Origin of the sequence: Mesobacillus jeotgali, assembly GCF_900166585.1 — a bacterium.
GTDB classification, from domain to species: domain Bacteria; phylum Bacillota; class Bacilli; order Bacillales; family Cytobacillaceae; genus Mesobacillus; species Mesobacillus jeotgali_A.
The window spans coordinates 173,015-403,700 of record NZ_FVZC01000008.1; the positions used below are offsets into that span (position 1 = coordinate 173,015).

Below are 230,686 nucleotides of genomic sequence, written 5' to 3' on the forward strand. Positions count from 1 at the left end.
GAGTCTATGAAATCACACGGCGTATCGTTGATAATGCGTTTGCTTCCCGTCCTGAATGGAATGAGGGGGAGCGCCTGCTTTCATTATGTGCAGCACTGCTTCATGATTTGGGCCATGGACCGTTCTCACATTCATTTGAGAAAGTGTTCGATCTTGACCATGAGGATTTCACAAAGGAGATTATCCTTGGCGATACCGAAGTGAATGAGGTACTTTCAAAAGTCGGGGCTGATTTTCCTAAAAAGGTTGCCGAAGTGATTGAAAAAACGTATGAAAATAAGCTGGTCATCAGCCTGATTTCGAGCCAGATTGATGCTGACCGGATGGATTACCTGCAAAGGGATGCCTATTTTACAGGAGTCAGCTACGGACATTTTGATATGGAACGTATTTTGCGCGTCATGCGCCCGCGAGAAGACCAGGTCGTCATCAAGCAGAGCGGGATGCATGCTGTCGAGGACTACATAATGAGCCGCTACCAGATGTACTGGCAGGTCTATTTCCACCCAGTGACAAGGAGTGCCGAAGTCATCCTGACGAAAATACTGCACCGTGCCAAACACCTTCATAAGCAAAACTACATTTTTAAACATAAACCGCATCACTTTTACTCGATATTTGAGGATCGATTGACGCTAAAAGACTATTTAAAATTGGATGAAGCGGTGTTCCTTTATTATTTTCAGATATGGGAAGAGGAGGAGGACCAAATCCTGAGCGATTTGTGCCGCCGTTTCAACAATCGCAATCTATTTCAATATGTGGAGTTCGATCCGGCAAAGGAATATAAGAAGCTGGCAAAGCTCTCAGTTTTATTTGAACAGGCTGGGATTGACCCTGAATATTACCTGGTAGTCGATTCTTCATCAGACCTTCCGTACGATTTTTACCGTCCTGGCGAGGAGGAAGAACGCCTTCCAATCCATCTGCTCAAGAAAAACGGTGAAATCCGTGAGCTTTCACGAGAATCAGAAATCGTTGATGCCATTTCGGGCAAAAGGCGTACTGACCATAAACTATACTATCCTGCAGATTTCCTGGAAAAAGAAAAAGAGCGCCCTGAAATCGCGCAGATTGCACAAATTCTTGAGCTGAACACAGACAATGGGACCATTTGATATAGGAGTTGACGCGTTTTGTTAAAAGACCACGCAAAAATCATACATGCCATTTCAGTTTCTGGAGAAGTCATCGGCAGGAAAAAGCTTCAGAAAATGATCTATATCGCGAAAAAGATGGAGTTCCCCTTCCAGGAAAGATTCCAGTTCCATTTCTATGGGCCATATTCGGAAGAACTGACATTGCGGGTGGAAGAGCTTTGCAATATGGGATTTCTTGAAGAAGTGAAGGAAAAAAAAGGCGGCTACTATCAATACCGCTATACCCTGACGGAATCAGGGCAGGAATTCCTTGGTGAAAACAGCATTGAAATGCCATGCCTGGGCGACTGCCTGACAGATATCAACGAGCAAAATGCAAGATTCCTTGAACTCGTTTCAACTGTTTTGTATTTTGATAACTTGCCAGAAGCCGAAGTGCGCGAAAAAATTCAGGTCGTTAAAAAGAGCCAGAAATACACGGATGAAGAAATCAGCGAAGCCTACGCTTACATTGCGAGTTTGAAAACAAAATCAAAGCAATTGGTTTAATATTTGGATTATGAATCGAGCATGGAACCCTTTTTGGGTTTTGTGCTCGTTTTTTTTATAAATAGTTAAATATGTACCCGGAGTAGAGAAGGAGAAGGAAAACCGGTCACATAAAAGAAAGATATGTGCCCGGAATAGGGAGGAAGAAGGAAAACCGGTCACATAAAAGGAAAATATGTGCCCGGAATATGGTTGGAGAAGGAAAACCGGTCACATAAAAGGAAAATATGTGCCCGGAATAGGGAAGGAGAACGAAAGCCGGTCACATAAAAGAAAGATATGTGCCCGGAGTAGGGAAGGAGAAGAAAAACCGGTCACATAAAAGGGAAATATGTGCCCGGAATAGTGATGAATAGGAAAAATCGGTCACATAAAAGAAAAAAGCCCAGATTCATCTGGGCTTTTAATCCATTCTACTCGTCACTCAAACGCTTGCCTGCTACGGCGTAGTGGTTCTTTGGCATTTCTTCGATGAAGACGACGACTTTTTCTTTTGGCGCGCCTGTTGTTTCACTTACGGCGTCGGTTACTTTTTCGACGAGTGCTTTCTTCTGATCTTCGCTGCGGCCTTCAAGCATTTTCACTGTTACGTATGGCATTTGTTTTGCCTCCTTGAAATGGTTGATAGTATCTAAGTTGAGTTTTTCATAATTCGTTAAAATTCGCAAGTCCTGTGAAGATTCACTTTTTCACTTTCATGGAGGAATGAGTTATACTTTAGAGAAAAGACAAAAGGGGATTGGGTTGTGTTTTTCTACTATTCACTGGAAGAAATTCCTTATGTGGTTGTTGCGCTGATGATTGCGTTTGCCGTGCATGAGTTTGCGCACGCATGGGTTGCGTATAAGTTTGGGGACCCTACTGCCCAGAGACAGGGGCGGCTGACGCTGAATCCGATTCAGCATCTTGACCCGCTTGGGACGATCTTGATTTTTATCGCTGGTTTTGGCTGGGCAAGACCGGTGCCGGTCAACCGTTTTATGTTCAAAAATCCAAGGCTTGCCGGTGTGCTCGTATCGGTTGCAGGGCCAGTCAGCAACTTCATCCTTGTTTTTCTGGCAATCGCAATCTGGTACCTATTTGTCACGCTTGGTTTGGCCCAGGGAGTTCCGGAATTCTTCCTGAATTTCCTCAATATTTTTATCGGACTGAATGCGATGCTGTTCGTCTTTAATCTGTTGCCGTTTCCTCCTCTGGATGGTTATCGAATCATCGAGGACCTGGCGCCAGCTGGCATCAGGGCAAAAATGACACAGTACGAAGCTTACGGCTCGATCATTTTCTTGATCCTGGTGATCACGCCCCTTGACCAATATACAATCCAGCCGATTTTTCAATACTTGATTCCGGCTGTGACCGATGGAATATACAATTTGTTTTTCTAGGAGGTTCATTTTACATGGAAGAAAAAAAGGGCAAGAATATTGGATTCAATATCATTAAAAATGACCCGATGGATGGCCATAAAGGTTTTGGAAAAGGCGTCCTGACACTTGATAACGTATCACCGGTCATCATTGACGTGGATGCAGGCGAGGCAGCTGTTGAAGTAGGCGCGATGCACGCGCGCAGTGCTGTAGAGAAAGGAATCAAGTTCCTGCCTGACCGCAATGAAGTACCTGATGCAAAGCCATACTGGGTTGTATGGGTGACGATTGACAGGAAGGAAGAGGGCCCATATTATGCTGGTGTTACAGCCTGTGAAATGACCGTCAACCGTGAAATCCGCCGCGGCTATAAGTCGCTTCCGGAACATGTGAACCGTCTCGACAAGTCGATCAAGCGCCATATCATCGTCGACCATATGGATGACAAATCAAAAAAGATCCTGGCAGACTTCCTAAAGAATCACGATCCTGGAATGTGGGAGCGTTCTGAGGAGAAGCTGAAGACAGATTTATCAGCAGAGTAGTGACTGGATAAATCTCCTAAAGTTATGTCTATTTTGTGACATTTGATTGCGAGTGACAATATCTGGCTTGCTCAATTTCAATAAAAAAAGTAAACTTATAACAGCGTAAAACACATTTTATGCTAGGACGAGAAAAACCCGGAGGCTTGCTTCCGGGGTTTTTCTTTTCATAGGGTAGGGTCTATGACCCGAACCATCGCTTATACCAAGGCTTCTTATCTTGCTTTTTCTCTTTTTTCTCTTCTTTGTGCTCCTCGTGTTCGAGGTGGTCGGAGCAGTATTCAACAGGCTCTGTCCCTGCGGCGAACAATGTCAGTCTTTTTACGGGGCAGCCATCAGATGCAAGCTTACCATTTGCAGGATCGACATATACAGCGACCGTTCCCTTGGCTGCCTTGAATTTTTTCGCAGGCTCATTATCCAGTGCTTTCTCCATAAAGTCCATCCAGATATTCTTCGCATACGATTTTTCCACTGTCAGCTCAATTGGTTTCCCTTTATCATAGCCTGTCCAAACTGCCGAAACGAGCTGCGGGGTGTAACCGATCATCCAGCTGTCCGTTTCTGTTGTCCCTGACTTTGCTGCGTAAGGCCGGGTCATTTTCTTAATTAGCGTGCTTCCTGTTACGGACGAATAGCCATTCAATTTTTTATCAAAAATTCCTGTCAGCATATGGGTCATCACCGAAGCGAGTTCTGGCTTCAATACTTCTTTCTTTTCACCTTCATATTCGTAAATGACCTCGCCCTTATGGTTTTCGACCCTCTTGATCAGCACCGGCTCCACCTTTTTTCCGCCATTCGCTAAAATACTGTAGGCGTTGGCCATTTCGATGATCCTGACTCCCGATGTCCCTAGAGCCAGCGATGGGACTTTGTCCATATCTGTGTTGATTCCAAAGCGCCTGGCAGTATCGATCAGCGTATCCTCACCAAGGAACAGGTGGGTTTTCACAGCATAGACGTTATCCGACAACGCTAATGCCTGTGCCATTGTGATGTCCTCTTCGGCGTACTTATTGTTGAAATTATGCGGCGTATATTCTGCGCGTCCATCATCAAACCGAAATGTGGTCAGCTGGCTCTTCATCGTCGTCGATGGCGTAAAACCATTTTCGAGAGCCGCGTAATACAGGATCGGCTTCATGGTTGAGCCTGGCTGCCGGACTGCCTGCACGGCGCGGTTAAATGGACTCTCCTCATAATTCCTGCCGCCGACCAGCGCCTTGACATAGCCGTTCTTCGGATTCATTGCAACTATGCCAGCCTGAATCTCCGAATCGCTTGCAATCATTTTACTAATCGATTTCTCGGCCACTTCCTGCTGGTCAAGGTCGAGTGTGGTATAAACCCTTAAACCGCCTAGTGAAATCGTCCGGTCATCAAAATCCAGGGAATTCCTGAGTGCATTTTGAACAGCATCCTGGAAGTAGGGTGCAGTGCCAATGCGGTTATGCTGGTGCTCGCCGACAAGCTTGAGCTTTTCAAGACTTGCTTTTTGCGCGGCAAGTTCTGTGATATACCCATTGGATTTCATAGTTTTTAAAATGGTTCGCTGGCGCTGCTTTGCTTTTTCCAGCGAAGAAAAAGGCGAATAGATGCTTGGCCCTTTCGGAATCCCTGCAAGCATGGAAGCTTCCGCCAGGGATAAATCCTTTGCATCCTTGCCAAAATAATAACGGCTTGCTGCCTGGACGCCATACGCGCCATGACCGTAATAAATCGTATTCAGATAGCCTTCGAGGATATCGTCCTTGGAATAATTCATTTCCAGGCGGAGGGTATAAAGCGCCTCGGTTACCTTTCGTGACCATGTCTTATCATGCTCAAGATAAAGATTACGGGCATATTGCTGGGTTATCGTGCTTGCGCCCTGAACCTTAGACATTGCCTTTACGTCAGCAAGTGCAGCACCGGCAATACGCTTATAGTCGAACCCGTTATGGGTAAAAAAGGTTTTATCCTCAATGGAAACAGTGGCGTTGATCAAATGGGGCGAAACGTCCTTAAGTGGTACCCAATAACGCTTCTGTCCCGAATGGCTTTCGCCGATCACCGTCCCATCATCTGAAAAAAACAGCGTGGATTGCGGTACGGCAAGAGGCGGCGGACCCTGGAGCTTCGCATAGCCAATCAAGGAAAAGTAGACGAGCGTCACCAAAGCAAGGCCGGCAAGCCCGAAAAAGATCAAAGCACGCAAATATTTCATTGTCTTGCGAAACCGCTGGTCGGTCATCAGCTCCATACTGCTTCCCCCTAAAAATGATAGATAGTATCAGTATGAAAAAAAACAGGTGATTTTAAACATAGAATAAAAGTTATTTAAATTTTACTTGCATTTTTGCTAGATTCAACTATACTTTTTCTGATGTTTGTATTCGTGATGTTGGGGAAGTATAACAAATAAATGTAAGCGCAATGCTTGGTTCATATAAAATTTGGTCAGTGGCTCCCACCATGAAAAATTAGCCGCAACATGACGGAAAATTTTTTTGCCGAAAGGAAGGATATTAATGGGTCTTTGGTTTACAGAAAAGCAGACAGAAAACTTTGGTATTACAATGAAAGTGAACAAGACGTTACATACAGAACAAACAGAATTCCAGAAGCTTGATATGGTCGAAACAGAAGAGTGGGGCAATATGCTTCTCCTTGACGACATGGTCATGACATCTGTAAAAGATGAGTTCGTTTACCACGAGATGGTTGCGCATATTCCATTGTTCACACACCCGAATCCTGAGCAGGTGCTGGTAGTTGGAGGCGGCGATGGCGGTGTAATCCGTGAAGTCCTCAAGCACCCAAGCGTTAAAAAGGCGACTCTTGTTGATATCGATGGAAAGGTCATCGAGTACTCTAAGAAATACCTGCCGGAAATCGCAGGAAAGCTGGACGATCCGCGTGTTGATGTCCAGGTTGGCGACGGCTTCATGCACATCGCGGAAAGTGAAAATCAGTATGATGTCATCATGGTTGACTCAACAGAACCAGTAGGACCTGCAGTGAATCTGTTCACAAAAGGTTTTTACGCTGGAATTTCCAAGGCGTTGAAGGAAGATGGAATTTTCGTTGCCCAGTCTGACAACCCATGGTTCAAGGCTGACCTAATCCGCAATGTCCAGAAGGATGTTAAGGAGATCTTCCCAATCACACGCCTTTATATTGCGAATATCCCAACATACCCAAGCGGAATGTGGGCGTTCACACTTGGTTCAAAGAAGCATGATCCGCTTGAAGTGAGCGAGGATCGCTTCCACGATATCGAAACAAAGTACTACACGAAAGAACTTCACAAAGCAGCTTTCGTTTTGCCTAAGTTCGTTGGAGATCTTGTAAAGTAATCTGGATTCAGCACAATATTTTGCGGCTTCCCGGTAATCCGGGGGCCATTTTCATGTGAAAAATAGATGAAAGAGGTGCTTGGAATGCGTTTTGATGAAGCCTACTCTGGCAATGTTTTTATCGGCAGCCATTCAAACTATAATGAAAGCAAGGCGGTCCTTTACGGAATGCCGATGGATTGGACTGTCAGCTACCGTCCTGGTTCACGCTTTGGCCCGACCCGTATCCGTGAGGTATCGATCGGCCTTGAAGAATACAGCCCATATCTTGACCGCGAAATGGCAGACCTTAACTATTTCGATGCAGGAGACATCCCGCTTCCTTTCGGGAATGCTCAGAAGAGTCTTGATTTGATTGAGGAGTACGTGGATAAGCTTTTAGCTGAAGATAAATTCCCGCTTGGAATGGGCGGAGAGCATCTTGTTTCATGGCCGGTCATGAAGGCATTTGCGAAAAAGTATGAAGACCTTGCCATCATCCACTTTGATGCGCATACAGATTTGCGCGAACACTATGAAGGCGAGCCATTGTCCCACTCAACGCCAATTCGCAAGATTGCCGAGCATATTGGACCAAAGAATGTTTATTCATTCGGCATCCGTTCCGGCATGAAGGAAGAATTCGAATGGGCAAAGGAAGTGGGCATGCATATTTCCAAGTTCGAGGTTTTTGAGCCCCTGAAGGAAGTTTTGCCTTCGCTTGCCGGACGTCCGGTTTATGTGACGATTGATATTGATGTTCTTGACCCGGCGCATGCCCCAGGAACAGGAACAGTCGACGCTGGCGGAATCACTTCCAAGGAATTATTAGCATCCATCCATGCCATTGCCAACTCTGGTGTCAATGTAGTAGGGGCCGACTTGGTTGAAGTAGCTCCAATCTACGATACATCAGAAATGACTGCAAACACAGCAAGCAAAATCATCCGTGAGATGATGCTGGGATTTGTGAAGTAATCATATGATTAATGCTCCCTTTTTGGGAGCCTTTTTTTATGAATTTTTATAAACCTGATACTAATATTTAATATTAGGAAGGAATATTCTGAATTGTATAGAAGTTAGTTATAAGAGTAACTACTAAAAAGGAGGTAAAAAGGATGAAAATGTTGGTTTCTTTTTTTAACCGCCTTATGCAGCGGTATTTGCCTGATCCGTTTCTTTTTGTCATTATCTTAACTTTTGTTGTATTTGGATTGGGCCTTATCTTTACTGACAACGGACCGTATCAAATGGTCCAGCATTGGGGAAATGGATTCTGGGGGCTATTGGTTTTCACCATGCAAATGGTTCTTGTTCTGGTGACGGGACACGTTCTTGCAAGCAGCCCGGTTTTTAAAAAGGGACTAGGCTCCCTTGCCTCCCTTGCCAAGTCACCTGGCCAGGCAATTATTTTTGTGACACTTGTTTCAATGATCGCAAGCTTAATCAACTGGGGTTTCGGCCTGGTAATTGGGGCACTGTTCGCCAAGGAATTAGCGAAAAAAGTGGAAAACGTCGATTATAGACTCCTGATTGCAAGCGCTTACTCCGGTTTTGTTGTCTGGCATGGCGGAATTTCCGGTTCAATACCGCTTACAATCGCCACAGAAGGTCATTTTACTGAAAAGATGATTGGAGTTATCCCGACTGACCAGACTATTTTTTCAAGCTTTAACCTGTTTATCGTGATTGCACTTCTGCTTATTTTGCCTATCGTTACAAGGATGATGATGCCATCCAGGGAAGAAACCATCGTGGTCGACCCGCTGCTATTGGAAAATGATGTTCAGGCAGCCGCAATTGAGCAGGGAGTGATGACTCCGGCAGAAAAGCTTGAAAACAGCCGGGTTGCTTCATTATTGATCGGACTATTTGGACTGGTATTCTTATTCTATTATTTTGCTAATAATGGATTCAAACTGAATCTTGATATCGTTAACTTCCTGTTTTTATTCCTGGGTATACTCTTCCATGGCACTCCTAAGCAATTTCTTGATGCTGTGTTGAATGCGGTAAAAGGTGCAAGCGGGATTATCATCCAATTTCCTTTTTACGCGGGGATCATGGGGATGATGACTACATCGGGACTTGCAGCAGTTATCTCCGAAGGCTTCGTTTCGATTTCGAATGAATTCACTTTCCCATTATTCACCTTTTGGAGCGCTGGATTAATTAATATTTTTGTTCCTTCGGGTGGAGGACAGTGGGCCGTACAGGCGCCGATCATGCTGGAAGCTGCTCAAACCATGGGTGTCTCTATACCTAAGACAGCAATGGCCGTTGCCTGGGGTGATGCATGGACCAACATGATTCAGCCGTTCTGGGCTTTGCCTGCACTGGCAATTGCCGGCCTGAAGGCGAAGGATATCATGGGTTATTGTGTCATCACACTGATCGTGAGTGGAATTATCATTTCGACAGGAATGCTGTTTTTCTAATGGGAGAGTGCTTCTCCTTTTTTCTGGAAAAAATCGTGCGTTTTTTCCAGTTCGCGGAATTATCTTAGAAATTCGCGGAATAAAGATGGTTTTTCGCGGAATCCGATTCTGTTTTCGCGGAATAGAGTAGAAATTTCGCGGAATAACCCGCCATGCAAAAACCGGCTGGCACATCGCCAGCCGGTTTTTTACTTTTTTATACCTTTTCAAACGTATCACAAATCGTTTCTCTTTCATTTACAGCCTGATGGCCTCTATCGGCAACGACCATGATAGAGTCAGCCACACATTGATCGCCTTCTGCCCAGTATTTACAATTTTCTACTTCGCATTTTACTTCGATTCTCATGTGAGCACCTCCTTAATCGGTCTTGATAATCAATACCCGTTTCCCGGGCCCTTTAATCCAGAATTCAATTCCTTATTTTAGGAGAAAGGTTCTCATTTCCCCTGCTAACCTTGCACTTTCAAAGGAGAATATTTATACTTATAAAGTTATAATAGAGTTTGAAAAGGAGGTGTTATCGGTGTCAACTGGACCCGCTGAACAGACTCCTGTAAAGGTGACGGTAAAGACGGCTATTTATAGTGGCAAAGAGAAGGATACTTTTGAATTGACCACTTTTGGCCGATACTATAAAAAGGCGAACAGCTCGTACCTCCAGTATGATGAAGTGATGGAGGAAGGGGACGTTCATACGACGGTGAAAATATCAGGGGATGAGGTGCTGATCCTTCGCAGCGGTGCGATCAAGATGAGGCTTCATTTTCTGCTGAATAAAAAAACTCCAGGCAATTACAAGACGCCATACGGGCTCCTTGAGACATCTGCGCTCACAAAGCGTCTTGATCTGAATTTTAACGAGGAAAAGCAGGAGGGCCATGTGGATTTGCTTTATGAAATGGCGATTCAGGGCTCGAGTGCAGGTACATACCATTTGACGATCAATTACAAGGAGGAAGGCAAATGAATATAGTTGAACAGGTCCAATTGAAACTGAAGGAAGAAATCAAGCAGGCGATCATCAAAGGAAATCTGGCAGAAGAAGCGCAGATTCCGGCTGTAATCCTTGAAACTCCCAAGGAAAAAGCACATGGAGACTACTCAACGAATATGGCGATGCAGCTAGCTCGAGTGGCGAAGAAGGCTCCGCGCCAGATTGCTGAACAGCTGATCGAGAACTTTGATAAAAGCAAGGCATCCATCGAGAAAATTGAAATTGCCGGACCGGGCTTTATCAATTTTTACATGGATAACAGTTATTTGACTGATTTGATTCCGGCAATCCTTGAAGCTGGTGATAACTATGGGGAATCCCAGGTAGGCAACGGACAGAAAATTCAGGTTGAGTTCGTTTCAGCAAACCCAACCGGCGACCTTCACCTCGGCCATGCGCGCGGTGCGGCTGTCGGCGATTCATTGTGCAATGTGCTCGCCAAGGCTGGCTATGATGTATCACGTGAATATTACATCAATGACGCCGGCAATCAGATCAACAACCTGGCACTTTCTGTTGAGGCTCGCTACTTCCAGGCTCTCGGCATGGAAAAAGAAATGCCGCAGGATGGTTACCATGGTGAGGATATTATCGGAATCGGAAAGAAGCTTGCCGAGGAATTCGGCGACAAGTATGTGAAGATGGCGGATCAGGAACGTTTTGATGCCTTCCGCGATTACGGCCTGAAATATGAAATGGAGAAGCTGAAGCAGGACCTTGAGAATTTTCGCGTGAAATTCGATGTATGGTATTCTGAAACTTCACTTTACGAAAACGGGAAAATTGATATAGCTTTGGAGGCTCTTCGTCAAAATGGACACATCTACGAAGAGGACGGTGCAACATGGTTCCGTTCTTCAGAGCTTGGTGATGACAAGGACCGCGTGCTGATCAAGCAGGATGGCTCTTACACCTATCTGCTGCCGGATATTGCTTACCATAAGGACAAGCTTGAGCGCGGCTTTGAGAAACTGATCAACATCTGGGGAGCGGACCACCACGGTTACATCCCGAGGATGAAAGCGGCGATCCAGGCACTTGGCTACGACCGTGACGCGCTTGAAGTCGAAATCATCCAGCTCGTCCACCTTTACAAAAATGGCGAGAAGATGAAGATGAGCAAGCGTACAGGGAAAGCTGTTACGATGCGCGACCTGATTGAAGAAGTTGGTTTGGATGCAGTACGTTACTTCTTCGCGATGAGAAGCGCGGACACTCATATGGACTTTGACCTTGACCTTGCTGTATCACAGTCCAATGAAAATCCGGTGTTCTATGCCCAATACGCACATGCCCGTATCAACAGTATCCTGCGGTCAGCTGAGGAACAGGGCTTCGCAGTCAGCAAAGAGGCAGACTTTAAATTGATCGGGGCGGAAAAGGAAATCGACCTTCTGAAAAAGCTGGGAGAATTCCCTCTCGCAGTTGCCGAAGCAGCCGAGAAGCGCATGCCGCACCGAATCTCAAACTATATCTTTGAACTTGCATCCGTATTCCACAGCTTTTACAATGCAGAAAAAGTGCTGGATATGGACAACAAGGAAAGAACCCAGGCCCGCCTTTCTTTAATCAAGACAGCGCAGATTACCTTGAAGAATGCACTTGCTTTGATTGGTGTATCTGCTCCGGAAAAGATGTAATTTATGAGACCCAGCCAAGTTTTGGCTGGGTTTCTTAGTGGAAGTCGTTTTAGATATGGGATTTACTAATTTAGCCCTTAAAAAAATTCCGGTTAGGAACTTGCGGACAAGTAATTATATTGAAAAGGCTGCTGGATCGATCTCCAGCAGCCTATCTTTGTTATTTCCATTCCAACACAGCTCCGCCAATCCGCTTGACTCCGCGGATTTTAGCCAAATCCTCAACAAGCTTCAGTGCTGCTTTGTCTTTCTCTTTCGCTTCGATCATGAAATCGACATCCTGGCCGATGCTTCGCAGGATATCAATCAGGGGAAGGATGAATTCTGGGTCAACATAGTCTGCATGTGACCGGTAAGCTTTTTCTGATTTTGGCGAAGAGATATGGATTTTCGGCTTCATTCCGATTGATTCCCAGGTGGCGAAGCCGTCTGGAAGCAGTTTTTCCAGAGGCTCTTCACAAAGGTTTGCCATGTGATGATGATAATCGAACATGAAGGGTACATCCTCTTTTATACATGTGCTAAGAGTTTCTTTGGAATTATAGGTTTTATCATCATTTTCCAATGTGGTGATTTTCTTGATATGGGCGGGCAGCTTTGCGAAGTTTTCATGGAAACGTAAAATCGTCTCTTCTTTGTTTCCGTACGCTCCGCCGATATGGATGTTGATCAGCGCGTTGTTTTCCAGTCCCATTGCTGCGAGCATTCCATAGTGATATTCCATATCGATGATGGCATTGGCCGTTACTTCCTCCCTGGGGGAAGTAAACAAGGTATATTGGTTAGGGTGAAAGCTCGTACGCAAACCATGTTTTTTCACCAGCGCCCCGATTTCCAGCCATTTTTCACGGAAGGGTGTGACATAATCCCATTTGACCTCCGGGTGGGTGGCAAGCGGCGCGATCGAGCTGGAAAACCGGTATAAAGGAATATCATGAGCGATATTGTAGTGAATCATTCTTTCAGTGTTAATGAGGTTTTGATAGGTTACAGAAAGCAATTTATCATGACGTTCATTTTTTTGCAGCTGCCCGTAGCGAGCGAAAGTAAGTGCCTTGGAGGGAGATGCATCCCACAGGCTGATGGCGGTGGAAACATATCCAAGCCTAATGATCATATAGAACCTCCTTCACCCGGAGGAGGTTGAGCTGACTCCGGTTAAGTTAAAGGAAAAAAGAAATCGTCCTTGCCGCAGTTTCTTTAAAGGAACTAAACCAATTTACGCGGCTAAAATCAGACAGTGAAGCTTTATGCGAATTTAACATATCTTCTGTAAGGATATGCTTGACCTCTTTTATGAAAGAAGGGTCATATATTAAGCAATTCAATTCATAGTTCAAAAACATGCTTCTTTTATCAAAATTAGCTGTGCCAATATCACAGATATTGTCATCGATCGTCATTACCTTAGCGTGGTAAAACCCTTTCATATATTGATATACATCAGCTCCATCCTTGAGAAGCGGCCGTAAATATCTGTACGAAGCTTCTTTAACCAGTATGTGATCTGATTTATATGGCACAAGAATTGTAACTGAAACACCGCGGCGGATTGCAGCCTGTAAATGGTCAAAAACCTTTTTGCTCGGGATGAAATAGGGCGTTCCGATGATAAGTGATTGCTTTGCCTCACTTATTAGAGTGGCAATTAAGTCTTCCAGCGCCTCGCCCTCGGTTGGGACGAATTGCTGGCGGATTGTCCCCTTTGAAAGCTCTGGGAAATATGCCTTGTTTTGCAGGAGATTCACCTTATTTGCACAATGCCAGTCACGCAGAAATTCCTCCTGCAAGTCAACGGCTCCTTCACCAGTTAATTTCAAATGATAATCCCGCCATGGCGAAAGCTTTGGATTTTTGTCATTGTATTCATCGCCAATATTAAAACCGCCTAGATAACCGATATGTCCATCAATGACAGTGATCTTGCGATGGTTCCGGACCTGGGATGAATAAAAAAGGAAAGGGAACTTGGGTTTATGGGTATAAGCAAACTTAACCCCGGCATCCTTCAGGGACTGGATTGTCTTACGTTTTAAACTGCTTCCTACCCAATCCACCAGCAGCCTTACCTCGACACCTTCCCGGGCTTTTTCCTTTAATAGTGATACAAACTCGTGGCTAATTTTATCATCCTTGATAATGTAAAATAAAATATGGATATGCTGGCGGGCTTTTTTGATTTCAGAAAACAAATCATCAAATAATTCTGGGCCTTTTGCAAAAATTTGCATGTCGCTATATCTGTCGGGAAAGACAATTTTTTTTGCTTTTGCAAGATGCTGTTTCCTGCCAAGCAGGAAGTCAATGATTACCCAAAGGACAATCACGGCTATTATCAAAAATATCATCCAACCAATTTCCATAGCATTTCGGCTCCCTTAAAAAATAATAAGAAATTCTAGTAACGCTCAGCTCCATGCCTGCTGACATGGTCAAGGCTTTCGCATTTCATATTATTTTTGCCTAAAATGCTTCATATATGTTAAGTTCCTTTAAAAGGAGAAGTGTAAACAATTTTCAGAAATGAATGGAAATAAGTTGACTGAATGCTCATTCATTATATAATGGAGTTAAAGGTATATTCAGAAAATTGGTTTGGTTAAAAATTTTCGTCCAAAAAACAGCATCGAAAGGGGTAAAGGATTTTTATGAACGGATTGCTTTGGATCAATCTTATTGCGTTTCTTCTTGTAACCGCTTACGCAATCAGCCTGTTCGTTTACGTAGTCAAGACGAGAATTGAATACATCAAACTCGGCAAGAAGTCGGAGTTTGATGATGATGTCAAGGATCGTTTGCGCAGGATTTGGGTCCATGTTTTTGGCCAGAAGAGGCTTTTGAAGGACAAGAAGAGTGGAATTATTCACGTTATGTTTTTCTATGGATTCATTCTTGTACAATTTGGGGCTATTGATTTTATCTGGAAGGGAATCAAGCCTGGTTCGCATTTGCCGCTCGGACCTTTATATCCAGGTTTCACATTCTTCCAGGAAATCGTCACTTTAATGATTCTGGTTGCGGTAGTCTGGGCTTTTTACCGCCGTTATGTTGAAAAACTTGTCCGCTTGAAGCGCGGTTTCAAAAATGGTCTTGTGCTTCTGTTCATTGGCGGATTGATGCTTTCTGTATTGCTTGGAAACGGAATGGGCATGATCTGGCATGGCCATGAGGGAACCTGGACAGAACCGGTCGCGTCGCTGATCGCTGCTGCATTCAGCGGCATTCCTCAGGCAGCCGCCATCACGATTTTCTATATCGCATGGTGGATTCACTTACTGTTCCTGCTTGCGTTCCTTGTGTATGTCCCGCAATCCAAGCACGCACACTTGATTGCCGGGCCAGCCAATGTCTATTTGACAAGAGTGGACTCTCCGGGAAAAATTACAAAAATTGATTTTGAAGATGAAACACAGGAAACATTCGGTGCAGGAAAGATCACCGATTTCAGCCATGAGCAGATGATCGATTTCTATGCTTGCGTTGAATGCGGCCGTTGTACGAATATGTGTCCGGCAACTGGAACTGGGAAAATGCTTTCTCCTATGGATCTGATCGTCAAACTCCGTGATCATTTGACGCTTCACGGCGCGGCAGTCACTTCCAAACAGCCATGGGTCCCAACTTTTGCTTTTTCAAACACAAAGGGCAACCAGATTGCATTGGCAGCTGCAGGACAGGGCGTCAATGAATCAGCGGCAGCACTTGCATACAGCCCAAGTATGATTGGCGACGTCATCACAGAAGAGGAAATCTGGGCATGTACAACTTGCCGTAACTGTGAAGACCAGTGTCCGGTCATGAACGAGCATGTTGACAAAATCATCGACCTTCGCCGTTACCTTGTATTGACGGAAGGAAAGATGGACGCTGACGCACAGCGCGCTATGACAAATATTGAGCGCCAGGGCAACCCATGGGGCTTGAACCGTAAAGAAAAAGAAAACTGGCGCGAACTTCGCGATGATGTTGTCATTCCTACGGTAAAAGAAATGAAAAAGGCAGACGAAGAGTTCGAATATTTATTCTGGGTAGGCGCAATGGGTTCTTTTGATAACCGCAGCCAAAAAATCGCTCTTTCATTCGCTAAGCTTTTGAATGAAGCGGGTGTCAAGTTCGCCATCCTTGGAAACAAGGAAAAGAACTCGGGCGATACACCACGCCGCCTGGGCAATGAATTCCTTTTCCAGGAGCTTGCGACAAAGAATATTGAAGAATTCGAGAAAAATGAAGTGAAGAAGATCGTGACAATCGATCCTCACGCATACAATATCTTTAAGAACGAATATCCTGATTTCGGCCTTGAAGCAGAGGTATATCACCACACTGAGCTTCTTGCCCAGCTGGTCAAGGAAGGAAGGCTTGTTCCAAAGCATGCGGTGAACGAAACAATCACTTTCCACGATTCCTGCTACCTTGGACGCTATAACGAGGTGTATGACGCACCGCGTGATATCCTCAAGGCAATTCCAGGTGTCGATCTCAAGGAAATGGAACGCAACCGCGATACGGCAATGTGCTGCGGAGCTGGAGGCGGCTTAATGTGGATGGAAGAAGAAACGGGCCACAGAATCAATGTTTCCCGTACAGAACAAGCATTGGCGGTAAATCCGTCAGTCATCAGTTCAGGATGCCCTTACTGCCTGACGATGCTTTCAGATGGCACAAAGGCGAAGGAAGTAGAAGAAAGCGTTGATACTCTTGACGTCGCAGAACTTCTTGAAAAATCCGTTTTCGGTGACCTCAAACCATTAGTTTCTTAAAAATGAATACGTAAAACCTGAATAGTAGAAGTTGACTCACATTAAAAATTCGACATATGGCAGAATTTTTAGCAAAGTGTTTCAATTTCTACTATTTTTAAAGTAAAATGAATAATATGATAAAGCGCTTTCATTCGTCTTCAGCTAGAACCCACTTTTAAAACCTCATGAATCAGTAACACGATTTTTTTTGGACCAGTTTCGAGCGAGCGTTCAGTCACTCAACGTCGTAGGTATTTATGATTTTCAAAAATTAATAGATTGAAAGGGAGAGATGGCAATGGGAAGAACAGTCATTTTAGCAGGGGCAAGAACACCGTTTGGCAAGCTAGGCGGCGCATTGAGCAGCTTTACAGCCAGTCAATTAGGCGGAATCGCTGTGAAAGAAGCGTTATCACGCGCTGAAGTCAGCCCTGATGAAGTCGGTGAGGTTATTCTTGGAACCGTGCTGCAGGGAGGACAGGGACAGCTTCCTTCACGACAGGCAGCAAGAGAAGCAGGCATTCCCTGGGAAGTGAAAACAGAAACGGTCAATAAGGTATGTGCATCAGGTATGCGCAGCTTGACACTTGGCGACCAGATCATCCGGGCAGGGGACGAGGAAGTGATCGTTGCCGGCGGAATGGAGTCGATGAGCAATGCGCCTTATATTCTTCCGAAGGCACGCTGGGGCTTGAGGATGGGCGATGGCCAGGTAAAAGACCTGATGATTCATGATGGACTTACTTGCAGCTTCAAAGGAGTCCACATGGGAACATACGGAAATGAAGTAGCGAAGGAATTCGAAATCAGCCGCGAAGAGCAGGATGAGTGGTCATACCGCAGCCATCAGAGAGCGGTTGCAGCGATTGAATCAGGGAAGCTTGCAGAAGAAATCATCCCGGTTGAGGTGCCGCAGCGAAAGGGCGACCCGATTTTGGTTCAGCATGATGAGGCGCCAAGGAAGGATACCTCGGTTGAAAAGCTGGCAAAACTCGGTTCTGTTTTCAATTCTGACGGTACCATCACAGCAGGTAATGCACCTGGCGTGAATGATGGTGCAGCAGCACTTGTCCTGATGAGTGAAGAGCGTGCGCAGCGAGAGGGCCGCACACCACAGGCAGTGATCCTGGCTCATGCAGCAATCGCTACAGAAGCAAAGGACTTTCCGAAAACCCCGGGAATTGTCATCAATGAGTTATTGAAAAAGACTGGCAAATCGCTCGAAGAAATCGACCTTTTTGAAATTAACGAGGCATTCGCCGCAGTTGCATTAACAAGCGGACGCATTGCCAGCCTGGATCCAGAGAAGGTCAATGTCAACGGCGGTGCGGTTGCCCTTGGACACCCAATCGGGGCAAGCGGGGCGCGCATCATCCTGACCTTGATGCATGAACTGAAGCGTCGTGGCGGCGGGGTCGGCATTGCGGCGATCTGCTCAGGCGGCGGACAGGGTGACGCAGTGATGATCGAGGTTCCAAAACAATAGGGAAATGGACGGAGGGTATTGGCGGAAGCAGCCCTCCATTGAAACGAACTTTGTAGGAGGAGAAATGATGAGTGTTAAAACAATTATGGTAATCGGGGCAGGACAAATGGGCTCAGGTATCGCCCAGGTTTGCGCGCAGGCAGGATATGAAGTGTTTTTAAATGACCTGAAGCCGGAATTTGTTGAACGTGGACTATCCGGAATCAATAAAAACCTTGGCCGTCAGATCGACAAAGGGCGGATGACGGCTGAACAGAAAGATGAGATTGTTGGCAGGATTACTTCCTCCACCGACCTTCAGGATGCGGGAAAGGTCGACCTGGTCATCGAGGCAGCTGTCGAGAATATGGACATCAAAACGAAAATCTTTGCCCAGCTTGATGAAATAGCACCTGCACATGCTATCCTGGCTTCCAATACATCATCGCTGCCAATAACCGAAATCGCTGCCGCGACAAAGCGTCCGGAAAAAGTCATCGGCATGCATTTCATGAATCCAGTGCCAGTCATGAAACTTGTTGAAATCATCCGCGGACTTGCGACAGCTGATGAAGTGTACCAGACAATCGAAGATATCACCAAAACGCTGGAAAAGGTTCCAGTAGAAGTGAATGACTTTCCTGGATTTGTTTCCAACCGGATCCTGATGCCAATGATCAACGAGGCGATCTACACCCTGTATGAAGGAGTCGCGACAAAGGAAGCAATCGATGAAGTCATGAAGCTTGGAATGAACCATCCAATGGGTCCGTTGACACTTGCTGATTTAATCGGCCTGGATACTTGCCTTTACATCATGGAAACACTTCACGAAGGCTTCGGCGACGACAAATATCGCCCATGCCCGCTGTTAAGGAAATATGTAAAAGCTGGCTGGCTAGGCAAAAAATCCGGCCGCGGGTTCTACACATACGAGTAAATCGTTTTGCGACAAATACGTCCATACATACTCACTGTCTGGACGTCTGGAGGATGAAACCATGAATCTGAGATTTACAGAAGAACAGGAAATGATGCGTAAGATGGTCCGTGACTTTGCGCAGACAGAAATTGCCCCGTTTGTTGAAAAAATGGAGGAAGGCGAGTTCCCGAGGGAAATTTTAAGGAAAATGGGTGAACTTGGCCTGATGGGAATTCCGGTACCAGAGGAGTATGGCGGTTCCGAGATGGACTTCATTTCTTACATCATCGCCATCCATGAAATCTCCAAGGTCAGTGCCACTGTTGGGGTCATACTGTCCGTGCACACATCCGTAGGCACAAATCCGATCCTGTACTTCGGGACAGAGGACCAAAAGAAAAAATACGTGCCTAAGCTGGCTTCCGGGGAATACCTCGGCGCTTTCTGCCTGACAGAGCCAAGCGCAGGCTCTGACGCTGGCAGCCTGAAAACCCGCGCGGTCAAGCAAGATGGACATTATGTGCTGAACGGATCAAAGGTGTTCATTACAAACGGCGGTGAGGCGGATGTGTATATTGTCTTTGCTTCCACTAATCCTGAGGCAGGTACTAAGGGTGTCTCTGCTTTTATCGTCGATAAAGAAACGCCTGGCTTCATCGTTGGAAAGGACGAACACAAAATGGGCCTGTATGGCTCTCGTACAGTCCAGCTGACATTTGAAGACATGAAGGTGCCGGAAGAAAACCTGCTTGGCCAGGAAGGCGAAGGATTCAAGATTGCGATGAGCAACCTCGATTCCGGCCGAATAGGCATTGCAGCGCAGGCACTCGGTATTGCCGAAGCTGCCTTGGAAGCAGCAACTTCATATGCAAAAGAAAGAGTCCAGTTCGGCAAGCCGATCGCCGCCCAGCAAGGAGTCGGCTTTAAGCTTGCAGACATGGCAACATCTGTCGAAGCGGCAAAACTATTAATCTACCGCGCAGCCCAATTGCGTTCAGAAGGACAAAAATGCGGAATCGAAGCTTCCATGGCAAAGCTGTTCACATCCAGAACAGCAGTCGAAGTCACAACCGAAGCCATCCAGGTATTCGGCGGATACGGCTACACAAAGGATTACCCGGTAGAACGCTACTTCCGCGACGCGAAAGTCACCGAGATTTACGAAGGTACGAGCGAGATCCAGAAGATTGTTATTAGTAAGCAGTTGTAAGAACGATTGTTGAAGTCTAGTGAGGCACGAAAACGGGTGTAACCGGGGGAAGTCGTAAAAGAAAAGCGGATAGCACCCTTATATTGGGATTTAAGTTGCATAAGGGCTCATTTAAACGCGAAACGCACCCTTATGTAGTGAAATCAAGTTGCATAAGGTCCAATTTAGGCGCTAAACGCACCCTTATGTAGTGAAATCAAGTTGCATAAGGTCCAATTTAGGCGCTAAACGCACCCTTATGCAGTGAAATCGAGTTGCATAAGGTCCTATTTAGGCGCTAAATGCACCCTTATGTAGTGAAATTAGTTGCATAAGGTACAATTTAGGCGCTAAACGCACCCTTATGTAGTGAAATCGAGTTGCATAAGGTTCCATTTAGGCGCTAAACGCACCCTTATGCAGTGAAATCAAGTTGCATAAGGTCCCATTTAGAGGCTAAACGCACCCTTATGTAGTGAAATCAAGTTGCATAAGGTCCAATTTAGGCGCTAAACGCACCCTTATGTAGTGAAATCAAGTTGCATAAGGTTCCTTTTAAACGCCAATTACGCCCTAATGAAGTGATTACAGCAGAAAAGCTGTCCAGAAAGTCTCGTTATTAAGAAGGTTCAGTTGCGCAACTGAATTCTTAAAAGTCAATTAACGACTGAAATCAGCAGAGCATCTGAAAAAGGACACTAATATACCAATATTTCAATCTAAACTACCTGTAACGGAGGAAACAAAAATGAATTTTCGATTATCCGAAGAACATGAAATGATCCGGAAGATGGTTCGTGATTTTGCGAGGAATGAAGTGGCTCCTACGGCTGCTGAGCGTGATGAAGAAGAGCGTTTTGACCGCGAAATTTTTGACAAGATGGCTGAACTCGGCCTGACTGGTATTCCTTGGCCGGAAGAGTACGGCGGCATTGGCAGCGACTATCTTGCATACTGCATCGCGGTAGAAGAATTATCACGTGTTTGCGCATCGACTGGCGTTATGCTGTCAGCACACACTTCACTTGCTGGCTGGCCGATCTTCAAATTCGGCAACGAAGAGCAGAAACAAAAGTACTTAAGGCCAATGGCTGAAGGAAAGAGCATTGGCGCCTATGGTTTGACTGAGCCAGGAAGCGGCTCTGATGCAGGTGCGATGAGAACGACGGCAAAAGAAGATGGAGACCACTATGTATTGAATGGTTCTAAAATCTTCATCACAAACGGAGGCGTAGCTGATATCTATGTTGTATTCGCTTTGACTGACCCGACAAGCAAGCATAAAGGAACGACTGCATTCATCGTCGAAAGCAGCTTCCCTGGTTTCTCTGTCGGCAAGAAAGAGAAAAAGCTTGGAATCCGCTCATCTCCTACAACAGAGATCATTTTTGAAGATTGCCGCGTTCCAAAGGAAAATATCCTTGGTGAAGTCGGCGAAGGCTTCAAAGTTGCGATGATGACGCTTGATGGCGGACGCAACGGCATCGCTGCACAGGCAGTTGGAATCGCTCAGGGTGCTCTTGACGCTGCAGTTGATTATGCGAAAGAACGCCAGCAATTCGGCAAGCCAATCGCTGCGAATCAGGGAATCGGCTTCAAGCTTGCAGACATGGCTACATCAGTAGAAGCTGCAAGACTATTAACTTACCAGGCTGCATGGCTTGAGTCTGAAGGTCTTCCTTACGGCAAGGAATCTGCAATGTCCAAATTATTTGCCGGCGACACTGCAATGAAGGTGACAACAGAAGCTGTACAGGTGTTCGGCGGATATGGCTACACGAAGGACTATCCGGTTGAACGCTTCATGCGCGACGCGAAAATCACACAAATCTATGAGGGAACACAGGAAATCCAGCGCCTTGTTATCTCAAGGATGCTGACGAAATAACAAGGCGGGGTAGATGTTGATGAAAAAGCGAGAAGTGCAGGCATCGGTAAAAGATGAGCGACTTGTGAAAAAAAGGCGCGACCAGATGATCAAAGGGGCCGTTACCCTTTTCAAGCAGAAGGGCTTCCACCGCACGACCACCAGAGAGATTGCCCGGGCTTCAGGCTTTAGCATCGGAACCCTTTATGAATATATCCGCACAAAGGAAGATGTCCTGTACCTTGTTTGTGACAGCATCTATGACGAGGTGCGTGAACGCCTTCAGGAGAATCTCGACCCAAACAAAGGGACGCTTGAGAGCCTGAAGGTCGGCATCGCCAATTACTTTAAAGTCATGGATGACCTGCAGGACGAAGTGCTCGTCATGTATCAGGAAGTAAAGTCGCTGACAAAGGATGCCCTTCCTTATGTGCTGAAAAAAGAAATCGAGATGGTGGGGATGTTTGAGGATGTGATCAAGCGCTGCGTCGAGAATGGCGAGCTTGACCTGGATGAAAAACACATCAAAATCATTGCCCATGATATTTTTGTCCAGGGACAGATGTGGGGATTCCGCCGCTGGGCGCTGCAAAAGCTGTACACACTCGAGGAGTATACGGAGCTGCAGACGGAACTGCTTTTCAAGGGATTAAAGGGGTCGGAAATGAAATTAGGAACAGGGGGAACAAAATGAGTATGCCGGAAATGTATAAGCCAAAGAACCATATTCGCTTTGTGACAGCTTCAAGCTTGTTTGACGGCCATGATGCCTCAATCAACATCATGAGAAGGATCATCCAGTCAATGGGCGGCGAGGTCATTCACCTCGGCCATAACCGTTCCGTTGAGGAAGTCGTCAATGCCGCAATCCAGGAGGATGCGCAGGGTATTGCAATTTCTTCCTATCAGGGCGGGCACGTCGAATATTTCAAGTATATGTATGACTTATTGAAGGAGAGAGGGGCTTCTCATATCCGCATATATGGCGGTGGAGGCGGCGTCATCATTCCTCGGGAAATAAAAGAGCTTCATGAGTACGGAATTGCCCGGATTTTTTCACCGGAAGACGGCAGGAAATACGGTCTGAACGGCATGATCGAGCAGATGATCAAGGAATGTGATTTCCCGACAGTGACTGCGGAAGGTGTCGAGGAAATCGAGAAGCTGGAAGCCGGTGACCCGAATGCGGTTGCCAAGCTGATTACGCTTGCTGAGCAGCATGTCGGCGGCGAAAAAGAAACAGCGGCGGCTGTGGAAACCTTGATGGAAAAAGTAAAGACGATGACAAAAGCAGTCCCGGTTGTTGGAATCACAGGTACGGGCGGTGCTGGTAAGAGTTCATTGACAGACGAATTGATCAGACGATTCATCAATGAAATTCCTGAAAAAAGAGTTGCGATTTTATCAGTGGATCCTACAAAGCAAAAAACAGGCGGTGCCCTGCTTGGCGACCGGATCCGCATGAACGCGATATTCTCTCCGCGCGTTTATATGCGCAGCCTGGCAACAAGGAAGTCGAAATCAGAACTATCTCTGGCTATTAAAGACGCTATCGATGTTGTAAAAGCAGCAGGCTTTGATCTTGTCATCGTCGAAACGAGCGGTATCGGCCAGGGAGATGCTGGGATTACTGATGTTTGTGATGTTTCCATGTATGTGATGACCAGCGAATTTGGTGCACCGTCACAGCTTGAGAAGATCGATATGATTGATTATGCAGACCTGATCGTCATCAACAAATTTGAACGTAAGGGGTCAGAGGATGCAAAGCGACAGGTACAGAAGCAGTACCAGCGCAGCCATCTCCTCTGGGACAAAGAGCTGGATGAAATGCCTGTATACGGCACGATTGCCAGCCAGTTCAACGATCCAGGCACAAACTCACTTTTTGCTGCCCTGGTGAATAAAATCAATGAAAAAGCAGGTACGGACTGGACGACGCCTTTCGCTACAAATGCTGTAGTGGAAAAGCAGAATGTCATCATCCCGAATGATCGGCGTTACTACCTGCGTGAAATTTCAGAAACAGTACGCGGGTATCATAAGCATGCTGCTGAGCAGGCAGACCTTGCACGCAGATTGTTCCAGCTTGGAGGAGCAATCGAAGCGGTAAAAGAAAGAGAAACAAACAGTGAAGTGCTTTCCTCTCTTCAGGTGTTGAAGGAAGAAGCGGAGAAGAAGCTGACACCAGAATCAAAATATATTCTCGAAAACTGGGAAGCTCTTAAGGAAAAATACAGTGCGGATCAATTTGTCACAAAAATTCGTGACAAGGAAATTGTTACCGAGCTGAAGACCAAGAGCTTATCCGGCCTAAGCATTCCTAAGGTCGCTTTGCCAAGATACAAGGATTACGGTGAAATTTTACGCTGGGTTTACCTTGAAAATGTACCGGGCAGCTTCCCTTACACAGCGGGTGTATTTCCATTTAAGCGTGAGGGAGAGGATCCGAAGCGCCAGTTTGCAGGGGAAGGAACACCTGAGAGAACCAACCGACGCTTCCATTACCTTTCCAAGGATGATGATGCAAAGCGCTTGAGTACGGCTTTTGACTCCGTTACTTTATATGGTGAAGACCCTGATTACCGGCCAGATATTTATGGCAAGGTTGGCGAGAGCGGAGTCAGCGTTTGTACACTTGAGGACATGAAAAAGCTGTACGCAGGCTTTGACCTTTGCCATCCATCCACATCTGTTTCGATGACGATCAACGGACCGGCACCGATTATCCTGGCCATGTTCATGAACACAGCGATTGAACAGCAGGTGGAAAAGAAGGAACAGGAACTTGGGCGTAAACTGAATGAAGATGAGTTTGCCCAGGTAAAAGAAATGACGCTTCAAACTGTCCGAGGTACGGTTCAGGCAGATATTTTAAAAGAAGATCAGGGTCAAAATACATGTATCTTCTCGACTGAATTCGCACTGAGGATGATGGGCGATATCCAGCAGTATTTTATCGATGAGAAGGTGCGGAACTACTACTCTGTATCAATTTCGGGCTACCATATTGCGGAAGCAGGGGCAAACCCAATATCGCAGCTGGCGTTCACTCTATCCAATGGTTTCACATATGTTGAGTACTATTTGAGCAGAGGCATGAAAATCGATGATTTCGCGCCGAACTTGAGCTTCTTTTTCTCAAATGGACTTGATCCTGAGTACTCCGTGATTGGCCGTGTTGCCCGCAGAATCTGGGCGACGGTCATGAAGAATAAGTATGGCGCGAATGAACGCAGCCAGAAGCTGAAGTACCATATCCAGACATCAGGCCGTTCTCTGCATGCCCAGGAAATCGACTTCAACGATATCCGGACGACATTGCAGGCATTGATGGCTTTGCATGATAACTGTAATTCTCTTCATACCAATGCATACGACGAAGCGATTACCACACCGACCGAAGAATCGGTCCGCCGTGCGATGGCCATCCAGATGATCATCACCAAGGAGCATGGATTGACGAAGAACGAAAATCCGCTCCAGGGGGCGTTCATCATTGAAGAGCTGACGGATTTGGTAGAAGAAGCCGTCCTTCAGGAATTCGAGCGAATCAATGACCGCGGCGGCGTGCTCGGCGCCATGGAAACACAATACCAGCGAGGCAAGATTCAGGATGAGTCTATGTATTATGAAATGAAGAAGCACTCCGGTGAGCTTCCGATCATCGGTGTAAACACATACCTGAATCCTAACCCTCCATCAGAAGAAGAAATTGATAAGATGGAACTGGCAAGGGCGACACAAGAGGAAAAGGAAACACAAATCCGCAATCTTGAATCTTTCAAGGATAAGAACAAGGATCAATCCGAGGAAGCACTCAATCGCCTGAAGGAAACTGCTGTCAGCGGCGGCAACATCTTCGCTGAACTTATGGAAACAGTAAAATACGCAAGTCTCGGCCAGATCACCAGAGCACTTTACGAAGTAGGCGGCCAGTTCCGCAGGAATATGTAAAAGAGAGCTTGGTTTATACCCATTAAAGATGGTGTATAGAAATAGTACGTGGCATAAAAGTAGATTTTGCAAAGGATCTAAAGGGCAGGATGGCTTGTAGGATAACTATGAGCCATCTTGCATTTTATTGTGTTTGTTTCGTAAACTAGTAACCAGTATAAGATTGCCCAAGCTTTTTCAAATTTTCCCTATCATTTGGCGGATAATCTTATATAATCTAGTTATCAGCTAATACATACGACCTACTTCAGGATGTGAAACTTGTGAGATCGGTGTTGTTCACGGCAGGGGCTTTAATGGCAGCTGCAGCCATGTATTATCTCTATCAGCGCCAGCTAGGTGCAATTTCATTTTTCATTCTCTCAATTGTCTTCTTTTTCCTGGCATACGGCCAGTTGAAGAAAAGAAAGCAACCTGGCGTTAGTAAAGCGGAATCGAAAAGCGAAAAAAGGCGAGAAAACCGCAGATAAAACTGGCATAAAGGTTTAGAATTTGTTTATAATGTAGAATATGTATTCTGGGATATTTTCCTTGTTTTCGGACAAGTGGCCGGGTAAGGCCTGGAATAGAGAAAGGACGTGCGAATATTGAGTTTAAGCCAATACTCAAAAGAAGAGCTTCAAGAGATGTCATTGATTGAAGTTGCCTATGAAGTTTTAAAAGAAAAGAAACAAGCGATTACCTTCCAGGAGCTGATGGGTGAAATCAGAAGCATTCTTAACTTGGACGAGGGCGATGCTAGTGAAAGAATGGTTCAGTTTTATACGGATATAAATATAGATGGACGCTTCATGTCCCAGGGTGAAGGACGCTGGGGACTTCGCGTCTGGTATCCTGTCGACCAAATCGAAGAGGATAATGTCACCACAGTAAAGCCGAAGAAGAAGAAGGCGAAAAAAGCTGTTGATGAGGACGATCTTGACCTTGACGATTTTGATGAAATCGACGAGGATGATCTTGATTACGATGATATCGACGAATTCGATGAAGATGATGACGTTGATGCCCTGGATGATGACGATGATGAGGAAGAGGACTTCGATGAGGACATTGAAGATGCAGACGACTTCGATGAAGATGATGAACTGCTTGAGGATGACGAAGAAGATCTTCCACTCGAAGATGAAGATGCAGAAGATGAAGAGGAAGATCTGTAATTAACAGCTTGACTTTTATTTTCGCCGAATGTAGAATACTTTTTGGGCTCCTTAAAAAAGGGCGATTTAGTAAAACAGCCACAAAACGCTCCCCATACTCTGTATGCGGGGCGTTTTTTTTATTTTTACAGACGTAAAATAACCCCCGATGAAATCGGCTTGCCTCTATAGCTGCAGGCCAAGTGAAAAGGCTAAAAATTTTATTAATAAATCAATTAAACAGGTACATATTGTACAAACTGTTTGATGAGGGGGATTACACAATGGCAAAGTATATTTTTGTAACGGGCGGCGTAGTGTCGTCATTAGGTAAAGGAATCACAGCAGCCTCTCTTGGAAGATTGCTGAAAAACAGAGGCTTGAATGTGACAATCCAGAAGTTTGATCCATATATCAACGTTGACCCGGGAACGATGAGCCCGTATCAGCACGGTGAAGTATTCGTTACAGATGATGGCGCTGAAACGGACCTGGACCTTGGACACTACGAGCGCTTCATCGATATCAACCTGAACAAGTACTCAAACGTAACAACAGGAAAAATCTATTCAACAGTTCTGAAAAAAGAGCGCCGCGGTGACTACCTTGGCGGAACTGTACAGGTTATTCCGCACATCACCAATGAAATCAAGGACAAGGTTTTCCGTGCAGGCAAAGAGACGGGCGCAGATGTTGTCATCACTGAAATTGGCGGTACAGTAGGGGACATTGAATCCCTGCCATTCCTTGAAGCGATCCGCCAGATCAAGAATGATGCCGGACGCGACAATGTGATGTATATCCACTGTACACTTGTTCCTTATCTTAAAGCAGCTGGCGAAATGAAAACAAAGCCAACCCAGCATAGCGTAAAAGAACTGCGCAGCCTGGGAATCCAGCCAAATATTATTGTTCTGCGTACAGAAATGCCGATCTCTAATGATATGAAAGAAAAAATTGCCCTTTTCTGTGATATTGATAAAGAAGCGGTAATTGAGGCAACAGATGCCGATACACTCTACTCCATTCCTCTTTCCTTACAGGAACAGAAGATGGACCAGCTTGTATGTGAACACTTCAAATTGGACTGCAATGAAGCAGACATGACAGAGTGGAATGCGCTGGTTGAGAAAGTGACCCATCTTTCCGGAAAAACAAGAATTGCCCTTGTCGGTAAATATGTTGAGCTTCAAGATGCTTACATTTCAGTCGTTGAATCTTTGAAGCACGCAGGATACGCGTTTGACAGCGATATTGAAATCAAGTGGGTCAACTCCGAGGAAGTTACAGAAGAAAATGTCGTTGAATTGCTGAATGACGCAGATGGCATCCTTGTACCAGGCGGGTTCGGTGATCGTGGTATTGAAGGAAAAATCCTTGCGACAAAGTACGCGCGCGAAAACAAAGTGCCGTTCTTCGGAATCTGCCTTGGCATGCAGCTGGCATCAGTTGAATTCGCACGCCATGTACTTGGTTTGAAGGACGCTCACTCTGCGGAAATCATGCCAAACACGCCATACCCAATCATCGACCTACTTCCAGAACAGAAGGACATCGAAGATCTTGGCGGAACACTTCGCCTTGGCCTCTATCCATGTAAGCTAGCTGAAGATACAAAAGCATTCGCTGCGTATGGCGACGACCTGGTTTATGAGCGCCACCGCCATCGTTATGAATTCAATAACGAGTACCGCCAGGCAATGGAGAAGCAAGGATTCATCTTCTCTGGAACGAGCCCGGACGGCCGTCTTGTAGAAATCATCGAACTGAAAGACCATCCTTGGTTCCTGGCTTCTCAGTTCCATCCTGAATTCACATCAAGACCAACGCGCCCGCAGCCGTTATTCAGGGACTTTATTGAAGCATCCATCAAGACAAGCAAGTAATGAGGAAAAGCCGGTGAAAAATCACCGGCTTTTTGTGTTATTTAATGAATTTTAGACGGTTTAATGCCCAGAATTTAATTCTAGTATGATTGAATTTAATCCGGTTTCTATTGATTTAAACCCAATTTCAGCAAGCTTACTTAGTACTCTTCTAATATTTCCTCGATTGTGAACCTCAAGCCGTAGTAGATGAACAAGGCGGCCATAGAAGTTGGATAGCCAACTCTGTTGCCCATATCATCCGGCAATAGTCCTTTCTTGATTCGCAGGTCAATATGGACATCGGCCAGCGAGCTAAGCCCTTCACTTTCATTCCGGACGGTAGAGACAGCAACGAACGGAATCCCTTTTTCCTGTAAAATACGTGCCATTCCGACTGCCTCTTCATCATCTGCGTAGCGGCTTACGATAAGCACGCGGTCAGCGGATTCCAGCGCTGTTTCTTCTGATAAAATGGCCGCCGATTGAAGGGGTTCCTCACCATAAATAGCTTCAAGCTCAATAGCCTTCATTTCATCAGTGCCGAAAATATAAATTTTGCCATCGCCAGCCGCAGCCTGTGCCAGCAGCCGCGCGCCATCTTCAATCGGAAATTCTTCTTTTTCCATCAGCCTGTTGAACAATCCGGCCAATTGTGTCGAAAACATTTTTAACATTACTGCACCTCCATCTTTGCCAATACTGTTTATAAAGTACTACAATGAGAATAAAAAAGCACCTGTCGAAAATAAGTTTGAAAATATGGCAGGAATTTCAAGATTCTTAACGAATTGTGTAATGGGGATAGGACGTAACCGTTTCCTGGTCAAAGGTATATACTCATTATTACATTTATTAGGGGGAAGAGGCGGCATGAAAGAAAAAATACTTATTGTTGACGACCAGTTTGGCATCAGAATTCTACTTAATGAAGTGCTGCAAAAAGAAGGTTATCAAACGTATCAGGCTGCAAATGGCGTCCAGGCCCTGGATCTAGTAAAAAAACATCCACCAGATCTCGTTCTTCTGGACATGAAAATCCCGGGGATGGATGGCATTGAAATTTTAAAAAGAATGAAAGTTATCGATCCGGATATACGCGTCATCATCATGACTGCCTATGGCGAGCTTGATATGATCCAGGAAGCAATGGACCTTGGAGCATTGACCCACTTCGCTAAACCTTTCGACATTGACGACATCCGTGCAGCCGTGAAAAAATACTCACAAACCGTTTCATAAGATAGATAAAATGCCCTCTTGGATTCTAGAGGGTTTTTATTTTATTATGTTATTGCCAAAAGCAATAATTCGCACTCTGTTATACAACATGGCGGGTGTTCAAAATGAGTTTCCAGACTAGTGAAACTATTGGTAGCGCTTGCTTTATAGCATTTTTATGACACTTGCAAAAACAAGGCTTGAACAATGGTAATTCTGATTTTCTTTTGGTATGATACATATGAATTCCACAGGATCATTTCGTTTTGATGAATGCTTTCCCGGGTACATAATCAAATGCATAGAGGGAAAACCTTTAAAATGGTAGCATAGTCAAAAAGACGATTGATCATAACGAAGGAGGAAAATTTATGCCTTTAGTTTCAATGACTGAAATGCTGAAAAAAGCGAATGCGGAAGGCTACGCTGTTGGGCAATTTAACTTAAATAACCTTGAGTTCACTCAAGCGATCCTTCAGGCTGCAGAAGCCGAGAAGTCACCGGTCATCCTTGGTGTTTCTGAAGGTGCTGCACGCTACATGGGCGGCTTCAAGACTGTTGTGAAAATGGTAGAAGGTCTGATGGAGGACTACAAGACTACAGTTCCTGTCGCAATCCATCTTGACCACGGTTCAAGCTTCGAAAAGTGTAAAGAAGCAATCGATGCAGGCTTCACATCTGTTATGATTGATGCTTCTCACGGTCCTTTCGAAGAGAACGTTGAGATCACTTCAAAAGTAGTAGAATACGCTCATTCAAAAGGCGTTTCTGTAGAAGCAGAATTGGGAGTAGTCGGCGGACAGGAAGATGACGTCGTTGCTGATGGCGTTATCTATGCTGATCCTAAAGAGTGTGAAGAACTTGTTCAGCGCACTGGCATCGACTGCCTTGCTCCAGCACTGGGATCTGTTCACGGTCCTTACAAAGGTGAACCGAACCTTGGATTCAAGGAAATGGAAGAAATCAACAAGACTGCAGGCGTACCACTAGTATTGCACGGCGGAACTGGAATCCCTACAAAAGACATCCAGAAAGCTATTTCTTTCGGTACAGCTAAAGTCAACGTTAATACTGAGAACCAAATTGCTTCTGCAAAGGTTGTTCGTCAAGTATTGGCTGAAAAACCTAACGAGTATGATCCGCGTAAATACCTTGGACCAGCTCGTGATGCAATCAAGGAAACTGTAATCGGCAAAATGCGCGAGTTTGGTTCTTCAAACAAAGCGTAAAAGCACTAAAAGTTTGTTATAATGAAACCGCCTTACATAAAGGCGGTTTTTATCCATTTATATAAGTTTGAAAATTATGTCGACTGGAGGCGTTTACAAATGAAGTTTTTTATCGATACTGCGAATATGGAAGAAATCCGAGAGGCCTTTGCACTGGGAATCTTATCAGGAGTCACTACTAACCCGTCACTTGTGGCAAAAGAAAAGAATGTTAAATTTGAAGACCGCTTGAAGGAAATCACCGAATTGGTCCCTGGTTCTGTCAGTGCCGAAGTCATCGCACTTGATGCAGAAGGAATGATCAAAGAAGGAAGAGAGTTAGCTGCGATTGCATCGAACATCACGATTAAGGTTCCGATGACACCGGAAGGTTTGAAGGCTGTCTCTGTTTTTTCAAAAGAAGGAATCAAGACGAACGTGACACTCGTATTCAGTGCAAACCAGGCTTTGCTTGCAGCAAGGGCAGGAGCTACATACGTTTCACCTTTCTTGGGACGTCTTGATGATATCGGCCATAACGGATTGGACCTGATTTCAACAATTGCCGATATCTTCACCATCCATGGAATCGAAACAGAAATCATCGCAGCTTCCATCCGCCACCCACAGCACGTAACCGATTCAGCATTAAGAGGCGCGCACATCGCAACAGTACCGTACAAAGTCATCCAGCAAATGTTCAGCCATCCGCTGACAGACAAAGGTATTGAAGCATTTTTGAAAGACTGGGAGTCTCGAGAGAAGTGATTTTTGAAGAATATAGAAAGTAATCTAGGTCTCCCGCCTTTTTGATTGAAGTGAGGCGCGAAGACTCCTCAAAAATGCTAACGAATTTTTTCGTGTGCGTGGGCTCGTTCAATGAAGAAAATCAATGTCCTGAGGGAGCATGGGTCAGGGAGATCACGCAGGAGTAAAACGACGAGAAGGCCTGAGCGACCAAGGAAGAATTTGCTCATAAAAAAGCTGGCAGCAGGGATTTTTCATAATTCTTCCTGCGGAAAGAGAAGCGCCTGGAATCAAAATCAACAGTCTAAGTTCCAGTCAACTGATTGTACACAAAGATGGTCTCGGCAAACTGAGACCATCTTTGTTAGGAACTTTTACCCAATTTAAACTTTTTTGCATTTTATTACATGATTTTGGGAATATCGTGTAAACTAAGGGAATAGAAAACTCCCGGAATCTGAATATTTTTACTGGAAAAATATACCTAATTGATTTCGGTAATTTTTAATCTACGTAGAGCCATATCGGTCTTAGCTGTTTTTTGTTTCCAACTCCAGCTTGACCTTAATACATCACGGCTTAGAAGGGAGTCAAAAATGGAAAAGCTTAAGATTGCTGGCGGTTATCCTTTAAAAGGGACTGTTCGGGTCAGCGGCGCGAAAAATAGTGCGGTAGCTTTGATCCCGGCAACCATTTTAGCTGAGTCGCCTGTTACGATTGAAGGTTTGCCGGATATTTCCGATGTTCATATGCTCAAGGACTTAATGGAGGAGATCGGCGGTTCTGTTGAATTCTCGAACAATGAAATGACGGTTGATCCGTCTTCCATGATTTCCATGCCTTTGCCGAATGGAAAAGTGAAAAAGCTGCGGGCTTCTTACTATCTTATGGGAGCGATGCTGGGCCGTTTCAAAAAGGCTGTCATCGGACTGCCAGGCGGATGCCATTTGGGCCCAAGGCCGATTGACCAGCATATAAAAGGATTCGAGGCACTTGGTGCCAGCGTGACAAATGAACAGGGCGCCATTTACCTGCGTGCCGATGAACTGCGCGGGGCAAGGATTTATCTTGACGTAGTCAGTGTAGGAGCCACGATTAATATCATGCTTGCAGCTGTCCGCGCAAAAGGACGCACCATCATCGAGAATGCGGCGAAGGAACCGGAAATCATTGATGTAGCGACATTGCTTACCAATATGGGGGCGAAAATCAAAGGTGCCGGTACCGATGTGATCCGTATCGATGGTGTGGACGAGCTTCACGGCTGCCGCCATACTATCATTCCGGACCGGATCGAGGCAGGAACATACTTAATTCTTGGAGCAGCGATTGGGGATGGCGTGACAATTGATAATGTCATTCCGCAGCATATTGAGTCGCTTGTGGCCAAGCTTAAGGAAATGGGTGCACATATTGAGGCGAGCGACGAGCAAATTTATGTTGCACCAGCAGAAAAATATAAAGCAGTCGATATTAAGACCCTCGTCTATCCTGGGTTCCCCACTGACCTGCAGCAGCCGTTCACTGCACTTCTAACCAGAGCAGAAGGCTCGAGTGTCGTCACGGATACGATTTATGGTGCGCGTTTTAAGCATATTGATGAATTGAGAAGAATGAATGCCAACATCAAGGTTGAAGGCAGATCGGCAATCATCAGCGGACCAGTCAAGCTCCAGGGTGCAAAGGTCAAAGCGAGCGATCTCCGTGCAGGAGCAGCACTTGTCATTGCCGGGCTGATGGCTGAAGGCGTTACAGAGGTTACGGGTGTAGATCACATCGACCGAGGTTACAGCCATATCGTTGAAAAGCTAAATGGGCTTGGTGCCACAATTTGGCGAGAAGATATGACCTCTGAAGAACAAGAAGAGGTAAAAAAATCATAAAAAGTATAGTACAATATAGTTGTACAATACAAAAAGTGGTGCTAATACCTGTAAAACCGATAAATAGTATAACTCATTTGAGTTTGGAGCAGCCATTTAGGCAGCAACAAAAACATCCGCTCCCTTAAACTGATCCGAGACATAATCGGCTTACGAGGAGAATGCTGATTTATGTCTCGGATTAAAGATGAAGGGATTGAGAAGTATACTTTTTCGGCAGGCATTAGCCCCTTTCATGATTAGGGGATGATCATATGGAACGTAGCTTAACGATGGAGCTGGTCCGCGTGACAGAGGCGGCAGCGCTTGCTTCAGCCCGCTGGATGGGTCGCGGAAAAAAAGACGAAGCTGATGATGCTGCAACGTCGGCAATGAGAGATGTTTTTGACACCATCCCGATGAAAGGAACAGTGGTTATCGGCGAAGGTGAGATGGATGAAGCACCGATGCTGTATATCGGTGAAAAACTGGGGACAGGCTATGGTCCGCGCCTGGATGTCGCTGTCGATCCTTTGGAGGGAACGAACATTGTAGCGTCTGGCGGCTGGAATGCCCTGGCAGTGCTTGCGGTAGCGGATAACGGCAACCTGCTGCATGCACCTGACATGTATATGGATAAATTGGCAGTGGGTCCTGAAGCAGTTGGAATGGTCGATATTAATGCCTCTGTCCTCGATAACCTGAAGGCAGTCGCGAAAGCGAAGAATAAGGATATTGAAGACGTGGTCGCAACTGTATTGAACCGTCCTCGCCACGAGCATATCATTGCCCAGCTTCGCGAAGCAGGAGCAAGGATTAAATTGATCAATGACGGAGATGTAGCTGGTGCTATCAACACTGCATTCGATTTTACCGGTGTGGATATCCTGTTTGGCTCTGGCGGAGCACCTGAAGGGGTCATTGCTGCAGTAGCATTGAAAAGCCTTGGAGGAGAAATCCAGGGTAAATTGCTCCCTCAAAACGACGCCGAGATTGAACGATGCAAGAAAATGGGCATCGATCTCAATAAAGTCCTTCTTATGGAAGATTTCGTCCGCGGCGACGATGCGATTTTCGCTGCCACAGGCGTGACCGATGGCGAGCTGCTAAAGGGAGTCCAGTTCAAAGGCTCATACGGCTCAACCCACTCAGTCGTCATGCGCGCAAAATCAGGTACTGTGCGTTTCATTGAAGGCCAGCATAGTCTGAAGAAAAAACCTCACTTAGTAATGAAATCATAATATTTTTTTTAGATGAACTGCAAACCCTTACAAAACAGCTCCCTTTACCGCATATTTTAGGTGAAGGGAGCTGTAAAATAAAAAGATTGATTATTATTCTTATTTAAGGGTAAAATGAAAATTGTTTTAAAAAGCTGTTTTCGTAATAGTTGTTGTTAAGTCAATAGCAACAAAGTTTGAGAAAAGAGCCTTTTAAAAATATGCTTATGTTAAAAATTCACTGATGTTTTACCTTCATTTATTCCTTCTTACAACCTTCAAAGGAACTCATTTCTTCTTTTTCCATCCATACGCTGAAATTCTTATACATTTTTTTATGGGGGAAATCGAAATATTTTAAGGCGTGGTGACATTATGGAAGTAAATATTTCAAGCTTAGAAAATATGAAATTGAAAGAGCTTTATGAACTTGCAAAGGAGTATAAAGTCTCTTACTACAGCAAGTTGACGAAAAAAGAACTTATTTTTGCTATTTTAAAAGCACGTGCTGAACAGCAGGGTTATTTTTTCATGGAAGGCGTCCTGGAAATCATCCAGTCTGAGGGCTTTGGTTTCCTCCGTCCGATCAATTACTCGCCTAGCTCTGAGGATATTTATATCTCGGCTTCGCAAATCCGCCGTTTTGACCTGAGGAATGGGGATAAAGTATCCGGAAAAGTCCGTCCTCCTAAGGAAAATGAACGTTATTTCGGCTTGCTTCAGGTCGAGGCAGTCAATGGTGATGACCCTGAATCTGCAAAGGAAAGGGTTCATTTTCCAGGCTTGACCCCGCTGTATCCTGACCGACAGATGAAGCTTGAGACAACTCATAACAAAGTGTCTACAAGAATCATGGATGTCCTCGCGCCTGTGGGCTTCGGACAACGTGGCTTGATTGTTGCTCCGCCAAAGGCTGGCAAAACGATGCTGATCAAAGAAATCGCCAACAGCATCACAACGAATCATCCGGAAGCTGAACTGATCGTGCTGTTAATTGATGAGCGTCCTGAAGAGGTAACAGATATTGAACGTTCTGTTGCGGGCGACGTTGTCAGCTCTACATTTGATGAGGTGCCTGAAAACCATATCAAAGTGGCTGAGCTTGTTCTTGAGCGTGCAATGCGTCTTGTCGAGCACAAGCGTGACGTCATTATCCTGATGGATAGCATCACCCGTCTTGCCCGTGCCTATAACCTTGTCATTCCGCCAAGCGGACGTACATTATCCGGCGGTATTGACCCTGCTGCATTCCACCGTCCCAAGCGCTTTTTCGGTGCTGCCCGTAATATCGAGGAAGGCGGCAGCTTGACGATTCTGGCGACGGCGCTTGTAGATACAGGCTCACGTATGGATGATGTCATTTACGAGGAATTCAAAGGAACAGGTAATATGGAACTTCACCTTGACCGTTCTCTTGCTGAAAGAAGAATCTTCCCGGCAATCGACATTCGCCGATCAGGAACACGGAAAGAAGAATTGCTCATTCCGAAGGATCATCTGGACAAGCTTTGGGCAATCCGCAAATCGATGTCGGATTCCCCGGACTTCGCGGAGAAATTCCTGCGCAAGCTAAGACAGTCAAAGTCGAATGAAGATTTCTTCGCTGTACTTGGCGAGGAAATGAAAGGCAATAACAAACGTTCATGATTCCAGATTATGGGTTGAAAAACGAACTTGAAAAATATGCTTGGACTTGTTATACTGAGTACAGTGTGTTTTTCCAATAACGGTTTAAACCGTTGATTATAACTCTGTTTCGGATATGATTCAGGGCGGAAGGAGATGAAAAGAATGAAATCAGGAATTCATCCAAACTACAAAACAGTTAAGGTGACTTGCGCTTGCGGAAACGAATTCGAAACTGGTTCTGTTAAGAACGAGATTCGCGTTGAAACTTGCTCTGAGTGCCACCCATTCTATACTGGACGTCAAAAGTTTGCTGAAGCTGGCGGACGTGTTGACCGCTTCAACAAGAAATACGGTCTTAAAAACAACCAGTAATATAAGTAATGACAAAACAGGCAAGAAGCTTTGCGACTTGCCTGTTTTTTATTGTCTATAATTATGTGTTCTTTGGGGTACATATATAGAAAATTTAATTTTATGAACTTAATTTTCAGTCTGGATTCAGTCGCGATTTTTGTTATAATGGAAAAAGCTGAAAAAAAGTGTCGAACTTTGACCAGGCTTTTTTCGTACCTTTATGGCATGCTGAAAAGCCGTAAAAATACGAAAAAAGCTTATTTTAAAAGTTTATTTTATAAACAGCTCAGGAGCTGACTTTATTTTTGCTCAGCGAGGAAGGAGAGGCCGACCCATGTACGTTATGAAACAAAGCGGTTGGATTGAATTGATCTGCGGCAGCATGTTTTCGGGTAAATCTGAAGAATTAATCCGCCGCGTGCGCCGAACGCAATTTGCCAAGCAAAAGATTGCTGTTTTCAAGCCTGCGATTGATAACCGCTACAGCGAAGAATCGGTTGTATCACACAACGGAACAGCAGTTACTGCCAAGCCTATTGCCAACTCTACTGATATTTTCAAGCATATCAACCCTGATATCGATGTGATTGCCATCGATGAAGTCCAGTTTTTCGACAATGAAATCCTTCAGGTTGTCCAGCACCTGGCAGACAGCGGATACCGCGTCATCGTTGCAGGTCTTGACCAGGATTTCCGCGGCGAGCCATTCGGCCAGATGCCTGCGTTGATGGCTGTTGCTGAAAATGTGACCAAGCTCCAGGCTGTGTGTGCAGTTTGCGGATCGCCTGCAAGCCGGACACAGCGTTTAATCAATGGCAAGCCCGCCTCTTATGACGATCCAGTCATTCTCGTTGGAGCGTCGGAAGCCTATGAGCCGCGCTGCAGACACCATCATGAAGTGCCAAAGTCACCAAATGAGCTGAAAATCGAAAAGACGACAGAAAGCTTAACCTAAAATAATCATCCTCCCGGCTTCGGGGGGATTTTTTTATAGATAAATGAACAGTAGAGTCACTAAAAAATAGCATGGAATTCGGTTGTCCGTAATAGTCTTGATGCATGCTACAAACCAGAGCAGGGCAAGCTAACAGCGGGAGGTGCCATAATATGAAAAAACTACTTATGCTGTTTGTTTTTGCAATCGTGTTAGTATCAGGCTGCGCTCAGGACAATGCGGAATCTGTTTATGACAAAGATGAAGATCAGGCAGGTGTGGATCTTAATCGGGAACATGATGGCGTCCGTCACGGGGATGGTCCGAATTTCTCCAGGGATCAGGATGATGGCATGACCATGACCGACCAGAATCCAAATTTGCTGAACACCGATAACGAGAACCGCCATAGTTTTTCCCAGGATGTCCAAAAAGCCAAGGATGTCATATCTGATGCGGGGTATGAACCAGGTTCGATTTGGATCAATGGCGGAGAAATGAATGTAACTGCTCAGCTTCAGGGTCGCGTGACTAAAAAAGACCGTGATAATGCCCAAAAGAAATTGCATGACATGCTCACCAAAGCGTTGCCTCGATATGACATCAATGTGAAAATTGATTAAAGAAATGCAGCGAAACAGCATGCTCTACTTGAGGGCATGCTGTTTCGTTTGAGCTTGCCTAGACACCTTGCTGCTGATTATGGCTTTGACTGAGAATGGCACCTATACTATAATTAGAATGTTATGCTATGAACTTTTACAAAGACTTTTTTAAATCCATTTTTAAAGGATATGAAAATAGAGGTGAGTGTCCGTGTTTGATCGTCTTCAAGCAGTTGAGGATCGTTATGAAAGATTGAATGAGCTATTGAGTGACCCGGAAATTGTCAATGACTCCAAGAAGCTCCGCGAGTATTCCAAGGAGCAGTCCGACATCCAGGAAACCGTCATGGCTTATCGTGAATATAAGGAAGTAAAGGAGCAATTGGCCGATGCAAAGGCTATGCTCGAAGAAAAGCTTGATGCTGACATGCGTGAAATGGTCAAAGAGGAAATCTCTGAGCTTGAACCGCGTATTGAAGAGCTGGAAGCACGCATCAAAATCCTTTTGGTTCCTAAGGACCCTAACGATGACAAGAACGTTATCATGGAAATCCGCGGCGCTGCCGGTGGCGATGAAGCTGCTCTGTTCGCGGGTGACCTGTACCGCATGTACAGCCGTTTTGCAGAATCACAGGGCTGGAAAACCGAAGTGATCGATGCAAGCACGACAGGCGTTGGCGGTTTTAAAGAAATCATCTTTATGATCAATGGAAATGGCGCCTATTCTAAAATGAAGTTCGAAAATGGTGCGCACCGTGTCCAGCGTGTTCCGGAAACGGAATCAGGCGGCCGTATCCATACGTCAACAGCAACCGTTGCCTGCCTTCCTGAAGCAGAGGAAGTGGAAATCGAGCTGCATGACAAGGATATCCGCTTTGATACATTCGCATCCAGCGGCGCCGGCGGACAGTCCGTTAACACCACGATGTCAGCCGTTCGTCTGACTCACATTCCGACTGGAATCGTTGTTTCCTGCCAGGATGAAAAATCGCAGCACAAAAACAAAGACAAGGCGATGAAGGTTCTTCGTGCGCGTGTTTACGATAAATTCCAGCAGGAAGCCCAGGCAGAGTACGATCAGGTCCGTAAGTCAGCTGTCGGAACCGGGGACCGTTCTGAGCGTATCCGTACGTACAACTTTCCTCAAAACCGCGTGACTGACCACCGTATCGGCCTGACCATCCAAAAGCTTGACCAGATTCTTCAGGGCAAGCTGGATGAAATCATCGATGCGTTAATCATGGAAGACCAATCGCAAAGACTTGAGAGTGCGAACAATGACTAATCCCAAAATGTATGAAGCCCTCAACTGGGCTTCTTCTTTTTTAAAAGAGCATAACCGTGAAGAGTTCGCAGGTGAGTTATTGCTGAGACACTATTCTGGTCTATCTCGCACATCCATGCTGATGAATATGCGCGATGACCTGGAGGGAGATGTGTGGAGGCAGTTCCAGGCAGCTGTAAAAAGGCACGCAGAAGGCGAACCGATCCAGTATATTATCGGTTCCGAGGAATTTTACGGACGCAGATTTGATGTGAATGAGCGAGTACTGATTCCCCGGCCCGAGACCGAGGAACTGGTTCAGGGCACACTTCAACGCTTGAACAGGCTTTTTCCGGAGAACGGACAAATCGACCTGGTCGATGTTGGGACCGGGAGCGGAGCGATTTCGGTTACGTTAAAGCTGGAAAAACCGGAAATGAAGGTTTCGGCTATTGACCTTTCAGAAGACGCCCTGGATGTAGCACGGAAAAATGCAGACAAGCTTGGTGCGGAAATTGAATTTTTACACGGCGATTTGTTGCAGCCGCTTATTTTACAAGAGAAAAAAGTCGATGCCGTCATCTCCAACCCGCCGTATATTCCGATTGCGGACCAGGAATGGATGTCGGATATCGTAACGGAGCATGAGCCTCATATGGCCCTTTTTGCAGGCGAAGATGGACTTGATCTGTATCGCCGCTTCATGGATGAACTGCCGCTGGTTTTAAAAGAAAAGGCGCTGGTTGGCTTTGAAATCGGTGCTGGGCAGGGGGAAGCGTTACGAGAATTGCTGGAAAAAACCTTCCCGCAGGCAAGAGTTGAGGTTGTTTTTGATATAAATGGCAAGGACCGGATGGTTTTTGCGGAGTTGGACTCCCGATAAAGGAGTCCCATTTTTTTTCAAAATTACTAGTTTAAGAATCTATCAAACTGTCCACACTGTGACTAGTGAAGGGATGGTGCGAGAGATGAAAATGAAAAAAGCAGCGGCTTTATTATACATACTCCTATTATGTGCAGGTACAATTATAAGTTTATATTCACCGAAAAACGAAGTGACAGCCCAGGAAGCGACAGTGATTCCAAACGAAGCGATCCGTCTGAGGATACTGGCTGAAAGCGATCTGGAAAAGGACCAGGAAATCAAGCGGCTCGTACGCGACGAGGTTAACAAGGAAATCACCAAATGGGTCCAGGACTTAACTTCGATTGAATCCGCAAGAGAAGTAATTAAATCAAAGCTCCCGGAAATCCAGCAAATCGCTGAAAAAGTTGTAGCAGAACAAGGATCAACGCAATCGGTAAAAGCAGAATTCGATAAAGTACAGTTTCCTACTAAATTATACGGCCAGTTCCTCTATCCAGCCGGAGAATACGAGGCAATCCTGATTACCCTGGGCGAAGGAGAAGGAGCAAACTGGTGGTGCGTCCTGTATCCCCCGCTATGCTTCCTTGATTTCTCAAACGGTGAAGCAACAAGCGAAGGCTTTGATGAGAAAAGCGATAAAGGTGATGTAAAGGCAGACGCTGAGGACAAGGGTGAACAAGCAGAAAACAAAAAAGGTAAAAAAGAAGATAAAACAGATGAAAAGCCAGTATATGAAGGTGAAGAAGAAGAGGTAGAAGTGGCATTCTTCCTGGTTGAGATCTGGAACAGGATATTTGGATAAAATAGCCCCCTGCGTTATCACGCAGGGGGTTTTTCGTTTATAGAAACCTTTGCAAGTAAATTTATTGGCGATACTTCAAATATATCGACCACTTTCTCAGGTTTATCGACCACATTTGGAAATATATCAACACTTTTTAAATTATATCGATCACATTTTAGAATATATCGACCAAATGGCCACGGTCGGCCGAATCTTCAATTAAATATTCTGCGCAAATCTCTCATCCGGAATTTTGTTGAGCATGACATATAGTGTCACTGGCTCTGATCCGGTATTTTTATAAGCGAGTTCTTCGGCGCCTCCCAGGTGGACGGTTTCGTTTGCTGCTGCCACTATTTCTTCACCATCGATAATAAAGGTGCCTTCGCCCTGCATCGTTAAAATGAACACTTCAGTGCCCGGGTGCGTGTGCTTCGGCAGCTCCTGGCCTGGCATGAAGTTCAATAGGAACACAGTACTGTCACCTTTTTTAAAGACAATTCGTTTTGTAAACCGTTCGTTGCTGAATTCCTGGTATTGTTTTAATGTTTGTTTTTCCATGATAGAACCCTCCTTATTGGCTATTGATCATAATTGGCGCAATCTGGCTTAAACGCTCGAACAAGGCTTTTCCGCCCTCTGTCTCGATCAATCCTGTTTCTGTCAATGATTCATGCATCAGCTTCAGCCAGGCCTGTGCCCGTACTGGTGTTATTTCAAAGGGCATATGTCTCACTCTCATATTTGGCGGTCCAAATTCCTCGCTGTAAAGAGCGCCGCCGCCGGTCAGCTGTGTGAGAAACATCCACTGCTTCCTTTTGATCTCAGCTATATCTCCTTCGAATAAAGGACTTAACTCTTCATTTTCATATACCTTCGGATAAAAGGTATCTACTAACTTGCGGATTGACTCATCTCCGCCAATTCTCTCGTATATTGTTTTAATTTCCATACCGTTCCCCCTTTTTCCGAAAAGTTCATTGAATTAATCTTATTATAACCATCCAGAATGAGTGGCATAGTGACCTAAATCACTCACTTGTGAATTTTTCACTATGAGAAGCTAGGAAACTATAACTAGCTTCTCCTATGAAAATTATGGAATTCAAGGTAAAAATCCTGCGATAATTTCCAATAATATTACAAAAATAGGACATCCATATTACATTCGTGTGATTCTAGTTTTAGGATGAGAGATTCCGGATATTTAGAGTAGTGTAACATCAAAACTTAGATTTCAAGGAGGATGATTTAAATGGCTAACAATAAACGAAACAATAATAATGATGAAAAGATGTCTCGTGAAGAAAGAGGACGCATGGGTGGCGAAGCAACAGCTGAAAACCATGGCAGCGAATTCTATCAGGAAATAGGCCGCAAAGGCGGAGAGGCAACAGCTGAGAGCCACGATAAAGAATTCTACCAAGAAATCGGTAAAAAGGGTGGCGAAGCAACAGCTGAGAACCACGACAGCGAATTCTACCAGGAAATCGGTAAAAAAGGTGGAGAAGCTACAGCTGAAAACCACGACAAGGAATTCTATCAGGAAATCGGCCGCAAAGGCGGAGAAGCGACTTCTGAGAACCATGACCGAAGCTTCTATGAAGAAATCGGTGAAAAAGGCGGCAACGCCCGCAACAATAACAACAACAACGACTAATCATACGGCTTAGAAAGCCAAGAATGAGAAAAACACGGCAGCATCACATTAGTGATGGATGCCGTGTTTTTTTGTGTTCTACTTTTTTCATTTCTCTCATATCCATTTAGTAGAATCAAAACTGATGAGGTGAATGAAATGACATGGAAAATCAGAAGTGCAAATATGGAAGACTTAGCAAGGCTGGAGGCTTTTTTGACTGAGGCAGGTGTAAGCCCGGATGGTTTAGTAGATTCGATTGAAAACTTTTCATTGATGGAAAATCAGGCGGGGGAAATTAAAGCTTGTCTGGGTATAGAGTCTGTGGAGAAAGCGGGGTTGCTGCGTTCCTTTGTGGTCTCGCCGCAAATTGTTCAGCCTGATTTGATGCTTCTTTTTAAAAGAGCATTTTTGACCGCGAAAAGCCAGGAACTGGAGGAGCTTTACCTGGTCACCAACAAAATGAGCGCGGTTTCTTTTTTCGGCGGCCTTGGCTTCGAAATGGCGAACCCTTCTGAAATTCCCGACTCTCTTCTCGAAAAAAGTCATTTAAAACAAGTTCTAACTGTGGATAACTCCGCAATTATGAAAATAATTCTGTGAATTGTGGATTAATCCACATAGTTATCCACTGTTTGATTAAAGTTGTACACAATTTGTGGATAAAAACTTGTTTTCGTGTGTTTCTTCTTTTATACTTTCATAGAAATAGACTAGTATAGCGAGTAATAAAAGGTGGATGTACATGCAAACACAAATGTGGACAGTGGATAAGAATGTGGATAATTTAAAAACATATCCACAAATTAATGAAGCTGCACAAAAATTGAAGCAAAAAGAGGTAGTAGCATTTCCAACAGAAACAGTTTATGGCCTTGGCGGCAACGCAAAAAGCGATGATGCTGTCTTGAAAATATTCGAAGCCAAAGGTAGGCCCGGAGATAATCCCCTGATCATCCATATTGCAAATCGGGAACAGATTAACTCTTTTGTAAAAAAAGTCCCCGAAAATGCATTGAGATTAATGGATGCATTCTGGCCAGGTCCGTTGACGCTCATCCTGGAAAAAAAAGAAGGAGTGCTTTCTGAAAAAGCAACTGCCGGATTATCGACAGTTGCTGTCAGGATGCCTGACCATCCTGTAGCGCTGGCGCTCCTTGAAGCATCCTGCCTTCCGCTGGCGGCTCCAAGCGCAAACCTGTCAGGAAAACCGAGCCCGACGACGGCTGCCCATGTAGCCGATGATTTGACTGGCAGGATTGCCGGGATTGTTGATGGCGGACCGACAGGGGTGGGCCTTGAATCCACAGTAGTCGACTGCACATCTGAAATTCCAACGATTTTACGGCCTGGCGGAGTAACAAAGGAACAGCTGGAGGAAGTAGTTGGAGAGGTTTCTGCAGATCCGGCGTTGAAGGATACAAACCAGGCGCCGAAGTCTCCTGGGATGAAGTACCGACATTATGCACCTAACTCTCCTTTCTATCTGGTTGATGGAAACAGGGAAGAAATCCAGCAGTTAGTAACTGAAAAGCGGAACGAAGGTTTGAAAGTCGGCGTGATGACCACGAAGGAGAACAGCGGATTTTATGACGCGAATGTCGTGATAGCCTGCGGTGAGAGAGGCCGTCTGGAAACCGTCGCAGAAGCACTTTATGATACACTTCGTGCCTTCAACCAGGAAGATCTCGATATAATTTTTGGTGAGATTTTTCCGGAGCAAGGAGTCGGACAGGCAATCATGAACCGATTATCCAAAGCATCCGGCTTACCGATTATTCAAAAATAAAATATTTGAAGAAAAGCGCTTCAGCAGTTGGAGCGCTTTTTTTGCGGATAAATCCATTTGAGGCCGATATAATCCCGGTTGTTGAAGATTTAATCCCTGTTGAGACCGATATAATCCCGGTTGGCGAAGATTTAATCCCTGTTGAGACCGATATAATCCCGGTTGGCGAAGATTTAATCCCTGTTGAGACCGATATAATCCCGGTTGGCGAAGATTTAATCCCAGTTGAGGCAATATAATCCGGTTGTTGAAGGTTTAATCCCAGTTGAGGCCAATATAATCCCGGTTGGCGAAGATTTAATCCCCGTTGGGGCCGATATAATCCCGGTTGTTGAAGATTTAATCCCCGTTGAGGCCAATATAATTCCGGTTGGCGAAGATTTAATCCCTGTTGAGGCCGATATAATCCCGGTTGTTGAAGATTTAATCCCCGTTGAGACCGAAATAATCCCGGTTGGCGAAGATTTAATCCCTGTTGAGACCGATATAATCCCGGTTGGCGAAGATTTAATTCCAGTTGAGGCAATATAATCCCGGTTGTTGAAGATTTAATCCCCGTTGAGGCCAATATAATCCCGGTTGGCGAAGATTTAATCCCTGTTGAGGCCAATATAATCCATCCCGGTTGGCAAAGATTTAACCTTGTTGAGGCCAATATAGTCCCGGTTGTTGAAGATTTAATCCCAGTTGGGGCCAAAACCTGTCTATTCCTTGCTTCTAAATCCATTTGGACGTGCATATGCTGAATTAGCAAGTCCGAGGGGGCGAAGACATGGCAGCAATAGCCGGCGAATTATTCACACTGATGTTGATGGCATTCGCATTGGGAATGGATGCATTTTCAGTAGGTCTCGGAATGGGCATGTTCAGGCTGACGAAAAGGCATATTTTTAAAATCGGCGTCACCATCGGGTTGTTCCACGTATGGATGCCGCTGCTTGGCATGGTGGCAGGCAGATTTTTATCCGAGCAATTCGGGGCAATAGCAGGATATATTGGCGGCCTTCTTCTAATTGTGCTCGGAGTCCAGATGATCTGGGCAAGTTTCAAGGAAGAAGAGACAAGCTTAATCACCCCGGTTGGCAAGGGCTTATTAGTTTTTGCCCTGAGCGTCAGCCTCGATAGTTTTTCTGTCGGCCTCACTCTGGGGATTTATGGCGCAAGGACGCTGCTTGTACTGATTTGCTTTGGGGTTGCCGCTATGGTTCTCACCTGGGCGGGCCTTCTGGTTGGGAAAAGAGTACAAGGGTGGCTCGGTACATACAGTGAAGCATTGGGAGGCAGCATTTTGCTTGCGTTCGGGCTGAAATTGCTTCTGCCACTATAAAAATTTCTGTGCACCTGCATGGCAGGTGTATTTTTTTATAAAAACAATCTGGCTCTGCGTCTATCGCAGGGTTCTTTCCATTAAAATTAGCAAAAATGAAAATCCGAAGAGTTTGTCTTATAATGGAGAAAAGCTCAAATCAGGAGGGAAAACACATGGCGCGCGTATTATTTGTCTGTACGGGAAATACCTGCCGCAGCCCGATGGCGGAAGCTATTTTAAAAAGCAAGCAGCTGCCGGGTGTTGAGGTGAAATCAGCAGGAGTATATGCCCCCAATGGCGCGGAAGCTTCTATAAACACGAAGTTTGTGCTGGAGGAAAACAGGATCAGCCATGACCATCGCTCCTCGACATTGACTAAGGAAATGATCGATTGGGCGACATTGATCCTGACGATGACCGGGAGCCATAAAGGGTTGATCCTGAGCCAGTATCCAGATGCGGCTAAAAAAACTTTTACACTGAAAGAATTTGCTGAGGAATGCGGAAGCCTCGATGTCGCAGACCCATTTGGCGGGAATGAGCAAATTTATCGTGAAGCTTTTACAGAAATTCAAAAAAGTATCGAAAGAATCATCGATAAAATCCGATAATACCCTTGAGAAAAACTTTTCGAAAGTGAAATGATGCAAAAACATCTTTTTCAGGGGGATTGTCAGTGGGTTCAAAACGCAGCTACAAAATGGGATTGCGAAAGAAAATGGTCATGCTGACGACTGTGTTGGCGATCATTACGTATTCAACAAGCGCATTCTTCATCTATTTCCTTTATCCTTATGTCCAAAAGTTTATTGAAATCAATTCGGTTGTTTATACGGCGGCAATTCTTGGAATGGGGATTTTCTGGTCCGGCCTGCTTGCATATATGGCTGCAGGGCTTATTATCAAGCCATTGCAGAAGCTGGAACAGTCTGCTTTGAAGGCAGCCCAGGGTGAGATTGGCGAGGATGTCGAAGTTTCAAAATCAGATGATGAAATCCGTTCTTTGGGACTGGCCTTCAATAATATGCTGTCAAACCTGCGTGAGATGGTCAGCCAGATTGATACAAATTTTAATGAAACAAATGAAAAAGTAGTTCGGATTTCCGGGCAATCCGCGGCAGCCTCAGAGCAGGCGTCGATTATTTCTGCGACAATCAGGGAAATCGCGGCGGGCGCAGATTCTTCCGCACTATCCACACAGACAACGGCAGAATCGGTTGATGAAGTCATCCGTATCGCCGAGGATGTTCAGGAAAAAGCCCGAGCATCCGAATCTATTTCAGTGGAGATGGTCAAAGGTCTTCAACAATCAAAGGATGCTATCCACTCCTTGATTTCAGGGATAGAAAGACTTGCCAATGACAACCGTGAATCGCTAGGCACGGTAAAACGTCTTGAAGAGAATGCGACAAAAGTAGTGCAGATCATCCAACTCGTTGGCGATATCGCGGCACAGACGAATTTACTGGCATTGAATGCTTCTATTGAAGCAGCGCGTGCGGGTGAGCATGGCAAAGGTTTTGCGGTTGTTGCCGAAGAAGTGAGGAAGCTTGCCGATCAGAGCGCGGATGCGGTCCAGGGAATTTCCGGGCTGATTCAAAACATCCAGGCTGAGGTCCAGAACGTCGTCGGCCAGATTTCCAGACAGGTCGAGACAGCGAATGGTGAAGCCAAAAAAGGCGAGAAGACGAATCAGGTGATTGAAGAAATGACAGGGACCATCCACCAGATGGCAGATGTAATCCATGCCATTACCGGATTAGTTGAAACCCAAATGGAAACCATCCAGCACACATCCACCCAGTCGCAGGAAATGGCTGCGATAGCAGAAGAAACCTCGGCTGGAGCATTGAGCGTAGCCTCAGCAGCTGAACAACAGGCAGAAGTGATTGCTGATGTAGAAGACCTGGCTTTGGAACTGAAAAGCCAGGCAGAAAAATTAAAAGGTACAATTACGAAGTTTTCTTTATAGATTGAAACCCCATGGTACTCAGTGCTGTGGGGTTTTTGTTTGTTGGTCGATATATACGAAAAAATGGTCGATAAAATTAAAAATCCACTGATATAATTCGAAAAATGGTTGATATTTTTGCAAAAGTGGTGGATATCTTTTGAGTGGTCGCAAATACAGACGGCATAATGCTGAGTTGAGTGTGAAATAATCCAAAACCAATTCGAATTCTTTATAAATAAGAATGAATATGAGAAAATAACTTTAGATTTAAACGCCCCGCAAGCCGGGAATACATAGGAGGATTTTACAATGAAAGTTGCTATTGCTTCAGACCATGGCGGAGTCAACATCCGCGAAGAAATTAAGAATTTAATGGATGAAATGAGTATTCAGTATGAAGATTTCGGCTGTGAATGCGGAACTTCTGTTGACTATCCGGACTATGCACTTCCGGTTGCTGAAAAAGTGGCGAACGGAGAATTCGATAGGGGAATTTTGATTTGTGGTACAGGCATTGGCATGAGCATCGCGGCGAACAAGGTAAAAGGCATCCGCTGTGCATTGGTGCATGATGTATTCAGCGCTAGGGCAACAAGACAGCACAATGACAGCAATATGCTGGCAATGGGCGAACGTGTAATCGGACCTGGATTGGCTCGTGAAATCGCCGCAGTTTGGCTATCTGAAGAATATGAAGGCGGCCGCCACGAAAACCGTGTAGGCAAAATCAAGGAGTATGAAAATAAGCAATAAGGGGCCTATTTTGAAAAGGAGGCGTTAGAACTGTCTATTGAACAATGGGAAGCAGAATTGAACTCCATCCTTACTGATTTTAATGAGCAAGTACATTTGAAAAAAGACCAGGTGCTGGTTGTTGGCTGCAGCACGAGTGAAATCATCGGGCAGCGGATCGGCACAGCTGGAACAGATGATGTTGCGGCAATGGTCTTCAGGCAGCTACGCGAACTGCAGAAAAAGACGGGCATCCAGCTTGCTTTTCAGTGCTGTGAGCATTTAAACCGGGCAATCGTCGTTGAACGTGAAACAGTTGAACAGAAGCAGCTGGAAGAAGTGACGGTAATTCCGGTGAGGACCGCAGGCGGGGCTATGGCAACACATGCATACCAAAACTTCGATAATCCTGTTGTCGTTGAATTCATCAAGGCCGATGCCGGCATCGATATTGGCGACACCTTGATTGGAATGCAAATGAAGCATGTCGCAGTGCCAGTAAGAGTTCAGCAGAAAAGCGTCGGCCATGCCCATGTGACACTGGCAAAAACAAGGCCTAAGCTGATTGGCGGCGCCCGAGCAGTTTACGAACGAACAAACGAAAATGAATCATGTTGATAGATGAAGAAGCAGAACCTGTTCAATGGTTCTGTTTTTTCTGGCGTCATCCTTTTCTTTCATCATAATATCGGCTAAAATAAGAATGAATTTTCTAATAACGAATCCAGACAATACATAATCAAGAGGGGGAACTTAAGTGAAGCACTTGTCACAGCAAGACAACCAGGTATTTGCAGCGATGCAGGATGAATTGAAGCGCCAGCGTACGAAAATTGAACTGATTGCGTCCGAAAACTTTGTCAGTGAAGCAGTCATGGAAGCCCAGGGATCTGTACTAACGAATAAGTATGCAGAAGGCTATCCAGGCCGCCGTTATTATGGCGGTTGCGAGCATGTCGATGTTGTTGAAAACATTGCCCGTGACCGTGCGAAGGAAATCTTCGGAGCTGAGCACGTAAACGTTCAGCCGCATTCTGGCGCACAGGCGAATATGGCGGTTTATTTTACCATCCTTGAACAGGGTGATACTGTCCTCGGGATGAATCTGTCGCACGGCGGACACCTGACGCATGGCAGCCCGGTAAACTTCAGCGGTGTGCAGTACAATTTCGTCGAGTACGGTGTCGACGAAGACACTCATCTCATCAATTACGATGTTGTTCTGGAAAAAGCCCGCGAGCACAAGCCAAAGCTGATTGTTGCCGGTGCAAGTGCATATCCAAGAGCGATTGATTTCAAGCGTTTCCGTGAAATCGCGGATGAAGTCGGCGCTTATTTGATGGTCGATATGGCGCATATCGCCGGTTTGGTTGCAGCAGGACTGCACCAGAATCCGGTACCGTACGCAGACTTTGTCACTACGACTACTCATAAAACACTTCGCGGACCACGCGGCGGAATGATCCTTTGCAAGGAAGAATATGCGAAGAAAATCGACAAGTCCATCTTCCCGGGTATTCAGGGAGGCCCGCTGATGCACGTCATCGCTGCCAAAGCGGTTGCTTTCGGCGAAGCGCTTGAGGGTTCTTTTAAAGAATATGCGGAAAGTATCATTTCGAATGCCAACCGTCTGGCAGAAGGCTTGAAAAAGGAAGGCATTGACCTTGTTTCTGGCGGAACGGACAATCACCTGCTATTGGTTGATCTGCGCTCACTTGGTTTGACTGGAAAAGTAGCGGAAAAGGTGCTGGACGAAATCGGCATCACCGTCAATAAAAATACAATTCCATTCGATCCGGAAAGCCCGTTTGTCACAAGCGGAATCCGTATCGGTACGGCAGCGGTAACAAGCCGCGGTTTCGCACACGAAGAGATGGATGAAATCGCATCACTGATTGCCTTCACATTGAAAAACTATGAAGATGAAACAAAGCTTGAAGAAGCAAGCAAACGCGTCGAAGATCTGACAAGCAAGTTCGAACTATACCCTGAGAGATAATATTTCACCCGGCGGTCCTCCATGAATGAGGGCCGCTTTTTATAAAAATCTAAGATTGTTTATTTTAATTGGAGAAATTTCCAGCTCTAGCGCCTAGCCCCTCGAGACGCTTCGGTCCGCCCGATGAAGTCAAAGAACGACTTCACTGGTCGGCCCTCCAGCGCTTGTCGGGGCTGACCAAGGCGCTTACGCTTTTCTATCAAAAATCAGTACGCTGTAGCGGTTGCTTGTCCAGTAGTTTTTCTGTAAAATTAAACGAAGTGTGATTCAGCAGATCTTACATATAACAGACAGGTGTTCACAACTCATTTACCTTAAAAAGGAGCGATACACATGGCAAAAGTATACGTATTTGACCATCCATTGATCCAGCATAAACTTACTTATATCCGTGAAAAAAGCACAGGCACAAAGGAATTCCGCGAGCTTGTAGACGAAGTCGCAACGCTGATGGCGTTCGAAATCACGCGTGACATGCCACTTGAGGAAATTGAAATTGAAACACCAGTCGAAAAGACAAAATCGAAAGTTCTTTCAGGCAAGAAGCTCGGCATCATCCCGATCCTGCGCGCAGGTATCGGAATGGTAGACGGCATCCTGAAATTGATCCCGGCTGCCAAAGTCGGCCACATCGGGCTTTACCGTGATCCGGAAACTTTAATGCCGGTTGAATATTATGTAAAACTTCCAAGCGACGTCGAAGAGCGCGATTTCATCGTCGTTGACCCAATGCTTGCAACAGGCGGTTCCGCAGTAGAAGCTATCAATTCATTGAAAAAACGCGGCGCGAAGCACATCAAATTCATGTGTTTGATCGCTGCTCCAGAAGGTGTAGAAACCGTAAAGGAAGCACACCCGGATGTAGACATTTACATCGCAGCACTTGACGAAAAGCTGAACGACCACGGCTACATCGTACCTGGACTGGGAGACGCAGGCGATCGTTTATTTGGGACGAAATAAGGAGTGTTATACGAAATAAGGAGTGTTAAAAATGAATCAGCCTATTAAAGTAATGACTATCTTTGGAACACGCCCTGAAGCAATCAAGATGGCTCCGCTTGTCCTTGAATTGCAAAAACACCCTGAACAGTTTGAATCAATTGTTACGGTAACCGCCCAGCACCGTCAAATGCTGGACCAGGTTCTGAACATTTTCAATATCACACCTGACTTCGACCTCAACATCATGAAGGACCGACAGACTCTGATTGATGTAACGACTCGAGGCCTCGAAGGTCTGGATAAAGTGATGAAAGAAGTAAAACCGGATATTGTCCTTGTACATGGTGATACGACCACAACGTTTGTTGCAAGTCTAGCCGCTTACTATAATCAAATTGTTGTTGGACATGTTGAGGCAGGATTGAGAACGTGGAATAAATATTCTCCGTTCCCTGAGGAAATGAATCGCCAGCTGACAGGCGTCATGGCGGATCTTCATTTCGCCCCGACTTCAAAATCAGCGGAAAACCTGCTTCAAGAGAATAAGCGGGAAGAAAACATATTTGTAACCGGAAATACAGCCATTGATGCATTGAATACAACAGTAAAAGAAACTTATCATCATGAAGTGCTCGACAAGCTTGGAGACAGCCGTTTGATTCTTATGACGGCGCACCGCCGTGAAAATCTTGGCCAACCAATGCGCAACATGTTCCGTGCCATCAAAAGAATCGTCGATGAGCAACATGATGTACAAGTTGTTTATCCTGTTCACTTGAATCCTGCAGTACGTGAGCTCGCTGACGAAGTGCTTGGCAATGATCCGCGCATCCATCTGATCGAGCCGCTTGACGTAATCGATTTCCATAACTTCGCCTCACGTGCGTATTTAATCCTAACAGATTCAGGCGGTGTCCAGGAGGAAGCACCATCACTTGGTGTCCCTGTACTGGTACTTCGAGATACAACGGAGCGTCCGGAAGGGATTGAAGCAGGTACATTAAAGCTTGCCGGGAACGAAGAACAGCCAATTTACGATATGGCTACTGAATTGCTGACCGACCGCGACGCTTATGAAAAAATGGCCAAGGCCTCTAATCCATACGGTGACGGGCGCGCTTCAGAACGAATTTGCGAAGCGATTCAATATTATTTCAAACGGACTGAAAATCGCCCGGAACAATATAAATAAGAATCTTTTTAACCACCTCTTTTTGAAAAAGGGGTGTTTCTTTTTAATGAAGATTTTTTCTGATACTGATTTTTTGTAGAGGATTAGAATAATTCTCGTCCGCGGAATTCCATCGTGATTTCGCGGGATTCATCCTCTTTTTCGCGGAATAACCCTGCGTTATCGCGGAATAAATGTAATCTGCATACTAAACTCCCTAAATTGAGACGCTAAGTTAAAAAGGGAGGGCTGTTTTTTCATGAAAAAGCATAAATTTTTCTTCATTATCCTTTCTATAGCAACCCTCACTGCCTTCCAGCCGCAAAAACTGCAGCATCCGCCGATTCCTCGTGAAGATCCCCAAGCTGAAAAAATAGCAATTGTCATGACGGAGAAGCCGGTGGAAGAATGGCAAATCAAAAACCAGCTAAAAAACCTTAAAAATACGAAGCTTCGACGTGTTTTCGGCTATGCAATCAATGGATATTCGGTCGAGGGCCCTGTATCTGAGCTCAAGCAGCTGGAAGAGGCGAATGCTGTAAAACTCGTTTCCGAAGTTAATACCTACAAGGTGGAGAATTCTGCTCACGAGCCTGTTGGCTATAAATCCAGCTCAAGCTTCATCGACAATTTTGAATTGATTGGGACAGAAGCGGTCCATGGACTTCTTGATGACAAGGGGAACCGCCTGACAGGAAAGGGTGTCACAATAGGGGTCATAGATACGGGGATTGATTATGAGCATCCGGACTTGAGGAAGAGTTTCTCTGGCGGCCATGACCTGGTTGACGGTGATGATGATCCGATGGAGACGAAGGGCGTTGGATTCCAGAGCACCTTGCATGGCACGCATGTAGCCGGTGTCATAGCTGCCAACGGGAGGATGAGAGGGATGGCTCCCGAAGCGAAAATCGTAGCCTATAGAGCACTTGGCCCTGGGGGAAGCGGAACAACCGAGCAGGTGATTGCGGCGATTGATGAAGCGATCAAGGATAAGGTGGATATTCTGAATCTTTCACTCGGTAATGACGTCAATGGCCCCGACCTGCCTATCAGTCTGGCGCTTAACAAAGCGGTGGATGAAGGGATTGTCGCTGTCACTTCCTCGGGAAATTCGGGCCCGAATCGCTGGACAGTTGGATCTCCAGGTACTGCTTCAAAGGCCATATCCGTTGGGGCATCGACCCCTCCGATGCAGGTGCCTTACCTCAACGCGCCAGGCGAGTCAAAACAAATCAGGCTGGAGCTTTTACAGGGATCTGACAACTGGAACATTACCCAAAGTGAGAGCCTCGTTTTTGCGGGTTTAGGTACAAAGGAAGAGATGAAGAATGTTAGCAATAAAATAGTACTTGTCGAGAGGGGCAAGCTGACTTTTACAGAAAAAGCGAGAAATGCCTTCGAAGCCGGTGCTATTGGTATCATCATTTATAACAATACAAATGGCACTTTTTTTGGGAACCTTGAGGCCACATTGCCGATTCCTGTTGCAGCTATCAGCAAAGAAGATGGAATAGCTTTGAAAAAACAGCTCAAAAGCAATTCGATGCTCATCCGCATCCATTTAATAGAAGAAAAAGATATCCTGGCCGATTTCAGCTCCCGCGGCCCGGTGACGGTCACCTGGGAAATCAAGCCGGATATCGTTGCTCCTGGAGTCGCGATCAACAGTACGATACCGGGAGGCTACCTTCCTCTGCAGGGCACGAGCATGGCTGCACCCCATATAGCCGGAGCAGCCGCATTGATCAAGCAAGCGCATCCAGACTGGACACCTGCGGAAATTAAGGCGGCTATTATGAACACTGCTGTGGAAATTAAAGATCGTACCGGCAAACCATATCGGACATTCGAGCAGGGAGCAGGGCGGGTTCAGTTAAAAGTGGCAATCGAGACCGAGAGTCTTGTCACTCCGGGTTCATTGCAATTTGGTAAATTCCAGCTGGCTGAAAGTATGCACAGGCATAGCGCCCAGCTAAAAGTAAGAAATAATAGTAAGGCATCAAAAACCTATTCCTTTTCCATTCCTAAAAAGCAAAACGGGATTGAATGGGAGCTCCCTCTAAGTTTTACATTGCAACCAGACGAAACAAAGGAAATCGAGGTCGGTATGAAGGTTACCCCGGAGAGGCTCGACGAAAAAATCCATGATGGCACACTGGTAATCGACGACGGAAAAAGCATGACAAGAATTCCTTATCTTTACGTCCTCGAAGAGCCAGATTACCCGCGGGTAATGGGGTTCGGATTTGCTCCTGCTGACTCCGGGGCAGCCTATCGTTATGAAGTCTATCTGCCTGGCGGAGCAGAAGAGTTCGGAATTGCTCTTTTTGATCCGGACCAATTCCGATTCATCGGTTTTCTTGACTGGGGAAGGAAACTGAAAAAAGGAATGGCTGAAAGGGAAATTCCGTCCGATAAACTGCCAGAGGACGGGGTCTACCTGGCAAAAGTATTCGCGAAAAAAGCCGGCCGTGAAAGTATGATCGAAACAATGATTTATATTGATAAAGCATCTTTGAAAAAAAGGGCCGGAGAAAGGTGAAGTGACCTCTCCGGCCCTTTTTACTGTTTCAAATAGGCTCTTTTCTCAAACTTTGTTGCTATTGACTACAAAAAAGGATGGAATTACTTAAGTTTCTTCACAAATTAACGCTTAATGAGAGAAAAGAGCTTGCCAACTTAGTACCGACCTGCAAAATAGCTTTTATCACGTTAAAAATCGGCTTTAGGATTTTAACAACAATCTTTACGAAAACAGCCTTCAAATAAAACTTTGATAATACAATTCTAATATAGGGTTAATGGTATATATTCACAGTGGAAACTTTGTGAACTTTTTCACCCCAATGGATTGACATTGACATTTGCCTATTGTATGCTTACAAAGGGCATAAAATGATAAGGTTTTCAATGTTGATATGCAAGCTTTTTTTATGTGAAAATATTGTTTTTTCAAAAAATATTTTCCACCCCCTGAATATCCATTCTCAAAAGCGAGGATGCGTTTTTTATGCGCCGAAACAACCGCCACCCTTTACAAGCGATGGCACTCATGTCCGCTATACTATCTCAATTGGTAGGCTCGATTTTAATTGGCATATTCTCCGGAAGATGGCTGGACCGTACCCTTGGTACAGAGCCACTTTTCTTAATATTCGGATTGCTGATCGGATTGGCGGCAGGTGTGTATGCCATGCTTCGCCTCATCCAACACTTCTTTTCGGGAGACTAAGCCATCAATGGAAATCAAGGATATGTTTACTCGCCAGCGAAAATACATATTTACATTATTGTCGTTATATGTACTTGGATATGGGTTTACAACCTATCAATCTGTGTTTGCTGGATTGATCTTTGGTACAAGCCTGAGCCTTTTTAATCTATGGCTGCTTGCGAGGAAAATGAACAGCTTTGGGGATTCGGTGGTACAGGGGAAAAAGGTACGCTCACTTGGCTCCATGTCGAGACTTGCGACCGGTGCGCTTGCCGTAATCATTGCGATGGAATATCCGGATCGCATAAACCTTGTATTTACGGTTTTGGGATTAATGACAGCTTATATTGTCATTATGATAGATTTTTTTGTCCAGACTTTTCAATCACGTAAATAGCGGGGAAGAGAGGTGAATAATTGATGCATCATGAAGCTCCATTAAAAGAAATATTTGGGCTTACTTTTAACTTAGCAAATTTGCTGATGATTACAGTGGCAACTGCTATCGTATTCATCATTGCAGTTCTTTCCACTCGTAGGCTTGCGATGAAACCGACAGGAATGCAGAACTTCATGGAATGGGTTATGGATTTCGTCAAAGGGATTATCAACAGCACGATGGACTGGAAGGATGGGGGAAGATTCCACGTCCTTGGGATCACACTGCTGATGTATGTGTTTGTTTCCAATATGCTGGGACTGCCGTTCTCTGTCGTTGTCGACAATGAACTATGGTGGAAATCACCGACAGCTGACCCGGTCATCACACTGACTCTCGCAGTCATGGTGGTAGGGCTTTCCCATTATTACGGCGTCAAGCTTAAAGGCACTGCCGAATACGGCAAGGAATTCTTTAAGCCATTTTGGTTCATGTTCCCGATCAAGATCATTGAAGAGTTCGCAAACACGCTCACTCTTGGTCTTCGTCTCTACGGTAACATTTACGCGGGTGAGATCCTGTTGGGTCTGCTTGCAGCCAGCCTCGCAACAGGGGTGGGCGGACACTTGGCCGCTGCCGTTCCAATGCTTGTATGGCAAGGTTTCTCCGTTTTTGTCGGAGCAATCCAGGCATTTATCTTCACAATGTTAACGATGGTTTATCTCTCTCATAAAGTGAGCCATGACCATTAATATATACCCTGTTCATTTAATGAACAAAACTAATAAAACTTTTTTTCATACATTAAAGGAGGAACTTTATAATGGGTCTTTTAGCAGCAGCAATCGCAATCGGTTTAGCAGCACTTGGAGCAGGTATTGGTAACGGTTTAATCGTATCACGTACAGTGGAAGGTATCGCTCGTCAGCCAGAAGCTCGCGGTATGCTTCAAACTACAATGTTCATCGGGGTTGCGTTGGTTGAAGCGATTCCTATCATTGCTGTAGTTATCGCGTTCATGGTTATTGGTGCAGAATAATTAACTAAATTCAAATGGCGAAGATCATTCCGCGCGAACCTTCGCCATTCTATTATGTGTGCTCCCCGCCGGAAAGGCTTACCAATCCGGCGGGGAGCAGACCTGAATTTGAATGTAAGCAATCGTTTGAGATAAAATCGGGCAAGCCCGGATATGGAACTGGGAGCCCCTTAGCGTCGGCTTCCGGCCAGATGACGCATGTTGGACCTTTTTTAATCATGGTACAACTCTTGAAGGGAGTGAATCGAGGGTGTTAACAATGAATTTTGTATTGGGAGCGGCTTCCGGCCTTAATACTGGAGATATTTTGTTCCAGCTTGTTATGTTCCTTGTTTTGTTGGCATTGCTCAAAAAGTTCGCTTGGGGTCCATTAATGGGCATCATGAAGGAACGTGAAGAGCATATTGCTGGCGAAATCGGAGCGGCTGAAAAGAGCCGTGCAGAAGCACAGAAACTTTTGGAAGAACAGCGTGAAATGCTTAAGCAGGCACGCGCAGAAGCACAGGGCTTAATTGAAAACGCGAAGAAGCAGGGCGATGTTCAGCGTGATGAAATCATTGCACTGGCACGCACTGAATCTGACAGAATCAAAGAATCTGCGAAGCTTGAAATCGAGCAGCAGAAGGAGCAGGCTGTTGCGGCAATCCGCGAACAAGTGGCTTCTCTATCTGTCTTGATTGCTTCTAAAGTAATCGAGAAGGAAATCTCTGCAGCTGACCAGGAAAAGCTCATCAATGAATATATTCAAGAGGCGGGTAATGCCCGATGAGCAACTCGACAGTAGCAAAGCGCTATGCCCTGGCACTTTTTCAAATCGCTTCTGAAAAGCAGGCTCTCCCGCAGGTTGAGGATGAGCTTCGCACAGTAAAAGAAGTATTCGTGAACAATCCTGAATTGACTGCTTTCCTAAAGTCTCCAAAACTTCCAAATGAGAAGAAGAAAGAGGTATTGAAGCAAGCATTCGGATCTGTAAGCACATATGTCCTTAATACTCTGATGATCCTGGTTGACCGCCACCGCGAAGACCAGATCGCAGACGTTGCTGACCAGTTCATCGCCCTTGCGAATGACGCAAAAGGCGTGGCTGAAGCAAAAGTCTATAGTGTCCAGCCTCTCTCGGCTGAGCAGGCTGAAGCCATTTCAGCTTCGTTCGCACCGCAGGTTGGCAAACAGTCACTTCAAATTGAAAACATTGTAGATTCCAATTTACTTGGAGGCGTAAAGCTTCGTATTGGAAACCGCATTTTTGACGGCAGCTTGCGCGGCAAGCTCGATCGTTTAGAACGTAAATTGCTAGGCTAAGATTCGTAGATAGGGGTGAAACTCATGAGCATCAAAGCTGAAGAAATCAGTGCGCTGATAAAATCGCAAATCGAAAATTATCAGTCGGAAATTCAAGTGAGTGATGTGGGTACAGTTATCAGTGTTGGTGACGGTATCGCCCGTGCTCATGGCCTCGACAATGTCATGGCTGGAGAACTTGTTGAATTTTCAAACGGCGTTATGGGTATGGCACAAAACCTGGAAGAAAATAACGTCGGTATCATCATCCTTGGACCTTTCACGGACATCCGCGAAGGTGACGAGGTACGCCGTACGGGCCGCATCATGGAGGTTCCTGTAGGGGAACAGCTTATCGGCCGCGTAGTAAACCCTCTTGGACAGCCAGTAGATGGAATGGGTCCAATCAATACAACTAAAACTCGTCCAATCGAGTACGCTGCACCAGGCGTTATGGACCGTAAATCCGTTCATGAGCCATTGCAGACTGGTATCAAGGCGATCGACGCTCTTGTGCCAATCGGCCGCGGACAGCGTGAATTGATCATCGGTGACCGCCAGACTGGTAAAACATCTGTAGCGATCGATACAATCCTGAACCAAAAAGGCCAGGACATGATCTGTATCTACGTCGCAATCGGACAGAAGGAATCAACTGTACGTAACGCAGTTGAAACTCTCCGTAAGCACGGCGCGTTAGAGTATTCTATCGTTGTTACAGCATCTGCTTCCCAGCCTGCTCCATTGCTATACCTTGCTCCATACGCGGGTGTTACAATGGCTGAAGACTTCATGTACGATGGCAAGCATGTGCTTGTAGTATATGATGACCTTTCAAAACAAGCGGCAGCATACCGTGAACTTTCCTTGCTGCTTCGCCGTCCTCCAGGCCGTGAAGCCTACCCAGGGGATGTATTCTACTTGCACTCACGCTTGCTAGAGCGTGCTGCTAAGTTGAGCGACGCTAAAGGCGCAGGTTCAATCACAGCACTACCGTTCATTGAAACGCAGGCAGGCGACGTTTCTGCTTACATTCCAACGAACGTTATCTCAATCACTGACGGACAGATCTTCTTGCAGTCTGACCTATTCTTCTCTGGGGTACGTCCAGCGATCAACGCAGGTCTTTCTGTATCCCGTGTAGGTGGTTCCGCTCAAATCAAAGCGATGAAGAGTGTATCTGGTACACTGCGTCTTGACCTTGCTTCATACCGTGAATTGGAAGCATTCGCACAATTCGGTTCTGACCTTGATAAAGCAACACAAGCGAAGCTGAATCGCGGTGCCCGTACGGTAGAAGTTCTAAAGCAAGATCTAAACAAGCCGCTATCTGTTGAAAAGCAAGTAGCGATCCTATATGCATTGACTCGCGGCTTCCTTGACGATATTCCATTGCAGGATATCCGCCGCTTTGAAGCTGAATTCCTTACTTGGTTAGACCACAACCGCAAAGAAGTGTTAGACCATATCCGCACAACGAAGGTTCTTCCTTCTGATGACGATATGGCTGCTGCAATCAACGACTTCAAAAAGACGTTTGCAGTATCTGAGTAAAAAGAAAAGCGGATGCGTCTTGGACGCTGATGCTTTCAAGCAGAGCCAGCCTTAAGCTGGTCCTGCTTTTACCTTGGACTAACAATCTTTTTTAAAAGGGTGGTGAGAACCGAAATGGCATCTTTACGCGATATAAAAAACCGTATTACTTCGACTAAAAAGACGAGCCAGATTACCAAGGCAATGGAGATGGTATCCGCCGCTAAATGGAACCGCGGGGTAATGAACGCGAAAGCATTCGTACCTTACATGGAAAAAATCCAGGAAGTGACTGCCTCAATCGCAATGGGCAGCAAGGATTCCAACCACCCAATGCTGAACAGCCGTCCAGTCAAGAAGACGGGTTATCTAGTGATTACATCTGACCGCGGACTAGCAGGTGCTTACAACAGTAACGTCCTTCGCCAGCTGTATCAGACAATCCAGAAACGCCATAAATCAAATGACGAGTTTGCGATCATCGCGATCGGGCGTGTCGGCCGTGACTTTTTCCAGAGTCGTGGCATGAACGTTGTCCTAGACATCGTCGGCATTGCAGACCAGCCGTCCTTCTCTGAAATCCAGGATATCGCCAGCAACACAGTTGGCATGTTCTCGGACGGAACATTTGATGAATTATATATTTACTACAGCCATTACCTCAGCGCGATTTCTCAAGAAGTAACTGAGAAGAAGCTGCTTCCGTTAACGGACATTGGCGCTGCTTCAACAAAGCTTACCTCTTATGAATTTGAACCAAACGCTGAGGAGATCCTGGAAGTTCTCTTGCCGCAGTATGCAGAAAGCTTGATTTACGGGGCGCTGCTTGATAGTAAAGCAAGTGAACACGCTGCTCGTATGACAGCCATGAGAAACGCTACGGATAACGCGAAAGAGCTGATCAATTCACTCAGCTTGAGCTACAACCGTGCGCGTCAGGCTGCTATTACCCAGGAAATCACCGAGATCGTCGGTGGAGCTGCAGCGCTCGAATAGATTTTCCAATGACAATCGGGGATGTGGCTTAAAGCTGCATCCCATCATGATGTATATATTTCAACTAGTACGATAGGAGGGAACAAGATGAACAAAGGACGCGTTCTCCAGGTTATGGGTCCGGTTGTTGACGTTAAGTTTGAAAGCGGCAATCTTCCAGAGATCTATAACGCTTTGAAAATTGTAACCAGCGATGCGGATGTGACCATCGAATTAACTCTTGAAGTAGCCCTTCACTTAGGCGATGACACAGTTCGTACGATCGCGATGTCTTCCACAGACGGCCTTAAGCGTGGCGTCGAAGTATTAGATACAGGTGCTCCAATCTCCGTTCCGGTTGGGGACGTAACACTAGGACGTGTATTCAACGTATTGGGTGAGTCAATCGACCTTGACGCTCCAATCGCTGCTGATTCACGCCGTGATTCAATCCACAGGGAAGCTCCAACATTCGAACAGCTTTCTACTGAGGTTGAAATCCTTGAGACAGGTATCAAGGTAGTTGACCTTCTTGCTCCATACATCAAGGGTGGTAAAATCGGATTGTTCGGTGGTGCCGGTGTAGGTAAAACTGTACTTATCCAGGAATTGATCAACAACATCGCTCAAGAACACAGCGGTATCTCCGTATTCGCAGGTGTTGGTGAGCGTACTCGTGAAGGTAATGACCTTTACCACGAAATGACTGATTCTGGCGTTATCAAGCAAACTGCGATGGTATTCGGACAGATGAACGAGCCGCCAGGAGCACGTATGCGTGTTGCCCTGACTGGTCTTACAATGGCAGAATACTTCCGTGATGAGCAAGGACAGGACGTTCTTTTCTTCATGGATAACATCTTCCGTTTCACGCAAGCAGGTTCCGAGGTTTCCGCGCTGCTTGGCCGTATGCCATCTGCGGTAGGTTACCAGCCGACTCTTGCAACTGAAATGGGTAAATTGCAGGAACGTATCACATCTACTAACGTAGGTTCTGTTACTTCCATCCAGGCAATCTACGTACCAGCCGATGACTACACTGACCCGGCTCCGGCTACGACTTTCGCTCACTTGGATGCAACAACAAACCTTGAGCGTAAGCTTTCTGAAATGGGTATCTACCCTGCGGTGGATCCGCTTGCTTCGACTTCACGTGCATTGACACCTGAAATCGTTGGCGAAGAGCACTACTCAGTAGCTCGCCGCGTACAGCAAACATTGCAGCGTTATAGAGAACTTCAGGACATCATTGCGATTCTTGGTATGGATGAGCTTTCTGACGATGATAAGCTAATCGTACACCGTGCTCGCCGTGTCCAGTTCTACCTGTCACAAAACTTCCACGTAGCTGAGCAGTTCACAGGACAGCCAGGATCTTACGTGCCAGTTAAAGAAACAGTTAAAGGATTCGCAGAAATCCTTGACGGAAAATATGACCACCTTCCAGAAGATGCATTCCGCCTAGTTGGCCGAATCGAAGAAGTTATCGAGAATGCAAAACGTATGGGTGTAGAGGTCTAATAACGGACCAGGAGGGTAAAAAATGAAGACGATTAAAGTCAGTGTTGTTACTCCCGATGGGCCGGTGTATGAATCAGATGTTGAAATGGTGAGCACAAAAGCAAGCACAGGCGAGCTTGGAATCTTGCCAGGCCACATTCCAATGGTTGCACCGCTACAAATTGGCGCTGTCCGTTTGAAAAATGGCAGCAATAACGAGTTCATTGCAGTCAGCGGCGGGTTCCTTGAGGTCCGTCCTGAGCAGGTAACCATCCTTGCTCAATCTGCAGAACAATCATCTGAAATCGATCTTGAACGTGCATTAAGAGCAAAAGAACGCGCTGAACAACGCCTGCATGAAAGAAAGCAGGAGAACATTGACTTCAAGCGTGCAGAACTTGCCCTTCAGCGTGCGATCAACCGTATTACAGTTGCAGAACGCAGAATTTAATTTTTAAATTTAACACCCTTCGGATAGTTCCGGAGGGTGTTTTTTATGTGGTGCATGGCCAATCTTCTGCCAATTTAGTTACAAATCTAGGAGGGAATTCCGTTTCGCTATAAAAACTAAAAAATCGCTATAAAATCAATAAAGTCGCTATAAAAATGAAAAACTCGCTATAAAACAGAAAAATTCGCTATAAAAATAATATTTTCTCTATAATAACGTTTTGTTATATAAGAAGGGATATGTTTAACGAAGACATTATGCTGATAAACCTTGTTAAGGCTATAAGGTAACCAATTTTAATGAAAAAACTCTTGTCTGGAGGTCAAAACCTTCACTCGTTTCCTCAAAAAAGCTCCCCACAAATATCTGCCAAGCAAAAAATCCACAATTCCGCCATAAATCGACTCAGGAGCAGAACTTAAAAATGTTGACAAACGTCACTGACAACTTAATCTAAATTCGTTTAAATATAACATGTAAACGATTGTCTTTTTTGAGAAGCAGCGCATTCAGGAGTGAGAGTTCTCTTGCCTAAGGAAAGGCTGCCATAGCAAAAAAGGTCCGTCAAAAAGAATGCGAATATTTTGCCTTCCGGAATACTAAGTATGGAAGGGGATGACTCTGTCCGTGTGTCGGAACACGCTCTGGAAAGGTACTATATTTCTATCAAAAAGGCTTGGAAGAAGGTTGCCAGATTGTACAAAGCCTTGTCGACACACTATTGTAACAATGGTATAATTGTTATCGGTTACAAGTTTAAAAAGTATGAAAATTTCACAACATTGGAGGGATGGGCATGGAACAGTTGAATCTATATCAAAATAACTATTTGATAGTCTTTGTGTTCCTATGTCTCGGGGTATTGCTTCCAATCGTCGCCTTATTTGCGGCAAAGCTTCTGCGGCCGAAATACAAGCAGGACGAGCGGAAATATACCACCTACGAGAGCGGGATGGAACCGTTCAGCGATGCACGGGTCCAGTTTAATGTCCGTTATTATGTGTTTGCCCTTATGTTCGTTATTTTTGATGTAGAAACAGCGTTTTTGTATCCATGGGCTGTCGCCTATGAAAAGCTGGGGATTTTCGCATTGATTGAAATGCTGATTTTCGTCGTAATGCTTCTCATCGGACTCATCTACGCATGGAAAAAGAAGGTGCTAAAATGGATTTAAAATTGGATGATTTCTCACCCGAAGAAGTGGCTGAACTCCAAAGGAACGTATTCGTGACAACTCTTGAGCAGGTTAAAGGCTGGGCGCGAAGCAACTCTATGTGGCCGATGACATTCGGACTTGCATGCTGCGCAATCGAAATGATGGCATCCAGCTCGGCTCACTATGACCTTGACCGTTTCGGGACTTTTTACCGGAACTCACCGCGTCAGTCTGATGTCATGATTGTGTCAGGAACTGTGACAAAGAAAATGGCTCCAACTGTCCGCAGGCTGTACGACCAGCTGGCAGAACCGAAGTGGGTAATCGCAATGGGTTCATGCGCAACTGCAGGCGGTCCATATGTAAAATCATACTCAGTTGTAAAAGGGGTCGACCAGATCGTACCTGTCGATGTTTATATACCGGGATGCCCGCCGAATCCAGCAGCATTAATTTACGGAATCAATAAACTTAAAGAGAAAATCCGTTACGAGGCGAAAACCGGGAAGAAGGTGATCTAACCGATGAGCGGGGAAAAGGATCTTGAGCAGATAAAGAGAGAAGCAGCGGCAAAAGCCAAAGAACTGGCGAAACAGCGCCAGGCCGCTAAGCAATCAGGGGAAGGAAATGACCCGAAAAAGGTTGCCGAGAAAGTCGCAGAACCTGAAGTGAAGGAAAACGAAGAAATGGCAGCTGCACCTGCTGGTGATGAAGCTGACCTTGCGAAAAAGAAAGCCGCCGCAGCAGCGAAAGCGAAGGCAGCTGCACTGGCGAAAATGAAAGCAAGAGAGCAGGCTGGAGAAGCCCCAGAAACAGCAGAATCAAAGGAAGAGATTTCTGCTCCAGTTGAAGGCCAGGACGCTGATTTGGCCAAGAAGAAAGCAGCGGCAGCAGCAAAGGCAAAAGCAGCTGCACTGGCAAAGATGAAAGCAGCGGGCCAGGCAGGTGCAGAAGCTGAGGCAGAAGTGCCAGCAGCACTGGAAACATCAACCGCATCAACAGATGATGATGACCTTGCGAAAAAGAAAGCCGCAGCTGTAGCAAAAGCAAAGGCAGCAGCGGCAGCTAAAAGAAAAGCGCAGTCAGAAGCAGCTGGAGAAACGGAAGCACCTTCGGATGACGATGACCTCGCTAAAAAGAAAGCCGCAGCAGTAGCGAAAGCAAAAGCCGCAGCGGCAGCAAAACGGAAAGCACAGGAGGCAGCAGGAGGAGCAGATGCTTCAACAGATGATGATGATCTTGCGAAAAAGAAAGCCGCAGCAGTAGCGAAGGCAAAGGCTGCCGCAGCAGCAAAAGCGAAAGCCGCAGCCGGCGGAGGATCAGCTGATGACGAGAAAGCGAAAGCGATTGCAGCAGCCAAAGCAAAAGCTGCCGCTGCCGCGAAGGCGAAGTCAGCAGCCGGTGCAAAAGCAGGAGCAGAAGAACCTGTTGAAGAGAAGAAGCCATCTCCAAACCAGCCTTACCTTGATAAATATGTAAAAGCAATCACCGACAATCTTGGCGATGACATTTTGGAAGATTCCTATATTAACCCTCTTTCAAAGGATGTCCCTACCCTTGTCGCAAAGAAAGAATCCTATTATAGACTGGCCGAATTCCTTAAGTACAACGAACTATTAGGCTTCGATTATCTGTCAGAGATCCACGGCAGTGATTTCCAGACACATATGGAAGTGTATGTTCACTTGTACTCATACAAAAACAGGCAGTCAGTTGCGTTAAAAGTCAAGCTTGACCGCGAACAGCCGGTCATTGAGTCACTAGCGAACCTGTGGGCAGGAGCAAACTGGCCGGAGTGTGAAGCATACGACCTGCTTGGCATTAAATTCGAAGGCCATCCAAACCTCCATCGCATCATGCTTGGTGAAGACTGGGTCGGCCACCCATTGAGAAAAGACTATGAACCGTATGATGTGGAGGTGTAGCCCGTGATACGCACAGAAGAAATGCTCTTGAACGTGGGCCCGCAGCACCCTAGTACACACGGTGTATTCCGCCTCGTTCTGAAAATTGACGGTGAAATCATCATTGAAGCGAAGCCGGTCATCGGCTATTTGCACCGCGGGACTGAAAAGCTTGCAGAAAACCTGCAATATACACAAATCATTCCGTATACAGACCGGATGGACTACGTTTCAGCCATGACGAACAACTATGTCATCTGCCATGCAGTGGAAACGATGATGGGCGTCCAGATTCCGGAACGCGCTGAATATTTAAGGGTACTTGCGATGGAGTTGAACAGGGTTGCCAGCCACCTGCTTTGGTGGGGGACATTCATCCTCGACTTCGGTGCTACAAGCCCGTTGCTTTATGCATTCCGTGACCGGGAAATGATCCTGAATCTGCTCAATGAACTTTCGGGTGCTCGTCTGACGTTCAACTACATGCGTGTAGGCGGCGTTAAATGGGATGCTCCGGAGGGCTGGATTGAAAAGGTAGCAGATTTCGTTCCGTACCTGAGGGAACAGCTGAAGGGATACCATCAGCTTGTATCCGGCAATGAAATCTTCCTGAACCGTACAAAGAATATCGGTACATATACGAAGGAAGATGCAATCAACTATTCATTGAGCGGCCCGAACCTTCGTTCAACCGGCGTCAAGTGGGATTTGCGCAAGGATGAGCCGTATTCAATTTATGACCGCTTCGACTTCGACGTCGTCACTCGCGAAGAAGGCGATGCACTTGCCCGTTATTACGTGAGGATGGGCGAAATTGAGGAATCACTGAAAATTATTGAACAGGCTGTGCAGCAATTCCCGAAAGAGGGAGAGATCATGGCCAAGGTTCCGAAAATCATCAAGGCACCAAAAGGGGAAGCGTTTGTCCGGATCGAGGGCTCCCGAGGCGAAATCGGCTGCTATATATCCAGCGATGGCAAAAAAGAGCCATACCGCCTCAAGTTCAGAAGGCCGAGCTTCTATAATCTGCAAATCCTCCCTAAACTGCTAGAAGGAGAAAGCATCTCAAATCTGATTGCAATTTTAGGAGCGGTTGATATCGTTCTTGGGGAGGTAGACGGATAATGGTTCAGGAGCTACTCGAATCAAGCGCAGGCCTCATGAACTTCAGTATTTTCTTTATCCTCGCCGTCGTCCTGCTGTTCGTGATCCTTGGATTCGTAACAATGGCGATTCTGGCAGAGAGGAAAGTACTGGGTTTTATGCAGGGCCGTTATGGTCCAGCCCATGTCGGCGGTAAATGGGGGCTGTTGCAATCCGTAGCCGACGTTGTAAAGCTTCTTGTAAAAGAAGACTTGATTCCAAAGGCAGCAGATAAGCCGCTGTTCATCATTGCACCGGTCATCGCGTTCGCGCCATCCTTCATGGTCATGGCAACAATACCTTTGACCGACAGACTGCAATTTGCCGATTTGAATGTTGGATTCCTGTACTATATCGCTATATCAGGACTGACGATTGTCGGTATGCTGATGGCAGGCTGGGCATCCAACAATAAATACTCACTGCTTGGCGGTATGCGTGCCGCGGCCCAGATGATTTCCTACGAAATCCCGCTGGTCATGAGCGTTTTGGGAATTGTCCTGTTATCGGGAAGCCTTAACCTGAATGATATCGTTGAAACACAGCAGAACAGCGGCTGGTTCATCCTTTGGCAGCCAATAGCGTTCATCGTATTCTTCATCGCCGCTACTGCCGAATTGAACAGGGTGCCATTTGACCTTGCAGAGGCGGAAAACGAGCTTGTTGCCGGTTTCCACACAGAGTATTCTGGATTCCGCTGGGCGATGTTCATGCTGGCTGAATATGTGTATATGTTTGCAATGTCTGCTTTGATAACCGTTTTATTCCTTGGAGGCTGGCTGCCGCTGCCATTCCTCGGCTTCATACCTGGGGCTGTCTGGTTCGCGCTTAAGTTTAGCCTGGTCGTATACATCCTGATCTGGTTCCGTGCCACGTTCCCGCGTATCCGCGCAGACCAGCTGATGGAATTCGCATGGAAAGTGCTTTTGCCGGTTGCACTGGCAAACATCTTCCTGTCTGCATTGATTAAAGAAATTTTCACTAATTTTTTCTAAAAAAGGAATGGAAGCAGCAGTGCTTCCTGCATTAAAGGGGTGAATTACGTGCTAGGATGGACAAAAGGATTAGCTTATACCCTAAAACAATTGACTCGCGAAAAGCTGACTTACGATTATCCGAACGAACCGATTCCGCTTCCGGACAGATTCCGCGGGATCCAGAAGTTTTATCCTGAAAAATGCATCGTCTGCAACCAGTGTGCCAATATTTGCCCGACTGAATGCATTAACTTGACTGGTAAAAAGCATCCTGATCCAACGAAAAAAGGCAAGATCATTGATACGTATGATATCAACTTCGAACTTTGCATCCTCTGTGATTTGTGTACAGAAGTATGCCCGACTGAAGCGATCATCATGACGAACAACTTTGAGCTTGCTGAATACAGCCGGGATGACTTATTCAAGAACCTGGAATGGCTTGATGAAAATGACGAGAATATACGGAAGGTGAATAAAGCATGACGTTAACGGGCGAATTTTTTGCGTTTATGTCACTTGCTTTAGTGGCGGTAATCGGCGGCGTGCTTTTATTGAACCTCACCAAGGTCATCCACATGGTCGTAGCGCTCGTCTTTACATTCGTCAGTATTGCAGGTATTTATGTGTTGCTGTCCGCGGAATTCCTGGCGGTCATCCAGGTCATGATTTATTCCGGTGCCATCACGATCATGATGCTTTTCGGAATCATGCTTACCCGCCACCATGGCGATGAAGAGGAGCCTAAAGGCGGAAGATTGCGCAAGCTCGTACTGCTGCTTGGTGTCCTTGGTTTTGGCGCAGCAGTCTATTTCGGAATCTATGATTTGAATTTCGAGGCATTGCCAAATACACTTCATGAAAATAACACAGAACAAATCGGGATATCACTGTTCTCGCACTATATCATCCCGTTTGAACTGACATCCGTGATCCTGCTTGCCGCGCTTGTCGGCGCAATTGTACTGGCACGAAAGGATGACGGAAAGGAGGGTGATCAGGAATGAGTTCTGTTCCGGTTTCAGCCTATCTGGCGCTCGCACTTATTCTTTTTTGTATCGGCCTATACGGTGCCCTGACAAAAAAGAACACAGTTATTGTCCTGATTTCCATCGAATTGATGCTGAATGCAGTTAATATTAATCTAGTAACCTTCAGTAAATATGGAGCGACTCCATCGATCACCGGCCAGGTGTTCGCGCTGTTTTCCATCGCGGTGGCGGCTGCTGAGGTAGCAGTAGGATTGGCAATCCTGATTTCGCTTTACCGCAACCGCAGGACGGTCAATATCGATGAGATAAATCAGTTGAAAAATTAATCAGCGGCTTCTGCCGTTATAATCGTAGATTTTTAGTAGCTGGACTGCCCCGTATAATGCGGGCCTCAATCTGACGGGCGTATAGATGATAGATTACACGCGCGTTCAAAAAAGGGGATTGTGATATTAATGGAGAATGCTTGGCTCATTCCGCTGTTCCCGCTTGTATCCTTTCTATTCCTTCTGCTGTTCGGAAAAAAGCTTAAAGAAGCGAGCGCATTCGTGGGTATCCTTGCGACGCTAGCCTCACTTGTCTACTCCATCCTCGTGCTCCTGGAGCGCCTGGACGGCCCGACACACAAAGCTGAAGCCGTTTGGCTCACGATAGGGAATCTGGAACTTACTGCGGGTTTTGAAGTAAATCAATTAAATGCATTGATGCTGGTAATCGTATCTCTTGTCAGCTTCCTTGTACATACCTATTCAAAAGGATATATGCATGGTGATGAGCGATTCCCGGTTTTTTATGCTTATCTTGGACTTTTTACTTTTGCAATGCTTGGTCTCGTAATCTCACCGAATCTTTTGCAGACCTATATTTTCTGGGAATTGGTCGGTGTAGGCTCATTCCTGCTGATCGGATTTTATTTTTACAAAGAAAGCGCCAAAGCGGCTGCAAAGAAAGCCTTTATTATGACTCGTATCGGGGATGTCGGGCTGCTGATTGGGATGATTCTCTTATTCTGGCAAACTGGCAGCTTTGAATATGATGAGATTTTCGCAGCAGTTGAAGAAGGCGCGATTTCCGGAACCATGATTACCCTTACTGCAATCCTGATTTTTATCGGAGCAGTCGGTAAATCAGGCCAGTTCCCGCTTCACACATGGCTTCCTGACGCGATGGAAGGTCCAACACCGGTTTCCGCATTGATCCACGCAGCGACAATGGTTGCGGCAGGTGTATACTTGGTCGCTTCACTGTTCCCGCTGTTCAATGCGAGTGAGACAGCGATGCTGACGGTAGCGATCATTGGAGCGTTCACAGCGATTTTTGCAGCAACAATCGGCCTTGTCCAGACTGACATCAAGCGAGTGCTTGCGTTCTCCACTGTCAGCCAGCTTGGCTATATGATGCTCGCATTGGGTTCTGCGGGTTATGTTGCCGGAGTATTCCACTTAATGACCCACGCTTTCTTCAAAGCGTTGTTGTTCCTTGCAGCAGGCAGCGTCATCCATGCTGTACATACTCAGGATATCGAAAAAATGGGCGGGCTTTGGAAAAAGCTTTCGTTCACTGGACCATTGTTCCTGATCGGAACGCTGGCCATAAGTGGTGTCCCATTGTTCTCAGGCTTTTTCAGTAAAGATGAAATTTTGATCGCTGCATGGGCTCATGGTAATTATGGCCTATTCTGGCTCGCAGTGATTGCAGCGTTCTTCACAGCATTCTATATGTTCCGCCTGTTCTTCATGGTCTTCTCAGGTGAAGCCCGCAGCGAAATGAAGAATGTTCATGAATCACCATCCGTCATGACCTTGCCGATGGTTGTCCTTGCTGTCCTGGCAGTTGTTGCTGGTTACGTGAATACACCTTGGTTCGGCACTTTCCTTGGCGACTGGCTCGTTGAAGGCAATGAAGCACTTGGCCACGGACATATCGAAGGCCCGGGCTGGATCATGATTGTCGCAACAGCTGTGTCCTTGCTGGGTATTTTGCTTGCATGGATGATGTACAGCAAGAAGTCCATTTCACGCGATTGGCTGTCAAGCAGAGCTCCAATTGCGTATGGTATCGTGAAAAACAAGTATTATATCGATGAATTTTACAATCAAAGCATCGTGTTTGGCGCGAAGGCAGTCAGCTTGTTCCTTCGATTCATCGAACTCTTCGTTGTTGAGGGTCTAGTTAAGCTGACAACAGCAACGGTTCAGGGGCTTGGCAAAACAGGTGCGAAAATCCAGAACGGCCAGGTGCAGACCTATGGCACAATTGCCTTTGTCGGCCTTGCAGTCCTGATTGTCATCTATGCGCTAACAGGGGGGTATTTATAATGGATTTCAACTATTTTCTTACCTTACTGGTATTCTCCCCTTTACTAGGAATCCTGCTGCTGGCTTTCATGCCAAAGGCGAATGAATCAGGTATCAAAATGCTTGGCGTTTTGGCAACACTGCCATCGTTGATCCTTGCGCTGATCGCTTACTTTTCGTATCGAGGCGGCAATGACCTTGCTAATTTTTCGGAAAAATTCCGCTGGATCCAATTTGGCGGCCAGGGCGCAGAGCAATCGGGCATGTTCACAGTGAACTACGAACTCGGCATCGATGGATTTGGTTTGATCATGGTTGTACTTACTGCAGTGATCGCTACTCTCGCGGCGATTGCATCCTTCCATATCAAAAAAGAATGGAAAGGCTACTACATGCTGTTCCTGCTTCTCGAAATCGGGATGCTCGGCGTGTTTACAGCACAAAACTTGATCTTGTTCTTCCTTTTCTTTGAAATTACTTTGATCCCAATGTTTTTCCTGATTGGAAAATGGGGCTATTACGAGAGAGAAAAGGCTGCATACAGCTTCTTGATTTATAACGGACTTGGGTCAGCCATCCTGCTGATCGTCATCATGGTGTTATTTTCAAGAACAGGCACTTCAAATATTGAAATGCTGAAAGTCATGATGAACACAGAGAACGCGCCAATGTTCGCACCTGTTTCTGAATCTTTGAAAATGGGATTATTGATTGCATTGCTAGTGGCTTTCGGCGTGAAATTGCCAATCTTCCCGCTCCACAGCTGGATGCTTCGCGTACACGTTGAAGCGCCGCCATCAATCGTCATGATCCACTCAGGGATCCTGCTTAAGATTGGTGCTTTCGGTTTGATCCGCTTCGGGATGGGAATCTTCCCGGAACAGTTCGCGGATCTGGCAGTGCTGCTTGCGGTATTGGGTGTAATTAACCTGCTATACGGAGCATTCCTTGCTTTTATCCAGACAGATTTTAAAATGGTCCTTGCCTACTCTTCTATTTCCCATATGGGGATCGTTTTAATCGGACTTGGAGCATTAAATGAAGCAGGAATTCAGGGAGCAATCTTCCAGGTCGTATCACATGGTCTGATTTCGGCATTATTGTTCTTCCTGGTCGGTGTGCTGTATGAACGTACGCATACGACAACTCTTGGAAATCTGGGCGGAATGGCAAAGGGAATGCCAATTGCATCAGGCTTCCTGCTTGCAGGAGCGATGGCTTCTCTTGGACTTCCTGGTATGTCAGGGTTCGTCAGCGAATTCATGGCATTCCTCGGCTTGTTCGAAGAAATGCCTATCCTTGCAGCGGTCGGTACACTGGGCATTATCATGACAGCTGTTTACCTGCTGCGCGCAGTACTGGCGATCACTTATGGAAATGCGGAGCGTGAATTCGTCGGAGTGAGCGATATCCGTTCATTTGAATGGGCGCCAGTATTGGTCCTCATCGGCTTAATCGTACTGATCGGTGTATATCCAGCTGTTCTCAGTGAACCGCTTCAGGCAACATTAGAGACTATCATGATGGGAATAGGGGGGTGATGAAGGATGGATCTAGATACACTTCTATCATTTGATTGGGGGACGATGACTCCGGAATTCATCATCCTTGGAATTATAGCTCTTTTATCAGTCGCTGATTTATTCATGCCAAAGCATGTCGACCGAAAAATCCTTGGCTGGGTCGGATTTGCCGGTGTGGTGTTTGCGCTGATTTCATTGGTAACTTTGATAGGTACTGATACGACTTCAATTTTATATGATACCTTCAGGCTCGATTCATTCGCAATTGCGTTCAAGCTGATTCTCCTTGTTGGAGCCGCACTTGTCATGCTTTTAGCCATCGACTTCAGGGCTACTGATGGTTTGCAGGAATATAAGGGAGAATTCTTCTACCTGTTCCTGACTGCATTACTTGGTACGATGTTCATGGCTTCAAGCGGGGACTTGATTACTTTGTTCGTCGGTCTTGAATTGCTGTCCATTCCGTCTTACATCCTTGCAGGGATGCGCAAGCGCAACCTGAAATCGAACGAATCAGCAATGAAATACGTCCTGAATGGCGGTATTTCATCTGCGATCACCTTGTTCGGCATGAGCTATGTGTTCGGGATTGCCGGAACTACAAATTTAAAAGGAATCGCCCAAGTCTTTGGAGGGCTTAATGACCCTCAGCATATTTACATTCTGGGACTGGCATTCTTAATGATTTTTGTCGGCCTGTCATTCAAGCTGGCAACTGCTCCATTCCATATGTGGGCACCTGATGTATATGAAGGAGCTCCGACTCCAGTGACGGCGTTCTTGAGCGTAGTCTCTAAAACGGCTGGTTTTGTCATCATCCTGCGCATTCTGTTATCGATCTTCGGATACGTGCCGGTCGCCCAGGAAGAAGGGCAGCCAATTCCGCTGCTATTCGCCGTACAGGATTACATTGCTTTCCTTGCAGGAGCCACGATGATCATCGGTAACGTCATCGCCTTAAGGCAGCGAAATATCAAGCGCATGTTCGCGTATTCAAGTATTGCGCATGCAGGTTACATCCTGGTCGCCCTGACAGCAATGTCATTCGTGACCTTTGATGCCATCTGGTTTTACCTGCTTGCATACGTGTTTATGAACCTTGGCGCATTTGCCGTGATTCAGGTGATCACAGCTAAAACCGGTTCAGAGGACATCAGCCATTTTGCCGGGCTTTACCGACGCTCGCCTCTGCTCGCAGTTGGTATGGGAATCTTCATCCTGTCACTCGCAGGAATCCCGGGTACAGCAGGTTTTATCGGTAAGCTGAACATTTTCATGGGCGCGTTGATGGTCGATCAGGCACATTATGTGCTTGTATCAATCATGATCGCAACAACCGTCGTATCCTATTTCTACTACTTCGGGGTCATGACGCAATTGTTCTTCCGCCCGGCAGCAAGCGATGAAAAAATCAAGCTGCCAGCAGGAACAACAGTGGTGATCATCGTTGCAGTAATCGGAACAATCTTGTTCGGAGTCATGCCAAACCTGGCAATCGACTTCATGCACACGAATTTTAACCAGTTTGTCGATTTTATGAGATAAACTCTTTCGTAAACTTGTTGTTTCGCACATTGTAAATACCAATTGGGTATAACCAATAGAGCATTATAATAAGTTCGAAAAGCACATAATCATGTCCGGATTTTGGGGAAAATCTATTCATGTGAAAAAGGGGTAAATCAGGCTGGCCTGCGATTTAAGCAGGCCGGTTTTTTATTTTAAAAATTAAACGAAACTTTTTCGAAAGTAATACGTCTATAAGAAGGATAATCATTATCTTTATGGTAGAATAAGAGGATGAGGGAGGGACAGTTTATGCTAACAAGTTTTGGCGGCTTTGCAGTGACCAGCATTCTGACACATCTGGTTTTTATCGCGGTTGCATGGTGGGCTCTTCAGGCGCTCCAGTTTGATAAACTGCTCAGGGGGAATCATGTTCTTCAAGCCCGGGTTTTATACATTCTCGTTTCCATCGCACTAGGATCCACGGTCAGTAATTTCTTCCTTGATTACCTCCAATGGTCACAACAGCTTCCGATGATTTTTCAATAAATGCTGTTAATTCGTACCCATATTGGTAAAAAATTAGGTCTTCATACATGTTTTCAAAACAGTGGATTTTAGTTACAATTCTCTTTGTGTTTGTTTTTTTGCGCAAGCATGTTTATTTTTTCACAAACGGTGAACACCCGGCAAAGTTGGTACATAGAATGATGTCAAAAAGTGACGAGAATTCCCAAGTATGTGATTCGCTCTCCTGGTAAGAATGGTAATAAGGGGAGAGTGACAGACATATGAAGAAGATTCCATTTATTTTATCAATTATTGGCATTATTGGTTTTATTGTGCTCCAAGCTGGGAATAAGACGACTGTAGCTGACGCGGATCATGATATTAAAACTCTGGCCTCGGTTTTACAGGACGAAAATATTTTGATCACTGGTTGGTCTGTATATGCAAGGGAAACACTGGAACAAGAAAATGTCGAAGCATTGGTAAAAGAACTTAAGGTCCAGCTTCCGGATTGGACATGGTCAGGAAGCAATGGAGAACTCACAGCCGTGTTGGATTCTCCTGAGATACAGGAAAAAATTAAAATGGTTTCTACCGACACAAACGGCCAGGTACATACGTATGTGATGTATGAGGTCAGAGGTCAGCTCTGGAATAAAAATACAGAAACTTTTTTAAACCAAAGTTTACCAGGCAGAATATTTGACATTTTTCGCGGAAATGCCACAACTTTCTCTTGTGTTGAAGGCGAAATCAATGATAAGATAAAATCGGCTTTACCTGTTTACAAAAGTAAATTGCTGAAGGCATTTAACGCTCGTGAAGTTGAAGGGTTGGCAGAAGAATCATTTATTTCCTCTTCCGCTGTTTCGCCTATGTTCGACAAATCACTGAGCAATGAACATGACATGAATATGCAGCTTGGATTACGGAAAACTGAACGATTGGGCGCAAAGACTACCCTTGTAGTTGGCACACCCATCATAACGATTGAATATTAATATAGAGAAATTGGACGCGGAGGGGAATACACTTGGAAAAAATCATCGTCCGCGGCGGACAAAGGCTAAGCGGTTCTGTAAAGGTTGAAGGAGCTAAGAATGCCGTCTTGCCTGTTATCGCTGCAACATTATTAGCAAGTGACGGAAAAAGCGTAATTCGTGATGTGCCAACTCTCTCCGATGTATATACCATCAACGAAGTATTACGTTCTTTAAACGCCGTAGTGGAGTTTGAAAATAACACAATTACAGTAGATGCATCCAGAGAGTTAAAAATAGAAGCACCTTTTGAGTATGTTCGTAAAATGCGTGCTTCTGTATTAGTAATGGGATCCCTGCTTGCCAGGAATGGCCGTGCTCGCGTAGCATTACCAGGCGGCTGTGCAATCGGTTCCCGTCCTATCGACCAGCACCTTAAAGGTTTTGAAGCAATGGGTGCAACAGTCAAGGTAGGTAACGGTTTTATCGAAGCCGAAGCAGTTGATGGTCTGCACGGAGCTAAAATATACCTTGATTTCCCTAGCGTTGGCGCTACGGAAAATATCATGATGGCTGCTGTACTTGCAAAAGGTACAACAATCATTGAAAACGTCGCAAAAGAACCAGAAATCGTCGACCTTGCCAACTTCCTGAACAAGATGGGAGCACAGGTAAAAGGCGCAGGAACTGGAACAATCAAGATCGAAGGCGTTGAAGTACTGTTTGGAGCTGACCACAACATCATTCCTGACCGTATTGAAGCAGGAACATTCATGGTTGCGTCTGCCATCACTGGCGGAAACGTGCTAGTAAAAGGCGCTGTTCCAGAGCATCTTTCTTCATTGGTTGCCAAGATGGAAGAAATGGGCGTTACGATCATTGAAGAAGAAGACGGCCTTCGTGTCATTGGGCCTGAAAAATTGAAAGCAGTTGACATCAAGACAATGCCGCACCCTGGCTTCCCGACGGATATGCAATCCCAGATGATGGCCTTGCTATTGCGCGCACAGGGAACAAGCATGATCACCGAAACTGTTTTCGAAAACCGCTTCATGCACGTGGAAGAATTCCGCCGCATGAACGCCAACATCAAAATCGATGGACGTTCTGTCATCATGAACGGACCATCTGACCTCCAGGGAGCAGAAGTGGCAGCAACTGACTTGCGTGCTGCAGCATCACTGATCCTGACTGGCCTTGTAGCAGATGGCGTGACACGCGTGACAGAGTTGTATCACCTTGACCGCGGTTATGTTGACTTCCATCACAAGCTTGCAGCATTGGGCGCTGACATCGAACGCATCAGTGAAGTAGAAGAACAGCCAGTAACTGAAAAATTAGTCTCAGACATGAACGCATAAATAATGTTACTCAATAAACCGGAGAATTGTGCTTTTAACGTATAGTTCTGCGGTTTTTTGATTTTTTAAGGAATCTTTTCTCAAGCTTTGTTGGTATTGATTTCAAAATAGGATGGACTCTTATTGACGCTTTTTAAGAGAGAAAAAAGCTTGCAAACTTAGTACCGACTTGTAAAATGGCTTTTATCATTTTTAAACCGACTTTAACAACCATCTTTACGAAAACAGCCTTTTAAAAATAACTGTCCAATTTCGACCGGCTTATTATGAGCATCATGAAAGAAAATATACAAATGGCGAGCTTTTTCAATTTCTGTCATAAAAGCTTGTCCGCCTCCATATGAATGGAATGAGACGGTTGTCGTCCCGTAATAATTTCATAATGGAGGCTTTTTTATGTTAAAATTCAAACCAATCATCGTACTAGCTACAATCCTTTTCGCTGTCACACTCTTGATTCCTTCCTTGCTGGTCCTCCCTTTTATGGAAGAAAAGGCAGGCGGGAAGCTTGGCGAAGAGCTGCAAAATGATACTAAGGAGGCTGCCGCTATGCCAACAGCAGATTCAGCGATCGAGGTGGCTGTTTACCGGACAGCACTGTCAAAAATCGAGAAGCTTCCACTAAATGAATACTTAATTGGTGTCGTTGCTGCGGAGATGCCAGCCGAGTTCGAGCTTGAGGCACTCAAGGCACAGGCACTGTCAGCGAGGACTTATTATGTAAGACAAATGCTGATCCCGAATAAAGTGGGAGTCCCTGAAGGTGCGCAGCTGAATGATACCGAAATCCATCAGGTATTTAAAAATAAGGAAGAACTGAAAAAGCAGTGGGGCGTCGACTATAAATGGAAGATGAAGAAAATCGCCGAAGCCGTAAAAGCAACTGACGGCCAGGTACTGACATATGAAGGCTCACCAATTGACGCCACTTTCTTTTCGACATCAAACGGTTTTACTGAAAACTCAGAGGAATACTGGTCAAACTCGCTTCCGTATTTGCGCAGCGTAGAAAGTCCATGGGATCTGCAGTCCCCGAAATTCCGCAGCCAGACCGTACTGACTGTAGCCCAGGTGGAATCCAAGCTCGGCGTAAAGCTCCCGAACTCAACTACATTAGGGAAGGTCATCTCCAGGACCACTGGGAACCGGGTCGCCAAAATCGATATCGGAGGTAAAGTACTAACGGGAAAAGAAGTGCGTGATAAACTGGGCCTGCGCTCAAGCGACTTTAGCTGGGAGCTAAAAGGCGGAAACGTCGTCATCACAACCGAAGGCTTCGGCCACGGCGTCGGAATGAGCCAGTACGGAGCCAACGGCATGGCCACCGAAGGAAAGAACTATCAAGACATCGTCAAACACTACTATAAAGGCGTTGAGATTAGTGAGGCGGATAGTATGCTTACTAAGGTGACGGCTAAAAAGTAATTACCTGGCCAGGGCGAAAATACGCCCTGGCTTTTTAACGCGAATCGGTGCAGCTTCTGAGTTTTATTTCTTCGCGGAATCAATATAGATGTTATTTTTTCGCGGGATCGAAGAATGTTTCGATGTCAGGAGGCATGTGGTAGATGCGGCCTTTTTTGGTGCCTGTGTGGGGAAGGTTCATGGAAGATAGCAAGTGACTCGCTGTCTTGGTTGAAACCCCAATACAAAACTCTCTGCATGATTGGTTTTTAATATCAGGGCTAATTAAAAGGAAAAATTCTTTTAAACTTTTATGGTGAGCTGTTTTGGACCTATCACCACATACAGGACAACTCCAAGTCCATTTCTCACGCAACATTCCATATGAAAAACAAGAGGGACATTGAACACCTTTTTGAAGGTCGTCTGGGGTTAGGGAATACTGTTTTAGAATATCAGGATGGTGTGGAGAATGATTCTTTAAAAGTGACCGGGATAGCTTTTTTACTTCTTTATCAGTAAAACTTGGATTTGAAATGGTTTCATCGATTTGAAGAATGCGACTTAATAATATATCTCCTTTTACTATCAAGTTATTCAGAGACCGGTCACTTACCTTGATTATAGTAGAGGGATTACTGATGGCAACAAGATGGTAGATGGGAGGAACACTGAATTTATGGTTATTCAGCCATCTTCTCAAATGCCAGGCTTGCATTCGGACCTGGTTAATAGGATTATCGTATGTTTTTTCTTGACCATCCTTCGTTTGAATCATTTGTTCAGATTGTTTGTCAAAGAAAAGGGTGCCGGAATAGGCTTTCGTTTCAATTAGAAGGATATAACGAAGAGTTAAAATGAGGGTATCAATTTGGAAATGCCATTTTTCATCTAGAAGACGTAAATCCCGAAAGATATGGAAACCCTTTTCAGGGAGAAAACTTAAACGGTAATCCGTTTGCAGCTCACCTTTAAAACCAGCACGCCAGGCTTTGTAATCTTGTTCAATTAATTGCTTTTTTGGATGGTTGGGTAAGATTCTTTCCATTAAAGCCTCGTACATGAGAAGCCGGATTGGATATGTTCTTTCTTTTTCAATCAATTTTGTCACTTCCTTAATTGTTTTGAATACATAATTCTTCTATGGATACAAAATACCTACTGTTTTACACGTTTAATTAGGAAATTTTTGTGTCGGATTTAACGTTTCAAAGGATATTCCCGGTTGGGAGCAATATATTCCCGGTTGCATTGATTTTATTGCCGGTTGGAGCGTTTTTATTCCCCGTTACATTGCATTTATTCCCGGTTGGGCTCTTACGCCCTCAAAAAAGTGCAGATGCCTCGTATAAAATAAAAAAGCCAGCCTCAATAACAAGGCCAGCCCCTAAAAAACCGTAACTAATAACCATCTTTAAAATAAGCCTAACTATAATACTGAATCAACTCACTGCCCTAAGCCCCTCTATCCCCGAACTCTCTCCTCAATCCTCCGCAACACCCTTCCCAGTCGCGGGAACTTGCCGCTGAAGTATGCGTGGTGGATGAAATGGGAGGCCGCTAAAACTCCGATTACGTCTTTTATAAAATCAATCACGGTGGCTGATCGGGCCGGGACGAAGCTTTGATGGATCTCGTCGAGCAATCCGTACAAAATCGCCACACCCATAAAGGCAAAACTCATAACAGGTGTAAAGCGCGCGGTCGTCAACGCCGCCAGGACGAGCAGCACATACAAAATCCCGAATTCAACGAGATGGAGCGATTCTTTTATAAAGCGGTCAATTCCCTGATTCGGGAGTTCGACCAGGGCATCGGATGGATTGCTGGACATAATCCAGATCGCCGCCATATAGGCAAGCGGAAGAATTCTTAAAAGCCAAACTGATAACTTTTTCATGGTAAAACCTCACTTTATAGTAGTAACTCAACTGGGGGTGCTGTCCATACATATCGGTGTTTTACACTTTAAAAAACTTTTTTGCATAAAACTCTCACCTTTGTCGAAAAATAAGCAGTAAAATTTTTTCAACTCTATGTATATATTTTTTCGCTTCTGTTCAAACTGATTGCTGAGGTGATGAAAATGAGAGAGGAAGAAAAAAGATCTTCTCAAGACAAAAGCAAGAACAGCTTTTTCAAGAAGCGGTGGGTGTATCCAACAGTTTATATTGCTAGTGCCGCAATCATTCTAACTGGTGTCCTTTGGTATCAAAACAGCGGTAGCGACCTTAATCAGTCGGACTACAAAGCGACTGACATGCCTGGCAAAAAGATGAATGAACAGCCAGCAGTTGAAGTTAACCGCGCGATGGAGAACTTTGTAATGCCAGTGGTGAATGAAGACGATGCTGTCATCCAAATGGGATTCTATGAGAATGACGGTGACGCGGCAGAGCAAGAAGCAGCTCTAGTGTTCTATGATAATACTTACCATCCGAACACTGGACTCGACATTGCAGCTAAAGACGGCAAGGAATTCGATGTAATCGCATCACTTAGCGGTACTGTCAAGAATGTCATGGAAGATGCTGTACTTGGAAATGTCATTGAAGTCGAGCACGACAAAGGTATTGTAACACAATATCAGTCAGTAAAAGACTACAAAGTTAAGGTTGGCGACGAGGTTGAGCAAGGACAAGTCATTGCGAAGTCCGGAACAAGCCTGATCAATGAAAAGGCTGGCAACCACGTACACTTTGAAATCCGTAAGGACAATGTCCCTGTCAATCCGCATGAGTACTTCAACAAGCCATTAAGCTCGTTGCAGGAAGCCAATGTAACAGAAGAGAAGGCTTCATCTGACGCAGATGCAGGAAAATCAGAAGAGGCGGCTGAGGAAGATGCTGAAGGGTCCGCTCCATCTGAAGAGGGTGTAGAGGGAACAACTCCATCTAAAGAAGGCGTAGAGGGAACGACTCCTTCGGAAGAAAAGCCTGCCGATGATGGCTCTGATAAAAAAGAAGATGCTGGACAAGACGAAGATAAAGGTGCAGGCGAAGAAGATTCTTCAACTGACTCCGATACTTCAACCAACTCATAATAAAAATCGAAAATTTCGGAACCCGTCTAACTTTAAAGGCGGGTTTTTTTATTGGAATAATAAGAATTCCTTCAAACTTATCTTCATCGCAATTGTATGGTAATATCATACAGGAGGAGGGATACATATGAAACGAGCATTATTCATAATCATGTCGGTCCTGATTGCCGCAATCATTTCAGGCTGCAGCAAGGAGCCTACTCCCGAGGAACGGTTCTCGCAGTATGTGAAGCTATGGAATGACAAGAAGTTTGAGGAGATGTATGGTTTTTTATCAGCGAAAGCGAAGGACTCCATTACAAAGGAAGAATTCGTCTCACGCTATAATAAAATTTATAATGATTTGGAGATCGACCAGCTGAAGGTCAGCTATAAAAAGCCTGAGGAAGAAAAGGAACACGAAGAGAACGCGAAGCTTCCTTTTTCAGCAAAAATGGAAAGTGCAGCTGGTCCGATTGAATTTGACCACAACGCTGCTCTTGTAAAAGAAGAACGTGAAGACAAGACTAATTGGTATGTAGACTGGAATACGACATATATTTTTCCTGAGCTCGAAGCCGATGATAAAATCAGCTTTAAAAATGTCCAGGCAGAACGAGGCAGCATCCTCGACCGTGCTGGGAACGGACTTGCGATCAACGGGACAGCTCCCCAGATCGGCGTAGTGCCTGGCGAGATGGGTGAACAAAAAGAACAGACAATAAAGAAGCTTGCGGAATTGCTCGATATGTCCGAGGAGCAAATTAACAAAGCGATGAACGCTGGCTGGGTAAAACCAGATTTGTTCGTGCCGCTGAAAAAAGTTTCGAAGACCGATAAAGGACTTCATGAAAAACTGTTTGCCCTTGATGGCGTGACGAGCCAGATGGTTGGCGCCCGTGAATATCCATATGGAGAGGGATTGTCCCATCTGATTGGGTACGTCGGACCAATCCTTGCCGATGATCTTGAAAAACTGGAGGGCAAAGGCTATACCGCAACTGACCTCATTGGCCGCCGCGGTCTGGAGCAGGTTCTCGAGGAACAATTAAAGGGAACAAACGGCGTGAGGATTGCGATTGAAAAAAAAGATGGTACAGTCAAGACACTTGCAGAGAAGCCTGTGGAAAACGGGAAGGATGTCAAGCTGACGATTGATGTGGTTGCCCAGCAGCAACTATATGATCAGCTAAAAGGAAAAGCGGGTACGGCATCGGCCATAAACCCTGCTACTGGCGAAACACTTGCCCTTGTCAGCGCGCCTGGATTCGATCCAAATGAAATGACGCTGGGTATCTCGCAAAACAAGCGCAAGGTGCTAGAAGATGATCCGCTCAAACCAACCATTAATAGATTTAAGCTGACCTATGTGCCGGGATCTGTAATCAAGCCGATTACAGCGGCAATCGGCCTTGAAAGCGGAAAGCTCCAGCAGGGCACTGCCTTTGAGATCAATGAGAAACAGTGGCAAAAAGACGCCTCATGGGGCAACTACAAGGTCACAAGGTACTCAGATGTTAAGGGAAGTATCAACCTTGAAAAAGCATTGATCTATTCGGATAATATTTATTTTGCTCAGGCAGCTCTTGGAATGGGCCAGGACACTTTTACAGAAGGCTTGAAGAAGTTCGGCTTTGAAGACCAGCCCGAATACCTGTATCCAATCGAGCCGTCGCAAATTGGGAAGATTGACAGCGAGATAAGGTTAGCTGATTCTGCTTATGGCCAGGGGCAGGTTGAAATGAACATCCTTCATCTTGCCGCGACTTATTCGCCATTCGTGAATAAGGGCAACCTGATCAAGCCGATTCTGAACATGGAAGATAAACAGGGTCAAGTGTGGAAGGAAGGATTGGTCAGCGCGGAAAACGCTGCCGCAATTAACAGCATGCTGACAAAGGTCATCACCGATCCAAAGGGAACAGCGCACAACGGCCGAATTGCCAACTATCCATTAGCCGGCAAGACAGGCACCGCTGAGATCAAAGAGAAGCAGGGTGAAAAGGGCAAGGAACTAGGATGGTTCGTCGCCTACAACCCGCAATCGACTGATATGATTGTCGCCATGATGATTGAAGACTCAGGTTCGAAGGATGTCGTTGCGCGGGTGAAGGAGTTTTACGAGTTAAGGATGAATCAATAGGAAGTCCCGGCCGATGCAGGCCGGGCTATTTTTTTGAAACCATACGAGTGATAGATACGTATAAATCTCATAAAACATTAAGGACTGATAGGATTGAATCAGAAAAAAGATGACCATTTATTGTATCAAATCTTCTCCAGATTATTTTTGGCATTCCTTTTCAACATATTTGCAAGCTTAATTCCTCAGTGGTCACCGTTCATATTTAAAGTAAACATCGCACTTATTTTATTAGGAACCATCATCTCTATTTTTATCTATCATAAAGTCTCCGATCCCAGAACAATGTGGAACCGGGTAAGCTTTGTTTTGTTGTTTTTTTTAGGATTCTTCATGGTAACCCCATTTCTAAGAATTACTTTTGGAACTGCGATCTTTTGGATTTTATTATCAGCGTACCTCATCTATATAATGAACTTTATTTTAAGATATATGGATGTTTTCCATGGTGTACAGGTGTCTGGATTATCAAGGAACAGACATGCAATGATATGGCTAACCTTCATTTTATTCCTTGGATCATTTTTTCTTACAAATGATAACGGAAATATATTAATGCAAATAGTAGAAAAAGGTGCGCCCCCTCTGATATTTATAATTATTTTTTACCTTGGTGGATTACTTTTTACACTGGGTTCATTCATTCTCCTTATTGATAACTAGGATTCACCAATTCGAATTTGCTATAATATTTCGCTAGGTAAAAAAATCGCATTCTAATGAAGGAACACTCCATAGCGAGTGTTCCTTTTAATGTTCTGTAAAATCATTCCATACCGGCCGGTTCCATGGCGAAAAGTTTTTTCTCGACAATTTCCTTCCTCAACCAATCCTCCTCAACCCCTGTTATTACTGACGAATTTAACACGTTTTGTAAAATATCGACATAGAAAGCGGTTACATTTTATGAAAATAACGTATTGACCAGCCTGGACATTATATGGATAATTAAATTAAATTTTCTAAAGATTTAGTTAAATCACAAAACTTCCGAAAATGGAGGAACTCAAATTGATTATTTTAATCGGCCTGCTGGTGATTACCGGCATTAGTTTGTTTATGGGCTTAAAGAAGAACCGGATCATTTTTCTGGCAATCCCATTCCTTAGCATTTTTCTCTATTTCCTCATCCAGATCATCATGGTCCCAGCCCCGTTTTTCGAAACAATAAAATTCATCTTCAGCCTCAGCTAATTCAATCAGATCGCAATTTCTAGTGGTATTAATCTTGCCTGGCGCATGATTCATATAAAGTTAAAATTTAATAAAAGAGGTGGGGAAAGCTCATATCATATCAGGCGGTGCCCGAAAATCATTAAGGATTAGCAAAACCAAAGGGGTGTAAATGTGAAGAAAATTGATAAGTCAGTTGCTGACGCGTATTTTCGTGAAAAAACCCGTAACATGGTCGTTTATTTCATTATCTGGTTCCTTGTTTCGTTTGGCGCAGTGATGATTGCTGAACCACTTAGCGAATTTTCGATCGGGGGCTTCCCATTCCATTACTTCATGGGAGCACAGGGTGCAGTGGTTACATTCATTATCCTGCTGTTTGTGAACGCTAAGGTGAGCGATGGCATTGACAAGAAGTATGGCATCGACGAAGAAAAGAACGTCAAGCTAAGCGAAGGAAAAAGCCTGGACCACTAAGCTTGAGGAAAGAAAAAACGTTTGAATAAGGGGGAGAACTTTGGATACACAATTCTTGGTCTCATTATCTATTATTTTAGCCACATTCGGTTTGTATATCGGTATCGCTCTCTACAATACAGCTAAAGAAACGTCCGAATTCTATGTTGCCGGCCGTGGTGTCCCGCCAATTTTCAACGGGATGGCAATTGGTGCTGACTGGATGAGCGCAGCTTCCTTTATCGGGATGGCCGGGACGATCATGCTGCTTGGCTATGACGGCCTGGCTTATATCATGGGCTGGACAGGCGGATATTTGCTTCTGACCTTCCTGCTTGCGCCGCAGCTCAGGAAATATGGGCGATACACGGTGCCTGAATTTATCGGTGACCGCTTCAACAGCCATACAGCACGTGTCATTGCAGCAATCTCAACGATCATCATCAGCTTCACATATTCAATTGGCCAGCTTTCCGGTTCCGGCGTGGTTATCGGGAGATTGTTCGAAATAGATGCGAAGCTCGGCACAATGATCGGGGTAGTCTTGATTGCTTTCTACGCTGCATTCGGCGGAATGAAAGGGATTACCTGGACACAGGTTGCCCAGTATATCATTTTGATCATTGCCTATTTGATTCCAGTTATTTTTATGTCCCTACAGCTCACCAGCAGCCCGCTTCCTTGGCTTTCATATGGCGAGCTGGTTGGAAAAATGGGGGAGCTCGACCGTGAGCTCGGAATTTCTGAATACTTCGCACCATTCACGAACGGCACGAAATGGCAGTTCCTTGCACTCATGTTCACATTGATGGCCGGTACAGCGGGACTTCCGCACGTAATCGTCCGTTTCTATACGGTATCGACGATGAAGGCGGCTCGCTGGTCAGGTGCCTGGGCTCTTCTTTTCATCGGCTTGCTTTACCTGTCTGCACCTGCTTATGCGGCATTTTCACGTTTCATCCTGATGACAAAGGTAGCCGGCAGCAAAATCAGTGAGCTTCCTGCCTGGACGAAAACCTGGGTTGATACTGGAAAGCTTCAGGTTGCCGACGGAAACGGCGATGGGGTCCTTCAATGGAGTGAATTGATTATCTCTAACGATATTGTCGTTATGGCGACACCTGAGATCGCTAATCTTGGTGCATTCGTCATCGGCCTTGTAGCGGCAGGCGCTATGGCCGCTGCCCTTTCTACAGCCGGCGGCTTGATGATTGCGATATCCTCAGCGTTTGCCCACGATATTTACTACCGTGTCATGAAGCCAAACGCTACGGAGAAAACGCGACTGAATGTAGCGCGTATTTCAATCGTGGTCGCTACATTGTTGGCTGGTATCATTGCTCTTGACCCTCCAGGAGCGATAACACAAATCGTTGCCTGGGCGTTCGCCCTCGCCAGCGGTACATTCTTCCCGGCACTGATTCTTGGTGTCTGGTGGAAGCGCTCGAATGCTCAAGGGGTAATCGCCGGCATGATCATCGGCCTCGCTGTGACACTGGCATATATTTTTGCTGCAAAGTACGGCGGCTTTACGATTCTTGGCATCATCGATACAGGTGCCGGCGTATTCGGCGCTACAGCCGCTATCCTTGCAAACGTCATTGTATCGCTTGCGACACCTGCGCCATCACAGAAGATTCAGGAGGAAGTCCTCGACCTTCGTTATCCTGAACAGATGACGTATAAGAACGGCGAAGTCTGGATGAATGACGATGGAACAAAAGCTCTATAGAGAAATCTGGAAGGCCGTGCAGTTCCATCCCCTGTTTCAGGGGCTGGAAGAACGCACGGCTCTTTCCCTTGTCGAGGAATGTGAAGCATATACTTATGGGAAACGGGAAATGATGCTCAAAGCGGATACACCACGCCAGGGGCTTTTATTGATTTTACAGGGGATTGCTGAGGTGTTTGTTGAAAATGCTGCCGGGCAGGAAGAAGTATTGGAGGTCATCCATAAAGGTGAGATTGTCGGTTTTTCAAGCCTTGCCGAGTTCCTTGGCTTTTCAATGACGGATAAATCACAATCCACAGTCGAGGTGAGAGCGGTGGACGAGGTCAGGGCACTGCTGGTTCCTTTTTCAGTGCTGGCCAAAAGATGGGATGACCAGGATGTCCACGACTATCTGCTGACACAGGTTTCTATAAGGCTGAAAGATGTTTATGGCTCCCTTGCCGAGCAGGTGAAAATGGCAAAGGGGATTGGAGAGGAAGAAACGATTTTAGCAAGAGTCCAGGACATAATGTCAGAAGAAATCATATCAGTTGCGCCAGGAACAAGTATTAAGGATGCAGCGCGCAGCATGTCTGAACATAAAACGAGTTCAGTACTTGTCCTTGAGCAGAAAGAATTGAAAGGAATCATAACCGAGCGGGATATCGTCGGCAGAGTAGTGGCGGACGGTCTGTCCTTTGATGAGCCAACAAGCCATGTGATGACAAAGGACCCAGTAACGATTTCGAGATTTGCTTATTATTACGACGCCTTTTCAGAAATGCTTTTGAACGGCATTAAGCACTTGCCGGTCGTGGATCATGGCCAGGTATCGGGCATCGTGACATTGACCGATTTACTCAGAAAAAAGAATGATAGTGTCATGAGGACAATTAAGAAGATCGAAGGTGCGAATGAAGCGAGCCTGCCTGACGTAAAAACAGCAATCTATGAAATTACCGATACTCTGCTAAGAGACCATATTCCTTCACTGGCGTTGCTGGATATTGTGACGAAGCTGTACGATAGATTAATAGCAAGGACAGTGGAATTATCTGTTGAGACATTGGGAGAGCCGCCGGTACCTTTTGCATTCTACCTGATGGGGTCAGCCGGCCGAGGCGAGCAGTTTATGCTGACGGACCAGGATCACTTTCTGGTTTATAAGGAAACGGAAGAACATGATTATTTTGAAAAGCTAGGTGCGGAAATTACAGCCAAGCTCGAGGCTGCAGGCTATGCCCGCTGCAAAGGACTGATGATGTCAAGTGAAGAGCAATGGAGAGGAACATTGCTGCAATGGCAGGGCCGTGTCCGGAAATGGATGCTGCAATCGACCAATGAAAACATTCTGCTGGCCCAGAATTTCTTCTCCTTCCGATTTGCAGCGGGAAGCGAGCAATTGAACCAAGAATTTGAAATGAAAATTGAAGAGCTGCTCGACCGATCTAAAATCTTCCTATATCGCATGGTCCAGGCAGAAAAGGAGCAGGAAATTCCGACACTGGATGAACCCATCCGGGCATTGTTCAGGCTAGGACGGAAAAGCATTGACATGAAAAAAGAAGTCTTATTTCCCTTTCATCACAGTCTGCAGATTCTTTCGCTATATTACGGATTAATACCTGGAACACCTCTTGAGAAAATCGCAGTACTAGAGGAAAAGGGCATATTTACCGATGGGTTCACGCAAGACCTGAAAGACGCAATCAGCCATGTTCTCGACCTCTATATCAGGCAAAGATGGGCATATAAAGGATGCGGCACCATTTTATCCTTTACTACCATGTCCACAAGACAAAAAGACGAACTCATCTTGAGCCTTCGCACACTTCGCGAACTTCAGGGGATGGTCTTTGCCAGATTCTCTTTATAAGCTTGTGTTAAATGAAATGCAAGCCGTTATCGGGAGTAATTTAGGCGAGTAAAGGTGGGATGGGCACTGTAAAAGAGCGCCAGTCATAAGAAAGGAGGCTGACATGTTTTTTCAAAGAAAGAGTATTTCCTGCCCGCTTATGTTTGAAAAAATCCCTTTATCGACTAGAATCGATGATCTAACTTTTATCGTTTTCGACACGGAGACGACGGGTTTCCAGGTGGCCACCTCTGACCGGCTCATTGAAATCGGCGCTGTTCCCGCAGGTGGATTGAAGGTGATGGAAAATGACCGTTTTCAGACATATGTGAACCCGGAGCGACAAATTTCTCGGGAAATAATTGAGCTAACTTCAATCACAAATGAAAAGGTGGCCGGTGCTCCGACAGCGTCTGAGGCTATTTTGGATTTTTTTGATTATGTACAGTCACACGAAGCGGTATGCCTTGTCGGACACTATGTCGGCTTTGATCATCTCGTGCTGAAAAGCGAGCTGAAGCGGGAAAAACTGGCGCTGAAAAAGCTCTTTACCATAGATACCCTTGACTTGATCGGATTTATTGCCCCTTCCTACGATATGCGTGATCTGGAACGATATGCAATGGCTTTCGGCACCAGGATTTATGACCGCCACAGTGCCATAGGAGACGCTTTGACCACAGCGTACCTATTTACCGAGCTGCTGCAGCAGTTTAAGGACAGAGGCTGTAACACATGGGGGGAATTGATTCAGGCAACAGACAGCCAGATGCGGTCGATGCAGTTTTGATTGTTTTATCTGACTATGATAATGTAAAAATATGTATTTTGGTTTAAGAGCAGGTTCTATTGAAAAATGGACTGCTCTTTAGATTTGTAAATGGGGGAAAAGCAGGCATGGATGCAGTGCAAATAATATTTTTGATATTGTTGTGGGGTATTCCGATCATCCGTTTTATGAAGATTTATAGAAAGCTGGAAAAAGAGGAGCAAGAAGAAATAAAAGCATCATTTAAAAATCCCTTATATTATCTAGGAGATGGATTTGGGCACCTTGGTCTCCTTTTGATATTTACCGGAATGATTATAGCTGTTCCGGTCGTCCAGCATATCGGTGCAGCCCTGCTTTTCGTAGGATGGTTTTATGGAGGTGTTGAACTATTGGATGTTAGCTATAAGAAAAGTGCCGGAGTGATCTCCTTTTCAGTTATAGCAACAGGTGCTTATTATTTCTTTTTGATATAACTGAATTTCTGAGAGTATGGAGGATACATGATAAAAGTTCAAAATATAATACCTAATTTCTCTCTTTTGCTAGTCTTAATAATTATTAATATATCTTCTATTCCAGCATACATAAAAATGATTTTTGCTATCTTTGCCATAACTTTTATATTTCCGGCTGGCCGGGAGATTATGTTCAAAAGCAAACTTAGAAAGGTAAGAGTCGCTTTATATACCTCAATTGTTTTTTCATTTGGATTAATCTTTATTTCTAGTTTAATGAGTTTTTCTATCGATGAGGAAATCTTTGCTGGATTTTTGTTAGTTTTTTTCTTTAGTTCTATTGGGGTTTTTTGTTATGGAATACCAGCTTCCATCCTCGCAGAAGTGATTTCCACTCGCTATGTGAAGAATCGTAAGCTGGTCTCCGGTTTAATCCACATTGGTTTGGGACTTTTTACTGTGTTTTTCGGACTGTTGTCAGAAGACCTGGAACCCGGCGTCTTTATTCTGCCAACTATATGTTCTGCCATTTTCTTTTTAATTGATGAGTTTACAAGGAAAAATGCTTAGAGTGGCCTCTAAGCATTTTTATATTACTGAATATTAATCAATGAACCATTTTTAAAAGTAACCAGGACCCGCTGTCCGGCTAACTCTTGATACTGCCCTGCTGTTCCGTATGATACTTTTAATGGAATCGCCTTGCCATCCGTCTCGAACTCGACGGTAAAGTTATCGGCTGCTCCATTAACGGTCGCTTCCATAACTTCTGTTTTACCCGGGATGACAAGGTGTTGGCCAATTAATACCATATCTTTTTTTAAACTATTGGCCGTCTTTAATTCTTTAAGACTTACACCAAAACGCTGAGCGATATTGAAAAGTGTATCCCCGGCATTGACTTCATAAAAACCTTCGTTTGTGTCATGACCATGATTTGGCACAAATAATGCTTGTCCAACATAAATGGAATCTTTGACTAATTTATTCTCTTTCTTCAAAACTGTTACGGTCACACCGTATTTTTTTGCCAGAGAGAACAGGGTATCGCCTTTTTTTACGATATAGGTCCCAGCTTCAGACTCTACAGGTACCTCGAGTTTCTGTCCGGTTATGATGAAATCTGAAGATAAAGCATTCACTTCCTTCAGCATTTCAACCGATGTATCATATTGCTTTGCCAGGCTGTAAAGTGTATCGCCTTTTTTTACTGTATAAAAGGATCCGACAGCATCTGTTTTCTTTTGGCCGACTCCGATCAGCAAACCTGCAGCAACCGATCCGGCAACAGCTGCACCGATCAATTTTCGATTCCTTTTCAAAGTTTTTCTTCTTTTTTCTTCTCTAATTCTCTGTTTTCTGGTTTGTCTGTAGGTAATCAAGTCTTCTTCTCCCCCAATGAAAAATAAACTCCTTTACAAAAATTCGTTATATAAAAGGTTTTTATGTACATAAATATGGGTATATAGGAAAGTTTTTCTGCAACAAATAGTTGTACTTTTCAAAAAACTTTACGAAACCTTGTCCCTATTGCTTTTTTCGTGCATATATCCTCAACCAAGCTAATAAAATGTTACAAACCTGACAAAGAGAGTGTTTGAGGTGAGGAATCGTTTGAACAAATATGAGGATTCAGCCGGGGACATGATTATTCATAGTAATTTTCAGAAGGGAATCTCCTTCTGCCGCAACCAATCACTTATTGCGGAAAGCAGTATTGGCCGATAGAAGCGAGTCTCATTTCACACTTCTCACATCCAATTTAGGGAGGGCGAGTGGTGTGCACGATTACATCAAAGAGAGAACAATCAAGATTGGAAAGTATATCGTGGAGACGAGAAAAACAGTTCGCGTCATTGCGAAGGAGTTTGGCGTGTCCAAAAGTACAGTCCATAAAGACTTGACAGAAAGATTGCCTGAGATTAACCCTGACCTTGCCAATGAAGTAAAAGAAATCCTGGATTACCATAAATCGATCCGCCACTTAAGAGGCGGGGAAGCCACGAAATTGAAGTACCGCAAAGAGGAAAGGGAAGAAGAACCTGTGAAGTGAAAAAATCCGAATTAAACAGATTGGAGGGAACGTAATTCAGCTTTATAGCCGTTGACGACATATCAATAAAAAATGCCCAGCTTAGATCCAGAAAAGCCGGGCATCGCCACAAAAGGCGTGTATGATTCTGCTTTAATACATAGCGGAGGCTGCCGCCTTTTTATTATGGGGGAAAAGGGACAGGCAAGTAACTTCATGCATATCCCTGTTTGTTTTATCGCAAGCCGGTATTCTTCAGCCTTGCTTCCCTTTCTGCAGCTGCGCGTTCAGCAGCCGCCTTTTCTGCTGCCTCTCTAGCCTCTTCTTCTCTTCTGATTTCATTCGCCGCTGCAACGATATCAGGGCCGATTGAGAAAAGCAGTGTTTGCAGTTCGGAAATTTCCCTGCTAATGCTGCTAATCGCGTTATTGATATAAACCATTTCCTGGGCCTGCCATCCGCTGTTAAGATTCCCTTTGAAGTCCTGCAGCCTGCTCTTGATCTCATTTAATTCCTGCGCATACTCACTGATTCGATTTGCCTGTGCATACGCCTGGCCAACATTAATCTTCACCTGAATCACCTGCTCATATTTTTAGATTCTTTGATTATAGTATGGTTTTGAAAAAAATCCCAATAAAAAATAAAAGGAAAAAGAAAAATTTGGATTATATTAGTTAAATTTGGGTTTTAAAGGCATTTCTTTCGGGTAAAAAGAACTAGTTTTATTGCAAATGGAGTTATTTACAATCCGTCAAACATACTTATCAATACTTAGACAGTGTAAAATTAGGACTAATATCCCTAATTTTCCATTTGTGGGGGTAATTAGTTGAATATAATTCCTAATATTGTAAGATATTTATATATTTAGAGATGCACCTAAGGTTAGATGTAAAATTACACTTTTTGAGATAAAATGGTAAAAAATATGAGACTGCCACTATACATAGAGTGAAATATAGATATTTGGATGGGGAGGTTTTGAGGTGATTCTCACACTTTTTGACCGGAATCAGGTATTCGATCTTGTTTTGCCTGAACGGGTCACAGGAAGATACATACTGAACACTGAAGATCAAGAAAACAATCCGGTTGATATGCTGGCAGTAGAAGCGGAAGACGGACAGTGGTACCTGAAATCGAATAAGCATGCATTCTTAAAGGATAACGCCAACGAAATACAATCTAAAGTCCTCATTGAACCATTCAAAACGTATACCATTCACCGTAACGATGATCAATCTGCGTTAGTCTATGTCGAGCCGCAGACAGCGGACCGTAATGAATTCACGAAACATATCGCGACAGGCAATGTCATTAAAATCGGTCGGTCACAGGACAGCCAGATATGCTTTTCGAACAAACTTGTATCCGGAGCACACAGCGTCATCGAATACAGCAGCAATGGCAAGGCAGTCATCAAGGATTACAACAGTTCAAACGGTACATATGTGAATGGGGAAAGAATTAAGGAAAAGGCACTGGCTGTTGGTGATGTCATTTTCATCATGGGCCTAAAAATCATTTTCAATGGCCGCCTTTTGTCGCTGAACAACCCGCATAAATCGGTGTTCCTCGACCGTAATGCCTTCAATTCATTCATTGCCGAGAAGCCGATAGTCGAGAAAGAAATCAACCTTGATGAAATACATATGGAAGAAGAAAATGACCAGCTGTTTTACCGTTCCCCGCGCTTCAAGCGTGATATTGAGGAAGCGACCATAAAAATCGATCCGCCGCCATCGCAGCCGAATCTTGATGAAACACCGTTGATGCTCTTGTTGGGTCCGTCCATAACGATGGGGATGGCTTCCCTGTTTACCGGTCTCCTGACATTGCAGAACGTAATGCGTACCAACGGGGATATTATGATGGCGATGCCCACGCTCGTTATGTCCATCAGCATGATGATCGGTACCATCCTGTGGCCGATTTTAACAAAAAGATACGAGAAAAAGCGCCGGATCAAACTTGAAGGCATCCGCCAGGAGAAGTATTCAAAGTACCTTGCGGAAATGAAACAGGTTATCGCGGACGAATGCAAGCACCAGAGCGAGATCTTGTTTGAAAATCACGTCACACTGGAAAACTGCCTGACGCGGATCAAGCGCCGCCAGCGTAATCTCTGGGAGCGAGGAATCGGGCAGAATGACTTTTTAAAAGTGCGTCTTGGTATTGGTGACCTTCCGCTTAACGCCGAAATTAAGTACCCGGAAAAACGCTTCATGCTGGAGGATGACAACCTTCAGGATGAGCTATATCAGATTGTGGAGAAGCCGCAGATTTTAAAGGATGTCCCGGTCACGGTTGATCTTACGGAGGAGCGGATCAGCGGGATTATTGGCAGAAGGGAAGAAGTGAAAAGCTTCGTCCAGGGATTGATTTTTCAGCTGACAGCCTTACATAGCTACGATGAGTTAAAGCTGGTGTTCATTTACGACGAACACGAGCATGATACTTGGAAATTTGTGAAGTGGCTGCCGCATGTTTGGGATGATGGCAAGACAATCCGTTTTGTCGCCACCGATGCGAATGAGATCAAAGAGCTTTCGGCTTATTTTGAAAAAGAAATCAGTGCACGCCAGGCGCTTGCAGAGGAAGAGCTGGCCGAACTTAATCAGCATTATATCGTCTTCTCAATGAGCAAAATCCTCGCTTCTAAGGCGGAGATGATCAATCAGCTTTTAAAAGAAAAGAAGAATATCAGGTTCAGCCTGGTCACACTCTATGACGAACTGAAAAACCTGCCGAAGGAATGCACGAATGTCATTGAGCTCGACAAGAGTTTTTCAAAAGTCTATGACAAAGACGATATTTCCGGTAAATATGTAGGTTTCAGCGCGGATAGCTATCTGGAGGAGAATGCGGAAGAACTGGCAGTGAAATTGGCCAATATCCAGCTAAATACCTCACAGAAAGCTTATACCCTTCCTGATATGCTGACATTCCTGGAAATGTTTGGCGTAGGTAAAATCGAGCATCTAAATGCGTTGACGCGATGGAAGGAAAATAATCCAGTCTATACAATCCAGACGCAAATCGGTGTCGATACGACGGGCGATCCGTTCATGATTGATTTGCATGAAAAATACCATGGTCCGCACGGTTTGATTGCCGGGATGACGGGTTCTGGTAAAAGTGAATTCATCATGACGTTCATTTTATCGCTTGCGGTCAATTACCACCCGGATGAGGTGGCGTTCATCCTGATTGACTATAAGGGCGGCGGCATGGCGAATGCGTTCGAGGAGCTGCCTCACCTGGCAGGAACCATCACGAACCTTGATGGAGCAGCTGTTAACCGCTCACTGATTTCAATTCAGAGTGAGCTGAAGCGCCGCCAGGCTATTTTTAGCGAAACGAGCAGGGTCGTTGACCAGAGTAATATTGATATCTATAAATATCAGAAACTATACCGCGAAGGCATGGTAACAGAGCCGCTGCAGCATTTGTTCATCATATCCGATGAGTTTGCCGAGCTGAAGGCCCAGCAGCCTGAGTTCATGGATCAGCTTGTCAGTGCGGCGCGTATCGGCCGAAGCCTTGGCGTCCACCTGATCCTGGCGACACAAAAGCCTTCTGGTGTCGTCGACGACCAGATCTGGAGCAACAGTAAATTCCGCATCAGCTTGAAGGTGCAGGAAAAAGCGGACAGTATGGAAGTCATCAAACGACCTGACGCCGCGGAACTGAAGCAGACTGGACGATTCTATCTCCAGGTCGGCTTCAATGAATTGTTCGAGCTTGGGCAGTCAGCCTGGGCAGGGGCACCTTACTATCCGTCCGACAGGGTCGAAAAGCATAAGGATGACAGCGTCGTTGTGATCGATGACCTCGGCCGTGTCATTAAAAATGCCCGCATTGATAGGCGAAAGACAGCGGTCAAGAACCCGCCGAAGCAAATCGATGAGATTACGGAATATCTGTCAAAAATGGCTCAGCAGGAGAATATCAAGGTCCGCCAGCTATGGCTTGAGCCGATTCCGGAGCTCATTTATGTTGATAAGCTGAAAAAGAAATATAGTGTAGTCCAGCAAGGCTTCGAGCTGAATCCTATCATCGGTGAGTTCGATGATCCAGCGAATCAGAGGCAGATGGTCATGAGGATGCCGATCACCCAGGAAGGAAACGCAGTCATTTACGGTATTGCCGGCAGCGGCAAGACGACCTTCCTGACGACGATGCTTTACTCGCTTATGGAAGAGCATACGCCGAATGAAGTGAATTTTTATCTGCTCGACTTCGGTTCCGAGACCCTTACCTGGTTCCGCGAAGCGCCGCATGTCGGTGACGTCATGCTTTCACATGAAAGCGAGAAGATCCACAACCTGTTCAAGATGCTGACAAGCGAGATTGAACGGAGGAAAAAGCTGCTTTCCAATTATGGCGGCGATTTTATCACCTACAACGAGTTGTCGGGTGAGACACTGCCATCCATTGTAGTGGCGATTCACAATTACGCGGCATTCTCGGAAATGTTCGAGGAGCTGGAGGAGGGTATTTCGTTCCTGACACGTGAGGGCTTGAAGTATGGCATTTACTTCATCGTCACTGCAATCAACACAGGAGCGATACGCTACAGGCTGCTGCAGAATTTCAAGCAGATGTATGTGCTCCAGCTGAATGATCAGAGCGAATACTCTGGCGTACTGGGCAATACGGACGGAGTATATCCATCCAAATCGAAGGGCCGGGGCATTTTTAAGACAGATGCCACATATGAATTCCAGACGGCTCATATCACAAGCGATATAGACAATATGTACACCTTCATCACAGAGTATTGCAAAGACTTGCGTGAATCATGGACGCAGCCGGCTGCAATGCGCGTTCCAATCCTTCCTGAAAAAGTGGATCTGGACTACCTGCGTGATGAAGCTAAGAATATGAACAGCAATAAAGTGCCAGTCGGAATCGAGAAGAACTCGCTAAAGACAGCTCACTTTGATTTCCTTGGCAGCTATATAAATGTTGTGACCGCACTTGAGAGTGACCAGTGCTCAAGCTTCATGCAAGGTGTGGCTGAAATTTTCGCCGCCACTGAAGGCAGGGAGATGATCATCATCGATCCTAATGAGCGCTTTGCGGCAGGCAGCACACAGGATTACAAATATATTTCCGAGCCATCTGAACTCGAAGACACGATTGTCTACCTGTTCAATACACTCGTCCACCGAAACAATACGACGAAGGATGCAATAGAAGCAGGAGAACAGCCGCCAGTGTTCGGCAACATTACCTGCATCATCGATTCCTTCGGCGATTTGATGATGTACTTGTCGCCTGATGGCCAGGATAAACTCAAGGTTTTCATGGAAAAAGGCAACGGCCTCAATGTTAACCTGCTCATCTCGGACAGTGCAGATAAATTGAGTTCAGTCTCATTTGAAGCCTGGTTCAAGCAGCATGTATCGCTAAGCGATTTCATCTGGGCAGGCAACGGCATCACCGACCAGTACGTCATGAAGCTCGGCAAGGTGACAAACGATATGTACCAGGAAATCCCGCCTGGTTTTGGATATGTCGTAACAAAAGGAAAGGCAACACTCGTGAAGCTTTTATCCTCAGTCGAAAGCAAGCAAGAGGAGGTAGCGTACCATGGATAAGGTGCTCGTAGAGGTCTTCATCCCCGCCTCTGAAAAATCATTCGACGTCTTCCTGCCGCCCGAAAGCAAACTGCACGAAGTCGTCTACCTGCTCGCAGGAACCATGACCGAACTGTCACAAGGATACTTCTCGGCAACACACGACACCATCCTCTGTGACCGCAAGACCGGCACCATCCTGAACATCAATCAGACCGTCGAAGAAACCGGGTTGATGAACGGGGCGAAGCTGATGTTGATATAGGGATATGGGGACAGTTCTCTTGTCCCACGGGAAGTGAACATAATGGACGGTTATCAAAACTGGACCGTCCCTGTTTTTAAACGGAAGGTGTGGAGAACGTGAAGAAATGGATCAAGCTGGCTGCGGCAATCTTATTTGTAATTATGGGAGGTGCGGGTTGTATGAGTTCGGAGGGTAAGGTTCTTGCAAAATTAGAGGAGAAATATAATCAGAAATTCACTGTCGAGGGCGTGAAGGAAGGCAGTAAGATTTTTGCTCAAATGTACGGGAAAGATCGGCTGACTGTTCATCCGGAAGGGAACAAAGAACTGGTTTTCCTTGCTCAGGAAGTTAAAGCAGAACAAGGGGAATTCAAGGATAATTTCGTCCAGGCAAAATGGGCAGAAGAGTTGAAGGAAAAGCTTTCGGCTGAAATCGAAAAAGAGCTGCCGCCGGGTACCCCATATAAAATACAATTGTTTATTCCAAGCAAAGGCATAGAAAAATCCATGGCCGAAATCCCAGTCCAGGATTACTTGGATAGAAATAAGGATTTGTCGGTTGTGTTGCTTGCAGGTATTAAAACAGCTGCTGAGCCAGAGGTGGAAAAGTACAAAGAAAATATCTACAACCTTTATCAGTTGCTGAAAGGACTTGGTACCACAGGTTATTCAGTGACTATCGGCTTTGTCGATGAATCGGAAGATATTTCAGATTATGTCCGCACTTCTTATATCAATAATATTTCCTGGTCGAATCTGGATGCAAAAGTATATGGAAATATCACAATAGACGAACGCCATGACTCAGAAAATCCAAGCAGCGGAGTAGACCCGTCTTTAATACTGGAAAGTCCGGATGCTGTTATAAAGCATTACGAACCAATTGGGGAGTGAGAGGATGGCACTTGATCAATTGACTGATGAAGAAAAGAATCTTCTTTTACAGTTATCGTATATCGACCTGCCCCCCAACTTAAAGATTGATGATCGGAACACCTACACATTAACTGAAATCATCAAAAAGATTGAACATAATGATGTTCCTGTTGATGAAGACCGGCTAGCTAATCTTAAAAACTATTTAAATGATCATGCAGACTCACCCTTGAATAGTGTCAGGCTGACAGGTTACCAGAATCATAACCCAAATGAAGCGAATAACACGAACGGGGCCTCGGAGTCAGGTTTTGTTGGCTATGCCATCAAGGATAATGAGGGAAATGGGGCCGTTTTGTTCCGGGGCAGTGAAAACCCGGGAGATTGGAATCATTTGCGGACTGACTGGAAGGGAAATATTGAGGCCGGTGTCAGTATTGAAACGCAGCAGCATCGAGAAGCAATGGAGTTTTATGAAAAGAATGTCGCGATGATGGAAGGCGCTATCACCATTTATGGTCACTCAAAAGGCGGCAACCTTGGCTCCCATGTGTATGTGAACGATCTGAGGGAAAATGTGAACGCCTATATCGTCAATGGTGCACCATTATGGTGGTTCAATCTTGATGACAGCCAAAAAGATGCCTTAAAAGGCGACCGGTTCACTTTTATCACTTACGAAGGCGACTTCGTTTCCCATCTGGGATACGGTCCTTATGTTGATAAAATTGTTAAATTGAATAAGGAACATGGAACCTATGGGGATCCTTTTTATCCGCATTATGAGACGAGTGTGAACTTCAATAGTGATGGAAGCCTTGCTGACGCCCGCGACCCGGATAAATGGCTGGTCAGGGATATTGCCCGTGACCTTTACTACTCGTTTGGCAGCTCTGTTGCCAATTTAGTGAATGGAGCGGTTGACCAGGTGAGGGAAACTGCATCAGCTGTAGTGGGTGAAGTTAGGGAAGCAGCGGCTGCAGCCATGCAGCAGGCTAGAGAAGCGGCTATGGCGATTACATCAGCAGCGGTCAACATCGTTTACACCACCTGGCAGGGGATGATTGACGCAGCAAACTATGTAAGGGAACAAACAGTGAGGTTCATTTCCGGTATCCAGAACTTTGGCAGGCAGCTTGCAGCGAATGTGGGCAGGTTTTTAGATACTGTTGCCAATAGGGTTAGGAGTCTTTTTACCAATGCGATGGATTTCTTTTCAGGAGGAAGTGTCGCTGTCGAACCTTATATAAAAGTAGACATCCCAAGGCTGTTCTACTACGCCAACCGTCTACGGTCCGTTCAAAAGCGAATCGCCCAGCTCAATGACATGATTGATGATTTGTACTGGGAAGCTGGAATTGCCGGGCTGGATAATGTCCTGGCTGCTGATATCAGCACTTCGTTCGACTTCAGGATCCCGGAGAGCATTAATTATCTGAACAACACGGCGGAGCTTTTACAGAAGAATGAAAGGTTTCTTGCCGGAAAAGCCAGTTCAATCAGGGGGTAGATCATGGATCCTAAAGTGAGAAGCAAGATTAATAGAATTGCTGCTGAAGCTAGTGCCATTGCCCGTGAACTTGATGATATCTCTAACGGTCTCAGCCATGAATTCAAAGGCATCGGTTCGGTAAAAGCTGCTGCGGGATTGCGTCGTTCCGCGGAAAAATACCGCTATGTAAGCTATAAGTTAAGAAGAATATGACTCTATTAGAGTTCATATATGAACATGACTTGAAAGGAGGTGAATAAGATGGCAAGATCAATCACTGTTGAACCAGCAAAGCTTGAGACGACTGCTAACAAGATTGACCAGCAGGCAGCTGACTATGAAAGAAACTATAAAGCTCTTTTCAGCGAAGTGGAAGGCATGGCCGCAGCATGGCAGGGTACCGATAACCAGACATACACTGCACAAATCAAAGGATTCATGGACGACTTCCAAAAGATGACTCAGTTGATGAGACAATACTCTGAGTTCCTGAAAACGAGCGCGAAGACATACCGCGAAACTCAAGGCGAAGTTATTAACCAGGCTAAGAGATTGAGCAACTAATCCATAACATAACGCAGGAGGTGAAATACATTGGCAGGAGATGGAATCAAAATCTCGCTCGGCGAGGTTAGCAAAACGGCGGGCCAAATCCGCAACCTGAACCAGCAATTATCCACTAGATTAGAAGAAATCAAGAAGGACATGAACGCACTTGCGTCATCATGGAACTCTGATGCGTCCAACACAATCCGCGGCAACTTCAACTCATTGGCACCACGATTTGAAGAATATCGCCAGGTCGTCGACAGCTATGCCAAATTCTTGGATAACACTGTCACAAACTACAACACTGCAGAAACAGCAATCAACAACAACGCCAGCTCTTTTAAGTAATCACTTTTTACAGAGGGTAGGGGGCAAGCAGCGAGTGCAGTTTGCCCTTCTGTAAAATCCAGCAGGCAGAAAGTTCAAGTATTTTTCCCAACCGTTTAAAAAAGCTGACCAACCGGGAATAAAAGCACTCCAACCGGGAATATCCGTCGACCAACCGGGAATAAAAGCGCTCCAACCGGAAATATCCGTCGACCAACCGGGAATAAAAGTGCTCTAACCGGAATATCCGAGAATTAGCAGGTTGAAAAGCTTTCATTGTCTCAAAAATACGGACGACTATTAATAATACGTAATTAATTTCTAATAAAGCTGCAGAACCGTAAATAAAATTGCCAGAAACATAAATAAACCTATTTGAATCACAATTTCGAGGCTGGGGTCTTTTAAATCATACATAAATTCAAAATTGGAGTCGAAGCGCGATGATCAAACACGTGGAATTTAAACTGGAAAGCTACGGAATCTCAAAATTCCTTTATTATCATGCGGGCAGCAAGTCGGATATCGATGGCGGCCAGGTGGAGCTGCTGAGGGCGAGCCGGGTAGCGGGAATCCTGCCGTGCCATGCGATTTTAGAGGGCGACAACTGCTTTCTTCGCTATGACATGATTTCCGATAACACGCTTGAAATGCTGAATTCCGCGGCGGCGACAAAGGAGCGGCTGTACAACAGCTTCCTTAACATTGCTGAAACACTCGTGGATGCACAAGAAAGCGGCCTGGATATCGAGCATTTCGTGTTTAGTCAGCGTGAGATCTTTATTGATAATTTTTCAAACAGATTAGTTTTTATCTACCTTCCAGTAAAAAATAATATTTTTGAAAAGGTATCACTTAAAGACTTTCTGCGTGAATTGCTGCTTTCGGCTCCTTACGATGAAGATGATGATGCCGCATTTTTTGTTAAACTCCATAACTTTCTGGTCGAAGCGGAGCACATCACGCCAGAACATCTCCTGGAAAAAATGAACGAGCTGGCCGGAGATGAAACACTCTTACGACAGCCTTACAAAATGCCAGAGAAACCAAAGCAGGAACCAGCACCGCCTGCAGCCAAAGCCAACGAAGAAACTCTCCATGAAGAACCGGAACTTGAAATACCGTCCATCAACCCGAACTTCTACAGCCCGGGCAGTGAGGTCCACACTGTCAAAACAAGTGTCGACAATGGCGTGCTGACCTCTGAATACACGAGCCAGAAGAAGGATGTAAAAACAGGACGCAATCTCGAAATCGAGGAAGAGGTTAACTACAAGCGAATCACGAGGGCTGAGCTTGGTGAGAACAACGCGCTGTTAAAAGAAGCCTCAAAACTAAGCGGGGGTACCTCGATTAATATCCAGCCGGCACTGGCCAATCTTGAACCTGAAAATGAAGGCACAACAGTGTTGGGGGTTTTTCCTGACGACGAGGATGAGGGCACAACAACTCTCGGACATTCATTGCGCAGGCCATTTTTACTGGCTGTTTCCAAAAATGAAAAAATCACGATTGCCAAGGACTTTTTCAAAATTGGCCGGGATCCAATAAGAGCGGACTTCGCATCGGAAAACAAAGTGATAGGCCGGGTCCATGCTCATGTAATCATATCGAATGGCGAATATTTCATTGAGGACAATCACTCGACAAACGGCAGTTACGTCAACGGCGTGAAACTCACGCCAAAGGAAAAAGTCAAAATCAAACACGAAGACAGAATCAAGCTGGCGAATGAGGAATTTATTTTCAGGCTTTATTAAGGTCAAATCAGCTAATCAATTGGGGGTAGCAAAGTGGCATTTCAAGTGGCCTATCATACCGACATTGGAATCAAAAAGAAAACGAATCAGGATGGCTTGTTGCTGAAAACTGCGAAGACGCCTGAAGGCGAAATCGGCCTGTTTATCATCTGCGACGGAATGGGCGGACTTTCTCACGGTGAACTGGCAAGTGCCACGGTAATCAGGGGGATGTCTGACTGGTTTGATCTCGAACTGCCGGAGCTGCTGGAGTCAGGTACCGTTGAAAGTGACATTCCCGCCAAGCTTGGGGAACGTATACGCGAGCTGAACAAAAAAATTCTTGAATATGGAGAGGCTTCGAACGTAAAGCTCGGTACGACGATTACGGCTTTGCTCATCCTCCATAAGCAGTATTACATTCTGCAGATTGGGGACAGCAGAGCGTACAGAATTAATGACAAGCTTGTAAAACTGACCGAGGACCAGACGCTCGTCGAACGAGAGCTCAAGCGGGGGAACATTACCGCAGAACAGGCAAGGATCGACCCGCGTCGGAATGTTCTGCTCCAGTGCGTGGGTGCAACAAAGGATATCAACATCGTCATTACTTCAGGCGAAGTGGAAAGCGGAACAATGTTTATGCTCTGCACAGATGGTTTTTACCATGAGATTAGAGATGAAGAAATCCTCGCCAACCTGAATCCGCAATATTTTACAGAAGAAAAAAGCATGAAGGATAAGCTCGTTGAACTTGTCGAGCTCGCAAAAGAACGCCAGGAAACAGACAATATTTCGATTCTCCTGGCAAAAAGGGACATGGGGACGGTTCTCACGTCCCACTAATAGGGGTGCACAAGAACCAGCCCACGTTTCTGGGAGGAATGACTTTGATACAAATTGGCACGATTATTGATGACAGATATGAAATATTGAAGGAAATCGGGCGCGGCGGCATGAGTGTCGTCTACCTGGCGATGGACAATCGGCTCAACAAGTCGCTCGTCGTCAAGGATATACGCAAGCGCAGCAACAGCAATAACGAGCTGCTGATCAACAGCCTTGTCGTCGAGGCGAACATGCTGAAAAAGCTCGACCATGGCTCGCTGCCGAAAATCTATGACATCATCGAGTCCGAAGGCGACATTTATGTGGTGATGGATTACATAGAGGGTGAGTCGCTGAAGGAACGTCTGAAGCGGGACGGCAGAATTCCTGCAAAAGAGGTCATCGAGTGGGCAAAGCAGCTGAGTGATGTGCTCGGGTATCTGCATTCCAGAAAGCCGTATCCAATCATTTACCGCGACATGAAGCCGGATAACGTCATGCTGACGCCCGAGGGGAAAATCAAGCTGATTGACTTCGGGATCGCTCGTGAATTTAAAACCGAGAACCTCTCTGACACTACGAATCTCGGGACGAAAGGGTATGCGGCCCCCGAACAGATTTCCGGCCGGCAGACGGACGCGAAAACGGATATTTATAGTTTGGGTATCACTCTCTACCATCTCGTCACCGGGAAAAGCCTGAGTGAACCGCCGTTTGAAATCAGGCCTATACGTGAGTGGGATCCATCGCTTCCTGAAGGCCTCGAGCATATCATCAAAAAATGTACCCAGGCGGAGCCGGCGAACCGGTACCAGAGCTGTGAGGAGCTGAGTTATGACCTCGAGCACATCAACAGGCTGACAAAGGGCTACAAGAACATGCTGATCAAAAAGCTAGCCATGTTCCTTGTTCCGGCGGTATTGTTCCTGGCGTTCACAACCACATCTGCTCTGGGCTACAAAGGCATGAAAAACGAGCAGTTTCAGGATTATATGAATCTAGTTAATCAAGCAAGCATTGCCTTGATGGACGGGGAGCAGACGGAAGCAATCAAGCTTCTCGAAAGCGCGACCCGCGTAGACAAAGAACGCCCAGAGGCATATATCAATCTGCTTGATTTATATATTAATAGAAATCAGACCGACGAAGGACTCGCCAAGATGGAATCATACATACAGGATAAATACGGGGCAGTCCACGAGAATAACGAAGTTCTTTTTAAAATGGGGATGACCTATTTCGATGTGAAAAGAGATTATAACAATGCACTTAAATACTTCCAGCAGGTCGATGAAAAGGAACTTCCGGATGCGAAATATTACAAGTCGCTGGCAACGACAATGAGCAGCCTGAACGTGGATTATGCCAAATTTGCCGGAGACCTTCAGGAATTTCACGAATACAATGACGGCCTGGCTAACGACAGCAAAAAAATCGATAACTACAACTCTCTTGCAAATATCTATATTTCATATAAAAGCCAGATTCCGGATGCGAACACACAGGCAATCGAAATTGTCCAGAAGGCGAAGGAAGTGCTCGAAAAGCTTGAGAGCGAGCAGCTTCAATTCAAATACGAGATGGAATTCGAACAGAAGCTGGCACAGGCGTACTACAGCCGCGGCGTGAATTCCGAAGACCAAGCGAGTGCCCGCGAGGATTATGAAAAAGCAATCGAACATTACAACAACCTCCTCGATTTGAACGTTGCTGACCAGGAAGATGTCTACGTTAAAATTGGCGTCATTTATCAAGAAATGGGTGAATTCTCCCGGGCAGTCGAGCATTTCAGGAACACGGCGCTGAAAAAGTTCCCTGAAAGCATCAACGCCCATGTGAAGCTAGGCAACCTGCTCCTGGACATTGAACAAAACAAAGAAGAAGGCAAACGGAACTACGCCGAAGCGAAAAAAGTCTATGAAAAAGCAGGCACCCTGCCTGGTGTCAAAGAAGATGAAGGCTACAAAAAACTCACTAGACGCATGGAAAACTTGAATATTCTCTAGCGGAGCGCAAGCGGAGGAATGTACATTTGCTTCAGAAAAAAAGCAATGGTTACGTTCCCATGCTCCCAAGGAAGGCAGTTGAAGAAGATTGGCATACCAGATCATGTTTTACGGCGGTTTGGCAGGCGCAGTGATCACGCTGGTGATTGCGATTCTCGCCTACGTAAAACTCAATATAGCCCAGGTCATCACAGATCTTACAGGCTGGAATTTTCCAGGGGCAGGGAGAAAAGCCAGGAAAACGACCGGCAGCCAGACCGATACCATCACGAAGCCCACTACAAAGGAAATCCATGTCCGTAAGAACGTCGAGAAGGAAGTCGCTGCTGGTGAGTATGCGGAGCCAACGGAGAAAATGGCAAGCGGGCAAATGGAACCAACAGCGCTTTTGAGCAAGGAGAGCTTCAAACAGACAGCTTTGCTTAAACAAGAGGGACTTGAGCCGACAGTGCTGCTCATGCATGACGGGGATGAGCCGACAGCTTTGTTGGCTGAAACTCCGGTTCGGGAACCAGTAGCAGTCGGAACTTCAGCCGGCGGGAGTGCCTCCCATGAAGCACCAACCGAGACGACCATCCTGTCCGACTGGAATGAAACCACCGTCCTTACAGCAGAACCAGATGACATGGATGAAACAACACTATTAGACGACATCAATGAGACCACCTTGCTGACAGAAGAAGAACCACGTTTTCAGAAACAAGTGGATATTATGATTGTCCACTCCAATACCATCATTTAAAAGGAGAATGAGAAATGCTCGAACCAAGGAAAAAGAAAAGGCGGCCTAATAAATGGGCCATCGTTCTTCCGATCTTATTAGTATTGATCTCTTCTGTTTTGGTTTTCAATGGGAGGGTTTGGTCGAATGAAACCGAAGCTAAGAAATATATTAATTTTGAGGGATATCAGTGGGAAATGAAAGATCAACCTACAAAAGATATATGGACAAAAAAAGATGAGGTAGCTTTTCTTATTGATTTAAAAGAAGACTATGAAAGAGTACAAGACCCAATAAAAATTAACCCTACCACTAATAACCCTGTATCAGTTACTGTTAAGCAGTCAGATAATAAATTAATCTCAGATATATCCATAACGCCAGTAATACAAAATGACGAATTTTCTGGCTCATATGAAGTGAAAATAAAATCACTTCAGGATGGGGGGGTTGATATTAATGTTGTCATTTCAGAGAATAATATTTGGGGAAACTCTCCTTCGAGCAATTCCTTCAAGGTATTTAAAGATTCAACTAGTCCTGTTGTAAAATTATTAGATCCTGACGGAAAACCAAGTAGTAATTTTTATGATAAAGATATAAACCTAACTGTCGAAGTTTTAGAGAAAAATCTCAAACCTGGTTCAATAAAAATATTCAAGAGCAAAAACGATGGCCCTAAAGAATTATTTACTTATGAAAATAATGATGGTGAAAGTTATACCAAAACACTTACTTTCGACCAAAATGGAGAATATACAATAACTGTAGTAGCAGAGGATTTCGCTGGCAATACTGTACTACCTGTTGAACCGCTCCAATTAACAGTCTCAAAAGAAGATTATAAACCTGAAATATCGGTAATCAATCAAACTGATAGTGAGAAATCAATAAATGAGTGGGAGCATGTTAAAACTGCGAAAATTGGGATAAAAGTTGAAAGTGCAGTTTCAATAGGAACTGCAAATCTCATTCTTTTGAAAGATGAAAAAGAAGAAGTCTTAAACCAGCCTATGGAAAAGGATGGGAGAACAACAAAGATAGTAGAATACCAAATCCCACAAAAACCTGATGGTTCTTATGAAGATGGTAAGTATACAGCAATCATCACTGTTACAGACCTGCATGAAAAGGGCAAAGAACATGCCCCTGTATCTTTTACGTTTATAGTTGATAATACACCACCTAAGTATACATACAACGTGAAGAATGGCAATAGTTATAACGAGTCTCAAAATGTTGAAATTGTTTTGGATGAACTTAATCTACAGTCAGCAGAAGTTACTTTAATAGAAACGAGTATTGACGGTAGGGAGGATATTACTAAACCGACGATTAACAACGGTATTGCCAAATTTGAAGCAGTTAACGATGGAGAATACACTGTTAAATTCCTGGCAACTGATAAAGCAGGAAATAAAAATGGGGACGATGGGGAGCCAAAGTTTATAAAGTTCAAAATAGATAAGGAAAAGAAACCTGATATATTTATTGAGACTAGTAATCTTTTTAATGAGGAAATAAACGGGAAATATTTTAACGATGATACAAAAATTGAGTTCTCGGTAAAAGATATAACACTTAATCTACTAGAAACTTTTTTAACTGTAAAAAAAGGGTCGGAATCATATACTGAGATTAAACCGTTTACAGAATTGTTATTCACTGGTCATACGGACCATATCTTTACAAAAGACGGTGTGTATGAGATTTTCTTAAGTTCCAAAGACTATGTTGGCAGTGACAATTCTGTAGGTCCTATAAAATTTACGATTGATAAGACTCCACCAGATTTGATTATAACCGGGTTAAAAGAAGAAGAAGATTATGGTGGAATTCAAGATTTTAGTGTGAAAGTACTTGATTTGAACTTCGATGTTGAAACAACTAAAATCATTATTAAACGTGATGGAGAGAAACTTGATTATAAACCCACGGTAGACTTAATTGAGGAAGATGGAAAGAGCGGTGCTCTATTCAAATACAGTTTTACTGATGAAGGTAATTATGAAATTGAATTTGATATTAAAGATAAAGCCCAAAATCCGCCAGACAATAATACTTCTGTGAACTTTTCAATCGATAAAAAACCTCCTAATGTAAAAGTCAGTGGAGTAGAGAATAATGGCCATTATAGAAGTGTGAATTTTACAGTTGGTCTTGAAGATCTAACTCTTGACATTAAGAAGGGAAACCCAAAAGTTAAGGTGACAAAACCTGATGGTAAAATTACTGAGTATTCAAATTGGGATGAAGTTAAGAAGGACGGAAGGTTAAAGACAACCAACCAATCACTTTCTTTTACTGATGAAGGAGATTATAAAGTAGAGTTTTTAGGCCAAGATTTAAAAGGAAATAATATTTCCGAAGAACCAATCTATTTCACAATTGATACTACATCGCCAAAGATAAAATTGAATGGAATTAGTGATAATTCTTTTATCAAGAATGGCTCAGTTGATTTAGAATTAACCGAACGTAACTATAAAGTTAGTAATATCGAAGTATACTATTTACTGAATGGTTCCGAGAAGAAACATAAACTTTCTTGGAAAAAAACTGGTGAAGTATCTAAAGAAAGTTATCCGTTTAGTAAAGACGGAGATTATGAATTTTATATTTTAGTAACAGATGGGGCTGGAAATATAGATGATAAAAAAATAGCATTCACTATTGATAATAAACCGCCAACAGTAGATATAACAAAAATTAAACGTTATAATAACGAACCTCAAAAAGTTACCATTAGAGTAACTGAGAAAAACTACGAAAACAACAATGTAAATATAACTGTAACAAAAAAAGAGGAAGTAGGTGGAAAGCCAGTAGATTATCATATTGGTGAATGGAAAAATGTTAAAGAGGTTTCCAATCTAAGTCACCTGTTCGACCGCGATGGCGAATATGAAATCACTGCAGAAGCAACTGATGCTGCAGGGAATAAAGGTGATACAGAGAAGATCCTTTTCACCATCGACAAAACAGACCCAACAGTAAATTTGTTGACAGACATAGAAAATGGTCAAAACTACAGAACCAATATGCTGGTTAAGATGAGGGCAGAAGACCGAAATATTGACTTATCATACACAGAACTAAAAGTTGAGAAAAATGGTAAGCCGTACAACGTTGGCAAGTTGAAGTTGCTTGCTGATTCAAAAACAGTTGCTGTAAATAGCTATACATTCTTTGATGAAGGCAAATATGTAATCAACCTAAAGTCAACGGACAAAGCTGGCAATACGAAGAAACAGGACCAAATTGCCTTCATCATCGACAAAACCAACCCAGTCGTAAAAATCGATGGCGTCGAAAACAATTCTTTCTATCCTGAAAACAAAAACGTCACGATCTCGATTGATGAATTGAATTATGATACGAACAATGTGAGTATCAGTGCAACAAAAGATGGAGCCGGATTCCCTATCGGTACCTGGAAGAACACCGGTAAGCTATCAAAATTAGGATATAATTTTACCAGGGACGGTCTTTACACAATCCATGTCACAGCAGAGGACAAAGCCGGTAATGGTCCTATCACTGAGAAAAGGACGTTTACCATCGACGAAACCAAGCCGGAAATCGAGATTACAGGTGTCGAAAATAATGCCTATTACAATGTTGATAAACCTGTTAACGTTACAATTAAAGACGTGAACCTTGATATCAACAAAATGACTGTCACAAGGAATGGTGCGCGATATAACGCAGGCGGCTTCTCTGTAAATGGAGATCTTGCTTCCTTCCGCCACAACTTCAGCGGAGAAGGTGAATACCACATCCTGGTTGAAGCAACCGACAAAGCGGGCAACAGTTTCAGCAAGACGATGAAGTTCACCATCGATAAGACGAAGCCAGTCATCACGCCGAAGTTCAAAGGACAGAATCGTGTCATTAAGAATGGTGAGTATATCAATGAAGTATTCACTCCGGAGTTTGCCCTGGATGAAGCCGAGGATATGATTGTAACCGCGACACTGAACAATGGCGCAAACCTTGGCAGAAACATCCCTGTTGCTGCAAGGGAAATAAAGTACACATACAAGGTTCTTGCCCGCGACAAAGCCGGCAATGAATCAACACTGGAAATCAGCTTTACACTTGATACTACAAAGCCGATGCTGAATATTTCCGGCGTACTCGATGGATTCTTCAATAAGAACATCGCGCCAAAAGTGACGTATTCAGATATCCATCTGGATAGCAGCAAGACATCAGTAACCTTAAATGGCAAGACATTCGAAAACGGAACAAAGCTTGAGTACGAACAGGATTATATTTTGAAAGCAGTTGTCACAGACCTGGCTAAAAATGTTTCATCAAGAACAATTGTTTTCACAATCGATAAAACATCGCCTGTTATTAAGTTCAAAGAGCCAATTTCGAATAAGTATTTCAACTCGGACCTTCTGCCACAGCTTTTGATCGAGGACATGAGTTCTTATGACATCATCGCGATGATGCTTGACGGCAAGCCATATGAAGCTGGCGAACCGATCAAGGAAGAAGGAAAACACGTCATGTTCTTCGAGGTGAAAGATAAAGCAGGCAACATCCAGCAGCTGAGCGTCGAGTTCATCATCGACAAAACTGCACCAAAGGTAGTCTATGAAGGTGTAAAAAATAAACAGAAATACTATGACCCAGTTGATGTCGCCATCCGCCTCGATAATCCGAATGACAAAATAAAATCAGTCATGATCAACGGTGAAATGTTCGAAGGTGACGTAATCGAGGAAAATGGCAACCAAGTAATCAAGACCAAACTGGCGAAAATCCAGCCATATAAAATCGAAGTAACTGCCTATGACGAAGCCGGCAATGAAAAAACAACGGTCATTGCATTCGAAATCGTCGAAAAGGGAGCGTTAGTTAAGTTTTATGAAAATAAACCTTTGCTGGGCGGGACGGTTGCTGGTTTAGTAGGATTAATCGGAGCTGCAGCAACTATGATGGTTAGAAGACGCAAGTTGAAAGTTGAAGAAGAATAATAAGTGAAAAAATCCAGAGGAATCAATCCTCTGGATTTTTTGTCGAAAATAATAGGAAAAATGTACTGTTTTATAAAAAATAATCAGAATTTGTAAATAATTGTAGTATAGTTATATAGAACTAAAACTTTATAACTATTCAAGTAAAAGGCAAACCCGTTGAAAGGCGGGGACGCAAAGCTTCAGGCCTAAGGTGGGTATATCCTATTATGGCGGCTGGGTTGCCGTGAATCATTCATCCTAGTAAACTCCTTTTTTTACCGGTAACCAAAAGGCGAAGTATGCCCTTTTACACACGGAAAGAAAGGAGTTTTTATGTATTTTAAAAGATTTACCGTAATATTTTTATCTGCAATCATCCTATTCAGTAGTGTTGGGGTCTATCCAGCGCAGGCATATGCTGAAAAAAAGGCTTTTGAACAGGAGTTTTATTCCAATCCTGAGAACCTTCTTGGCCTGCTGCCGGAAATCGACCAGCACCAGCCGGTCAACAATCCAGCCCAGGGAATCAAGCCCACGGTGCCAAATACTTCACCAGAAATTCCAAACAGCCAGGTGGCTCCAAGAAAGCAGCAGCAGGCACCTCCGCCTGCAAACACGACTGCTGAACCGCCTGTCAACGTCGAAAACGGATATTTGGAACTGAAGGAAGAAGATATTCTTGTCCCGGAAGTATTGCGTCCGTTTGGCATCAAGAGAGATTACTCCAGCAATAATACCGAAGATGGTCCTTTTGGGAAAGGCTGGACCACATCACTGGAATCAAGACTCGAAATGTATGCCGAGTTTTCAATGGGAGAAAGCCGCCTAGACGGCAGCACCCAAAGCTACGCATTCGACAAGAAAGATCCGAATGCCTATGTGACCGAATACGATGAAGACTCCATGACAAACTATGAGCTTGACAAGGGCGAGTATATTACAGCGGCCAATGGCGATAAGCTTACAAGGATTAGCCAGTTTGAGTATGTTGTTGAAACAGCTGATAAAACAAAATATACCTATTATGGCTACTATGCATCGTGGAGAAAAGGCCAGGACGAAAAAGTCGGAAGATTGGTCAAACAAACAAATCGTTATGGCAACAGCATTCAATACGGTTACGACAATAAAGGCAAGCTTGAAACGATGACAGACGATTACGGCCGCACGATCCAGATCAAATGGTCAGGCAGCCATATCAGTGAGCTGATTGATCCAGAAAACCGTAAAATCAGCTTCTCTTATGATGGCTCTGGAAGACTGGAAAACGTAAACTACCCAGGAAATAAATCAATCACTTATTCTTATGACGGCGGCCGTATTTCAGGGATCACAAATGGTGAAGGGGAAACCACTTCATTCACGTATGACAGCAACAATCGTGTCAAAACGGCGAAAAATCCTGCTGGCGCTGTCCTGTATAGCTATTCTTATACAACTGACGGTTCAGGAAAACTGACGAAAACCATTAAGCAAAATCCAGCAGGAGAAGCATGGACTTATCATATTGCAAAAGAGAAGGCTGTCCGTGTCACTGACCCGCTGGGATATCAGACAAGCTTTGAAAACAACGATAATGGAAAGATAACGAAGAAAATTTCCAGCACAGGAACAGAAAGCTTTTCCTATGATGATAAGGATCGTATTAAGACAAAGACTGACATATTTGGCGTAACCACAACCTATACATATGAGGACTTATGGAATCAGCCAAAAACGATCAATGAATCCACTGGAAAATCAACCGTTTATGAGTACGATTCCAACGGAAAATTAACAAAGAAAACGGAAAATGGAATTGTTACGACTTATGGCCACGACAGCAAGGGCCGCATGCTTTGGGCGAAGGATTCTGCTGGCGCTCAAATCACCTTCGAATACGATGCTTTTGGCAATATGAAACAGGCGAAGAACGCAAAAGGTGAAATCACCAGCTACACTTTTGACAGCCTTGGGCACATCAAATCGATGCAGGAGCCTAACGGCTATAGAGAGCAATATCAATATGACGGGGATGGGAATCTCCTGAAGGTCACCTATGCTGATGGGAAGACGCTGCAGTATTCCTATGACAAGGCTGGCAGGATCCTGACGATTACCAACCAGCTGGGTCAGGTGACATCCCATAAGTATGATAACGCTGGCAAACTGGAAACCATTACAAACCCAAAAGGATACCAATATGTCTATTCCTATGACAGCAAGACTGGAAGGGTAAAAACTGTAATGGCACCAGGAAACCAGGTGATATCCTATGATTGGGACGGACTTGGCAGACTGAAAACCTTAAAAACAATCGAGGGTACAACCTCTTATGTTTATGGAGAGCACGGGGCGGAGAAAGTGACATCGCCACGGGGTACACTCGAGTATGTTTATAACTCAAAGGGCCTGGTTGACACAATCAAGGATGAGCTTGGCCGTACAACCAGCTATAAGTACAATAACTCCCAGCAGATTACATCAATCACTGATCCAGCAGGAAGAGTACAAAACTATGATTATGATTCAATCGGACGTTTGGAAAAGGAAAAGTCGTTTGATGGCCAGACAGTCCAGTATGTCTATAACGGACTTGGCTTATTAAAGGATAAAGTATATGCGGACGGCACAAAAGAATCTTATTTATATGATTCTATTAGACAGGTTTATAAAAAGACGCTCCGTGACGGGACCACCGAGGAGTATACTTACCATCCAGGCGGGCAGCTCGCCACAGTAAAAAATGCTCTCGGGCAGATCACGAGCTATGATTATGATAAAAACGGCCATGCAACAGAGGTAATCAACCCTGCAGGCGGAAAGATTACCTATTCTTATAATGCAATAGGGAACCTGACGGCGATTAAAAACCCGCTGAACCAGGTCACTTCATTCTATTACGATGAATTAGGCCGTACCGAAAAAATCATGGGTCCAAAAGAAAGCACTCAAACCTTCAAATACGATGAACTGGACCGCCTGGTTGAAACAGTGGACCAGATGGACAGAGTCCATAAGTGGACCTATAATGCAGCAGATAACACATCAACTTACACTCGTCCAGATGGAACGAAACTGACATACAAATACAATAGCCAGGGCTTGATCAGCGAGTTTAGCAACGCTCTTGGCGAAAAGACAGCCTGGACCTATGACAAGGCAGGCCGTCCAACCATCATTGAGGACGCACTCGGCCAAAAAATACAATTTTCCTATAACGTCCTTGATCAGGTCACAAGGGAAACACGGCCGGATAATGCTGTTACAGAATACAAGTACAATGATGCAGGCAGATTATATGAGGCCATTAATCCGCTAGGGCAGAAAACGACACTGTCCTATGATTCATTCGGCAGAGTGACAAAATCGGAAGATATCAAGGGAGCAACCAGCAATACCTATGATGTGATGGGCCGGACCCTAACCATGACGAACCCGCTCAAGCAGACGATGACATGGGCATACGACAAGCTTGGCCGGGTTAAAGAGATGGTGGATCCGCTTCAAGGGAAGACAGAGTATCAATACAATCCATTAGGACAGGCAGAGTTGGTGACACAGCCTAATGGAGCCGAACAAAAAATGAAGTATGACGCCTTGGGAAGGGTTACGAGCATGACTGACCCTCTTGGCAATAATACTTCCTACCAATATGACGAATTCGGCAACGTAAAGACAGTAACCGATGCCCTTGGCCAGAATTCCGCAATGGAATACAGCCTTGCAGGTGAGCTGCTTTCAGTGACGGATCCTGCAGGAAATAAGACACAATACCAGTACGATAAGCTTGGCCAGCTGATCAAAACAATCAACGCGCTTAATCAGGCCACATCCTATGAATACGACCAGGCCGGCCGTTTAAAACAGGCAATCATGCCGAATGGTGCAGTCACTTCACATAATTATGATGCACTGGGAAGAAATATAGAAACAATCGATCCCATGGCCGGGGTCACCAAGTACCAATATGATGAGGTCGGAAATATCCTTGAAACTGTCGATCCTATGGGGAAAAGCCGTTCATTTGATTATGATGCCCTTGGCAGGCTGGTATCTGAAACAGACCGACGAGGCAAAACGACGAAGTATGAGTTCAGTGACCAGGCAGGAATTGTAAAAGTAACCGATCCAACTGGAGCAGTCATTAGCCAAAAATTTGATGCGCTCCAGAATCTGATTGAGGAAACGAATCCTTTAGGGAACAAGACATTATATAAATACGATCCTCTTAACCGTCTGACGGAAGTGAAGGATGCACTCGGCAATATGGAAAAAACAACTTATGACTCAGTGGGCAATGTCCTTTCGTCAGTCGATAAAAATGGCCATGCAACAAGCTATGAATATGACCTTGCTGGCAACATGACAAGCATGACGAACCCGGCGGACGGGAAAATTTCCTACCAGTATGACAACCTGAACAGATTGGCTGCCCAGTCAAACTCGGACGGCGGAAAATCTGCTTACAAGTATGACAAGCTTGGCAATCTCGTACAGGAAATCGATCCTGAAGGCGGAATCTGGGCTTACGAATATGACGCCATTGGCAGGAATACAAAAGCAATCGACCCGCTGATGCGCGCAACAAAGTACAAATTTGACAGCGCCGGGAATCTTGAAGTGCTGACAGATCCGGCTGGAGGGGAAACCGGATTTAAATATGACCTGCTCTCCAGGATCCTCGAGAAGACAAATCCTGCGGGAGAGACATGGAAATACACATACAATAAAGTAGGCTACCTCCTTGAGGAAACCAATCCTCTTGGTTTTAAAACGAAGTATACGTATGATGCGGAAGGAAATGTCTTAAGCGAAACAGATCCGCTTGAGCACCAGGTTTCGTACCAATACGACGAAATCGGCCGTCCTCTCCAGGTAACAGATGCAAAAGGCTACAAGACTCACTGGGAGTATGACAGAGCCGGGAACATGCTGTCTGTTAACAATCAGGTTGGTGCCGTAACCAGCTATAAATACGACCCGCTGAACCGTGTCGTTGAAGAAATCTCTCCTCAAGGAAATACGAGGAAATATGAATATGACAAAGCGGGCAATCTTGTAAAAGAAACAGATCCTTTAGGCTACAATACCTCTTATCAATATAACTCTTTGAATCTGTTATCCAAGGTAAAGGATGCTTTAAAGGGAACTGCCCAATATGAATATGACAAGCTCGGCCAGATGATCAAGCAGACCGACCCGAATGGAAACATGAGAAGCTGGCAGTATAATCTTAATGGCCAGGTTTCAAAAGAGACAAATCCGCTCGGCAAGCAGACGCAATATTCATATGATCCTGCAGGCCAGCTCGGAAGCGTCACGATGCCAAATGGCAATACGGTTGCTTATCAATACTCGCAGCTGAGCCAGGTGAAAAGCGCCGACTATGGCGATGAAAAGATCAACTATCAATATGATAAAGCCGGAAGATTGTCGGGAATATCTTCCCCTGCATCCCATGAAAAGTATCAATATGATGCGATGGGTAGGATGACATTGCAGGACAATGTGAAGCTGGAAAAACAGCTGCAATTCAAGTACGATGCTGTCGGAAACATGCTCCAGGTAACAAACAGCGAGGACCGGACCACTGCCTATACGTATGACGAGCGGAACCAAATGTCGAGTGTGACGGATCCTGATGAAAACGTCACATCCTTTAAGTTCGATGGACTGGGCCGTGAAATCAAGAGAAGCATGGCGAACGGCAACACCATTGCCAGAAGCTATGACAAGGATGGAAACCTGTCTGAAATTGAAAATGAAAATTCAGATGGAGTCTTCTCTTCCTTTGCGTATCAGTATGATAAAAACGGCAATCGTACTGCGCAGATCGAGGAAGACGGAGCGGCTGCAAAGTATAGCTACGATGCCTTAAACCGATTGACAGCAGTCATTTATCCAAAGCAGAAGATCGAAGGCCTGAGGAATGAGCCAGATACTCCTTCTGATGGCAGCAAGAAACCAGGGAAAATTTCAGAGTCGATTGAATCAGGAATAGAGTCGATCGAATCTGGAATGAAGAAAATACAAGAAAAAATTGTTGCCCTTCCACTTATTGGTGACATGATTGGCGGTTCAGAGGAGAAAGACGCATCAGGCTCCTCAGTGACCGAACCAGAAAACCTGGAAAATGGAAAGGTTGGCAAAGAAGAAGCTTTGGATTCCACTCTTGATTCTTCTAATGCTGATGATGAAGTGAGGGAAGCAGCAGCTTCGTCAGACTCAAAAGACAAAAAGACTGAGGAAGAGAAAAACGAAAACAAAATCATTGCCTTTATTAAAGAAAAAATAAAAGCAGCGGCAGAGGCAATCGGAAGGTTCTTTAAGAATCTGTGGGAAAGCATAGTCAGCTTCTTCAGCGGCTCCAAGGCAGAAGCAGCAAAAGCTGATGTTTCTGAAACGGCACCAGGTTCGGAGAAAGGACAAAAAAATAAAGAGCCTAATGCTTCAGATGAGAAGAAGGCCAAAGAGGAGAAGACTACAGGAAAACCAGAAGAGAAAACTACTGGTGAAACTAAAGACAAGGGCAAGTCTCCTGCTCAAGAAGACAAGAACAAGTCTGATAAAGGAAATAATCCAAACAAGGGCAGAAAAGACAGCTCTGAAAAAGGAAAAGGCAAACCGGCAGAAAAGGAAAAACCGTCCAAGGGCAAAGAAAACAACGGCAAAAATAACAAATCACCTTTATCATGCGGACCTGATGGGAACATCGAACTTGACCTGAGCAACGGACCAGTGGATGACCTGCCAGATTATTTGGTGAATCCACAAAGCAAAGTCAAGTACACCTACGATGCAGCCGGAAACAGGCTGACGATGACGGATGACGAAGGAACCACCGAATATACGTATAACAAAATGAACCAGCTGCAGACAGCTGGAAAAGAGCGTTATGAGTATGACGACAATGGCAATGTCATCTCCAAAACAAACAGTGAAGGCAAGGTCCAGTATAGCTACAACAACAGGGACCAGCTGACCCTCGCCGAGTTCGAGGATGAAAGCTATGTCGGCTACTCCTATGACGGAATGGGACGCCGCATCTACCGGGAAGAAATGTCCTGGAAGGATTTTGACGGCCTGAAAAAAGGGAAGGAAAAAGGAAAAGGCAACGAGAATAGTAAGGGCAAGGCCAAAGGCAAAGCCAACTGCAACGACAATGCCAAATCCGGAAACGGCCCATTCAACAACCCGGGACAGGGCAAGAAGCTTGGCCTGTACAAGAAATACGGCGAGAATGGCCAGGATCATGTGTACCACAAGGAAACGACCTACCTGTACGAAGGCCTGTCCAATGTTCTCCATAAGGAATACAGCGCGACCGGATCTCCTTATGCAGAGTACTACAACGGACCGGACAACCAGATCGTCTCACGCAAGATGTTCGGCATGCATGGATTGTCCAACCCGGCACACGACCCGGCTCTGAAAACAACTGGCGGCATGCTTTATTACCAGTATGACGGCACAAGAGCCGTATCCGAGGTGACCGACCGACACGGCGACATCATCGAGCGCTACCGCTATGACGCGTTCGGCAGCATCTTCACCGGGACAACGACGCCATACAATTACCATGGCTACACCGGCATGCGCTACGACGGCAAATCCGGCCTGGTCGACATGAACGCCCGCTGGTACAACCCGGGCACGGCACGATTCATGAGCGAAGACACCTATCCAGGTGATGTCAGCCAGACCCAGACACTCAACCGTTACGCCTACGTCATGAACAACCCGGTCAACCAGTGGGATCCGACGGGGCATATGGCGGAAGACTTATTCGGAGCTGCAGTACCATCGTGGGTGAAAGCTGGAGAGACCAAACTGATCCAGGTGGGTACCAACACCCATGAATATTGGGAGCCGGTTCCTGGCACATCACCGACACCAGTGCCATCGGAAATCATGCTGGTCAACACAAGCACGGCGAAGGATGGAATCACTGACACCTACCAGCAGTCATTCACCACGACGTGGTATTACCAGTACACGACGATCCTGATCCAGGATGATATTTACAAACGGCTTCATGACCCAAGGGAGCAGTCCTTCTCGGAAACAGAAACCTATCAGTGGGACGTCTTCATCTCCGCAGAGGAAATCGCCAAAGGCAACCAGGAGAAGATCAGGGCGATGGTCGGGTTCCCGGCTGATGCAAAGCTTGTCTCGGTGGATGTATCGTTGCCGCAGGCATATGATCGGTTCCTGCAAAGACAATTGGCCAAACATCAAAAGACGGATGTACCTGAAATACCGAAGATGATTTTCCCATACATTAACCCGTCACTAGCAGGAGGAGTTAATCCTTATTCTTACCCAACTTATTCAGGGATAGGATTAAACCTTGTGGACTGGTCTGAATTTGGCGGCGGAATAGCAGATGGGTTTAACTCAACAATTGATGGTGTTAAGTATCTGTTTACCCACCCAGGGGATTCCCTCATTCATCTTAGCAAGATGATCAGCACAAACCCTATGGATATCCCTTACAAGTATAAGGTCGGGCAGACGATGATTTCAGATATTGTTACCTATACGACTGAAAATTCAGGATCCAGGGTAGCGGGAAGAGCAGGCTACGAAATCATAGTAACCGGACTAGGAGCTAAAGGAGTAACATCAGCGCCGAAATTGGTGAAGGGTTTGAAAGGTCCTAAGGGTATAGATAATGTTATTAGTAATGGTAGAGTTACAGTTAACTCAATAAAATCTAACCTTAGTGTATTTAGTGGAAAGAATGCGGATGAAATTGCTGGAATTTTAAAGAGTCAAGGTTATGATGTTACTGTAAAAGCCTCTACTAAATCACGCTCTGGTGCACAAATAATTAAAATTAATAATCCAGGAGACGGTAGAAATATAACACAATTACAAGTATCACCTGGTGGAGGCAGACATGGGGATAATCCTTATATAAAAATTAGTACAAGTGACCAAGGTATAATTAAAATTGTAGATGGAACAAAGAACACTTATAAAACTGATGGAAAAGAAAATGCTACTATTATTTTTACTGGGAAGTGACATATTTGATTGATTTACAGGCACCTATCGTCCCTTGGGAAGGAATGGGCGGAATAAAACTAAATAGTCACATCAATGAGTTTTATTCAATGATAGAACAATATGGTAAACAACCGAAACTATTAGGGAAATATTTGATAAGATATGAAATAGATAACTCATTAGATTTATGGTTTAATTTATTAAATGGCAAGTTATTTAAAATAACTGCTACAAGTAACTATTATGGTACTTTATTTAATAAAATTAGGGTAGGAATGCACATTGATGATGTTATAAAGCTAGAACCAAGTTTTGTTTATGATGATTTTGAAGAAGTGTATTGTAGTTCTAAAGGAGTTTACCTTGAAACAGACCCCGTTGAACAAACAGTTTTATGGATATCAGTATATATCAAAGAAATAGATAATCCAGATTTTGAGAGAGGAAATTGGTAGGAACACCTTTGAAACCTTGATTGGCTAAATGCCTTTCAAGGTTCCTTTTTTGTTGGTGGGGCTACCCAGTGACGAATAGTTTATTTTTTATGCAGAGGAAATGAGTAACTCCTGTCAGCCCCATATTATGTTTTTTACAAATTATATAATACGTACAATACCTTTTAAACGTATGCCCTATTTACTCATTATTTTATTAAGCAAATATGCATAATATCATCAGTTACTACTATTTTTATTCTCCAAATCCTTATCTTCGCTTTCTCCCTGCCTTTAAAATTTTTCGCAACTTTTACGTACATATAACGATTACTATCGCAAGAGGGCTACTCCACCTCGATTAACTCCTGAATGTCGATGTCTAACACTTTGCATACTGTTTCTAATGTTGAAAGATAAACCCTGTCCACATTTTCTGAACAAAGATGGCTTATAGTATTGGGGCGTAACCCTGTTAATCGGGCTAACTCACGTTGAGAGAGGTCACGTTCTTTAAGGATTTCCTTTAGTTTGATTGAAATTGGCATGATATTTCCCTTCCTCTGTTTATATTACTTTTACGATACACAATAAAATTGTATCGGTAAAGGGGTTGATTGTATCGCTAAAGCCGCATACAATAAATATATTAAATATAGCGGCTAAGCGTTACGTTAATCTCAATATATGTAACGGAATGGTGAAAAGTTGAATGGTATTGACGTGAAGGCAAGGTCCGATATAGCTACAACAACAGGGACCAGCTGACCCTCGCCGAGTTCGAGGATGAAAGCTATGTCGGCTACTCCTATGACGGTATGGGACGCCGCATCTACCGGGAAGAAATGTCCTGGAGGGATTTTGACGGCCTGAAAAAAGGGCAGGAAAAAGGAAAAGGCAACGAGAATAGTAAGGGCAAGGCCAAAGGCAAAGCCAACTGCAACGACAATGCCAAATCCGGAAACGGCCCATTCAACAATCCGGGACAGGGCAAGAAGCTCGGCCTGTACAAGAAATACGGGGAGAATGGCAAGGACCATGTGTACCATAAGGAAACAACGTATCTGTACGAAGGCCTGTCCAATGTCCTCCATAAGGAATACAGTGCGACAGGATCTCCTTTTGCAGAGTACTACAACGGACCGGACAACCAGATCGTCTCACGCAAGATGTTCGGCATGCATGGATTGTCCAACCCGGCACATGACCCGGCTCTGAAAACAACCGGAGGCATGCTTTATTACCAGTATGACGGCGCAAGAGCCGTATCCGAGGTGACCGACCGACACGGCGACATCATCGAGCGCTACCGCTATGACGCGTTCGGCAGCATCTTCACCGGAACGACAACGCCATACAACTACCATGGCTACACCGGCATGCGCTACGACGGCAAATCCGGTTTGGTCGACATGAACGCCCGCTGGTACAACCCGGGCACGGCACGATTCATGAGCGAAGACACCTATCCAGGTGATGTCAGCCAGACCCAGACACTCAACCGTTACGCTTACGTCATGAACAACCCGGTCAACCAGTGGGATCCAACGGGGCATATGGCAGAAGATTTATTCGGAGCGGCAGTACCATCATGGGTGAAAGCTGGAGAGACCAACCTGATCCAGGTGGGTACCAACACCCAGGAATATTGGGAGCCGGTTCCTGGCACATCTCCGACACCAGTGCCATCGGAAATCATGTTGGTCAATACAAGCACGGCGAAGGATGGAATCACTGACACCTACCAGCAGTCATTCACCACGACGTGGTATTACCAGTACACGACGATCCTGATCCAGGATGATATTTTCAAAAGGCTTCATGATCCAAGGGAGCAGACCTTCTCGGAAACAGAAACCTATCAGTGGGACGTCTTCATCTCCGCAGAGGAAATCGCCAAAGGGAAACCAGGAGAAGATCAGGGCCATGGTCGGGTTCCCGGCGGATGCAAGGCTTGTCTCGGTGGATGTATCGTTGCCGCAGGCATATGACCGATTCCTGCAGAAGGAATTAGCGAAGCTAGCCAAAGTGACGCAGCCTGAAACACCAAAAGCCCCGAAACCAGAGAAGAACTGGTGGGATATTGGATTAGGTGCTCTACAGGTAGTAGGAGGAGCAGCAGAAGCAGTCGGCGGTGCGGCATTGGCAGTCTTTACAGCCCCTACCGTAGCGGGAGCATTAGCAGGATCCTATATGATCGTGGACGGCTATTACAACATGAAAGCCGGCATCAACCAGATGAGAAATGGCTTTATCGGAGAAAAACGGTACGACACCACTCATGGGTTGGAAGAAGCCTTCGCATCCCTGGGAGCGATGACAGGGCATGAAACCCTGGGAAGGGGAACGTATTACGCCGTTTCCATCCTCAACCCGTTAAGTGTTTCCGGGAAAATCAATTCAGGGGTAAACATCAGCAAAGCCGTGACAAGTACCACCAAGAGCCTGAAAGCAGTCGATACAGCGACGAAGGAAGCTCCACTTTTAAGATTGGATTTGCAGACCTTTGCGAAGAATCCAAGTGATGATTTAGTTGCTAAGGGTACGGGTAAAATACCATCTTCGAACACTAAAGTAATAGAATTACCTGAAAAGACTGCCCCACGGCCAGTAAAACCTCAGGATGCTACAAATAAATGGGAGGAGTTTTTAGGGGAAGGAGAGTATAGGAATATACATCCTATAAAAGGAACGTCGGACCCTAATAGAATATTTTCTGCAGATGGAAAACGTAGCATTAGATATGGAAATCATGAAATGGGGAGCAAACCAACAAAACATCATTATCATGAAGAAATGTGGGATTATGACCCATTCGAAGATACTATGACTTACAGTAACACTATTATAAGAGTTCCAATTCAGAGGTGATGTCCATGAAAATCAAAATAATAAAAAATGAAGGGAAATATAATGACCAGATTGTAGTAAGCTTTACTTCTGAGTTTGGTGGTGGAAAAGCTAGCTGGAATGGAGAAAATCCAATAGAAGGTCGAGAATATTTTGTCGAGCTAGAAATACCAGATACAGTAGAGTGGAGAAAAGATGTTACTAAGTCGGTCAAAGAGCAATACTGTATTAAAAGTGATGGGAGCTCCACAGTTATAGTTTGTGAAGTTGAAACATTATTTGAGTATGGGTGTTGTGATTTTAGAATTGGATCAAGTATAGTTACTCTTGATATCGAGGGAGAACCTTATCCGAAAGGAACATTTGTTGAGATAAGTTCTCGGAATCTCATTTTGTATGATATAAACTTGTAATTATTTAACCTTGACTGGCTATATGCCTTTCAAGGTTTTTTTACTTTAAGATATTTATGGTAAACAGCAATATGAGTTTTGAATCAAATACTCATGATGGTTAGCAAACTTACTAGATTGGTTGCAGTGACATTTAAATAAAACAATCACACTTACTATTCGATTATATTTGCACACGAGAATGACAAAGCAAGTAATGCTAAAGGTGGCAACATACAAATATATAAAGCTAGTACCACAAGGAAACAACGTACCTGTACGAAGGCCTGTCCAATGTCCTCCATTCGGAGATCGTCCTGGTCAACACAAGCACAACGAAGGATGGAATCACTGACACATACCGTCAGTCATTCACTACGACGTGGTATTACCAGTACACGACGGTTCTGATTCAGGATGATATTTACAAAAGGCTTCATGACCCAAGGGAGCAGACCTTCTCGGAAACAGAGACCTATCAGTGGGACGTCTTCATCTCCGCAGAGGAAATCGCAAAAGGCAACCAGGAGAAGATCAGGGCGATGGTCGGGTTCCCGGCTGATGCAAAGCTTATTTCTACAGAAGTTTCCGTTCCTTACCATTGGAGACAGCACCAACTGCGAGAATTTGAGAAACAGTTTAGATTAATCGAACCCCAAGGTCCAAATAACAATCATTCTCTTACATCCAATGGTTACGATTATGAAATAACATTTGAATCTAAAAGAAGAGTCTTGGGAGGTTATGGGGATCATCCGGATCCAAGTGCATTAGGACATATAGTAGTTGGTGTCCTGGACTACCTGTACATGGATGACCTTAGGACGATCAAAGAACCATCAAGTTCGCCTGGCCAAGTTACACTGTCATCTTTCTCGCTGTTTTATAAACCTGTGGGAGTAGCGGGTGATGCACTGAAGGTTACTGATGATGTAGTAACTACGGTCATTAAAAGAATTGATGATACTAAGGGTACGGGTAACTCTATAGGAAATGGAAAACAATATAGCACTCTATATGAGGCAAGTACAGGAAATGGTGCATCAAGAAGTGCGCATCGAAATGCAGCTAATAAAGAATTTTATAATCAAATGGCTAATGATGCCCAATTTAAGAAAGCAATGGACGATTCCTTTGGTTATGATGTAATGGGACATATGAATAGTGGAAAGAGTGCATTAAAGAATCCATCTAAGGATTGGGCTTGGCATCATCCTGCGGACACACCAGGTGTAGTTAGACTAGTTCCTAAAAATCAACACCAAAGCCCATTATTACAAGATGTTTTACATCCTGGTCCTAATGGCCAAGGTGGATTTGGATTGTTCAAATAGAAAGGAAGATGAGGGTTAAAATGAAAAATGCTGAAGAAATTGCAACTAGAGCAATTATATTATTGTGTCTCTCTGACAGATGTGCCTTAGAAAGAACAACAATTGGGGGAAGATTATATACATTAAAACAAAGAGACGAGCAGAGGAAAGCTATATATAAATGGTTGCATGATAAAGGTTATAATATCTCAATGACTTTGGATGAAAAATTGTTATTTGAGCAAGAAGTAGGTAAAGGAAATAAAGATGAAATTCTCTCAAAACAAATTCAATATGAAGCAATTGAACCTTGTTTATGGTCACTGGGACTTGTAGATAAACTATCTGAATATGATAGATTAGTTTCGGAGGATTTTCATCCTTTGTTAGAGATAGGTGGGACGCATTCATTAGAAAAACTTTTAAATAAATGTCGTTTAAGGGTGTTTGATGATATAGTCCTACAAAATGAAATATCTATGCTTTGGCATTGGAGAACAAGAGAAGCAAATAATTCAATTTTTAACCTTAAGCCTGCAAAGGAGATAATAATATCTACTTTTGGAAACCAATATATGCAGGTTATTGATAGCATGCAAGCATTTAAGAATGATCAGAATGATTTTATTGTAAATAATAAAGCTTTTAATGATTTAAATTCAGAAGAGATGAATCGTATGAAATTTATTGCACAATGGAGACATCATGCTTTTGAATGGATAGTGGGAAATAAAGCATGGGATGAGGTAGAGTTGAATACGTAAAATTATGTTTAAGACCTTGATTGGCTATATGCCTTTCAAGGTTTTTTTAAAATTTATTTTATATTAATTCAGGTGATATTTGAGTGAGACAATAAGAAAATGATTTGTTTGAGAATCGAGAGCTCATGAAGGTAGTACCATCATGGAGTTTGGTTTTAATACTAGGATAGTGTGACAAGTTCGATAATTAGGCGAGATGACATTTTACATGGCAGGGGTACTTATACATGGAATGGCTAACAAACTAACGAGAATGACAAAGCTCGTGGCGATAAACAATGGATAACGTGAAAGTGTTTGTTTGTGCTACCTTGGCTTAAGTTTTGGGTTGTATTTTTACTAGAGACGGTCGTATAATACTCGCTATTCGTTAAAAAGCGTTACGAAAATTAAAATTTATGTAACGGGAGGGTGAAAAGTTGAACGTTGTTGGATATATAAGAGTCTCGACTCAAGGGCAAGCAAAAGATGGATATAGCTTGAAATATCAAGAAGAGGAAATCAAGGCATATTGTGAAGAACAAGGCTTGAACTTGATACATATTTTTAGAGATGAAGGAATTAGTGGCGCAAAACTAAATGAAGAAGCATTAGAGATTGACAGGGTGGGCTTACAGGAGATGTTGGCTCACCTTTCGTCTGTCCAAATTGATTATGTGGTGGTGCTCAATACAAGTCGATTATGGAGGTCAGATATTGTGAAAGTGCTGATTTAAAGAGAGCTGAAGAAATATGGCTGTGATATTAAAAGTATTGAACAACCATTTTACAGTATCCACAAGAAAGACCCCAACGACTTTTTGGTCAACGGCTTAATGGAGTTATTAGACCAATACCAACGGCTTGAAATTGCTCTCAAGCTAACTAAAGGGAGAAATAAAAAAGCGAAGGAAGGTGGGTATGCAGGAGGAAGGGTAACCTTTGGATACATGAAACAAAATGGTGAAAAGGAACTTAAGATACATAACGGTCAAGCTGAAGTAGTGAAACGGTTGTTTGAACTTAAACAGAGACATAAGAGATGGTCTTTGTCTAGGTTGGCAGAAGCATTGAATGAGGAAGGCTATCAAACAACACAAGGTAAAGCATTTACGAAAGTACAAGTGAAACGCATTTTAGACCGAGAAATATTTTATCAAGGGATATATACATACGGACAAATACAAGCAAACGGGAAACATGAAGCAATAATTTAGAAGGCTACTTAAAAAAGGGACTCATTTTCTTATAAGTTCTTATGAAACGATGAAAATGGATAGGCTTTCGTACCAATGCGCACCGATAGGTGAACGCTCGAACTAAGGTTGCCGGCATTTTCATTTAATTGAATAGGAGGATGAGTCAATGCACGAAAAACAGAAACATTTGTATGTTGGAGTAGACTTGCATAAGCAACCCCATGTGGCAGTGGTCATTAATTGTTGGCAAGAGAAGCTAAAGGAAATAAAATTTGAAAATAAACCGTCTGACTTTCCAACTTTTTTAATGGATATTGATAAACTAATAGAAGAAGGAATGACTCCTGTATTTGGTTTAGAAGATGTAGGTGGCTATGGACGATCGTTAGCACAGTTTTTAGCCGATCATGGACAGGTTGTCAAAGAAGTAAACCCAGCTCTTTCATACGCTGAACTAAAAAGCCATATGACCACACAAAAGAGTGATAGCTGGGATGCAGAATGTGTGGCACGCATTTTGTTGAATCAACTGAACCATTTGCCTGACGCGAAACCGAATGATTTATTTTGGTCGATACAACAATTGGTCACTAGAAGAAATGCATTGGTAAAAGCACAAGGTGCTTTAAAGAACCAACTACATATACAATTGAACCACCATTATCCAAGCTATAAGAAGTTTTTCTCAGAAGTGGATGGAAAAACAGCATTGGCTTTTTGGAAACGTTATCCTTCACCGTCTTGTTTAGAAGGTTTGAGTGTAAAGCAATTGACCACATTTTTATTAGAAGTAAGCAATAATACATGTTCGGTGAAAAAAGCCAATGAAATATTGAAGCTGATGAAAGAGGATGGGAATACAACAAAAGAACATCAGGAGATAAGAAACTTTTTGGTAGAAAGTACTGTGAGCCATATTTTATTTGGAAAGCAGGAAATAGGCAAGGTGGAAAGAAAATTAAAAGAGTTAATGAGTTTACTAGACTTTCAACTAGAATCCATGCCAGGCATTGAACTTGTAACAGCATCTGCTTTAATTGCGGAGATTGGTGACGTAAGACGTTTTCCAAATGCCAACAAATTAGCACGATTTGCGGGGATTGCACCTGTTTTCTTTGGCTCTGGTGGGAAAGGTAAGGAACATAAAAGTAAACAGGGAAATCGAGCGCTGCACGCTATATTTTACACCCTCGCAGTCCAACAAGTGCAAGTAGCAAAAGGAAGTAAACTGCCACGTAACCCTGTGTTCCATGCTTATTATCAACGAAAGCTGAAAGAAGGTAAAACAAAAGGACAAGCATTGGTGTGCATTATGCGAAGGCTTGTGAACATTGTTTATGGCATGATGAAGCATAAAACACCTTATAGACTACCCGATATAAAAGAAAAAGAAGTAGTTTAATAAGGTTTTAGATAGGTTGTTTTTTTATTAGCAGCTTTTAAGATTACAACATAGGGTACGGGTAAACAATCCTTATATCATTATACAAATGAGAAAGGAGCAAATGGGATACTTGATTCTAAAAGCCAATAACCCTAAAGATGTGAGGTATGGTAATGGTCAGTATTTATCTGATATAGCACCAGAAACAAAAACTCCCGCGCAACTAGCAAAACAATTTATCAACGTACCAAATAAGTACAAATATACACACTACATGGAAATAGATGTGAGTGGTTTGGAAGTAATAAAAGGTCGAGATGGTGTTTTTGTAATACCGAATGAAACAGCATTAGATTTGACAGGAAGAATAGTTAGATCAGGGAAAGTTGGCGGGAAGTAGAAAGGTGAAGTAAATATATGAAATATCTTTTAATTGAATTTGAAGATGAAGAGTATTGGATAGAAGTAGGAACTGATGGTTATGCATTAAGACAAATCGTTTTTGATAACGATAAAAATGTACATGTTTCTAGTTTGGAAGATTGTTTGGCTGAAGGACCTATAGATGAAAATGACATGGAAGGAAAAATAAAATTAATTACAAAACATGAGTTTGAGGAAAATTGGAATAAAGCCACACTGAAAAAAAGGGAATTGTGGGGAATTCAAAAAATGGAATACGCAATTGGAAAAGAAGTGTGTTTTAAAGTAGCTTATAATTATCCTCAAGGATGGGTTTTAAAAGTAGAAGATTTGATTGGTATTTATAGTGGTGACTGTGATCTAAGTTATGGTCAATGGGTTAAGGGAAGAGTCCTAGGTTATGATGAAATAAATATGTGGCTGAGGATTTCTGATTTAAATATTAATTAAAACCACTGAGCCTTCAAAAATTAACATTGATGAAACCTTGATTGGCTTTTAGCCTTTCAAGGTTTTTCACTTTTATAGCTTTTATGGTTAAACAATTACTTAGTATTTGAATCAAAAACTCATGATGGTAAGTAGTGTTAAGAGATTGGTTGCAGTGACATTTAAATATAACTACCACACATACTACTCGATTTAAATTTACACATGAGAATGACAAAGCTCGTTGTGATAAATAAGGAAACAAACTTGTACATAAGAAAATGAATGACCCAATAAAAGGAAAAGTTTTATGTTAGGTAGACATTGAATAATGCTTAAGTGAAATTCAGAACTCATGAAGGTTGTACCATCATGGAGTATCGTTTTAATATTTGGGAGGAATGAACAAGTGTGAGAAATGGGGATATGACATTTTATATGGTCGGGGTAGTTATGACATGGAATGGCTAATAAACTAACGAGAATTGGCAAGCTCATGGCGATAAACAATGGCTAACGTAAAAAGGTGTTCGTACACTGCGTTGCTTTTAAATTTTGGGTTGTATTTTTACAAGAGACGGTCGTATAATACTCGCTATTCGTTTAAACATCGTTACATAAATTGTGATTTTCGTAACGGGAGGGTGAAGAATTGAACGTTGTTGGGTATTTACGAATTTTAACTCACAAGCAAGAGATGGATACAGCTTAAAGTAACAAGATGATGAAATCAAAGCATTTTGTGAAGGACACGGCTTGAACTTGATTATTTTTAGAGATGAAGGAATTAGTGGTGCAAAACTGAATGAAGAAGCAATGGACATAAGCCCAAGGATTTATTAAAGCAGCACAAACATCAACATCAAAGATAATAATCTATTATACACCTACAGGAAACTCAGTAATTGCACCAGAATTATTAATGGCAGCACAAAATGAGGGTATAAAGATTATTCAAATAGGAGTGAAGTAAATGGCAAATACTTTTGACCTCATAAATTTAAATATCATGAGTTTAAAAGACTTTCAAGACGCCGAACTTGCAACTAATGTAATGGAAAAGATAAGTCAATATGGAAAGGATTTTATTCCTAACAAATACGGTTTGTATCAGCCTCTAAAGAACAAGTATGATGCTAAAAGTATTGACAATGTTGTAAAGCTTTGGATGAATGAAGAGAATAATATAAACAACCGAGAGAATCTATATTTAGCAGGACAAGTGCTCATGGAGAAAAAAGGAGGGCATAAAGTAAGTTATCAAATTCGATGGGAAAAAGACAACCAGGCAAGATTTAACTTTTTCAACTTATCGGTTGAAACCGTTTATCTAAAAAATGAAAAGAATTATGAAAAATTTCTAAATCTATGTAATGATTTAATTTTATTATTAGAACCTGTGCATGGGGAGATTGTAAATTTGTCATTCAAGGGATGGGATGCTCCCAAAAATTTAACGGTAAGACATCCCGAACTTAATTGGATGGTGTTTTTTGGAAGACCATATATTGACTTGTTTGGAAAAGAATCACTGATCACCGCACCTTGCTGTAGTGTCCATACTTTGAATGAAAATATAATAGGAATGCAATTAACTGAGAATTTATTCAATCCCATACCTTCAAGTGTAAGAAGCTCTGTTAAAAAGTACTTAGGTGAAGAAGCGTTCGTTGAAGAAGGAAAATCATATAGAAGATATAGTTCAGGTAAAGTCCCAGACTTTGATTTTTCAAATGTTCTTTTTGATAAAAAAAAGCCTGTTGTAGAACCGCAAATTAGAAATAAATAAGTTTATTCGGAAGGTCACACAAGTTTTCATTAGTGTGACCTTTCTAATGTATGAATTTTGATTCTCTAAGTATGACATTTTAATCAGGGCTCAGGTAACAATCCGGGACAGGGCAAGAAGCTCGGTCTGTACAAGAAATACGGCGAAAATGCCAGGACCAGGTGTACCATAAGGCACCTAAGACAGGGATGAATACTGCCAATGTATCGGGATAATCAGCTTACTCTCCGCCATCTCCATCTCCATCAGAATCATCCCCTTTATCCCCAATGTTATCTGGTGCAGAGGAAGGATCGCTGATATCAGGTCCCTCACTGCGGTCCGATGAATTACGGGTATTTTTAACAATCAAAAAAGCAACAATTAGAAAAATAACAACAACACCAATTAAAATCTCCATAAATACCTCCAAAAGATTACTTAGTATATTTAATTTTACAATATGCTAACTTTATTAAAAGTGTAAGACAAAGTTCAACAAAATGTTTCAAATTTTTCAGCAAGAAGTTACTTATTTCTTCTTCTTGTGATAAAATAAACAATTAGGGTAGAATATGGTTCGCAGATTGCGGCAGCGTCTGTGTAATCTCGGACATCGTGATCTATTTTTAAATAGATGAGTTTTTTGAACAGCTGAGATAACGAGGCTAAGTCAGCCGCAGCCAGCGCATTTATCAAGGAGGAAAAAAGAAAAATGTTTGCTAGGGATATCGGGATTGACCTTGGTACAGCCAATGTGTTGATCCATGTAAAAGGCCGTGGAATTGTCTTGAATGAACCGTCTGTTGTGGCGATTGATAAGAATACGAATAGGGTTTTGGCTGTTGGGGAAGAAGCGCGTAAAATGGTTGGGCGTACACCTGGCAATATTGTAGCAATTCGCCCGTTGAAGGATGGCGTCATCGCGGATTTCGATGTAACGGAATCCATGCTTAAACATTTTATAAATAAATTGAATGTAAAAGGATTCTTGTCTAAACCGCGCATCCTGATTTGCTGCCCGACGAACATCACAAGTGTCGAGCAAAAGGCGATCAAGGAAGCAGCAGAAAAAAGCGGTGGCAAGAAGGTATACCTTGAAGAAGAGCCAAAGGTGGCGGCCATCGGCGCTGGCATGGATATCTTCCAGCCTAGCGGCAACATGGTTGTCGACATCGGCGGCGGTACGACGGATGTAGCTGTCCTTTCAATGGGAGACATCGTTACATCTCAATCGATTAAAATGGCCGGCGATAAGTTCGACGCGGAAATTTTAAATTACATCAAACGTGAATATAAGCTGTTGATCGGTGAACGTACATCTGAAAACATCAAGATTCAAATAGGGACTGTCTTCGCAGGCAGCCGGAGTGAGGAAATGGAAATTCGCGGACGCGATATGGTGTCTGGACTTCCGCGCACAATCACAGTTCGTTCTGAAGAGATTGAAAAGGCATTGAGGGAGTCTGTTGCCGTCATCGTCCAGGCAGCAAAAACAGTTCTTGAGAAGACTCCTCCTGAATTATCTGCAGACATTATCGACCGCGGTGTCATCCTGACTGGCGGCGGTGCATTGCTTCACGGCATCGATCAGCTGATGCAGGAAGAGCTGAGGGTACCGGTACTGGTAGCTGACAATCCAATGGACTGTGTGGCAATTGGTACTGGGATTATGCTTGACAATATCGATAAGATTGATGGACGCAGACGTAGAATAGTATAAAAAAATCCGGGATCCTTAGAGTAAAAATAAAGGGATTCCGGATTTTTTTTGTTATTTACCCAATTTTTCTGGAATAAAACCCAAAATCCTACATTTTCCTGCAAATTTTTAATGTTTCTTGCCGATATATTTCTTATAATAGAGAGTAGTGAAAAAATTTCCTTAAAAATAGGTGTTTTTCCAATTGAGGTGGAAACATGTTCAAAGGCTTTTACACAGTCGCGTCCGGGATGCTTGCTCAGCAGCGCAGAACCGAGATGCTCACGAATAATATGTCAAATGCTAATACGCCAGGCTATAAGGCGGACCAGGCGGGAATGAGGGCATTTCCAGAGATGCTGCTCCAGCGCTTCGACACGCAGCAAATTCCTACAGAGAATGGCCTGAATTTGCCGTTCAACAGGGAAATTGGCACAATCAATACAGGTGTTTACATGCAGGAAGCGATTCCAAAATTCATCCAGGGCGATTTACGTGAAACTGGAAGAAAGACGGATGTTGCATTGCTTGATATAAATATGCCGGAAAATGGCTCGGTATTTTTCACGGTTCGCCATCCAGATGGTTCGGTCCGTTATACAAGGAATGGAAATTTCACGACTGACGGACAGGGGTATTTGACGACAGGCAGCGGGCATTACGTCCTGGATGCTGCTGGCCAGCAGATCCAGCTTTCAAGTGACCGTTTTACGATCAGTGAGGGTGGTCTGCTGACAGGTGAAAATGGTGAGTCTGCCAACCTTGGTGTGGCCTACGCAAATAATCCGCTCAGGCTGATTAAAGAAGGAGACGGCCTGTTCCGCACAGAAGATGGCGGTGCGCTGCCAAACGCTTTCGGAACTGCCGGCGTCCAATTCAGAACTCAGCAAGGATTTCTTGAACAATCCAATGTCGACATCAGTAAGACGATGACTGACATGATGACGGCTTATCGCGCATTTGAAGCGAACCAGAAGATCCTTCAGGCTTATGATAAAAGCATGGAGAAGGCTGCTAATGAAATTGGAAGATTATAATTTATTTTTTGGATAAAAATATCCCATGCCAGGATCTGGCACACAATGAGGTATAACTTATGAACAGAACAATGATCACCGCAACAAATACATTATCCCAGCTTCAGAAACAGATGGACATGATCAGCCATAATTTAGCGAATATCGATACGGCAGGCTATAAACGCCGCGACGCATCATTCACGGATTTACTTGTCCAGGAATATCGAAACCAGCCGAACAATACCCTTGAACCTCAGAATCGGATGACGCCTTTTAATATCAGGCAGGGGAATGGTGCAAAACTTGGACAGGTTCAGCTGGTGATGTCCCAGGGGAGCTTGAAGACAACTGATCGTTCGCTGGACACAGCATTTACGGCAGAAGGCCAATTTTACCGTGTAATGGTCCAGAATGAGGACGGCAGCTCAGCAATGCGTTTGAGTCGTAACGGTGCACTCTATCTGACCCCGCTGTCTGAGAATGAATCAATGCTTGTTAATAGCGACGGTCATGCCATTCTTGATGAGAATAGCCAGCCAATCACCATTACAGGTAATGTGAAAAATTTCCGGATTAACGAGTCTGGCCGTTTTTCAGCAGAAATGTATAATGGGACGAGCCAAGATTTCAATCTTGGTGTAGTATTGGTAGAGAAGCCGCAGTTTTTGGAACAGAAGGGCGCCAATCTGCTTGGCTTGCCAGAAAACCTTGCTGAGCTTGGTGTTGACGAAGCGGATATTCTTACTGTTCTCAATGGCCAGCAGCGCAACAGGGTTTCGATTCAGCAAGGAGTCCTAGAGCAATCAAATGTGGATATGAGTAAAGAAATGACGGATTTAATCAATGTACAGCGGAGCTATCAGTTCCACTCAAAATCGATTACGCTGGCCGACCAAATGCTCGGGCTGGTGAATGGAATCCGTTAAGAGGGGAAGAACTAACGAATGGCTTTGAACAAGAATAATCAAGAAGCAATAACGCCTGAAGAAGTGAAAAAAGAAAAGAAAACACGCGAAAAAAAGAAAAGAATCCGGGTTCGCCTTATTCCGATCTGGCTTCGGGTTATTATTGTACTTCTGCTTTTAGCTTCAAGCATCTTGCTGGGAGCCATGTTTGGCTATGCAGTAATGGGTGATGGCAAAGCAAAGGATGTTTTTGAGAAGTCTACCTGGACTCATATCATAGACCTGATAAATAAAGAATAAAATTTCGAAGGAAGGGTTTTTTCCCTTCCTTTTTAATTGCATTTTTTAGTACAATATAAATTAAGCACCTAATATTAATAGGAGGTACTAAAAAAGATGCTTGATATTACCCAGATTAAAGAAATCATCCCGCACCGCTATCCATTTTTACTAGTTGATAAAATTGTTGAAGTCGAAGAAGGTAAAAGGGCTGTCGGCATTAAGAATGTATCCGCAAACGAAGAATTCTTTAACGGTCATTTTCCCGACTATCCTGTCATGCCTGGTGTGCTTATCGTAGAAGCTTTGGCTCAGGTTGGAGCTGTTGCGGTTCTAAAGCTTGAAGAAAACCGAGGCAAAATCGGATTTTTCGCTGGAATAGATAACTGCCGTTTTAAAAGACAGGTAAAACCAGGCGACCAGCTGAGGCTGGAAGTGGAAATGATCAAGCTTCGCGGCCCGATCGGCAAGGGGAAAGCAGTCGCTACTGTGGACGGGGAGCTTGCTTGTGAAGCGGAAATTACGTTTGCGATTAAATAATCAAGAAGAGGACCCAAATGATTTGGGTTCTTTTTTTACATAAGGATTGATTTGAGGTGATTTAGGATTGATTAAAGAGAATTATGTAATGATTGACTCCGTTTAGGATTGATAATCAAGAATTATGGGGTAATTAATTCAAATTTAGGATTGATTATTTTAGAGGTGATAATTATCGGTTCTTTTTTTAACAATCAGCCTTTATTCGGACTTTAAACGTGCTGTGTTGATTCGCTGTTTCATGGATACAGGTATGAATTCGTATTTTTTTACAAATTAATGCAAGTTTTTTTCATAGGTGGGCAATCTAACAGCAGACCCGTGCAACTGGTCTCAAAAATACCTACTTAAAGAAAGGGGCTTTTACCTATGAAGAAAAAGCTGTTAATGTTAATCGGCGGCTCTTTGCTGTCGGCTATGTTCCTTGCTGGGTGCGCGAATAATGATGATCAGAATCCTCCTCCGGATGACAATGTTGAAAATCCAGCGGACAATGACATGAACGACAACAATAACAATAACAATAACAATGACGATGGCATAATCGAGGACAATAATGACGATGTGCCTGATACGCCGGATACCAACACGGACGATGATGGCGACATGATGAAGGACAACAATGAGCCTGGTGAAGATGCTGTTGAAGACCAAAAAGATATGAATGATAAAAATGAGGAAGACCAATAAAATGAATGGGCAGGAGTAGATTCCTGCCTTTTATTTTTGCATAAAAAAACTCCAGCCAGGAAGCGGGAGTTCAGTTACACTTTTTTTGGCTGCAAAATCTTTGGCCTTGTAATGATCTTTTCCTTGAATTCCAAAAGAAGTTCCTCGCCCTTATATCCTTTATCAAGCAGGTATTCGAGCAGTTTTTCAGGATAATCGCTCTTTGGCTTTGTCAGATTACCTGTTAAAAGGATGCTGGCATGGTTCTTCAGCTTTTTCACACAGCAGACCTTTGTCATGAATGCTGCCGGGTCGTTCTCTCGTTTGGTGATGACGACTTGGACGATGATTTCTTTGTCGTTGTCGCACGCTTCCTGAAAATACGGTATATACTTGTGGTCGGTGAAAACCTCGACAAGCCATGTACCTTTGTCATCCTCTTTGTTGATAATCAGGCCGTCTTCCATTTCGATATCTACTAAAGCATCATCATCAGCCAGCTGCATTGAAATCAACTTGAACGTCTTCATGTCAACCACCTCCCGTAATACTTGTCCAAATTATAACACAGGGAAGTTCGAAAGCGAAAATAACACCGTATGTCGAAAGAAAAATTTCCGGATGGGTAAAAATCAGTTTTTACCGGATGGTTAATGATGAAAAGTGATTTATCTGGGATGAATTGAGGTGGTTAGCCTGAATTTTGCAGGAAAAAGAACCATTTTCCTCATTTTACTCCTTTATTAAAAAGGAATATCATCAGGCTATAACTGAGAAAGGAGATGAAAAGGTGATCAATCAAGTAACGCTAGTAGGCAGGCTGACCAAAGACCCGGACCTGAGGTACACGCCTGATGGCAAGGCTGTGTCGAATATAACGCTTGCAGTGAACAGGCATTATAAGAATGCCAGCGGCGAAATTGAGGCAGACTTCGTTCATTGCATCCTCTGGGGCAAAACTGCGGAAAACACAACTAACTATTGTAAAAAAGGCGCTGTCCTTGGTGTGACCGGACGCATCCAAACACGGAATTATGATAATCAGGAAGGTAAGCGTGTCTATGTGACCGAGGTTGTTGCCGAGGGAGTTAGGTTTCTGAGTTCAAAGCCAACTCCGCAATCTGCGTCAACATCCCAGCAGCCCCAAACAGTTCCTACCACGCCGCCGCCGCAAAGAGAGGAGCTTCCATTTGTATAGCGAAACCGCCTCGATCGAAAAGCTGCTGGTCAGCCTGATTAAAATGGTTGGAAAGAACAATGAGAAGATCGACGAACTCACCAAGCGTGTCCGCCAGCTTGAAACCGCCTCCCAAGAAAAGCAAATTAACCGAGTCTACTCCTTCATTGCCGAACCGCCACAAGCAAATTCCAGCAGAAAAGAATATGCACGTCGATGATATTCAATTTTTATTAAATCCAATACCAAACCAACAAAAGGATTTCCACGTTATTAACTCACATGGATCTTCAAGAGAGAAATTCAATAACCCGATCTCCAATATACCCTCAAATTTTGATGCCGGCTGCGATAGCCGGTTTTTTTTATGCTCCAAAAAAACAGGACCTGAAACTCTATTTTGATACAGAGCCCAAGTCCTGTTTTTCTTCTGCTAAGACAAAAACACCAATTCATGCAATTCCTCAGTCGATAGCTCCGTAATCCAGCTGTCGCTTTGGATGATCTGGTCGTTCAATGATTGTTTCTTTTCGAGCATGGCATCGATTTTTTCCTCGAGCGTTCCAGTGCTGATCAGCTTGTGAACATGCACAAAACGGCTCTGCCCGATGCGATAGGCGCGGTCGGTTGCCTGGTTTTCGACTGCTGGATTCCACCAGCGGTCATAGTGGACAACGTGGTTTGCAGCGGTCAAGTTGAGGCCGGTTCCGCCAGCCTTCAGTGACAGCAGGAACACAGGGAACTCCCGGTTCTGGAACTTTTCAATCAGTTCATCGCGCTTCGTTTTTGGCAGGCTGCCGTTGAGGAACGGAACGTCGATATTAAATTGCTTCTTCAAAGCAGACTGAATCATCTCACCCATCCCGATATACTGGGTAAAAATGATGCAGCTTTCTTCCTGTTCTAGCACAGCGCCAACAAGCTCAATCATTTTCTCCATTTTGGCAGAACGGTCTACCAGCTGCTTCGGATTTTCTTCCTTCAGATACAAGGCAGGGTGGTTGCACAGCTGCTTCAGCCGGCTCAGCATCTGTAAAATCAACCCCTTGCGCTCAAAACTCGAAAGTGATTCGATTTGCGCAAAAGTGTCCTTAACGAGTTGCTCGTATAATGAAGCCTGTTCCGCCGAAAGCGGACAGTATTCCTTCTGCTCGACCTTGTCAGGCAAGTTCAGCGCAACCTCTTCATCCTTCTTCGTCCGCCTCAGCAGGAATGGCTTGATCAACGACTGAAGCCGGCTGATTTTTTCCTTCTTGTCATCCTTTTCAATCGGCAGGATGAACTGCTTCTGGAATTGTCCGGCACTGCCAAGATAACCGCGATTCGTAAAGTCGAAAATCGACCACAACTCAGACAACCGGTTTTCCATCGGTGTTCCGGTCAGGGCGATATGGTGCTTGCCCTTCAGCTTCCGTACTGCGCGCGACTGCTTCGTATCAGCGTTTTTAATGTTCTGGGCTTCATCAATGGCAATGCTGCTCCATTCCACGCTCTGTAGCTCATCATAATCAAGATGCGTCAATCCATAGGAAGTCAGCACGATATCGGATTCCATTGCCTCTTCTGTAAAAAGAATACCCTTAAGGCGGTTCGGCCCGTAATGCAGATGGACGCGCACATCCGGAGCAAAGCGCTCGATTTCTTTCTGCCAGTTGCCAAGCACGGAGGTAGGGCAGATAATCAGCGAAGGATGGCCGTCGTTTTCTTGTTCTTTAACCGACAGGATATACGAAATCAGCTGGATCGTCTTCCCGAGACCCATATCATCGGCAAGCAAGGCGCCGAATCCATACTTCCTCAGGAACAGCAGCCAGTTCATGCCAAGCTTTTGATACGGACGCAGTTCTCCATGCAATCCTGCCGGTACCGGAGAATCCGGGATTTCCTTCGTTTCCGACAGCTGCTTCATCATCTGTTTCCAGTGGCGGTTCAGCTCAATCTGGATCTTCGCGAATGCCCGTGGATCCTCCAGTCCATCCCCATCTACTTCCTCATCAGACAGTTCCTGCTGCAGGAGGTCGCGGATATGCAGACCTTCCTGATCGGCTTTTTTCATCAAGTCCTGTATCTGGCGAATGAAGCCGTGATCGAGCTTGATCCATCGGCCTTTCAAATACACGAGTCTGCGTTTTTCGTTCACCAGGCGCTGGAAATCATCTTCGCTCAGATCTACACCGTTCATGGAAAAGCGCCAGTCGTAATCGAGCATTGCATTCAGGCCGACGAATGAACGGCGGTAGCCAGTCTGGCCCTTCAAGCGTGCCTTAACCTTCAAGTTCGCATTCTTGATTGCTTCCCACCAGGAAGGAAGAAGGATTTCAATACCGAGAGCAATGAGCGTCTCGCTCGCCTCAGTTAAAAACATCCAGGCCTCATCCTCGATGAGTGTGGACTTCAGACGGCCATCTTCCTCAATCCATGGGAAAATAGATGCAAGCCGTTTTTCTTCCTCTTCAACCTTCTCGCTAAAATCATCCCATCCAGCAGGATAGCTTTCATAATCACGGGCTTCAATCAACATTGGCTCTTCTTTTCCGCGTAAAAACAACCCGAGCTTCCAGTCACCGAGATCGTCCGTTGGTTCTTCGAGTCGCATCCCGATTGAAAATGGTGCCGGATTTTCCTTCAAGCCAATCCACTCTAGCCAACGGTCTTCTTCAAAGTATGCCGCCAGCTGCGAAGCCGATAGCTGCTTATTGCGCAGAACATCCAGTTTATCGCCAAGCAGGTACTTCATTGTTTCATTTTCATGGAAGTAGGATTCCAGCGCATGGTGGAACAATTCCGCAACGAAATCGCGCACCTGCAGCTGCTCGTCATTGATCTTCAGGGTTTCTTCCCAAAATGGCTCATGGAATTCATCAAGCACACTGACCGGAAGCTTCCAGCGGAAATCCTCGCCATCAAGCTGGGTAAAATCCGGGTGCCACTCCTTCGCAAGAATCGAGTCATAAATCGCATGGGCAGTCGAAAGGCAGATATCCCCGAGATCATCCCATTCCCACTCGACAAGCCGGTTGAAGCTTTCCTCGCCAAACAGCGTCACGAGCTGCCAAGCACTAAGGGTGACACCTTCGGTCACGCCCCACTTGCCAGATTCCAGCATCGTTCCATAATAACTCTCCTTATGGCGGAAAAACAGCAGCTTCTTCCAGTCAGAGGTCTTGATCTCAAAACCATCAAAATCCTCGGCACTCAAAAAATAACGGCCGCCGGCAACGGGCATCAAATTTATATGAATCTGCTTAATCTCAAGCATCAAATGCACCTCCTTTTAGAAGCGGTGTACCCATCATTCCACTTCAATCAGCTTGCTTCTTGTCAGTTCTTCATGGAATGCCCGCAGTCTCTTCGTCTTCACCAGCAATTTGGAAAAAAACTCTTCCCACTCGGGGACTCGCTTCAGCTTTTTATAAACAGTTCGCAGTTTTTTCAGTAATCGTGCGGCCTGTTTGTAGCTGCTGCGATTTTTCATGTCGACGAGATCGCCGATCATCTGGTGATACAATGGAATCAGAACCTCCGGAGCCTCTTTCTGTAAAACCTTCAATCGATCGTTTGCAATCGAGTTATATTCAAAGCCAAAGTACGATTGAAGCTCGCCCCATTGTTCGTACTGGGCTTTTTCAAACAAAGAATCTTCATATTCGTAAAAGCTGTACGGCATCGACTGCGCCAACGCCCGGTCGTACAGCTCGCCGCGCCCGATTTCGCGGGTATACGCAGCAACCAATTTCAACGCATAACGAGTGAATTTTTTACAGGTATAATACTCACCCAGGTGCTTCAGATAATTCCGCAGCTGCTGTACGAGATAGTCGATGAATGGCCCCATACGGTTCCATTCGCGCTGTACGCGGAAGGCGTCAAGCCAATAAAACATATAAGGAATGGAGCTGGCAGGGAGAGAAGTGAACCGTTTCAATGCTTCTCCGTCCTGCTTCGCTATTACAAGCTGGTGGATCAAAGCAATCTCCTCCACCTGATCCCGCTTGCCATCACCGAAAGCCACAAGCCGCTCCCGTTCAGCCTCACGCCAGCCAGCATTTTTAAAAAGCTTTTCCCACAGCAATCGGTATAAATCAATCCGGTCATAGCCCCCCGAAGCATCAGGCTCCGTCAATCCGACCGTCTCATCTTTAAGCTTCTCGAGAAAAGCATCAAACGAAAACGGCATCGTCCCATATGCCAGTCGCTCGATATATTCCTCAGCATCATGGAACAAATCCTCATACAACGGCCGATAATACCGATCCATCGTTGCATCCTCATCATGGCCGAATTCGCGGGCCAGGTCAGTGAGCAAATTGAAGGAATGGACAGAAGCCGCAATCAGATAGAGATTTTTCCAGACAGACTCAAGCGGGGCGGAGACCTCAACACGGCGGATATAGGAACGGAACAATCCCGGAACAATATAAGCCCGTATTTCACCCTGGCCCTTGACGATTTCCTCAAAGCTTTCCTGGAAAGAGGCGGCCCAGCTATCGTAATCATGATCCGACCGATTGCTCTTTTTCACCAGGTCCTTCGCGCGCTGCAAGCCCCATTTTTCTGCATCCAGCTGTTCCTTCGCAGGCTTGCGCCAGGCTTCGACCCAGTCGGAAACACTCGCCACATCTGCATAGGCATGAAAAAACGCAGCCATACGATGACGGCAAAACGATCCGGCAGGGCAAGTGCAGCTGCTCTCCTCAGGATCAGAAACATTTATATACACACGAACCGGTGTCACGTCCTGGACCGTCGCCCAGATCGACTTCACCATATATTTCAAGTGATGGACCGTGCCCTGTCGGTAGAGCATCAGCCCTTTTTGAACAAGGCGAGCGTCCTCTTCAACCTCAGGTTTAAGCATTGTATTCAGTTTTACGGCAGCTTCTTTAAAAATCGGTGCCTGGTTATCAGGTATGACAGCCACAGCGATTCCCCCGTTCACGCAGCATCATTCGTTCTTTTTTACATATCAATGCCATAATTCGACAAGCCTGTAGGACAAGCTTTGTTAAAATCTAAATAAGAAAAAAACATATTCTTCTATTATACCCAAAAACGAGCCTTTCGAGGAGTGGGGAAGTAAGATGAAAAAAATTCTGGTATATATCGTCCAACATATAAAAATGGATTGGTTAATATTTCACCAATGGAATCCCTTCATATAAAATAGAAGAGAGACAAGCCACAACAAGCTGGGGGACTAGAGATGGAGAACAATATAGAAGTATTCCGCGGACTTTTTAACTATAACTACTATACATATAAGCTAAGAGATGCCGAAAGATTTCCGGGAGTGTGGAAAAAAACGATCCTGTTCATCTTGCTGAGCGGGCTGATTTTTGGGTTCAGCGCGTATTTTGGGATCGAGTCGGAGTATCTTTCGGAAAAACTCACCTCGATTACCAGGGCAGAGTATGAAATGAATAAATTCCTTTTCTTTGCAGGCCAAATAATCCAGGGGCTGGTTTTTGGCGCCATCATGCTTTTCCTGCCAGCACTGTTTTTCTGGACGGTGACAGATCTGGATTTCAAGAGATTGCTTAGCATCCAGCTTTTCGTCATGCCAATAATACTTTTAGAAAAACTCCTGCTTGTGCCTATGGCTTTATTTTTTGGACTAACGAAGGTTTCTTCGCCATTTTCGTTAGGTGTAATCGCCCAGTACATAACCGGAAATGATTTCATTGTTCACTTTCTTGCCTACATATCTGTCTTTAAAATCTGGGCTATTTTCATAGAGTATAAGTATCTAAAAGCAATGACAGACAAGAATCCAAAAATTATTGTGCTGCTGATCATTGCCATACACCTGGTGATCTGGCTTTTTGCAGCTTTATTTTCATTCATACAAATGGAGAAAATCCTTTAAGGGAGGTGCACCAAATGAATAAGAAAACAGCTATCCTGTTGACTTCAGGAATTCTATTTGTATCAGGCAACCTCTATTTGGCCCTAAAGGATGACAGCAAAGCGGTTCGCTCTTCCTATATCAATAGCTGGGGGAAAATCGGGAAGGAAACCCTGACTGAAACCCTTCATGCAGAAGGCGTGGTCACTCCTGAGGAGGAGAATCATGTCTATTATGACTCTAATACCAGCGAGTTTAAAAGCTTCCTTGTAAAAGAGGGAGACGAAGTGGATGAAGGAACTCCGCTTTTTGAATATTCATCCGATAACATCGACAAAGAATTGGCCAGACTCGAGGCCGAGAAAGACCAGCTCGAAACAGAGGCGACCTTACTGGATGAGCAAATTCAGCAGCTCTCCTACCTTCAGACCGTTTCAGCATCCACCGCAGACAATAGCGTACCTGTTTCCGGCAGCGGAACGTCAGGAAGTTCTTCAAATGATCTGATGGCAGTATCGATTGAGAAAGAAATCTATGATAAGGAATTGGAGAAAAGCAGGGTTGAGGCGGAAATCGAGAAATATGATGATATGATTGATTCCTATGATGGCAGCGACCAGCTTGAAATCAGCAGTGAAGTTGCAGGCTCGGTAAAAAAGATCAATTATGAATTGAAGAATCCCATTATGACAATTATCTCGGACACACCAAAGGTTGAAGGGGCCTTTTCGGAAAGAGACCTGAAAAATGTCCAGGAAGGCATGGAAGTTTATGTGAAATCTGATAGCTTCAAAGGGGCAATTGGCGGTACGCTCACAACGATCGCCCAACATCCTGAATCTGATCCTTCTGTTAAAAAAGAGAGCTACTTCCCGTTCGAAGTCGAACTTGAACTGGAAGATGAGAAAATTGTCCACGGAACACATGTAGACGTCTCAGTTGTTACCAACCAGGTGCTCAATGCAGCGGTTGTTCCAAAAAAGTCAGTTGATAAAGGCAAGAAAAACAGCTACATCTATATCCTGAATGAAGTAGGCAAAGTAGAAAAACGAAAAATCAAACAGGGTCTTAAAATCGGCGGGAAGACAGAAGTGAAAAAAGGAGCAAAACCTGGTGAACTCGTCGTCCGCAAGCCAGAAAAGGTCCAAACAGCCAATGGTCCGTTTTTCAGCAAGCTGAAACCTGCTACACTAACCAAAAAAACATTTAAAGAAGAAGGAAAACGAAATCTGTTCAAACAGGTTATGGTTGGATTTTTCAGATGAAAATAGAGGGATAAGGCCCTAGAAGCAAAAGGGCCGTCCTTTTTTAGGAGAGTAAAATGGCAATTAAAGAAGACGATCTATATGAAATTAAAAGGGCAGGCTATGATCGATTAAGGCCGGATCGTGCACCTCTTTTTCTTTGGGGGACAATTGTGTTCGGAGGAGCAGTGCTCGTTGTCGCATTGTTTGGAGTAATTCAGGCTGATCTTCAAGTGAATCCGCTGCTTCTTACGGCAGTTAGAATAGCAACTATAATCCTGGGTGCTCAAATTTTATTGACCATCTTATTCTCGATCACACCCATTTCCTATGCCCTGCAGAAAATGCAGCTGATCTTCGCAACAATTGTAGCCTTCAAATTTTCTCTTGATACATATCTATTCTTCTTTGTAGCTGCAGATACAGAAAATCTCCCTTCGTATATTTTCACTACGGCATTTATTCTAATGACAAGTGGATTGGTACTGTTGATTATTACGATTATCAGGGCTTTCAAAAGAGTTAAGCAAGGAGAGCTGAGAAAGGATGGCGAAGGCCTTTATAATTTCAAACAAACGAAAAATGTCCTGATCGGTCCAGGGATTTTCGGACTTGTGATGATTGCAGGATCTTTAGCTAGATCCATATCCAATATGGAAGGGAATATCGGGATGTACTTCATTCTGTTCCTCTGCATCACATTACAATACTCCATAGCCATTGCATTGCCGGAATTCATTTTGCTGATATATGGCAAGTTTAAATTTGAATCTTTTATTGTTCCCCAAAGGAGTCAACATCGCAACAAAAAGGGTAAGCCCGTCCGCTTTTAATAAGATCATAGCAAGTGAATTTGTTCTATAAATACAGCATTATAAGGGGGGAGAATTCTGTTTAAAGTGATCAAAGATGCGATAAATGAAATCAATGAGCTTCTCCTTCAAGCGAAGCAGGCAGAAAGTGTAGCAAGTAAGGGGCAGTACATGGCCCTGGTTTATATGAATGTTTTATTTATGATCGTCTATACCATCCCTATTTTGTACTCCTTCATCGTCCTTTGCGGCATCTTCTATTATGGTCCGATTGTTTTATTAGGACTCTTATTTTCGATTCCATTTATTTTATTTGTCTTCTTGGTAAAAACCAAGCTCTATCCGGTGATGAAAAGCAATCTTCTTAATGGGGATAGTGTGTCAAAATAACTGAGCCTCTATTTGTTAAAAGATTGTCTTTGTATTACAAACTTGAAACAATACAAGCTTCTACAACGACTAAATTGTATAAGAACACTTATTTTTACGGGGGAATCATGATGTCAGGTGTGTCAAAGAGGTTTTTCGTCGGTCTGGCCATTTTTGCGGTCGCGGCGATTGTATATGCAGGTACTGTAATGTTGGGCTTCCAGGATAACATAGGCCGGATAGAACAGAAGGGATAAGTTGTTAATGTGAAGTCTAAGTATCAAGAAATGTCCATGAAAGGCAGGTCTTTAATGTTTTCAATAATTCTGTTGGTTGCTGTACTTCTGTGTCTCATATTCAAGAACAAGGAAGAGATTCAGAAAATAAGCCATGTCAATAAGCTTTTTGTAACCCTTGCTTTTCTGCTCATTATATCTTTATCAGGTCTGGCAATCTACTATGTTGGAAGCTGGGTATCATCTTTCATCGATAATAAATCATTTGATTTTCTATTCAGGCTCGCCTGGATTGTATTCATTATCGGAGTGGCCGGGAAGGTGTGGGAGACGACGATAAACAAAGTGAGAAAAGAGATGCGAATCAATTAACGCTTTCGTTTCATTTGTGATGATCATTGACACATTTAGCACCAGATAGAATTTAAAACAGGGAGCAGGAAAATTTTCCTGCTCCCTGTGTTTTATCCTTCGATAACTGTGGTAAATAGAAAGGCGCCTGAAATAATAACTAAACAACTTTCTAGTAAAATCTCTTAAACCCTTCAAAATGCTTAGCATAATAAGCTTCACTCAAGTTTGAAATCATGACGCCGCCGGTTGTGCTGGCGTGGATAAATTCATTATTCCCGAGATAGATGCCCATATGGGAAATTCCTTTTTTGTAGGTGTTTTCAAAGAAAACAAGATCTCCGGGCTGTGGCTCGTTAACATAGAACGAACGGTTGTAATAGCCTTCTGATGAATAACGTCCCATTTGCTTGCCTGCTTTGTTGAAGGCGTAATAGACGAACCCGCTGCAATCAAAGCCTTCAGGAGTGCTTCCTGCCCATACGTATGGAACACCCATCACATCTTTAGCAAATTGAATGACAGCAGATTCCTCACTTCCCGCTGGAGGGGCTGCAGGCGTTTTAACGGCAGAAGTTGTATCAGCTGGCTTGGCAACAACCAGTTTCTGTCCAACAAAGATCATGTCAGAAGTTAGCTTGTTAAGTTCTTTTAGCTGCTGGACAGTCATGTCGAACTGTAGGCCAATTTTGCTGAGTGTATCTCCTGACTTTACGGTATATTCCACCTGGGCAGCAGTAGTAGGTGCTGATTTGGCAGGTGTTGCTGCGGGCTTCTGGATTGGTTTAGCTGGAGCTGCTGCCACTGGTTTCTGAGCTGGAGTCGGTGCAGATACTTCCTTCTTGGCCGGCTCAATGGGACCGGTTGTCCCATTTGAAACCCTCAGCTTTTGTCCCGGATAAATCAAATGGTTACTAAGTCCGTTCCATTTCATCAGGTCACTTAGCTTGATTTTTTGGATGGAAGCAATCTTGCTTAGTGTATCACCACTTTTGACGACATAGATTGCTATCGGTTTTGCCTGAGCAGTTGTTTTCTTTGTGGGTGCTGTTGTTTTCGCAGGAGCAGTGGTCTTAACGGAAATTTTCTTAGCAGATGATGCAGTCATCTTGCCTTCTGCCGAAGGAACAGTCAGCTTCTGGTTTGCATAAATTAAATCAGAGGATAATTTATTCGTTGTCTTTAATTCTGAAACATTTGTTTTATATGTAATAGCTATATGGGATAGTGTATCCCCTTTTTTAACGATATATGTATCGGCAGAGGCAATTCCTGCGAAGGCAGAAGACAGAAGGGCAACGGTTACAAAGGAAGCAGCTTGTTTCTTCAATTTTCGTCAACACTCCAATCAGGTTATTTTTTATATAAATATTCTATCATACGAAAATAGGATAAAGTACAAGATTATGACAATTTATAGCGAATTTTACCTATAAAGAATATAATATCTGGAAATCTATTTACAAATGCTGGCGTCTTTAATAGAATAATGTCATCTAGACTCAGGAGGAAAAAAATATGAATGCAGAGGAAAGACCTGCTGTATTAAATCAGGAGTTATTTTTTGATGTGATTAAGAGAACGTTTGAAAAGGGCATGGAAAATGAGGAAATGACAATTCAGAAATTAATGGACGATTTAATTATAGATTTAAAGACAATTACAGGATAATACAGACCGCAAACAAAAAGAGGCGTTTTTTGTATCCCGCATCATCGCATATTTATACTTAAACAAGAGGGAGTGCAAGCGGCCATTTTCGACTTAAACCTCAAAAACAATGTTAAAAAGATGATCCAAATTAGGATCATCTTTTTTATTGGGAAAGATTATCTACCCAAAAAGGGTTGGCACTACTATTTGGATGCTCTATCAGTTACCACATTCCCAATAACAGTGGGAAGCATGTTACACAGGAGAAAGGGTTTTTTTCAGCTATTAATAGCACGGTAATTAATGGTAAAAACTACCTGTCAAACATCATAGACAAATTTAAATGTGATGCTAGAATTATGGAGAAATGAGTTCGATTATAACTAGATTGATTTAGGGAGAAAGTCCATGGGAAAAAGTTTAAACTCTCTGCTATGGTACACCAGTTTGTTAGTTGCTTTGCTACTAAGTTCAATAGTGTTTCTACCAATTGAGAAGTCATGGGTAAATTATGTCATTGTATTTATCTATCTCATCGTTCTAATGAATACAAGTAGTGCTAAGAATTTTATTACCCTGCTAGTAATTAGCTTAACATATGGGTTTGGACTAACTTATTATTGTTTTAAAAATGGGTTTCCCATCAAAGATCAAATAATGTATATTTTGCTTCATCTTTTTCTGTCTGCAATTTTATTATTGCTATGGTTACTCTTTGATCGCCTAAAGAGGATATTGGATGAAGGAGAAATGTTAAAATTACGTGTGCGGGAACTAGAGAAATATAACGATATACCACACTTATTATCGATTAATGAATTTATTAATCAAGCAACTATTCTAATAACCGGCTTAAAAAGAAGAAAAGAAGAATCATACCTATTAAAATTAAACCTAGTAGAAGAGAAGATAACAAATTATTCAGTTATTCAAACAATCGCTAGAATATGTATTGATACAATTAGAATAAACTATGACATTATAACCAGATACGATGATAATACACTTTTGATTTTCTTACAAAACACCAACCAACAGGGTACAGATATAGTCTTAAACCGAATTAAAGATAATATAAAAAGAGAATTAGTTTATATTCCTTATTCAGTTGATATTACTACTGTAGAAACAATAGAATCTGCCTTTAAAAATATGAATTTGCAGGTGAAATCATTATGAAAATTATTTTGCTTTTTGTAATGAGTTTTTTTTGGCTTTTGCTGATATACTATTCTATTGTTGCAATAGCAGGTGTATACCATCGTATAGCGAAAAGAGAGAGAAGAGTTTTAGCGAAGTACCCTTCTGTAGCTATACTAATACCTGCTCATAATGAGGAAGTAGTAATAAAAGATACACTTCATTCTATGTCACAACTTGATTACCCCGGTAAATTAGATATTTATGTCTTAGATGATGCTTCTAATGATAATACCGCAAAAATAACAATGGAATTTGAAAAGCTATTTAATAGAATACATTATATAAAGGTACCTCCTGGTAGCCCGAAGGGAAAATCAAGAGTTTTAAATTACGGACTGTCCAAAACTGATTCTGAATATTTTCTAGTTTATGATGCCGATAATCAACCTGAACCTAATGCAGTTACACTATTAGTAGAAAGTGCTGAGACAACTCCAAATGCAGCCGGAGCTGTAGGTTATGTTAAAACTTTAAACGCTAATAAAAATATACTAACTAGAATGATAGCGATAGAATTTCAAATTTTTCAATTGCTAATGCAGTCTGGACGATGGGTTCTTTTTAGTATTGGGGCACTAGCTGGTACTAACATGTTGTTAAAGAGATGTGTTTTAGAGGAAATGGGTGGTTATGATCCTTATGCACTTGCGGAAGACTCGGAACTCACCATCCGGGTTACGGCAAAAGGGTATACTATTCCTGTTGTCCATGAAGCAAGAACATGGGAACAAGAGCCAGAAAATTTAAAGGTGTTTATTCGTCAAAGAACTAGATGGCTAATTGGCAACATTTATATTCTCGAAAAGTCTTTTAAAGATTTAAGCTATTGGAAAGGTAGAACCTTTTATCATAGTCTTCAACATGTAATAACTTATTTTTTCTTTGTCATTTTCTTATTATTTTCAAATATTTGGTTTATACTCAGTTTAATAGAAGTTGATCTTCCAAAGGTTGAATCTCCTTTGTTAATGTTTTGGTTCATGAGTTATATTGTCTATTCCTTTCAAATTATTAGCGGGCTTGTTTTGGACAAAACAGTGTCAGCTTATAATATTATAGTAGGCATTATTATGTATTTTACGTATGCTCAATTATTTTTAATTCTATTAACCAAAAGCTTTTATTCATATATTTCGAGTCGGGTTAGAAATAAAACAATAGAATGGGACAAAACAAGAAGATTCAAAGGAGAACAAATTTGAAAAGGGGCTTAACCGTAGGTATACTGATGCTTATTTTAATTATCTTGTTCTATCCTGAACCGAATAAAAAACTCAGAGCAGATAAAGACATAATTACGATGATAGAAAAAAATTATATAACAAAAAGTAATATTATTAAAAATTACGGAAGAGATGATAATTTAGAACTACTTTCTGAAAGTCAAGGGTTATACATGGAGTATCTGTTATTACGAAGGGATAAAAAAAGATTTGAAGAACAATTTAAAGTCTTGCAAGATCACTTTATAGTCTATGAAAATTCTCAATACTTTGTAAAGTGGAAAATAGGCGATAATGTTACCACTAATGCATTGGTTGACGATGTGAGGATAATAAAGGTTTTAATAGAGGCTAGTGAAGTCTTTGAAACAAATAAATATAAAGAAATAGCTCTTAAACTATCCCAAGGAATTAAACAAAATCAAATTGAATCTGGAGTATATCTGGATTTTTATGACTGGAAGTTAAATGCACGTGCTAATACAATCCATTTCAGTTATTTAAATACTGATGGTATTGAGAAAGGAAATCTACCTATAGAAAATGCACATATTCTTTTACAGCTTTATAAACAAAAAGAACGTATTTTTTATCCGGAGTATTATTCTGTAGAGAAGAACCAGTTTCTAGAAGAGAATAGAAATACGGTAAACCTAATTGATCAATTTTTAATAGAAATTCATTTGGCTGAAATGGGCAGAAACAATTCAATATTTGAATCCTGGGTTAGGGAAGAAATTGAAGAAAATGGAAAGTTATATGGACAATATACTAGATCAAACAATCCAGTAGCATCTGTATCATATGAATCATCATCAGTCTATTCTCTAGCAACTATTTATTTTTTGAAAACGAAGGATTACAAGATGGCTGAAATATTACATAAGAAATTAATGGAGTTTGATTTACAAGCTAAGGACGATTATAGCTCGATCCATTTCTTTGATTTAATCCACTATGCAATAGCTACTCACAAATTTAATCATAACGATTTTATACAAAACCCTTGATGATTAATGTTTCGTTAATTTACTTGGAAGTTTCATATAACGTGTCATTAGTATACGAATAGAATATCCAACTTTTTTAGAGCCCACTAAGTTATTGAATATTAGTGGGTTCTTTATGATAGATGGTTGAAAATTACTAACCCTTTTTTATAATAAACTAACTCTTTTCCTCTATAAAGGGTAATAATAATCTGTTCAAAAGTATGTTTTGAATTCCTGCCTGCACTGGTTGCTATCGAGAATTTGCAATGCATAAAAAAATCAAAGAAGCTTCCGTGATAAAGAATAAAATATATATATTTGAAAAATTAAGAATAGTCTTGACTGGTTCTTTGGACCTAATTAAAATAATGTATGTAACATACTTAACGAGGTGGACGGGATGAAATTTGAAAATTGAGAGTGTTGTTTTTAACTTGAATAATTTTATGGATAAACAGCAATATAGTGCCGCAAGGAGTATGATTCTAAAGGAATGGAATCGTATTGCAGAGCCATTAAATTACAAGTTACTAGGCGCTGAAGCAAAAGAACTGGTAAAAGTGATTGCTCAAGAAAAGGAAGATGCTGATTTTATTCATTTGAGTGAAAAAGATAAACGTTTATTGAAATTGTTGAATGACGCTGTCCGGGAAGTCAAGCTTCCTTATGCCAAGAAGCTTTTTTATGAACATAAGCAGTTGTATGACCTTCCTTACGCACAAAGATGGCTAACCTCTGATGCGCGTTTTATGTGTTATGCATGGAGTCAAACTAACGGTTAAAATTTTGAGAGACAAAACTCTCAGGTCGCTGGTAAGAGAATAGAATAATTTGTGAGTTTACTGATGCTGTATGAATTTTCGTCGTACAAGTTTTTTTACAAATATTCATTTTTTCTTGTGGAAATCTAAAACCTCATCAACTACTTCCTTGTGGTGTTAAGGAGGTTGCCTGTATTCTTTGAGGAACAAAGGTAAATCCCTATATTGCCGCAACAAACCGCTTGCCTTTCAAGGGGTTAAGAAGGATAAGGTTTTTGTTAGGGGATATTAAGTTACTTAACTTACGCGGATAGGTACTTATCTTCTTTAAATTTTAAATTCTTCCGTAGATCATGATTCTCTTTGTCCCGCCATTAAGAATTACGACTTAGCCAAATGACAAGTGTTTATATTAGCACATTCCTCCTTCTTGACGCGTATCATACTCATTCCTAATACAGTAGCTGGAAAAAGTGCCAGTTCAGATCCCATAAAAAACTCATAAGATTCCTTTACTGTTTCTGGGTGGATAAAAGTCGCCATCCTAATGGTCGTTAATGCAGCAAACATTAGTGCAATGATTCCCATAGCAAAAAGACCTTACTATAAACGCCTTATGACTATTTACTCTCTTTAAATTTTGAGCAAGCTGAATAAACAGTACAAGCAGAATAGCTGTACATGCAAGATATAGAATGGAGTCTCCGGCCTCTGCTTGAACTCTAGTGTAGGAATTTGGTTGTATTTCCTGAAAATAATGTTGCTGGGCAATCACCGTCTATTGGGAAAGAATGCTTCTAAAAATCCAAATAATATTGTTGTCTTTGAGACCTTCAAATGAGAAAACTGACAGAAGATTAGGCTGGTACTTATTGATTATAACAGTCTCTCAATAGACGATCCTTATTTGGAAATCATCTCCTTCCCCGTATTCTAAAAATTATATTGCCAAGAATTAGTTGATATTGTATTATTATGAATAATCAGACATATGATTAGACAGGTTATTGTCTAAGGGTAGAGATGCGGAGAATCCCTGTGACCAATAAAATGCATGACACTTTTTTTGTGATGCAGTTTATTGTTCATGGGTTTTTTTATGAAAAAAATAGATTTTAAGGGGAGGAAATGCCATGAAAGTCAAGTTTTTATCATTAATCATTGTTTTTTTGATGGTCATTGCTGGATGCAGCAGCAATGAAACTGGAACTAAAGAAAAGACTGAGATTGATTTCTGGTTCCCGGTTGCGGTTGGTGGGGATGTAGCGAACATCGTTGATGGAATGGTGGCAGATTTCGAGAAAGAGAACCCTGACATCAAAGTGAATGCGAAATATGGCGGCAGTTATGCTGAAACAATGACTCAGGTAATGGCGTCGACGCAAGGCGGGAATCCGCCAGAACTTGCTGTGTTGTTCTCAATCGATCTTTTCACATTGCTAGAGAACGATCTGATTGAAGAAGTTACACCTTTGTTTGATAAAAAGTATTTAGATGATTTTTATGATGGATTCATGGCGAACTCATCTATCGGAGATAAGGTGTATAGCTTGCCATTCCAGCGCAGTACGATCGTCTTGTATTACAACAAGGACGCATTCAAAGAAGCGGGACTGGATCCGGAAGCTCCACCTGAAAACTGGGATCAACTGGTGGAATACGGGAAGAAGCTGACGAAAAATGGCGGCAAGGACCAGTGGGGTCTTGAAATCCCGAGTACTGGATACCAGTATTGGATGTTCCAGGCTTTAGCACTTCAAACGGAAGACAACATCATGTCGGAAGACGGAAAGGAAGTTTATTTCAACAAGCCTTATGCGAAAGAAGCAATGGAATACTGGTTGTCCCTTGGCAAAGAGCATAAGATCATGCCGGAGGGTGTGATTGAATGGGCGACAGTTCCTTCTGACTTCCTGAGTGGAAAAACAGCGATGATGTACCATACGACAGGTAACCTGACAAATGTGAAGAACAATGCAGACTTTGATTTCGGTGTATCCTTCCTGCCTGCAAACAATCAATATGGTTCCCCGACTGGTGGAGGAAATATCTACTTGTTCAAAGATCTTCCCGAAGCAAATAAGAAAGCTGCAATCAAGTTCATGAAGTTCCTTACAGAACCTGAGCGTGTAGCTCAATGGTCAATTGATACCGGATATGTTGCCACAAGAGAATCTGCTTATGAAACGGAACTGTTGAAGAAGTATGTAGAGGAATTCCCGCCTGCGCTTGTTGCTCGTGAGCAATTGGAATATGCACATAGTGAATTGGCGACATACCAGAATGGCGAGATTCAGAAAATCTTTAACGACCATATTCAAGCGGTCTTGACTGGCCAAAGCTCTGTTGATGAAGGTTTGGAAAAGGCGCAGGAGAAAGCAGAGGAAGTTCTGAAGCCTTTTAAGTAATGAATCAGCAGCAATGGACTGAACGGAGTGGAGCTCAAGTGGAAACTGTGCTGACTTGGGCTCTCTTCATTCACAAGAAAGGTGGGATGATCTGTTGACTACGAAACGAAAGAAATTAAGTTCCGGATTGAGGCATAATCTGTTTGCCTACGGATTACTGTTTCCTTCTTTTATATTTTTAACTTTATTTACGTTTTACCCGACTCTCAAGTCGTTCCAGTTAAGCTTCTACAGTGGACCGATGACCCGGTTGCAGTTTTCCGGATTGGATCAGTATAAAGAAGTTTTCGGTGATGAAATATTCAGGAAGGTCATTGTGAATAACATCATCTTCATGATTGGTACGGTACCGACGAGTTTGTTCCTGGCGATGTATCTTGCCATCTGGCTAAATAAAAAAATGGCCGGCAGCGCCTTGCTCAGGACATCGTTTTTCTACCCGACAATCGTTCCGCTAATTGCTGTAGCAAATATTTGGCTTTTCATTTATACCCCTCAATACGGGCTGCTCGATAACTTCCTGCATTTGTTTGGCGCGGGTGATACGAACTGGCTGGGGAATCCAAATACAGTAATGGTTGCAATGATTATCATGATTATATGGAAAGATGCCGGTTTCTATATGATTTTTTATTTAGCTGGTTTGCAAAATTTGCCGAGAGATGTCTATGAAGCTGCTGAGATTGAAGGAGCGAAACCGTTCCAGATGTTCCGTCACATCACCTTTCCGCTTTTAATGCCAACAACCCTGTTCGTCATGATTGTGGCGATTACGAATTCCTTCAAGAACGTGGATCACTTGTATATCATGACCAAGGGTGGACCTGATAATGCCAGCAATCTATTACTCTACCATATCTATGAAGCGGCATTTACGAATTGGGACCTTGGTAAAGCCGCGGTTCTGACCGTGATTTTAATAGTTATTATGCTTGGTATCACTGCTTTCAACTATTTGTACCTTGATCGGAAAATTCATTATTAAGGAGGGGAAGAATAAGTGAAAAAATTGAATTATGGCATCATTATTATTCTTGGGGTTATTTCGTTTATTCCGCTGATTTGGGTATTCATCACTTCTTTCTCTCCAGGAAACCAAGTGATCAATGGAGGCTTTCCGTTCTGGGTTTCGAATCCCACGATTGAAAACTATGTGAAAGCGTGGGAGACCGCACCATTTTTACGCTATTACTTCAATACGTTTGTAATCGTTTTCGGCGTGCTGATTGTCCAGTTAATTACAATCACGCTAGCAGCTTATGCTTTTGCACGCGTGAACTTTAAAGGAAAAAATGTGCTGTTCATCCTATTTTTGCTTCAGTTGATGATTCAGCCTGAAATTCTGTTGTTCCCAAACTATCAGGTTATGAGCCAGCTAGGTCTTGTTAATACGAAGCTAGCTGTCATGATGCCGTATTGGGCCTCGGCATTCGGGGTATTCCTGATGCGCCAGACCTTCAAGCAGGTACCGTATGATCTTGATGAAGCATCGAGAATAGACGGTTGTAAATGGTATCAAACTCTCTGGCATGTATACATTCCATCGGCAAAACCGACTTATATTGCATTTGCTCTTGTGTCCGTCAGTCACCATTGGAGCAATTTTATGTGGCCGTTGATTATCACAGATTCTGTCGAGTCCCGGCCGTTGACCGTCGGACTTGCTTTGTTTGCAAAGTCTTATGAAACCGGGGCACAGTGGGGAATGGTCGCCGCAGGCACGGTAATGGTCATTATGCCTTTAGTGATCGCTTTCTTCATATTCCAAAAACAATTCGTATCAAGCTTCATGCATTCAGGAATTAAATAGGTGGTGGTTAGGTGGATATTCATTTTTTAGGCACGGGAAGTGCTTATCCCGGTTCACAACGTGACAATACGTCAATTTGTTTTTCGAATGACGGTTATCATGTCCTGGTCGATGTCAGCGGCAACCCATGCAGAAAGCTGAAGATGCTCCAGGTTGATTTAGGTGAGCTTGATGCAGTTGTGTTCACCCATTTCCATATTGACCATATATATGGGCTGCCATCCTTGCTTTGGGGGATGTGGCTCGAAGACCGGAAAAAGCCTTTAAGGATTCTTTGTGATTATCGTAATGAGAAAAAGCTTCAGGAATGGCTGAACACAATGGAGGCTGAAAAGTGGCCGATTGCCTTTGCCATTGAGGTGGAAACCTTTGATGGTGATAAGGAAGGGCAGCTATTATCAGGCGGAGGGATGACTTTTTCCTGTTTCAAGGCGCTTCATTCCGTACCTACAGTAGGACTGGAGGTGCGATGCAGCGACCGTGTCACCGTTTATTCCAGCGATACAGAAATCAACGAACGAATCGGACAGTATGATCATATCGATCTGTTAATCCATGAAGCAACATCTGCCTGTAAAGTGGCGGGTAACCACAGCAGTCTTGTCGAAGTTGTAGAGAGATATGACATGGATAAGATCGGTGAAATTGTCCTGGTCCACTTATCTGACAAAGAACCGTATGAAGAAGAGGCAGCAAGGTTTGGCATCCCGAAGGTTGTCATCGGTGAAGACTTGATGACGGTACAAGTATAAGTGAATAAAAACAAGGATAGAGATGAGGAGATTCCTTGGGCATGGCGGCATCCAATTGTAAAATTGGAAAAGTCGTCATGCTCAGGGAATTTTTTATTGGATGGAGGAGACCAATGAGAAACCTGAAAGGATATATTTTTGACTTGGATGGCACCGTATATCTCGGCAAGCAATTGATTGAAGGAGCAGATTTCGTGATCAACTCCCTTCTTGATCAAGGAAAAAAAGTGCTGTTCCTGACAAACAAGACGATCGAGTCGCGCCAGCGTTATGTTGAAAAGCTGCGGAATTTCAACATCCATGCGAGCCTGGAGAACATTTTGAACCCGACGGTTACATTGATTGAATATTTGCGGGAGCATTATCCAAATGCCACGTTGTATGTGATTGGCGAGCAGCCGATTAAGGATGAGCTGACACTTGCAGGATTTAAAGAGGGGATGGCTCCAGCAGAGGTGGACGTCGTCGTGCTGTCATGGGACCGGGATTTTCACTATGACCATTTGAATTTTGCCTACCAGTCGGTAAAGCTTGGGGCAAAGATGATTGCCACCAATCCTGACAGAACCTGTCCAGTGGAAGTGGGGGATGTTCCAGATTGTGCCGGAATGATTGGGGCTGTTGAAGCAGTTTCCGGGAAAAAGATTGATGTACAGATAGGAAAGCCGTCCATCCTGACGATTGAAGCAGCATTAAAAATACTTCAGCTAAAGCCGGAAGAATGTTTAATGATCGGCGATCGCCTTGAAACAGATATAAGAATGGGGGTCGAAGCTGGAATGAAAACAGCACTTGTGCTTAGCGGGATTACAACGGAGGAGGACTTAAAGGACTCTATCTGGAAGCCGGACTATGTCTTGCCTTCAGTAAGCGGGTTGATGACGGATAAAGTGAAATGAGGCGGATAGCCTTACGAGCAAACTGGAAAAATGAAGCGGCCATTTACGGCCGCTTCCTTTTTCGTGCTATTGAATTCCTTTATCCTCTCTCATTAATTTCTTCATATCAATCTTGAGCATCCGGTCCATCGGGTAAGTGGTCGTATACCGGTATTTATCTGCTCCGGATTCAAACACAACATAGAGTTCTTTCTGCACTTCCACGATTCCCTCAGGCATTGGAATGGCTTCAATGCTTTTACGTGGTTTTGCAGTGTGGCCATCAAGGAACCAAAGAGGTACTTCTTTTCCTTCGACCGTTACATAGGAATGAGGATCTTCTTTTAACGGGTATTCATAACGATACAGCACGCTGTCGTTTGCTCTTCCATACGATGTACTTAGCGTAATGCCATTCTGTGATGCTTTCTGTACGATGGCACCCTGGACTTTCCCTGTTGTTGAAAGGACATAATCCGGTACAGCATTGTGGTCAGGCAAACCGTTCCAGTGTTCTTTGGCAATCATATCGTTGTTTCGTTCTAAATCAAATCCAATCATCCATGCGTATTGCATCTCCCCGTCCCTGTTCTCGATATGGTGAGCTGGATTGGTTGGATAGGAACTTGCCTCATAGAATTCTCCCACCCAGAGAATGCCTTCATCATAAGCTGTATAAGCAGCTTCAACCGGGATTGGAATTTGTTTGGTGAATTGGATTTCTCCGTTATTTTCTGCTTCTACCAGGTCGCTTAAATTGAAACTGAACAAGTAATTCTCGGATGCTACCCAGCCATGATCCCGGCTCACGGTAACACCGCCAGCATGACCGGTGTAAGGAGTGCCATCTGTATTGTAAAGGACAACGGATTTCACAAGTTCACCTGTCGTACGATTTGTTACAGTAATTGTGCCTGGCCGAATCCCATCATCGACGTAGCTGATCGTAAGCAGCCAGTCTTTTTTCTTATAGTAGGTCAATCCCTGAGGGACGAGACCCTGGGCCAGCCCTGCAATCACCGGGCCGTCCGAACTGATATCCCAAAGCCCCTGGTAGGCTGGATCTTTTTCATGTTCCCATCGTTCCAGCTGAGTGATAATTTGATGTCTTGGCGTTACTTGTACAGGCGCTGATTTTTCCGATACATTCCCTGATGTATCCTCCGCACTTACTTGTAATGTGTATGTTTGGTTTCCGATTAACGTATAAAGTGTAAATTCTGTCTGCGATGGGTCTATTGAGAATTCATAATTGCCATCTTTGTAAATGTGATAACGATATAGGTCAGTTTCAGTTGATTCATCCCATTTTAAAGTAGCTTCTCCGTTCCCTGAAATTGCCTGAAGGTTGCCCGGCGGCTGCGGTGCTTCTTCATCTGCTACTGGACGAGCTGGGGCTTGATTTTCTGCCAGCCAGCCTGGTGTCGGTAGCTGATTTGCTGCAAGTTTTTTCATTGTACGTGTATTGTCCTTTGGGTAGGTATAGGTGACGGTTTGCTTTAGGGAAACGTCCTGACTTGAGTAATTCGCTTTGACGACCTCCTGGCCATCAGGGCCATAAACGGTCAGTGTGTTCCCTCCGTTAACCAATCCGCTTATATCGTCAAGAACAATTGTATCCTCTTCTTTTAAATACTTACTTTTGTATGAATAGAAATAGTTATAGTCGAATGCTTCAAGCGAGATTGGACTGATTGATGCGGTTCTTGTCCAGACAACTACAGTATCCCATGGCTTCAGGATATAAGTATCCTTTATTTCTTCATTCCATTTGTGGGAGGCGAATCGATACCCTTTAAGATCGATCGGCTCAGGACTATTGTTATAAAGTTCAAAATACTCAAATGCATCATTACCTGCGTAGTTATCGGTATTGGGAATCAATTCCGTAATCAGCAGGTTGGGTATCGGAGTGTTTGCTTTAACGTTTTTGACTGGAAGCAGCCCAAGCCCAATTCCCAAAGTGAGAATAATAGCACTAACCCAGCTTATTGATTTAAATTTCAACTCTAATTCCTCCTTTTAAAATTGTTATTTATGTAAAAATCAAAAGAACCCCATGACAACAGAATGTACGATTTTCGTACATGCAATTGACACAGGGTTCTCCTCATCTCTACCCACTATTTATATTCTAGTTTAATCATACAATGGGTATGTGCTACTGGCAATAGAAAAAATAATAAATTCTGAATTATTAGAATTTACCATTGAAAAGACTCGTCAAATGATTTATGATTAGGGTAATTAAAATACACTGCGGCTTGTAGGAAGAGTAGAAGAGATCACCTATGAAGCGAACACTGGTCCCTCATTTATGATGGGGTGACTTAGCATTCGTTTCCTCGGGTGGTCTCTTTTATCATGAAGGGGGTTGGTTGGATGGCATTTATCATGGATTATACATCTGGATTCTACTGGCAGCATGAAATCTATTTCCGGATTCTGGTCAGTGCTGTATTAGGATTCTTAATCGGATGGGACCGGACATCGAAAAACAAGCCGGCGGGTCTAAAAACGTACACATATGTATCGGTTGCATGTACATTGATAACAATTGTCTCAATTGAGAGTGCGGAAATTCTTAGTCAGCATGATAGCGGGAAAGTGATGGATCCAATGCGTTTGGCAGCCCAAATTGTATCTGGTCTGGGATTCCTTGGGGCCGGTGTGATTTTAAAAGATGGATTGCGGGTAAAGGGACTGACTTCTGCAGCGATGATTTTTTATGTTGGAGGAATTGGAATTGGCATAGGTGCTGGTTTCTATGGTATTGTGATTTTCGCCACACTGGTAACCTTCATCATTACGAAGGTCGGAAACTTCTTTGAAGAGAGGGAGATTACCAGGGTGAGTTTTCCATGGTTCAAGAAAAAAAGAAAGACGGATGGAGAAAAAGAAGAGTTTGGAGCCTGAATAGAGATCAAGCTCAACTCGTAAAGTTGAGCTCATGGTGGATTACAGATCCAGATTCCACAGCTTTGGATCTCCAGAGGATATAGCAAGTGCGCCTGCACCTAAGCCATTAAGAATGTCCTCCTTATTACTGATTAGCCCACCAGCGATGATTGGCAGATTAGTCATGGTTGTCAGTCTATCAATGACAGAGGGCATCAGACCAGGAAGTACTTCAATGGCATCCGGCTTGCAGTTATGGGCGATATCAATTCCCTTGACCAGTGCATTACGGTCAATAAGAAAAAGGCGCTGAATCGTCATTAAGCCTTCTTCCTTTGCATATTTAATGAGGTTACTCTTTGTTGTGATGATCCCTGCAGGCTTCCATATTTCTGCTATGTATTTAATCGCACTCTTCGTGTTGGACAGCCCATCGATGAAATCAATATGTATGAAGGTAGTTTTACCAGCTTCCTTCAGTTTTTTCAGGTATCCATCCATGGTAATTAAATTTCCAGTAAGGATGAATACAATGTTGGCGTTTGATTGAACCGCCTTTTCCAAGTCACTTTCTTCCTTGACTGATGCAATGACTTGCGATTGGACGATGTCAATAATGTTTCGTTTCACTTACTCACCCCCTTTAAACGTCTGAATATTCTATCTTCATTATAGCACAAGTGACAGAGGTACGGTTCTTCTGTTCCATTCGGAACAGAAATAAAGAAACTTATCATACTGCTAATCTAGCATTCTGGTTACAGTGGTAATAATATCATTATGATTTGTATTATTCATTATAGTAAAATAATCATGAAGGAAGCATTTCGCAATATGATGGAAGCGGTAACAAAGGATTCTATGTTTTGTTTGATGAATTCTTAACTGAATGACATAAAATTTTCACATAATTGCATTGCTGCCAGTAGCAATCATGTTCTGTATCATGTTAGCTTGCAGGAATATGGGAGTAGAGAGTTTTGCAGAAAAGAATAGAAAGGAAGCTTGTTAAGATGACAATTCCAACATTAGAGTGGCTTTCAGATGTAAAAGTTTTTGCTGTTAATCGGGTTCCTGCCCATTCAGACCATCACTATTACCAAACGGCAGAGGAGGCTAAAAACGGTGTCCCGATGTCGATGAGACATGTACTCAATGGTGATTGGAAGTTCAATTATTCTATTAATCCGGCCCATCGGCCACAGCATTTTTACCAGAAAGACTTCGATTGTTCCATGTGGGGAGACATCACTGTTCCTGGACATATTCAACTTCAGGGCTACGGCCAGCCACAGTATGTAAATACAATGTATCCATGGGATGGCCTCGCGGATATCCGGCCGCCTGAAATCCCTGTGAACCACAATCCAGTCGGAAGTTACGTGAAAACGTTTACTACTCCGGCTAACATGCAGGACAAACCAGTTTATATTTCCTTCCAGGGTGTAGAGTCGGCATTCTATGTTTGGCTGAATGGCGAGTTTGTGGGTTATAGTGAAGATTCCTTTACTCCTGCAGATTTTGACCTGACGCCATTCCTTAACGAAGGAGAAAATAAATTAGCTGTCGAGGTATACCAGCGCAGCACCGGGAGCTGGCTAGAGGACCAGGATTTCTGGCGCTTCTCAGGAATTTTTAGGGATGTGTATCTTTACACGGTCCCTGAAGTACATGTTTTTGATGCCAACATCCGTGGAGAATTAGATGAAACCTATAAAAAAGGAACCCTAGTGGCAGACCTTAAGTTTTTAGCAGGTCAGCCAGCCCCTTCGAAAGTGACAGCTGAGCTTTATGATGCAAAAGGAAGTCTGGTTGCTTCACAGGATGGCAAGATGGGTGAAGGAACTGCGTCAATCTTTTTTGCTGTCGATCTACCGCAGCTCTGGAGTGCTGAAAACCCATATCTCTATCAATTATTTATTCACGTATACAACGAAAAGGGCAGCCTGGTAGAGGTCATTCCGCAAAAAATCGGCTTCAGGCGTTTTGAAATGATCAATAAAATCATGCATTTGAACGGAGAGCGGATTGTTTTTAAAGGTGTCAACCGCCATGAATTCAACTGCTATACAGGAAGGGTTGTTTCCCGGGAGGATATGCTCTGGGACATCAAGACGCTTAAGCAGAACAATATCAATGCGGTAAGGACATCTCATTACCCGAACCAGAGCTATTGGTATCAGTTATGTGACGAGTATGGTGTCTATGTCATCGATGAAATGAATCTTGAGACACATGGCTCATGGCAGAAAATGGGCCAGGTGGAGCCTTCATGGAACATTCCTGGCAACAAGCCGGAATGGGAAGACATTGTCATGGACAGGGCAGTTTCGATGTATGAACGGGATAAGAATCATCCATCAATCCTGATCTGGTCATGTGGCAACGAGTCATATGGCGGTGAAGTGATCTTGAATGTTTCCCGCTATTTTAAAAATGTGGATCCAGGACGGCTTGTCCATTATGAAGGGGTATTCTGGACCCCTGATTACCGTGAAACGAGTGATATGGAAAGCCGGATGTACGCGAAGCCGGCAGATATTGAAAAATACCTGGATGAAAATCCGGATAAGCCTTATATCAGCTGTGAATATATGCATGCGATGGGCAACTCGCTGGGCGGCATGCATAAATACACGGAGCTCGAGCAGAAATATCCGATGTACCAGGGCGGCTTCATCTGGGATTATATTGACCAATCGCTGATCAAAAAGGACAGGTATGGGAAAGAGTTTTTAGCTTACGGCGGCGACTTTGGCGACAGGCCGACAGATTACGGTTTCTGTACGAACGGGATTGTGTATGCGAACCGCGAGCTTTCACCGAAAATGCAGGAAGTGAAATTCCTGTATCAGAATATTAAATTGGTTCCGGACTTTGAAAGTGTCAAGATCATAAATGAGAACCTTTTTACTGATACAGCGGATTATGTACTTGAATATCGACTTCTTCATGAAGGGAAGGAAATTTACTGTGACCAGCTTGAGGTGAATGTAGGACCGCAGAGTGAGGCGGAAGTACAATTCAAATTCCCTGCTGATATTACGGCTGCTTCTGGTGAGTATGGCATTCAAACTGCTTTCAAATTGAAGGAGAGTACAACTTGGGGTTATGCAGGACATGAGGTTGCTTTTGGACAGTATGTGTTTGCGGTGGAAGCGGAGGAACAGCCAACTGTTGATGGTGAGCTGAGTGTAGTCCATGGAGATGTCAATATTGGCGTCCATGGCCGTGATTTCTCTGTGATTTTTTCCAAGCAGGTTGGAAGCCTGGTATCACTGAAGTATGCGGGCAGAGAAATGATCGCCCAGCCGCCGGCGCCATTATTCTGGAGGGCAACAACGGATAATGATCGCGGATTTGCTCAAGGCTTTGAATCGGGAGTCTGGTTTGCAGCAAGCCTGGCGCGCAAATGCGTGGGAATCAATGTTGAGGAAGAGAGCAATCAGGTCAGCATTGGCTTTACTTATAAGTTTTCAATCAGTTTAGAGGTTGAGGTAAAGGTGATTTACACAGTTTTGGGTGATGGAAGAGTGCATGTTAAGTCTGCTTACCACGGCGCGCAAAGCCTTCCACAGCTGCCGATTTTTGCTCTGTCATTCAAGACTTCAGCAGACTATGACCAGCTTGAATGGTACGCGATGGGTCCTGAAGAGAACTATTCCGACCGTTCCAGAGGAGCAAGACTTGGAATTTTCAAGAACGAGGTAACGGAAAATCTCTCAGGCTATGTCATGCCTCAGGAATCAGGAAACCGGACGGGAGTACGCAGACTGAACGTCATGGATAAAAAGGGACAAGGAATTAAGATCTCTTCCATCAACGAGCCGCTGGAGTGCAATGTTTCTCCCTATACAGCCTTTGAGTTGGAGAATGCCCAGCATGTATATGAGCTTCCGCCAGTCCACTATAGTGTAATCACAGTGGCCGGAAAGCAAATGGGAATTGGAGGAGACGACAGCTGGGGAGCGCCTGTACATGATGAATATCTCATTCCTGCTGATCAGGATATGGAATTTGAGTTTATGATTGAGAGGATATAGAGAGGGGACATAGGGACGGTCCTCGTATCTCATTCGGATTGGAATAATGGAGGAGTCTAGGTTCTAGTTAAAGAGTATTAAAGATTATATTGATAAACAACCATCCCTCACAATAAGAGGGATGGTTGTTTTGCTTTTCTTCAATTATTCTTCTGACCCATAACTAATCAAATTAGTGAAAATCCTATACCCCCCAGGCACCTGCCCCTGAATCTGTCGGTAGAATACAAGGTTTGTATAAAGGTAGGTTCCCTTGCCGTAGTTGGCCATCAGGATGCCGCCGTCGAACGCTTTTTCTCCTGGGTCAGCCATGCTGACGAAGGTCTGGTATTCTGGTCCCCAGGCCATTGGGTAGTAGAGTCCTCTTTCCTGGATCCAGTTATCCCAGTCGCTGTCTGTAATTTTGTTTGGATAATTGAACAGTGGTGACTCTGGCTGTAAGATGTTTACTTTTGCATTTTCGTCAGTTACCCGCCAGTCAATAGACGGATTTCCAATTGTTAATGGGTAGGGGGCAGTGGTGTCTTTATTCCATCCATCGTTTGGCTTGTGGTACTGAACGACCAAGTGTCCGCCATCTTCTGCGTATTTAAGAAGTCGTGCATTGTTCGCTAGCAAGTCTGCTCTTGAAAGGTAGGCACGGATGCCGACTACGATTGTGTCATACTGGATCAAATCTGCTGTGGCAAGGTCTGCTTCGGTCAGCTTTGTGATATTCATGCCGGCATTTGATAAGTAGTCTGCAACCAGATCGAAACCGCTGTCGATATAACCGACTTTCAGGTTATCGTTTGTCAGCAATTCGAATGCTACGCCGTTTACCTGCGCCGGGTACTGATAATAGAATGTACCGATATGGTCGTAACTGATTTCCTGGATTGTAGAATTGAATGTCTCGCCATTCACGGCAACCTCGGCATCAATCTTGAAGTCTCCGGATTGAATATCCTTAGGCGGTGAAAGGGTGAATGCTACTTCTTTCTCCTCAAACTGGGCGCTGAAATCAACAATTGCTGATTTCGGTTCTACGACCCAGCCTGCAGGTGCTTTCAGAGATACAGCCGCTTTAGTTGCGCCGTTAAAATAGTTCTTAACTTTTGCCGTCACGGGAATTTCGTCCTGGACTTTAGCTGTGTTGACGATGATATCCTCTGGATTCAAGGTAACTGCTGCGTCAGGCAGGACTGCGATGGTCCCTTCGAGCTGTTTTACCTGTTGGACTGCAGCTCCATCATTCTTGTAAGAGACCTTTGCCTGTAAAACAGGCTCGTTGTATGCGTGGTAGAAACCGGCATCTTCAGGTACGGCTACATCAAAATTGAGAGCTGTGGTTTCTCCTGGTGCTAATCCGGTTTCTTTGGCATCAGAGGTAACCGTCCAGCCTTTTGGAGCCATTAGTTCAACGTTCAAATGCTCCAATTCCTGTGAACCATTGTTTGTAAGTGTCACAGTAACCGCAGTATCCTGGCCTTTGGTCAGGACAGTAGATGCTGCTTCAGCTGTTACATCCAGGCTGGACGAAACGAAGCTTGCCGTTTGCAGCTGCTCCTGTTTCAGGCTTAGCTTGTGAAGCAAATCAGACTTCAGTTCATCGTCAAGGTTTGCTTTTTCCGTCTTCATGTGCAAGCGGAGGACATCTTTCAAAGCTTTCTGTGTTTGAGTGAATACTGCATCTCTGTCAGGGTATGATGCGATGATGGATTCTAGCTGGTCCTGTAATCTTGTGTACTGGACTGTTAGAGAGTTTTCGTTCTTTGGAAGAGTTTTTGCCCATGCTGCAAAATCGTATGGAATACCTGCAAATAGTTCGTTGCTGCCGTTTGTGTCAACAGCGCTGTAAAGCAATTCGAGATGAGTCTGGCGTGGTGCGACAGGAATGTCATTGCCCATTCCCTGGCTTTTGTGCATATAGCGGGAGGCTTCTCCCAATTGTGGATAGGACATCTGGTATATTGGATCATACATTCCAATTTCGATTGAAGTAGTGGCCGTGTTTTTTGATTCAGCAGGGAGGAATAGCTTTTTGATCTGCCATACAGGTAACCCTTCTTTTAATTGCTCTGGGTAGACTGATGGATTTGCAGCATCTTCAAAGGCTTTCTCGCTCAGGATTTCCATTGCACGGTGGTGTCCGTGCTGTGTCGGAGAGTTCCTGAATGAAGGCATGACAATATCCGGCTGGTATGTGCGAATGAAACGAATCAGTCGCTCGTAAGCAACATCTTCATCCCATTTTTCCAGTGTTTCATCAGGGCTTTTGGAAAAGCCGAAGTCATAGATGGCATCGTTGGTTGTTTCACTTAAATGATAAGCTGTAACACCAGTGATTTTTGCGGCTTCGATCATCTCGCGGGAACGGATGATGCCTAGGGCATTCCCAAGCTCATTGCCGATTTCATTTTGCCCGCCTTCACCGCGGTTGGCAATCATGCTGGCTGTTTTAACACCTAGTCCACGAGAAAGATACGCTAAAAAGTCGCTTCTTTCATCATCAGGATGGGCGCCGGTATTCAAGAAGGTCACCGTTGTATCGAGAGGCTTCACGGCATTCCAGAGATCAACGTCAGGATCGTGGCTTTTGGCGGCTGATCCGCTTAATGGTAGCATAGAAAAAACAAGCAATAAAGAGAGCAAACCAAGAAAGTACTTCCTCACTTTTGTAACCCCTTTCATTTTTAAGTTTTGACGAGAAATAATGAACACTCCTTCCTCTGTATGTAATTAGATGTTAGTTAATCTACCTAACTAACAGTAGGTAAAACACCTAACTCAAGATAATCATAGTTAGATAATATTGTAAATTAGTTAATTGTCAGAAAATTAAAAATGGTATTTTATATTCATTTACACGGTGGGTAATTGGAACTAACTTTTAAGTTTGATTTAATAAGGAAGCGTCAGATCAAGAATAACTTTGAAAGAAGAAAAATATAATTATTCCAGAAGTGGATTTTAAATTTTCTGAACTTTACAGTTGTAAACGGTTACAATTTGCGGTATATTTTTAGTTAATTAGTAAATCTTACTAACCAAAAAGAATTAAGGCCGTGATGTTATGAATCTAAGTGGAACACCAGTACAGCTGAAATCACTCAACAAGAAAAGGGTGCTTCAGTGCATTCAGGAAAATTCACCGATCTCCAGGGCCGAAATTGCCGCTAAAATCAATATCAGCAAACCGACTGTTTCCTTATTGGTCGATGAATTGATTCAGGAAAAGTGGATTTTTGAGAAGGGGATTGGTGAGTCGACGTCACAGGGAGGCAGAAGGCCAATCCAGCTGTACTTCAACGAAAAGGCAGCATACATAATCGGAACGGATATTGGCGGAACAAAAGTGAAGACCGTTATTTGCGATTTGAACGGGAACATTGTTGCGAGCAGCAGTTTTAATACTTGCCAATATCTTGACACAGGGCTGCTAAAACAGATTGCCAGAGAAATTGATTTTATGATGAACAAAGAAGGTATCCAAGTCGAGAAAATCCTGGGAATGGGTGCAGGAGTTCCGGGAATCACTGAGACGACAACTGGAATTGTCGTTGAGGCACCAAGCTTGAACTGGGTCAGGTACCCGTTTATTACGGAAGCGAAGCGTCATCTTCCCTTTCCGGTACATGTCGACAATGATGTGAATGTGGCGGCGCTTGGTGAGCAGTGGCTTGGGAATGCACGTGACAAGCAGAATGTCCTTTTCATAGCCGTTGGCACCGGAATCGGCAGTGGGATTATCATCAACAATCAGCTGTATCGCGGTTCAACCAGTGCAGCTGGTGAAATTGGCTATATGGTGACAGACAAGAACGATATGAGAAATGAATTCAAGCCGATTTTTCACCGTTATGGCTATCTTGAAAGCGTGGCGGGCGGAAAATCAATTGGAGACAGGCTGACAAAGTGCATCCAGAAGGAGCCTGAACATCCTTTACATCAGCAAGCTCTTACATCCGAGCTGCCGGGGGAAATAGCCTTCAAGCTGGCGAAGTCCGGTGATGAAATTGCTCTTAAAGTGATTGACGAGGCCATTGAGCACCTTGCCTATGGGATTGTGAATGCTGCTAGTCTGCTAAATCCAGAGATTGTCATTTTAGGAGGTGGTGTTTTAAAATCATCCGATTTCATCCTGCCGAAGCTGCAGGAAATTGTGAATCAATACCTTCCTAGTTCAGTCCAGCTGAAGACGTCCCAACTGGGTGACAACGCCGGAGTACTTGGTGCGGTGTCACTGTTCATGAGGGAGCATGAAAGTTTGATTAAATACCATTAATGAGGGGGAGTTTCTGTGAAACACAAAAAGAAGGTTTCTATAATCACAGCATTGACTTTATCTGCATCGTTATTACTGGCTGCGTGCAGCTCTGAAGAAGGGTCCAGCAAACCGGCAGGAGATAATGGCTCCAAAGAAAAGCTGGAAGATAAAGTGGTGATTTATTCTCCGCATGGAAAAGATATTTTAACAGAATTTGAGAAGCAGTTTGAAGCGAAACATAACGTCGATGTGGAATGGCTTGATATGGGTTCACAGGAAGTTCTTGACCGTGTCCGTTCCGAGAAGAACAATCCTCAGGCAGACGTCTGGTGGGGAGCTCCATCCGTCATGTTTGACCAGGCTAAGGACGAAGGACTTTTACAGCCGTATGAACCGTCTTACGCGGGAGCATTGGCGGATAATTTCCATGAAGCTGAGTGGCACTGGTCAGGAACAAGCCAGACGCCTGAAGTCATCATGTACAACAGCAAGGAACTGACAAAGGAAGAGGCGCCTAAGGATTGGGATGATTTGCTTGATCCAAAATGGAAGGATGAAATCATCATCCGTTATCCGCTTGCTTCCGGTACGATGAGAACCATTTTCTCAGCGATGATCTACCGTGATTTCAAAGATTCTCAGGATCCTGCAAAAGGATACGAATGGCTTGAAAAGCTGGATGCCAATACGAAGGAATACTCAGCTAACCCAGAAATGATGTACAACAAGGTTGCCAAGGGCGAAGGTTCTGTGTCTGTCTGGGCAATGCCGGATGTCGTCATGCTGAAGGAGAACAAGAACTATCCATTTGAGTTCATCGTTCCTGAAAGCGGAACTCCAGTCTTGACAGAAGGGATCGCGATCGTGAAGGATGCGCCTCACCAGAAGGCTGCTGAAGCATTTTATGAATTCGTTAATACACCAGAAGCAGCAAAGCTTTTAGCAGAAAAATACTACCGCATCCCTACTCGTGATGATGTGAAGGATCTTCCTAAGTGGATCACGGAAACAGAAATCAAGCCAATGGATATTGACTGGAAGGTCTTCCAGGACAATAGCGATGCGTGGATGAAGTATTGGGATGAAAACATTAAGAGTGGAGACAAAGAAATCAAAGAATAGGAAGTGTACGGTATGGCGTCGATAAAAATAGAAAATGTCCAAAAAGCCTTCGGAAAAGTAGTGGCAGTGGATCATTTGAATCTTGATATCAAGGATGGAGAATTCTTCACCTTCCTGGGGCCTAGCGGCTGCGGAAAGACGACAACGCTTCGGATGATTGCTGGGTTCTATTATCCTACCAAGGGTGTAGTGCGATTTGGCGATAAAGATATGACGCGTGTACCTCCTGAAAAAAGAAATACGGGCATGGTTTTTCAAAACTATGCCCTTTTTCCTCATATGACGGTCTTTGAAAATGTTGCATTCGGTTTGAAGGTAAGAAAGATTGCCTCAAGTGAAGTGAAAGCAAGGGTACACGATGTGCTCCTTAAAGTAAGGCTCGGGCAATACGCCGACCGTCAGGTGAGTCAGTTGAGTGGAGGTCAGCAGCAGCGCGTGGCTCTTGCCAGGGCATTGGTGATCGAACCTGAAATCCTGTTGCTTGATGAGCCGTTGAGTAATCTGGATGCGAGGCTGCGCGATGAAATGCGTGCAGAAATTCTGAGGCTGCAAAAAGAGTATAAGATTACCACGATTTATGTTACCCATGATCAGGCTGAGGCGCTGTCGATGAGTGACAGGATCGCTGTCTTCAATTTCGGTGTTTGCCATCAGGTCGGAACGCCTTCAGAAATCTATAATGAGCCGGCCAATGACTTTGTAGCCAGTTTCATAGGAGAAATCAATCTTCTTCCTGTAAAAGTGGAGCAGGTTGAAGACGACCTCGTAACTGTCTCTGCTGGTGAAAACCAATTTGTTGTACATAATACGCCTTTTAATTTCAAAAGGGAAACCGAAAAAAGTGAATTGTCCCTTTCAGTTCGTCCAGAGTCCGTCAAGATTCTTGATGCACGGGCAGACAGGCATAATGTATTTAAAGGAAAGGTTGAACAAGTGCAGTTCTTCGGCACGATCATCAATCTGGCAGTAAGGGTCAATGACCTGCTGCTTGAGGTGAATGTGCTGAATCATGTTTCCGCAAATCTGAAACCGGGAGCGGAAGTCTGGGTTGAACTTCCTGCCGACCAAATCAGGCTGATCCCGGTATTGAACGGTGAGGCGCCATGATGAAGAATCGCGACAACCGGCTGACGATATATTTACTGATTCCCGTGCTGCTTGTTTTGATTGCTTACGTGCTGTATCCATCATTGAGGACCGTTCTGGAGAGTTTGCAAAAAGAGGGCGGTTTCACATTTGGCAACTATCAGGACTTTTTTACCCAAGAATCGAAAACGAACCTGGAAGCGTTATGGAATTCAGTGTATATCTCCGTCCTGAGTGTGCTTGTCAGTGCGGCAATCGGGATTCCGCTGGCGTTCATTTTTAACCGATATGACTTCCCAGGCAGAGGCTTCTTCGCAACGGCTGCAATCATGCCAATTGTCCTGCCATCATTGGTAGGGGTCATGGCGTTCATGTTCCTTTATGGGGAAACCGGACTTGTGCCAAATGCGATCAAGGACTTGTTCGGACTTGAAAAAGTTCCTTTTAAAATTGGCGGGATTTCAGGCATCCTGATTGTCCACGCTTATACTATGTATGTTTATTTTTACATGACCGTCTCATCGGCAATCCATAAAATTGACCCTTCGCTTGAAGAATCTGCATACAATCTTGGCGCAAGCCGATTCCAGGTTTTCCGGAAGGTGACTTTCCCGTTATTGACTCCGGCCATCGTTGCCGCGTCATTGTTAGTTTTCATGATTTCGATGGCCTCCTTCAGTGCGCCATTTTTGCTGGCGGGCGGATTCCGGGTGCTGAGTCTGCAGATTTATTTTTCCAAGATTAATGGAGACATGGAGGTCGCTGCGACTCAATCTGTCATCCTGTCGATTGTATCGATTTCATTCTTGCTTTTCATGCGCTGGTACCAGAACCGGAAAGACTACCGGATGGCGACGAAGGGGATTGGAGCGCATCGCAGTGAAGTGAACAATCCGGTGCTCAAGTGGACGATGGTGTTCGCTGGGGTAATCGGCGTCATCATCTTGCTGCTGCCGCACTTCACGATTCTGCTGTTGTCCCTTGTTCCGGATGGAACCTGGACATGGCAGACATACCCTTCGGTGTTCAATTTTGAAAACTACCGCCTGCTGATGGAAGACCCGAACATTTTTAAGCCTTTGAAAAATAGTTTGATCATGTCATTCATTGCCACCGCTGGAAATCTCGTCTTCGGTGTGCTGGCTTCGTATTTGCTGGTTAAGAGGAAGTTTGTCGGCAAAAGCTTTGTTGATATTCTCGTAATGATTCCCTGGGCCTTGCCGGCAACGGTCATCGGGATGAACTTGATCATTGCTTTTAATGAACCGAATGTTTTCTCGTTTGGAAATATCCTTGTTGGGACGTTCTGGATTTTGCCGCTTGCTTATTTTATCAGGCATATTCCATTGGTCGTACGCTCGACGAACGCTGTACTGGAGCAGCTCGATGATTCGATCGAGGAAGCATCCAGGAGCCTTGGAGCGAAATGGTTCTATACTTTCAGGAAGGTCATTTTGCCTATCATCATGCCTGGTGTGCTTTCAGGAACCTTGCTGGCGTTTGTAGAGTCTGTTGGTGAATTCCCGACATCGGTGTTATTGTACACGATCTCGAACAGACCGATTTCCATTGAAATCATGAACCAGCTGCGGATGTTCAATATGGGCCAGGCAGCTGCATATGGGATGATCCAGATTACCCTGATTGCGGTCGTTCTGCTCATTTCCAATAAATTCTTCGGGGTTAAGGCGGAACAGTCGCTATCGTAATGCTGGATTAACAGCATAATCATAGAATCGGAGATGAAAATATGAACAAGCTAGAAGAATTTATCAAGACAGAAGGAGCTGCTTTTCCCGGAAAGACGTATGTTGAGGCACTGTTGAAGCCTGTCTTTAATGACCAGCGGGATTATTTGTTCCATGTCATGTTTGATATCCACCGGGCGCATGTGATTATGCTAGCTGAACAGGGGATTATCGAAAAAGATGAAGCGAAAGTGATGCTTAAAGGGATTAATAAGGTTGCCGTAACTGATGTCGGGCAGCTGAATTATGAACCGCAGTTCGAGGATTTATTTTTCATGATGGAAGCGAAGATCGGCGAGGAAATTGGTGCCGAGCTTGCCGGCAAGATTCATATCGGCCGCAGCAGGAATGATATGGGAGTCGCGATGTACCGCCTCGTGCTAAGGGAGCATCTAGTCAATTTGCTGGCAAGTGCCTATCAATTGAGCGAGGCATTGCTGGAGCGGGCCGAAAACCATACGGATACGATCATTACAGGCTATACGCACACGCAGCCGGCACAGCCGACCACTTTGGGCCATTACTTCCTGGCAATCTATGATGTTTTGGGACGTGATATTCAGAGGCTGTGGGCGGCTTATCGAACCGTCAATCAGTCCCCGCTTGGAGCTGCCGCTCTGACGACTACTGGATTCCCTATCAGCCGTGAACGGACTCGTAACTTGCTCGGCTTTGACCGGATTGTTGAGAATTCCTATGACTCGATCGGCGGCGGGGACTATTTGCTTGAAACTGCTTCGGCACTGATGACAAGCATGGTGAATACTGGCCGCTGGATCCAGGACTTCCTTCAGCATGTCACCAGGGAATTTGGTTCTTTTTACGTCGCTGATCCTTATGTGCAATGCAGCAGCATCATGCCGCAAAAGCGCAATCCGGTTTCCATTGAGCATTCACGTTCAATTGCCAGCAGCGCCTATGGTGACGCGCTTGCTGCCTTCAATATGGTGCACAACACACCGTTCGGCGATATCGTTGATACAGAAGACGACCTTCAGCCGCATCTATACCGTGCTTTCAATAACGCCAACCGCGTATGGAAGCTAATGTACGCGGTGATTGCGACGCTGAAGGTGAACGGAGAGCACACGAAAGAAATGGCGAAGAAGTCCAGCATCACGATTACTGAATTGGCGGATACGCTGGCCCGTGATTATGGCGTTCCATTCAGGAAAGCCCACTCAATCGCAAGCTTCATTTCCAAAGAAACCATCAAGGAAAGAAAAGAACTGTACGAGTGGGAAGTGGAGGCAATTAACGCTGTCATTGCCCAATTCGTCAACGTCTCATTGACAGAAGAAGAATGGCAGAAGATCATCTCGCCAGAATACTTCATAGAAATCCGCGATTTGCAGGGAGGGCCAAGCCCGAAAGAGGTTAAGCGGATGATCGGGGAAAGGAAGCAAAAACTAGGTAAAGACCTGGGAGAGTACTCGGAAACGGTGCGTATACTGGATGAAAAGAGGAAAGAGCTGGTTGAGTTTTGTTTTTAAGGAAGCATGGAGGCATTGGGACGTACCCTTTGCTTCCTTTTTTATTATCAACAGGTACCTGACATCGTACAAAATTAGTCAGATTTGTTAGTGAAGTAGTTATTTAGTTCTATTTTTGTGATATGTAAAGGTAATGTTTTACATTTTCAAAGTGTATTCTCTATAATATTTAGTAAGTTTGTTATAAGTAACTGAGTCCTTGGGAGGTGGTTAATTTGTCTTTGATTAAACTCCATTTAGAGCATATAAAGAGCACCAATAGTGGCCTTGTACGGCAATTGAATGATCTGGATCATATTGGGGGAGGAGTAAGATCTATACAAAACTCTATTGACCCCAGAATTAAAAGCCGTAGGCAGATAGGAGCCAGAATTACACAGGCGGTAGGAAAGGGAAATAAAATTGAGGGTGATTTATCGGGATTAAAATCCTTTATAGAAAACTCAGTTGAATTATATGTTAATGCTGAGAGAAGAGTTAATTTGCATCATTTAAATGATATTGCTACAAAAGTAAGTGGAAAAGGCAGTAAGCAAAAGAAAGCCATTGAAGATTCCATTTTCGAGTTTCTTGAGAAGTATGGAAATACTGCGGTTTATTCTCAAAGTGCGATTGCAACTCTACTTATTTTAGGGAAACAAATCCGCATACAGGAAAAGATAGGCCATCGCGGAAGAGCAGTAATCCATACAGCTAATTGGATAAAGGGCAAGGGGAACAATGAGTTTTTTAAAAAACTCGCCAGAAGAATGGACCAATCCATAAGGAACCCGGGAAGGGTTATGAAGACGCTGATGACAGCCGATAGACTTTTGGAAAAAGTGACGAGAGCCCAGATGATCGGGATTTCAAAGGCCAAAAGTTTTCCACATTTCTTGAAGGCTGTTATAACGGGCATCGATGATGGTGTCCATGGTATTGAAACATCAAAAATCCCAAGAATGATTGCGAAAAGAGTTTATGCCATTGATGCAGTATTTAATACTGCTCAGGAAGGTGTAGGCCTATATAGGGAACACCAGAAAGGGACATTAGATGGTAAGGATGTAGCAGTAGCAGCCTCTAACGTAATCATTAAATCCAGTGCAACAGCTGCTGGAGCTATAATTGGAGGCACTGTTGGTGCGTTACTAGGTCCTGGTGGTGCAGCAGTTGGATCATTTATGGGTGGATCTGGCGGCATTTGGCTAGGAGATAAGGTAGCCGGTTTTTCGGAAAAGGTCATTCGTGAGGGCCCTAGTGAAGCAATAAAGGATGTTGGTAACAGCGCCAAGAATAAATTAGATAAAGGATTCAATTGGGCAAAGGACTTATTCAAATAGGGGGGATAGCTATTGAAGCGACAGGAATTCATACTATCATCAGAAGAGCTTAGTTTTGCTCTTGCATTATGCCAGTTTGACGGAATAGCATCTTCCATCTTGAAAGAAAGTGTGGGGGACGTAACAGAAGAAGGTATTGAGTTAATTTTCCAAACAGCCTCGAGGAGCTTATTTACCAAAGGAATTTTATTAAGCCTTGATGAAGAGAATCCAAATAAGGCGTTTATAAATGGCTTCAGTGAATTATTGGAGGGTCTGGCAACATCCAATAATATGTTCAGGGCTTATAATGAAAATGAAAATGGCAAGTTCGTCCTTACTGCTCACAGAAGCAGAAATGGTCTAATCTTTCACATAGTATCGAACCAAATCATCCATGTTTTAAGTGAAGTGAGTCAGGAAGAATTAATAGAGGAAATTACGGCTTTTTTCCAACCGCAGTTTAAAACCTGGGATTCCATTCAATTTTCGGTTAACGAAAAGGACTTTGAAGAATTCATGCAATCGGTCAAGTTAAAAACATTAATTATTGTTGACAGTAATGCTAATCAATTTTTGAATGATTTTCATGAAAATAAAGGGAATTTGGTTAACTTTTCTCTAATTCGAACGGAAGACGATGGAATTACCCACTTCCTGGAAGTTGTTATGCTGCTTTCAGGGAAAGATCGTATATGGGCGCTCAAGGAAGAGGCAGATGGCAGTGAAATAAATATTAATATTAAAACTCTGGATAAAATGAAATGGCAACAACTATTAGAATCAGTTTTATCTCAATTGACAACCAGTAAAATATCTTGAAAGTCTAAGGTGAAAATATGAAAAAAGTAAACTATCGAACCTCTACCATTATTGGCCGCTTATTGGTTTGTGCACTCTTTATTCTATCTGGAGCAGCCCTGATTCTCGCAAGTATCTATTTAGAGGCTCCTACTGTCAGGAAAGTTTTTTCTGTAGCAGCTGGTATTCTTGGAATTTTGTTTTTTGGCAGGATGGCAATAATGCTCATCATCCTTTTATTCAAAAATAAAAATATGTTCAGTTACGATCAGGAAAATATTACAGTAAGGGATAAAACAATCAAAATTGATTCTATTAAAAGTGTAGAACAAGAGAATGATATCCAAACTGGTTATTTAGGAATTAAAACTCCAGCCTTCATTCTGAATATAAAGGGCGGGGAACCTATTTACATACCAACTTATTATGTGATCTCAAAGAAAGACTATCCAATAATACACAAAACCTTAAAAGCAATCGTCAGTGACCGGACCAAAAGATAGGGAAGCATGTTGCTTCCTTTTTTCAATTCAACAAATTAAAGTGTTGCCAGCATAGTCAACTATGGCTTTAAGGATCGCTTATAGGAAAGACTGTATTCCTAAGATCGTAATATAGTAAACCCAAAAATCTTCCTAAATCAAATTAGAAAAGTAACTGCCATGGTCCTTCTGCCATTCCCTTATTGTGTTATACTATTGAATAAATGGAATAAAATTGGAAACAAGTACCTTCTAATATAGACTCTTATCCTTGCGGTGATGACTTCATATAGAGAAATGGGGGAGATTATATTGAAGAAAATACTAACAATCTTGATGATTGTCCTTGGTTTAGTTATTGCATTCGGTTACGGCACCTATAAAATACTGGATAACGCTAATAACTATCAAGAAGATAATCAGGATAGTGAAGCCACTGCGGTTGCTTCACCTGAGGATAAAAGTTCACCTTATGCCACAGAACGTGAAGAATATGAGGAGCAAACAAAAAATATCGGTGGACAAATCTTTGAACTGGAACTGACGGATGCCACGACTGAAGATGAAATCATCGACATCATGCACAAGATGACTCATCAGAAAGTGAAGGCAGAAGACAAGTGGGGAGCTATTCCAATGTCGGAAGACACGGTATCACAAATCCTTGAGTTCCTGGATAAATCAAATTTTGTGACAAAGGAAGACCTTAAGGAAATAGCAGAAAAATGGAAAAAAGGGAATTTTCAAAGTGTTGATCAAGACCACAACTACTTCTGGCAATGGCAAGGGGGAACAGTCGGTAGAGCTTACGGAATCATGACTTCCGCAGAAGAAGAAGAATTCATTAAGAATAATTTTTAAGGAAGACTGGGGGGCTCCTTTGTACTTCCTTTTTTGTTTTTGAAGAACCAATGGATATTAAAATGTATACTCAGTTTGCTTCCTATGCTCTTTTAACTCAATTTCATTAAGCATTTCAGCTGATTATCTCCTCCTTCCTTTGGCTAGGCTGTTGGTGAAGAAGGTGATTGGAATGCTGGATTTTCAATTGATATTTGGACTGGACAAGCTAATGCATTTCATTGGTTTTACAGTAGCTTCATTACTAATAGGTGTATTTATTTTAATGATTTTAGAACCTAGGGGTGTCAAACACCAGTTAAAAGTTGTTTGGTTTTCCGTGGTGATGATTGGGATCATTGAGGAATACCGACAATTCCCGGACCCAGGCAGGAGTACAGAGTTTCTGGAGGCGGCGGCGAATATTGCAGGGGTTAGTATGGGAATTGGGATTACGCTGGGCATTACTTATTTTATTACTAATAAAAATAGAGTTTTTTTAAGGGTATTTCGTTTATATCCTATGCTGCTGATGTTGCTGTTAGTGGGCTTACTTTACCTGAATGAGAGGCCATTTTTAAAAATGGATGTCTCTTTCCAAGAACGAGTGAGAAGCCTCGCAACGCTAGCAGGCTTTTAGTTTGGAGTGCATCAAAAAGCGGAGGAATGAATCCTCCGCTTTTTTCTCAATTCTCTTATAAACTCGGTAAATAAGCAGTTTGCGGGATGTTATCATATTCAGCCGCGTCCAGTTCCTCCACCGAACCATCTACGACTCCGTTAATGATCCCGTACAATCCAGTCTCGACTGCTTTGACCAGTTGTCCTTTTTTCTTTTGTCCTAACGAGTGCGATTGGCCTCTTACCTCAAAAAGGACTGTACCGCTTCCATTTAATGCGAAGCTTCCAAGAGCTGTTCCAGGAAGGTCAAGGTTTTGTTGATATAACGTAATATTGTTGAATGGAGAGTTTTCACCAAGTGCCTGGAGGGCATTGTAGGCAGCAAGATTTAGCTGCTTGGAGTATTCCAGATCATAGTTATCCTTGTACTCTGCGTACTTAGCGCCTTCTGCTGTGTTCGGATTTGGAACGAAATCTGCTGAAAGGGACATGGTGACAAGATCGTCAGTTCCTTCAACATAATATTGTCCTTGATGGTGGAGGTCTACGAAAACATCTATTTTCCCGAACTCCGCCTGAAGCTTTTTATATACATCGCGGACAGTTTGTGATTCAGGAGTGATGTACCATCCCGGATCGCTTGAGGTGCCAGGGAAATCTTCTGCCTGTGGTACATAATTCAGGTCAGGGTTGAAATCCCGGTTCACGTCAAATCCAGGCCTGCCGTTGTAATCCCTGTCTTGGAGTATCCGGTTATTATAATAATTCCATGAAGGACCTGCTGCATCGGCAAGCTGAGGGAAATCCTCCACGACCTCTTCCCAAGACATATCATTGCCGCGGCGATCCAATTCTGAGGCATCAGGATTCATTTTTGGCAAAGTGACCAGAGTGATTTCCTCGCGAATTTTTTGTGCTTCTGGCGAATTGCTGGAGCCAAGATATTGAAGCATGCTTAGCAAAGCTTCAGTCCCAGTGTTCTCATTCCCATGGATCTCACTTTCAATCAGAACAACTCTATCACCGGTCCCGACTCTTGCTTGATAGATATCCCGTCCTTTATTCGATTGCCCAACAACCTCCAGAGTAACTTTACCCTGGCTGTTCGCTTCGATTTGCTGCAGGCGTTTGACCATCTCAGCATAGTCGGTATAACCATTCACTGAATAAACCTGATTTTCGTTGTAAAGGTTTCCGTTTGGCGAATTTGTTGCTAGTGCTGGTGAGGCTAGAGCCGTACACAATGCTAATACACTTAGTCCAGTGATTACTTTATTGTTCTTCATAATCCTATCACTCCTGTAAAAGTAGTTTCCTAGCTATCTTAAATAAGTTTAATAGGGAAATGTTGCTGTAATTTGTCGAATATTTCGATTTGCGAAATAAATGAGAGGAAGGGACTAGGCTGGATTGGCTTGTTAGTAGTTTTGATATAGAAACAAGAGAGATAGCAGTTATTTCTATTTACCTGGTTTTTGAATAGGAAGAAAGGGTCAACAGGGGAATTGAGGAAGAGGGGAAACCCCATATGATTCCAATAACTCGATAGCGTAAGTAAGGTTGCCGAATGTTTACAACCAAAATTCGCAATCCATATAGGTTAATTCACAGAATTAGGAAATTGCTCTTGTTCTACATTGCTGAGTATAGGAATAAAAAAGAGTAAACCACGCTGGTTTACTCTGGTGATAAAAATATTAATATATTGATGCCATGGTAGTTGCATTTCACTTTTTGCTCTCTATTAAGTCTGCTACGAGAATATACCGTTCTGGAGCGTCTCCGATGTAATCAAAAGGGTAGCAAGTACTGACGGTAAGGGTAGGTCTTGGTTTCGGGACAATGACAGTTCTGTCATCTGCATCCACTATTCTCACCTTACGCACCTTGTAGGTGAAGGTTCCGGCTTCTGTGGTCACTTGAAGTAAGTCGCCTCTTCCTACATCACCAAGCTTTCGAAAGACAGTATCACGGTGTCCTGAAAGGACTGAATTGTCTCTTTCGCCAGGCAACACGCTGCCTGCAAAGTGTCCTACTCCTTTTTCCAGCTCGTCCTCATCCGTTCCATGATAGATTGGCAAATTAGCATCAATCGTTGGAATCGAAAGGTTGCCCATCATTTCCCCTAATTTAGGTCGATCGGGATACAGTTCGGCTTTTCTTGGTTTCTTATCCTTCAATCCATTTGGAGCCTCTGAAGACATTACTGTATTTGTATCTCCTGTCTTAAATAAAAGATATCCTTTCATGAACTTATAGGCATTCGACCCGCTGAACCAAACGCCAATAACTATAATGCCAACAGATAAGGAAAGAAGAACCAAATTCCTGGTTCTCCTTTTTCTCTTCTTAATATTAGACACGGCTCATCTTCACTTTCCTGAATACGAGCACACCTAGCAGGATTGTGCCGAGACCAGCCAGTGAATTTTGAAGGTAGTCAGAAGCAGTGTTTGGCAGCTTTCCTCCATTCACAGTTCTAACAGGAGCATTTGCGGGAACCTTATCAATAGCTTGCTTTACTTCTTTTGCAACTTTTTTTGTATCCTTAAGATTTTTGCCTGTCTCTTCTACAAAGTCAGAGCCAAACATTTCTTTTGTCACGATCATGTCTGCTAAAAACTCGCCAGACTTAGAATAAATTTTAATTAATAAATCTGAGCCCTTAATATCATCCATTTGTATCAAGTTTGCGAAGGAGATAGGAGTAGATTTTCCATCTTTCGCTAAATAATATTCAACCTTGATATTCATTAGATTAAGCAACTCATCCCAAATATCTATAAACTCCGCAATTTGCTCTGCAGTTAACTCTGAAGCACTATCAAACTCGGGGAACGCCATCAAGCGGTTGCCGATGTCTTCCATGGATATCATGAATTGTTCTTCGTTAAAATTTGGATCCTCCATTAATGAGATGAAGTAGTCCGTTAATTTTTCAGCTTCATCAATGGTAAGGCCAATAGAATCCATTACCTGAATAAGCTCATCCTCAGCATCGGAAAGGTAGTAGGATGCAATGGCAAGTTGCAGGTCTTCGATATACGTATAGTTTTCAACTGAATCATCGTAATTTTTTAAGAATGACTCAAGCTCTTCGACTGAGCTGAATTCAAATTCTTCAAGGAGGGTCTGAAGGTTTTCATCCGTGATCAGAGTTTGTTCCTCAGGGAAAAGCCAGTTTGAGACATCATAATAAAGATCTCCGATAAATATATATTGTTCTAAAGTTTTTCCGTTCACTAAAAGCAGTTCGTTTAATTCTTTTTCTGTTAGTTCCATTTCATTGAGCAACTCTTGAAGATTTTTATCATCTACCATAGGCCCTAAATATACCTTTATTTCTTCAAGTGTTTCGAATTCTTCAAGCACAGACTCATGAGGTACAGCGTTTAAATAAGAGGTGAACTGTTCCTCCGTCATGCCAATTTCTTTAAGATAGTTTTGGAATTCTGAACTCTTTGGATCGACCGCAGCAAAAGCAGCTAATGGCAAAGTACCCAGTGATAACGCAACAGCTAATAATATGGATAAGACCCTCTTCAAATTGATGCTTCCTCCTACATTTTCAAATAGATTTCAAGAATAGTTTAACTACTTTCTAATATAGTGGATAGTGGAATAAAATGGATGAGGTTAAGGTTGCAGTTCTACTAAATAATTTCTATATCATTAGTCCTGGATACTTTCGGCAGGATAAGAACCTTTCAAACCTTATCATGAAAAGGGTACAGCGTATGATCGATCACTCTACCAATAAAAAAAGCCCAGCAACCATACCAGGTTTGCTGGGCATTAAACTCTTTAGTTCGCCAAATTGATGATACGGCCTTCTACTGTTGGACTTACAGTGCGGCCTTCTTGTGCATTCACATATTCAGTGAAGATTTCCCAGTCGACGAAACCTGGCTCACTGACACGGCCTTCACTATAAGCCTTTCCGAAGACGTCGTATCCATCTCCGCCTTTTGCAGTAAACGTATTTGTCGCGACAGTATACATTTTGCCAGGATCGATAGTGACGTAGTTGACACCATCTTCTTTTACCTCAATGGATTTTACACGCTGGCCAGCTGGAAGGGAGCTCTCGTAAGTGAACTTTAAGCCTGATACCTGCAGGAAGCCACCGAATGCAGTTGGGGCATCCTTAACGCTATGCTCCAACGCTTCTTTAATTTCAGCACCAGTAAGCTGCATGATTCCTAAAGAATTGCCAAAGGGCATGACTTCAAGTACTTTCGCCATGGTAATGTCTCCGGCGTTAACTGATGTTCGGATACCACCGCCGTTTTGGACTGCGATTACTGTAGCCGGATTGATGGTTTTCGCTTTTGCGAGCATTCCATCTGTAATCAGGTTGCCAAGGTTTGTTTCACCTGTTCTTGCGGCAGGGTTTCCGCCAACTAAATTAACAGTTGTAGATCCGATTACTGTCTTTTTCATCTCATCCACTGCAGGTTTATATTTCTTGTTAAGGATTTCTGCAGCTTTTGCATCCTCTGTAAAATTGTTAACATCGAGTAATTCACCCGCATACTCGATAACCCGGCCATTTTTATTAAATTTAACATCCAGAGTACCAAGGAATTTTCCATACTCATTTGCCTGGACAATGACAGTAGGTTCCTTGCCAGCCTCTACAAATACTGGTTCACTTAATTTAACATGTGTGTGACCGCCGACAATGACATCAATGCCTTCTACTTCTTCAGCAAGAGTCAGGTCATTGTCCCCGCCGCCGTCATTCAGACCGATATGAGTAAGGGCAATGATTTTATTGATTCCCTGTTCTTCAAAAGCTTTAACCGCTTCTCTGGCTTCATTGAGATAATCAGTGAACTCGACACCTTCGCCAGGGCTGGAGATGTCCATTGTTTCAGCAGTAGTAAGACCGAAGATCCCAATCTTCTCTCCATTAACCTCTTTAACGATACCTTTATAGACTTCACCGTCATTTGCTTTCGCCGAGAACTCGTTATTCGCAAGCATATTCATATTCTGATCGTTTTCAAAGTTTACGTTTGCGCTGATCAATGGGAATTCCGCATCTTTTACGAAGTTTGCTAGAGTAGCTGTACCTTTATCAAATTCATGGTTTCCGAATGTCATGGCATCATAGCCTGCCAGATTCATGAACTCTAAATCAGCTAGTCCCAAATACTCGTTAAAATAAAGAGTTCCTGAGAAAACATCGCCAGCATCCAATAATAATGTATTTGCATTCTCTTTACGTACCTGATTAATCGCTGAAATCCTTTTTGCGACAGTGTCCAGGTGGGCGTGCGTATCATTGGTATGCATGAGCGTTAACTCATAAGGCTTGCCAGGTTTCACGCCCTTCATGTTAGCCGATACAGCAGGCACCGCAATAGATGTCAAAAGAGCCGCAGAAGCAGCTATTGATAAAAACTTACGGTAAAAATTGGTACGGTAGTTCATTAACATTTTCCTCCTTGTCAAACTAAAGTGATCTTGCTAGTAAACTAATTACCATTGTTAAAAAACTTGATTCTATCAAATTAATTATATTAAAGAGTGAATAAATTGAAAACTCTTATTTTAGTTTAAAAGACCTAAGGATAAGGTTGGGGTGGATGAATACATGGAGCTCTGTGAAATTTATATTTCAATAAGGGGAAAGACTCAGTTTTTTTATGAAGGGTTTTCCAATAATCTGGCGAATTATTCTGACATATAGAGAGAATGTTGGGGGAAAATGATGAAAAAGATAAGGAAATTAGTTAAGTTAGGCATTTTGTTGACTGTATTCCTAAGTGGGTGCTCAGGAAGGATTCAAGAGGAAAAGGTGGTCATGGCAGAGAGCAAAGAGATAATTAAGACTGATTTTACTGAAACGAAGTTACCAGTAATTAAAGACTTTATGCCTAATATGAATTTTGTATCACAAAGCAACATGCAAACTCACATCGTATTGCATTTCATAAGTAATGCGGCGAACAATCCCGAGAACCCCTATGATTATGAAGATATCAAGAAAATCTTAATTGATTACAATGTTGCTCCCCATTATATGATTGATCGAAAAGGGGAAATCTATTTCCTGCTTCCGGAAACCCGGGCTGCCCGTCATTCAGGCAAGGGGAAAATTGAGGGATATACAGATTATGATGATCATTTAAATGAATACTCAATCGGCATTGAGTTAATGGCTATCGGAACCGAGGCCGAAATGCAACAGATTATGTCGTCTGAGCATTACAAAAAGATACCTGCAGAACATATAGGCTATACAGAAGCACAATATAAAGCTCTTAATTTATTGATAGATGATATATTGGCTAGAAACAAAAGGATAAAAAGAGACAGGGTGCACATTATCGGTCATGATGAATACGCACCAGACCGTAAAACAGATCCTGGAGATTTGTTTAATTGGGACAAGATTTTCTTAACTGCAGAATAGCTAATTAGTAAGTCCATTTTTGTATTCCAGGTAAGCTGCCTAGCGATTCATTGAAACATTTGTTTAACAAAGTGTGACCTTATTGTTCTGTATGTAATAAACAATTCATTTAGGCTCTAATACCACTGAGTATTACATCGACCCAACGCAGCCCTCTGTCCAAAGAAGCTGCGTTTTTCTCTTTCAAAATCTTATCTTCTTACATCCTTCATTTAAAATCCCAATACTGCAGCTTATCGTTATGACTTCGCTCTTCTTTTTAATACAGTATCGGACGATGTCGCTTTACTGACTGTTCTCTCAAAGCTTCATAGTCTTCACTGGATTTCTAATAGTATTTTCTACCCAAATCAGTTCTAATTTTGTCGAAATTATTTCGCTACTCAAATAATTCATGCTATAATCCGTTTTGTAAGCGTTTACTAAAATTAACTAATTTTACATAAATAATTTAGTAAAATTTTACGAAATTAGTAGCGCTTTTTAAAATCCAGGGGAGGGTATTTATGAATAAAAAGAAATTCTTTTCATGGTTGTCAGTTGCTATTTTGCTATGTTCATTGATTCCGTCAAGTGTTGTGGCATTTGATGGTGAATCCGGTGAAAATGGCAAGCTTGATTTGTCGGGAGATTGGTTATTTACCCTCGGAGATAATGTCGAGGAATTTTCTAAACCTGATTATGATCACTCGAATTGGAATTCCTTAAAACCTGGTACAGGCTTTTTGAGCGGTGCGGATTTCCCGGAGAATTCCTTTGCCTGGTACCGTACAAAGTTCGTCGTTCCAAAAGACTTTTCTAAGGACGCATTGACACTTGCCCTTGGCAAAATAGACGATGCCGATGAGGTGTACCTGAACGGCAAGCTTCTTGCTTCGACTGGTTTTAAGGAGGGGAAGTTCAATCAATCCTTCTGGTCGCAAAGCAGAGAGTACGAGCTTCATGCATCAAGCCTTAAGTATGGAAAAGAAAATGTGTTAGCTGTAAGGGTTTATAATGCCGGCGGGGGCGGAGGGATCTATGAAGGCCCATTGGGTATTTTCAGTGAAACTGCGCTGAGAGAAGAAAAAGGGCTTCCTAACGTACTTGCTGGGAAAGAGGAAACAAAGCAGCTGCTGAACTTTGTGAAGACTCAAAAGCGTTTCCTTGAAACGAAGAAGTTTGACTCGTATATTGAAACTTTTTCAGAGACCTATTTCCATGATGGATATGACAAAGAGAGACAGCTTAAGCTTGTGACTAGCTGGTATGATCAACATGATGTGATTAAACAAAAGGATGACCGGGCAGTAGTTTTTAAAGATGGAAATACGTATATATTATCCACTCATCGAACGATATCTGGAATGAAAGATGACCAGGCAGTGACAATCATTGATGAAAAACAGGAACGCTTTTTTACTAAAAAAGATGGAAAGTTTTACGAAGTTGGAAATCAAAGCAGATTCTATCAGGATTCTTACTACTCAAAATCGTTCCAAAAGGACATGGATTACCGGGTTTATCTGCCAGACGGGTATCTGCAGTCCAAAGAACATTATCCTGTTGTATACCTTTTACATCAGTACGGAAGCTCGAGTCAGCAATATGAAGTTGATCAGCTGAATCAAAAACTCGATAAGTGGATGGAAGAAGGCAAAATGCAGAAAATGATTGTCGTTATGCCTGATACCTCCGGAAATAGCTGGTATGTCAACAAGCAGAATGAGCCATGGGAAGACTTGATCACCAAGGATTTTGTACCTCATGTCGACAGCATGTACCGAACGATTGATGAGCCAGATTTCCGCGGTATTTCAGGAGTATCGATGGGTGGATTTGGCGCCTATGTAATCGGCCTGAACCATCCTGAAATTTTCCAGTCGATTGCCAGCCATATGGGAGCATTGAGCTACGAATTTGAAGGACAGAATCCTCTTAAGTTGATTAAGAGTTTAAATGAAAAAGAGGCGGAACCAAATGCCACAATCACAAAGCTGAAACAGTTCTCCTTCTATCTTGATGGCGGTACTGAGGATGCTTTAACATCCAGGACAAATTCAACGAATGATATTCATAAATATTTTAGGAAATATAATATTCCGCACCAGTACAGCACACGTGCGGGCGGCCATAACAGTGAATTTTATTTAGCATCGATGGATAAATCCTTTGCGATGCACAGCAGCCATTTTACAAAATCACTGGCCAGCGGTGGTTTGAAGGTTAGCCCTCAAGCTGTAAGCAGTAATGAGACCAAGGTGACGGCACAATATGAAGTATCAGTCAGTGAGGATATTGAGCTGTATTCAGGGGAAAGTGCCCATATTCCTATGAATATATCTCTGCGGGTACAGGATTCGGAAGGAAAGCGAGTTTATAAAGAAAGTAAAGATCTCCCCGGAGTAGAGGCAAAAGATTATAATGGAGAGTTTTCAATTCCGGCGGATCAATTAAAAGGATCGCAGAATTATACAGTAAAACTATCACTTTCCCTTCTTGGCAAAGCAATCGATATCTCCAGCAGGCCGCTGATTATGGTCAGCCCAGTCATCAATGCTGATGGCGAGGCGCATTTTGACCTGCTTGGTGATTGGAAGTTCAAGCTTGATAACGATGCGAATAACCCGATAGATGGGAATTCAGCAGATATAAGTGGATGGCCTGTAGTTCAGCCGGGACTGGAATGGTGGAAAAACGGGTTCGGAGGATATGAAGAGATCCAAAGTTATAACGGTGCAGCATGGTATGTAAGGGAATTTACACTGCCAGAGGAATTCCCGGCAAGTGGTTTAACGCTGTTAGGCGGGAAGATTGATGATGCAGATGAAATCTTTATTAACGGCCAATTAGTGGGCCGCACAGGAATGGAAAATGGGCAGTTTAAGCAATCTCATTGGGCAGAGCTTAGAGAATATAAAATTGCTGATTCCGTTTTAAAACCTGGTGAGACAAATAAGATTGCGATTAAAATTTTTGATAACAGCGGCGATGGAGGTTTATACTCCGGGCCAATTGGGATTTATTCCGAAAAATCCCTGCGGAAAGCCAAGGGTCTTCCATATGAAAAGCCTGCTGCAGATGTCGGGCAGCAAGTTAAGGACCTTTTTACAAAACAAATAGCTTCTTTGAACAAAAAGGATATTGAAGGATTTAGTGAAACGATATCGGAGGATTATTTCCATGATGGGGAAACAAAGGCGGACCTTGTCAGCCGTATACAGGAATGGTTTGCTAACGGTGAGGTAATTGCGGAAGCTAATCTTGTCCAGGCATATATGGACGGAGAGAAAATTCTGCTAGAGGGCAACCTGGTGGTAAAAACCAGAAATGCTGATGGATCTACCGAGACTTTATCGGATGAAAGCCTGGCTAACTATTTTACCGTTGAAAATGGCGCCGTTCTGGAGACGGGAAACCAGAAGAGATTCTTCGTTGACAGCTACTATTCTCAAAGTCTTGGAAAAGAAAAAACAGCCCGTGTGTATTTGCCTGAAGGCTATGAAAATAGCGATAAGCAGTATCCAGTTGTTTATCTGCTGCATCAATTCCAAAGTGACAGCTCCGCGTTCGAACTGGATAAGGTTGACCAGATCCTTGACCAGGCGATTGCCGGAAACGAACTAGATGAAATGATTGTCGTCATGCCTGATTCTGACGGGATGAGCTGGTGGGTCAACCAGGGAAACGGCGGCCAGTGGATGGATATGGTCACAAAGGATTTGGTCCCTTATATTGACCAAACCTACAGAACTATTGCTGATAAGGAACATCGCGGAATATCCGGCGTTTCCATGGGCGGTTTTGGAGCTTATGTAATCGGCATGCAAAATACGGATATGTTTACATCCTTCGCCAGCCATATGGGCGCTTTAAGCGGCGTCGTCGAAGGTCAGAATCCAATTCAGCTTGTAAAGGCTGCTGATCCAGCAAAGCTTCGTGAATTATCGTTCTACTTTGATAGTGGAGACCAGGATTTCTATAAATTTGACATCCCGGCTATTGACCTGCATCACTACTTAAAATCAGTAGATGTACCGCACGAGTTCGAAATCAGAAGCGGAAACCACAACAGCGAATTCTACACGGGATCAATAGTAAAGTCATTTAAGCATCATAGTGAACATTTTAAAAAGTAAAGAATGTTCTATTAATGAGTAAACCAACCAACCATCTATTTTTAAGATGGATGGTTGGTTTACAAATGAGTTTGAAACTATCAAAAGATTACTGTGTTTACCTGGTTGCTCTGTTTTATGTTTTCCTGAATTAGAAGTTGTCTCCTCATATTGCGATACAATTTGTTCGGATAAGTTATTTTTCTGTAAAATTGGGTAAATTGTAACTAACAAACAAACCCAAACAGAAAGCAGGGATGGATGATGAACAATGAAAAGAATTCTAACTCTTTTAAACAAGAACTGAACTTGAATATGTACATGGACGCCATTCATGATACTGATAATACTGAGTTGATACTCGTACGAGATAAAACCAGATATACCGACGGTGCAAACAAAATTATCCAAAAGGTACAGAATGAGTTCCTGAAGAAAAGAAGGGAAAAAGAAATTGATTTGGCTCTTGAAAACAAGGATAAAGAGAGATTCATGGAACTGACTTCGGATAACTGGAAGGATGCTTTGTAAAGTGAAATTGATTAATATATGGTTTATATAAAAAGCCTGAAACCAAGAAAATTTGTGGTTTCAGGCTTTTGTTTTGACGATAGTTATCCTACTCCAGCGATTGCTGTTTCTTCATTTATTAACCATAAAAAGACGACCGGTTTTTTCATTTTGCTCATATAATTTGATATTTCGCCAATAAGGCTGTGAAAATCGCCAATAAAATGTTTTCTAAGCAGGACACTAATCTTTATTAATCAACAATCTCAACCATTTGATCCTTAAGCTTCTTTTTAGCCCCATTCCTCCACTGTTTTACCGCTGATATAGATACATGCTCTTTTTCAGCTATTTCCCTTATAGATAGAAAATCAAGGCAAGTGTAGATGACCCACTTTGTTTCTTTTTCAGTGAGATCCTGGCAATAGCTAAGCAGAAACTCGAGTTCAAGCGGTTGTTCCACGTTTGTTTCTTCAACCGTCTCCCAATATTCCTCCTTAGGATGAATACTCCGTTCTTCAAACCGGTTATTTCGGTTCATTTCATTTAAGATTTGCCCTTTTACATATGAATAGGCAAAGTTGGTGAATTCGCCCTTTTGAGGATTGAAAGCTTCTGCTGCTTCCCAAAGTCCAACGAGACCAATATGAAAGTAGTCTTCTTTATTTTTATAAATATGGAGAGAACGGATAATTTTGTGAATCATTGGCTCATATTGATTTGCCAATTGTTCAAAGTCTTCCATTTTGCAATCCTTTCGGGATCGCGCGCGTTCCAATGTATTCCCGGGTAGCTTTACCATACTCCTGGATATGGATCATGAACCAATCACGAAAATTGAATTATGGCAGGGAAAATTGATAGAAAACACAAAAAAGATGCTTCAAAAATGAATTTTCAAGGCCAGTTTTCTAAAGTGTGTGATAATTAGGTGCTAATGCGCTAGCGGGGACTTAATGAATTGTGAAAGTTTTTAGACAATCACCGATAAATTTTTTTGCTGGGATGTTAATGGTATGGGGATAGGAGTAAAGTTGCGAAATCTCTCAAAAGGAGTCATTAAACAGAAAAAAACGGACCTAAAAACAGGTCCGCAGAAAAGTATATTATACTAATAAAATAAATTTTTAGCAATATTGCATAAGCACTAGATGGGATAGCATATGAAAATACAGATTTACATTCTAATACCTTTATAAATATAATTATACCTATAGGGGTTTTATCCAACACCAAGAATATTAACACAAACGACCCTGTTAACAAGACAGGAGGTTATGATGTGTAAGGATAAAATAAGTCCCCAGGAATAAGTCGGGTGGACCATCCTGTGGACAGGTGTGTTGGGTATGCCAACTCTGTTAGTATACCTTCTTTGTCGAAGAATGCAATACATAGGAGGGCTAAAGATGAGCCTATTGGATGATTACAGGATTAATCAAGAAACAGTGTTGCTGACAGGAGAGTATAACGAATACGGAAAGCTTTGTACCAGAGTGATTGAAGCTGAGAAAACCTTTCTTGTCAATATGAGGCCTATTGAAGTGATCAATAAGACGTTGCTCGGTTTAGGGTCTGACTTTCATGCTGGCCGGAAAAGCGCGAGAGAAATATTGGGGGATATAAAAATGTGCCCCATAAAAATTAATTGTACTCTGGGGATATGGCTATTTCCGACTAAATCTTACAATGATGATTTTTGCATCTGGTTTTCCCTTGAACATGTACAAAAAACGAAACCAATTGGGATACGAAAAACAGAAGTATATTTAAGCTATAATCACACATTTACAGTTAATATAAAGCAATCTACCTTCAATGACCGAAAACAAAAAGCAAAGGACCTGCGCGAAGAAATGCTGAAAAATTCCAAGGGCGTGCTAACCTTCTACGTTGAACCTGCAAAGGGTCTGGTGATTTGTGAAGGAGAAGGGATAAACAGGTATCAAATAAGAAAGTAATACAATGTAAACATCCATTTTTTTGAGTGGATGTTTTTTTATTTACTGTCAGTGGTTTGATTTGACTATTATAATTTATGTATAGGATATTATTTATTAATTACCTTATTTTACTAATTGCAAGAAACTTTTTTACGAGAAAAAAAGGGACTTAGTATTTTAAGGTTTACAGCAGAAGGATGAACTTAATTGGAGGAAATAATATATTATCTCGACGCCGCTATTGTGATGTGGTGTATCTCTCAAATCGCTTTTAGCTTTACAATCCTCGTGGCGGGTCATTCTATGATGGAATACTCTGAGGGGGGGAACATATTAACAACCCGTAACAAGATACCAGAAAATCATTAATTTCATCATGGCGTTTACAATAGGAGCAGGTCCGTTCTTTTATAAGAGACTTCTTAAGCACCCTGGTGGAAAAGAAAAACTGAATATGAACGGTTCCGTTTTAGCGATGACAATTGGCAGTATCATATTTTATAATTTGCTTATGTTGGTTATTGGGCCGTTTATATAGAAATACCAAAGAAATTTTAAGTGTGTAAATTCTTTAAGGGAACATTCTGGCAAAAAAACTAATCAAACGTTCATTAAATTTCCGGATTCAATCCATTATTACCCTTGAAAAAAGACGGGTAATTTCAACTTTTACCAAAAATATTGAAAGCGATTTCTGTGTAAGGTATACTGCAAGTAAGTTAATAACCGTGATGGAGTCGGGGAGAATCACACAGACAAATCCTTTTATCGGGGCAGTTTCTGTATGGATTCTCCTCTTTTCACTTTATAAGATAGTATCAACTTTTAACACTTAGATTAGTGTCTAGCTCCAGCGCCTAGCCCCTCGGGACACTTCGGTCCTGCCAATGAAGTCAAAAAAACGACTTCACTGTCAGGTACTCCGAGGCACACGATGTGCTATACCCGCCAGCCACAGGACGTGGCGTTTTTAGGCGGGCAGCGCTTGTCGGGGCTGACCAAGGCGCTTGCGCTTTTCAATTACAGGGGAGGAAAAAGGGATGGAAAAATTCATATTATCATTGGACCAGGGGACGACAAGTTCGAGGGCGATTCTTTTTAACAAAAAGGGCGAGATAGTCCATTCAGCGCAAAAAGAATTCACGCAGATCTTTCCGAAGCCGGGTTGGGTTGAGCATAATGCTAATGAAATCTGGGGTTCCATTTTGGCCGTTATTGCAAGTGTTCTTTCGGAATCGAATGTTAAGCCCGAGCAAATAGCCGGGATTGGAATCACCAACCAGAGGGAAACAACGGTTGTCTGGGACAAAGAAACCGGAGTCCCTGTGTATCATGCGATTGTCTGGCAGTCGCGACAGACTAGCAAGATTTGTGATGAGTTGAAGGCAGCCGGCCACAATGACTTAGTCCGTGAAAAAACCGGTCTCTTAATTGATGCCTATTTTTCAGGGACAAAAGTGAAATGGATCCTAGACCATGTCGATGGTGCCAGGGAAAAAGCGGAGGCAGGAAAGCTGCTGTTCGGTACGATTGATACATGGCTGATCTGGAAGCTATCAGGCGGGCAAGCACATGTGACAGACTACAGTAATGCCTCGCGTACGCTTATGTTTAATATACATGACCTTAATTGGGACGAAGAGCTTCTCAGTATCCTCGGAGTCCCAGCAGCTATGCTGCCGGAAGTTAGGCCATCTTCTGAAATGTATGCCAAAACGGCACCGCACCATTTCTTTGGCCAGGAAGTGCCAATCTCCGGGGCAGCAGGAGACCAGCAGGCTGCCTTGTTCGGGCAGGCATGCTTTGAGAAAGGCATGGGGAAAAACACTTATGGCACAGGCTGTTTCATGTTGATGAATACAGGTGAAAAAGCGGTGAAGTCGGAACACGGTTTATTGACGACCATTGCCTGGGGCCTGAACGGCAAGGTGGAATATGCACTTGAAGGCAGCATTTTTGTAGCTGGATCAGCACTCCAGTGGCTCCGCGACGGTCTGAGGATGTTGAAGGACGCAAGCGATAGTGAGACATATGCTGAAAAGGTAGAGTCGACTGACGGAGTTTATGTGGTGCCAGCTTTCGTTGGACTTGGAACTCCTTATTGGGACAGCGATGTAAGAGGGGCTGTATTCGGCTTGACCCGTGGTACGAGCAAGGAGCACTTCGTCCGTGCTACCCTTGAGTCGCTTGCCTACCAGACAAAAGATGTTTTGGCTGCGATGGAGGCAGATGCCGATATGGATTTGAAAACACTCCGGGTCGATGGCGGTGCCGTCAAAAATAACTTCTTGCTGAATTTCCTGAGTGATATTCTTGATGTACCAGTCGAACGTCCGGTCGTTAATGAAACAACTGCTTTGGGTGCAGCATATCTTGCTGGACTTGCGGTGGGTTATTGGGCAGATCAGCAGGAAATTGCCTCGCAATGGGCGATTGACCGGAAGTTTGAATCGAAAATGTCTGAAGAAAAACGTGAGCAGCTATACAATGGCTGGAAAAAAGCCGTTAATGCTGCGATGGTGTTTAAATAAAAATTTGCAATTAAGGAAGAGACCAATTAGCCTTTTTATGGCCTTTTGGTCTTTTTCTGTTTTAGAGGAACGGTTGTGCGACTTTTCGAAGGCATGAACTCAAATATAGACTAATGGCTCTTTTAGGTGCAATTTATTCAAGGTTAATATGAATAGGGGTGATGATGAGGCTATCATTTGACGAGGGTATCCATAATGTAGGATATTAATGTTAATTACCTTAATTTTCTAAATGGATTTAACATGAAGGGGTGCTGCTAGAAGTATGCAATCAATCAAATTTAAGGGTGGTTTTGTCCAAACGCTCAATCCTGAAGTCAGGCGACTCACAGCACAGGCAGCGCAGCTTCAGCAGGGCGTTTCGATGGTAAAAGGAAGCCTGGATGCAAGAATATCCTCTCGTCGGGGGATTGGTGCCAACCTCGCAAGAGCAGGCAGTTCTCTCGGGAAATTAGAACAGAGATTGAGTGAGTTGAATTCTTTCGTGAGCCAATCTGTTGAGTCCTATACATTAGCCGAAAACAGGGTGAACAAGAAGGCTGTTTCGCTCATCTCTTCATGGAATAAAGTATTTGGTGTTGGTGCAGGTCATAAGGCTGGGGCTGACGCAATAAAAAAGCAATTGTCAAAAGTGGATAGGAAAAATTCCACCTTTGATGAAATACTAAGTTACTTTGGTTTAGTTAATGAAAAGATGGGATTCATGGATGCTGCTCTCATTGGTTCACAATTGACATCCATGTTAACGGCTTTTGCTGTTGGCAAGAAGCTGCGTATCCATTACTTGGACGGAAAACCTTCACTCTGGCAGAAATTAAAAGGAGGATATAGGTTTTCTGTAGGGGCTGATGCATCATGGACCAGCAAAGGCAAATACAGTTCGAAAACAGCCAAATTTTTATATGACTTTGCCAAGTCGACACCCAACAATCCAATCACAAAGCAAATGCATAAAATCGTATCTTCCTACAATAACCCATCAGCTATACTAAAACATGTAGCTGGTTTCCCGAAAAACGCTAACTTTATGCGTGCTGAACATTTGATGAAGTCTATTCATGAGAGAATTGATATGGGGACAAAAGGTATGTTAAAAACCGTAGCAGAAGCTAAAGGGTTTGCTAAGGTTGGGAGAGGGATTCCTGTAGTAAGTACAGGAATTACATTCGCTGCCAGTTTCGCTGAGTTTAATAGTTCCCGTGATAGCCATAAAGGAATTGGTGAAAGTTTTGGAAGAGCAGTCGGCGGCCTCTCCTTAGATATGGCAGCCATCGGAACCGGAGCAAAAGCCGGTGCTATGATTGGCAGTTTGGGTGGCCCAGTTGGTGTTGTTGTGGGAGTAGCAGTGGGCGGATTTGTAGGCGGTTTGGTTAGCGTGAAATTCGGAGACCAAATTAAGGATATTGGTGGCCGTGCAGGAAAACTTGCTGGTGATTGGGTAAACTCAAGAGTCCCTGGATTGAAAAAGTCTATTTCAAGCTGGTTCAAATAATATTTAAAGATAAGATGAAGGTGGAATTTGATTGACATGACTGTTGAAGAAGTAATTTATTTTATAGAAATGACAATCGTTATCTGGTTCCTTTTCCAAAGCGGTTACGCGATGGCAGTTCTATTGGTGGGGAGAGTCATGATTGAGTATTATGAGTGGGGAATTTTTGAAAATCCATCAACACTCTATGAAAAGACCATTAATACCTTGCTTACAGTTACAGCAGGCGTAGGTCCGTTTATATACAAAAAATTATACAAAGTAAATTGGTTTTTTAGAAAAATTCTTATGTTGCTCTTTTTAATTTTGTTCGGAATCGCTGGGATTGTCATTTACCAGATTGTTAGTATCTCTTTGCGTTCATTATTCCTTTAAGGTACTGTTACGGAACAATGTAACTAAATAGTTCAAGTTACAAGATAAAGTAGAAAATCACGCGCGTGAATGGCGAAGAAGTTATATTTTTTATTGAGAAGGCAATCGCAATTTGGTTCATCGCTCAAAGCGGTTACGTTTTAGCTGTTTTAATATTAGGCATAGTCATGATTGAGTATTATGAGTGGGGAATCTATGAAAAACCATCTACACCCTATGAAAAACGACTAATACACTGTTAACTCAACAGTAGGTGTAGGGCCGTTCATCTATAAAAAATTATATAGGGTTAACTGGTTTTTCAGAAAGATTCTTATGTTGCTATTTTTAATTCTTTTTGGAATTATAGGAGTCATCATTTTCAATATTGTTAGCACAACTCTACGTTCGATTTTTCTGTAGTTAGTGCTTTTTTCGACAAGTATTCCACACGAGCGAATTCTATTGCTGGTTGTAACGGTCGGAAACCGCTATGAAAAGATGTTGCATACATTGGATAGGTATATGAAAAAGGATTTGCGTAGAATTCTTTTCGGTCATAATCAATTTTATATAAGAAGGATGTGGAAGGGCATGAAGCCACTTTTGGCGTGTACAACGGAAGAACTGGCATTATTAGTGACATTTTGCGGTTATCCTGAAGTAGGGAAGGGAATAGCTGAGTCATCTATGGGTGGTTTAACACCTGAAAAGTGGGAATCAGTCATGCAGGCCACAATTCATCAATTGATGCTCAAGCAAATATGGGACTATGAAAGGGAAGTGAATAACGAAGTTCCAATCAGCAAGGAAATGGAAACCTTCATTAAGTCCTATGTGGGGTCGCGATGGATGATTCGCTGCTCCTCCGTACCGGAACAACATATTTTAATGATCCATAAGATTGACGAAGAAATTTGGCTTTCCCACTTGATCGATCGGGATATCATCCATGAATTTGCCTACATAACATCGGAGGAACTGGCATCTCATATAAAAGAATATTATTCGTTTCAAGATATTGATTTTGCAGATGATATGTCATTCCAATTGACTGAGAATGATTTTGATTTGCTAAGTAATAGAAGTAATATTTCTGGACTGGAAGCCTATACATATTTGTCTTCTGAAGAAAGTAAAGCCTTCAATGAATTCACAAATTCTCTAGATTTAAAACAATGGTCGTTGAATAATATTTCGATGTTTAACCTTCCTGACCTGGATGCTGATCCGATGCTCACCAATATTGTGTTTTTTCTGCCGTCTTTAAAAGGAATTTGGATCGTTGAATACACAAACGAATCAGAAAGACCTATCCATATCAACTTGCGTTCCAATGAAGTATGGGAAGACATGCTTGATGGATTAGGACAAATTGCTTCAGATTTATAAATGAAAGGGAGCCTGATGACAGGCTCCTTTTGTCATCCAGTCAGCAGTAAAATTTTTGTGTATGATCAAAGGTAGATAATTTTACAAAAAAGTAGTAAAATTTTTAGTAAAATATAATATATTTTTACTTGGAGGGATTTTCATGGCGGTGTTGGTTACTGGCGGTGCCGGTTATATTGGGAGTCATACTGTATTAGAGCTTTTAAAGCGCGGGGAAGAAGTTGTAGTTATAGATAATCTGCAAAAAGGCCATCAAGAAGCCTTGTTACATGAAGCAAAGTTCTTCGAAGGAGATTTAAGGGACCCTGCATTCCTGGATCAGGTGTTCACTGAAAACGAAATTGATGCGGTCGTTCACTTTGCTGCAGACTCTCTTGTTGGCGAAAGTGTAGAAAACCCGCTTAAGTACTATGACAACAATGTCGGCGGAGCGATCTCACTTTTGAAAGCGATGTCAAAACATGATGTTAAGAAAATTGTATTCTCTTCCACTGCAGCAGTTTACGGTGAGCCGGATCTTGTGCCAATTCCTGAGACCCTGGAGACAAACCCGACCAATCCTTATGGGGAAACGAAGCTGGCAATTGAAAAAATGCTTAAATGGTCTGGGCAGGCGTATGGAATCCAGCATGTCGTGCTCAGGTATTTTAATGTAGCCGGTGCCGATCTTGATGGCAAGCTTGGGGAAGATCATCAGCCAGAGACACACTTGATCCCAATCGTGTTGCAGGTCGCACTGGGCAAACGTGAAAAGATCATGATTTTTGGGGACGACTACGATACACCGGATGGATCCTGCATTCGTGATTATATCCATGTGACGGACCTTGCGGATGCACATATCCTCGCGATCAAAAGACTGCGTGAGGGCGGTTCAAGCTCTGTTTATAATCTCGGGAATGGCAATGGCTTCTCCGTAAAAGATGTGATAGAACTTTCACGCAAGGTTACCGGCAAGCCGATTCCTGCTGAAGTAGCCCCTAGGCGTGCGGGAGATCCTGCTAGGCTTGTTGCTTCTTCTGAAAAAGCAGCGAATGAACTTGGCTGGAAGCCGAAACATGCAGCACTCGAAACAATGATTGACAGTGCCTGGAATTGGTTCCAAAAGCATCCCGATGGCTATTAAACTTCGTTGAAAAGGACAGGTGACGACATGGCAAACAATATTTTTACAGAGATAGAGCGGCTGCTTCAATACGGTGTGCAAAAACAGTTAATCGAAAAATGGGATATCGATTTTGCGCGCAACCAGGTCCTTGATGTTTTAGGACTGACTGAATGGGAAGAAACGGAGGCACCGTCTGAAGATGCGGATTCACCTGTTGAAATTCTTAGTGCAATGCTTGACTGGGCAGAAAAACAAGAAATCATTCCGATGGGCTCCGTGACCTATCGCGATTTGCTTGATACGAAAATCATGGACTGTCTCGTTCCAAGGCCATCATCTGTAATCAAGGAGTTCTATGGCAGGTACAACCATCAGGGTCCCGAACAGGCCACAGATTATTTTTACCAATTGTCCAAGGATACTTTGTATATCCGGACTGACCGGATTGCCAAGAACCAGCAATGGTATAGCGAGACAGAATACGGCAAACTGGAGATTACCATCAATCTATCCAAACCGGAAAAGGATCCAACGGCCATAGCCGCTTCCAAGAATCTTCAAAGCTCCAATTATCCTAAATGTCTTCTCTGCAAGGAGAATGTAGGCTACGCAGGACGAATCAATCATCCTGCCCGCCAGAGCCACCGGATTATTCCTGTGGACGTGAATGGTGAAACCTGGTATCTGCAATATTCACCGTACTTATATTACAATGAGCATTCAATTTTGCTGTCTGAAGAGCATCGTCCAATGAAGATATCAAAGGACAGCTTTGACAGGCTATTGCATTTTGTCGAGCAATTTCCGCATTATTTTATCGGGTCCAATGCAGACTTGCCGATTGTCGGCGGCTCAATCTTAAGTCATGACCATTTCCAGGCGGGAAAGCATGATTTCCCAATGGCCAATGCGCCTTTCGAGGAAATGTTCAGCTTGTCTGAATATCCTGGAGTAGAAGCTGGTCTCGTCCGCTGGCCAATGTCGGTGATCAGGCTGAGAGGTGAGGACCGTCATGCTCTTTCCGAGGCAGGGGGCAAAATACTTGAATCCTGGAAGCTGTACAGTGATGAAGAAGTTGGCATCTTAGCTGAAAGTAATGGAGAGCGCCATAATACGATTACCCCAATTGCCCGTTTTAGAGATGGCAAATTCGAGCTTGACCTCGTTTTAAGGAATAATAGAACAAATGAACAACACCCGCTGGGAATTTTCCATCCCCATCAGGATGTCCATCATATTAAAAAGGAAAATATCGGCCTGATTGAAGTGATGGGATTAGCTGTGCTGCCGGGCAGATTGAAAGAAGAAATGTCTTTGCTGGCAGGTTATCTGCTTGAAGAAGATCCTTTGGAAAAAATAAAAGCAGATGAACTAACCGAAAAGCATGCCGATTGGGCTTCTTCTATATTAGAGAAATACCCGAAGCTTCATGATAATGACCAAATTCTAAGAGAAGAGATTGGCAAGATCTTCGCAAGAGTGCTTGAAGATGCTGGAGTATTTAAGAGAAACGAACAAGGTAAAGCTGCATTCCTGCGCTTTGTGAAGTCGCTTGGGGAGGTTCACTCTTAATGGAGAAAATGATTTTTAAGGGCATTGAAGCTATTATCCTTGAAAACGACAAGCTGCGATGCACATTCTTGCCTGATTACGGCGGGAAACTGGCTAGTTTTTATGATAAAAGAGCTTCCTACGAATGGCTGTTTCAGGCGAAAAATGAGACTCTTGAGATACCGGAATACGGAGCAGATTTTTCAAAATATGATTCCAGCGGCTTTGATGAAGTATTTCCCAGCATCGACCGCTGCTTTCACCCTTTAAACGGGAAGGTCGTGCCGGACCATGGTGAGGTTTGGACACTTCCGTGGAAAGTGGAAGCAGATGGAGAAGGTCTGAGAATGGAAGTGGAAAGCCCGACATTTCCTTACAAACTCGTAAAAACAGTCTGGCTTGAAGGTGACACGCTGAAGTTTAACTACAAGGCTATCAACCTAAGCGATGAAGATTTTGCTTTTATCTGGACGCCGCATTCCCTTTTAAATTTTAACGAAGCAACGTTCATTAAGGTACCTGATGGACTGAATGAAATCATGACCGTTGAACATCAAACTGTCCATTTAGGTGAATGGGGAACTCGGCATCCATATCCAGTGACACAGTCGAATTCAGGTGAAAAGCTGGATCTATCCAGGGTACAGGGGCCGACAGACAGAACTTGTGAAAAGTTTTACTTCACTTCGAAGCTTCCCGAGGGCTGGTGTGCAGCGGTCCAGCCGGATCTAGGCACGCAGCTTGAATACCGATTCCCCGAAGAAAAGGTGCCATATCTGGGGTTATGGAAAACACAGGGAGGCTACAGAGGTGATTACAACTTCGCACTGGAACCATGCACAGGCATTTATGATGACGTTTATACCGCTGATAAAATCAGGAAAGTTTCAAAGATTCCAGCGAACGGAGAAACAAACTGGTGGTTTGAAATGAAGGTAACGAGATTAGATTAAGTTCCAATACAGAATTTTACTAGTAACAAATCGAGGTGTTGCCTAAACGGTAGCACCTTTTTTTCCCAGACTTTAATGAAAAATAGTATTTTTATAGACTGATGACAAAAACTAGTTAAAATACGACAAAAATTTTAGTAAAAAACATTTGACTAAAGACTAATATTTTACTAAAATCTTAACTAAGGTATGTAAACGCTTTCTGTATTTTGAAAAGATAGAATTGAAAGCGGCTGCATATGAGGTAATTCATTAAGGTTAAGGGGGAAGTAAACGCATGAAAAAGCTTTTAACTCTTTTTAGTCTCGTTGCCGCATTTGTGTTAGTGATTTCAGGCTGCTCTAACGACAGCTCTGGTGGCAAAGGGGAAGATGGCAAAGTGACACTCACTGCTTGGGCGTGGAATGTCAACGTCGGAGCTTTGAACGAAGCTGCTGAGAAGTTCAAAAAGGAAAACCCTAATGTTGAACTTAAAGTAGAAGATATTGGACGCCTTGATGTATATGACAAACTATCAACCGGCCTTGCGGCTGGCGGTGTCGGTCTTCCTGACATTGTGCTTGTAGAAGATGACAGGATTCATGGATATGTTGAATCATTCCCTAAAGGATTTTTAGATCTAACTAAGGAAGGCTTCGATAAGCATGGCGAATCTTTCCCTCAGTTCAAAAACGATATGGCAAAGGTAAATGATACCTATTATGCAATGCCATTTGATGCAGGCCCAACAGGAATGTTCTATCGCCGCAGTGTATTTGAAAAGGCTGGCGTGAACCCTGAAGAGATCCAGACATGGGATGATTTCCTTGAAGCCGGCAAAACAATTAAAGAAAAGACAGGCGCATTCGCAATGCCGCTTGATAAATTCAAAGATGATCCTACATTCCGTATGATGCTGAACCAGCTTGGTGTTTACTATTTCGATGAGAAAGGCAATATTGACCTGACACATCCTAAAGCAGTCCAGGCTATGGAAATGCAAAAGAAATTTGACGAAGCTGGCCTGATCAAAGATGTTGATGGCTGGAATGGCGTCGTTTCTGCAACGGTTGATGGTTCTGTAGCAACAATTCCGTTCGGTGCTTGGTACTATGGTACAATCATCGATCAGGCGAAAGATTCAAAAGGTGATTGGGGCGTATTCCAACTTCCTGCATTTGAAGAAGGCGGAAACCGCGCAGCAAACCTTGGCGGCTCAAGCTGGATGATTCCTGCTGCTTCAAAGAACGCTAAAGAAGCTTACAAATTCCTTGAGTACTTCTCAACAACTCCTGAGATCCAGACAATGGCAATGGAAAAGCACGGTCTTTTCCCATCATTGAACACTGCTTACGAAAGCGAACTGTTCACTGCTAACGACGAGTTCTTCGGCGGCCAGCCAATCTGGAAAATGTTCACTGAAGAAATGGCTGATGTTCCAACTGCTTACTACACTAAGGATTACTCTTTAGGGCTTGACGAAGCAATCAAGGCACAAGCTGACACATTCAATGGCAAAGATGCCGGCAAGGCTCTTGAAGAAGCTGCAAAACGCTTGAAAGACCGTACAAAGCGTGATATTAACAAACACTAATTTTGAATAACAAAATGAGAGATTTAGAGGCAGAAGGTCGGGGCTTTCTAAGTCTCTCGTTTTTTATAAAGATTCTCCAGGAAAAGTTAAATGGACATTTCGGAGAGTATGACATTCTAAAAAGTCTAAGAAGAAAGTTTTAATAGACATTTCAGAGGGTGAAAGCCGTCAAAGTGTCTAAGAAACAAGGTTTAATGGACATTTCGGAGAGTATGACATTCTACATCTCAGAGGGTGAATACAGTCAGAATGTCTAAAAAGCACCACCTACAAAGAAATCAAAAATCTCAATGCTCTTTTCCATCTCCACACAACCTTGTGAGGAAAGGGCTTTAATAAAAAGAAAGAAGGATGATCGATGAAGACCAAAGCATATGTACCATACTTATTCATCGCACCTGCTGTGATATTGTTCAGCATCTTTATGCTTTATCCAATCATTTCTTCATTCATACTAAGCTTCCAAACGAGTGCAGGCGGTGTGATGGAGTTTTCTGGATTAGATAATTACAAGCGGCTGTTTTCGGATGAAATCTTTTTAACCGCGCTTAAAAACACCTTTATCATTTTAATTATCCAAGTTCCTCTCATGTTATTTCTGGCTATCGTGGTTGCAACGCTGTTGAACTCGGCGCTCCTTAAGCTAAAAGGGCTTTTCCGGGTTACGTTTTTCCTTCCGGCTGTAACGTCACTGGTAGCATACTCAATCATTTTCTCCATCATGCTAATGAATGACGGGATTTTTAATCAGGTGCTGAACCTTTTTGGCATTGATTCGATTCCATGGCTTTCAAATCCATTCTGGGCAAAAGCATCCTTGATCATTGCGATGACATGGCGCTGGGTTGGCTATAACATGGTCATTTACCTTGCCGGATTGCAGAATATCCCGGAAGAGCTGTATGAAGCGGCAAGCATGGACGGTGCATCGAAGATCAGGCAGTTCTTCTCCATCACCATTCCGCAGCTAAAGCCAGTCATTTTGTTTACAGCGGTATTATCAACGATTGGAACGCTGCAGTTGTTCGATGAGCCGTACACTTTGACAAAAGGCGGACCTAGTGACTCTACTTTGACAATCGGCATGTACCTATATCAGACAGGATTCCGTTATTTCGAATTTGGCTATGCATCAACCATTGCATATGTAATCGTTGTGCTGATCGGCATCTTGACATTCATCCAATTTAAGGTGACAGGTGATCAAGAATGAAAAAACAAACTTCTATTAAAAAAATATCATTATATATTGCATTAGCCATTGGATCTTTAATTTCGCTTTTCCCATTCTACTGGGCCGCAATTGGCGCAACAAATGAGAGCGGAAAGATGTTCTCAAAACCGCCGGTACTGACTCCGGGAACTAAGCTGATGGAGAACCTCTCGAACCTTGATGAATCCATCAACATCGGACGTGTCATGTTCAACTCTCTATTCACAGCAAGTATCTACACGATTTTGGCTCTGTTGATTTCCACCATGGCAGCTTATGCGTTTGCCAAATTCGATTTCAAAGGTCGCAATGTGATTTTCGGGATTTTCTTGTTATCAATGATGATTCCATACCATGCGACAATCATTCCATTGTTTAAAATGATGGCGGCATTAGGCTGGCTTAACACGTACTGGGCATTGATCCTGCCAAACCTTGCTTATCCTTTTGCAATCTTCCTGATGAGACAGAATATGCTCGCATTCCCGACATCTCTGATTGAAGCGGCGAGAATGGACGGAGCAGGCGAGTGGAAGATTTTCTACAGCATCGTATTGCCATCAATGAAGCCTGCACTTGCAGCAACAGCGATCTTTCTATTCATGTTCCAGTGGAATAGCTTCCTATGGCCATTGATTGCGCTCTCTTCAACAGATATGTACACATTCCCTGTTGCGCTTTCCAGCTTGTTCGGCCTTTCCCGTATTGACTATGGCCAGGTAATGGCAGGTGTAACACTGGCAACTGTACCTATTATCATTTTCTTCCTGGTCCTACAGCGCCAGTTCATCTCAGGCATGCTTGGCAGCGCCGTGAAGTAAGGAGGAAGACGATGCCGATTTTTATCAATGAAGAGAAAAAGCAATTTCATTTACAAGGTAAAAACACCAGCTATATTTTCCGAATCATGGAAAATGGGCAGCCAGGGCATCTCTATTTCGGAAAAAAGGTTGCCCATCGAGAGGATTTCTCTTATTTGTTCCAACTCCCTAACGAGCCGCTTGGGAACGCGACCTTTACCTTCGAGGGCGATCAGCATTTTTCCCTTGAGTTCCTGAAGCAGGAATATCCTGTCTATGGAACAGGTGACTTCCGGGAGCCTGCCATCCAGGTGTCACAGCCGGATGGCAGCCGGGTTACTCTTTTTGAATACGATTCATACAAGCTGTTAAATGGAAAGCCAGCATTGGAGGGCCTTCCAGCTGTTTATACTGAAAGCGATGATGAAGCCGAAACACTTGAGATAAAGCTGGTTGATCAGAAGCTAAAAGCAGGATTGACCCTTTCCTACACGGTATTCCATGACCGTAATGTCATCCTGAGGAATGCCAGATTAAAAAATAAAGGCACTGAAGAATTGGAAATCAACAGAATGCTCAGCATGTCCGTAGATTTTCCCGATGCCGATTATGATTTAGTGCACTTGAGCGGTGCCTGGATTCGTGAACGGAATATCGAAAGCAATCGTTTGCACAAAGGAATCCAGCTGATTGACAGTAAACGCGGTACCAGCAGTTCACAGAACAATCCATTCCTGGCACTAAAAGCTTTGAATGCCAATGAGCATACAGGAGATGTGTTTGGCTTCAATCTTGTCTACAGCGGGAACTTCACAGCAGGTGTCCAGGTTGATCATTACGATACTTCGCGTGTTTTCATGGGAATTAATCCATTTGACTTCAGCTGGAAGCTTGAGCCGGGTGAAACCTTCCAAACACCGGAAGCCGTCATGGTCTACGCGGCCAATGGACTGAACGGTATGAGCCACAGCTTCCATGATCTCTACCAAAACAGGCTTGTCAGGGGCATTTGGCGCGACCGTGAACGCCCGGTGCTCATCAATAACTGGGAAGCCACGTACTTTGATTTTAACGAGGAAAAAATTCTCTCCATCTCTGATGAAGCAAATCGGCTTGGAGTTGAGCTGTTCGTACTGGATGATGGCTGGTTCGAGGGACGCAACAACGATACAACATCCCTTGGAGATTGGACACCAGACCTGAACAAGCTGCCAAACGGTGTGAAGGGCCTAGCTGAAAAAGTCAGCCGGGACGGGATGAAGTTTGGTATCTGGGTAGAGCCTGAAATGATCTCAAAGAAGAGTGCACTTTATGAGAACCATCCAGAATGGGTTCTTGGAGTCCAGGACCGCCATCTGAGCCACGGCCGGAATCAGTTCATTCTTGATTTGACAAGACAGGATGTCAGGGATTATCTGTTTGATTCTCTTTCCAAGGTATTTGGCTCCGGCCCGATTGCTTACGTCAAATGGGACATGAACCGGGTCATGACAGAAATCGGCTCGGCACAGCTGCCGGCAGGGCGCCAGGAGGAAACGGCCCATCGATATATCCTTGGCTTATATGACTTGCTCGAGCGTCTCGTTTCCGCTTTCCCGGAAATCTTGTTCGAATCATGTGCAAGCGGCGGAAATCGCTTCGATCCTGGAATGCTATACTACATGCCGCAAACATGGACCAGCGACAACACGGACGCCATCGAAAGGCTGAAAATCCAGTACGGAACATCGCTTGTCTATCCGCTGAGCACGATGGGTGCACATGTATCAAGTGTACCAAACCATCAGACGGGAAGAATCACTCCGCTGGAAACCAGATTCAACACAGCATTATTCGGCATGTTTGGATATGAATTAGATGTTACGAAAATGACAGATGCAGAAAAAGAAGAGATGAAAAAGCAAATCATCTTTTACAAAGAAAATCGTTCTATGATTCAAAAAGGTGATTTTTACCGGCTGCTTAGCCCGTTTGAAGGGAATGACACTTCCTGGGCAGTGGTAGCGAAGGATAAATCCGAAGCACTTGTTGCTTATTACCGGACACTTGCGAAACCCAACCCGGGCTTGAAGCGGGTAAAGGTACACGGACTTGATGCAAAGACTTTATATCGATTCAAAGAAACCGGACTAGAAATGACCGGAGAGGAATTAGCAAATATCGGATTGCTGCTGCCTCCTTTTTACAATGGGACGGTCCATACCCCTCAAACTTTCATGGCTGGGGATTTTCGTTCGGTTGTCTGGAAACTGGAAGCAGTAAAGTAGAGGGGGAAGTCATCAGTGGAAGAAAGAACAGCGCAATTTATCGAGATATTTGGTGAGAGCCAGGAACCGACTCGTTCCTTTTTTGCTCCCGGGCGAGTGAATTTGATTGGCGAGCATATTGACTATAATGGCGGGCATGTTTTACCGGTCGCGCTTGAAATCGGAACATATGCGATTGCAAGGAAGAGAGATGACAAGAAACTAAAGCTGTATTCGAGCAATTTTTCCGATAAAGGAGTTATCGAAGCAGATTTAGAGGATTTAAGATATAAAAAAGATCAGGACTGGGCCAACTTCCCGATCGGAGTTTTTAGGTACATGCAGACAGAGATCGGCTTCAAGCATGGCATGGACGTCTTTTTTGAAGGGAATATCCCTAACGGAGCTGGGCTGTCCTCTTCAGCATCAATCGAACTTGTCACAGCAGTACTGGTAAATGAAAACTATCAGCTTGGTGTTTCCACGCTAGAGTTGGTGAGATTGAGCCAGAATGTTGAAAACAAATTCATCGGAGTAAACTGCGGCATCATGGACCAGTTTGCCGTCGGCTTTGGCAAAGAAGGGCACGCCATTTTGCTGGATTGTGAGACGCTTGATTACCGCTATACGCCATTTGAACTTTCGGACAGCAAGATAGTGATCGCTAACACAAACAAGAAAAGAGGGCTGGCCGATTCTGCCTATAATGAGCGGAGAAGTACATGCGAGGCCGCTTTGGAAAAACTGCAGAAGGAATTGCCGATTTCCAATCTTGCCGAAATGTCCCCGGAGCAATTTGAGGAACACAAAGGCTTGCTGACAGGGGAAGAAGTGAAACGTGTCCGTCACGTGGTAACGGAAAACCACCGGACGGTAAAAGCGATTGAAATTCTCGAGCAAGGGAACCTGGATGCATTTGGAGAATTGATGAAAGCATCCCACCTTTCTCTAAGGGATGATTATGAAGTCAGCGGCAAGGAACTGGATGCACTGGCAGAAGCCGCCTGGGAGCAGGAAGGCACAATCGGGGCGAGGATGACAGGCGCAGGTTTTGGCGGCTGCACAGTCAACATCGTGAAAAACGAGCAGGTGGATGCTTTTATCGAGGAAGTAGGCAAGAAATATAAAGAAAAAATCGGCTATGAAGCCACTTTTTATATCGTAAATGCAGGCGGCGGTGCCAGGGAAATCACCGCTTCACAGGAATAGGAGGGCAACCATGTACCTTGGTGTAGATTACTATCCAGAGCATTGGCCAAAGGAAATGATGAAGCAGGACATCCAGGGCATCAAAGGTCTTGGAGCTAATATGGTCAGGATCGGGGAATTCGCCTGGCATTTGATGGAGAAGGAAGAAGGGCAGTTTGACTTCTCCTTCTTTGATGAAGTAATTTCAGAGCTGAAAAAGGAAGGCTTTTCGGTCATGTTTGGAACGCCTACTGCAACATTCCCCGCCTGGCTTGCGGACAAATACCCTGACATCCTATCTGAAGACGAAAATGGACATGTCCGTGTATTTGGCGGCAGAAGGCAGTACTGCTTCAATTCAGACGTCTACCGAAAATACAGCGCCCAAATCACGCAAAAGCTGGTGGAGCATTACAGAGATGAAGAAGCAATAGTTGCCTGGCAGATCGACAATGAATTTGGCCATGAAGGCAGCGATATGTGCTATTGTGATCAGTGCCATCGTGGATTCCAGACGTTCCTCGAAAAGAAATACCCAAGTATTGATGAACTGAACGAGCGATGGGGAACGATTTTTTGGGGACAAACGTATAACAAGTTTTCGGAAATACCTATACCTAAGCCAACCATCACCACCCATAACCCCGCATTAAAGCTTGATTGGGCAAGATTCCGTTCTGAATCTGTCAATAGCTACGCGCACGAGATGACAGCGATTGTCCATGAAGCCAAAGGTCCTCATCAGCAGGTAACCACAAATGTTTCTGGCGGTTTCTTCGGTAAATGGTTCGACCATGCGGAAAACGTCAGGACTATGGATTTTGTTTCTTACGATAACTATCCAGTATGGGGCGGCCTTGAAAAACCGATCGCTCCCGCGGCCATTGCGATGGCACATGATTTCAACCGTGGCCTTATGGATAAAAACTATTGGATCGTTGAGGAATTGATGGGTGCTCAGGGGCATGACATCATTGGCTATCTGCCTAGGCCAAATCAGGCAAAAATGTGGTCCTATCAGGCATTTGCCCATGGCTGCACAGACCTGCTGTACTTCCGCTGGCGCGGGATGACAAAAGGGGCTGAGCAATTCTGTTACGGAGTTGTCGACCACGATAATCGCTATGGCAGAAAATATGAAGAGGTTAAATCAGTCTTCAATGATATCCGCCAATATGAAAATGTCCTGAATTCAGAAATTCAAGCTGAAATCGCTGTCATTTACGATTATAATAATATATGGTCCTGGCGTTCGCAGCAGCAAAGTGCAGGCTTTGACTTCACTGCAGAACTGCTTCGCCTGTATGAACCATTCTTCAACAAGAATGCAGCAATTGATGTGATCCCTATTGACCGTGACTTTACAAAGTATAAAGTCATCGTCGTACCGGTACTGCAATTGATCAATGAAGAGCTTGCTGCGAGATTCAGAGAGTTTGCCGAAAAGGGTGGAACAATTATTTTCTCTTATCGAGCAGGCTTGAAGGACAGTGATAATAATATCTATCTTGGGAAGACATTGCCCGGGCATATTGCCGATATTACAGGAATTGAAATTCATGAAACTGAATCCCTTTCATCATCAACGACGGTGGAGATTGTCAATGATGAGACGGGCAATCGTTCCGAGATGTCAGTTTGGCGGGATTTGATTACACCAAAAACGGCAAAAGTTTTGTATCGCTATGATGGCGAGTTTTACAAGTCCAGCGCTGCAGTTACGAAAAATGACTTCGGTAAAGGAACCGTTTACTACATCGGTGGCGGTGTCGGAAACGATGTCCTGAATGTTATTGCCGCAGATATTCTTGAAAAGCATGATATTTGGAACCTTGAGACGAGTGAAGAACTCGAAGTATACAGAAGAATTCTCGATGGCAAGGAGTATTTCTTTGTGATGAACCACTCATCTGAAGAAGTGGCTTTTAGGGAAGAAATGCTTCCTCCTTTTGCATCGAAGGTTATTAAAGGAACCTTATAGTAATAAATAAGGCTGCTTGGAGGGAGAAAGAGAAATGGCTACACTAAAAGATATTGCTGAACGCGCTGGCGTCTCATTAGCGACTGTTTCAAGAGTGCTGAATTACGACAATACCTTATCTGTTTCAGATGAAACGAGGAAAAAGGTTATTGAGATTGCCCAGCAGCTCAATTATAAGTCCATGCGGCAGCGCAGCTCCCGTCCGCAGCCAGAACGAACTAAAATCGGCCTTGTTTACTGGTATTCCCAGGAGCAGGAATTAGCCGATCCTTATTATATGTCGATCAGGCTAGGCGTGGAAAAAGAAAGCTTCGAACGGAAAATCGACCTGGTTAAAATGTTCAAGAACGCTGACTACCAGATGGATGATTGGGTAGATGGCCTTGATGGAATCATCGCTGTCGGAAAGTACAGTGAAGGAGACATCGAGCAATTCAAATCCATGGCAGGAAATATCGTCCTTGTCGATTACACGCCATCAGATACCTATGATTCCATTGTCGTCGACTTCCGGAAAGCGATGATTCAGCTTCTTGAATACCTGATTGAGCAGGATCACAATCAGATTGGCTTTATCGGCGGCCGGGAATTTGTCAGGGGTGACCTGCCATTAAAGGACGAACGGGAAACAACATTTTACGAGTTTTTAAAACTAAGAGACATGTACATTCCTGAGTATGTCTGGACTGGCAATTTCACCTCTGAGGATGGATATAAGCTCATGGCTGAAGCGCTGAAAAAGCCTGGAAGACCAAGTGCCTTTGTAGTTGCGAATGATTCAATGGCAATCGGTGCATTAAGAGCGCTTCATGAAGCAGGGGTTAAGGTACCTGATGAAATCTCGCTCGTGAGCTTCAACGACATCGCGACATCCCGATTTTTACAGCCGTCCCTGACAACTGTTAAAGTTCACACTGAATTCATGGGTGAGGCTGCTGTTGAATTACTGATGGAACAAATCGAATCGAAACGGACCATCTCCAAAAAGGTTGTTGTTCCGTTTGAGATTGAGATCAGGGAAAGCAGCGGACCGGTAAATATAAAAATAACAGAAAAGAATGCTCCTGGCTGTTGAGTCAGGAGCATTCTTTTGATTTTGTATTTATGTTAACGCTATAAAATTCCACTTCTTACAAATCTACGTTTTTAGAAGGATGTTGTCTGCCAGTTTGATCACGGAGATCGTTGGACAACTTGTATAAAAAAACAGTGACCTTAGGCCACTGTTTCAAACTTATAGTCTTTTAGCGCCAATAAATCTTGGCTTCCAATATGGATTGTTAATGCTTGCAATGGAAACACCCTTTGAAGTTGCAGAGTGAATCATTTCTCCATTGCCGATGTATATAGCTACATGAGTGACTTTCCTTCCGCCGCTAGTTGCGTAGAATAACAGGTCACCGGGTTGAAAAGCCGTCACTTTAGTGCCAACATTGTACATTTCACCGGCAGTACGAGGTAAATTAACTCCTGCCTTCGCAAATGAATAGTTTACAAGGCCTGAGCAATCAAATCCGTTGGGGTTATTTCCTGCCCATTTATATTTTACTCCCAAATTGCTTTTTGCAACTGAGATTGCTTGCGATTTATAATCACCAACAGGTGTTACTGATGCTTTTTTAACAGCTGTTTTCTTTACCGCTGTTTTATTGATTGTTTTGGGTGCTATAAATTTTGAACTTACATATCCATTTTTCCCTTTTACCGAAATTCTTGCCCAACCTTTTGATTGAGAAGTTACCGTAACAGCTTGTCCTTTTGCTAGTTTAGTAATAATAGCACCAGATGTAGATGCCGTTTTACGGACATTCAATTTACCAGAATTCACTTTGACATAATAGGTTTTTCCAGAGGCAGAGGCTTGATCTATTGACGGTGCGACAGTGGCTACTAGTGTAAAGAACAATAATGCTGCTAGTATTCTCTTAAACAAAGTTGTTTACCCCCGTTTGGTAAAAGATAAACCTATTATAGTAGGAAAGGGGTTACAAACGAATAACAGGATAATTACATTTATATTACAATTTGCGACAATATTCCCATGTAAAAATATCACGGTAAATGAAAATTATATCGGAAAATAAAGAAAATGGATAATTTCTGAAGTAATAAGGGCTATTGAGAATAAAAAAAGAATTAGGCCAGCCGTTATAGACTTGGCCTTAGTTTTATTTCATGGTACGTATATATTCATCTGATAGGTTTATGTAATCAATGACCTTGTTCAATTCTTCCAATGATTGTTGGCTAGCCTCCCTTTTTCTTCTATCAGGTAGAGACGTAAGCACACCGCTAGCTTTTGTTTTCCCTGGAGCATATGCATACTGACTAGTTACAAATGTTCCAGTAGGAGCATAAAAGCGAAAGCCGATTGTATTTGTTTTAGTGTTTATCAGGTCAATGCCAAAAATAATTTCTTCTCCAAGATCAAGTCCTAATAGGTTTGCGATAGTTGGATAGACATCGACCAGGCCGCCAACTGAGTTAACTATCTTACCTTTTTGGAAAGGCACTTTCACTATTAGTGGAACATTTAAATGATCTAGTATGGGATGATAATCATGGCCAATAATTTCATTAACCAGTGCAGTGTCTTTTTCATTTTGGGTTTGGACACCCTGGTGGTCCCCGTAAACTACAATCAATGAATCATCATAGAGGCCAGATTTTTTTAGTTCTTCAATCAATTTACCAAATGCGTAGTCAGCATAACTGACAGATTTGATATAAGAACCAACGATTGATCCGTTATAATCCTCAGGTAATGTTATAGTATATTTGTTTTTGGTTTTTGGAAGGTCATATGGGTAATGGCTGGATAAAGCGATGATGTGGGCGTAAAATTTCTCGTCTTTTAGACTTGCCAATTTTTCCACTGTTTTTTTATATAAAATCTCATCTGAAACACCATAAGCAATATAATCTTCTGTTCCAAAATACTCCTGATCAAAATACCCGTCAAAGCCCAAAGCTTCATACATCTCTTTTCTGCTCCAAAAGGAAACCTCATTGGCATGAAAAGTGGCAGAATAATAACCAGCTTGTTTCAACTTCCGGGGCAAACTCGGCACTTCCTTACCAGCTATGGCGGTGGACATTGGTTCACTTCCAAGCGCGTATATGGAACTGTTAATCAGGAATTCTGCATCAGATGTGTTGCCTTTGCCTACCTGGGTGTAGAAGTTTGGAAAAAAGTAAGATTCCTGGATGAGCTTGTTCAGATTAGGTGTTATTTCAGCCCCTCCAATACGTTTGTTGAGCAAAAAACTTTGAACTGACTCCAATTGAACGATTATTAGGTTCTTATTTTTGGCCGACCCTCTTAATTGTAACTCTGCATTCAGTTGAGATGGCTTACTGCTTTTAACCAAATCAGGAGTAATATTTTTCTCTTCTTTAAATAAAAGGCCAGTTTCTGAAGCAACATCCATCAATTGATAGGCGAATAAACCTAATGAATTATATTTGCTTAATTCACTGATAGCCTGTGATGACCTGTAAAAGCCCCAAAACAGAATGATGAAGTTAATAGTTACGAGTATCAGGAATTTTTTTGCTCCGATTTGTATGTTTCTTCGAGTAACTTTCTTCTGTAACAAAAACAGGAAAGGAAAATCTGCAAAAAACAATAAATATTCATATTTGAACAAAGCATATACACTTGTTCGGATTTCGCCAAGCTGGCCGGCTTGTGCCATCGATTTGTAAGTGAAAATTGCATTGTAATAGTCAAAATACATTGCAGCTGTAAGTAAAAAGAGAGAGCCGATTATGTTTATAACAACAAAAAAGAAGGAAGACATTTTGTTCCGAAATATAGTAGTGAATAAGACGATTAGAAATAGGAAGGAGAACTCAGTTGCTCCTCCGGTCAACTCTATGCTGCCGGTAATCTCGTAGCGAGCATATAGCGATTTTATGGTAAGTGAGATTAATGTCAGGATTGAGAAAAAAGATAACTTTTTCAACGCTTCAACTCCACACAAAAAAATGCTTAATCACAATCAGTCTAGACCAGAAAAAGTATAGCTAAACGAATTGACAATATAGTTATACTCACCCGCATTATTTTCAAGTATGTAAGTTATGGATATAGTTTAAAGTGAAGCGCAAGCGGTATGTTAAATCCTCAGAGTGCTGCAGCGAATAAGGATGGTATTAAACGTTGTCACGGAGCACACTTATGCGAACAAAGACTCAGGTATGAATCACCGGAGTGCAGAATGAACGAGAAAGAATGTTGGGATATAATGAAAGGACTTTTTTTATTAGAATGGTATTTTCAATGACCAATTCGTATAGTCCAAGCGCTAGTAAGAAGTGTAAACGGAGCAGGAAGTATCGAATAAGTGCAATCGAAGGTGTTAATGATCGATTAAACAGGTCCTCAATTATGGAAAAGGCACGAACACCTACCTTGCTGCAGAGCAGGGTTGAAATACGATTGAAGAACAGACGGGTGTTACATGTGTTAAAAGAAGACAATAATAATAAAAAGACTGCTGATGGAGAGCAACTTTATATCTCTTCATAGCAGTCTTTTTATTAAAGCCAATCTCTTATTTATGTTCATGCCTATTGTGTCCACTCCACTCTCACTATTCATTGACGCGCTGTTTTTTTGTTTGATTGCTGATGACTGTTAACAACAAGAATTTTTCCTCCGGGCTCAACATGCTCCAGCTGCCTGCTTTTACTTTCATTTAAAACACTCCTCTTTAAATGTATTTTTTTACTGTTAATACTTGTAATCCTTATATACCGCGATTTTTAAATAATCAAACAACAAAAGTTTCTACAAATTTCCAGATGAATTTACATCCTTGTCTCACTAATTTGTCGAAAGTGAATTTCTTTGTTAAAACGTAAAATAAAAAGTCGAAGCCCGCAGAGTAATTTGTTCCTTAACACGTCTAACTAAAGAACATGCATAATGATTGTTGATTCAATCATGGATTCCTCAAAGCAAATTATCAAATTATCCCTACGTCTCAGGACCTAGAAGACATTACGGACCGAGTCTGTAGAAAAATAGACTGATTTGAAGTAAGGTATAAGAGAGAAAACATTTTTTAACAGGTAAATGAAACATTCTGTGCCTCCTATTCGTATAAATAGGAAGATTCTAAACAGGAGTCGATACTAATGAATAAATTCCTTTTACGATTTATGCAAACCGGTGCTGCCATTCCATTTTCGGCGTTCACCTGGCTGCTTACTTATGCTGGTTTTGACCAAACATTCTGGATGTCATCGCTTTATGGGTTGATTGGTGGTGGAGTCATGTTTTTCGGAGTGGGATACTATCAAGAGAAAAGAGTTCTTGAAAAAAACAGACTGACCAAGAAGGAATACCAATATATACAGAGAAATCTTAAAGAAGCTAATGTAAAGATAAAAAAGGTTCAGAAATCGCTTTTTTCAATCCGCCATATCCGTTCGCTTAAACAAAGAATGGAGCTTCTAAAGCTCGTGAAAAACATTCAGAGGCTGAACACCCGTGAACCGAGAAGGTTCTTCAAGGCAGAACAGTTTTATTTTTCCCATTTGGATTCCATAATGGAACTGAGTGAGAAGTATGCCTTCCTTTCCTCCCAGCCGGGAAAGAACCGTGAACTGGAAAGGTCTTTATATGATACACAGGATACCTTAAAGGAACTGACCCAAATCGTGGAGAAAGATTTGAGCTATATGCTGGCTGACGATATTGACCATTTGAATTTTGAAATTGACGTCGCCAAGCATTCGATCAAGAAGTTGAATGAAATTCCTGATGAAACCAGGAGGTTAAAATGATGGCAGAAAATAATACTGACCTAATAAAAAACACCGGAAATATCATGGATGATATATTGAATAATCCGTTTGGCGATTCACCGGAATTGCAGCCGCAACCCAGCCCGCAGCAAAACGAAAGCAGACCTGTTAAGCTGATTGATGTCATTCCTGAGGAGAACCGGCAAAGGGCATACCAATTAGCCGAGCAGATTGACCCGAAGAACCATCAGGCAATGATTCAATACGGTACTCAGGCGCAAGGGAAGCTGCTGACTTTTTCACATGCCATGCTAGAGCATGTTCAGAAAAAGGATATTGGCGAGGTAGGGGAAATCATTAATGATTTGATGAAGCACCTGAACAATATGAACCCTGAGGAGCTAAGTACGGAAAAGCCCTCCTTCTTTGCCCGGATGTTTGGCAAAATTTCAGGTTCTGTGCAAGAGATCCTATCAAAGTACCAGAAGACAGGAGCGCAAATTGACCGGATCAGTGTGAAACTGGATCGATCAAAAAACGTTCTCCTATCCGACATTGGAATGCTCGAGAAATTATATGAAACAAACAAAGAATATTTCAATGCCTTGAATATCTACATTGCTGCAGGTGAACTGAAGCTGGAAGAACTGAACGAAAAAACAATTCCGGAACTGAAGAGGGCTGCAGAAACATCCCAGGATCAGATGAAGTTCCAGGAAGTCAATGATATGATACAATTTGCAGACAGACTGGATAAGCGTTTGTATGACCTAAAATTAAGCAGGGAAATCACCATCCAGAGTGCGCCGCAAATCCGTCTGATCCAGAATACGAACCAGGCATTGGTGGAGAAAATCCAATCATCCATCGTTACTGCCATCCCGCTCTGGAAAAACCAGGTCGCTATTGCCCTGACACTGATCAGGCAGCGGCATGCAGTTGAAGCACAGAAACAAGTGTCCAAAACAACTAATGAACTGTTGTTGAAAAACGCAGAAATGCTAAAAACAAACACAATCGAAACCGCGAAAGAAAACGAACGTGGCATTGTCGATATCGAAACGTTGAAGAAAACGCAGGAAAACTTGATTACAACACTGGAAGAAACATTGAGAATCCAGGAAGAAGGCCGTACGAAAAGACGTCAGGCTGAACAGGATTTGGCTACGATGGAGAATGAGTTGAGATTGAAACTACTGGAGATAAAAGATAAGTGATATAGGTAATAAAAGGGGTTAAAGCCTGACTCACGTTCTATACGAATGAGTCAGGCTTTTAACTTCTCAACAATCAGTAATAGATTAATTTATAACACCCTGAAAACCCTAATAAAATATCCATTCCCAACGTAACTTATAATAAATCGCTTTCCATTTGATAAATTTTATTAAACTAATGTTTAGTAATTAAGTGGAAAGGGTATATATTATTTACTTTTATACTGTTTGGTATTGTTACTTGGAAGTGTTGAGAATGATTTTAAAACTTTACAAAGTTAAGGAGGGATCATTGTGTTTAAATTATTAATAAATTTTAAGTACAAATTTCATTTATTATTGCAAAATTATAATGAAGCCCTTATTCAAGATGCACTTTGTGAGAAACTAAAAGCAAGTTTACAGCAAAAAGCGAGTTATCACGAGGAGAAAGCCGGGTCCCTTATAGCTAGATTGTAGAGCAGGCATGCAGCCTGCTTTTTTGATTGCCTAAATGCTTTTGGTGCTCTAATCAGCAATAAAATAATCAATTAAATAATCTGCCCAAAGCTGGTGTCCTTTTTCGTTTGGTGTGCCAGGTTCACCAATAAGAAATTTTTTTATATCTTCACTTTGGGGATCTGGCCATGCATCCCAATGATTAAGATAAGTAATATTGTTGCTTTCTGCATACTCCTTTAATGAATCTACTTGCACTGGATAATACTTCGCTTGAAATAATGGGTTAGCAGGCTGCAGGAGTACAATCGCCCCCAGGTTGGCGGTTTTAATGGATTCTATTATTTTATTAATATTTTCATTAGAATTCTCTATTGTCACTTGACCATTATCTTTAAGTATAAAGGGTTCAAGTAAAATTAAATCTGCTTTTTCGGCAGCCAATTCCTCATACTTCCTTTCCTCAATTATTTGAGTGGAATTAAGGTCATAAATCTTTACAGACACAACAATTGTTTCATGAAAGGTTTCCTTTAGTTTATCCTTTAATATATATGCCCATCCAGAAGACTGTTGCCCCAATGCCGGTGAACCGGCAATTAAAATTTTGTATGGTTTCTTATCATTGATTGCTCGTTTATAGGATAATTGTGCTTCAACAGGCCATTTTTTTGTATAAGATAAAATTTCGGTTCCTACATGTTCTGCCTCATCCTTTTCCTCCTTATAAAGACCACTCTTATCTTCATAAGCTGTAACTTTTGTTTTTTCCTTCCAATGCTGATTTCCTAATACTAAAATCGCAAAACATACAATAGTAAGGCATATAGTGAGAAAATGTTTCATTGCAATCCCCCAATATTTTCATTTCGTTGTGTATTTTTAACTAAATTATGACAATAAAAGGCAAATTTTTCAAATGAATATGATATAATTTGAGTTAGATATTAGTAAAAAATAAACCAGCAGGAGGACAAAATGGAAGAAGTTACTTTAAAAGACTTATATGGCATCTTAAGAAAAAGAATACTATTAATATTATCCTTAACTCTTACAGCTGTTATAATGAGTGCTGCATTAAGCTATTTTTATTTAACACCAATATATCAGGCTTCCACCCAAATTCTTGTAAACCAGGCCAAGAATGATCAGGAAAGATTAAATGCTGGGGATGTTCAAAATAACCTGCAATATATTAATACTTATAATGTAATCATTAAAAGTCCTGCCATTCTTAATCTGGTAATTGAAGAATTAAACCTTAAAGCAACCACTGCACAGCTCAATGATAAAATCCACGTTAGCAGCCAACAAAACTCTCAAGTAGTGAATATTTCCGTCCAAGATAGCAACATAGACAATGCAGTTTCAATCGCAAATACCACTGCTAAAGTTTTTCAAGAAGAGATTACAAAAATCATGAATGTTAATAATGTAAGCATACTTGCGGAAGCGACAGTTACTGAAGGGCAATCTCCAATTAAGCCAAAACCACTAATAAATATAGCAATTGCTTTGATTATTGGTCTAATGACTGGAATTGGATTGGCTTTTCTTCTTGATTATTTAGATAATACAATTAAAAATGAGCAGGAAATTGAATCCATTCTTGGCTTGCCTGTTCTCGGTGTAATAGCAGCCATAGATGATTCTGAACTTGATTTCCGTGACAGTAAAAGAAAAACAAGGAATAAAAGAACGAGGGGGGAGAATCTTGGGCATTAAAAAAGAAACAAAAAAAAGTATCTTGGACCAAAGAAGAAAGCTGATTGCAGCTCAGAATACAAGATCCCCGATTACCGAACAATACCGAACAATAAGGACAAATATCCAATTCACTTCATTTGATAGTGAAATAAAAACAATAATGGTCACCTCTACTGGACCGGGGGAAGGGAAATCTACGACAGCGGCTAATCTTGCCGTCGTATTTTCCCAGCAAGGAAAAAACGTATTACTGGTTGATGCTGATTTAAGAAAACCTACTGTTCATTATACTTTCAACTTAACCAATACCTTTGGATTAACAAGTGTATTAACAAGACAGCTTTCAATAGAGGAAGCGGTAGTGGAGTCGAATTCATCTAGTTTATGCCTTCTATCCAGCGGGCCGATTCCACCTAATCCGGCTGAATTAATGGGATCTTCATCAATGGATCTGTTCTTGAAAAATGCGAAAGAGAATTTCGACCTGATCATTTTTGACACGCCGCCGGTCTTAGCTGTAACCGACGCACAAATATTATCAAATAAATGTGATGGGACTATAGTGGTTGTTTCAAGTGGAAAGACAATAAGAGAAGAAGCTTCCAAGGCAAAAGATTTGCTAATGGCGGCCAAGGCCAAAATACTAGGAGTCGTTTTAAATAACAAAAAATTTAAAAGTACTAACTATTATTATGGGAATTAATTTGTAAGTTGACGTAATTCGACAAAAAACACCCTTTACCGTATTTTTTAGGGATGATAACATTGGAATATACCTAAAAAATTACAAAATTCGGAAAAGGTGAGTGCAATGATAGACATACATTGTCATATACTGCATGGAATTGATGATGGACCAAGAACGCTGGGAGAAAGTATTTCTTTAGCCAAAAGTGCTGTGAAGGAGGGCATCCATACAATCATTGCTACTCCCCACCATAAAAATGGGCGCTATATAAATACAAAAGCGAGTATTCTAGAGAAGGTATCTGAATTAAATGGAATTCTGCAAATAGAAAAGATACCACTGACAATCCTGCCCGGGCAGGAAACAGCTATCCATGGTGATATTTTAAGCGGAATTGAAATGGGTGAAATACTCACTTTGGCACGCACCCAGTATTTATTCATTGAATTTCCCGCAAATCATGTTCCACACTATTCAGAACAAATTTTCTACGAGATCCAGTTGAAAGGAATAATCCCTGTTATAGTTCACCCTGAAAGAAATGCCGAGATCATAGAACGCCCCGATACCCTTTATAAGCTCGTTAAAAATGGCGCTCTTGCTCAAATTACTGCATCAAGCATAGCTGGCCAGTTTGGGAAAAAGATTAAGGCTTTCTCCGAGCAGCTAATAGATGCTAATCTTGTTCATTTTATTGCTTCTGATGCCCACAATTCGGACAAACGAAGTTTTTATATGCAGCAAGCTTACTCAAATGTAAGAAAACGTTATGGAACTGATATGGTATATCTATTAAGGGATAATGCCGAACTTCTTATTCAAGGTAACAATATTTATAAGGATATACCTGCACGTGTAAGAAAAAGAAAAAAGATTGGATGGTTCAATTAAAAGAATTTAAAAGATTTCTAGAACCTATTCAAATAAATCCTTTATAAAACAAAATATGCGGTAGCGGATCTCGGATAAATCCCGGGATTTTTTTAACGTCATAAGTACATAGAAAATAGATTGTGAAAGATAAATTCCAACAGAATTCGCAATTACCAGATGATATATTGGTAAAAAGTTACTGGAGAAAAAATTGGATGACTCATTAACTAGCAATATAGTTAGCCGATATTATAGTTACAAAATAAATTTAAGGGAGACTCATGATGAGATTCAGGGGCACACTTGTTTTTGCCATTTTATTTTTCTTTGTTTTTGTTTCAGTTGGTTCTGCAGAAGAGGAGAAAATAAATCCGAAGATATCAAAGTTTAATACAGCAGCCTTATTTGATAAGAAAAAAGACTTCGAAAATAGAGAGTTAATTATCAAATTTGAATCTAATATTACTTCAGAAGAAAAACAACAAATTCTTCAGTCTGTAAACGTGAAGGAACTTACTAATCTTAAGCTTGGTAACTTAACCTTAGTTTCAACAGACACAGAAGATGAATTAACTACTATTGCTGAAAATCTATTAAGGTTTAAGCAAGTAGAATATGTGGAACCAAACTACAAGCTCGGTGCCACTTTTACCCCGGGAGATCCGGGCTACAGTAAACAGTGGTATTTAAATAAAATTGAAATGCCAAAAGCCTGGGATATAAATAAAGGAGCATCTAATGTTACTGTAGCTGTTATCGACGGTGGTGTACAAACCAGCCACCCGGATTTAAAAGGTAAAATGGTAGCTCCAATAGATATCACTACCGGCCGTTCAACTATAACTGGTGAACCCCATGGAACCCATGTAGCTGGCATAATTGCTGCCACGATAAATAAGACGGGAGTATCAGGTATTGCCCCCAATGTTAAAATAATGCCTGTTAATGTTTTTAAAGGGGAAACCGCCAATGTAGATGATATTGTCAAGGGTATTAAGTATGCAGTCGATCATAAAGCTGATATTTTGAACTTGAGCCTTGGCAGTAGAAGCTATAGTTACGCATTAGAATATGCTGTAAAGTATGCGAATTCAAAAGGAGTCATGGTTATAGCGGCCGCTGGAAATGAAAGTACGTATATTTCTACCTATCCAGCTGCAATTTCTTCAGTATTAGCTGTAAGTGCCACGGATAAAAATGATAAAATAACCGGGTTTTCCAATTATGGATCCTATATAGATATTGCGGCACCTGGTTTAGATATCTTTTCAACCATTTCGGGAAGTTCTTATACAAATATGAGCGGTACTTCGATGGCTTCACCTGTAGTATCTGGTGTGAGTGCATTAGTATTATCGAAGAATCCGCTTTTAAAACCGGCTCAGGTTGAAAGTATATTAAAGAAATCTGCTTATGATTTAGGGTCAAAAGGCTGGGATTCCTTTTATGGACACGGCAGGGTGGATGCATATAAAGCATTATTCGTTACCCCATATCCTGTTCATAGCCTTACGATTAGTGCTCGATCTTTTACAATGAAAGGAACGAATAAAAATAATATTTCTTTCTACGCACAAGGCGGCACAACGGCTTCTTTATACATTCAAAATTCAAAAGGGACCATTATCAAAAAACTCATCACTAATAGAAAATGGGCTGGAGGAAAATTAACTGCAGCATGGGATGGAAAAATGGATAATGGCAACTATGCAATAAGTGGAACATATAAATTAGTGGCCAAGGCGACAAACGGGAAGAAAACAGTTTATAAGAGTGCGACCATGAACGTTATAGACAAGGTGACGACATCAATCCAGGCGGCTTCATCTGTTCAGTTTTCACCCGCTCTAAAGGCTAAACTGTCCATCCCGTATTATCTTACTAAAAATGCAAGAGTGACAGCTGTCATTTATGACAGCAAACATAGAGAAGTGAAGAGGCTTCATAATAAAACAGCTTTAAAGCCAGGTAAGAAGACGCTTGTTTGGAACGGCAAAAACAATAAAGGCAAAAAGATAAGTAACGGTAAGTATACTCTGGTAATGTCCGCGTATGACACCAAAAATGTTAAAAAAGCTTCCAAAAGGGTTGCTGTTTCAGTCGATTCAGTTATGCCCAAAGGCAATTTAACCATTGTCTCTTCCCTATTTAAAATGGATGGAAGAGTGAAGCCGGGAGTAAAAGTAAACTTCAATGAATGGGTTTATGTAAGAACATATGTTACAACAGATAAAGGTGTAAAAGTAAAGAAATTGACGTATGACAAGGTATTTAAACCTGGTGCTTCAACACTTTCCTGGAATGGGAAAAATGACAAAGGACTATACGCAGCAGAGGGGAAATATCGATACTATATTGAGTACCGGGATGCCGCTGGAAATAAAAAATCAATGAAAAGCAGTATTTTTAGCGTTCAGGATTGGGTCAAACCGGCAATTAGGTCAATCGCGCCAATTACGTATCGTTCAAAAACCAACCTGCCGATCTCATATACGATCAGCAAACCTGGAATTGTTAAAATTGAGCTTTTGAAAGACAATAAAATATTTCGGACAATCCTGACATCAACTTATAAAGCCAAAGGTAGCTATTCCTTTGTTTTTAATGGGAAAGATCAGGCTGGGAACTACTTAGTTGATGGAAAATATCAATTCAGGATTTCAATAACCGATAAATATAAATTAACTACCATATATAATGGATATATTACAGTTGCCTTAACTAAGGTTGTCATAAATTATCCTTCTGTTGTTCAGTATTTTCCAGGTGATGAGGCTGCCGTATACTATAATTTATCCGAGAATGCCAACGTGACAATTGAGATATTTAACGAATTGAATCAGAAAGTCAAAACCATTACTGCAAACACATCAAAACTGCAAGGAACTAATTCGTTTGTATGGGATGGCTCCTTCGATGGCAACTTCCCGGAAGTCAGTGATATCTACTACTATACAATCAAAGCAAAAAATACAGCAGGAAATGAAACAGCAGTAAAAGGAAAGATGACATTGGATGAGGATCCAGTCTGGCTGAAATCCAAAAGCTTCAGCTTCTCTGCTTCAGAAGGAAGCGGGAATATTAATAATCTTGAGTTTGATATCTCGGTCACTCAACAAATAAAAATGACTTTAATTGTATTTGATTCCTCATATAATCTTTTAGATGAAAAGGAATTCGATCTGTTCAATGGTGTGAATACGTTAGAATATCCGTTGCCAGCTAGCACTGACCGAAACTATATCATTGAGTTTAAGGATTTGTTAGGAAATCTATATTATTATAGTATCCAAGAGTAATAACAGTGGAAAAGCATGCTGATTCAAAAGGCATGCTTTTTTTAAATTTATATATCCTGTTTTTACCTGTAATGGTATATTTATATAAGAATAATAGATATTTTTTACTAGGGGGAATAGCAGTGTTTTTGAAAAGAGTAATGGTAGCTGTAATGATTTTATTCTTGCTTCTTCCAGGCTTGCTGCCCGTAGAGAAAGCAGAAGCAGCGACTCTAAGTTCTTATCAGAATTTTAACCAAAGCCTATCAAAGGAACTTAAGGCTTATATGAAGAAATCAGGTGGAAATATCACCTTGCACTATAGGGAATTTTCTACCGGTGATGAATTTAAGATTAATAGTACAAGTCCAAAGAAAGCGGCCAGTACCATTAAACTGCCTCTGGCCCTATATGTAATGGAGCTTGCCGCAGCTAAGAAAATCAATCTTAATGAAAAGCTGACCTACAAAAAACATCATTACTATGGAGGCAGTGGAATAATCAAAAAGCAAAAATTCGGAACAAAATATACAATTAGAGATTTGGTCAAAAAATCTATGGTATATAGTGATAATATTGCTTTTATTATGCTTCGTGAAAAAGTGGGGAAGAACAATTTTATTGCCTATATGAAAAAAATAGGCGGGAAGAATGCATATCCAAAGGGTCAGAATCTTACCTCCTCAGCTGACCTGGTCGTATACGCGAATCGTCTATACAATTTTTCAAGGGAAAACGTTCTTGGTCAGGAATTAGTAGGGTATTTAAAAAAGACGGTTTATAACACTACGATTCCTAAAGGTATTAAAGGAACTCAAATAGCTCATAAGGTGGGAATGATTCCCGAATCAAAAATATATAACGATATTGGAATAGTTTATGATAAAAATCCATTTGCTCTGGCGGTAATGACAAATAAACTATCATATTCTAAATCTCAGAAGGTCATAGCTGATATAGCTTCAATTGTCTATAAACATCATAAGAGTAAAAACAAAGTTTCCTATGTTAAAACTAAGAAAACCACATTAGTTTATCCAATCCCGATTCTAAATTTCAAACAAAAATTTGGAAGTCTGGCTAAAGGTGAATCGTTTATGATTTCAGCTGACAAAGGCAGCTGGTACGAAATCCAGTATGGCGGGAAGAAAGGATATATATATAAAAGAGATGTGTATGCCTATTCCAAACCGCCAATTAGTGGATTTATCACTGGTACATTAAAAAACAATGGCTGGGTCAAAGCGAAAAATTACACTAAGGTGTTAAATAAGCCTGCTGCGAATGGAAAGGTATTATTGTCTCTTTACAAAGGAACATCCATTTATATACATTCCCTTTCCGGCAGCTATTATAAAGCCATAATTGGAAATAGAGTCGGTTATGTTCATAAAGATGCTGTCGAACTGCTGTATTCTGACTCTGTTAAGTATTTTGAGGTAACAGAAGAGGGTGCCTGGGTATCTTATCGCAGACAAGACGGAGTCTATGTTAGGATGGGTTTCCTGAAAAAAGGACAGGTATTCAGCCGGACAAAGGATGCAGGAGCATTTAACGAGGTACAAATTGGAACAACAAAAGCATACGTAAATAAAAACGATACGAAGCCGCTATTTAGTGCAACGATTATTAACCCTGCTGGCAGCGAGCCGGCTGCAGGGCAACTTACACTGAATCTGCAACAAGATGTATATAGTCAACCATCAGGCAATTCTTCAGACATAATCGGTAAGTTTGATGTTGGGCAAGTAGTCAGCTATATAAGAGTTATTGATAGATGGTATGAAATTAATTTCCTTGGACGGAAAGTCTATATTAAAAATCCAGCAAGTACCAACTAAATAGTTAGTAATGAAACGGAGTGTCTAAATTGACACTCTTTTTTTGTTATGTTTTAACCCACAGTAAATAATTTAAACCCATTGTAAATAAGGTATAGATTTTGTTATTTATTGCTCGAACAAGCTTTTCATCAAAAATATTAGGATATTATAGTCATAAATAAGCCAACAAAATAAGGAGGTAGGCACAAGAGGAATAAGCAGCAATCATTTGGTCAATAATGGCTGTATATTCACTATTAAAAAACTAACTGCGGCTGGAGGAGTATGAATGAATGATATAGGTGAAGTGATTGTTACTATAGTATTAGGGTTATTTTTTCTTCTTACTGTTTATGTTAGCCTCAACACGCTATACTATGTAATTCTTACGTTCTTCGGCTTTGGATCTGCCAAAAGAGATTACACCATAATGGAAGATCAGACGAGATTCTTAATTTTGGTAGCCGCTCATAATGAAGAGAAAGTAATCGGTTCGACCATTGATAATTTGAAAAATATAAATTACCGCAATGATCTTTATGATATTTATGTTGTGAATGATAATAGTACCGATCGTACCGGAGATATTTGCAGGGAAAAAGGAATGAAGTTTATCAATACTGGCGATAAGCTCTTTCCAAGGGAAGGCGTAGGAAAGCCAGCTGGATTGCAGTATGCTCTAAGGTATCTTGGGTTTGAAAAACTAGCAGATCAGTATGATTGTTTAATGATATTAGATGCAGACAACCATGTCGATCCAGATATCCTAATAGAGTTAAACTCTCAATATATTGCCAAGGGTAAGCCGGAGGCCATTCAGACCTATTTGGACTCGAAAAATTCAGCTAATAGCTTGTCGCTAGGTTATGCAATGAGTTATTACATTACAAATCGGTTCTTCCAGCTTGCTAAATACCGAATAGGGCTCCCAAACGCAATTGGCGGTACGGGCTTCATTGTCAGGGTGGATTATTTAATGAAGCATGGCGGCTTCCGCTTTCATTCTTTAACAGAGGATCTGGAGTTGGAAATGGAAATAGTGAAGGACAATGGCCGAGTACTATGGAATCATTTCGTGCGAGTATATGATGAGAAGCCGGAAAACTTCAAGATAAGCATCAAACAGCGAACCCGCTGGTCGCAAGGGCACTGGTATGTAGCTTTCACCAACTTCAAACCGATGGTAAAAAAGCTATTCACCGAAAAGGGCAAGCTCAAAATACTCGATCAAATGATTTATTTGTTTGGCATGGCCAGAGCCGTGCAGATGAGTATCGTTGTCATCGGCATTTTGGCCGCGATAATGTATGGGTTGGCGACCCAGGATACCCAAGTGCTCTCAACCGCTGGAGAACGTTTCATTTTCCTGATTTTTGGGGCGAGTGCAGTTTCTCTCCTTTTATTCACTTATCAGCTTTTTATTTGCATGTACTACGCTATTAAGGTGGATACAAACCATAAATTCAAATTTGTCCGCATGAGCCTGTCCGTTTTCTACTATGCATATACATTTATCTATGCACAGGTAATGGGACTCCTGAAATGGAAACAGCAGCATACCTGGGTAAAGACCGAGCATAACAAAACTGCCAGGGAAAATCCTTGATAAAATCAAAAGCCAGCCTTGTATAAACACAAGCTGGCTTTTATTGTGCTTTTAAAGCTCGGTCACCTTTAATTTTTCCATTAAAGGAATCTTTAATTCAGTGAGCTTTTGTTCTACGAGAGGGTAGGTCTTGTACTTCGCCGGATCCTTTTGCTTCAGGGTCTTGCTATTGGTCTCCAGTATTTCTAATTTCTTTAAATTTTCCTGTGCAGCGGCAATCTCACCTTTATCCATTTGTAACTGTATAGCTTTCAATGATGTGTAACGGTCTAATTCCATTCTGGTATTCTCTGCGATATTTTTTGCAGGAGTAATGTATTTACTTTTTGCTAAGAGTTTTACATTGTAGCCAAACATTTTGTTAATTGTTTTTTCAGATGCCGTATTCATCTGAGAAAGTGCGGTATGTTTGGCAAATGTCATGTTGTCAAACTTGCCTTCCGCGAAAACTCTCTCAAACTCCTGCATAGCCTTTAAATTCTTTTCCCCGGCGGAGACCCCATAAATAAATGATCTCGCCTCACTTTGATAAGTATTAATGTTTTTGAAATATCCTGCAAGTCTCGCTTTATGTTTGGCAGGCAGCTTATATGCCTGGCGATTTAAAGCAATTGTTTCGTTGTATATGGAATCATATAAAGCTTTGAATTTCTTATCTATCCTTAGATCGTTCATTGTTTTGACGTTGGTCGCATAGTAAGCTTTAAGTCCCTTTGCTTTCGTTTGCAGTTTGCTTAATTTGGCGGCGAGCTGATCTGTTTCTATTTTCATCCGCTGGTCGTACAGCTTGAAGCTTTCCGAGGCTGTATAAAGCCCTACAGCCTGGTTTTCTTTCCATGCCCCTTTAAATTCCGACAGGGGAGGATTCGTTTCATAGTAGTACTTTGAAATTTCAGGTGTGAAGGCAGGCCGTTTTTTAGATTCTATGAACCAATCGGTAAAACCGCCGCCAGATGGATTTTTACCAGGCTTCATCAGACGGTAGCCTGTCAGTTTTTTTATAGTATTCGCATATTTAAGATCCCGGTAATAGGTAGATTTACTTTGTTTATAATTCCAGAAGAGCATCTTGCCGCTGCTATGATAAGATACCGCCATTTCTGGATTAATGGTGGATACGAATTTTAAAACCGCTTTGGTTTCCGCGGCGCTTTCGGGTGTCTTGCCCTTATAATTTTTAAATGAAGGAGACGAAGGGCTCTTGATAGCTTTCCATCCAGCATTGTATTGCCGGTTGAGATCGACTCCTTTTCCATTCGCCTTCCAGCGTTTAAAGTTTTTGCTTCCCCCATTCATTTTAATCAGAGAACTGTGCAGCTTTTTAGGGAAGGCTTTTAGTCCCTGCTGCTGTAAGGTAACTCCATCTGGATTCACCATCGGGATAAACCAAATGGTTGTGGAATTTAAGATTGCCCTTGCATTGTAGCCTTTTATCTTTTGATTCCCTTTATAAGCCCTCGCATATTGGTCGATCATATACATATTCAAATTTGTTGTTAACCATTCACGGGCATGATGGGACCCATTTATAAAGGTAGCAGCCGGCCCATTGCCTAATGAAACAGCATATAAATTACGGCCGTATTCAGATTTTCCGATAATCTTCACTTTAATTAAATCTGGATATGCACGCTGGAGCTTGTTAATATCGGACACCATATGATAATAAGAATAGACCTTATTAGGATTAACAATACCCGTCTGGGCATGAGCTCCTGAATTAAAAGAAAAGCTAGATAGTAAAACTGCTGCCAAGATGACTAAAATCCTGAATTTCTGCAAAACTAGTTACCTCCAAAATATATTCTATTTTAATAATATAATAATATTTTGGAAAATGTACCTCTTTTTAAAAAATATGGATATTTAACATTGATGATTTTGCACTAGTTAAATGGATTAATATAGTTTACAATGTAAAATTTTCTTGTTTTTATGATAAATATATCCTACAGTTAAGCGGGGGGTTGGTAGATTTGACCAAAATATACAAAATCATCTTTTTATCACTTTTACTCTTACTATTTGGAACTTCAACGAGTGCCGAGGAAACAAGTAATCTTAAAATTGAAG

General features: G+C 43.1%; 197 protein-coding genes, 1 pseudogene and 1 riboswitch (2 of these 199 cut by a window edge). Of the genes and pseudogenes, 167 read left to right on the forward strand and 31 right to left on the reverse strand.

Translation table 11 applies throughout. The features are described from left to right. Both B5X77_RS06165 and B5X77_RS06170 read left to right on the forward strand, forming a co-directional pair. Positions 1–1,118, forward strand: the 3' portion of a protein-coding gene (locus B5X77_RS06165) for an HD domain-containing protein (RefSeq protein WP_079506216.1). The gene continues 199 nt to the left of window position 1, outside the view; the window shows 1,118 of its 1,317 coding nt (coding positions 200–1,317); its start codon lies off the left edge, out of view; it ends in the stop codon at positions 1,116–1,118. Between the two features lie 18 nt (positions 1,119–1,136). After that, positions 1,137–1,649: a YwgA family protein gene (locus B5X77_RS06170; RefSeq protein ID WP_079506218.1), complete on the forward strand. Its 513-nt coding sequence runs from the start codon at positions 1,137–1,139 to the stop codon at positions 1,647–1,649. 413 nt (positions 1,650–2,062) lie between these two features. Here B5X77_RS06170 and B5X77_RS06175 read toward each other — a convergent pair whose 3' ends face one another. Continuing rightward, a complete protein-coding gene (locus B5X77_RS06175) occupies positions 2,063–2,275 on the reverse strand; it encodes a 2-hydroxymuconate tautomerase (RefSeq protein WP_257391775.1) in 213 nt (70 codons plus the stop codon). Positions 2,276–2,446: 171 nt separating this feature from the next. On the opposite strand from B5X77_RS06175, the gene B5X77_RS06180 reads away from it, so the two are divergent. Together B5X77_RS06180 and B5X77_RS06185 are read left to right on the forward strand one after the other, a co-directional pair. Continuing rightward, positions 2,447–3,034 (forward strand): site-2 protease family protein, encoded by a 588-nt coding sequence (locus B5X77_RS06180; protein WP_079507592.1) that lies wholly within the window; start codon positions 2,447–2,449, stop codon positions 3,032–3,034. 14 nt (positions 3,035–3,048) lie between these two features. Further along, complete coding sequence (locus tag B5X77_RS06185) at positions 3,049–3,561, forward strand: YwhD family protein (RefSeq protein ID WP_079506222.1); 513 nt, start codon at positions 3,049–3,051, stop codon at positions 3,559–3,561. Positions 3,562–3,742: 181 nt separating this feature from the next. On the opposite strand, the gene B5X77_RS06190 is transcribed toward B5X77_RS06185, so the two are convergent. Next, entirely contained in the window at positions 3,743–5,806 is a 2,064-nt protein-coding gene (locus B5X77_RS06190) for a transglycosylase domain-containing protein (RefSeq protein ID WP_079506224.1), read from the reverse strand. A 268-nt stretch (positions 5,807–6,074) separates the two neighbouring features. Here B5X77_RS06190 and speE point away from each other — a divergent pair, with 268 nt between their 5' ends. The 3 genes from speE (at position 6,075) to B5X77_RS06205 (ending at position 9,322) form a co-directional block, all read left to right on the forward strand. After that, the gene (speE, locus tag B5X77_RS06195) at positions 6,075–6,902 is read left to right on the forward strand and encodes a spermidine synthase (RefSeq protein WP_079506226.1); all 828 of its coding nucleotides are present in this window, start codon (positions 6,075–6,077) and stop codon (positions 6,900–6,902) included. A gap of 84 nt (positions 6,903–6,986) precedes the next feature. Beyond that, positions 6,987–7,859: an agmatinase gene (gene speB / locus B5X77_RS06200; RefSeq protein WP_079506228.1), complete on the forward strand. Its 873-nt coding sequence runs from the start codon at positions 6,987–6,989 to the stop codon at positions 7,857–7,859. A 143-nt stretch (positions 7,860–8,002) separates the two neighbouring features. Then, on the forward strand, positions 8,003–9,322 hold the full coding sequence (locus B5X77_RS06205; protein WP_079506230.1) for a short-chain fatty acid transporter: 1,320 nt from the start codon (positions 8,003–8,005) through the stop codon (positions 9,320–9,322). Between the two features lie 196 nt (positions 9,323–9,518). On the opposite strand, the gene B5X77_RS06210 is transcribed toward B5X77_RS06205, so the two are convergent. Further along, complete coding sequence (locus tag B5X77_RS06210) at positions 9,519–9,671, reverse strand: DUF1540 domain-containing protein (RefSeq protein WP_079506232.1); 153 nt, start codon at positions 9,669–9,671, stop codon at positions 9,519–9,521. A 178-nt stretch (positions 9,672–9,849) separates the two neighbouring features. Here B5X77_RS06210 and B5X77_RS06215 point away from each other — a divergent pair, with 178 nt between their 5' ends. Further along, complete coding sequence (locus tag B5X77_RS06215) at positions 9,850–10,293, forward strand: YwiB family protein (protein WP_079506234.1); 444 nt, start codon at positions 9,850–9,852, stop codon at positions 10,291–10,293. Next, positions 10,290–11,960 (forward strand): arginine--tRNA ligase, encoded by a 1,671-nt coding sequence (gene argS / locus B5X77_RS06220; RefSeq protein ID WP_079506236.1) that lies wholly within the window; start codon positions 10,290–10,292, stop codon positions 11,958–11,960. The genes B5X77_RS06215 and argS overlap by 4 nt, the downstream gene beginning before the upstream one ends. Positions 11,961–12,120: 160 nt before the next feature. Here the strand turns inward: argS and uvsE are convergent, their stop codons facing one another. Both uvsE and cls read right to left on the reverse strand, forming a co-directional pair. Next, on the reverse strand, positions 12,121–13,077 hold the full coding sequence (uvsE, locus tag B5X77_RS06225; protein WP_079506238.1) for a UV DNA damage repair endonuclease UvsE: 957 nt from the start codon (positions 13,075–13,077) through the stop codon (positions 12,121–12,123). A gap of 46 nt (positions 13,078–13,123) precedes the next feature. Further along, on the reverse strand, positions 13,124–14,323 hold the full coding sequence (gene cls / locus B5X77_RS06230; RefSeq protein WP_079506240.1) for a cardiolipin synthase: 1,200 nt from the start codon (positions 14,321–14,323) through the stop codon (positions 13,124–13,126). A 285-nt stretch (positions 14,324–14,608) separates the two neighbouring features. Between cls and B5X77_RS06235 the strand changes: the two genes are divergently transcribed. The 10 genes from B5X77_RS06235 (at position 14,609) to B5X77_RS06280 (ending at position 29,124) form a co-directional block, all read left to right on the forward strand. Then, positions 14,609–16,720 carry a heterodisulfide reductase-related iron-sulfur binding cluster gene (locus B5X77_RS06235; RefSeq protein WP_079506242.1) on the forward strand — a complete coding sequence of 704 codons (2,112 nt, stop codon included), beginning with the start codon at positions 14,609–14,611 and terminating at the stop codon, positions 16,718–16,720. Between the two features lie 280 nt (positions 16,721–17,000). Further along, a complete protein-coding gene (locus B5X77_RS06240; RefSeq protein WP_079506244.1) occupies positions 17,001–18,188 on the forward strand; it encodes an acetyl-CoA C-acetyltransferase in 1,188 nt (395 codons plus the stop codon). Positions 18,189–18,255: 67 nt separating this feature from the next. Continuing rightward, positions 18,256–19,107, forward strand: a complete 852-nt coding sequence (locus B5X77_RS06245; RefSeq protein WP_079506246.1) for a 3-hydroxybutyryl-CoA dehydrogenase — start codon at positions 18,256–18,258, stop codon at positions 19,105–19,107. A gap of 61 nt (positions 19,108–19,168) precedes the next feature. Further along, positions 19,169–20,299 (forward strand): acyl-CoA dehydrogenase, encoded by a 1,131-nt coding sequence (locus B5X77_RS06250; protein WP_079506248.1) that lies wholly within the window; start codon positions 19,169–19,171, stop codon positions 20,297–20,299. 727 nt (positions 20,300–21,026) lie between these two features. Further along, positions 21,027–22,166 carry an acyl-CoA dehydrogenase gene (locus B5X77_RS06255; protein ID WP_079506250.1) on the forward strand — a complete coding sequence of 380 codons (1,140 nt, stop codon included), beginning with the start codon at positions 21,027–21,029 and terminating at the stop codon, positions 22,164–22,166. Positions 22,167–22,185: 19 nt separating this feature from the next. Continuing rightward, positions 22,186–22,839 (forward strand): TetR/AcrR family transcriptional regulator, encoded by a 654-nt coding sequence (locus tag B5X77_RS06260; protein WP_079507596.1) that lies wholly within the window; start codon positions 22,186–22,188, stop codon positions 22,837–22,839. Positions 22,840–22,841: 2 nt separating this feature from the next. Further along, positions 22,842–26,102 carry a fused isobutyryl-CoA mutase/GTPase IcmF gene (gene icmF / locus B5X77_RS06265; RefSeq protein ID WP_079507594.1) on the forward strand — a complete coding sequence of 1,087 codons (3,261 nt, stop codon included), beginning with the start codon at positions 22,842–22,844 and terminating at the stop codon, positions 26,100–26,102. A gap of 263 nt (positions 26,103–26,365) precedes the next feature. Then, on the forward strand, positions 26,366–26,572 hold the full coding sequence (locus tag B5X77_RS06270; protein ID WP_079506252.1) for a hypothetical protein: 207 nt from the start codon (positions 26,366–26,368) through the stop codon (positions 26,570–26,572). A gap of 108 nt (positions 26,573–26,680) precedes the next feature. Further along, positions 26,681–27,259: a DNA-directed RNA polymerase subunit delta gene (rpoE, locus tag B5X77_RS06275; protein ID WP_306807291.1), complete on the forward strand. Its 579-nt coding sequence runs from the start codon at positions 26,681–26,683 to the stop codon at positions 27,257–27,259. 263 nt (positions 27,260–27,522) lie between these two features. After that, complete coding sequence (locus B5X77_RS06280; RefSeq protein WP_079506256.1) at positions 27,523–29,124, forward strand: CTP synthase; 1,602 nt, start codon at positions 27,523–27,525, stop codon at positions 29,122–29,124. Positions 29,125–29,264: 140 nt separating this feature from the next. Here the strand turns inward: B5X77_RS06280 and B5X77_RS06285 are convergent, their stop codons facing one another. Continuing rightward, on the reverse strand, positions 29,265–29,780 hold the full coding sequence (locus B5X77_RS06285) for a DUF2529 domain-containing protein (protein ID WP_079506258.1): 516 nt from the start codon (positions 29,778–29,780) through the stop codon (positions 29,265–29,267). Between the two features lie 196 nt (positions 29,781–29,976). Here B5X77_RS06285 and B5X77_RS06290 point away from each other — a divergent pair, with 196 nt between their 5' ends. The 12 genes from B5X77_RS06290 to spoIIR all read left to right on the forward strand — a co-directional run bounded on the left by B5X77_RS06290 (position 29,977) and on the right by spoIIR (position 41,817). Beyond that, on the forward strand, positions 29,977–30,345 hold the full coding sequence (locus tag B5X77_RS06290; RefSeq protein ID WP_079506260.1) for a response regulator: 369 nt from the start codon (positions 29,977–29,979) through the stop codon (positions 30,343–30,345). Positions 30,346–30,695: 350 nt separating this feature from the next. Continuing rightward, on the forward strand, positions 30,696–31,553 hold the full coding sequence (locus B5X77_RS06295) for a class II fructose-bisphosphate aldolase (RefSeq protein WP_079506262.1): 858 nt from the start codon (positions 30,696–30,698) through the stop codon (positions 31,551–31,553). 99 nt (positions 31,554–31,652) lie between these two features. Further along, the gene (fsa, locus tag B5X77_RS06300; protein WP_079506264.1) at positions 31,653–32,300 is read left to right on the forward strand and encodes a fructose-6-phosphate aldolase; all 648 of its coding nucleotides are present in this window, start codon (positions 31,653–31,655) and stop codon (positions 32,298–32,300) included. Positions 32,301–32,875: 575 nt separating this feature from the next. After that, a complete protein-coding gene (locus B5X77_RS06305) occupies positions 32,876–34,162 on the forward strand; it encodes a UDP-N-acetylglucosamine 1-carboxyvinyltransferase (RefSeq protein WP_079506266.1) in 1,287 nt (428 codons plus the stop codon). 254 nt (positions 34,163–34,416) lie between these two features. After that, positions 34,417–35,382 (forward strand): class II fructose-bisphosphatase, encoded by a 966-nt coding sequence (gene glpX, locus B5X77_RS06310; RefSeq protein ID WP_079506268.1) that lies wholly within the window; start codon positions 34,417–34,419, stop codon positions 35,380–35,382. A 354-nt stretch (positions 35,383–35,736) separates the two neighbouring features. Then, positions 35,737–37,008: a transcription termination factor Rho gene (rho, locus tag B5X77_RS06315; protein ID WP_079506270.1), complete on the forward strand. Its 1,272-nt coding sequence runs from the start codon at positions 35,737–35,739 to the stop codon at positions 37,006–37,008. A 144-nt stretch (positions 37,009–37,152) separates the two neighbouring features. Continuing rightward, positions 37,153–37,362 carry a 50S ribosomal protein L31 gene (gene rpmE / locus B5X77_RS06320; RefSeq protein ID WP_041964628.1) on the forward strand — a complete coding sequence of 70 codons (210 nt, stop codon included), beginning with the start codon at positions 37,153–37,155 and terminating at the stop codon, positions 37,360–37,362. Positions 37,363–37,678: 316 nt separating this feature from the next. Beyond that, positions 37,679–38,299 carry a thymidine kinase gene (locus B5X77_RS06325; RefSeq protein WP_079506272.1) on the forward strand — a complete coding sequence of 207 codons (621 nt, stop codon included), beginning with the start codon at positions 37,679–37,681 and terminating at the stop codon, positions 38,297–38,299. Positions 38,300–38,451: 152 nt separating this feature from the next. After that, positions 38,452–38,901: a hypothetical protein gene (locus B5X77_RS06330; RefSeq protein WP_079506274.1), complete on the forward strand. Its 450-nt coding sequence runs from the start codon at positions 38,452–38,454 to the stop codon at positions 38,899–38,901. Between the two features lie 193 nt (positions 38,902–39,094). Continuing rightward, positions 39,095–40,168 carry a peptide chain release factor 1 gene (prfA, locus tag B5X77_RS06335; RefSeq protein ID WP_079506276.1) on the forward strand — a complete coding sequence of 358 codons (1,074 nt, stop codon included), beginning with the start codon at positions 39,095–39,097 and terminating at the stop codon, positions 40,166–40,168. Next, positions 40,161–41,030 carry a peptide chain release factor N(5)-glutamine methyltransferase gene (gene prmC, locus B5X77_RS06340; RefSeq protein WP_079506278.1) on the forward strand — a complete coding sequence of 290 codons (870 nt, stop codon included), beginning with the start codon at positions 40,161–40,163 and terminating at the stop codon, positions 41,028–41,030. Before prfA ends, prmC begins: the two co-directional genes overlap by 8 nt. A 91-nt stretch (positions 41,031–41,121) precedes the next feature. Further along, positions 41,122–41,817, forward strand: a complete 696-nt coding sequence (gene spoIIR, locus B5X77_RS06345) for a stage II sporulation protein R (RefSeq protein ID WP_139378332.1) — start codon at positions 41,122–41,124, stop codon at positions 41,815–41,817. A 201-nt stretch (positions 41,818–42,018) separates the two neighbouring features. On the opposite strand, the gene B5X77_RS06350 is transcribed toward spoIIR, so the two are convergent. Further along, positions 42,019–42,360, reverse strand: a complete 342-nt coding sequence (locus B5X77_RS06350; RefSeq protein WP_079506282.1) for a cupin domain-containing protein — start codon at positions 42,358–42,360, stop codon at positions 42,019–42,021. A gap of 13 nt (positions 42,361–42,373) precedes the next feature. After that, a complete protein-coding gene (locus B5X77_RS06355; protein ID WP_079506284.1) occupies positions 42,374–42,751 on the reverse strand; it encodes a globin domain-containing protein in 378 nt (125 codons plus the stop codon). 303 nt (positions 42,752–43,054) lie between these two features. On the opposite strand from B5X77_RS06355, the gene B5X77_RS06360 reads away from it, so the two are divergent. From B5X77_RS06360 to B5X77_RS06375, 4 genes are all read left to right on the forward strand, one after another. Next, positions 43,055–43,459: a KGG domain-containing protein gene (locus B5X77_RS06360; protein WP_079506286.1), complete on the forward strand. Its 405-nt coding sequence runs from the start codon at positions 43,055–43,057 to the stop codon at positions 43,457–43,459. 51 nt (positions 43,460–43,510) lie between these two features. Then, on the forward strand, positions 43,511–44,041 hold the full coding sequence (locus B5X77_RS06365) for a GNAT family N-acetyltransferase (RefSeq protein WP_139378313.1): 531 nt from the start codon (positions 43,511–43,513) through the stop codon (positions 44,039–44,041). A 142-nt stretch (positions 44,042–44,183) separates the two neighbouring features. Then, entirely contained in the window at positions 44,184–45,227 is a 1,044-nt protein-coding gene (locus B5X77_RS06370; RefSeq protein WP_079506290.1) for an L-threonylcarbamoyladenylate synthase, read from the forward strand. Between the two features lie 41 nt (positions 45,228–45,268). After that, positions 45,269–45,466 carry a hypothetical protein gene (locus tag B5X77_RS06375; RefSeq protein ID WP_079506292.1) on the forward strand — a complete coding sequence of 66 codons (198 nt, stop codon included), beginning with the start codon at positions 45,269–45,271 and terminating at the stop codon, positions 45,464–45,466. Here B5X77_RS06375 and B5X77_RS23975 read toward each other — a convergent pair. Further along, a complete protein-coding gene (locus tag B5X77_RS23975) occupies positions 45,443–45,775 on the reverse strand; it encodes a DUF1720 domain-containing protein (RefSeq protein ID WP_139378333.1) in 333 nt (110 codons plus the stop codon). The genes B5X77_RS06375 and B5X77_RS23975 overlap by 24 nt on opposite strands. Before the next feature lie 224 nt (positions 45,776–45,999). Between B5X77_RS23975 and B5X77_RS06385 the strand changes: the two genes are divergently transcribed. The 34 genes from B5X77_RS06385 to spoIID all read left to right on the forward strand — a co-directional run bounded on the left by B5X77_RS06385 (position 46,000) and on the right by spoIID (position 79,486). Continuing rightward, positions 46,000–46,554: a manganese efflux pump MntP gene (locus B5X77_RS06385; RefSeq protein ID WP_079506296.1), complete on the forward strand. Its 555-nt coding sequence runs from the start codon at positions 46,000–46,002 to the stop codon at positions 46,552–46,554. A 155-nt stretch (positions 46,555–46,709) separates the two neighbouring features. Further along, positions 46,710–47,147 carry a low molecular weight protein arginine phosphatase gene (locus B5X77_RS06390; protein WP_079506298.1) on the forward strand — a complete coding sequence of 146 codons (438 nt, stop codon included), beginning with the start codon at positions 46,710–46,712 and terminating at the stop codon, positions 47,145–47,147. A 65-nt stretch (positions 47,148–47,212) separates the two neighbouring features. Further along, the gene (locus B5X77_RS06395; protein ID WP_139378314.1) at positions 47,213–48,508 is read left to right on the forward strand and encodes a methyl-accepting chemotaxis protein; all 1,296 of its coding nucleotides are present in this window, start codon (positions 47,213–47,215) and stop codon (positions 48,506–48,508) included. 291 nt (positions 48,509–48,799) lie between these two features. Beyond that, the gene (gene rpiB, locus B5X77_RS06400) at positions 48,800–49,243 is read left to right on the forward strand and encodes a ribose 5-phosphate isomerase B (RefSeq protein ID WP_079506300.1); all 444 of its coding nucleotides are present in this window, start codon (positions 48,800–48,802) and stop codon (positions 49,241–49,243) included. 30 nt (positions 49,244–49,273) lie between these two features. Further along, positions 49,274–49,840: a TIGR01440 family protein gene (locus B5X77_RS06405; protein WP_079506302.1), complete on the forward strand. Its 567-nt coding sequence runs from the start codon at positions 49,274–49,276 to the stop codon at positions 49,838–49,840. A gap of 139 nt (positions 49,841–49,979) precedes the next feature. After that, positions 49,980–51,221 carry a serine hydroxymethyltransferase gene (gene glyA / locus B5X77_RS06410; RefSeq protein ID WP_079506304.1) on the forward strand — a complete coding sequence of 414 codons (1,242 nt, stop codon included), beginning with the start codon at positions 49,980–49,982 and terminating at the stop codon, positions 51,219–51,221. 333 nt (positions 51,222–51,554) lie between these two features. Beyond that, complete coding sequence (gene upp / locus B5X77_RS06415; RefSeq protein ID WP_079506306.1) at positions 51,555–52,184, forward strand: uracil phosphoribosyltransferase; 630 nt, start codon at positions 51,555–51,557, stop codon at positions 52,182–52,184. Between the two features lie 31 nt (positions 52,185–52,215). Continuing rightward, positions 52,216–53,358, forward strand: a complete 1,143-nt coding sequence (gene wecB / locus B5X77_RS06420) for a non-hydrolyzing UDP-N-acetylglucosamine 2-epimerase (RefSeq protein ID WP_079506308.1) — start codon at positions 52,216–52,218, stop codon at positions 53,356–53,358. A 238-nt stretch (positions 53,359–53,596) separates the two neighbouring features. Next, entirely contained in the window at positions 53,597–55,882 is a 2,286-nt protein-coding gene (locus B5X77_RS06425; RefSeq protein ID WP_079506310.1) for a S8 family serine peptidase, read from the forward strand. 468 nt (positions 55,883–56,350) lie between these two features. Beyond that, positions 56,351–56,572 (forward strand): AtpZ/AtpI family protein, encoded by a 222-nt coding sequence (locus tag B5X77_RS06430; protein WP_079506312.1) that lies wholly within the window; start codon positions 56,351–56,353, stop codon positions 56,570–56,572. A gap of 7 nt (positions 56,573–56,579) precedes the next feature. Further along, positions 56,580–56,951 (forward strand): ATP synthase subunit I, encoded by a 372-nt coding sequence (locus tag B5X77_RS06435; protein ID WP_079506314.1) that lies wholly within the window; start codon positions 56,580–56,582, stop codon positions 56,949–56,951. A 23-nt stretch (positions 56,952–56,974) separates the two neighbouring features. Beyond that, positions 56,975–57,685 (forward strand): F0F1 ATP synthase subunit A, encoded by a 711-nt coding sequence (gene atpB, locus B5X77_RS06440; protein WP_079506316.1) that lies wholly within the window; start codon positions 56,975–56,977, stop codon positions 57,683–57,685. A gap of 71 nt (positions 57,686–57,756) precedes the next feature. Continuing rightward, positions 57,757–57,972 carry a F0F1 ATP synthase subunit C gene (gene atpE, locus B5X77_RS06445; RefSeq protein WP_079506318.1) on the forward strand — a complete coding sequence of 72 codons (216 nt, stop codon included), beginning with the start codon at positions 57,757–57,759 and terminating at the stop codon, positions 57,970–57,972. Positions 57,973–58,222: 250 nt separating this feature from the next. Next, a complete protein-coding gene (locus tag B5X77_RS06450) occupies positions 58,223–58,741 on the forward strand; it encodes a F0F1 ATP synthase subunit B (RefSeq protein ID WP_079506320.1) in 519 nt (172 codons plus the stop codon). Further along, positions 58,738–59,274: a F0F1 ATP synthase subunit delta gene (locus B5X77_RS06455; RefSeq protein WP_079506322.1), complete on the forward strand. Its 537-nt coding sequence runs from the start codon at positions 58,738–58,740 to the stop codon at positions 59,272–59,274. Before B5X77_RS06450 ends, B5X77_RS06455 begins: the two co-directional genes overlap by 4 nt. A gap of 24 nt (positions 59,275–59,298) precedes the next feature. Further along, complete coding sequence (gene atpA, locus B5X77_RS06460; RefSeq protein WP_079506324.1) at positions 59,299–60,807, forward strand: F0F1 ATP synthase subunit alpha; 1,509 nt, start codon at positions 59,299–59,301, stop codon at positions 60,805–60,807. Between the two features lie 114 nt (positions 60,808–60,921). Further along, positions 60,922–61,782 (forward strand): F0F1 ATP synthase subunit gamma, encoded by an 861-nt coding sequence (locus B5X77_RS06465; RefSeq protein WP_079506326.1) that lies wholly within the window; start codon positions 60,922–60,924, stop codon positions 61,780–61,782. An 87-nt stretch (positions 61,783–61,869) separates the two neighbouring features. Further along, positions 61,870–63,282, forward strand: a complete 1,413-nt coding sequence (gene atpD / locus B5X77_RS06470; protein ID WP_079506328.1) for a F0F1 ATP synthase subunit beta — start codon at positions 61,870–61,872, stop codon at positions 63,280–63,282. 22 nt (positions 63,283–63,304) lie between these two features. Beyond that, positions 63,305–63,712: a F0F1 ATP synthase subunit epsilon gene (locus B5X77_RS06475; protein ID WP_079506330.1), complete on the forward strand. Its 408-nt coding sequence runs from the start codon at positions 63,305–63,307 to the stop codon at positions 63,710–63,712. Positions 63,713–64,508: 796 nt separating this feature from the next. Continuing rightward, entirely contained in the window at positions 64,509–64,886 is a 378-nt protein-coding gene (locus tag B5X77_RS06485; protein ID WP_023613586.1) for an NADH-quinone oxidoreductase subunit A, read from the forward strand. Then, the gene (locus B5X77_RS06490) at positions 64,877–65,389 is read left to right on the forward strand and encodes a NuoB/complex I 20 kDa subunit family protein (RefSeq protein ID WP_023613587.1); all 513 of its coding nucleotides are present in this window, start codon (positions 64,877–64,879) and stop codon (positions 65,387–65,389) included. Before B5X77_RS06485 ends, B5X77_RS06490 begins: the two co-directional genes overlap by 10 nt. Before the next feature lie 3 nt (positions 65,390–65,392). Further along, complete coding sequence (locus B5X77_RS06495) at positions 65,393–66,793, forward strand: NADH-quinone oxidoreductase subunit C (RefSeq protein ID WP_079506334.1); 1,401 nt, start codon at positions 65,393–65,395, stop codon at positions 66,791–66,793. Positions 66,794–66,796: 3 nt separating this feature from the next. After that, positions 66,797–67,897, forward strand: coding sequence for an NADH-quinone oxidoreductase subunit D (locus tag B5X77_RS06500; RefSeq protein WP_079506336.1), 1,101 nt, complete (start codon positions 66,797–66,799; stop codon positions 67,895–67,897). Continuing rightward, entirely contained in the window at positions 67,897–68,910 is a 1,014-nt protein-coding gene (nuoH, locus tag B5X77_RS06505) for an NADH-quinone oxidoreductase subunit NuoH (RefSeq protein ID WP_079506338.1), read from the forward strand. The genes B5X77_RS06500 and nuoH overlap by 1 nt, the downstream gene beginning before the upstream one ends. Positions 68,911–68,958: 48 nt before the next feature. Beyond that, positions 68,959–69,378 carry an NADH-quinone oxidoreductase subunit NuoI gene (nuoI, locus tag B5X77_RS06510; protein WP_079506340.1) on the forward strand — a complete coding sequence of 140 codons (420 nt, stop codon included), beginning with the start codon at positions 68,959–68,961 and terminating at the stop codon, positions 69,376–69,378. Continuing rightward, on the forward strand, positions 69,375–69,899 hold the full coding sequence (locus tag B5X77_RS06515; RefSeq protein ID WP_079506342.1) for an NADH-quinone oxidoreductase subunit J: 525 nt from the start codon (positions 69,375–69,377) through the stop codon (positions 69,897–69,899). The genes nuoI and B5X77_RS06515 overlap by 4 nt, the downstream gene beginning before the upstream one ends. Continuing rightward, on the forward strand, positions 69,896–70,210 hold the full coding sequence (nuoK, locus tag B5X77_RS06520; protein ID WP_079506344.1) for an NADH-quinone oxidoreductase subunit NuoK: 315 nt from the start codon (positions 69,896–69,898) through the stop codon (positions 70,208–70,210). Before B5X77_RS06515 ends, nuoK begins: the two co-directional genes overlap by 4 nt. Before the next feature lie 129 nt (positions 70,211–70,339). Further along, on the forward strand, positions 70,340–72,202 hold the full coding sequence (nuoL, locus tag B5X77_RS06525; RefSeq protein ID WP_079506346.1) for an NADH-quinone oxidoreductase subunit L: 1,863 nt from the start codon (positions 70,340–70,342) through the stop codon (positions 72,200–72,202). Then, positions 72,202–73,722 carry an NADH-quinone oxidoreductase subunit M gene (locus B5X77_RS06530; RefSeq protein ID WP_079506348.1) on the forward strand — a complete coding sequence of 507 codons (1,521 nt, stop codon included), beginning with the start codon at positions 72,202–72,204 and terminating at the stop codon, positions 73,720–73,722. The genes nuoL and B5X77_RS06530 overlap by 1 nt, the downstream gene beginning before the upstream one ends. 6 nt (positions 73,723–73,728) lie before the next feature. Then, a complete protein-coding gene (gene nuoN / locus B5X77_RS06535) occupies positions 73,729–75,249 on the forward strand; it encodes an NADH-quinone oxidoreductase subunit NuoN (protein WP_079506350.1) in 1,521 nt (506 codons plus the stop codon). A gap of 273 nt (positions 75,250–75,522) precedes the next feature. Further along, entirely contained in the window at positions 75,523–75,759 is a 237-nt protein-coding gene (locus tag B5X77_RS06540) for a DUF1146 family protein (RefSeq protein WP_079506352.1), read from the forward strand. A gap of 242 nt (positions 75,760–76,001) precedes the next feature. Continuing rightward, positions 76,002–76,721 (forward strand): YwmB family TATA-box binding protein, encoded by a 720-nt coding sequence (locus B5X77_RS06545; RefSeq protein ID WP_079506354.1) that lies wholly within the window; start codon positions 76,002–76,004, stop codon positions 76,719–76,721. 32 nt (positions 76,722–76,753) lie between these two features. Next, positions 76,754–78,061 (forward strand): UDP-N-acetylglucosamine 1-carboxyvinyltransferase, encoded by a 1,308-nt coding sequence (gene murA, locus B5X77_RS06550; RefSeq protein WP_079506356.1) that lies wholly within the window; start codon positions 76,754–76,756, stop codon positions 78,059–78,061. 396 nt (positions 78,062–78,457) lie between these two features. Next, a complete protein-coding gene (spoIID, locus tag B5X77_RS06555; protein WP_079506358.1) occupies positions 78,458–79,486 on the forward strand; it encodes a stage II sporulation protein D in 1,029 nt (342 codons plus the stop codon). Between the two features lie 91 nt (positions 79,487–79,577). On the opposite strand, the gene B5X77_RS06560 is transcribed toward spoIID, so the two are convergent. Both B5X77_RS06560 and B5X77_RS06565 read right to left on the reverse strand, forming a co-directional pair. Next, positions 79,578–80,567, reverse strand: a complete 990-nt coding sequence (locus tag B5X77_RS06560; protein ID WP_079506360.1) for a nuclease-related domain-containing protein — start codon at positions 80,565–80,567, stop codon at positions 79,578–79,580. Between the two features lie 363 nt (positions 80,568–80,930). Continuing rightward, positions 80,931–81,365: a VanZ family protein gene (locus tag B5X77_RS06565; protein WP_079506362.1), complete on the reverse strand. Its 435-nt coding sequence runs from the start codon at positions 81,363–81,365 to the stop codon at positions 80,931–80,933. Between the two features lie 186 nt (positions 81,366–81,551). On the opposite strand from B5X77_RS06565, the gene B5X77_RS06570 reads away from it, so the two are divergent. From B5X77_RS06570 to B5X77_RS06615, 9 genes are all read left to right on the forward strand, one after another. Further along, positions 81,552–82,508: a M23 family metallopeptidase gene (locus B5X77_RS06570; protein ID WP_079506364.1), complete on the forward strand. Its 957-nt coding sequence runs from the start codon at positions 81,552–81,554 to the stop codon at positions 82,506–82,508. A 127-nt stretch (positions 82,509–82,635) separates the two neighbouring features. Next, positions 82,636–84,630 carry a penicillin-binding transpeptidase domain-containing protein gene (locus B5X77_RS06575; RefSeq protein ID WP_079506366.1) on the forward strand — a complete coding sequence of 665 codons (1,995 nt, stop codon included), beginning with the start codon at positions 82,636–82,638 and terminating at the stop codon, positions 84,628–84,630. A 1,011-nt stretch (positions 84,631–85,641) separates the two neighbouring features. After that, positions 85,642–85,824, forward strand: a complete 183-nt coding sequence (locus tag B5X77_RS06585; RefSeq protein ID WP_079506370.1) for a hypothetical protein — start codon at positions 85,642–85,644, stop codon at positions 85,822–85,824. A 153-nt stretch (positions 85,825–85,977) separates the two neighbouring features. Next, a complete protein-coding gene (locus tag B5X77_RS06590) occupies positions 85,978–86,280 on the forward strand; it encodes a DUF4212 domain-containing protein (RefSeq protein ID WP_079506372.1) in 303 nt (100 codons plus the stop codon). A gap of 40 nt (positions 86,281–86,320) precedes the next feature. After that, entirely contained in the window at positions 86,321–87,991 is a 1,671-nt protein-coding gene (locus tag B5X77_RS06595) for a sodium:solute symporter family protein (RefSeq protein ID WP_079506374.1), read from the forward strand. After that, a complete protein-coding gene (locus tag B5X77_RS06600; protein WP_079506376.1) occupies positions 87,972–89,846 on the forward strand; it encodes a DUF294 nucleotidyltransferase-like domain-containing protein in 1,875 nt (624 codons plus the stop codon). The genes B5X77_RS06595 and B5X77_RS06600 overlap by 20 nt, the downstream gene beginning before the upstream one ends. 103 nt (positions 89,847–89,949) lie before the next feature. Next, the gene (locus tag B5X77_RS06605; RefSeq protein ID WP_079506378.1) at positions 89,950–90,615 is read left to right on the forward strand and encodes a 3'-5' exonuclease; all 666 of its coding nucleotides are present in this window, start codon (positions 89,950–89,952) and stop codon (positions 90,613–90,615) included. Positions 90,616–90,722: 107 nt separating this feature from the next. Then, positions 90,723–91,070, forward strand: coding sequence for a hypothetical protein (locus B5X77_RS06610; protein WP_139378315.1), 348 nt, complete (start codon positions 90,723–90,725; stop codon positions 91,068–91,070). A gap of 27 nt (positions 91,071–91,097) precedes the next feature. Continuing rightward, the gene (locus tag B5X77_RS06615; RefSeq protein ID WP_079506382.1) at positions 91,098–91,622 is read left to right on the forward strand and encodes a hypothetical protein; all 525 of its coding nucleotides are present in this window, start codon (positions 91,098–91,100) and stop codon (positions 91,620–91,622) included. A 23-nt stretch (positions 91,623–91,645) separates the two neighbouring features. Here B5X77_RS06615 and B5X77_RS06620 read toward each other — a convergent pair whose 3' ends face one another. Further along, on the reverse strand, positions 91,646–92,434 hold the full coding sequence (locus tag B5X77_RS06620) for a LysM peptidoglycan-binding domain-containing protein (protein ID WP_079506384.1): 789 nt from the start codon (positions 92,432–92,434) through the stop codon (positions 91,646–91,648). 398 nt (positions 92,435–92,832) lie between these two features. On the opposite strand from B5X77_RS06620, the gene spoIIID reads away from it, so the two are divergent. Further along, positions 92,833–93,105 (forward strand): sporulation transcriptional regulator SpoIIID, encoded by a 273-nt coding sequence (gene spoIIID, locus B5X77_RS06625; protein WP_079506386.1) that lies wholly within the window; start codon positions 92,833–92,835, stop codon positions 93,103–93,105. Positions 93,106–93,319: 214 nt separating this feature from the next. Here the strand turns inward: spoIIID and B5X77_RS06630 are convergent, their stop codons facing one another. Continuing rightward, on the reverse strand, positions 93,320–93,658 hold the full coding sequence (locus tag B5X77_RS06630) for a hypothetical protein (RefSeq protein ID WP_079506388.1): 339 nt from the start codon (positions 93,656–93,658) through the stop codon (positions 93,320–93,322). A 415-nt stretch (positions 93,659–94,073) separates the two neighbouring features. Here B5X77_RS06630 and essC point away from each other — a divergent pair, with 415 nt between their 5' ends. The 14 genes from essC to B5X77_RS06700 all read left to right on the forward strand — a co-directional run bounded on the left by essC (position 94,074) and on the right by B5X77_RS06700 (position 121,878). Next, positions 94,074–98,693 carry a type VII secretion protein EssC gene (gene essC, locus B5X77_RS06635; RefSeq protein ID WP_079506390.1) on the forward strand — a complete coding sequence of 1,540 codons (4,620 nt, stop codon included), beginning with the start codon at positions 94,074–94,076 and terminating at the stop codon, positions 98,691–98,693. Further along, on the forward strand, positions 98,686–98,937 hold the full coding sequence (locus tag B5X77_RS06640) for a methyltransferase (RefSeq protein ID WP_079506392.1): 252 nt from the start codon (positions 98,686–98,688) through the stop codon (positions 98,935–98,937). The genes essC and B5X77_RS06640 overlap by 8 nt, the downstream gene beginning before the upstream one ends. A gap of 98 nt (positions 98,938–99,035) precedes the next feature. After that, positions 99,036–99,812, forward strand: coding sequence for a hypothetical protein (locus B5X77_RS06645; RefSeq protein ID WP_079506394.1), 777 nt, complete (start codon positions 99,036–99,038; stop codon positions 99,810–99,812). 4 nt (positions 99,813–99,816) lie between these two features. After that, the gene (locus B5X77_RS06650; RefSeq protein ID WP_079506396.1) at positions 99,817–101,304 is read left to right on the forward strand and encodes an Mbeg1-like protein; all 1,488 of its coding nucleotides are present in this window, start codon (positions 99,817–99,819) and stop codon (positions 101,302–101,304) included. Positions 101,305–101,307: 3 nt separating this feature from the next. Next, complete coding sequence (locus B5X77_RS06655; protein ID WP_079506398.1) at positions 101,308–101,499, forward strand: hypothetical protein; 192 nt, start codon at positions 101,308–101,310, stop codon at positions 101,497–101,499. 48 nt (positions 101,500–101,547) lie between these two features. After that, positions 101,548–101,850, forward strand: a complete 303-nt coding sequence (locus B5X77_RS06660) for a WXG100 family type VII secretion target (RefSeq protein ID WP_079506400.1) — start codon at positions 101,548–101,550, stop codon at positions 101,848–101,850. A 30-nt stretch (positions 101,851–101,880) separates the two neighbouring features. Continuing rightward, on the forward strand, positions 101,881–102,183 hold the full coding sequence (locus B5X77_RS06665) for a pore-forming ESAT-6 family protein (RefSeq protein ID WP_079506402.1): 303 nt from the start codon (positions 101,881–101,883) through the stop codon (positions 102,181–102,183). A gap of 422 nt (positions 102,184–102,605) precedes the next feature. Next, on the forward strand, positions 102,606–103,922 hold the full coding sequence (locus B5X77_RS06670) for an FHA domain-containing protein (RefSeq protein WP_079506404.1): 1,317 nt from the start codon (positions 102,606–102,608) through the stop codon (positions 103,920–103,922). 33 nt (positions 103,923–103,955) lie between these two features. Beyond that, positions 103,956–104,747 carry a PP2C family protein-serine/threonine phosphatase gene (locus B5X77_RS06675; RefSeq protein WP_079506406.1) on the forward strand — a complete coding sequence of 264 codons (792 nt, stop codon included), beginning with the start codon at positions 103,956–103,958 and terminating at the stop codon, positions 104,745–104,747. Positions 104,748–104,785: 38 nt separating this feature from the next. Further along, complete coding sequence (locus B5X77_RS06680; RefSeq protein WP_306807292.1) at positions 104,786–106,735, forward strand: serine/threonine-protein kinase; 1,950 nt, start codon at positions 104,786–104,788, stop codon at positions 106,733–106,735. A gap of 88 nt (positions 106,736–106,823) precedes the next feature. Beyond that, positions 106,824–107,477: a hypothetical protein gene (locus tag B5X77_RS06685; protein WP_079506410.1), complete on the forward strand. Its 654-nt coding sequence runs from the start codon at positions 106,824–106,826 to the stop codon at positions 107,475–107,477. 14 nt (positions 107,478–107,491) lie between these two features. After that, entirely contained in the window at positions 107,492–112,447 is a 4,956-nt protein-coding gene (locus B5X77_RS06690) for an Ig-like domain-containing protein (protein ID WP_079506412.1), read from the forward strand. A gap of 139 nt (positions 112,448–112,586) precedes the next feature. Next, positions 112,587–112,676: riboswitch (cyclic di-GMP riboswitch) on the forward strand. Between the two features lie 86 nt (positions 112,677–112,762). Then, positions 112,763–121,441: an RHS repeat-associated core domain-containing protein gene (locus tag B5X77_RS06695; RefSeq protein WP_079506414.1), complete on the forward strand. Its 8,679-nt coding sequence runs from the start codon at positions 112,763–112,765 to the stop codon at positions 121,439–121,441. After that, positions 121,438–121,878 (forward strand): hypothetical protein, encoded by a 441-nt coding sequence (locus tag B5X77_RS06700; RefSeq protein WP_257391743.1) that lies wholly within the window; start codon positions 121,438–121,440, stop codon positions 121,876–121,878. The genes B5X77_RS06695 and B5X77_RS06700 overlap by 4 nt, the downstream gene beginning before the upstream one ends. A 326-nt stretch (positions 121,879–122,204) precedes the next feature. Here B5X77_RS06700 and B5X77_RS06705 read toward each other — a convergent pair whose 3' ends face one another. Next, positions 122,205–122,405, reverse strand: coding sequence for a helix-turn-helix domain-containing protein (locus tag B5X77_RS06705; RefSeq protein ID WP_079506418.1), 201 nt, complete (start codon positions 122,403–122,405; stop codon positions 122,205–122,207). A 270-nt stretch (positions 122,406–122,675) separates the two neighbouring features. Between B5X77_RS06705 and B5X77_RS06710 the strand changes: the two genes are divergently transcribed. The 10 genes and pseudogenes from B5X77_RS06710 (at position 122,676) to B5X77_RS06755 (ending at position 132,379) form a co-directional block, all read left to right on the forward strand. After that, positions 122,676–123,848: an RHS repeat-associated core domain-containing protein gene (locus B5X77_RS06710; RefSeq protein WP_079506420.1), complete on the forward strand. Its 1,173-nt coding sequence runs from the start codon at positions 122,676–122,678 to the stop codon at positions 123,846–123,848. Further along, positions 123,784–124,728, forward strand: coding sequence for a hypothetical protein (locus tag B5X77_RS06715; RefSeq protein ID WP_139378316.1), 945 nt, complete (start codon positions 123,784–123,786; stop codon positions 124,726–124,728). Before B5X77_RS06710 ends, B5X77_RS06715 begins: the two co-directional genes overlap by 65 nt. A gap of 5 nt (positions 124,729–124,733) precedes the next feature. Next, positions 124,734–125,120 carry a hypothetical protein gene (locus tag B5X77_RS06720; RefSeq protein WP_079506424.1) on the forward strand — a complete coding sequence of 129 codons (387 nt, stop codon included), beginning with the start codon at positions 124,734–124,736 and terminating at the stop codon, positions 125,118–125,120. A 521-nt stretch (positions 125,121–125,641) separates the two neighbouring features. After that, on the forward strand, positions 125,642–126,433 hold the full coding sequence (locus B5X77_RS06725; RefSeq protein ID WP_079506426.1) for a hypothetical protein: 792 nt from the start codon (positions 125,642–125,644) through the stop codon (positions 126,431–126,433). Between the two features lie 20 nt (positions 126,434–126,453). Beyond that, a complete protein-coding gene (locus B5X77_RS23555) occupies positions 126,454–127,176 on the forward strand; it encodes a DUF4272 domain-containing protein (protein WP_218970304.1) in 723 nt (240 codons plus the stop codon). A gap of 419 nt (positions 127,177–127,595) precedes the next feature. Continuing rightward, positions 127,596–128,372 (forward strand): annotated as a pseudogene (locus B5X77_RS06735) (recombinase family protein). Positions 128,373–128,520: 148 nt separating this feature from the next. After that, on the forward strand, positions 128,521–129,756 hold the full coding sequence (locus B5X77_RS06740) for an IS110 family RNA-guided transposase (RefSeq protein WP_079506430.1): 1,236 nt from the start codon (positions 128,521–128,523) through the stop codon (positions 129,754–129,756). Between the two features lie 103 nt (positions 129,757–129,859). Further along, a complete protein-coding gene (locus B5X77_RS06745) occupies positions 129,860–130,138 on the forward strand; it encodes an HYD1 signature containing ADP-ribosyltransferase family protein (RefSeq protein WP_218970305.1) in 279 nt (92 codons plus the stop codon). A 17-nt stretch (positions 130,139–130,155) separates the two neighbouring features. Then, positions 130,156–130,611 carry a hypothetical protein gene (locus tag B5X77_RS06750; RefSeq protein ID WP_079506432.1) on the forward strand — a complete coding sequence of 152 codons (456 nt, stop codon included), beginning with the start codon at positions 130,156–130,158 and terminating at the stop codon, positions 130,609–130,611. A gap of 952 nt (positions 130,612–131,563) precedes the next feature. Continuing rightward, positions 131,564–132,379: a hypothetical protein gene (locus B5X77_RS06755; protein WP_079506434.1), complete on the forward strand. Its 816-nt coding sequence runs from the start codon at positions 131,564–131,566 to the stop codon at positions 132,377–132,379. Between the two features lie 220 nt (positions 132,380–132,599). Here B5X77_RS06755 and B5X77_RS06760 read toward each other — a convergent pair whose 3' ends face one another. Continuing rightward, the gene (locus B5X77_RS06760; RefSeq protein WP_079506436.1) at positions 132,600–132,779 is read right to left on the reverse strand and encodes a hypothetical protein; all 180 of its coding nucleotides are present in this window, start codon (positions 132,777–132,779) and stop codon (positions 132,600–132,602) included. Positions 132,780–133,073: 294 nt separating this feature from the next. Here B5X77_RS06760 and B5X77_RS06765 point away from each other — a divergent pair, with 294 nt between their 5' ends. The 6 genes from B5X77_RS06765 (at position 133,074) to B5X77_RS06790 (ending at position 137,493) form a co-directional block, all read left to right on the forward strand. Then, the gene (locus tag B5X77_RS06765) at positions 133,074–134,081 is read left to right on the forward strand and encodes a rod shape-determining protein (protein ID WP_079506438.1); all 1,008 of its coding nucleotides are present in this window, start codon (positions 133,074–133,076) and stop codon (positions 134,079–134,081) included. Between the two features lie 197 nt (positions 134,082–134,278). Continuing rightward, complete coding sequence (locus B5X77_RS06770; protein WP_079506440.1) at positions 134,279–135,097, forward strand: flagellar hook-basal body protein; 819 nt, start codon at positions 134,279–134,281, stop codon at positions 135,095–135,097. Between the two features lie 59 nt (positions 135,098–135,156). Continuing rightward, positions 135,157–136,005 carry a flagellar hook-basal body protein gene (locus B5X77_RS06775; protein WP_079506442.1) on the forward strand — a complete coding sequence of 283 codons (849 nt, stop codon included), beginning with the start codon at positions 135,157–135,159 and terminating at the stop codon, positions 136,003–136,005. An 18-nt stretch (positions 136,006–136,023) separates the two neighbouring features. Next, positions 136,024–136,284, forward strand: a complete 261-nt coding sequence (locus B5X77_RS06780; protein ID WP_079506444.1) for a DNA-directed RNA polymerase subunit beta — start codon at positions 136,024–136,026, stop codon at positions 136,282–136,284. Positions 136,285–136,380: 96 nt separating this feature from the next. Further along, positions 136,381–136,803: a 3-hydroxyacyl-ACP dehydratase FabZ gene (fabZ, locus tag B5X77_RS06785; RefSeq protein WP_079506446.1), complete on the forward strand. Its 423-nt coding sequence runs from the start codon at positions 136,381–136,383 to the stop codon at positions 136,801–136,803. Between the two features lie 369 nt (positions 136,804–137,172). Beyond that, on the forward strand, positions 137,173–137,493 hold the full coding sequence (locus tag B5X77_RS06790; protein ID WP_079506448.1) for a hypothetical protein: 321 nt from the start codon (positions 137,173–137,175) through the stop codon (positions 137,491–137,493). Between the two features lie 74 nt (positions 137,494–137,567). Here the strand turns inward: B5X77_RS06790 and B5X77_RS06795 are convergent, their stop codons facing one another. Then, positions 137,568–138,002: a YwpF family protein gene (locus tag B5X77_RS06795; RefSeq protein ID WP_079506450.1), complete on the reverse strand. Its 435-nt coding sequence runs from the start codon at positions 138,000–138,002 to the stop codon at positions 137,568–137,570. 260 nt (positions 138,003–138,262) lie between these two features. Here B5X77_RS06795 and ssb point away from each other — a divergent pair, with 260 nt between their 5' ends. Next, positions 138,263–138,670 carry a single-stranded DNA-binding protein gene (gene ssb, locus B5X77_RS06800; RefSeq protein ID WP_079507600.1) on the forward strand — a complete coding sequence of 136 codons (408 nt, stop codon included), beginning with the start codon at positions 138,263–138,265 and terminating at the stop codon, positions 138,668–138,670. Beyond that, positions 138,663–138,869, forward strand: a complete 207-nt coding sequence (locus tag B5X77_RS06805) for a hypothetical protein (protein WP_079506452.1) — start codon at positions 138,663–138,665, stop codon at positions 138,867–138,869. Before ssb ends, B5X77_RS06805 begins: the two co-directional genes overlap by 8 nt. Positions 138,870–139,082: 213 nt before the next feature. Here the strand turns inward: B5X77_RS06805 and B5X77_RS06810 are convergent, their stop codons facing one another. Together B5X77_RS06810 and B5X77_RS06815 are read right to left on the reverse strand one after the other, a co-directional pair. Then, positions 139,083–141,908, reverse strand: a complete 2,826-nt coding sequence (locus B5X77_RS06810) for a DEAD/DEAH box helicase (RefSeq protein WP_079506454.1) — start codon at positions 141,906–141,908, stop codon at positions 139,083–139,085. 33 nt (positions 141,909–141,941) lie between these two features. Then, the gene (locus B5X77_RS06815; protein WP_079506456.1) at positions 141,942–143,570 is read right to left on the reverse strand and encodes an SWIM zinc finger family protein; all 1,629 of its coding nucleotides are present in this window, start codon (positions 143,568–143,570) and stop codon (positions 141,942–141,944) included. A 282-nt stretch (positions 143,571–143,852) separates the two neighbouring features. Here B5X77_RS06815 and B5X77_RS06820 point away from each other — a divergent pair, with 282 nt between their 5' ends. From B5X77_RS06820 to B5X77_RS06840, 6 genes are all read left to right on the forward strand, one after another. Further along, complete coding sequence (locus B5X77_RS06820; RefSeq protein WP_079506458.1) at positions 143,853–144,515, forward strand: hypothetical protein; 663 nt, start codon at positions 143,853–143,855, stop codon at positions 144,513–144,515. 14 nt (positions 144,516–144,529) lie between these two features. Next, on the forward strand, positions 144,530–145,759 hold the full coding sequence (locus B5X77_RS06825) for an efflux RND transporter periplasmic adaptor subunit (protein WP_079506460.1): 1,230 nt from the start codon (positions 144,530–144,532) through the stop codon (positions 145,757–145,759). 56 nt (positions 145,760–145,815) lie between these two features. Further along, positions 145,816–146,571 carry a hypothetical protein gene (locus tag B5X77_RS06830; protein WP_079506462.1) on the forward strand — a complete coding sequence of 252 codons (756 nt, stop codon included), beginning with the start codon at positions 145,816–145,818 and terminating at the stop codon, positions 146,569–146,571. Between the two features lie 66 nt (positions 146,572–146,637). Beyond that, entirely contained in the window at positions 146,638–146,940 is a 303-nt protein-coding gene (locus B5X77_RS06835) for a hypothetical protein (RefSeq protein WP_079506464.1), read from the forward strand. Between the two features lie 107 nt (positions 146,941–147,047). Further along, positions 147,048–147,176 carry a hypothetical protein gene (locus tag B5X77_RS23670; RefSeq protein WP_257391744.1) on the forward strand — a complete coding sequence of 43 codons (129 nt, stop codon included), beginning with the start codon at positions 147,048–147,050 and terminating at the stop codon, positions 147,174–147,176. 54 nt (positions 147,177–147,230) lie between these two features. After that, on the forward strand, positions 147,231–147,527 hold the full coding sequence (locus B5X77_RS06840) for a hypothetical protein (RefSeq protein WP_079506466.1): 297 nt from the start codon (positions 147,231–147,233) through the stop codon (positions 147,525–147,527). A 151-nt stretch (positions 147,528–147,678) separates the two neighbouring features. Here B5X77_RS06840 and B5X77_RS06845 read toward each other — a convergent pair whose 3' ends face one another. Continuing rightward, entirely contained in the window at positions 147,679–148,836 is a 1,158-nt protein-coding gene (locus tag B5X77_RS06845; RefSeq protein ID WP_079506468.1) for a C40 family peptidase, read from the reverse strand. A 188-nt stretch (positions 148,837–149,024) separates the two neighbouring features. Here B5X77_RS06845 and B5X77_RS23240 point away from each other — a divergent pair, with 188 nt between their 5' ends. The 10 genes from B5X77_RS23240 to B5X77_RS06900 all read left to right on the forward strand — a co-directional run bounded on the left by B5X77_RS23240 (position 149,025) and on the right by B5X77_RS06900 (position 159,207). Further along, positions 149,025–149,177 carry a hypothetical protein gene (locus tag B5X77_RS23240; RefSeq protein ID WP_176167251.1) on the forward strand — a complete coding sequence of 51 codons (153 nt, stop codon included), beginning with the start codon at positions 149,025–149,027 and terminating at the stop codon, positions 149,175–149,177. Between the two features lie 390 nt (positions 149,178–149,567). Next, the gene (locus B5X77_RS06855) at positions 149,568–150,338 is read left to right on the forward strand and encodes a nucleotidyl cyclase domain-containing protein (protein WP_079506472.1); all 771 of its coding nucleotides are present in this window, start codon (positions 149,568–149,570) and stop codon (positions 150,336–150,338) included. Continuing rightward, a complete protein-coding gene (locus B5X77_RS06860) occupies positions 150,335–151,564 on the forward strand; it encodes a glycosyltransferase family 2 protein (RefSeq protein WP_079506474.1) in 1,230 nt (409 codons plus the stop codon). The genes B5X77_RS06855 and B5X77_RS06860 overlap by 4 nt, the downstream gene beginning before the upstream one ends. Beyond that, positions 151,561–152,595, forward strand: a complete 1,035-nt coding sequence (locus tag B5X77_RS06865; RefSeq protein WP_079506476.1) for a hypothetical protein — start codon at positions 151,561–151,563, stop codon at positions 152,593–152,595. Before B5X77_RS06860 ends, B5X77_RS06865 begins: the two co-directional genes overlap by 4 nt. Before the next feature lie 389 nt (positions 152,596–152,984). Then, a complete protein-coding gene (locus tag B5X77_RS06870) occupies positions 152,985–153,359 on the forward strand; it encodes a hypothetical protein (protein WP_079506478.1) in 375 nt (124 codons plus the stop codon). Between the two features lie 1,112 nt (positions 153,360–154,471). Beyond that, on the forward strand, positions 154,472–155,746 hold the full coding sequence (locus B5X77_RS06880; protein ID WP_079506482.1) for an ABC transporter substrate-binding protein: 1,275 nt from the start codon (positions 154,472–154,474) through the stop codon (positions 155,744–155,746). 94 nt (positions 155,747–155,840) lie between these two features. After that, positions 155,841–156,731, forward strand: coding sequence for a carbohydrate ABC transporter permease (locus B5X77_RS06885; protein WP_373887801.1), 891 nt, complete (start codon positions 155,841–155,843; stop codon positions 156,729–156,731). Between the two features lie 15 nt (positions 156,732–156,746). Next, positions 156,747–157,556 (forward strand): carbohydrate ABC transporter permease, encoded by an 810-nt coding sequence (locus B5X77_RS06890; RefSeq protein ID WP_079506484.1) that lies wholly within the window; start codon positions 156,747–156,749, stop codon positions 157,554–157,556. 11 nt (positions 157,557–157,567) lie between these two features. Continuing rightward, entirely contained in the window at positions 157,568–158,308 is a 741-nt protein-coding gene (locus tag B5X77_RS06895) for an MBL fold metallo-hydrolase (protein WP_079506486.1), read from the forward strand. Positions 158,309–158,421: 113 nt separating this feature from the next. Then, positions 158,422–159,207, forward strand: a complete 786-nt coding sequence (locus B5X77_RS06900) for an HAD-IIA family hydrolase (protein WP_079507604.1) — start codon at positions 158,422–158,424, stop codon at positions 159,205–159,207. A 66-nt stretch (positions 159,208–159,273) separates the two neighbouring features. Here the strand turns inward: B5X77_RS06900 and B5X77_RS06905 are convergent, their stop codons facing one another. Beyond that, a complete protein-coding gene (locus B5X77_RS06905; protein WP_079506488.1) occupies positions 159,274–161,193 on the reverse strand; it encodes a lamin tail domain-containing protein in 1,920 nt (639 codons plus the stop codon). A gap of 375 nt (positions 161,194–161,568) precedes the next feature. Between B5X77_RS06905 and B5X77_RS06910 the strand changes: the two genes are divergently transcribed. Beyond that, positions 161,569–162,102: an MgtC/SapB family protein gene (locus B5X77_RS06910; RefSeq protein ID WP_139378317.1), complete on the forward strand. Its 534-nt coding sequence runs from the start codon at positions 161,569–161,571 to the stop codon at positions 162,100–162,102. 42 nt (positions 162,103–162,144) lie between these two features. Here B5X77_RS06910 and B5X77_RS06915 read toward each other — a convergent pair whose 3' ends face one another. Further along, positions 162,145–162,714 (reverse strand): glycerol-3-phosphate responsive antiterminator, encoded by a 570-nt coding sequence (locus tag B5X77_RS06915; RefSeq protein ID WP_079506490.1) that lies wholly within the window; start codon positions 162,712–162,714, stop codon positions 162,145–162,147. Between the two features lie 383 nt (positions 162,715–163,097). On the opposite strand from B5X77_RS06915, the gene B5X77_RS06920 reads away from it, so the two are divergent. After that, positions 163,098–166,127 (forward strand): beta-galactosidase, LacZ type, encoded by a 3,030-nt coding sequence (locus B5X77_RS06920; RefSeq protein WP_079507608.1) that lies wholly within the window; start codon positions 163,098–163,100, stop codon positions 166,125–166,127. 144 nt (positions 166,128–166,271) lie between these two features. Here the strand turns inward: B5X77_RS06920 and B5X77_RS06925 are convergent, their stop codons facing one another. Beyond that, on the reverse strand, positions 166,272–168,782 hold the full coding sequence (locus tag B5X77_RS06925) for an NEW3 domain-containing protein (RefSeq protein WP_079507610.1): 2,511 nt from the start codon (positions 168,780–168,782) through the stop codon (positions 166,272–166,274). 400 nt (positions 168,783–169,182) lie between these two features. On the opposite strand from B5X77_RS06925, the gene B5X77_RS06930 reads away from it, so the two are divergent. From B5X77_RS06930 to B5X77_RS06975, 10 genes are all read left to right on the forward strand, one after another. Then, a complete protein-coding gene (locus B5X77_RS06930) occupies positions 169,183–170,394 on the forward strand; it encodes an ROK family transcriptional regulator (protein ID WP_079506492.1) in 1,212 nt (403 codons plus the stop codon). Positions 170,395–170,409: 15 nt separating this feature from the next. Then, entirely contained in the window at positions 170,410–171,498 is a 1,089-nt protein-coding gene (locus tag B5X77_RS06935) for an extracellular solute-binding protein (RefSeq protein ID WP_079506494.1), read from the forward strand. A gap of 12 nt (positions 171,499–171,510) precedes the next feature. Further along, positions 171,511–172,605 (forward strand): ABC transporter ATP-binding protein, encoded by a 1,095-nt coding sequence (locus B5X77_RS06940; protein ID WP_079506496.1) that lies wholly within the window; start codon positions 171,511–171,513, stop codon positions 172,603–172,605. Next, a complete protein-coding gene (locus B5X77_RS06945) occupies positions 172,602–174,293 on the forward strand; it encodes an ABC transporter permease (RefSeq protein ID WP_079506498.1) in 1,692 nt (563 codons plus the stop codon). Before B5X77_RS06940 ends, B5X77_RS06945 begins: the two co-directional genes overlap by 4 nt. A 41-nt stretch (positions 174,294–174,334) precedes the next feature. Continuing rightward, a complete protein-coding gene (gene argH / locus B5X77_RS06950; protein WP_079506500.1) occupies positions 174,335–175,825 on the forward strand; it encodes an argininosuccinate lyase in 1,491 nt (496 codons plus the stop codon). 215 nt (positions 175,826–176,040) lie between these two features. Then, positions 176,041–177,147, forward strand: a complete 1,107-nt coding sequence (locus B5X77_RS06955; protein ID WP_079506502.1) for a hypothetical protein — start codon at positions 176,041–176,043, stop codon at positions 177,145–177,147. Positions 177,148–177,159: 12 nt separating this feature from the next. Further along, complete coding sequence (locus B5X77_RS06960; RefSeq protein ID WP_079506504.1) at positions 177,160–177,948, forward strand: hypothetical protein; 789 nt, start codon at positions 177,160–177,162, stop codon at positions 177,946–177,948. Positions 177,949–177,965: 17 nt separating this feature from the next. Then, positions 177,966–178,430, forward strand: coding sequence for a DUF5381 family protein (locus tag B5X77_RS06965; RefSeq protein ID WP_079506506.1), 465 nt, complete (start codon positions 177,966–177,968; stop codon positions 178,428–178,430). A 291-nt stretch (positions 178,431–178,721) separates the two neighbouring features. Next, positions 178,722–179,270, forward strand: a complete 549-nt coding sequence (locus B5X77_RS06970; protein WP_257391745.1) for a DUF6241 domain-containing protein — start codon at positions 178,722–178,724, stop codon at positions 179,268–179,270. A 172-nt stretch (positions 179,271–179,442) separates the two neighbouring features. Next, complete coding sequence (locus tag B5X77_RS06975) at positions 179,443–179,889, forward strand: VanZ family protein (RefSeq protein WP_079506508.1); 447 nt, start codon at positions 179,443–179,445, stop codon at positions 179,887–179,889. Positions 179,890–179,944: 55 nt separating this feature from the next. Here B5X77_RS06975 and B5X77_RS06980 read toward each other — a convergent pair whose 3' ends face one another. The 4 genes from B5X77_RS06980 to B5X77_RS07000 form a co-directional block, all read right to left on the reverse strand. After that, positions 179,945–181,156 carry a M14 family zinc carboxypeptidase gene (locus B5X77_RS06980; protein ID WP_079506510.1) on the reverse strand — a complete coding sequence of 404 codons (1,212 nt, stop codon included), beginning with the start codon at positions 181,154–181,156 and terminating at the stop codon, positions 179,945–179,947. Positions 181,157–181,597: 441 nt separating this feature from the next. Further along, a complete protein-coding gene (locus tag B5X77_RS06985) occupies positions 181,598–182,194 on the reverse strand; it encodes a class D sortase (protein ID WP_373887802.1) in 597 nt (198 codons plus the stop codon). Between the two features lie 31 nt (positions 182,195–182,225). Next, positions 182,226–183,416: a processed acidic surface protein gene (locus B5X77_RS06990; protein ID WP_079506512.1), complete on the reverse strand. Its 1,191-nt coding sequence runs from the start codon at positions 183,414–183,416 to the stop codon at positions 182,226–182,228. Between the two features lie 258 nt (positions 183,417–183,674). Continuing rightward, entirely contained in the window at positions 183,675–185,309 is a 1,635-nt protein-coding gene (locus B5X77_RS07000; protein WP_257391746.1) for a bifunctional metallophosphatase/5'-nucleotidase, read from the reverse strand. Positions 185,310–185,682: 373 nt separating this feature from the next. Here B5X77_RS07000 and B5X77_RS07005 point away from each other — a divergent pair, with 373 nt between their 5' ends. From B5X77_RS07005 to B5X77_RS07015, 3 genes are all read left to right on the forward strand, one after another. Next, positions 185,683–186,294, forward strand: a complete 612-nt coding sequence (locus B5X77_RS07005) for an N-acetylmuramoyl-L-alanine amidase (RefSeq protein WP_176167252.1) — start codon at positions 185,683–185,685, stop codon at positions 186,292–186,294. Positions 186,295–186,800: 506 nt separating this feature from the next. Further along, positions 186,801–190,412, forward strand: coding sequence for an alpha/beta hydrolase-fold protein (locus tag B5X77_RS07010; RefSeq protein ID WP_079506520.1), 3,612 nt, complete (start codon positions 186,801–186,803; stop codon positions 190,410–190,412). 240 nt (positions 190,413–190,652) lie between these two features. Then, positions 190,653–190,922 carry an IDEAL domain-containing protein gene (locus tag B5X77_RS07015; RefSeq protein ID WP_079506522.1) on the forward strand — a complete coding sequence of 90 codons (270 nt, stop codon included), beginning with the start codon at positions 190,653–190,655 and terminating at the stop codon, positions 190,920–190,922. A gap of 232 nt (positions 190,923–191,154) precedes the next feature. On the opposite strand, the gene B5X77_RS07020 is transcribed toward B5X77_RS07015, so the two are convergent. After that, positions 191,155–191,646, reverse strand: a complete 492-nt coding sequence (locus B5X77_RS07020; RefSeq protein ID WP_079506524.1) for a sigma-70 family RNA polymerase sigma factor — start codon at positions 191,644–191,646, stop codon at positions 191,155–191,157. Positions 191,647–192,310: 664 nt separating this feature from the next. On the opposite strand from B5X77_RS07020, the gene B5X77_RS07025 reads away from it, so the two are divergent. From B5X77_RS07025 to B5X77_RS07095, 15 genes are all read left to right on the forward strand, one after another. Beyond that, positions 192,311–192,862, forward strand: coding sequence for a competence protein ComK (locus B5X77_RS07025; RefSeq protein WP_176167253.1), 552 nt, complete (start codon positions 192,311–192,313; stop codon positions 192,860–192,862). Positions 192,863–193,884: 1,022 nt separating this feature from the next. Continuing rightward, complete coding sequence (gene glpK, locus B5X77_RS07030; RefSeq protein WP_079506528.1) at positions 193,885–195,375, forward strand: glycerol kinase GlpK; 1,491 nt, start codon at positions 193,885–193,887, stop codon at positions 195,373–195,375. Between the two features lie 265 nt (positions 195,376–195,640). After that, positions 195,641–196,867 carry a hypothetical protein gene (locus tag B5X77_RS07035; protein ID WP_079506532.1) on the forward strand — a complete coding sequence of 409 codons (1,227 nt, stop codon included), beginning with the start codon at positions 195,641–195,643 and terminating at the stop codon, positions 196,865–196,867. A 36-nt stretch (positions 196,868–196,903) separates the two neighbouring features. Beyond that, a complete protein-coding gene (locus tag B5X77_RS07040) occupies positions 196,904–197,242 on the forward strand; it encodes a hypothetical protein (RefSeq protein ID WP_079506534.1) in 339 nt (112 codons plus the stop codon). Between the two features lie 573 nt (positions 197,243–197,815). Continuing rightward, entirely contained in the window at positions 197,816–198,613 is a 798-nt protein-coding gene (locus B5X77_RS07045) for a hypothetical protein (RefSeq protein WP_139378318.1), read from the forward strand. A 142-nt stretch (positions 198,614–198,755) separates the two neighbouring features. Further along, a complete protein-coding gene (gene galE / locus B5X77_RS07050) occupies positions 198,756–199,739 on the forward strand; it encodes a UDP-glucose 4-epimerase GalE (RefSeq protein WP_079506538.1) in 984 nt (327 codons plus the stop codon). A gap of 27 nt (positions 199,740–199,766) precedes the next feature. Then, the gene (galT, locus tag B5X77_RS07055; protein WP_079506540.1) at positions 199,767–201,293 is read left to right on the forward strand and encodes a UDP-glucose--hexose-1-phosphate uridylyltransferase; all 1,527 of its coding nucleotides are present in this window, start codon (positions 199,767–199,769) and stop codon (positions 201,291–201,293) included. Further along, positions 201,293–202,225 carry an aldose epimerase family protein gene (locus B5X77_RS07060; RefSeq protein ID WP_079506542.1) on the forward strand — a complete coding sequence of 311 codons (933 nt, stop codon included), beginning with the start codon at positions 201,293–201,295 and terminating at the stop codon, positions 202,223–202,225. The genes galT and B5X77_RS07060 overlap by 1 nt, the downstream gene beginning before the upstream one ends. A gap of 277 nt (positions 202,226–202,502) precedes the next feature. Next, positions 202,503–203,798, forward strand: coding sequence for an ABC transporter substrate-binding protein (locus tag B5X77_RS07065; protein WP_079506544.1), 1,296 nt, complete (start codon positions 202,503–202,505; stop codon positions 203,796–203,798). A gap of 358 nt (positions 203,799–204,156) precedes the next feature. Next, a complete protein-coding gene (locus B5X77_RS07070) occupies positions 204,157–205,011 on the forward strand; it encodes a carbohydrate ABC transporter permease (protein ID WP_079506546.1) in 855 nt (284 codons plus the stop codon). Further along, complete coding sequence (locus B5X77_RS07075) at positions 205,008–205,832, forward strand: carbohydrate ABC transporter permease (RefSeq protein ID WP_176167254.1); 825 nt, start codon at positions 205,008–205,010, stop codon at positions 205,830–205,832. The genes B5X77_RS07070 and B5X77_RS07075 overlap by 4 nt, the downstream gene beginning before the upstream one ends. An 11-nt stretch (positions 205,833–205,843) precedes the next feature. Then, positions 205,844–208,078, forward strand: a complete 2,235-nt coding sequence (locus B5X77_RS07080; protein WP_079506548.1) for an alpha-galactosidase — start codon at positions 205,844–205,846, stop codon at positions 208,076–208,078. 15 nt (positions 208,079–208,093) lie between these two features. Further along, positions 208,094–209,266: a galactokinase gene (locus B5X77_RS07085; RefSeq protein ID WP_079506550.1), complete on the forward strand. Its 1,173-nt coding sequence runs from the start codon at positions 208,094–208,096 to the stop codon at positions 209,264–209,266. A 10-nt stretch (positions 209,267–209,276) separates the two neighbouring features. Beyond that, positions 209,277–211,226, forward strand: coding sequence for a beta-galactosidase (locus B5X77_RS07090; protein WP_079506552.1), 1,950 nt, complete (start codon positions 209,277–209,279; stop codon positions 211,224–211,226). Positions 211,227–211,260: 34 nt separating this feature from the next. Next, positions 211,261–212,301, forward strand: coding sequence for a LacI family DNA-binding transcriptional regulator (locus tag B5X77_RS07095; RefSeq protein WP_079506554.1), 1,041 nt, complete (start codon positions 211,261–211,263; stop codon positions 212,299–212,301). A 159-nt stretch (positions 212,302–212,460) separates the two neighbouring features. Here B5X77_RS07095 and B5X77_RS23245 read toward each other — a convergent pair whose 3' ends face one another. Both B5X77_RS23245 and B5X77_RS07105 read right to left on the reverse strand, forming a co-directional pair. Then, positions 212,461–213,159 carry a C40 family peptidase gene (locus tag B5X77_RS23245; RefSeq protein WP_079506556.1) on the reverse strand — a complete coding sequence of 233 codons (699 nt, stop codon included), beginning with the start codon at positions 213,157–213,159 and terminating at the stop codon, positions 212,461–212,463. Between the two features lie 235 nt (positions 213,160–213,394). Next, entirely contained in the window at positions 213,395–214,876 is a 1,482-nt protein-coding gene (locus B5X77_RS07105; protein WP_176167255.1) for an LTA synthase family protein, read from the reverse strand. Between the two features lie 1,495 nt (positions 214,877–216,371). Here B5X77_RS07105 and B5X77_RS07110 point away from each other — a divergent pair. From B5X77_RS07110 to B5X77_RS23250, 3 genes are all read left to right on the forward strand, one after another. Beyond that, positions 216,372–217,022, forward strand: coding sequence for a 5-bromo-4-chloroindolyl phosphate hydrolysis family protein (locus B5X77_RS07110; RefSeq protein WP_079506560.1), 651 nt, complete (start codon positions 216,372–216,374; stop codon positions 217,020–217,022). After that, positions 217,022–218,200 carry a toxic anion resistance protein gene (locus B5X77_RS07115; RefSeq protein WP_079506562.1) on the forward strand — a complete coding sequence of 393 codons (1,179 nt, stop codon included), beginning with the start codon at positions 217,022–217,024 and terminating at the stop codon, positions 218,198–218,200. The genes B5X77_RS07110 and B5X77_RS07115 overlap by 1 nt, the downstream gene beginning before the upstream one ends. Before the next feature lie 294 nt (positions 218,201–218,494). Beyond that, positions 218,495–218,659: a hypothetical protein gene (locus tag B5X77_RS23250; protein ID WP_176167256.1), complete on the forward strand. Its 165-nt coding sequence runs from the start codon at positions 218,495–218,497 to the stop codon at positions 218,657–218,659. Between the two features lie 48 nt (positions 218,660–218,707). On the opposite strand, the gene B5X77_RS07120 is transcribed toward B5X77_RS23250, so the two are convergent. Then, complete coding sequence (locus B5X77_RS07120) at positions 218,708–219,484, reverse strand: SGNH/GDSL hydrolase family protein (protein ID WP_079506564.1); 777 nt, start codon at positions 219,482–219,484, stop codon at positions 218,708–218,710. A gap of 132 nt (positions 219,485–219,616) precedes the next feature. On the opposite strand from B5X77_RS07120, the gene B5X77_RS07125 reads away from it, so the two are divergent. The 6 genes from B5X77_RS07125 to B5X77_RS07150 all read left to right on the forward strand — a co-directional run bounded on the left by B5X77_RS07125 (position 219,617) and on the right by B5X77_RS07150 (position 228,613). Then, complete coding sequence (locus B5X77_RS07125) at positions 219,617–220,363, forward strand: YveK family protein (RefSeq protein WP_079506566.1); 747 nt, start codon at positions 219,617–219,619, stop codon at positions 220,361–220,363. After that, on the forward strand, positions 220,353–221,048 hold the full coding sequence (locus tag B5X77_RS07130; protein ID WP_257391747.1) for a CpsD/CapB family tyrosine-protein kinase: 696 nt from the start codon (positions 220,353–220,355) through the stop codon (positions 221,046–221,048). The genes B5X77_RS07125 and B5X77_RS07130 overlap by 11 nt, the downstream gene beginning before the upstream one ends. Before the next feature lie 108 nt (positions 221,049–221,156). Further along, positions 221,157–221,924: a tyrosine-protein phosphatase gene (locus B5X77_RS07135; RefSeq protein WP_079506570.1), complete on the forward strand. Its 768-nt coding sequence runs from the start codon at positions 221,157–221,159 to the stop codon at positions 221,922–221,924. 263 nt (positions 221,925–222,187) lie between these two features. Continuing rightward, positions 222,188–225,205, forward strand: coding sequence for a S8 family serine peptidase (locus B5X77_RS07140; protein WP_079506572.1), 3,018 nt, complete (start codon positions 222,188–222,190; stop codon positions 225,203–225,205). 122 nt (positions 225,206–225,327) lie between these two features. Further along, the gene (locus B5X77_RS07145) at positions 225,328–227,025 is read left to right on the forward strand and encodes a serine hydrolase (RefSeq protein WP_176167257.1); all 1,698 of its coding nucleotides are present in this window, start codon (positions 225,328–225,330) and stop codon (positions 227,023–227,025) included. Positions 227,026–227,296: 271 nt separating this feature from the next. Then, positions 227,297–228,613 (forward strand): glycosyltransferase family 2 protein, encoded by a 1,317-nt coding sequence (locus B5X77_RS07150; RefSeq protein ID WP_079506576.1) that lies wholly within the window; start codon positions 227,297–227,299, stop codon positions 228,611–228,613. Between the two features lie 51 nt (positions 228,614–228,664). On the opposite strand, the gene B5X77_RS07155 is transcribed toward B5X77_RS07150, so the two are convergent. Further along, positions 228,665–230,395 carry a M14 family zinc carboxypeptidase gene (locus tag B5X77_RS07155; RefSeq protein WP_257391748.1) on the reverse strand — a complete coding sequence of 577 codons (1,731 nt, stop codon included), beginning with the start codon at positions 230,393–230,395 and terminating at the stop codon, positions 228,665–228,667. Between the two features lie 194 nt (positions 230,396–230,589). On the opposite strand from B5X77_RS07155, the gene B5X77_RS23255 reads away from it, so the two are divergent. Beyond that, positions 230,590–230,686: the start of a C39 family peptidase gene (locus tag B5X77_RS23255; RefSeq protein ID WP_176167258.1), read on the forward strand. 1,553 nt of this gene lie beyond the right edge of the window; 97 of the gene's 1,650 nt are visible here — the first part of the coding sequence; it begins with the start codon at positions 230,590–230,592; the stop codon falls past the right edge of the window.

Excerpts from the sequence above, each read along its gene's own strand:
- B5X77_RS06330 (WP_079506274.1), top strand. The coding sequence starts at position 38,452 with ATGAAAAAACTACTTATGCTGTTTGTTTTTGCAATCGTGTTAGTATCA.
- glpK (WP_079506528.1), top strand. The coding sequence starts at position 193,885 with ATGGAAAAATTCATATTATCATTGGACCAGGGGACGACAAGTTCGAGG.
- B5X77_RS07015 (WP_079506522.1), top strand. The coding sequence starts at position 190,653 with ATGATGAACAATGAAAAGAATTCTAACTCTTTTAAACAAGAACTGAAC.
- B5X77_RS06860 (WP_079506474.1), top strand. The coding sequence starts at position 150,335 with ATGAAAATTATTTTGCTTTTTGTAATGAGTTTTTTTTGGCTTTTGCTG.
- B5X77_RS07090 (WP_079506552.1), top strand. The coding sequence starts at position 209,277 with ATGTACCTTGGTGTAGATTACTATCCAGAGCATTGGCCAAAGGAAATG.
- B5X77_RS07000 (WP_257391746.1), bottom strand. The coding sequence starts at position 185,309 with ATGAACTACCGTACCAATTTTTACCGTAAGTTTTTATCAATAGCTGCT.
- B5X77_RS06965 (WP_079506506.1), top strand. The coding sequence starts at position 177,966 with ATGAAAAAAGTAAACTATCGAACCTCTACCATTATTGGCCGCTTATTG.
- B5X77_RS07080 (WP_079506548.1), top strand. The coding sequence starts at position 205,844 with ATGCCGATTTTTATCAATGAAGAGAAAAAGCAATTTCATTTACAAGGT.
- B5X77_RS06820 (WP_079506458.1), top strand. The coding sequence starts at position 143,853 with ATGGAGAACAATATAGAAGTATTCCGCGGACTTTTTAACTATAACTAC.
- B5X77_RS06305 (WP_079506266.1), top strand. The coding sequence starts at position 32,876 with ATGGAAAAGCTTAAGATTGCTGGCGGTTATCCTTTAAAAGGGACTGTT.
- B5X77_RS06880 (WP_079506482.1), top strand. The coding sequence starts at position 154,472 with ATGAAAGTCAAGTTTTTATCATTAATCATTGTTTTTTTGATGGTCATT.
- spoIIR (WP_139378332.1), top strand. The coding sequence starts at position 41,122 with ATGAAAAAAGCAGCGGCTTTATTATACATACTCCTATTATGTGCAGGT.
- B5X77_RS06790 (WP_079506448.1), top strand. The coding sequence starts at position 137,173 with ATGAAGAAAAAGCTGTTAATGTTAATCGGCGGCTCTTTGCTGTCGGCT.
- B5X77_RS06465 (WP_079506326.1), top strand. The coding sequence starts at position 60,922 with ATGGCATCTTTACGCGATATAAAAAACCGTATTACTTCGACTAAAAAG.
- B5X77_RS06655 (WP_079506398.1), top strand. The coding sequence starts at position 101,308 with ATGGATCCTAAAGTGAGAAGCAAGATTAATAGAATTGCTGCTGAAGCT.
- B5X77_RS06545 (WP_079506354.1), top strand. The coding sequence starts at position 76,002 with ATGAAGAAGATTCCATTTATTTTATCAATTATTGGCATTATTGGTTTT.
- B5X77_RS06370 (WP_079506290.1), top strand. The coding sequence starts at position 44,184 with ATGCAAACACAAATGTGGACAGTGGATAAGAATGTGGATAATTTAAAA.
- glpX (WP_079506268.1), top strand. The coding sequence starts at position 34,417 with ATGGAACGTAGCTTAACGATGGAGCTGGTCCGCGTGACAGAGGCGGCA.
- atpB (WP_079506316.1), top strand. The coding sequence starts at position 56,975 with ATGCATCATGAAGCTCCATTAAAAGAAATATTTGGGCTTACTTTTAAC.
- B5X77_RS06435 (WP_079506314.1), top strand. The coding sequence starts at position 56,580 with ATGGAAATCAAGGATATGTTTACTCGCCAGCGAAAATACATATTTACA.
- B5X77_RS06235 (WP_079506242.1), top strand. The coding sequence starts at position 14,609 with ATGAACGGATTGCTTTGGATCAATCTTATTGCGTTTCTTCTTGTAACC.
- B5X77_RS07135 (WP_079506570.1), top strand. The coding sequence starts at position 221,157 with ATGATAGACATACATTGTCATATACTGCATGGAATTGATGATGGACCA.
- argS (WP_079506236.1), top strand. The coding sequence starts at position 10,290 with ATGAATATAGTTGAACAGGTCCAATTGAAACTGAAGGAAGAAATCAAG.
- B5X77_RS07020 (WP_079506524.1), bottom strand. The coding sequence starts at position 191,646 with ATGGAAGACTTTGAACAATTGGCAAATCAATATGAGCCAATGATTCAC.
- B5X77_RS06430 (WP_079506312.1), top strand. The coding sequence starts at position 56,351 with ATGCGCCGAAACAACCGCCACCCTTTACAAGCGATGGCACTCATGTCC.
- B5X77_RS06840 (WP_079506466.1), top strand. The coding sequence starts at position 147,231 with ATGTTTTCAATAATTCTGTTGGTTGCTGTACTTCTGTGTCTCATATTC.
- B5X77_RS07005 (WP_176167252.1), top strand. The coding sequence starts at position 185,683 with ATGGCAGAGAGCAAAGAGATAATTAAGACTGATTTTACTGAAACGAAG.
- B5X77_RS07140 (WP_079506572.1), top strand. The coding sequence starts at position 222,188 with ATGATGAGATTCAGGGGCACACTTGTTTTTGCCATTTTATTTTTCTTT.
- B5X77_RS23555 (WP_218970304.1), top strand. The coding sequence starts at position 126,454 with ATGAAAAATGCTGAAGAAATTGCAACTAGAGCAATTATATTATTGTGT.
- B5X77_RS06190 (WP_079506224.1), bottom strand. The coding sequence starts at position 5,806 with ATGGAGCTGATGACCGACCAGCGGTTTCGCAAGACAATGAAATATTTG.
- nuoL (WP_079506346.1), top strand. The coding sequence starts at position 70,340 with ATGGAGAATGCTTGGCTCATTCCGCTGTTCCCGCTTGTATCCTTTCTA.
- B5X77_RS06660 (WP_079506400.1), top strand. The coding sequence starts at position 101,548 with ATGGCAAGATCAATCACTGTTGAACCAGCAAAGCTTGAGACGACTGCT.
- B5X77_RS06570 (WP_079506364.1), top strand. The coding sequence starts at position 81,552 with ATGAGAGAGGAAGAAAAAAGATCTTCTCAAGACAAAAGCAAGAACAGC.
- icmF (WP_079507594.1), top strand. The coding sequence starts at position 22,842 with ATGCCGGAAATGTATAAGCCAAAGAACCATATTCGCTTTGTGACAGCT.
- B5X77_RS06940 (WP_079506496.1), top strand. The coding sequence starts at position 171,511 with ATGGCGTCGATAAAAATAGAAAATGTCCAAAAAGCCTTCGGAAAAGTA.
- B5X77_RS07025 (WP_176167253.1), top strand. The coding sequence starts at position 192,311 with ATGAGCCTATTGGATGATTACAGGATTAATCAAGAAACAGTGTTGCTG.
- B5X77_RS06455 (WP_079506322.1), top strand. The coding sequence starts at position 58,738 with ATGAGCAACTCGACAGTAGCAAAGCGCTATGCCCTGGCACTTTTTCAA.
- B5X77_RS06390 (WP_079506298.1), top strand. The coding sequence starts at position 46,710 with ATGGCGCGCGTATTATTTGTCTGTACGGGAAATACCTGCCGCAGCCCG.
- B5X77_RS06515 (WP_079506342.1), top strand. The coding sequence starts at position 69,375 with ATGACGTTAACGGGCGAATTTTTTGCGTTTATGTCACTTGCTTTAGTG.
- B5X77_RS06425 (WP_079506310.1), top strand. The coding sequence starts at position 53,597 with ATGAAAAAGCATAAATTTTTCTTCATTATCCTTTCTATAGCAACCCTC.
- nuoH (WP_079506338.1), top strand. The coding sequence starts at position 67,897 with ATGGTTCAGGAGCTACTCGAATCAAGCGCAGGCCTCATGAACTTCAGT.
- atpA (WP_079506324.1), top strand. The coding sequence starts at position 59,299 with ATGAGCATCAAAGCTGAAGAAATCAGTGCGCTGATAAAATCGCAAATC.
- B5X77_RS06830 (WP_079506462.1), top strand. The coding sequence starts at position 145,816 with ATGGCAATTAAAGAAGACGATCTATATGAAATTAAAAGGGCAGGCTAT.
- cls (WP_079506240.1), bottom strand. The coding sequence starts at position 14,323 with ATGGAAATTGGTTGGATGATATTTTTGATAATAGCCGTGATTGTCCTT.
- B5X77_RS06825 (WP_079506460.1), top strand. The coding sequence starts at position 144,530 with ATGAATAAGAAAACAGCTATCCTGTTGACTTCAGGAATTCTATTTGTA.
- B5X77_RS06755 (WP_079506434.1), top strand. The coding sequence starts at position 131,564 with ATGGCAAATACTTTTGACCTCATAAATTTAAATATCATGAGTTTAAAA.
- B5X77_RS06575 (WP_079506366.1), top strand. The coding sequence starts at position 82,636 with ATGAAACGAGCATTATTCATAATCATGTCGGTCCTGATTGCCGCAATC.
- B5X77_RS07010 (WP_079506520.1), top strand. The coding sequence starts at position 186,801 with ATGAATAAAAAGAAATTCTTTTCATGGTTGTCAGTTGCTATTTTGCTA.
- B5X77_RS07120 (WP_079506564.1), bottom strand. The coding sequence starts at position 219,484 with ATGAAACATTTTCTCACTATATGCCTTACTATTGTATGTTTTGCGATT.
- B5X77_RS06610 (WP_139378315.1), top strand. The coding sequence starts at position 90,723 with ATGGATGCAGTGCAAATAATATTTTTGATATTGTTGTGGGGTATTCCG.
- B5X77_RS07095 (WP_079506554.1), top strand. The coding sequence starts at position 211,261 with ATGGCTACACTAAAAGATATTGCTGAACGCGCTGGCGTCTCATTAGCG.
- B5X77_RS07060 (WP_079506542.1), top strand. The coding sequence starts at position 201,293 with ATGGAGAAAATGATTTTTAAGGGCATTGAAGCTATTATCCTTGAAAAC.
- B5X77_RS07075 (WP_176167254.1), top strand. The coding sequence starts at position 205,008 with ATGAAAAAACAAACTTCTATTAAAAAAATATCATTATATATTGCATTA.
- fsa (WP_079506264.1), top strand. The coding sequence starts at position 31,653 with ATGAAGTTTTTTATCGATACTGCGAATATGGAAGAAATCCGAGAGGCC.
- B5X77_RS06770 (WP_079506440.1), top strand. The coding sequence starts at position 134,279 with ATGTTCAAAGGCTTTTACACAGTCGCGTCCGGGATGCTTGCTCAGCAG.
- B5X77_RS06185 (WP_079506222.1), top strand. The coding sequence starts at position 3,049 with ATGGAAGAAAAAAAGGGCAAGAATATTGGATTCAATATCATTAAAAAT.
- B5X77_RS06690 (WP_079506412.1), top strand. The coding sequence starts at position 107,492 with ATGCTCGAACCAAGGAAAAAGAAAAGGCGGCCTAATAAATGGGCCATC.
- prmC (WP_079506278.1), top strand. The coding sequence starts at position 40,161 with ATGACTAATCCCAAAATGTATGAAGCCCTCAACTGGGCTTCTTCTTTT.
- B5X77_RS07110 (WP_079506560.1), top strand. The coding sequence starts at position 216,372 with ATGAATAAATTCCTTTTACGATTTATGCAAACCGGTGCTGCCATTCCA.
- B5X77_RS23240 (WP_176167251.1), top strand. The coding sequence starts at position 149,025 with ATGAATGCAGAGGAAAGACCTGCTGTATTAAATCAGGAGTTATTTTTT.
- uvsE (WP_079506238.1), bottom strand. The coding sequence starts at position 13,077 with ATGATCATTAGGCTTGGATATGTTTCCACCGCCATCAGCCTGTGGGAT.
- B5X77_RS06670 (WP_079506404.1), top strand. The coding sequence starts at position 102,606 with ATGATCAAACACGTGGAATTTAAACTGGAAAGCTACGGAATCTCAAAA.
- B5X77_RS06475 (WP_079506330.1), top strand. The coding sequence starts at position 63,305 with ATGAAGACGATTAAAGTCAGTGTTGTTACTCCCGATGGGCCGGTGTAT.
- nuoK (WP_079506344.1), top strand. The coding sequence starts at position 69,896 with ATGAGTTCTGTTCCGGTTTCAGCCTATCTGGCGCTCGCACTTATTCTT.
- B5X77_RS06945 (WP_079506498.1), top strand. The coding sequence starts at position 172,602 with ATGATGAAGAATCGCGACAACCGGCTGACGATATATTTACTGATTCCC.
- B5X77_RS06385 (WP_079506296.1), top strand. The coding sequence starts at position 46,000 with ATGGCAGCAATAGCCGGCGAATTATTCACACTGATGTTGATGGCATTC.
- B5X77_RS06295 (WP_079506262.1), top strand. The coding sequence starts at position 30,696 with ATGCCTTTAGTTTCAATGACTGAAATGCTGAAAAAAGCGAATGCGGAA.
- B5X77_RS06490 (WP_023613587.1), top strand. The coding sequence starts at position 64,877 with ATGGATTTAAAATTGGATGATTTCTCACCCGAAGAAGTGGCTGAACTC.
- B5X77_RS06600 (WP_079506376.1), top strand. The coding sequence starts at position 87,972 with ATGGAACAAAAGCTCTATAGAGAAATCTGGAAGGCCGTGCAGTTCCAT.
- galE (WP_079506538.1), top strand. The coding sequence starts at position 198,756 with ATGGCGGTGTTGGTTACTGGCGGTGCCGGTTATATTGGGAGTCATACT.
- upp (WP_079506306.1), top strand. The coding sequence starts at position 51,555 with ATGGCAAAAGTATACGTATTTGACCATCCATTGATCCAGCATAAACTT.
- B5X77_RS06530 (WP_079506348.1), top strand. The coding sequence starts at position 72,202 with ATGGATTTCAACTATTTTCTTACCTTACTGGTATTCTCCCCTTTACTA.
- B5X77_RS06780 (WP_079506444.1), top strand. The coding sequence starts at position 136,024 with ATGGCTTTGAACAAGAATAATCAAGAAGCAATAACGCCTGAAGAAGTG.
- rpmE (WP_041964628.1), top strand. The coding sequence starts at position 37,153 with ATGAAATCAGGAATTCATCCAAACTACAAAACAGTTAAGGTGACTTGC.
- B5X77_RS06920 (WP_079507608.1), top strand. The coding sequence starts at position 163,098 with ATGACAATTCCAACATTAGAGTGGCTTTCAGATGTAAAAGTTTTTGCT.
- atpD (WP_079506328.1), top strand. The coding sequence starts at position 61,870 with ATGAACAAAGGACGCGTTCTCCAGGTTATGGGTCCGGTTGTTGACGTT.
- B5X77_RS07150 (WP_079506576.1), top strand. The coding sequence starts at position 227,297 with ATGAATGATATAGGTGAAGTGATTGTTACTATAGTATTAGGGTTATTT.
- B5X77_RS06285 (WP_079506258.1), bottom strand. The coding sequence starts at position 29,780 with ATGTTAAAAATGTTTTCGACACAATTGGCCGGATTGTTCAACAGGCTG.
- B5X77_RS06485 (WP_023613586.1), top strand. The coding sequence starts at position 64,509 with ATGGAACAGTTGAATCTATATCAAAATAACTATTTGATAGTCTTTGTG.
- B5X77_RS07045 (WP_139378318.1), top strand. The coding sequence starts at position 197,816 with ATGAAGCCACTTTTGGCGTGTACAACGGAAGAACTGGCATTATTAGTG.
- B5X77_RS06180 (WP_079507592.1), top strand. The coding sequence starts at position 2,447 with ATGATTGCGTTTGCCGTGCATGAGTTTGCGCACGCATGGGTTGCGTAT.
- wecB (WP_079506308.1), top strand. The coding sequence starts at position 52,216 with ATGAATCAGCCTATTAAAGTAATGACTATCTTTGGAACACGCCCTGAA.
- rpiB (WP_079506300.1), top strand. The coding sequence starts at position 48,800 with ATGAAAGTTGCTATTGCTTCAGACCATGGCGGAGTCAACATCCGCGAA.
- B5X77_RS06975 (WP_079506508.1), top strand. The coding sequence starts at position 179,443 with ATGCTGGATTTTCAATTGATATTTGGACTGGACAAGCTAATGCATTTC.
- B5X77_RS06350 (WP_079506282.1), bottom strand. The coding sequence starts at position 42,360 with ATGGAAAAACAAACATTAAAACAATACCAGGAATTCAGCAACGAACGG.
- B5X77_RS06725 (WP_079506426.1), top strand. The coding sequence starts at position 125,642 with ATGGTCGGGTTCCCGGCTGATGCAAAGCTTATTTCTACAGAAGTTTCC.
- B5X77_RS06760 (WP_079506436.1), bottom strand. The coding sequence starts at position 132,779 with ATGGAGATTTTAATTGGTGTTGTTGTTATTTTTCTAATTGTTGCTTTT.
- B5X77_RS06205 (WP_079506230.1), top strand. The coding sequence starts at position 8,003 with ATGAAAATGTTGGTTTCTTTTTTTAACCGCCTTATGCAGCGGTATTTG.
- B5X77_RS06605 (WP_079506378.1), top strand. The coding sequence starts at position 89,950 with ATGTTTTTTCAAAGAAAGAGTATTTCCTGCCCGCTTATGTTTGAAAAA.
- B5X77_RS06650 (WP_079506396.1), top strand. The coding sequence starts at position 99,817 with ATGGCACTTGATCAATTGACTGATGAAGAAAAGAATCTTCTTTTACAG.
- B5X77_RS06360 (WP_079506286.1), top strand. The coding sequence starts at position 43,055 with ATGGCTAACAATAAACGAAACAATAATAATGATGAAAAGATGTCTCGT.
- B5X77_RS06290 (WP_079506260.1), top strand. The coding sequence starts at position 29,977 with ATGAAAGAAAAAATACTTATTGTTGACGACCAGTTTGGCATCAGAATT.
- B5X77_RS06325 (WP_079506272.1), top strand. The coding sequence starts at position 37,679 with ATGTACGTTATGAAACAAAGCGGTTGGATTGAATTGATCTGCGGCAGC.
- B5X77_RS06260 (WP_079507596.1), top strand. The coding sequence starts at position 22,186 with ATGAAAAAGCGAGAAGTGCAGGCATCGGTAAAAGATGAGCGACTTGTG.
- B5X77_RS23670 (WP_257391744.1), top strand. The coding sequence starts at position 147,048 with ATGATGTCAGGTGTGTCAAAGAGGTTTTTCGTCGGTCTGGCCATTTTT.
- B5X77_RS06795 (WP_079506450.1), bottom strand. The coding sequence starts at position 138,002 with ATGAAGACGTTCAAGTTGATTTCAATGCAGCTGGCTGATGATGATGCT.
- B5X77_RS06495 (WP_079506334.1), top strand. The coding sequence starts at position 65,393 with ATGAGCGGGGAAAAGGATCTTGAGCAGATAAAGAGAGAAGCAGCGGCA.
- B5X77_RS06720 (WP_079506424.1), top strand. The coding sequence starts at position 124,734 with ATGAAAATCAAAATAATAAAAAATGAAGGGAAATATAATGACCAGATT.
- rho (WP_079506270.1), top strand. The coding sequence starts at position 35,737 with ATGGAAGTAAATATTTCAAGCTTAGAAAATATGAAATTGAAAGAGCTT.
- fabZ (WP_079506446.1), top strand. The coding sequence starts at position 136,381 with ATGCTTGATATTACCCAGATTAAAGAAATCATCCCGCACCGCTATCCA.
- B5X77_RS07115 (WP_079506562.1), top strand. The coding sequence starts at position 217,022 with ATGGCAGAAAATAATACTGACCTAATAAAAAACACCGGAAATATCATG.
- atpE (WP_079506318.1), top strand. The coding sequence starts at position 57,757 with ATGGGTCTTTTAGCAGCAGCAATCGCAATCGGTTTAGCAGCACTTGGA.
- B5X77_RS06695 (WP_079506414.1), top strand. The coding sequence starts at position 112,763 with ATGTATTTTAAAAGATTTACCGTAATATTTTTATCTGCAATCATCCTA.
- galT (WP_079506540.1), top strand. The coding sequence starts at position 199,767 with ATGGCAAACAATATTTTTACAGAGATAGAGCGGCTGCTTCAATACGGT.
- B5X77_RS06565 (WP_079506362.1), bottom strand. The coding sequence starts at position 81,365 with ATGAAAAAGTTATCAGTTTGGCTTTTAAGAATTCTTCCGCTTGCCTAT.
- B5X77_RS07070 (WP_079506546.1), top strand. The coding sequence starts at position 204,157 with ATGAAGACCAAAGCATATGTACCATACTTATTCATCGCACCTGCTGTG.
- B5X77_RS06775 (WP_079506442.1), top strand. The coding sequence starts at position 135,157 with ATGAACAGAACAATGATCACCGCAACAAATACATTATCCCAGCTTCAG.
- B5X77_RS06980 (WP_079506510.1), bottom strand. The coding sequence starts at position 181,156 with ATGAAGAACAATAAAGTAATCACTGGACTAAGTGTATTAGCATTGTGT.
- B5X77_RS06250 (WP_079506248.1), top strand. The coding sequence starts at position 19,169 with ATGAATCTGAGATTTACAGAAGAACAGGAAATGATGCGTAAGATGGTC.
- argH (WP_079506500.1), top strand. The coding sequence starts at position 174,335 with ATGAACAAGCTAGAAGAATTTATCAAGACAGAAGGAGCTGCTTTTCCC.
- B5X77_RS06255 (WP_079506250.1), top strand. The coding sequence starts at position 21,027 with ATGAATTTTCGATTATCCGAAGAACATGAAATGATCCGGAAGATGGTT.
- B5X77_RS06540 (WP_079506352.1), top strand. The coding sequence starts at position 75,523 with ATGCTAACAAGTTTTGGCGGCTTTGCAGTGACCAGCATTCTGACACAT.
- B5X77_RS06750 (WP_079506432.1), top strand. The coding sequence starts at position 130,156 with ATGAAATATCTTTTAATTGAATTTGAAGATGAAGAGTATTGGATAGAA.
- B5X77_RS06715 (WP_139378316.1), top strand. The coding sequence starts at position 123,784 with ATGGTCGGGTTCCCGGCGGATGCAAGGCTTGTCTCGGTGGATGTATCG.
- B5X77_RS06705 (WP_079506418.1), bottom strand. The coding sequence starts at position 122,405 with ATGCCAATTTCAATCAAACTAAAGGAAATCCTTAAAGAACGTGACCTC.
- B5X77_RS06740 (WP_079506430.1), top strand. The coding sequence starts at position 128,521 with ATGCACGAAAAACAGAAACATTTGTATGTTGGAGTAGACTTGCATAAG.
- B5X77_RS06810 (WP_079506454.1), bottom strand. The coding sequence starts at position 141,908 with ATGCTTGAGATTAAGCAGATTCATATAAATTTGATGCCCGTTGCCGGC.
- B5X77_RS06900 (WP_079507604.1), top strand. The coding sequence starts at position 158,422 with ATGAGAAACCTGAAAGGATATATTTTTGACTTGGATGGCACCGTATAT.
- B5X77_RS06615 (WP_079506382.1), top strand. The coding sequence starts at position 91,098 with ATGATAAAAGTTCAAAATATAATACCTAATTTCTCTCTTTTGCTAGTC.
- B5X77_RS07040 (WP_079506534.1), top strand. The coding sequence starts at position 196,904 with ATGACTGTTGAAGAAGTAATTTATTTTATAGAAATGACAATCGTTATC.
- B5X77_RS06855 (WP_079506472.1), top strand. The coding sequence starts at position 149,568 with ATGGGAAAAAGTTTAAACTCTCTGCTATGGTACACCAGTTTGTTAGTT.
- B5X77_RS06640 (WP_079506392.1), top strand. The coding sequence starts at position 98,686 with ATGGATAAGGTGCTCGTAGAGGTCTTCATCCCCGCCTCTGAAAAATCA.
- B5X77_RS06240 (WP_079506244.1), top strand. The coding sequence starts at position 17,001 with ATGGGAAGAACAGTCATTTTAGCAGGGGCAAGAACACCGTTTGGCAAG.
- B5X77_RS06930 (WP_079506492.1), top strand. The coding sequence starts at position 169,183 with ATGAATCTAAGTGGAACACCAGTACAGCTGAAATCACTCAACAAGAAA.
- B5X77_RS06910 (WP_139378317.1), top strand. The coding sequence starts at position 161,569 with ATGGCATTTATCATGGATTATACATCTGGATTCTACTGGCAGCATGAA.
- B5X77_RS06680 (WP_306807292.1), top strand. The coding sequence starts at position 104,786 with ATGACTTTGATACAAATTGGCACGATTATTGATGACAGATATGAAATA.
- B5X77_RS06710 (WP_079506420.1), top strand. The coding sequence starts at position 122,676 with ATGGGACGCCGCATCTACCGGGAAGAAATGTCCTGGAGGGATTTTGAC.
- B5X77_RS07065 (WP_079506544.1), top strand. The coding sequence starts at position 202,503 with ATGAAAAAGCTTTTAACTCTTTTTAGTCTCGTTGCCGCATTTGTGTTA.
- B5X77_RS07125 (WP_079506566.1), top strand. The coding sequence starts at position 219,617 with ATGGAAGAAGTTACTTTAAAAGACTTATATGGCATCTTAAGAAAAAGA.
- B5X77_RS06210 (WP_079506232.1), bottom strand. The coding sequence starts at position 9,671 with ATGAGAATCGAAGTAAAATGCGAAGTAGAAAATTGTAAATACTGGGCA.
- B5X77_RS06245 (WP_079506246.1), top strand. The coding sequence starts at position 18,256 with ATGAGTGTTAAAACAATTATGGTAATCGGGGCAGGACAAATGGGCTCA.
- nuoN (WP_079506350.1), top strand. The coding sequence starts at position 73,729 with ATGGATCTAGATACACTTCTATCATTTGATTGGGGGACGATGACTCCG.
- B5X77_RS06280 (WP_079506256.1), top strand. The coding sequence starts at position 27,523 with ATGGCAAAGTATATTTTTGTAACGGGCGGCGTAGTGTCGTCATTAGGT.
- B5X77_RS06765 (WP_079506438.1), top strand. The coding sequence starts at position 133,074 with ATGTTTGCTAGGGATATCGGGATTGACCTTGGTACAGCCAATGTGTTG.
- B5X77_RS06355 (WP_079506284.1), bottom strand. The coding sequence starts at position 42,751 with ATGGAAATTAAAACAATATACGAGAGAATTGGCGGAGATGAGTCAATC.
- speB (WP_079506228.1), top strand. The coding sequence starts at position 6,987 with ATGCGTTTTGATGAAGCCTACTCTGGCAATGTTTTTATCGGCAGCCAT.
- spoIID (WP_079506358.1), top strand. The coding sequence starts at position 78,458 with ATGTTAAAATTCAAACCAATCATCGTACTAGCTACAATCCTTTTCGCT.
- B5X77_RS06745 (WP_218970305.1), top strand. The coding sequence starts at position 129,860 with ATGGGATACTTGATTCTAAAAGCCAATAACCCTAAAGATGTGAGGTAT.
- B5X77_RS07035 (WP_079506532.1), top strand. The coding sequence starts at position 195,641 with ATGCAATCAATCAAATTTAAGGGTGGTTTTGTCCAAACGCTCAATCCT.
- speE (WP_079506226.1), top strand. The coding sequence starts at position 6,075 with ATGGGTCTTTGGTTTACAGAAAAGCAGACAGAAAACTTTGGTATTACA.